The organism is Brevundimonas sp. KM4 (genome assembly GCF_000964075.1).
In the GTDB taxonomy this organism is placed as follows: domain Bacteria; phylum Pseudomonadota; class Alphaproteobacteria; order Caulobacterales; family Caulobacteraceae; genus Brevundimonas; species Brevundimonas huaxiensis.
The window spans coordinates 1-201,145 of record NZ_JZRG01000012.1; the positions used below are offsets into that span (position 1 = coordinate 1).

195 protein-coding genes, 4 tRNA genes, 1 other RNA gene and 1 pseudogene are annotated in these 201,145 nt (G+C 65.7%); 129 read left to right on the forward strand and 72 right to left on the reverse strand.

What is annotated here, in order from left to right; genetic code table 11:
• Both VH88_RS07605 and VH88_RS07610 read left to right on the forward strand, forming a co-directional pair.
• Positions 1–1,281, forward strand: a 1,281-nt coding sequence (locus VH88_RS07605) for an ATP-binding protein (protein WP_045810725.1), incomplete at its 5' end; no start/stop codon positions are given.
• A complete protein-coding gene (locus VH88_RS07610) occupies positions 1,271–1,807 on the forward strand; it encodes a response regulator transcription factor (protein ID WP_045810726.1) in 537 nt (178 codons plus the stop codon). The genes VH88_RS07605 and VH88_RS07610, both read left to right, overlap by 11 nt.
• Here the strand turns inward: VH88_RS07610 and VH88_RS07615 are convergent.
• Entirely contained in the window at positions 1,804–2,241 is a 438-nt protein-coding gene (locus VH88_RS07615; protein ID WP_039247356.1) for an HIT family protein, read from the reverse strand. The genes VH88_RS07610 and VH88_RS07615 overlap by 4 nt on opposite strands.
• 108 nt (positions 2,242–2,349) lie before the next feature.
• On the opposite strand from VH88_RS07615, the gene VH88_RS07620 reads away from it, so the two are divergent.
• Positions 2,350–2,709, forward strand: a complete 360-nt coding sequence (locus VH88_RS07620; protein WP_045810727.1) for a phage holin family protein — start codon at positions 2,350–2,352, stop codon at positions 2,707–2,709.
• Between the two features lie 50 nt (positions 2,710–2,759).
• Here the strand turns inward: VH88_RS07620 and VH88_RS15985 are convergent, their stop codons facing one another.
• From VH88_RS15985 to VH88_RS07630, 3 genes are read right to left on the reverse strand one after another with little or no spacing between them, the layout of a single operon-like run.
• Positions 2,760–3,275 carry a hypothetical protein gene (locus VH88_RS15985; protein ID WP_156146780.1) on the reverse strand — a complete coding sequence of 172 codons (516 nt, stop codon included), beginning with the start codon at positions 3,273–3,275 and terminating at the stop codon, positions 2,760–2,762.
• On the reverse strand, positions 3,272–4,276 hold the full coding sequence (cobS, locus tag VH88_RS07625) for a cobaltochelatase subunit CobS (RefSeq protein WP_045810728.1): 1,005 nt from the start codon (positions 4,274–4,276) through the stop codon (positions 3,272–3,274). Before cobS ends, VH88_RS15985 begins: the two co-directional genes overlap by 4 nt.
• A 59-nt stretch (positions 4,277–4,335) precedes the next feature.
• Positions 4,336–4,764: an organic hydroperoxide resistance protein gene (locus VH88_RS07630; protein ID WP_039247361.1), complete on the reverse strand. Its 429-nt coding sequence runs from the start codon at positions 4,762–4,764 to the stop codon at positions 4,336–4,338.
• Positions 4,765–4,900: 136 nt separating this feature from the next.
• Between VH88_RS07630 and VH88_RS07635 the strand changes: the two genes are divergently transcribed.
• Both VH88_RS07635 and prfB read left to right on the forward strand, forming a co-directional pair.
• The gene (locus tag VH88_RS07635) at positions 4,901–7,315 is read left to right on the forward strand and encodes a penicillin-binding protein 1A (protein ID WP_045810729.1); all 2,415 of its coding nucleotides are present in this window, start codon (positions 4,901–4,903) and stop codon (positions 7,313–7,315) included.
• Positions 7,316–7,410: 95 nt separating this feature from the next.
• Positions 7,411–8,533, forward strand: a protein-coding gene (prfB, locus tag VH88_RS07640; protein ID WP_099052186.1) for a peptide chain release factor 2 whose coding sequence is annotated in 2 segments (ribosomal slippage) — positions 7,411–7,479 and positions 7,481–8,533 — 1,122 coding nt in all. Because the reading frame shifts where the segments join, the coding sequence is not laid out codon by codon here.
• A 76-nt stretch (positions 8,534–8,609) separates the two neighbouring features.
• Here the strand turns inward: prfB and VH88_RS07645 are convergent.
• The 5 genes from VH88_RS07645 to VH88_RS07665 form a co-directional block, all read right to left on the reverse strand.
• Entirely contained in the window at positions 8,610–9,155 is a 546-nt protein-coding gene (locus tag VH88_RS07645; protein WP_082064410.1) for a polymer-forming cytoskeletal protein, read from the reverse strand.
• 114 nt (positions 9,156–9,269) lie between these two features.
• A complete protein-coding gene (locus tag VH88_RS07650) occupies positions 9,270–9,734 on the reverse strand; it encodes a peroxiredoxin (protein ID WP_039247364.1) in 465 nt (154 codons plus the stop codon).
• Complete coding sequence (tyrS, locus tag VH88_RS07655; protein ID WP_039247366.1) at positions 9,734–10,987, reverse strand: tyrosine--tRNA ligase; 1,254 nt, start codon at positions 10,985–10,987, stop codon at positions 9,734–9,736. Before tyrS ends, VH88_RS07650 begins: the two co-directional genes overlap by 1 nt.
• A gap of 332 nt (positions 10,988–11,319) precedes the next feature.
• Complete coding sequence (locus VH88_RS07660; protein WP_045810730.1) at positions 11,320–11,523, reverse strand: hypothetical protein; 204 nt, start codon at positions 11,521–11,523, stop codon at positions 11,320–11,322.
• A gap of 80 nt (positions 11,524–11,603) precedes the next feature.
• Positions 11,604–11,792: a hypothetical protein gene (locus tag VH88_RS07665; RefSeq protein ID WP_045810731.1), complete on the reverse strand. Its 189-nt coding sequence runs from the start codon at positions 11,790–11,792 to the stop codon at positions 11,604–11,606.
• Between the two features lie 71 nt (positions 11,793–11,863).
• Between VH88_RS07665 and VH88_RS07670 the strand changes: the two genes are divergently transcribed.
• The 4 genes from VH88_RS07670 to ahpF all read left to right on the forward strand — a co-directional run bounded on the left by VH88_RS07670 (position 11,864) and on the right by ahpF (position 16,021).
• Entirely contained in the window at positions 11,864–12,382 is a 519-nt protein-coding gene (locus tag VH88_RS07670; RefSeq protein WP_045810861.1) for a DOMON-like domain-containing protein, read from the forward strand.
• A complete protein-coding gene (locus VH88_RS07675) occupies positions 12,379–13,581 on the forward strand; it encodes an exo-beta-N-acetylmuramidase NamZ domain-containing protein (RefSeq protein ID WP_045810732.1) in 1,203 nt (400 codons plus the stop codon). The genes VH88_RS07670 and VH88_RS07675 overlap by 4 nt, the downstream gene beginning before the upstream one ends.
• 107 nt (positions 13,582–13,688) lie before the next feature.
• Positions 13,689–14,252 carry an alkyl hydroperoxide reductase subunit C gene (ahpC, locus tag VH88_RS07680; RefSeq protein ID WP_017504020.1) on the forward strand — a complete coding sequence of 188 codons (564 nt, stop codon included), beginning with the start codon at positions 13,689–13,691 and terminating at the stop codon, positions 14,250–14,252.
• Positions 14,253–14,431: 179 nt separating this feature from the next.
• A complete protein-coding gene (gene ahpF / locus VH88_RS07685) occupies positions 14,432–16,021 on the forward strand; it encodes an alkyl hydroperoxide reductase subunit F (RefSeq protein ID WP_045810733.1) in 1,590 nt (529 codons plus the stop codon).
• Position 16,022: 1 nt separating this feature from the next.
• Here ahpF and VH88_RS07690 read toward each other — a convergent pair whose 3' ends face one another.
• From VH88_RS07690 to VH88_RS07700, 3 genes are all read right to left on the reverse strand, one after another.
• Positions 16,023–16,265, reverse strand: coding sequence for a hypothetical protein (locus tag VH88_RS07690; RefSeq protein ID WP_045810734.1), 243 nt, complete (start codon positions 16,263–16,265; stop codon positions 16,023–16,025).
• 68 nt (positions 16,266–16,333) lie between these two features.
• Entirely contained in the window at positions 16,334–17,146 is an 813-nt protein-coding gene (locus tag VH88_RS07695) for a transporter (protein WP_045810735.1), read from the reverse strand.
• An 85-nt stretch (positions 17,147–17,231) separates the two neighbouring features.
• On the reverse strand, positions 17,232–17,882 hold the full coding sequence (locus VH88_RS07700) for an alpha/beta hydrolase (protein ID WP_017504016.1): 651 nt from the start codon (positions 17,880–17,882) through the stop codon (positions 17,232–17,234).
• 158 nt (positions 17,883–18,040) lie between these two features.
• Here VH88_RS07700 and VH88_RS07705 point away from each other — a divergent pair, with 158 nt between their 5' ends.
• From VH88_RS07705 to VH88_RS07740, 8 genes are read left to right on the forward strand one after another with little or no spacing between them, the layout of a single operon-like run.
• Positions 18,041–18,520, forward strand: a complete 480-nt coding sequence (locus VH88_RS07705) for an Rrf2 family transcriptional regulator (protein ID WP_045810736.1) — start codon at positions 18,041–18,043, stop codon at positions 18,518–18,520.
• Complete coding sequence (locus tag VH88_RS07710) at positions 18,517–19,656, forward strand: cysteine desulfurase family protein (protein ID WP_045810737.1); 1,140 nt, start codon at positions 18,517–18,519, stop codon at positions 19,654–19,656. The genes VH88_RS07705 and VH88_RS07710 overlap by 4 nt, the downstream gene beginning before the upstream one ends.
• On the forward strand, positions 19,656–21,122 hold the full coding sequence (gene sufB, locus VH88_RS07715; protein WP_045810738.1) for a Fe-S cluster assembly protein SufB: 1,467 nt from the start codon (positions 19,656–19,658) through the stop codon (positions 21,120–21,122). The genes VH88_RS07710 and sufB overlap by 1 nt, the downstream gene beginning before the upstream one ends.
• 13 nt (positions 21,123–21,135) lie before the next feature.
• The gene (gene sufC / locus VH88_RS07720; RefSeq protein ID WP_045810739.1) at positions 21,136–21,885 is read left to right on the forward strand and encodes a Fe-S cluster assembly ATPase SufC; all 750 of its coding nucleotides are present in this window, start codon (positions 21,136–21,138) and stop codon (positions 21,883–21,885) included.
• Complete coding sequence (sufD, locus tag VH88_RS07725; protein WP_045810740.1) at positions 21,882–22,904, forward strand: Fe-S cluster assembly protein SufD; 1,023 nt, start codon at positions 21,882–21,884, stop codon at positions 22,902–22,904. The genes sufC and sufD overlap by 4 nt, the downstream gene beginning before the upstream one ends.
• Positions 22,883–24,121 carry an aminotransferase class V-fold PLP-dependent enzyme gene (locus VH88_RS07730; RefSeq protein ID WP_045810741.1) on the forward strand — a complete coding sequence of 413 codons (1,239 nt, stop codon included), beginning with the start codon at positions 22,883–22,885 and terminating at the stop codon, positions 24,119–24,121. The genes sufD and VH88_RS07730 overlap by 22 nt, the downstream gene beginning before the upstream one ends.
• A 4-nt stretch (positions 24,122–24,125) precedes the next feature.
• Entirely contained in the window at positions 24,126–24,515 is a 390-nt protein-coding gene (locus VH88_RS07735; protein WP_039247388.1) for an SUF system Fe-S cluster assembly protein, read from the forward strand.
• A gap of 13 nt (positions 24,516–24,528) precedes the next feature.
• A complete protein-coding gene (locus VH88_RS07740) occupies positions 24,529–24,918 on the forward strand; it encodes an iron-sulfur cluster assembly accessory protein (RefSeq protein ID WP_045810742.1) in 390 nt (129 codons plus the stop codon).
• Between the two features lie 122 nt (positions 24,919–25,040).
• On the opposite strand, the gene VH88_RS07745 is transcribed toward VH88_RS07740, so the two are convergent.
• The 4 genes from VH88_RS07745 to VH88_RS15990 form a co-directional block, all read right to left on the reverse strand.
• On the reverse strand, positions 25,041–25,793 hold the full coding sequence (locus tag VH88_RS07745) for a 1-acyl-sn-glycerol-3-phosphate acyltransferase (protein WP_045810743.1): 753 nt from the start codon (positions 25,791–25,793) through the stop codon (positions 25,041–25,043).
• Between the two features lie 37 nt (positions 25,794–25,830).
• Complete coding sequence (locus tag VH88_RS07750) at positions 25,831–26,880, reverse strand: GGDEF domain-containing protein (RefSeq protein ID WP_045810744.1); 1,050 nt, start codon at positions 26,878–26,880, stop codon at positions 25,831–25,833.
• 110 nt (positions 26,881–26,990) lie between these two features.
• Positions 26,991–28,556: a DEAD/DEAH box helicase gene (locus VH88_RS07755; protein ID WP_045810745.1), complete on the reverse strand. Its 1,566-nt coding sequence runs from the start codon at positions 28,554–28,556 to the stop codon at positions 26,991–26,993.
• 245 nt (positions 28,557–28,801) lie between these two features.
• Entirely contained in the window at positions 28,802–29,329 is a 528-nt protein-coding gene (locus tag VH88_RS15990; protein WP_197071023.1) for a hypothetical protein, read from the reverse strand.
• A 184-nt stretch (positions 29,330–29,513) separates the two neighbouring features.
• Between VH88_RS15990 and VH88_RS07765 the strand changes: the two genes are divergently transcribed.
• Entirely contained in the window at positions 29,514–30,377 is an 864-nt protein-coding gene (locus VH88_RS07765) for a 50S ribosomal protein L11 methyltransferase (RefSeq protein ID WP_045810746.1), read from the forward strand.
• A gap of 9 nt (positions 30,378–30,386) precedes the next feature.
• A complete protein-coding gene (locus VH88_RS07770) occupies positions 30,387–32,192 on the forward strand; it encodes an aminopeptidase P family protein (protein ID WP_045810747.1) in 1,806 nt (601 codons plus the stop codon).
• A gap of 1 nt (position 32,193) precedes the next feature.
• Here the strand turns inward: VH88_RS07770 and VH88_RS07775 are convergent, their stop codons facing one another.
• Positions 32,194–33,924: a patatin-like phospholipase family protein gene (locus tag VH88_RS07775; RefSeq protein ID WP_045810748.1), complete on the reverse strand. Its 1,731-nt coding sequence runs from the start codon at positions 33,922–33,924 to the stop codon at positions 32,194–32,196.
• 192 nt (positions 33,925–34,116) lie between these two features.
• Between VH88_RS07775 and serS the strand changes: the two genes are divergently transcribed.
• The 8 genes from serS (at position 34,117) to VH88_RS07815 (ending at position 41,864) form a co-directional block, all read left to right on the forward strand.
• On the forward strand, positions 34,117–35,604 hold the full coding sequence (serS, locus tag VH88_RS07780; RefSeq protein ID WP_045810749.1) for a serine--tRNA ligase: 1,488 nt from the start codon (positions 34,117–34,119) through the stop codon (positions 35,602–35,604).
• Between the two features lie 174 nt (positions 35,605–35,778).
• Positions 35,779–36,573, forward strand: a complete 795-nt coding sequence (gene surE, locus VH88_RS07785; RefSeq protein ID WP_045810750.1) for a 5'/3'-nucleotidase SurE — start codon at positions 35,779–35,781, stop codon at positions 36,571–36,573.
• Positions 36,570–37,214 (forward strand): protein-L-isoaspartate(D-aspartate) O-methyltransferase, encoded by a 645-nt coding sequence (locus VH88_RS07790; protein ID WP_045810751.1) that lies wholly within the window; start codon positions 36,570–36,572, stop codon positions 37,212–37,214. The genes surE and VH88_RS07790 overlap by 4 nt, the downstream gene beginning before the upstream one ends.
• A gap of 198 nt (positions 37,215–37,412) precedes the next feature.
• The gene (locus VH88_RS07795; protein ID WP_045810752.1) at positions 37,413–38,492 is read left to right on the forward strand and encodes a peptidoglycan DD-metalloendopeptidase family protein; all 1,080 of its coding nucleotides are present in this window, start codon (positions 37,413–37,415) and stop codon (positions 38,490–38,492) included.
• Positions 38,493–38,595: 103 nt separating this feature from the next.
• Positions 38,596–38,907, forward strand: coding sequence for a preprotein translocase subunit YajC (yajC, locus tag VH88_RS07800; protein WP_017504795.1), 312 nt, complete (start codon positions 38,596–38,598; stop codon positions 38,905–38,907).
• 36 nt (positions 38,908–38,943) lie between these two features.
• Positions 38,944–40,536 carry a protein translocase subunit SecD gene (gene secD / locus VH88_RS07805; protein ID WP_045810753.1) on the forward strand — a complete coding sequence of 531 codons (1,593 nt, stop codon included), beginning with the start codon at positions 38,944–38,946 and terminating at the stop codon, positions 40,534–40,536.
• Complete coding sequence (gene secF / locus VH88_RS07810; RefSeq protein WP_039243629.1) at positions 40,536–41,525, forward strand: protein translocase subunit SecF; 990 nt, start codon at positions 40,536–40,538, stop codon at positions 41,523–41,525. Before secD ends, secF begins: the two co-directional genes overlap by 1 nt.
• Positions 41,526–41,612: 87 nt before the next feature.
• Positions 41,613–41,864 (forward strand): hypothetical protein, encoded by a 252-nt coding sequence (locus VH88_RS07815; RefSeq protein WP_045810754.1) that lies wholly within the window; start codon positions 41,613–41,615, stop codon positions 41,862–41,864.
• Between the two features lie 55 nt (positions 41,865–41,919).
• Here VH88_RS07815 and VH88_RS07820 read toward each other — a convergent pair whose 3' ends face one another.
• Positions 41,920–43,125 (reverse strand): pyridoxal phosphate-dependent aminotransferase, encoded by a 1,206-nt coding sequence (locus VH88_RS07820; protein ID WP_045810755.1) that lies wholly within the window; start codon positions 43,123–43,125, stop codon positions 41,920–41,922.
• 99 nt (positions 43,126–43,224) lie between these two features.
• Between VH88_RS07820 and VH88_RS15995 the strand changes: the two genes are divergently transcribed.
• The 10 genes from VH88_RS15995 (at position 43,225) to VH88_RS07865 (ending at position 54,193) form a co-directional block, all read left to right on the forward strand.
• Positions 43,225–44,259, forward strand: coding sequence for a hypothetical protein (locus VH88_RS15995; protein WP_156146781.1), 1,035 nt, complete (start codon positions 43,225–43,227; stop codon positions 44,257–44,259).
• A 4-nt stretch (positions 44,260–44,263) separates the two neighbouring features.
• On the forward strand, positions 44,264–44,977 hold the full coding sequence (locus VH88_RS07825; RefSeq protein WP_045810756.1) for a TVP38/TMEM64 family protein: 714 nt from the start codon (positions 44,264–44,266) through the stop codon (positions 44,975–44,977).
• A 73-nt stretch (positions 44,978–45,050) separates the two neighbouring features.
• Positions 45,051–45,506 carry a hemerythrin domain-containing protein gene (locus tag VH88_RS07830; RefSeq protein WP_045810757.1) on the forward strand — a complete coding sequence of 152 codons (456 nt, stop codon included), beginning with the start codon at positions 45,051–45,053 and terminating at the stop codon, positions 45,504–45,506.
• A gap of 220 nt (positions 45,507–45,726) precedes the next feature.
• Positions 45,727–46,767 (forward strand): rod shape-determining protein, encoded by a 1,041-nt coding sequence (locus tag VH88_RS07835; protein ID WP_017504801.1) that lies wholly within the window; start codon positions 45,727–45,729, stop codon positions 46,765–46,767.
• Between the two features lie 151 nt (positions 46,768–46,918).
• Positions 46,919–48,064, forward strand: a complete 1,146-nt coding sequence (gene mreC / locus VH88_RS07840; protein ID WP_045810758.1) for a rod shape-determining protein MreC — start codon at positions 46,919–46,921, stop codon at positions 48,062–48,064.
• Positions 48,061–48,579, forward strand: a complete 519-nt coding sequence (locus VH88_RS07845) for a hypothetical protein (protein WP_045810759.1) — start codon at positions 48,061–48,063, stop codon at positions 48,577–48,579. Before mreC ends, VH88_RS07845 begins: the two co-directional genes overlap by 4 nt.
• A complete protein-coding gene (gene mrdA / locus VH88_RS07850; protein ID WP_045810760.1) occupies positions 48,576–50,606 on the forward strand; it encodes a penicillin-binding protein 2 in 2,031 nt (676 codons plus the stop codon). The genes VH88_RS07845 and mrdA overlap by 4 nt, the downstream gene beginning before the upstream one ends.
• A complete protein-coding gene (gene rodA, locus VH88_RS07855; protein WP_039243638.1) occupies positions 50,603–51,757 on the forward strand; it encodes a rod shape-determining protein RodA in 1,155 nt (384 codons plus the stop codon). Before mrdA ends, rodA begins: the two co-directional genes overlap by 4 nt.
• A 131-nt stretch (positions 51,758–51,888) precedes the next feature.
• Positions 51,889–53,070 (forward strand): acyl-CoA dehydrogenase family protein, encoded by a 1,182-nt coding sequence (locus tag VH88_RS07860; RefSeq protein WP_045810761.1) that lies wholly within the window; start codon positions 51,889–51,891, stop codon positions 53,068–53,070.
• Positions 53,071–53,074: 4 nt separating this feature from the next.
• Complete coding sequence (locus VH88_RS07865) at positions 53,075–54,193, forward strand: acyl-CoA dehydrogenase family protein (protein WP_045810762.1); 1,119 nt, start codon at positions 53,075–53,077, stop codon at positions 54,191–54,193.
• Positions 54,194–54,203: 10 nt separating this feature from the next.
• Here the strand turns inward: VH88_RS07865 and VH88_RS07870 are convergent, their stop codons facing one another.
• The 3 genes from VH88_RS07870 to VH88_RS07880 all read right to left on the reverse strand — a co-directional run bounded on the left by VH88_RS07870 (position 54,204) and on the right by VH88_RS07880 (position 56,427).
• Entirely contained in the window at positions 54,204–55,523 is a 1,320-nt protein-coding gene (locus VH88_RS07870; protein WP_045810763.1) for an Hsp70 family protein, read from the reverse strand.
• A 187-nt stretch (positions 55,524–55,710) separates the two neighbouring features.
• Positions 55,711–56,169, reverse strand: a complete 459-nt coding sequence (locus VH88_RS07875; protein ID WP_045810764.1) for a hypothetical protein — start codon at positions 56,167–56,169, stop codon at positions 55,711–55,713.
• A gap of 168 nt (positions 56,170–56,337) precedes the next feature.
• A tRNA-Ser gene (locus tag VH88_RS07880) sits at positions 56,338–56,427 on the reverse strand.
• A gap of 105 nt (positions 56,428–56,532) precedes the next feature.
• Here VH88_RS07880 and VH88_RS07885 point away from each other — a divergent pair.
• Genes VH88_RS07885 through VH88_RS07905 form a run of 5 tightly spaced genes read left to right on the forward strand, consistent with a single transcriptional unit; the run spans position 56,533 to position 60,622 of the window.
• Positions 56,533–57,381, forward strand: coding sequence for a septal ring lytic transglycosylase RlpA family protein (locus VH88_RS07885; RefSeq protein WP_045810863.1), 849 nt, complete (start codon positions 56,533–56,535; stop codon positions 57,379–57,381).
• 49 nt (positions 57,382–57,430) lie between these two features.
• On the forward strand, positions 57,431–58,063 hold the full coding sequence (gene tmk / locus VH88_RS07890) for a dTMP kinase (RefSeq protein WP_045810765.1): 633 nt from the start codon (positions 57,431–57,433) through the stop codon (positions 58,061–58,063).
• Positions 58,060–59,049, forward strand: a complete 990-nt coding sequence (locus VH88_RS07895) for a DNA polymerase III subunit delta' (RefSeq protein ID WP_045810766.1) — start codon at positions 58,060–58,062, stop codon at positions 59,047–59,049. The genes tmk and VH88_RS07895 overlap by 4 nt, the downstream gene beginning before the upstream one ends.
• Entirely contained in the window at positions 59,049–59,831 is a 783-nt protein-coding gene (locus tag VH88_RS07900) for a TatD family hydrolase (RefSeq protein WP_045810767.1), read from the forward strand. The genes VH88_RS07895 and VH88_RS07900 overlap by 1 nt, the downstream gene beginning before the upstream one ends.
• A complete protein-coding gene (locus VH88_RS07905) occupies positions 59,828–60,622 on the forward strand; it encodes an MBL fold metallo-hydrolase (protein WP_045810768.1) in 795 nt (264 codons plus the stop codon). Before VH88_RS07900 ends, VH88_RS07905 begins: the two co-directional genes overlap by 4 nt.
• Here the strand turns inward: VH88_RS07905 and recG are convergent.
• A complete protein-coding gene (gene recG, locus VH88_RS07910; protein WP_045810864.1) occupies positions 60,619–62,706 on the reverse strand; it encodes an ATP-dependent DNA helicase RecG in 2,088 nt (695 codons plus the stop codon). The two genes, VH88_RS07905 and recG, sit on opposite strands and share 4 nt — an antisense overlap.
• 146 nt (positions 62,707–62,852) lie before the next feature.
• Between recG and VH88_RS07915 the strand changes: the two genes are divergently transcribed.
• Complete coding sequence (locus tag VH88_RS07915) at positions 62,853–63,194, forward strand: succinate dehydrogenase assembly factor 2 (protein ID WP_052689526.1); 342 nt, start codon at positions 62,853–62,855, stop codon at positions 63,192–63,194.
• Positions 63,194–66,643: a transcription-repair coupling factor gene (mfd, locus tag VH88_RS07920; RefSeq protein WP_045810769.1), complete on the forward strand. Its 3,450-nt coding sequence runs from the start codon at positions 63,194–63,196 to the stop codon at positions 66,641–66,643. Before VH88_RS07915 ends, mfd begins: the two co-directional genes overlap by 1 nt.
• 5 nt (positions 66,644–66,648) lie before the next feature.
• On the opposite strand, the gene VH88_RS07925 is transcribed toward mfd, so the two are convergent.
• Complete coding sequence (locus tag VH88_RS07925; protein WP_045810770.1) at positions 66,649–67,956, reverse strand: diguanylate cyclase domain-containing protein; 1,308 nt, start codon at positions 67,954–67,956, stop codon at positions 66,649–66,651.
• A 297-nt stretch (positions 67,957–68,253) separates the two neighbouring features.
• Between VH88_RS07925 and VH88_RS07930 the strand changes: the two genes are divergently transcribed.
• Complete coding sequence (locus tag VH88_RS07930) at positions 68,254–69,102, forward strand: YihY/virulence factor BrkB family protein (protein ID WP_369796278.1); 849 nt, start codon at positions 68,254–68,256, stop codon at positions 69,100–69,102.
• On the opposite strand, the gene VH88_RS07935 is transcribed toward VH88_RS07930, so the two are convergent.
• Positions 69,059–69,247, reverse strand: coding sequence for a sulfurtransferase TusA family protein (locus tag VH88_RS07935; protein ID WP_235968857.1), 189 nt, complete (start codon positions 69,245–69,247; stop codon positions 69,059–69,061). The two genes, VH88_RS07930 and VH88_RS07935, sit on opposite strands and share 44 nt — an antisense overlap.
• A gap of 59 nt (positions 69,248–69,306) precedes the next feature.
• Complete coding sequence (locus VH88_RS07940) at positions 69,307–69,795, reverse strand: CinA family protein (protein WP_045810867.1); 489 nt, start codon at positions 69,793–69,795, stop codon at positions 69,307–69,309.
• Between the two features lie 40 nt (positions 69,796–69,835).
• On the opposite strand from VH88_RS07940, the gene VH88_RS07945 reads away from it, so the two are divergent.
• A complete protein-coding gene (locus tag VH88_RS07945) occupies positions 69,836–71,431 on the forward strand; it encodes a hypothetical protein (protein ID WP_231576616.1) in 1,596 nt (531 codons plus the stop codon).
• A 42-nt stretch (positions 71,432–71,473) separates the two neighbouring features.
• Positions 71,474–72,124 carry a spermidine synthase gene (locus VH88_RS16460; protein WP_231576617.1) on the forward strand — a complete coding sequence of 217 codons (651 nt, stop codon included), beginning with the start codon at positions 71,474–71,476 and terminating at the stop codon, positions 72,122–72,124.
• On the opposite strand, the gene VH88_RS07950 is transcribed toward VH88_RS16460, so the two are convergent.
• Positions 72,121–73,272, reverse strand: coding sequence for a bifunctional 2-C-methyl-D-erythritol 4-phosphate cytidylyltransferase/2-C-methyl-D-erythritol 2,4-cyclodiphosphate synthase (locus tag VH88_RS07950; RefSeq protein WP_045810772.1), 1,152 nt, complete (start codon positions 73,270–73,272; stop codon positions 72,121–72,123). The two genes, VH88_RS16460 and VH88_RS07950, sit on opposite strands and share 4 nt — an antisense overlap.
• Before the next feature lie 95 nt (positions 73,273–73,367).
• Between VH88_RS07950 and dusB the strand changes: the two genes are divergently transcribed.
• The 7 genes from dusB to VH88_RS07985 all read left to right on the forward strand — a co-directional run bounded on the left by dusB (position 73,368) and on the right by VH88_RS07985 (position 82,271).
• The gene (gene dusB / locus VH88_RS07955; protein WP_045810773.1) at positions 73,368–74,423 is read left to right on the forward strand and encodes a tRNA dihydrouridine synthase DusB; all 1,056 of its coding nucleotides are present in this window, start codon (positions 73,368–73,370) and stop codon (positions 74,421–74,423) included.
• Complete coding sequence (locus VH88_RS07960; RefSeq protein ID WP_045810774.1) at positions 74,420–76,690, forward strand: PAS domain-containing sensor histidine kinase; 2,271 nt, start codon at positions 74,420–74,422, stop codon at positions 76,688–76,690. Before dusB ends, VH88_RS07960 begins: the two co-directional genes overlap by 4 nt.
• A gap of 9 nt (positions 76,691–76,699) precedes the next feature.
• Positions 76,700–78,106, forward strand: a complete 1,407-nt coding sequence (locus tag VH88_RS07965) for a sigma-54 dependent transcriptional regulator (protein WP_045810775.1) — start codon at positions 76,700–76,702, stop codon at positions 78,104–78,106.
• The gene (locus tag VH88_RS07970) at positions 78,106–78,966 is read left to right on the forward strand and encodes a D-amino-acid transaminase (protein ID WP_045810776.1); all 861 of its coding nucleotides are present in this window, start codon (positions 78,106–78,108) and stop codon (positions 78,964–78,966) included. The genes VH88_RS07965 and VH88_RS07970 overlap by 1 nt, the downstream gene beginning before the upstream one ends.
• Before the next feature lie 101 nt (positions 78,967–79,067).
• Positions 79,068–79,313, forward strand: a complete 246-nt coding sequence (gene hfq / locus VH88_RS07975) for an RNA chaperone Hfq (protein WP_003164861.1) — start codon at positions 79,068–79,070, stop codon at positions 79,311–79,313.
• Positions 79,314–80,627 (forward strand): GTPase HflX, encoded by a 1,314-nt coding sequence (gene hflX, locus VH88_RS07980; protein ID WP_045810777.1) that lies wholly within the window; start codon positions 79,314–79,316, stop codon positions 80,625–80,627. It abuts the gene before it with no gap.
• 6 nt (positions 80,628–80,633) lie between these two features.
• On the forward strand, positions 80,634–82,271 hold the full coding sequence (locus VH88_RS07985; protein WP_045810778.1) for a Na+/H+ antiporter: 1,638 nt from the start codon (positions 80,634–80,636) through the stop codon (positions 82,269–82,271).
• Positions 82,272–82,274: 3 nt separating this feature from the next.
• Here VH88_RS07985 and VH88_RS07990 read toward each other — a convergent pair whose 3' ends face one another.
• Genes VH88_RS07990 through VH88_RS08000 form a run of 3 tightly spaced genes read right to left on the reverse strand, consistent with a single transcriptional unit; the run spans position 82,275 to position 85,094 of the window.
• Complete coding sequence (locus tag VH88_RS07990; protein WP_045810779.1) at positions 82,275–82,931, reverse strand: HAD family phosphatase; 657 nt, start codon at positions 82,929–82,931, stop codon at positions 82,275–82,277.
• A gap of 10 nt (positions 82,932–82,941) precedes the next feature.
• Complete coding sequence (gene mazG, locus VH88_RS07995) at positions 82,942–83,736, reverse strand: nucleoside triphosphate pyrophosphohydrolase (protein ID WP_082064417.1); 795 nt, start codon at positions 83,734–83,736, stop codon at positions 82,942–82,944.
• On the reverse strand, positions 83,733–85,094 hold the full coding sequence (locus VH88_RS08000; protein WP_045810868.1) for an MFS transporter: 1,362 nt from the start codon (positions 85,092–85,094) through the stop codon (positions 83,733–83,735). The genes mazG and VH88_RS08000 overlap by 4 nt, the downstream gene beginning before the upstream one ends.
• Positions 85,095–85,199: 105 nt before the next feature.
• Between VH88_RS08000 and VH88_RS08005 the strand changes: the two genes are divergently transcribed.
• The 4 genes from VH88_RS08005 (at position 85,200) to ygiD (ending at position 87,955) form a co-directional block, all read left to right on the forward strand.
• Entirely contained in the window at positions 85,200–86,057 is an 858-nt protein-coding gene (locus VH88_RS08005) for a D-alanyl-D-alanine carboxypeptidase family protein (protein WP_045810781.1), read from the forward strand.
• On the forward strand, positions 86,033–86,491 hold the full coding sequence (locus VH88_RS08010; protein WP_045810782.1) for a hypothetical protein: 459 nt from the start codon (positions 86,033–86,035) through the stop codon (positions 86,489–86,491). Before VH88_RS08005 ends, VH88_RS08010 begins: the two co-directional genes overlap by 25 nt.
• Before the next feature lie 98 nt (positions 86,492–86,589).
• The gene (gene wrbA, locus VH88_RS08015; RefSeq protein ID WP_045810783.1) at positions 86,590–87,192 is read left to right on the forward strand and encodes an NAD(P)H:quinone oxidoreductase; all 603 of its coding nucleotides are present in this window, start codon (positions 86,590–86,592) and stop codon (positions 87,190–87,192) included.
• A gap of 4 nt (positions 87,193–87,196) precedes the next feature.
• Complete coding sequence (gene ygiD, locus VH88_RS08020; protein WP_082064418.1) at positions 87,197–87,955, forward strand: 4,5-DOPA dioxygenase extradiol; 759 nt, start codon at positions 87,197–87,199, stop codon at positions 87,953–87,955.
• Here ygiD and VH88_RS08025 read toward each other — a convergent pair whose 3' ends face one another.
• A complete protein-coding gene (locus VH88_RS08025) occupies positions 87,956–89,509 on the reverse strand; it encodes an AMP-binding protein (RefSeq protein WP_052689527.1) in 1,554 nt (517 codons plus the stop codon).
• 183 nt (positions 89,510–89,692) lie between these two features.
• Between VH88_RS08025 and lipA the strand changes: the two genes are divergently transcribed.
• The 14 genes from lipA to lpdA all read left to right on the forward strand — a co-directional run bounded on the left by lipA (position 89,693) and on the right by lpdA (position 101,686).
• Positions 89,693–90,655, forward strand: coding sequence for a lipoyl synthase (gene lipA, locus VH88_RS08030; RefSeq protein ID WP_045810784.1), 963 nt, complete (start codon positions 89,693–89,695; stop codon positions 90,653–90,655).
• 7 nt (positions 90,656–90,662) lie between these two features.
• A complete protein-coding gene (locus tag VH88_RS08035) occupies positions 90,663–91,115 on the forward strand; it encodes a type II toxin-antitoxin system RatA family toxin (protein ID WP_039243665.1) in 453 nt (150 codons plus the stop codon).
• Entirely contained in the window at positions 91,112–92,227 is a 1,116-nt protein-coding gene (locus tag VH88_RS08040) for an NAD(P)/FAD-dependent oxidoreductase (RefSeq protein WP_045810785.1), read from the forward strand. The genes VH88_RS08035 and VH88_RS08040 overlap by 4 nt, the downstream gene beginning before the upstream one ends.
• Positions 92,224–92,775: a sugar O-acetyltransferase gene (locus VH88_RS16650; protein WP_039243667.1), complete on the forward strand. Its 552-nt coding sequence runs from the start codon at positions 92,224–92,226 to the stop codon at positions 92,773–92,775. Before VH88_RS08040 ends, VH88_RS16650 begins: the two co-directional genes overlap by 4 nt.
• A gap of 134 nt (positions 92,776–92,909) precedes the next feature.
• The gene (gene rpmF / locus VH88_RS08050) at positions 92,910–93,092 is read left to right on the forward strand and encodes a 50S ribosomal protein L32 (protein ID WP_026108365.1); all 183 of its coding nucleotides are present in this window, start codon (positions 92,910–92,912) and stop codon (positions 93,090–93,092) included.
• Positions 93,093–93,201: 109 nt separating this feature from the next.
• On the forward strand, positions 93,202–93,822 hold the full coding sequence (locus VH88_RS08055; protein ID WP_045810786.1) for a hypothetical protein: 621 nt from the start codon (positions 93,202–93,204) through the stop codon (positions 93,820–93,822).
• Positions 93,823–93,911: 89 nt separating this feature from the next.
• On the forward strand, positions 93,912–95,189 hold the full coding sequence (gene eno, locus VH88_RS08060) for a phosphopyruvate hydratase (RefSeq protein ID WP_039243670.1): 1,278 nt from the start codon (positions 93,912–93,914) through the stop codon (positions 95,187–95,189).
• Between the two features lie 138 nt (positions 95,190–95,327).
• Positions 95,328–95,627, forward strand: coding sequence for a septum formation initiator family protein (locus VH88_RS08065; protein WP_017504845.1), 300 nt, complete (start codon positions 95,328–95,330; stop codon positions 95,625–95,627).
• 134 nt (positions 95,628–95,761) lie between these two features.
• A complete protein-coding gene (pdhA, locus tag VH88_RS08070; protein WP_039243674.1) occupies positions 95,762–96,790 on the forward strand; it encodes a pyruvate dehydrogenase (acetyl-transferring) E1 component subunit alpha in 1,029 nt (342 codons plus the stop codon).
• Positions 96,791–96,793: 3 nt separating this feature from the next.
• The gene (locus VH88_RS08075) at positions 96,794–98,173 is read left to right on the forward strand and encodes a pyruvate dehydrogenase complex E1 component subunit beta (RefSeq protein WP_045810787.1); all 1,380 of its coding nucleotides are present in this window, start codon (positions 96,794–96,796) and stop codon (positions 98,171–98,173) included.
• Positions 98,170–98,487 carry a DUF5076 domain-containing protein gene (locus VH88_RS08080; protein WP_045810788.1) on the forward strand — a complete coding sequence of 106 codons (318 nt, stop codon included), beginning with the start codon at positions 98,170–98,172 and terminating at the stop codon, positions 98,485–98,487. Before VH88_RS08075 ends, VH88_RS08080 begins: the two co-directional genes overlap by 4 nt.
• Positions 98,487–99,785, forward strand: coding sequence for a pyruvate dehydrogenase complex dihydrolipoamide acetyltransferase (locus VH88_RS08085; RefSeq protein WP_045810789.1), 1,299 nt, complete (start codon positions 98,487–98,489; stop codon positions 99,783–99,785). The genes VH88_RS08080 and VH88_RS08085 overlap by 1 nt, the downstream gene beginning before the upstream one ends.
• A gap of 15 nt (positions 99,786–99,800) precedes the next feature.
• A complete protein-coding gene (locus VH88_RS08090) occupies positions 99,801–100,280 on the forward strand; it encodes a glutathione peroxidase (protein WP_045810790.1) in 480 nt (159 codons plus the stop codon).
• Positions 100,280–101,686 (forward strand): dihydrolipoyl dehydrogenase, encoded by a 1,407-nt coding sequence (gene lpdA, locus VH88_RS08095; protein ID WP_045810791.1) that lies wholly within the window; start codon positions 100,280–100,282, stop codon positions 101,684–101,686. Before VH88_RS08090 ends, lpdA begins: the two co-directional genes overlap by 1 nt.
• A 61-nt stretch (positions 101,687–101,747) precedes the next feature.
• Here lpdA and VH88_RS08100 read toward each other — a convergent pair whose 3' ends face one another.
• A complete protein-coding gene (locus tag VH88_RS08100; RefSeq protein WP_026108366.1) occupies positions 101,748–101,930 on the reverse strand; it encodes a DUF3606 domain-containing protein in 183 nt (60 codons plus the stop codon).
• A 33-nt stretch (positions 101,931–101,963) separates the two neighbouring features.
• Entirely contained in the window at positions 101,964–104,318 is a 2,355-nt protein-coding gene (locus VH88_RS08105; protein ID WP_045810792.1) for an ATP-dependent helicase, read from the reverse strand.
• 73 nt (positions 104,319–104,391) lie between these two features.
• On the opposite strand from VH88_RS08105, the gene VH88_RS08110 reads away from it, so the two are divergent.
• The gene (locus VH88_RS08110; RefSeq protein ID WP_156146784.1) at positions 104,392–104,655 is read left to right on the forward strand and encodes a hypothetical protein; all 264 of its coding nucleotides are present in this window, start codon (positions 104,392–104,394) and stop codon (positions 104,653–104,655) included.
• Positions 104,656–104,674: 19 nt separating this feature from the next.
• Here the strand turns inward: VH88_RS08110 and VH88_RS08115 are convergent, their stop codons facing one another.
• Entirely contained in the window at positions 104,675–104,899 is a 225-nt protein-coding gene (locus tag VH88_RS08115; protein WP_039243685.1) for a ribbon-helix-helix domain-containing protein, read from the reverse strand.
• Positions 104,896–105,303: a YbaY family lipoprotein gene (locus VH88_RS08120; protein WP_052689528.1), complete on the reverse strand. Its 408-nt coding sequence runs from the start codon at positions 105,301–105,303 to the stop codon at positions 104,896–104,898. Before VH88_RS08120 ends, VH88_RS08115 begins: the two co-directional genes overlap by 4 nt.
• 106 nt (positions 105,304–105,409) lie before the next feature.
• On the opposite strand from VH88_RS08120, the gene VH88_RS08125 reads away from it, so the two are divergent.
• Positions 105,410–106,294 carry a DMT family transporter gene (locus VH88_RS08125; RefSeq protein WP_045810794.1) on the forward strand — a complete coding sequence of 295 codons (885 nt, stop codon included), beginning with the start codon at positions 105,410–105,412 and terminating at the stop codon, positions 106,292–106,294.
• 6 nt (positions 106,295–106,300) lie between these two features.
• Here the strand turns inward: VH88_RS08125 and VH88_RS08130 are convergent, their stop codons facing one another.
• Entirely contained in the window at positions 106,301–106,489 is a 189-nt protein-coding gene (locus VH88_RS08130; RefSeq protein WP_045810795.1) for a DUF4169 family protein, read from the reverse strand.
• Positions 106,490–106,491: 2 nt separating this feature from the next.
• Complete coding sequence (locus VH88_RS08135) at positions 106,492–107,727, reverse strand: patatin-like phospholipase family protein (protein WP_231576618.1); 1,236 nt, start codon at positions 107,725–107,727, stop codon at positions 106,492–106,494.
• A gap of 174 nt (positions 107,728–107,901) precedes the next feature.
• Here VH88_RS08135 and VH88_RS08140 point away from each other — a divergent pair, with 174 nt between their 5' ends.
• Positions 107,902–108,141, forward strand: coding sequence for a DUF2171 domain-containing protein (locus VH88_RS08140; RefSeq protein WP_039243689.1), 240 nt, complete (start codon positions 107,902–107,904; stop codon positions 108,139–108,141).
• A gap of 78 nt (positions 108,142–108,219) precedes the next feature.
• Here the strand turns inward: VH88_RS08140 and fumC are convergent, their stop codons facing one another.
• Entirely contained in the window at positions 108,220–109,611 is a 1,392-nt protein-coding gene (gene fumC, locus VH88_RS08145) for a class II fumarate hydratase (protein WP_045810797.1), read from the reverse strand.
• Between the two features lie 61 nt (positions 109,612–109,672).
• On the opposite strand from fumC, the gene VH88_RS08150 reads away from it, so the two are divergent.
• Both VH88_RS08150 and VH88_RS08155 read left to right on the forward strand, forming a co-directional pair.
• Complete coding sequence (locus VH88_RS08150; protein WP_197071025.1) at positions 109,673–110,326, forward strand: peptidylprolyl isomerase; 654 nt, start codon at positions 109,673–109,675, stop codon at positions 110,324–110,326.
• The gene (locus VH88_RS08155; RefSeq protein WP_231576629.1) at positions 110,302–110,682 is read left to right on the forward strand and encodes a RusA family crossover junction endodeoxyribonuclease; all 381 of its coding nucleotides are present in this window, start codon (positions 110,302–110,304) and stop codon (positions 110,680–110,682) included. The genes VH88_RS08150 and VH88_RS08155 overlap by 25 nt, the downstream gene beginning before the upstream one ends.
• 6 nt (positions 110,683–110,688) lie before the next feature.
• Here the strand turns inward: VH88_RS08155 and VH88_RS08160 are convergent, their stop codons facing one another.
• The 3 genes from VH88_RS08160 to miaA all read right to left on the reverse strand — a co-directional run bounded on the left by VH88_RS08160 (position 110,689) and on the right by miaA (position 112,854).
• Positions 110,689–111,162, reverse strand: a complete 474-nt coding sequence (locus VH88_RS08160; RefSeq protein ID WP_017504863.1) for an SspB family protein — start codon at positions 111,160–111,162, stop codon at positions 110,689–110,691.
• Positions 111,163–111,230: 68 nt separating this feature from the next.
• Positions 111,231–111,597, reverse strand: a transfer-messenger RNA (tmRNA) gene (gene ssrA / locus VH88_RS15640).
• A gap of 354 nt (positions 111,598–111,951) precedes the next feature.
• Positions 111,952–112,854: a tRNA (adenosine(37)-N6)-dimethylallyltransferase MiaA gene (gene miaA, locus VH88_RS08165; RefSeq protein ID WP_045810873.1), complete on the reverse strand. Its 903-nt coding sequence runs from the start codon at positions 112,852–112,854 to the stop codon at positions 111,952–111,954.
• Positions 112,855–112,928: 74 nt separating this feature from the next.
• Between miaA and VH88_RS08170 the strand changes: the two genes are divergently transcribed.
• Together VH88_RS08170 and VH88_RS08175 are read left to right on the forward strand one after the other, a co-directional pair.
• Entirely contained in the window at positions 112,929–113,996 is a 1,068-nt protein-coding gene (locus tag VH88_RS08170) for an Mrp/NBP35 family ATP-binding protein (RefSeq protein ID WP_045810874.1), read from the forward strand.
• A 76-nt stretch (positions 113,997–114,072) separates the two neighbouring features.
• Positions 114,073–115,170, forward strand: coding sequence for an NADH:flavin oxidoreductase (locus VH88_RS08175; protein ID WP_045810799.1), 1,098 nt, complete (start codon positions 114,073–114,075; stop codon positions 115,168–115,170).
• A gap of 19 nt (positions 115,171–115,189) precedes the next feature.
• On the opposite strand, the gene VH88_RS08180 is transcribed toward VH88_RS08175, so the two are convergent.
• The 6 genes from VH88_RS08180 to VH88_RS08205 form a co-directional block, all read right to left on the reverse strand.
• On the reverse strand, positions 115,190–115,510 hold the full coding sequence (locus VH88_RS08180) for a YbjQ family protein (RefSeq protein ID WP_039243695.1): 321 nt from the start codon (positions 115,508–115,510) through the stop codon (positions 115,190–115,192).
• Between the two features lie 9 nt (positions 115,511–115,519).
• Entirely contained in the window at positions 115,520–116,047 is a 528-nt protein-coding gene (locus VH88_RS08185) for a dihydrofolate reductase (RefSeq protein WP_045810800.1), read from the reverse strand.
• Positions 116,044–116,343: a phosphoribosyl-ATP pyrophosphohydrolase gene (locus tag VH88_RS08190; protein ID WP_045810801.1), complete on the reverse strand. Its 300-nt coding sequence runs from the start codon at positions 116,341–116,343 to the stop codon at positions 116,044–116,046. Before VH88_RS08190 ends, VH88_RS08185 begins: the two co-directional genes overlap by 4 nt.
• Positions 116,344–116,347: 4 nt before the next feature.
• Positions 116,348–117,202: an alpha/beta hydrolase gene (locus VH88_RS08195; protein ID WP_045810802.1), complete on the reverse strand. Its 855-nt coding sequence runs from the start codon at positions 117,200–117,202 to the stop codon at positions 116,348–116,350.
• An 11-nt stretch (positions 117,203–117,213) separates the two neighbouring features.
• Positions 117,214–118,092, reverse strand: coding sequence for a thymidylate synthase (locus tag VH88_RS08200; protein WP_369796279.1), 879 nt, complete (start codon positions 118,090–118,092; stop codon positions 117,214–117,216).
• A gap of 116 nt (positions 118,093–118,208) precedes the next feature.
• Positions 118,209–118,751, reverse strand: coding sequence for a DUF924 family protein (locus tag VH88_RS08205; protein WP_045810803.1), 543 nt, complete (start codon positions 118,749–118,751; stop codon positions 118,209–118,211).
• On the opposite strand from VH88_RS08205, the gene ilvC reads away from it, so the two are divergent.
• A complete protein-coding gene (gene ilvC, locus VH88_RS08210; protein WP_045810804.1) occupies positions 118,750–119,784 on the forward strand; it encodes a ketol-acid reductoisomerase in 1,035 nt (344 codons plus the stop codon). The genes VH88_RS08205 and ilvC overlap by 2 nt on opposite strands.
• A 60-nt stretch (positions 119,785–119,844) precedes the next feature.
• Here the strand turns inward: ilvC and VH88_RS08215 are convergent.
• Positions 119,845–119,921: transfer RNA gene (locus VH88_RS08215), tRNA-Pro, on the reverse strand.
• A 201-nt stretch (positions 119,922–120,122) separates the two neighbouring features.
• Here VH88_RS08215 and VH88_RS08220 point away from each other — a divergent pair.
• The 4 genes from VH88_RS08220 to VH88_RS08235 all read left to right on the forward strand — a co-directional run bounded on the left by VH88_RS08220 (position 120,123) and on the right by VH88_RS08235 (position 121,402).
• A tRNA-Gln gene (locus VH88_RS08220) sits at positions 120,123–120,196 on the forward strand.
• 125 nt (positions 120,197–120,321) lie between these two features.
• Positions 120,322–120,837: a Dps family protein gene (locus tag VH88_RS08225; protein WP_045810805.1), complete on the forward strand. Its 516-nt coding sequence runs from the start codon at positions 120,322–120,324 to the stop codon at positions 120,835–120,837.
• A gap of 68 nt (positions 120,838–120,905) precedes the next feature.
• On the forward strand, positions 120,906–121,268 hold the full coding sequence (locus tag VH88_RS08230) for a hypothetical protein (protein ID WP_231576620.1): 363 nt from the start codon (positions 120,906–120,908) through the stop codon (positions 121,266–121,268).
• Between the two features lie 49 nt (positions 121,269–121,317).
• A tRNA-Leu gene (locus VH88_RS08235) sits at positions 121,318–121,402 on the forward strand.
• Between the two features lie 121 nt (positions 121,403–121,523).
• On the opposite strand, the gene VH88_RS08240 is transcribed toward VH88_RS08235, so the two are convergent.
• Positions 121,524–123,098: an amino acid permease gene (locus VH88_RS08240; RefSeq protein ID WP_045810807.1), complete on the reverse strand. Its 1,575-nt coding sequence runs from the start codon at positions 123,096–123,098 to the stop codon at positions 121,524–121,526.
• Positions 123,099–123,243: 145 nt separating this feature from the next.
• Between VH88_RS08240 and hrpB the strand changes: the two genes are divergently transcribed.
• The gene (gene hrpB / locus VH88_RS08245; protein ID WP_045810808.1) at positions 123,244–125,670 is read left to right on the forward strand and encodes an ATP-dependent helicase HrpB; all 2,427 of its coding nucleotides are present in this window, start codon (positions 123,244–123,246) and stop codon (positions 125,668–125,670) included.
• 56 nt (positions 125,671–125,726) lie between these two features.
• The gene (locus tag VH88_RS08250) at positions 125,727–127,004 is read left to right on the forward strand and encodes an MFS transporter (protein ID WP_045810809.1); all 1,278 of its coding nucleotides are present in this window, start codon (positions 125,727–125,729) and stop codon (positions 127,002–127,004) included.
• Here the strand turns inward: VH88_RS08250 and VH88_RS08255 are convergent.
• From VH88_RS08255 to VH88_RS08265, 3 genes are read right to left on the reverse strand one after another with little or no spacing between them, the layout of a single operon-like run.
• Positions 127,001–127,798 (reverse strand): RNA methyltransferase, encoded by a 798-nt coding sequence (locus VH88_RS08255; protein WP_045810810.1) that lies wholly within the window; start codon positions 127,796–127,798, stop codon positions 127,001–127,003. The two genes, VH88_RS08250 and VH88_RS08255, sit on opposite strands and share 4 nt — an antisense overlap.
• Complete coding sequence (locus VH88_RS08260; protein ID WP_045810811.1) at positions 127,795–128,706, reverse strand: class I SAM-dependent methyltransferase; 912 nt, start codon at positions 128,704–128,706, stop codon at positions 127,795–127,797. Before VH88_RS08260 ends, VH88_RS08255 begins: the two co-directional genes overlap by 4 nt.
• 18 nt (positions 128,707–128,724) lie before the next feature.
• The gene (locus VH88_RS08265; protein ID WP_082064419.1) at positions 128,725–130,041 is read right to left on the reverse strand and encodes a glycosyltransferase family 2 protein; all 1,317 of its coding nucleotides are present in this window, start codon (positions 130,039–130,041) and stop codon (positions 128,725–128,727) included.
• A 204-nt stretch (positions 130,042–130,245) separates the two neighbouring features.
• On the opposite strand from VH88_RS08265, the gene VH88_RS08270 reads away from it, so the two are divergent.
• From VH88_RS08270 to VH88_RS08285, 4 genes are read left to right on the forward strand one after another with little or no spacing between them, the layout of a single operon-like run.
• Positions 130,246–130,875 (forward strand): TetR/AcrR family transcriptional regulator, encoded by a 630-nt coding sequence (locus VH88_RS08270; protein WP_045810812.1) that lies wholly within the window; start codon positions 130,246–130,248, stop codon positions 130,873–130,875.
• Positions 130,872–131,672 (forward strand): ABC transporter substrate-binding protein, encoded by an 801-nt coding sequence (locus VH88_RS08275; protein WP_045810813.1) that lies wholly within the window; start codon positions 130,872–130,874, stop codon positions 131,670–131,672. The genes VH88_RS08270 and VH88_RS08275 overlap by 4 nt, the downstream gene beginning before the upstream one ends.
• Positions 131,669–132,658 carry an iron ABC transporter permease gene (locus VH88_RS08280; protein ID WP_045810814.1) on the forward strand — a complete coding sequence of 330 codons (990 nt, stop codon included), beginning with the start codon at positions 131,669–131,671 and terminating at the stop codon, positions 132,656–132,658. Before VH88_RS08275 ends, VH88_RS08280 begins: the two co-directional genes overlap by 4 nt.
• Positions 132,655–133,410, forward strand: coding sequence for an ABC transporter ATP-binding protein (locus VH88_RS08285; protein WP_045810877.1), 756 nt, complete (start codon positions 132,655–132,657; stop codon positions 133,408–133,410). Before VH88_RS08280 ends, VH88_RS08285 begins: the two co-directional genes overlap by 4 nt.
• On the opposite strand, the gene VH88_RS08290 is transcribed toward VH88_RS08285, so the two are convergent.
• Positions 133,404–135,464 (reverse strand): lytic transglycosylase domain-containing protein, encoded by a 2,061-nt coding sequence (locus tag VH88_RS08290; RefSeq protein WP_197071028.1) that lies wholly within the window; start codon positions 135,462–135,464, stop codon positions 133,404–133,406. The two genes, VH88_RS08285 and VH88_RS08290, sit on opposite strands and share 7 nt — an antisense overlap.
• A gap of 125 nt (positions 135,465–135,589) precedes the next feature.
• Here VH88_RS08290 and dapA point away from each other — a divergent pair, with 125 nt between their 5' ends.
• A complete protein-coding gene (gene dapA, locus VH88_RS08295; protein WP_045810816.1) occupies positions 135,590–136,474 on the forward strand; it encodes a 4-hydroxy-tetrahydrodipicolinate synthase in 885 nt (294 codons plus the stop codon).
• Positions 136,474–136,947: an SsrA-binding protein SmpB gene (gene smpB, locus VH88_RS08300; RefSeq protein ID WP_045810817.1), complete on the forward strand. Its 474-nt coding sequence runs from the start codon at positions 136,474–136,476 to the stop codon at positions 136,945–136,947. Before dapA ends, smpB begins: the two co-directional genes overlap by 1 nt.
• A 3-nt stretch (positions 136,948–136,950) precedes the next feature.
• Here the strand turns inward: smpB and VH88_RS08305 are convergent, their stop codons facing one another.
• The gene (locus VH88_RS08305) at positions 136,951–137,589 is read right to left on the reverse strand and encodes a uracil-DNA glycosylase (protein ID WP_045810818.1); all 639 of its coding nucleotides are present in this window, start codon (positions 137,587–137,589) and stop codon (positions 136,951–136,953) included.
• Positions 137,586–138,122 carry an NYN domain-containing protein gene (locus VH88_RS08310; RefSeq protein ID WP_045810819.1) on the reverse strand — a complete coding sequence of 179 codons (537 nt, stop codon included), beginning with the start codon at positions 138,120–138,122 and terminating at the stop codon, positions 137,586–137,588. Before VH88_RS08310 ends, VH88_RS08305 begins: the two co-directional genes overlap by 4 nt.
• On the opposite strand from VH88_RS08310, the gene folK reads away from it, so the two are divergent.
• The 13 genes from folK (at position 138,121) to recO (ending at position 149,347) form a co-directional block, all read left to right on the forward strand.
• Positions 138,121–138,687, forward strand: a complete 567-nt coding sequence (gene folK / locus VH88_RS08315; RefSeq protein ID WP_045810820.1) for a 2-amino-4-hydroxy-6-hydroxymethyldihydropteridine diphosphokinase — start codon at positions 138,121–138,123, stop codon at positions 138,685–138,687. The genes VH88_RS08310 and folK overlap by 2 nt on opposite strands.
• 361 nt (positions 138,688–139,048) lie before the next feature.
• Positions 139,049–139,408 carry a DNA-directed RNA polymerase subunit omega gene (rpoZ, locus tag VH88_RS08320; protein WP_017504892.1) on the forward strand — a complete coding sequence of 120 codons (360 nt, stop codon included), beginning with the start codon at positions 139,049–139,051 and terminating at the stop codon, positions 139,406–139,408.
• 134 nt (positions 139,409–139,542) lie between these two features.
• Positions 139,543–141,702, forward strand: coding sequence for a bifunctional (p)ppGpp synthetase/guanosine-3',5'-bis(diphosphate) 3'-pyrophosphohydrolase (locus tag VH88_RS08325; RefSeq protein WP_082064421.1), 2,160 nt, complete (start codon positions 139,543–139,545; stop codon positions 141,700–141,702).
• Positions 141,699–142,457: a TIGR00730 family Rossman fold protein gene (locus VH88_RS08330; RefSeq protein ID WP_045810822.1), complete on the forward strand. Its 759-nt coding sequence runs from the start codon at positions 141,699–141,701 to the stop codon at positions 142,455–142,457. Before VH88_RS08325 ends, VH88_RS08330 begins: the two co-directional genes overlap by 4 nt.
• 50 nt (positions 142,458–142,507) lie before the next feature.
• Positions 142,508–143,092 carry an orotate phosphoribosyltransferase gene (gene pyrE / locus VH88_RS08335; RefSeq protein ID WP_045810823.1) on the forward strand — a complete coding sequence of 195 codons (585 nt, stop codon included), beginning with the start codon at positions 142,508–142,510 and terminating at the stop codon, positions 143,090–143,092.
• A gap of 4 nt (positions 143,093–143,096) precedes the next feature.
• On the forward strand, positions 143,097–143,837 hold the full coding sequence (locus tag VH88_RS08340; RefSeq protein ID WP_045810824.1) for a pyridoxine 5'-phosphate synthase: 741 nt from the start codon (positions 143,097–143,099) through the stop codon (positions 143,835–143,837).
• Positions 143,834–144,235, forward strand: a complete 402-nt coding sequence (gene acpS, locus VH88_RS08345) for a holo-ACP synthase (RefSeq protein WP_039245084.1) — start codon at positions 143,834–143,836, stop codon at positions 144,233–144,235. Before VH88_RS08340 ends, acpS begins: the two co-directional genes overlap by 4 nt.
• Positions 144,236–144,290: 55 nt before the next feature.
• Positions 144,291–145,184 (forward strand): signal peptidase I, encoded by an 894-nt coding sequence (lepB, locus tag VH88_RS08350; protein ID WP_045810825.1) that lies wholly within the window; start codon positions 144,291–144,293, stop codon positions 145,182–145,184.
• Entirely contained in the window at positions 145,184–145,894 is a 711-nt protein-coding gene (rnc, locus tag VH88_RS08355) for a ribonuclease III (RefSeq protein WP_045810826.1), read from the forward strand. Before lepB ends, rnc begins: the two co-directional genes overlap by 1 nt.
• The gene (gene era / locus VH88_RS08360; RefSeq protein ID WP_045810827.1) at positions 145,891–146,838 is read left to right on the forward strand and encodes a GTPase Era; all 948 of its coding nucleotides are present in this window, start codon (positions 145,891–145,893) and stop codon (positions 146,836–146,838) included. Before rnc ends, era begins: the two co-directional genes overlap by 4 nt.
• A 15-nt stretch (positions 146,839–146,853) precedes the next feature.
• Positions 146,854–148,092 (forward strand): serine hydrolase, encoded by a 1,239-nt coding sequence (locus tag VH88_RS08365; protein ID WP_231576621.1) that lies wholly within the window; start codon positions 146,854–146,856, stop codon positions 148,090–148,092.
• Positions 148,093–148,139: 47 nt separating this feature from the next.
• On the forward strand, positions 148,140–148,616 hold the full coding sequence (locus VH88_RS08370; RefSeq protein WP_045810829.1) for a nuclear transport factor 2 family protein: 477 nt from the start codon (positions 148,140–148,142) through the stop codon (positions 148,614–148,616).
• Positions 148,616–149,347 (forward strand): DNA repair protein RecO, encoded by a 732-nt coding sequence (recO, locus tag VH88_RS08375; protein WP_039245096.1) that lies wholly within the window; start codon positions 148,616–148,618, stop codon positions 149,345–149,347. Before VH88_RS08370 ends, recO begins: the two co-directional genes overlap by 1 nt.
• Here the strand turns inward: recO and VH88_RS08380 are convergent.
• Positions 149,344–151,086 carry a cytochrome c biogenesis protein DipZ gene (locus tag VH88_RS08380; protein WP_045810830.1) on the reverse strand — a complete coding sequence of 581 codons (1,743 nt, stop codon included), beginning with the start codon at positions 151,084–151,086 and terminating at the stop codon, positions 149,344–149,346. The two genes, recO and VH88_RS08380, sit on opposite strands and share 4 nt — an antisense overlap.
• 133 nt (positions 151,087–151,219) lie before the next feature.
• Between VH88_RS08380 and parC the strand changes: the two genes are divergently transcribed.
• The gene (parC, locus tag VH88_RS08385; RefSeq protein ID WP_045810831.1) at positions 151,220–153,421 is read left to right on the forward strand and encodes a DNA topoisomerase IV subunit A; all 2,202 of its coding nucleotides are present in this window, start codon (positions 151,220–151,222) and stop codon (positions 153,419–153,421) included.
• An 18-nt stretch (positions 153,422–153,439) separates the two neighbouring features.
• Here parC and VH88_RS08390 read toward each other — a convergent pair whose 3' ends face one another.
• Genes VH88_RS08390 through metC form a run of 4 tightly spaced genes read right to left on the reverse strand, consistent with a single transcriptional unit; the run spans position 153,440 to position 159,508 of the window.
• On the reverse strand, positions 153,440–154,852 hold the full coding sequence (locus tag VH88_RS08390) for an FAD-binding oxidoreductase (RefSeq protein ID WP_045810832.1): 1,413 nt from the start codon (positions 154,850–154,852) through the stop codon (positions 153,440–153,442).
• Between the two features lie 48 nt (positions 154,853–154,900).
• Entirely contained in the window at positions 154,901–156,985 is a 2,085-nt protein-coding gene (locus tag VH88_RS08395; RefSeq protein ID WP_045810833.1) for a DNA topoisomerase IV subunit B, read from the reverse strand.
• On the reverse strand, positions 156,960–158,306 hold the full coding sequence (locus tag VH88_RS08400; RefSeq protein WP_045810834.1) for an O-antigen ligase: 1,347 nt from the start codon (positions 158,304–158,306) through the stop codon (positions 156,960–156,962). Before VH88_RS08400 ends, VH88_RS08395 begins: the two co-directional genes overlap by 26 nt.
• Positions 158,307–158,329: 23 nt before the next feature.
• Complete coding sequence (gene metC / locus VH88_RS08405; protein WP_082064422.1) at positions 158,330–159,508, reverse strand: cystathionine beta-lyase; 1,179 nt, start codon at positions 159,506–159,508, stop codon at positions 158,330–158,332.
• A 104-nt stretch (positions 159,509–159,612) separates the two neighbouring features.
• On the opposite strand from metC, the gene VH88_RS08410 reads away from it, so the two are divergent.
• Together VH88_RS08410 and VH88_RS08415 are read left to right on the forward strand one after the other, a co-directional pair.
• On the forward strand, positions 159,613–160,680 hold the full coding sequence (locus VH88_RS08410; RefSeq protein ID WP_045810835.1) for an amino acid ABC transporter substrate-binding protein: 1,068 nt from the start codon (positions 159,613–159,615) through the stop codon (positions 160,678–160,680).
• A 33-nt stretch (positions 160,681–160,713) separates the two neighbouring features.
• Entirely contained in the window at positions 160,714–162,039 is a 1,326-nt protein-coding gene (locus VH88_RS08415; RefSeq protein ID WP_045810836.1) for a dicarboxylate/amino acid:cation symporter, read from the forward strand.
• A gap of 2 nt (positions 162,040–162,041) precedes the next feature.
• Here VH88_RS08415 and sseA read toward each other — a convergent pair whose 3' ends face one another.
• Genes sseA through VH88_RS08430 form a run of 3 tightly spaced genes read right to left on the reverse strand, consistent with a single transcriptional unit; the run spans position 162,042 to position 165,573 of the window.
• A complete protein-coding gene (gene sseA / locus VH88_RS08420) occupies positions 162,042–162,866 on the reverse strand; it encodes a 3-mercaptopyruvate sulfurtransferase (RefSeq protein WP_045810837.1) in 825 nt (274 codons plus the stop codon).
• Positions 162,863–164,083, reverse strand: a complete 1,221-nt coding sequence (locus VH88_RS08425; RefSeq protein WP_045810838.1) for a cyclopropane-fatty-acyl-phospholipid synthase family protein — start codon at positions 164,081–164,083, stop codon at positions 162,863–162,865. The genes sseA and VH88_RS08425 overlap by 4 nt, the downstream gene beginning before the upstream one ends.
• Positions 164,084–164,115: 32 nt before the next feature.
• Positions 164,116–165,573, reverse strand: coding sequence for a deoxyribodipyrimidine photo-lyase (locus tag VH88_RS08430; RefSeq protein WP_082064423.1), 1,458 nt, complete (start codon positions 165,571–165,573; stop codon positions 164,116–164,118).
• Positions 165,574–165,684: 111 nt separating this feature from the next.
• Here VH88_RS08430 and kdsA point away from each other — a divergent pair, with 111 nt between their 5' ends.
• From kdsA to VH88_RS08465, 7 genes are all read left to right on the forward strand, one after another.
• Positions 165,685–166,563 carry a 3-deoxy-8-phosphooctulonate synthase gene (gene kdsA, locus VH88_RS08435; protein WP_197071030.1) on the forward strand — a complete coding sequence of 293 codons (879 nt, stop codon included), beginning with the start codon at positions 165,685–165,687 and terminating at the stop codon, positions 166,561–166,563.
• Positions 166,564–166,581: 18 nt separating this feature from the next.
• Positions 166,582–168,036 (forward strand): D-glycero-beta-D-manno-heptose 1-phosphate adenylyltransferase, encoded by a 1,455-nt coding sequence (gene rfaE2 / locus VH88_RS08440; protein WP_045810840.1) that lies wholly within the window; start codon positions 166,582–166,584, stop codon positions 168,034–168,036.
• A gap of 8 nt (positions 168,037–168,044) precedes the next feature.
• Positions 168,045–169,034, forward strand: a complete 990-nt coding sequence (rfaD, locus tag VH88_RS08445) for an ADP-glyceromanno-heptose 6-epimerase (RefSeq protein WP_045810841.1) — start codon at positions 168,045–168,047, stop codon at positions 169,032–169,034.
• On the forward strand, positions 169,034–170,125 hold the full coding sequence (locus VH88_RS08450) for a DUF3089 domain-containing protein (protein ID WP_045810842.1): 1,092 nt from the start codon (positions 169,034–169,036) through the stop codon (positions 170,123–170,125). The genes rfaD and VH88_RS08450 overlap by 1 nt, the downstream gene beginning before the upstream one ends.
• 75 nt (positions 170,126–170,200) lie before the next feature.
• Positions 170,201–171,190: an SPFH domain-containing protein gene (locus tag VH88_RS08455; RefSeq protein ID WP_045810843.1), complete on the forward strand. Its 990-nt coding sequence runs from the start codon at positions 170,201–170,203 to the stop codon at positions 171,188–171,190.
• Between the two features lie 17 nt (positions 171,191–171,207).
• On the forward strand, positions 171,208–171,666 hold the full coding sequence (locus VH88_RS08460) for an NfeD family protein (RefSeq protein WP_045810844.1): 459 nt from the start codon (positions 171,208–171,210) through the stop codon (positions 171,664–171,666).
• Positions 171,667–171,696: 30 nt separating this feature from the next.
• On the forward strand, positions 171,697–173,094 hold the full coding sequence (locus VH88_RS08465; protein ID WP_045810845.1) for an MFS transporter: 1,398 nt from the start codon (positions 171,697–171,699) through the stop codon (positions 173,092–173,094).
• On the opposite strand, the gene rnhA is transcribed toward VH88_RS08465, so the two are convergent.
• Entirely contained in the window at positions 173,091–173,543 is a 453-nt protein-coding gene (rnhA, locus tag VH88_RS08470; RefSeq protein WP_045810846.1) for a ribonuclease HI, read from the reverse strand. The genes VH88_RS08465 and rnhA overlap by 4 nt on opposite strands.
• Before the next feature lie 110 nt (positions 173,544–173,653).
• On the opposite strand from rnhA, the gene VH88_RS08475 reads away from it, so the two are divergent.
• Genes VH88_RS08475 through tatC form a run of 3 tightly spaced genes read left to right on the forward strand, consistent with a single transcriptional unit; the run spans position 173,654 to position 175,361 of the window.
• The gene (locus VH88_RS08475) at positions 173,654–173,872 is read left to right on the forward strand and encodes a twin-arginine translocase TatA/TatE family subunit (protein WP_017503863.1); all 219 of its coding nucleotides are present in this window, start codon (positions 173,654–173,656) and stop codon (positions 173,870–173,872) included.
• A gap of 23 nt (positions 173,873–173,895) precedes the next feature.
• Positions 173,896–174,474 (forward strand): Sec-independent protein translocase protein TatB, encoded by a 579-nt coding sequence (gene tatB / locus VH88_RS08480; protein WP_045810847.1) that lies wholly within the window; start codon positions 173,896–173,898, stop codon positions 174,472–174,474.
• Positions 174,471–175,361: a twin-arginine translocase subunit TatC gene (gene tatC, locus VH88_RS08485; RefSeq protein WP_045810848.1), complete on the forward strand. Its 891-nt coding sequence runs from the start codon at positions 174,471–174,473 to the stop codon at positions 175,359–175,361. The genes tatB and tatC overlap by 4 nt, the downstream gene beginning before the upstream one ends.
• Before the next feature lie 98 nt (positions 175,362–175,459).
• Here tatC and glnA read toward each other — a convergent pair whose 3' ends face one another.
• Together glnA and VH88_RS08495 are read right to left on the reverse strand one after the other, a co-directional pair.
• Positions 175,460–176,866, reverse strand: coding sequence for a type I glutamate--ammonia ligase (glnA, locus tag VH88_RS08490; protein WP_045810849.1), 1,407 nt, complete (start codon positions 176,864–176,866; stop codon positions 175,460–175,462).
• An 80-nt stretch (positions 176,867–176,946) separates the two neighbouring features.
• A complete protein-coding gene (locus tag VH88_RS08495; RefSeq protein ID WP_008261682.1) occupies positions 176,947–177,285 on the reverse strand; it encodes a P-II family nitrogen regulator in 339 nt (112 codons plus the stop codon).
• 24 nt (positions 177,286–177,309) lie between these two features.
• Between VH88_RS08495 and VH88_RS08500 the strand changes: the two genes are divergently transcribed.
• Complete coding sequence (locus tag VH88_RS08500) at positions 177,310–178,236, forward strand: NAD(P)H-hydrate dehydratase (protein WP_231576622.1); 927 nt, start codon at positions 177,310–177,312, stop codon at positions 178,234–178,236.
• Between the two features lie 30 nt (positions 178,237–178,266).
• On the opposite strand, the gene VH88_RS08505 is transcribed toward VH88_RS08500, so the two are convergent.
• Positions 178,267–181,620: an error-prone DNA polymerase gene (locus VH88_RS08505; RefSeq protein WP_045810851.1), complete on the reverse strand. Its 3,354-nt coding sequence runs from the start codon at positions 181,618–181,620 to the stop codon at positions 178,267–178,269.
• Complete coding sequence (locus VH88_RS16235; RefSeq protein ID WP_231576623.1) at positions 181,617–183,191, reverse strand: DNA polymerase Y family protein; 1,575 nt, start codon at positions 183,189–183,191, stop codon at positions 181,617–181,619. Before VH88_RS16235 ends, VH88_RS08505 begins: the two co-directional genes overlap by 4 nt.
• 828 nt (positions 183,192–184,019) lie before the next feature.
• Here VH88_RS16235 and VH88_RS08515 point away from each other — a divergent pair.
• Together VH88_RS08515 and VH88_RS08520 are read left to right on the forward strand one after the other, a co-directional pair.
• Entirely contained in the window at positions 184,020–185,147 is a 1,128-nt protein-coding gene (locus VH88_RS08515; protein ID WP_045810852.1) for a zinc-binding dehydrogenase, read from the forward strand.
• A 582-nt stretch (positions 185,148–185,729) separates the two neighbouring features.
• The gene (locus VH88_RS08520; protein ID WP_231576624.1) at positions 185,730–186,344 is read left to right on the forward strand and encodes a helix-turn-helix domain-containing protein; all 615 of its coding nucleotides are present in this window, start codon (positions 185,730–185,732) and stop codon (positions 186,342–186,344) included.
• Here the strand turns inward: VH88_RS08520 and VH88_RS08525 are convergent.
• Positions 186,341–187,987, reverse strand: coding sequence for an amino acid ABC transporter ATP-binding/permease protein (locus VH88_RS08525; protein WP_045810854.1), 1,647 nt, complete (start codon positions 187,985–187,987; stop codon positions 186,341–186,343). The genes VH88_RS08520 and VH88_RS08525 overlap by 4 nt on opposite strands.
• Positions 187,984–189,588 carry a thiol reductant ABC exporter subunit CydD gene (cydD, locus tag VH88_RS08530; protein WP_052689531.1) on the reverse strand — a complete coding sequence of 535 codons (1,605 nt, stop codon included), beginning with the start codon at positions 189,586–189,588 and terminating at the stop codon, positions 187,984–187,986. Before cydD ends, VH88_RS08525 begins: the two co-directional genes overlap by 4 nt.
• A gap of 196 nt (positions 189,589–189,784) precedes the next feature.
• Between cydD and VH88_RS08535 the strand changes: the two genes are divergently transcribed.
• The 7 genes from VH88_RS08535 (at position 189,785) to VH88_RS08565 (ending at position 197,571) form a co-directional block, all read left to right on the forward strand.
• Entirely contained in the window at positions 189,785–191,365 is a 1,581-nt protein-coding gene (locus tag VH88_RS08535) for a cytochrome ubiquinol oxidase subunit I (RefSeq protein WP_045810882.1), read from the forward strand.
• Positions 191,366–191,389: 24 nt separating this feature from the next.
• Complete coding sequence (gene cydB / locus VH88_RS08540) at positions 191,390–192,538, forward strand: cytochrome d ubiquinol oxidase subunit II (protein WP_045810855.1); 1,149 nt, start codon at positions 191,390–191,392, stop codon at positions 192,536–192,538.
• Positions 192,539–192,557: 19 nt separating this feature from the next.
• Positions 192,558–192,707, forward strand: coding sequence for a cytochrome bd-I oxidase subunit CydX (gene cydX, locus VH88_RS08545; RefSeq protein ID WP_017504187.1), 150 nt, complete (start codon positions 192,558–192,560; stop codon positions 192,705–192,707).
• Complete coding sequence (gene hemN / locus VH88_RS08550; protein ID WP_045810856.1) at positions 192,694–194,070, forward strand: oxygen-independent coproporphyrinogen III oxidase; 1,377 nt, start codon at positions 192,694–192,696, stop codon at positions 194,068–194,070. Before cydX ends, hemN begins: the two co-directional genes overlap by 14 nt.
• 128 nt (positions 194,071–194,198) lie before the next feature.
• Positions 194,199–194,855 (forward strand): OmpW family protein, encoded by a 657-nt coding sequence (locus tag VH88_RS08555; protein ID WP_045810883.1) that lies wholly within the window; start codon positions 194,199–194,201, stop codon positions 194,853–194,855.
• Between the two features lie 89 nt (positions 194,856–194,944).
• Entirely contained in the window at positions 194,945–195,916 is a 972-nt protein-coding gene (locus VH88_RS08560; protein WP_045810857.1) for a GAF domain-containing protein, read from the forward strand.
• Between the two features lie 137 nt (positions 195,917–196,053).
• Positions 196,054–197,571, forward strand: coding sequence for an aldehyde dehydrogenase family protein (locus tag VH88_RS08565; protein WP_045810858.1), 1,518 nt, complete (start codon positions 196,054–196,056; stop codon positions 197,569–197,571).
• 418 nt (positions 197,572–197,989) lie between these two features.
• Here VH88_RS08565 and VH88_RS16475 read toward each other — a convergent pair whose 3' ends face one another.
• On the reverse strand, positions 197,990–198,154 hold the full coding sequence (locus VH88_RS16475; protein ID WP_231576625.1) for an isoprenylcysteine carboxylmethyltransferase family protein: 165 nt from the start codon (positions 198,152–198,154) through the stop codon (positions 197,990–197,992).
• 79 nt (positions 198,155–198,233) lie between these two features.
• A pseudogene (locus VH88_RS16480) lies at positions 198,234–198,422 on the reverse strand (MBL fold metallo-hydrolase); the annotation flags it as partial.
• 56 nt (positions 198,423–198,478) lie between these two features.
• Here VH88_RS16480 and VH88_RS16485 point away from each other — a divergent pair.
• Positions 198,479–198,991, forward strand: a complete 513-nt coding sequence (locus VH88_RS16485; protein ID WP_231576626.1) for a metalloregulator ArsR/SmtB family transcription factor — start codon at positions 198,479–198,481, stop codon at positions 198,989–198,991.
• Between the two features lie 646 nt (positions 198,992–199,637).
• Here VH88_RS16485 and VH88_RS08580 read toward each other — a convergent pair.
• Entirely contained in the window at positions 199,638–200,552 is a 915-nt protein-coding gene (locus tag VH88_RS08580) for a tyrosine-type recombinase/integrase (RefSeq protein WP_231576627.1), read from the reverse strand.
• Positions 200,553–201,145: the final 593 nt, after the last annotated feature.

A 201,145-nucleotide genomic window follows, 5' to 3' on the forward strand; every position in this document is an offset into this window, starting at 1 on the left:
GTCGCGACCCACGGCGGCGCCAACCGCCGCAACATGCTGCTGCTGATCCAGTTGCGCTGGCTGGCGGTCGCCGGGCAGGTGGCGACGATCCTGCTGGTCCAATATGTGATGCGGATCCCCCTACCGGTGCTGTGGCTGCTGGCGGCGCCGGCGGGTCTGGTGCTGGTCAATCTGGTCAGCGCGCCGTTGACCGTACGCCGGCAGGAGGTCGAGGATCAGGCGCTGATGATCGCCCTGCTGGCGGATGTGGCGGCCCTGACCTGGCTGCTGTTCCTGACCGGAGGCGCGGCCAATCCTTTCGTGGCGCTGTATCTGCTGCAAGTCGTCTTGGGGGCGGTGCTGCTGGCGCCGGTCTATGCCTGGGCCCTGATCGCCATCACCAGTCTGTGTTTCGCCGGGCTGGGTCTGCATTCCCGCCCGCTGAACCTGCCGCCGGCGCGCGAGGATTCGCTGCTCAGCCTTTATCTCCAGGGCAGTCTGATCTGTTTCGTGCTGATGGCCGTGCTGCTGGTGCTGTTCGTCACCCGGATCAGCCAGAACTTGCGTGAGCGCGACGCCTCCATGGCCGCCCTGCGCCAGCAGACGGCAGAGCATGATCATATCGTCCGCATGGGCCTGCTCGCATCGGGCGCGGCGCACGAGCTGGGAACGCCGCTGGCTTCGCTGTCGGTGATCCTGAGCGACTGGAAGCGTATGCCGGCCCTGACCCGGGACGCCGACCTGGCCCAGGACATGACGGTGATGCGGGCCGAGGTCGAACGCTGCAAGGCCATCGTCACCGGCATCCTGATGTCGGCCGGCGAGGCGAGGGGACAGGCGCCCGAGCGCACGACCTTGCGCGCCTTCGTCGCCGATGTGGTGGCCAGTTGGAACGGCGACGGCGTGGCGGTGCAGATCCGCGACGAGCTGGCCCAGAACCCGTCGATCATCGCCGACCCGGCCCTGCGTCAGGTGCTGGGCGTGTTGTTCGACAATGCGGTCGAGGCCGGAGCGAGCCGCATCACCGTGACCACGACACGTACGGACGAGGATTTCGGCATTGCGGTCCGCGACGACGGACCGGGCTTCCCGCCGGCGATCCTTCAGGCCTGGGGCAAGCCCTACAACTCCACCAAGCCCAGGCCCGGCGCCGGTCTTGGCCTCTTTCTGCTCATGAATGTGATCCGGTCGCTGGGCGGACGGGTAGAAGCCTCCAATCCACCAGCGGGCGGCGCAGAAGTGCGTCTGACCCTGCCGCTTTCGGCCTTGGCTCCGACAGACGAGATCGCGCATGACCGATGACGCCAGATTGCTGCTGATCGTCGAGGACGACGAATCGTTCTCGACCACACTGCGACGCTCGTTCGAACGGCGTGGCTATACGGTTGTCAGCGCCGCAAGTCCCGACCAGATGACCGAGGTGCTGAGGACGCATCGCCCCGGCTATGCGGTCGTCGATCTGAAGCTGGGCGGCCATTCCGGCCTGACCTGCGTCGAGGCTCTTCACGCCTTCGACCCCGAGATGAACATCGTCGTCCTGACCGGCTTCGCCAGCATCGCCACGGCGGTCGAGGCGATCAAGCTGGGCGCCCGGCACTATCTGGCCAAGCCCGCCAGCACCGATGATATCGAAGCCGCCTTCGGCCGGGCCGACGGCGACGCAGAGACGCCGCTGGGCACGCGCCCGACTTCGATCAAGACGCTGGAATGGGAGCGGATCCACGAGACGCTGGTTGATACCGACTTCAACATCTCGGAGGCGGCGCGGCGGTTGGGCATGCACCGCCGCACCCTGGCGCGAAAGCTGGAAAAGCGCCGCGTCACCTAGTCCAGTTCGGCCGCGATCCGGTCGGCCAGCGCCCGCAAGGTCGCCGTATCCGCCATCGGCGCGTGGCCGTGACCCTTCATCTCGCGATCGGCCCAACGCGGCACGATGTGGAAATGCAGGTGGAAGACCGTCTGTCCGCCCGCCTCGCCGTTGAACTGCAGGATCGACAGGCCTTCGGGCTTCAGCGCTTTCTCGACCGCCTTGGCCGTGCGTTGCAGGGCGGCGGTCACGCGGGCCAGCACCTCGGGCTCGATCTCCAGCAGATTACGGGCCTGGGACTGTTTGGCGATGATCAGGACGTGGCCTTCCGACTGGGGAAAGACGTCCATGAAGGCCAGGACGTGGTCGTCCTCCCACACCTTCACCGACGGAATGTCGCCGCGCAGGATTTTGGCGAAGATGTTGTTGGTGTCATAGGCGCCGTGCAGGCTCATGAGCGGTCTCCGTGCGGTTCGAACCTTCGATAGCAGCGCCGTCCACGAAGGGGGAGCCTTCGTCCAATTCGTGCATTATGGTCACGCTTGAACGTCACGAGGGCTGTCATGATCCGTTTCATCATCCAGGCGCTGGTCACCATGGCGGGCCTGTGGCTGTCCGCCCGGATCGTGCCGGGCGTGGATTTCACCAGCACCGGTTCGCTGATCGCGGCTGCCATCATTCTGGGCCTGGTCAACGCCTTTGTCCGGCCGATCCTGGTCGTGCTGACCTTCCCAATCACCGTCGTGACGCTGGGTCTGTTCCTGCTGGTGGTGAACGCCGCCATGATCGGGCTGACTTCCGTCTTCCTGGACGGTTTCCGGGTCGACGGCCTGTGGGCCGGCATCGGGGCCGCCATCGTGACCGGCGTCGTCAGCTGGATCGCCGGCGCCTTCATCGGCGGCGGCGAAGAGGCGCGGCGCTAGGCGTCAACCGCCACGGCGCGATGCGCTGGCGATGATCAGGCTAAGGCGGCTTAAATTTCGCCTTTCGCTCGCTTCTCCGCAAGTTTTGCTTCGACGGCTGCGAAATTTGCGACAACGACACCGGTATAAGCGAGTGCCTCTTCGCCTATGCGGATCGCAACTTTCAAATCCAAGATTTTCGTCTTGTTATGATGAAGATTTTTCAGCAGCTTTCCCGCCGAAACATTAATCAGAACTGCTGATCCGCTCTCAAATCGCAGCGCACTGTGACAAGCAGTATTTCTAGCTTTATTGACCTTTTCTACTTGATCGCAAAGCTTTCTCAATCCGATTTTCCATTCGCTTGCGGTAATATGGCCTGCGTAGTTGCGAAGAATTTCGATCTTTCGAGATGAATCGATAGTGCCAATTATCGGCTCCATGAACGGCGAAGGTGGTAGCGAACAAACTAAGCGAATTACTTCGTTTAATCTTTCGTCCAATGCTGACGCCATCAGCACTATTTCGCCAACGACGGCGTAAGCTTCGTTGGCGACAGATTTCTCATCGTCGCTGAGTGCGCTCACCCCACCTTCACCCGCGTCGCCGCCTCGGGCAGGTCCTCGCCGAAGGCGCGCTGGTAGAACTCGGCGATGGTCGGGCGTTCCAGTTCGTCGCACTTGTTCAGGAAGGTCAGGCGGAAGCTGAGGCCCAGGTCGTCATTGAAGATCTGGGCGTTCTGCGCCCAGGTGATGACGGTGCGGGGCGACATGACGGTCGAGATGTCGCCGTTCATGAAGGCGTTGCGGGTCATGTCGGCGACGCGGACCATGGCGGCGATCCGTCGGCGGCTCTCGGCGTCCTTCCACTCGGGCACCTTGGCGGCGACGATCTCGGCCTCCACGTCGTGATCCAGATAGTTCAGCGTGGTGACGATGTTCCAGCGGTCCAGCTGGGCCTGATTGATCTGCTGTGCGCCATGATACAGGCCCGTGGTGTCGCCCAGGCCGATGGTGTTGGTCGTGGCGAACAGGCGGAAATAGCGGTTCGGGCGGATGACGCGGTTCTGATCCAGCAGGGTCAGGCGACCCTGGGCCTCGAGCACGCGCTGGATCACGAACATCACGTCGGGCCGGCCGGCGTCATATTCGTCGAAGACCAGGGCGATGGGGCGTTGCAGCGACCAGGGCAGGATGCCCTCGCGGAACTCGGTGACTTGCTTGCTGTCCTTCAGGACGATCGCGTCCTTGCCGATCAGGTCGATCCGGCTGACGTGGCTGTCCAGGTTCACGCGAACCAGCGGCCAGTTCAGGCGGGCGGCGACCTGTTCGATGTGGGTCGACTTGCCGGTGCCGTGATAGCCCTGGACCATCACGCGGCGGTCGAAGGCGAAGCCGGCGCAGATGGCGATCGTCGTCTGGGGATCAAACCGATAGGCCTCGTCGATCTCGGGCACATGGCTGTCGCGCTCGTCGAAGGCGGGCACGGTCATGTCGCTGTCCACGCCAAAGGCTTCGCGCAGGGTCACGCGGCGATGCGGTTCGAGCGTCAGCAGGGGATCGGGGGAGGCGTCGAGCGGGGAGGTCATGGACCTCATCTAGAGGCGCCGCGCGCGCGGCTCAACACGCGCGCGGCCCTTGGCGTCGGTTATTTCGCGCTCAGCCGAACATCGACGTTGTTGCGGGTGGCGTTCGAGTAGGGGCAGACCTGGTGCGCCTTCTCGATCAGGTCGTCGATAACGGCCTGGTCCAGACCGTGGTCGGTCACGGTCAGGTCGACATCCAGGTTGAAGCCTTCGCCCTTGGTGTTCTTGCCGAAGCCGACGCCGGCGGTGACCTTGGTGTCGGGACTGACGGGCGTGCCTGCCTTGCCGCTGACCAGACGCAGCGCGCCGAGGTAACAGGCGGCGTAACCGGTGGCGAAGAGCTGCTCGGGGTTGGTGCCGTCGCCGCCCTTGCCGCCCATCTCGGTCGGCGTCGACAGTTTGACGTCGATCTTGCCGTCATCGGTGGCCGAACGACCGTCTTCGCGGCCTCCGCCAGACGCCGTCGATTGGGCGCGATACAGAACTTCCATGGCAGGCTCCTTGGGTTGGGATGCTTGAGATGGGAGCTTAACGGCGGACGCCAAGGGGGCGTTGCATCGCGGCTCTAGCCATATACCGGCGACGCGGGCTAAAGCACCCTTTCGGGGCGCGTCGTCGGAGTACGCAGTGAAGATTGCCGAACGCTGGTTCGTGTGGGCGGGCATGGTTCTGCTGGGCGGCATCGCCCTGGCGGGGTTGGTCGTCGCCGTCTATGCGGCGTGGCTGTTCCACGACCTGCCTGATGCGTCGGAGCTGGCCGACTATCGCCCGCCGACCGCAACGCGCGTCTATGCCGGCGACGGCACCCTGATCGGCGAGTTTTCGGACGAGCGCCGAATCTATGTCTCCTACGACCAGATCCCCCAGCCGGTCATCCACGCCTTCCTGGCGGCCGAAGATCGCAACTTCTTCCAGCATGGCGGCATCGACGTGGACGGCATCGGCCGGGCGTCGATCAAGAACGTCTTCAACCTGGCGTCGGGACGCCGGCTGGAAGGCGGTTCGACCATCACCCAGCAGGTGGCCAAGAATGTCCTGCTGACCAACGAATCCAGCCTGAACCGCAAGCTGAAGGAAGCCATCCTGGCCAATCGCCTGGAGGCGACCCTGTCCAAGGAGCAGATCCTCGAACTGTATCTGAACGAGATCTTCCTGGGCTATCGCTCGTTCGGTATCGCGTCGGCGGCCTACAACTATTTCGGCAAGTCGCTGGCGCAGCTGACGCCCGACGAAGCCGCCTTCCTGGCGTCCCTGCCCAAGGGGCCGAACAACTATCACCCCAAACGTCACCCCGGGGCGGCCAAGGGCCGCCGTGACTGGGTGCTGGGCGAGATGGAGCAGAGCGGCTGGCTCACGCCTGAGCAGTTGGTCGAGGCGCGCGCCAAGCCTTTGGTGACGCGCGATGCGCCGCAGCGGTCGGATTACAAGGACGCCGACTTCTTCGTCGAGGAGGCGCGCCGCCAGGCCGCCGCCAACCCCCAGTTCGGCGAGCAGCTTCGCGCCGGCGGCTTCTATATGCGCACCACCCTGGACCCGACGCTGCAGACGGCGGCGCGTCGGGCCCTGATGCAGGGGCTCGAAAACTACGACCGTCGTCACGGCTGGCGGGGCGGCTGGGGCACGACCGACTTCGCCGACGGCTGGCAGGCGGTCGCGCTGAAGGAACAGGCGCCGCCCGAGCGCCGCAGCTGGCAGGCCGCCGCCATCGAAAGCGTCAGCGGCAACACGGTTCGCATCCGCACCGCCCGCGACGACAAGTCGGGCACGCTGCTGGCGTCGGACGCCGCCTGGGCCAACGCCAATCGTCAGCTGAAGCGTGGCGAACTGATCTTCGTGGAGCCGCAGGGGGGCCAGTTCGCGCTGAAGCAGGTGCCGCGCGTCAACGGGGCGCTGGTCGCCATCGAGCCGCAGTCCGGCCGCGTGCTGGCGATGGTCGGCGGCTATTCCTATGCGCTGTCCAGCTTCAACCGGGCGACCCAGGCGCGCCGTCAACCGGGTTCGGCGTTCAAACCCTTCGTCTATGCGACCGCGCTGGAGGGCGACTTCACCCCCGCCTCGATCGTCCTGGACGCGCCGATCAGCTTCGCCGGCGGTCCCAACGGCACGCGCTGGACGCCCGAGAACTATAGCCGCCAATACTATGGCCCTCAGACGCTGCGGCGCGGGCTGGAGCTGTCGCGCAACGTCATGACGGTGCGGCTGGCCCAGTCGGTCGGCATGAAGAAGATCGTGGATCAGTCGGCCAAGATGGGTCTGCCAGGCATGACGCCGAACCTGTCGGTGTCGCTGGGCGCCGGCGAGGTCACGCCGCTTGAGATCACGGCCGCCTATTCCGCCTTCGCCAACGGCGGGCGGCGGGTGACGCCCTATCTGATCGACTATGTTCAGGACCGTGACGGCGAGACCATCTTCCGCGCCGACAACCGCAGCTGCCGTGAATGCGGACGGGGCTTCTCGGGCCAGGAATCACCGCGCCTGCAGCAACGCGGCACCCAGGTCATCGACCCGATCACCGCCTATCAGATGAGTTCCATGCTGGAGGGCGTGGTTCAGCGCGGCACCGCCGCCAGCGCGCGCGGTCTTGGCCCCTGGGTCGCGGGCAAGACCGGCACGACCAACGAATATCGCTCGGCCTGGTTCGTGGGCTTCACTACCGACATCGTGGTCGGCGTCTTCATCGGCTTTGACGACAACCGCTCTCTGGGATCCGGAGAAGCCGGCGCCTCGGCCGCCGTGCCGGTCTTCACGGAGTTCATGCAGACGGCGTTGAAGGAACGGCCGGCTCGCCCGTTCGTGCGGCCCAAGAACGCCATCTTCCGTACCGTCAACGGCATCGAGGAGGCCTTCCGTCCCGGCACCGAGCGCCAGGCCCCGCCGCCGCGCCCGATCGGCCCGGCCCAGCCTGTCGGACCGCAGAACTACTATGAGGTGATCCGCCGCGAGCAGGAGGCCGCCAGCGGCGCACCCGCCTCGTCGCCGGCGCCCACTGCGCCGCCGCCGCCCAAGAAGGCGCCGGCGGAGGACTTGAGCGGATTGTACTGAGGCTCTAGGTAGGCCCATCGAACGGCGCGTCCTCGTGGCGCGCCGTTTTCCTTTCATCCGCCCTGTTCGAGGGCGTTGTGTCGCTGGAGATTGCGATGAGACCGGATGTCGAGGCCATGAAGGCCGACATCGAGCAGAGCGTCGCTCTGCTCAGGAGGCGTCTTTGACTGGGATGTCGCTCTAAGAAAGCTCGATGAGCTGAATGCGCGGGTCGAGGACCCGACGCTCTGGGACAAGCCCGACGAGGCCCAGGCCGTCAGCCGCGAACGCTCGCAGCTGGAAGGCAAGATCAACACCGTCAAGGCGATGGAGCAGGACCTCGAAGACGGGGTGATGCTGGCCGAGATGGCGGACGAGGAAGGCGACGAGGGCGCGTTGGAAGACGCTCGCGCGTCTCTGCGCGGCATCAAGGAACGCGCCGCGCGCGCCGAGCTGGAAGCCCTGCTGTCCGGCGAGGCCGACGGTAACGACGCCTATCTGGAAGTGAACTCCGGCGCCGGCGGCACCGAGTCGAACGACTGGGCCGGCATGCTGCTGCGCATGTACTCCCGCTGGGCCAAGGCGCACGGCTACGAGGTCACGATCGAGGCGCACGAGGAGGGCGAGCAGGCGGGGGTCAAATCGGCCACCATCCTGATCGAAGGCCCCAACGCCTATGGCTGGCTGAAGTCGGAATCGGGCGTGCACCGCCTGGTCCGCATCAGCCCCTATGACGCGGCGGCCAAGCGCCACACCAGCTTCGCCTCAATCGGGGTGTCGCCGGTCGTGGACGACGCGATCGAGATCGACATCAACCCCTCGGACGTGCGCACCGACACCTATCGCGCCTCGGGCGCAGGCGGTCAGCACATCAACAAGACCGACTCGGCTGTGCGCCTGACGCACACCCCGACCAACACCGTCGTGGCCTGCCAGGCCGGCCGGTCGCAGCACCAGAACCGCGAGATGGCCTGGAAGATGCTCCGCGCGCGCCTATACGAGCTGGAACTGCAGAAGCGTGAGGCGGCGGCTCAGGCGCTGGCCGACGCCAAGACCGACATCGGGTGGGGTCACCAGATCCGCTCCTATGTCCTGCAGCCCTATCAGATGGTAAAGGACCTGCGGACCGAGGTTGAGACCTCGGATACCCAGGGGGTGCTGGACGGCGACCTGGACGCCTTCATGGGCGCGGCCCTGGCCCAGCGGGTCGGCGAGACGCGCGGATCGAGCGTGGACTGACGGAAAAGGGCGGCTCCGACGAGCCGCCCTTTTTGTTTGGACTACCGGCCTCCGGCCTGCTTGAGCCCGCTCGCGGTCAGGCGGCGGTCTTGTCCGCCTTGTCGGCCTTCGGCGTCGGGGCTTCCAGCATGGCGGCGCCGGGCGTGTCGCGCTTGGCCTGGTTGCAGCGGCCCTGGAACCAGGCGCCCTGGTCGATGGCGAGTTGCTCTTGCGTGATGTCGCCCTCGACGCGAGCGGTGGCGTGAAGCTTGACCTGCTTCGCGACGATGGCGCCCGAGACGCGGCCGCGCACGTCAAGGACGTCGGCATGGACCGTGCCCTCGACCGAGCCGCCTTCGCCGATCACGACGCGCGAGACGCGAACATCGCCCTTCAGCGAACCGTCGATCTGAAGCTCGCCCGCGCCGGAGATGTTGCCTTCGTATTTCACGCCGGCCGACAAGGTCGACAGATTGCTGGACCGGGCCGCCGGACGGGCCGGTTCGGCCGCGCGCGGCGCAGGCGTCGTGGCGGGCAGGGACGGCGTGCTTGCAGCCGTCGGCGTGGGCGTGGTCGGTTCGGGCGCCGGGGGGATGCCCAGGCCGTTCGATCCGCTGTCGTAGGATTTGCTCTTGGTGAACATGGTGCGCTCCGCATCTGCCAGCCAAGGCCGGCCAAGCCCCTATTAGCCCCGACGCCCACTAGGCCGTGGAGGAGGGGCCAAGGTCAAGCATCGCTTCCGAACGATGCTCGCCGATCACAGGGCCCTGGCGGCCTCCAGCACGGCTGCGGCGTGGTCGGCGACCTTCACATTGCGCCAGGCCTTGGCGACCCGGCCCTCGGCGTCGATCAGGAAGGTGGCCCGCTCGATGCCCATATATTCGCGGCCATAGAGCTTTTTCTGCACCCAGACGCCCCAGGCCTCGCAGGCGGCGCCGTCCTCGTCGGAGGCGAGGGTTACGGCGAGATCGTATTTGGCCTTGAACCTGTCGTGCTTCTTCACCGTGTCCTTGGACACGCCGATGACAGGCACGCCCAGAGCGGCGAAGTCGGGCGCCAGGGCGGTGAAGTCCTGGGCCTCGCGCGTGCAGCCGGTCGTGTCGTCCTTGGGGTAGAAATAGACGACGGCGGGCTTGCCCTTGAGGGCGGCGAGGGTGACGCGGCCGCCGCCGTCCGTGGGCAGGTCGAGGGCGGGCGCGGGTTGGCCTTCCGTTACGGACATCAAACAGGCCTCACCAGAACGATCTTTTTCTTGCCGGCCGCCAGTTTGATGACGCCGTCCTTGAGGTCGGCTTCGGTCAGCAATTGGGCGCCGTCGGACACCGCGGCGTCGTTCAAACGCAGGCCGCCGCCTTGGGCCAGGCGGCGGGCCTCGCCGTTGGAGGCCGTCAGGCCGGTCTTGGTCACGACAGCGGCGATCATGGCGCCGTAGACCTCGGCCGACGGCAGCTCGACGGTCGGCAGGTCGGCGGACAGCTGGCCTTTTTCGAAGGCGCTCTCGGCGGCGGCGCGGGCGGTTGCGGCGGCCTCTGCGCCGTGCAGCATGGTCGTTGCGGCGTCGGCGAGGGCCTTTTTGGCGTCATTGATGGCCGCGCCTTCCAGCGCTTCGTAGCCGGCGATCTCGGCGTCCGACAGATCGGTGAACAGGCGCATGAAGCGACCCACGTCTCCATCCTCGGTGTTGCGCCAGTATTGCCAGTAGTCATAGGGCGACAGGGCGTCGGCGTTCAGCCAGACGGCGCCGCCTACGGTCTTGCCCATCTTCTGGCCCGAGGCGGTCGAGAGCAGGGGCGTGGTCAGGCCGAAGGCGGCCTTCTGATCCACCTTGCGGGTCAGTTCGACGCCGTTGATGATGTTGCCCCACTGATCCGAGCCGCCCATCTGGAGCGTGCAGCCGTAGCGACGGTTGAGCTCCAGGAAGTCGGTGGCCTGCATCAGCATGTAGTTGAATTCGAGGAAGGTCAGCGGCTGCTCACGCTCCAGGCGCAGCTTGACGGAATCGAAGCTGAGCATCCGGTTGACGGTGAAATGCGTGCCGTAGTCGCGCAGAAACTCCAGGTAGCCCAGCTTGGACAGCCATTCGTCGTTGTCGACCATGATGGCGTCCGATGGGCCGTCGCCGAAGGTCAGGAATTTTTCGAACACGCCCTTGATGCCAGCGATGTTCTCGGCAATCCGCTCTTCGGTCAGCAGGGGGCGCTGCGTATCCTTGAAGCTGGGGTCCCCCACCTTGGTCGTGCCGCCGCCCATCAGGACGATGGGCTTGTGTCCAGCCTGCTGCAGGCGGCGCAGCAGCATGATCTGGATCAAATGTCCGACGTGCAACGAAGGGGCGGTGGCGTCAAAGCCGATATAGCCGGTGACCACGCCGGCGGCGGCCGCCGCATCCAGTTCGGCCGGATGGGTGATCTGATGGATATAGCCTCGCGCCTGCATGGTGCGGAGGAAGTCGGATTTGAAGGCGTGTTCGGTCATGGTGAGGCTGGGTTAGCAGGGATGACGAGGGTCGTCTTCCCCTAGTCGAGGCGGCGTCGGCTGTTCAGACGGTGAGGATGAAAAACACCGTCTAAAGTGTCTAATTCGTCTAATCTCGATCGGCGCGAAATTGCATGGCAACGCGAAAACGCGTGCAAAATGCAAGGTGGTGCAATTTCAGGGGGAGCGGCTTTGGGCATGGCGCGACCATTGTAGCGCCGTTTCAGGCCGCGATAGGTACGACGACGCTGCTGCGTCTCATGCCGCTGTAAATGCAGTCGATATTGCCCGCAGGTGCGCTGGCTGACGACTCATCGCCGAGCTGTCCGCTTTCAGGGAATTAGCCGATTGAGGACCAGCGCAAAGAGGGCGACGACGACGGTCCATGTCAGGAAGACGGAAGACGGCTCGGACGATGTGCCGCTGACGACCAGGCAAGGCGTGAGCAGGCCCAAAAAGACGTGGAGGCGATCGTTAAAAAATTTGCGCTTTTCAGGGAAGGTCATCTGCGGACCGTACGGGGAGCGCTTGGGCATATTGCGATGTTTCCACGGAGGTCCGACGCCCGCAAGGGTTGATGAGGCGTTGGGGAGAAAGTCGGAGGCCGGTATTTGATTTAATGCGTGGGCTTGCGAAGCAGCTTTCGCTCGAGCAGCCACCAGGTGGCGTTCGCCAGAGACGCCCCGATGGCGCCGCAAAGCGCCACCGTCAGCATGTGCGGCAAAGGCGGGGGCGCGGCCTCGTTCAAGAGCAACAGCGCAAAGCTGTAGGCGAATGTCAGCGCAAAGAGGACGAGGAACTTCATCTTCAGATTGTAGATGCGCCGCCTCGGTTGATGCAATCGACGACTTGGCCGGCCTGCGATACGAAGGCCCCATGCGCCTGCCCCTGATCCCGCACCCGACATCCAGCCCGGCGGGACTGACGCTGGAGGTCGAGGCGCGGCGGGCGGGGCGGGTGCTGAGCCTGGAGTATGTGCTGGCCGGACCGGTGGAGAGGGTGTGGCGGCCGGAGGCGGCGGCGCGGGTGCGAACGGACGGGCTGTGGCAGGCGACCTGTTTCGAGGCCTTCGTGCGGACGACGGGCGGCTATGTCGAATACAATCTGTCGCCGTCGGGGGCGTGGGCGGCCTATCGGTTCGACGGCTATCGCGAGGGGATGCGGGAGCTGGAGATGCTGGCGCCCTTCATCGTGACGCGGTCGGCGCCCGGACAGTTCGTGCTGACGGCGGACGTGGCCTTGTCGGAGGATGCGGTCGGGGCGGCGAACCTGAAGACGGGCTTGGCAGCGGTCATCCGGGGCGTGGACGGGGCGATCGGCTATTGGGCGCTGGCGCATCCTTCGGATAAGCCGGACTTTCATCATCCCGACTCGTTCGCGCTGGACCTGACATGAACTTCGGCCTCGACCGCCTTTTGTCCGACGACGCCCTGAGGGCGCAGCTGAAGGGACGGCGCGTGGCCTTGCTGGCGCATCCGGCGTCGGTGACGAAGGATCTGACCCATGCGGTGGACGCGCTGGCCGCCTGTCCCGAAATCCGGCTGACCGCCGCCTTTGGCCCGCAGCACGGGATGAAGGGCGATCTGCAGGACAATATGATGGAGAGCCCGGATTATCGCGATCCGGTGCACGGCTTCCCGGTCTTCAGCCTGTACGGCGAGGTGCGGCGGCCGCGCGACGAATGGATGGCCGAGTTCGACGTGCTGCTGGTCGATCTGCAGGACCTGGGCTGCCGCATCTACACCTATGTGACGACGCTCTTGTACGTGCTGGAGGCGGCGGCGAAACACGGCAAGTCGGTCTGGGTGCTGGACCGGCCCAATCCGGCGGGACGGCCGGTCGAGGGGATGACGTTGAAGCCCGGCTGGGAAAGCTTCGTCGGGGCCGGGCCAATGCCGATGCGGCACGGCATGACGATGGGCGAACTGGGCCTGTGGTTCATCGACCAGTTCAAGCTGGATGTGGATTACCGGGTGGTGGAGATGCAGGGCTGGGCGCCGGAGGCGGGGCCGGGCTTCGGCTGGCCGCTGCTGGACCGGTCATGGGTCAATCCCAGCCCGAATGCGCCGAACCTGTCGATGGCGCGCGCCTATGCGGGCACGGTGATGCTGGAAGGGGCGACCCTGTCGGAAGGGCGGGGGACCACCCGGCCGCTGGAGCTGTTCGGCGCGCCGGATATCGACGCGCGGGCGGTGATCGCGGAAATGCAGGCGCTGGCGCCGGGATGGCTGGGCGGCTGCGTCTTGCGCGACATGTGGTTCGAGCCGACCTTCCACAAGCACGTCGGCAAGCTGTGCAGCGGGGTGCAGATCCATGTCGATCACCCCGGCTATGACCATGCCGCCTTCAAGCCGTGGCGAGTGCAGGCGCTGGGCTTCAAGGCGATCCGGCGGCTGTATCGCGACTATGACCTTTGGCGGGATTTTCCTTACGAATATGCGTTCGGCAAACTGCCCATCGACGTGATCAACGGCGGGCCGGGCCTGCGGGAATGGGTGGACGACGCAGGCGCGACGCCGGGCGATCTGGATGCAGCGACGCAGCCGGACGAGGCGGCGTGGGAAGAGGCGCGGCGGCCGTTCCTGCTGTATTGAGCTCCATAACTAAAATCTATTGCGCATCTGCAAATAAGTGATTGGGCTTATTTGATGCGGTGCGGTAGGGAGGGCGCCTCCCAACCACCTTGCATTGGATTTTGCGCATGGCCCTCATCAACACGACCATCAAACCCTTTACGGCCGAAGCCTATAAGGGCGGCAAATTCCTGACGGTCACGGACGCCGACGTTGCGGGCAAGTGGGCGATCTTCTTCTTTTATCCGGCCGACTTCACCTTCGTGTGCCCGACCGAACTGGAAGACCTGGCCGACCACTACGCCGAGTTCCAGAAGCTGGGCGTCGAGATCTATTCGGTGTCGACCGACACCCACTTCTCTCACAAGGCCTGGCACGACTCGTCGCCGGCGATCGGCAAGATCGAATACACGATGCTGGGCGACCCGTCGGGCCTGGTGACCAACAACTTCGACGCCATGCGTCCGGGCGTGGGCCTGGCCGACCGCGCGACCTTCTTGGTCGATCCGGACGGCGTGATCCAGTTCACCGAGACGACGTCGGAAGGAATCGGCCGCAACGCCGCCGAACTGCTGCGCAAGGTCAAGGCCGCCCAGTATGTGCGCTCGCACCCCGGTGAAGTCTGCCCGGCCAAGTGGGAAGAAGGCGAAGCCACCCTGGCCCCGTCGCTCGACCTCGTCGGCAAGATCTAAGACCCCAGGTTCGGCCGGCGGCGTTTCGATGTCGCCGGCCTGGACGCCCGATCCTTTCGGGCGTTCGCAGAGGCCGCGGGGTGCGTAGCGTTTCCAGCCCCGCGGCCTTTTTGCGTCCTGTCCTCGCCTGAAGCGGCTTGAGGGCGGCGCTCAACCTATTGAATTCCGAGGAGCATCCGATGCTAGACGCCAATCTGAAATCCCAGCTCGAAGCCTACCTCAAGAACATCATCCATCCCGTCGAACTGGTCGCCTCGCTGGGCGCGGGACCCAAGTCGATCGAGCTGAAGACCCTGCTGGAGGAGATCGTCTCGGTCTCGCACGGCAAGGTCGAGATGGGCCGCGACTATGACGACGAGCGGCAGCCCAGCTTCCTGATCCGCAGGAAGGGCACGGACATCGGCGTGCGGTTCGCGGGCATTCCGCTGGGCCACGAGTTCACCTCGCTGGTGCTGGCCCTGCTGCACGTCGGCGGCCATCCGTCCAAGGCGGCGCAGGAGGTGATCCAGCAGGTCAGGGACCTGGACGGCGACTATGTGTTCGAGACCTATTTCTCGCTGTCGTGCCAGAACTGCCCGGATGTGGTGCAGGCGCTGAACCTGATGAGCGTGATCAATCCGCGCATCAAACATGTCGCCATCGAGGGCGGCCTGTTCAAGGACGAGGTCGAAGACCGCAAGATCATGGCCGTGCCGACGGTGTTCCTGAACGGCGAACTGTTCAGTCAGGGCCGGATGGAGCTGGAGCAGATCGTCGCCAAGCTGGATTCCGGCGCCGAAGCCCGCGCGGCCGAGCGTCTGAAGTCCAAGGATCCGTTCGAGGTTCTGGTGGTCGGCGGCGGGCCGGCCGGCGCGGCGGCCGCCATCTATACGGCGCGCAAGGGCATTCGCACGGGCGTCGTCGCCGAACGCTTCGGCGGACAGGTGCTGGACACGATGGCGATCGAAAACTTCGTCTCGGTCCCCTACACCGAAGGACCCAAGCTGGCGGCCCATCTGGAGCAGCACGTCCGCGAGTATGAAGTGGACCTGATGAACCTGCAGAAGGCGGCCAAGCTGATCCCGGCCAAGGTTCCAGGCGGCCTGCACGAGGTGGTGCTGGAGAACGGCGCATCGCTGAAATCGCGGACCATCATCCTGTCGACCGGCGCGCGCTGGCGCCAGATGAACGTTCCGGGCGAGGACCAGTACAAGAACAAGGGCGTGGCCTATTGCCCGCACTGCGACGGGCCGCTGTTCAAGGGCAAGCGGGTGGCGGTGATCGGCGGCGGCAACTCCGGCGTCGAGGCGGCGATCGACCTGGCGGGCATCGTCGCCCATGTGACCCTGATCGAATACGACAGCGAGCTGCGGGCCGATGCGGTGCTGCAGCGCAAGCTGGCGACCCTGCCGAACGTGCGGATCGTGACCTCGGCCCTGACGACTCAAGTGCATGGCGACGGGGAGAAGGTGACGGGCCTGTCCTACAAGGACCGCAACTCCGACGCCCATCACGACGTCGATCTGGAAGGCATCTTCGTGCAGATCGGTCTGGTCCCGAACACCGAATGGCTGCACGGCGCGGTGGGCCTGACCCCGCGCGGCGAGATCGAGGTGGATCACCGCGGCGAGACCTCGCAGCCGGGCATCTTTGCGGCGGGCGACGCGACGACCGTGCCATACAAGCAGATCGTCATCGCCATGGGCGAGGGATCCAAGGCGGGTCTGTCGGCCTTCGACTACATGATCCGCACCGAGCCGGCGAAAGAGGCGGTGGTCGAGGCCGCGTGATCTAATCGGGCCGTGCAATCCGCTTTCGCACGGCCTTCACGATCTCGATCAGGATCGCCCAGATCAGCGTGACGAGGAAGTAGATCCAGCGGGCGGCGAGATACAGGCCCATCGGCGCCGCCCACAGCAAAGCCCAGACATTGTAGGGCAGGGATGTGTGAGTAAGCTTGCCCGCGACGAGCGCGAGCGCCCATATCGGCAACGACAGCAGCAGATAGTTGACCAGGGTGATCCTGGGCCGCAACCACGCTCAGACTGTCGTGGGTTCCGTTTCTGCCGGCTTGGACTTGCCTTTTCGCCGCGTCATCTCGCCTAGAAGCGCCGTGCGAGACCGACGCCGAACTCCACATCCGGGCTGTCGTCGTTCAGGCCGAAGTTGAGGCCGAAATCCAGCTGGGCGTCGGGCAGGGCCGGGGGCGACCAGACGGCGGTCAGGTCGAAGGTGGATGGCGTGGTCGGGGCGACGGGATCATCGTCGCGGCTGATCCAGACCTCGGCGCCCAAGTCCCATTGGCCGAAGCCGCGTCCGACGCCGGCGACCATCGTATAGGCGCCGTGGCGGCCGTCGCCGTCCGCATCCGAGACCCAGTCGATCTCGGGCGACAGGCTCAGGCTCCAGTCGTCGTTCAGCGGGATGGAGACCGGCAGGATGACGCCGCCCTCGAAACCGTCGGCGCGAATATCGCGCGCACCCGTCGGCGCAGTGATGAAGCCGGAAATCGCAACGGACAGGCCCGAGCCGTCAGGGTTCTTCAGCGAGTGGCGCAGGCCGAGACTGAGATCGCCGACGCCTTCGTTCACATCACGATCGCCGGTCGCGCGGTCGAGGATCCGTTCGCGGTTCCAGGTCGCGAGCCCGAGCTGAAGCTCGGTCAGGCCGGTCAGGCCATAGCGCACGAACAGGTCGCCGGCGTCCCAAGTGTCGGTCCGTGTCGTGCCGTCCGTCTGACGCGCGCCGTCGAACAGGCCGAGTTCGACCTGCCAGCGGCCCTTGTCGAGGATGCAGGTCGGCGTGCCCTTGCCGGGGCGATCGGCGCAGAATTCGCGCTCTGGCGCGGACTGAGCCGCCACCGCCGTGGGCGAGGCCAGGCAGGCGATCAAGGCGATCAGAAGAGGCTGGCGCATGGCGGATCTCGCAGCGATGTCTCGCCCGATCATGCCGCCCGCGCCTTAATCAGCCGTGACGCCGAGCAGAATAACAAGCCGGATGTCAGGCCGGCTTTTCTTCCAGACGCTTGTCCAGATAGGCGCCGACGCGGGTTTCGACCGCGCTCATGTGGTCCTGCCAGAAGTGGCTGGCGCCCTCTTCCAGTTCGTAGTCGATGATGATGCCCTTTTGGGTGCGCAGCTTGTTGACCACGCGCTCGACCTCGACCGGCGGTACGATGGTGTCGGCCGTGCCGTGCAGGAACAGGCCGGACGCCGGGCAGGGCGCCAGGAAGCTGAAGTCGTACATATTCGACGGCGGCGAGACCGAGATGAAGCCGTCCGTCTCGGGGCGACGCATCAGAAGCTGCATGCCGATGTAGGCGCCGAACTGATAGCCGGCGACCCAGGTCTGGCTGGCGCCGGGATTGTTGGCCTGGAGCCAGTCGAGGGCGGTGGCGGCGTCGGCCAGTTCGCCGATGCCCGAATCGAACTCGCCCTGCGACTTGCCGACGCCGCGCGAGTTGTAGCGCAGGGTCGCAAAGCCGCGCTGCTGGAACAGCTGGTGCAGCGTGACCGCGACCGGGTTGTTCATATGCCCGCCCGCCTTGGGGTGCGGGTGCAGGATCAGCGCGATCGGGGCGTTCGGGCGCTTGCCCGGGGAATAGCGGCCTTCGATGCGACCGGAGGCGCCGGGCAGGATGACTTCAGGCATAGGGGCTCTGGAATCCGTTCAACTGTCATTTCGCGAGTGCGTAATACTTGACCGCAGAGGTGGGACTTTCTAAGTCCCTCCGCAAGCGCGCCGCCTTTGCGAAGGCGCGGGTTCTAGCACAGGAGCCCCGAAAAGCGCGCAATTTTTGAAGGTGCGAAATGCGTCTGTCGACCAAAGGACGATACGCCGTGATGGCGATGGCCGATCTGGCGAAAAACGGGCGCGGCGAGAGTGGTGAGATCCGGGCGGTTTCGCTAGCCGAGATCGCCGCGCGCCAGGAGATTTCGCTGAGCTATCTGGAGCAGTTGTTCGCCCGTCTGAGGAAGAGCGAACTGGTCAAGAGCGTGCGCGGACCCGGCGGCGGATACCGTCTGGCCAAGGCGGCCCACGAGACGGTGGTCGCCGAGATCGTGCTGGCGGTGGATGAGCCGATTCGGGCGACGCGATGCGTGGCGCATGGCTCGCCCAAGGGCTGCATGCTGGCCGGCGAACGCTGCATCACCCACAATCTGTGGGAAGACCTGGGCGACGAGATCCATCGCTATCTGGCGGGCGTTTCGCTGGAGGATGTGGTGATGAACCGCACGGGACAGCGTCGGCGCAATGTCCAGGCCTCGGCCGTGGGGGTCGCGGCATGACTGGCGTCTATCTGGATTATAACGCCTCGGGCCTGGTGCGGCCGGAAGTGCTGGAGATCATGGCCAGGGCCCTGGCCGACAACGGCAATCCGTCGGCAGTCCATGCGGCGGGCCGGCGGGCGCGGGCGCGGGTCGAGACCGCACGGGCGCAGGTCGCGGATCTGGTCGGGGCTGACCCGACGGCGGTGGTGTTCAACTCGGGCGGCACCGAAGCCAATGCCCAGGGCATCGCCAGCGCCTTGGCGGCCGGGTGCGAGCGGCTGATCGTTTCAGCGACGGAACATCCGTGCGTTGCCGAGACGGCCGCGAATGCGGGCGTAGCCGTAGAGATTCTGCCGGTCGATGCGAACGGGGTGGTCGATCTGGACTGGCTGGCGGAGGCGCTGCGCCGTCCGGGCCGGGCTGTGGTCGCCATCCATCATGCGAACAACGAAAGCGGCGTCATCCAGCCGATCGCCGAGGCGGCGGCTCTGGTGCGGGCGGCGGGCGGCTGGCTGCATGTCGACGCCATCCAATCGGCGGGCAAGATCGCTGTCGATATGCGCGCGCTGGACGCGGACACCCTGACCCTGTCTGCACACAAGCTGGGCGGGGCGCAGGGCGTGGGCGCCCTGATCTTCAAGGAAGGTCTGTCGGGCGTGCGGATCCTGCACGGCGCGGGGCAGGAGCGGGGCCTGCGCGCCGGGACGGAGAACGTCCCGGGCATCGCCGGGTTCGGCGTCGCGGCCGATTGCGCCGCGCGGGATCTGGAGACGATGGTCTCGCACGTCGCCTGGCGCGATGCGGCCGAGGTGAAGGTCAAGGCCGCAGGCGCGACCATCATCGGCGGCGGCGTGGCGCGGCTGCCCAACACCCTGTTCATGGCGGTCGAGGGCTGGGACAGTCCGCAGCAGCTGATCACCCTGGACCTGACGGGCGTCATGGTGTCGGCCGGCTCGGCCTGCTCGTCGGGCAAGGTCAAGCCGTCCAAGACCATCAGCGCCATGGGCCTGAATGCGCTGGCGACCGGGGGCGTGCGCGTCTCTGGCGGCTGGGGCACGGTCGAGGGCGACTGGGTGCGGTTCGCCGACGCCTGGGTCGCCGCCTACAACAAGCACAAGACGCGCGCCGCCGAGCGCGAGAGAGAGGTCGCCTGATGGCCGCCGTCAAGGAAACCATCGACGCCGTCGCCGCGCTGGAGAAGTACGAGCACGGCTTCACGTCCGACATCGAGACGGAATATGCGCCCAAGGGACTGAGCGCCGAGATCGTGCGCTTTATTTCCGAAAAGAAGGGCGAGCCGGAATGGATGCTGGAATGGCGTCTGGCCGCCTATGAGCGCTGGCTGGCGATGGAGGAGCCGACCTGGGCGGCGGTCCGCTACGAGCCGGTCGATTATCAGGACCTGTTCTACTATGCGGCCCCCAAGAAGAAGGACGGGCCCAAGTCGCTGGACGAGGTCGATCCCGAGATCCTGGAAATCTACAAGAAGCTGGGCATCCCGCTGAAGGAGCAGGAGGTGCTGGCCGGGGTGCAGGGCGCCCCAAAGGTCGCCGTGGACGCCGTGTTCGACAGCGTGTCGGTGGTCACGACCTTCAAGGAAGAACTTGCCAAGGTCGGCGTGATTTTCATGCCGATTTCCGAGGCCTTGCGCGAATATCCTGATCTGGTGCGGCAATATCTGGGGTCGGTGGTGCCGGTCTCGGACAATTATTTCGCAGCGCTGAACAGCGCGGTCTTTTCGGACGGGTCATTCGTCTACATCCCGCCGGGCGTCAAATGCCCGATGGAGCTGTCGACCTATTTCCGCATCAACGCCAGCCAGACAGGCCAGTTCGAGCGGACCCTGATCATCGCCGACAAGGGGGCCTACGTCTCCTACCTTGAGGGCTGCACCGCGCCGATGCGCGACGAGAACCAGCTGCATGCGGCTGTGGTCGAGATCGTGGCCCTGGACGACGCCGAGGTGAAATATTCGACGGTCCAGAACTGGTACCCCGGCGACGCCGAGGGCAAGGGCGGCATCTACAACTTCGTGACCAAGCGCGCCGACTGCCGGGGTGATCGGTCCAAGGTGTCGTGGACCCAGGTCGAGACCGGCTCGGCCGTCACCTGGAAATATCCGTCCTGCGTTCTGAAGGGCGAGGAGAGCTCGGGCGAGTTCTATTCCATCGCCATCACCAACGGACATCAGCAGGCCGACACCGGCACCAAGATGATCCACCTGGGCAAGAATTCGAAGTCGCGGATCATCGCCAAGGCGGTGTCGGCGGGGCGGTCGGACTCGACCTATCGCGGTCTGGTCTCGGTGCATCCGAAGGCGACGGGGGTGCGCAACTTCACCCAGTGCGACAGCCTGCTGATCGGCAAGGACTGCGGCTCGCACACCATCCCCTATATCGAGGCGCGCAACGGCTCGGCCCAGCTGGAGCACGAGGCGACGACGACGCGTCTGTCGGACGACCAGCTGTTCTACGCCCAGCAGCGGGGGCTGTCGCAGGAGGAGGCGGTGGCCCTGCTCGTCAACGGCTTCGTCCGCGACGTGATGCAGAAACTGCCGATGGAGTTCGCCGTCGAGGCGCAGAAGCTGGTGGCGATCAGCCTTGAAGGCTCGGTTGGATAATCAAGAAGAAACAATGCTTAATATCAACAACCTCCACGTCTCTGTCGGCGAAAAGCCGATCCTCAAGGGCCTGACGCTCGACGTTCCCGCCGGCGAAGTGCACGCCATCATGGGGCCGAACGGCGCGGGCAAGTCGACGCTGGGCTACGCCCTGTCGGGACGGCCCGGCTATGAGGCGACGGAAGGGTCTGTCGCATGGTCGGGCGAGGACCTGCTGGCGCTGGACCCGGCCGAGCGGGCGGCCAAGGGCGTCTTCCTGTCGTTCCAGTATCCGATTGAGATCCCCGGCGTGCCGGCTCTGACCTTCGTGCGGACGGCGCTGAACGCCCAGAAACGCGCGCGGGGCGAGGAGGAGGTGGCGGCGCCGGCCTTCCTGAAGCTGGTGCGGGAAGCGTCCAAGGCGCTGAAGATGGACTTCGACATGCTGAAGCGGCCGCTGAACGTCGGCTTCTCCGGCGGTGAGAAGAAGCGGATGGAAATCTTGCAGATGGCTCTGCTCGAGCCGTCGCTGCTGATCCTGGATGAGACCGATTCCGGCCTGGACATCGACGCCCTGCGGATCGTGTCGGAAGGGGTGAACGCGCTGCGGTCGCCGGATCGCGCCATGCTGGTCATTACCCACTATCAGCGCCTGCTCGACTACATCAAACCGGACCGGGTGCATGTGCTGGCCGGCGGTCGGATCGTGGCCTCGGGCGGGCCGGAGCTGGCGCTGGAGCTGGAGGCGGAAGGGTACGACAAGTATCTGCCGCAAGCTGCATGAGCGCGGCCTTCGCCATCGACCTGAGCGACGCCGAAACCTATCCGTCGCGACGGACGGAAGCATGGAAATACAGCGACCTGAAGCGCTACCTTCGCGCCGCGCCGGAGCCGTCAGGCACGGCCGAGGTCGGGCCGCCGGGACCGTTTTACGATCTGGGCGGGGAGGCGATCGTCTTCGCCAACGGACGCGCCGTGGGCGTGACCGACTTCATCGCCTCGGGCGAGCGGACACTGCGGTTGCGCTATGTGTCGGACGCCGTCGGCACGGGCCACACGGCCAGCGCGCGGGTTTCGGCGCGCGCGGGCGCCAAGCTGCTGCTGCTGGAAACGCACGAGGGCGCGGGCTCGGCCTATGTGGCGCACAATACGCTGGAACTGGATGTGGCCGCCGGCGCCGAGGTGACGCGCGTCGTCCTGGTCGAGGAGCCGGAGGACGCCATCTCCATCGCCGAGGCCCATGTGAAGGTCGAGGCGGGCGGCGTCTATCGTCAGACCATAATCGCGACCGGCGCCAAGCTGCAGCGGATCGAAACGCGCATCACCCACTATGCCCAGGGCGCGCAGGTTCAGGCCGACGGTCTGTATCTGCTGAACGGATCGCGTCATGCAGACCTAACCAGCGTGGTGCGTCATGTGGAACACGACGGCGCGACCTCGCAACTGATCAAGGGCGTGGCTCGCGATACGGCGCGCGGCGTCTTCCAGGGCAAGATCGTGGTCGAGCGCGGGGCGGACGGCACCGATGCGCGCATGGGCCACCATGCGCTGATCGCCTCCGAGCGGGCCGAGATCGACGCCAAGCCGGAACTGATCATCTATGCCGACGACGTGCAGTGCGCGCACGGCAATACCGTGGGGACACTGGACGAGAGCGCCCTGTTCTACATGCAGCAGCGCGGCATTCCGGCCGACGAAGCGCGCGCCCTGCTGACCCAGGCCTTCCTGATCGAGGTCATCGACCGGATCGAGCATGAGGGCGCGAGAGAGGTGGCGCGGGAATGGCTGACGGCGCGGTTGTGAACACCTTCGATCCCTATGCCGTGCGGGCGCAGTTCCCGATCCTGTCGCGACAGGTGAACGGCAAGCCGCTGGTCTACCTGGACAACGCGGCCTCGGCGCAGAAGCCGCGCACGGTGATCGACGCCCTGGTGGCGACGATGGAGGGCGGCTACGCCAACGTCCACCGCGGCCTGCACACCCTGTCGAACGAGGCGACCGAGGCCTTTGAAAAGGCGCGCGAGATCGTCGCCCGCTTCCTGAACGCCGAAAGCCCCGAACAGGTGGTCTGGACCAAGGGCGGGACCGAGGCGATCAATCTGGTGGCCAATGGGCTGGGCCTGTCGATCCAGCCGGGCGACGAGATCATCGTCTCGGAGATGGAGCATCACTCCAACATCGTGCCCTGGCATTTGCTGCGTGAACGGCGCGGGGCGGTGATCAGGTGGATTCCGGTCAAGGACGACGGGTCGCTGGACATGGCGGCCTATGCCGACCTGCTGGGGCCGAGGACGCGGATGGTTGCGGTCACCCACATGTCGAACGTGCTGGGGACGATCAATCCGGTCGCCGAGATCAGCCGTCTGGCCCATGCGGCGGGGGCGCAGGTGCTGATCGATGGGTGCCAGGGGGCGGTCCATGCGACGCCGGACGTTCAAGCCATCGGCTGCGACTTCTACGTCCTGACCGGGCACAAGCTCTTTGCGCCCACCGGCATCGGCGCCCTGTACGGCAAGGCCGAGGCGCTTGAGGCGCTGCCGCCCTATCAGGGGGGGGGCGAGATGATCGAGACCGTCGAGCAGGACCGCGTGACCTATGCCCGGCCGCCGCACCGGTTCGAGGCGGGGACGCCCCCGATCCTGGAGGCCATCGGCCTGGGCGCGGCGTTGGAATGGCTGGCGCAAAACGACCGGGCGGCCGTGCAGGCGCATGAGCACGCCCTTTATCAGCACGCCGTCCACCGACTTCAGGGTCAGACCTGGCTGCGGATTTTGGGGCAGGCCGAAGGCAAGGGCGCGATCCTGACCTTCGCCGTCGAGGGCGCGCACGCCCATGACGTCGCCCAGATCATGGACCGATACGGGGTCGCGGTGCGGGCGGGTCTGCACTGCGCCGAGCCGCTGGCGAAAAGAATGGGGGTGACGTCGAGCACCCGCGCCTCCTTCGCCCTATATAACACCGTGGAGGATGCCGACGCCTTCGTGGATGCGCTGATCAAGGCGCGGAACTTCTTCGTGTAAGCCGATGACAGATCAACCGATTCAAGACAGCGACGCCTTCAGGGACGCCTGGGACGAACCCCAGAAAAGCGCCCTGTCGCAGGCCGAGCTGGACACCCTGACCGATCAGCTGATCGAGGCGCTGAAGACGGTCTATGACCCGGAAATCCCTGTCGACATCTATGAGCTGGGCCTGATCTACCGCGTGGACGTCAACGATGACCGCGACGTGGTGGTGGACATGACGCTGACGGCGCCCGGCTGTCCGGTCGCCGGCGAAATGCCGGGCTGGGTCGAGACGGCGGTGGAGAAGGTCGAAGGCGTGCGCAGCGCCAAGGCCAATCTGGTGTTCGATCCGCCGTGGGACGCCTCCAAGATGAGCGACGAGGCCAAGCTGGCCCTGAATATGTTCTGATGGACCTGTTCTGATGACCGAGCTTCAAGCCACATCCCGTCCGCGCCGCCCGCGCCCCAAGGCCGTCACCCTGACGGACGCAGCCGCAGAGCGGGTGCGTGAGATCCTGGACAATGCCGAGAACGATCACATCGGCCTGAGGATCGGCATCAAGAACGGCGGGTGCGCCGGGCAGGAATACACCTTCGCCTATGCCGACGAGATCGGGCCGATGGACGAGGTGGTCGAGGACAAGGGCGTCACCATCCTGATCGAGCCCAAGGCCGTGCTGTTTCTGATCGGCACCGAGATCGACTATGAGACGACGCGGCTGGCGTCCAAGTTCGTGTTCAACAATCCGAACCAGACCGACGCCTGCGGCTGCGGCGAGAGCGTGACCATCGTGCCGGTCGCCGCCGACTGAGAGGGGCCCTGATCTGATGGGCTGCCGGACACTGACCGACGCGGCCCTTGACGATCCCGACGAAGCCGTCGCCTGGACGCGGCGGCCGTTGGACGTGGCGGTGGGGAAGACGCCGAAGCGCGCTACTTCGTCGGCGCCTCGATCAGCACGGCCGGCGTCACGGGTTGACCCGTGGCCTGGGCGACGAGCTCGGCGGTGCGGGTCTCGATGACGGCTTCGAGGCGAGCCAGGAATTCCTCCTTGGGCAGGCCGACGGGGATCGGGGCGAGGAACTCCAACGTCGCCGTGCCGGGGTGTTTTTCGTACTGTTCCTCTGGCCAGAAGAGGCCGAGGTTGGTGGCGAGCGGCACGACGGGCACGTCGAAGTCGCGGTACATGTGCCAGACGCCGGAGCGATATTTGAATTTCTTGCCGACGGGCGCGAGATGGCCCTCGGGATAGATCAGGATCTTGCGGTTCTCGGCGCGGGCCTCGGCGGCGCGCATGGCCAGGGCCTTGCGCGCTTCGTGGCCGCCGCAGGAGTTGACGACGATGGCGCCCAGTTTCTTCAGCACGCCGCCCAGCAGGGGAAACTTTTCCAGGTGATCGCCGGTGACGAAGGCGATGTCGTCGAACTGGTCATAGGTCGCAAAGCCGTCGCCCCAGCTTTGATGCTTGGAGGCGATGATGAAGGCGCCCTCGGGCAGGCGGTCCTTGCCACGCACGTCCAGCTTGATGCCGGCGAAGATCGACATGGCCTGGACCATGCGCTTCACATAGCGACGGATGACCCAGCTGGCCGGGCCGCTCCCGGGCGCGAGCGCAGCAAAGGCGGCGGTCAGCCCGTAGCCGATCGACAGGATCCAGTCGGCGACGTTGAAGGCGAAGCTGCGCATGGGACGACTATGGCAGAAAGCTTGGCCTTGTCAGACCCTAAGCCGCCTTTTCGAGCGAGGAGGCCGGCGTGACGCAGTTTCGGCCTGCACGTTTGGATTCGTACAGGGCGGCGTCGGCGCGTTCCAGCAGGCTGGCGGCGGTTTCACCTTTTTGGCGCTGGGCGAAGCCGGCGGAGACAGTCACCGAGCCCAGGTCATCATTGGTCGAACGACGGCGCAGCGCGCGTGACGCCACGTCGTTGCGGATGCTCTCCAACGCGGCCATGACGACGCCAGCGCCTTCACCGGGGAAGATGATGGCGAACTCTTCGCCGCCGAACCGGGCGGCGAATCGGGTCTTGCCGCAGATGTTGGACAGGACGGTGGAGACGTATCGCAGCACCTGGTCGCCGGTCTGGTGGCCCCAGGTGTCGTTGAACCGTTTGAAATGGTCGATGTCCAGGATGGCCAGGCTGAGCGGCGCGCCGTCATCCTCGGCGCACGCGGCCTCCAGCCGTTCGTCGAAGGCCTTGCGGTTGGCCAGATTGGTCAGGGCGTCGGTCATGGCGTCGCGGCGCACCTGTTCCAGGTTTTCGCGCAGGCGGATGACTTCCTTGTTGGACTTTTCCAGACGTTTTTCGAGGATCGCCGTTTCACGGCGCACGCGGTTGGTCGCGGTCGACAGGTCGCCGACCAGATCCTTCAGCGACGACGGATCATCGACGGTTTCCATGCACTGGGAGGCGTCGGCGAGGGTCTCGCCATAGTCGTGTTGGGTCTTGTGCGCCATGGCGATGGCGCTGGCGACGCTGGCCAATTCGCGGTCCAGCACGGCGCCGACGTCGCGGATCTGATCCGGCAGGCGGCCGCGCGGCAGGAACTCGGCGGCCAGCATTTCGGACGTCTTGTCGCTGATGACGGCGGACTGCGCCAGCAGACGGCGGATTTCCTGGGCGAGGGGGCCGTCGGGATCGCTGATGTAGTGCAGCCAAAGCTCGAAGTTCAGCGGAGTGGGCCAAACGCCCGCCTTCTCCATTTCGCCGATGACGTTGCGCGCCAAAGCATAGGCTTGAGGAGCTCTTAGCGCCGTCTCGACCTTTTTCGACATTCTTGTTCCCCTGGGCCCCTGTTCTGGAGCTGTGTCGGGGCGCACACTACGGGATGTTCCGTAATGCAGGGTAAACGACGCGGCGTTTCACCGCGCCGTTGTGCACGAGTTCAGGCGCGGATGACGACCGGCCGGCGCAGGAAGGCGGGGATGTCGTCGCCGAAGCCACGCACGCCCTGGCGCTGAGTATCGCTCTTGTCGGCCCTGCGGTCACCGCGGCGATCCGATTGCAACAGGTGCGGCTCGCGGTCTGCGCGCTCAGTACGCGGGGCGCGGGCCGTTTCGACGGGTTCGACGATCGCATCCGCCTCGACTGCGGCGGCGACGGGAGCTGCAACTTCGACCGGCGCCTCGGGGCGGGCCTTGCGGCGGCTGCGGCTGCGGGGCGCCGCAGCCTCTTCAGACGATGGCGCAGCGTTGACGGGAGCGATCTCGACAGGCTCGGCGGACGGGGTGGGCGCGCTGCTGGTGCGCGACGGGCTGCGACCGCGTTCGCCCGAGCGTTTGTCGTCACGTCGCGGGCCGTCTTTAATGGCGGCGAAGTCGATACCTTCAAGAACCAGCTCTTCCGGATCCTTCTTGATCAGCTTCAGCACCTTATCCAGCGACTTGTAGTCGGCCGGGGTCACGATCATGAAGGCCTGGCCCAGCTTGCCGGCGCGGCCGGTGCGGCCGATGCGGTGGACGTAGTCGTCGGCGTGGTGCGAGACGTCGTAGTTGAAGACGTGGCTGACGTCGGGGATGTCCAGACCGCGCGCGGCGACGTCCGAGGCAACCAGAATCGTCAGCGCGCCCGAGCGAAAATCCGCCAGGGTCTTCATCCGGTGCGACTGATCCAGGTCGCCGTGGATCGGGGCAGCGTCGAAGCCGTGGGTCTTAAGCGACTTGGCGACGATATCGACTTCGGATTTGCGATTGCAGAAGACGATGCCGTTGCGCACATCCTCACGACCGACCAAGGCGCGCAGGGCGGTCCGCTTGGCCTTGGGGTCCGAGGTCGGGATGCGGACGATATATTGGGTGATGGTGTCGGCGGTCATCGCCGGACGCGAGGCCTCGATCCGGGTCGGATCCTTGAGGAAGGCGGTCGTCAGGCGCGTGATCTCCGGCGGCATGGTCGCCGAGAAGAACAGGGTCTGGCGGCGCGGCGGCGTCAGTTTGAAAATGCGCTCGATGTCGGGGATGAAGCCCATGTCCAGCATCCGGTCGGCCTCGTCGACGACCATGATCTCGACGCCGGTCAGCAGCATCTTTCCGCGTTCGAACAGGTCGAGCAGGCGGCCGGGCGTGGCGATCAGGACATCGACGCCCTTGTTCAGCGCCGCGACCTGGTCGCCCATGGAGACGCCGCCGATCAGCAGGACCCAGCTGAGCTTGGTGCCCTTGGCGTATTTGGCGAAGCTCTCGGCGACCTGGTCGGCCAATTCGCGGGTCGGCGCCAGGACGATGGCGCGCGGCATGCGGGCGCGGGCGCGGCCGGTGGACAGGCGATCGACCAGGGGCAGGGTGAAGGCGGCGGTCTTGCCGGTGCCGGTCTGGGCGATGCCCAAGACGTCGCGGCCGGCGAGGGCGACGGGGATCGCCTGTTCCTGAATGGGCGTGGCGGTCGTGTAGCCGGTGTCGGCGACGGCCTGAAGGGTCGTGGGCGAAAGGCCCAGTTGCGAAAATTCTGTCATGAATCCTTGGGAGAGAAAGCGTCTGCGTGCATAGCAGCGACGGAACCGCCCCTCTTTGGGCGAGCGGGCGGCGCGTATCGCAGACCTGTCCCGAGGCTGGGGGGCATATAGAAGCCCCTGCGCAGAAGTCAAGTATTCCTGGTTTTTCGCTCAGCAGGCCGCCGGCCGTAAAATGCGGCCCGCAAACGAAAATCGCCGGACGGGCGAGCCGTCCGGCGATCTGCTGGATCAGAGAGAAAGTGCGATCAGCGCTTGCCGAAGATCATGTCGCCCAGTTTGGCGAAGAAGCCCTTTTCCTCGGGCTTGGCGGCGGGCGCCGGCGCCGGCTTGGGGGCTTCGACCGGCTTGGCAGCGGGAGCCGGCGTCGGCGCGGGCGCCGCAGCGGCGGGCGCAGCAGCGGGTGCGGGCGCAGCGGCGGGCTTGGGCGCGGCGACTGGGTCCGCAGGCTTGGGCACCGCTGCGGCCGGCTTTGCGGCAGGCGCAGCCTTCGAGGCGGCAGCGGGTTTCGAAGCGGCGGCCTTGGGGGCAGCAGGCTTTGCCGCTGTCGACTTCGGTGCGGCCGCTTTCGAAGCTGCAGGCTTCACTGCCGTCTTGGCGGCGGCGGGCTTGGCTGCGGCCGGTTTGGGGGCGGCGGCTTTGGGCGCGGCCTTCGGAGCAGCCTTGGGGGCAGGGGCGGTTTTCGGCTTGGCTGCGGGCTTGGCGGCGACCGGCTTAGCGGCGGCCTTGGGGGCGGCGGCCTTCGGCGCAGCGGTTTTCTCGGCGGCGGTCTTCACGGCGCTCGACTTCGGCGCGGCTTTAGGCTTGGAAGCGGCGGTCGCCGGCTTTGGCGACGCAGGTTTAGACGTAGACGGTGACTTGGCCATGTATTCCCCGACCCCTCGGTTTGATAAAAACGCGGCGGCGACGGGCGTTCAGCACCGGATCGCTACGATTCGTCATATTACCGGTGTTTGAAAAATGTCCGAGTCCGCACTTCAGATAATCGCACGCGGCCCGCGCGCCGCCGCAGAGGCCGCCGCAGAGGCCGTAGACGCCGATCCGCGGCTGGAAGGCGCGACCTATTCGATCCTGGAAGAGGACGAGGACAATGACGTCTGGCGCATCGACGCCTTCCCCACGACCGATGACGAGGTCGAGGGGCTGAAGGCGGTGTTGGCGGGCTATCCGGTGACGGTGCTGGTGGAGAAGCTGGCGGACGCCGACTGGCTGGCCATGTCGCTGTCGGGCCTGCCGCCGGTCGAGGCCGGACGATTCTTCGTCTATGGCGCGCACGATCAGGGCAAGGTGCCCGAGGGCCGCGTCACGCTGAAGATCGACGCCGGCGCCGCCTTCGGCACGGGCCACCATGGCACGACGGTGGGCTGCCTGGAGGCGTTCGACAAGCTGCTGGAGACCGAAAGCTTCGAGAAGGTGCTGGACGTCGGCTGCGGCACGGGCGTGCTGGCGATCGCGGCGGCTAAGACGGGCACGCCCATCGCGGTCGGCACCGACATCGACGAGCCCTCGGCCCGGATCGCCAATGAGAACGCCGAGATCAACGAGGCCAAGTGCGACTTCTATTTCGCCGATGGTCTCAGCGATCCGCGCATCGCCCAGCATCAGCCGTATGACCTGGTGTTCGCCAATATCCTGGCCGCGCCGCTGGTGTATCTGGCGCCCGAGATCGGGGCGGCGCTGAAGAGCGGCGGGGTCGCAATCCTGTCAGGCCTGCTGCGCACGCAGGAGGAGCGTGTGCTGGAGGCCTATCTGCCGCTGGGCTTCACGGTCGAGCAGACCATACATCACGACGCCTGGAGCGCGCTGCAACTGCGCAAGGGCTGAGGATCGATCATGCGCCAGACTTTCGACGAGACGACCGATCCGTCCTTCGGGGCCAAGCACCTGCCGCTGCTGCGCGCCGAAATGGCCAAGCAGGGGCTGGACGGGTTTCTGATCCCGCATGAGGACGAGCATCAGAACGAATATCTGCCGGATGCCAACGAGCGCCTGGCCTGGGCGACCGGCTTCACCGGCTCGGCCGGGGCGGCGGTGGTGTTTCAGGATCGGGCCAGCATGTTCACCGACGGTCGCTACACCGTTCAGGTGAAGGCCCAGACCGATCCGGCGCTTTTCGAGCGGCGCGATCTGACCGAGGTCGCCGCCTATCTGGAGACGGCGGCGAAGGGGGCGGTGATCGGTTACGATCCGCGTCTGCACAGCCCGGATGCCTTGGTCGCCTTGAAGGCGGCGGCGCAGAAGGCGGGGGCCGAGTTGCGCGCCGTGGACGCCAATCCGCTGGATCTGGCCTGGGGCGCCGATCGTCCGGCCCAGCCGACGGCGCCGGTCGTGCCGCATGAGGACGTCTATTCCGGCGAGAGCCATGCATCGAAGCGGGCGCGGATCGGCAAGGTCGTGGCGGACGCCGGCGCAGACGCGGTCGTGCTGACGGCGCCGATGTCGATCGCCTGGCTGTTCAATGTGCGCGGCGGGGACGTGATCCGGTCGCCTCTGCCGATCGGCCAGGCCATCCTGGCGGCGGACGGCAAGGCGCGGCTGTTCCTGGATCCGGCCAAGGTGACGAATGCTTTGCCGGGCTGGCTGGGCGACGATGTTCGCATCGAGGCGACCGAGCAGCTGCCCGCGGCGCTGGACGGGCTGGCGGGCCAAAAGGTCATGATCGATCCGTCGCTGTCCTCGGCCTGGTATTTCGACCGGCTGGACGCGGCGGGCGCGACGGTGGTGCGGGCTATGGACCCCTGCGCCATTCCCCGCGCAGCCAAGAATTCGGTGGAGATCGAGGGCAGCCGTCAGGCGCATATCCGCGACGGGGCGGCGCTGAGCCGGTTCCTGCACTGGGTCGATACGGTGGTGCAGGAGACCCTGCCGGACGAGCGCGAGGTGGTCGAGGCGCTGGAGCGGTTCCGCGAGCAGACCGGGGCGCTGAAGGATCTGAGCTTCGACACCATCGCCGGGGCCGGGCCGAACGGGGCCTTGCCGCATTACAAGCCGGTCGGCGCCAGCATTCGCAAGGTCGAGAAGGGCTCGCTGCTGCTGGTGGACGGCGGCGGCCAGTATCTGGACGGCACGACCGATGTGACCCGCACCATGGCGGTGGGCGAGCCGAGCGAGGACCAACGCCACAAGTTCACCCTGGTGTTGAAGGCGCATATCGCCATGGCGACGATCCGCTTCCCGGCCGGGACCAGCGGCATGGCGCTGGACGCCATCGCCAGGGCGCCGATGTGGGCGGCAGGGCTGGATTACGATCACGGCACCGGCCACGGCGTCGGCAGCTATCTGGGGGTCCACGAGGGGCCGCAGCGGATCGCGAAATGGGGCACGTCCCAGCCGCTGCTGGAAGGGATGATCCTGTCCAACGAGCCCGGCTATTACCGCGAAGGCCACTGGGGCATCCGCATCGAGACCCTGCAGGTGGTGACGCCGGCCGTGGTCCCCGAGGGCGGCGAGCGGCCGATGCACGGGTTCGAGCAGCTGACGTTCGCGCCGATCGACCGGAAGCTGATCACGGTGGAGATGCTGACGCCGGACGAGCGGGCCTATGTCGACGCCTATCACGCCGAAACGCTGGCCAAGGTCGGGCCGCTGATGGACGGCGAGGCGCTGGACTGGCTGAAGCGGGCCTGCGCGCCGCTGTGACCTAAAGCACCGGAACCCGTCGCCGCAGGTGGGTGACGGGGACCGTCAGTTCGGCCAGCGCGGCCTTCATCGCCTCATAGCCCGTGGCGACGGGGCCGTCGTAGGTCTTCCAGTCGCGAATATCGCTACCGGCGACCTGGGGCAGGACCAGAATGTCGGCGTCGGCCCGCGACTGGGTCATCTCGGCGTCGGTGGTGATGGTCGCCGAGCGCATCAGGATCGAGACGATGGGCGGGCCGGCCTTCCAGGCACCGGACAGGACCCATTTCCACCAGGACGGCGGATTTTCCAGCGCCTGGGGGTCGACGCCGCGCGTCTGGGACATGTCCACGCCGATAATCGGTCCGCTGTTCAGCTGGCGCATCACGCTGGTGGGGAAGTTCTTCAGCACGGCGCCGTCCACCAGCACCTGACCGTCCATCACGACCGGCGGCAGGACGCCGGGAATGGCGATGGAGGCGCGCATGGCCCGCCGCATCAGGCCCGTGCGATGGGCCTCGATTCGGCCCGAGGTCAGGTTCGAAGAGACGGCGAAGAACGGCAGGGCCAGGTCCGCAAGGTCGATGTCGCCGTAAGCCTGCTCCAGCAAACGGGCGACTTTTCGGGCGCGGGACATGGCGATGATCGGTACGGCCAGGTCCGACAGCGGATCGGACTCGACGAAGGCGCGTCGAATCTCGAAATCCAGCCGTTCGAAGGACCAGCCCAGGGCCGGGCCGGCGGCGACGACCGCGCCCATGGAGGCGCCGCCGGCGAAGTCGATGGGGACCTTGGCCTCTTCCAGCGCCCGGATCGCGCCGATGTGGCAATAGGCCCGCGCGCCGCCGCCGGACAGGACCAGGCCGACCGCCGTGCCGGTGACGACGCGGGCGATCCGCTCGGAGTCATTGGCCAGTCCCTCGACGCAATGGAACCAGCGATCGGGCTGGAGCGCATCCAGCCAGACGCGGGTGTTGGCCGGATGATGCATGCGCGGATCGCGCAGCAGGATCAGGTCGGTCAGGCGGCGGCCGTCGCCGAAGCCCTGACGGCGCGGCACGGCGGACGGGGGCGCCAGAAGGCCGCTGCCGACGATGAACATCCGGTCCACCTGACGCGCGCACAGGCTGGCCCAGGCGGGCTGATCCTGTTCGGCGACATAGAGGACATAGTCGTGGTCGCCCTCCACCCGGCTGAACCATTCGGACGCCGAGGCCAGGGCCGACTGGTCGATGACCTGACAGGTGAAGCCCATGGCCTGGATGGCCGCGGCGATGCGTTCGACGAAGGCGCGGATGGGGCGGGGGCGGGCGGAGACGAAGCCGAAGACACTGGGCTCAGACGCGCCCGCCGTGCGTTCGCGGGCGCGGTGGATCATCAGCCGCGACAGCTCGACCATCAGGTCCGGCTCGGTGCGGGCGGCCTCGAAAAAGGCTTCGCGCGGCAGGGCCAGGATTTCGCTGTCCCTCAGGGCGACGACGGTGGCGGTGTGCGGCGTGCCGGCCAGCATGGCCATTTCGCCCACCGGCTCGCCCGCCTTGACGACGCCCAGCATGTGCGGCGGTTGATCCGGCTCCATCCGAAACACGCCCAGACGGCCGGACCGGACCAGACACAGGGTGTCGGCCGGGTCGCCCTCCGTGAACAGCGGCTCGCCGCCGGTCAGCGCAAACCAACTGGCCCGGTCGACCATGCGACCTTCAAAGATGCGCGCGAGCGAGGTCGCCAGCATGTCGGGGCGAAGCGTGGCCATGGTTCGGTTGTAGGCGCGATTCTGGGGCGGGTGAATGGGATGTTTCGACGTGCGGAAGCGCCCTCGGGCAGTCGCCACGAGCCCCTGCCCGCAGAGCGGGGAGGAGACGATGATGCGAGCTTCTCGCGTTGCCCGATTCCGCGTGGGCGGGTAGAGCGTTCGGCTTCTCCCGCCCAGCCGAAGTTTCAGACCATGCACGACATCAGAGCCATTCGCGAGAACCCCCAGGTTTACGTGGCGGGCTGGTCGTCGCGCGGGGTGGATGACGCACAGAAGGTGGTGGACGATATCTTAGAGCTGGATGCCAAACTGCGTCACGCCCAGACGACGGGGCAGGACGCCCTGGCCAAGCGCAACGCGGCCTCCAAGCTGATCGGCGCCGCCATGGGGCGCAAGGACATGGCCGAGGCCGACCGGCTGAAGGCCGAGGTCGAGGCGCTGAAAGGCGACATCGCGGCGGCGGCCGAGGTCGAGACGCGTGTCGGCAAGGCGCTGCGCGACCTGCTGGCGGCGCAGAAGAACCTGGCGGCCGAAGATGTGCCGGACGGCGAGGACGAGGCGGGCAACGTCGAAGTCTCGACCTGGGGCGAGCCGCGTCGCACCGGTCCGGCCAAGGACCACGCCGACCTGGGCGAGGCCCTGGGGATGCTGGACTTCGAGGCGGCGGCCAGAATGTCGGGCGCGCGGTTCGCGGTGCTGAAAGGGCAGTTGGCGCGGCTGGAACGGGCCGTGGGGCAGTTCATGCTGGATATGCAGACGGACCAGCACGGGTATCTGGAAGTGAACCCGCCGCTGCTGGTTCGAGACGAGGCGATGTTCGGGACCGGGCAGTTGCCCAAGTTCGAGAATGACCTGTTTTTCGCGTCGAGTTTAATCGAGGGAGATTTCCATCGTCGTTGGACCGAAGTAGGCGAAGCTGATTTTTCGCTTTTGACCGACGATTTTCTCGTCAACGCAGACAGCTTGATGGTGTCCCATCCAGACGAAGGCGGCGTCCGTTTTCATCTGGCTGATGGAGAAGGAACGGCAGAGGATTTAGCTAAAGCTTTGCGGCCTCGCATGATTGCTAAGCGCCACTTCCTCATCCCTACCGCCGAGGTCTCCCTGACCAACCTCGTGCGTGACACCATTCTGTCTGAGGACGCGCTGGCGACGCCGATGCGGATGACGGCGTTGACGCCGTGCTTCCGGGCCGAGGCGGGGTCGGCGGGGCGGGATACGCGCGGTCTGATCCGCCAGCATCAGTTTTCGAAGGTCGAGATGGTGTCGATCGCGCGGCCGGAGGACTCAGACGCCGAGCATGAGCGGATGACGGCGTGCGCGGAAGCCGTGCTGAAGGCGCTGGAGCTGCCGTTCCGGCGGATGCTGCTGTGCAAGGGCGACATGGGCTTTTCGGCGCAGAAGACCTTCGACCTGGAGGTCTGGCTGCCCAGCCAGGGGACCTATCGCGAGATCAGCAGCTGCTCGAACTGCGGAGACTTCCAGGCGCGGCGCATGGACGCGCGGTTCAAGCGCGCCGGCGAGAAGAAGACCGAGTTCGTCCATACGCTGAACGGTTCGGGCCTGGCGGTCGGCCGGACGCTGGTGGCGATCATGGAAAACTATCAGCAGGACGACGGGCGGATCGCCGTGCCGGCGGTGTTGCAGCCCTATATGGGCGGGTTGACGCATGTGGGGTGACGCCTCGCTTTCGTCATCCTCCGGCGCGAAGCGACCGGGGGACCCAGCGGCGCGCGCGAGCGCGAACCTGTCGCGGTCCCGATTTGCCGGCATCGCGATGCCCAACCATTTCGCCTTCGGCGCCGCTGGGTCCCCCGGTCTCGCTGCGCTCGCCGGAGGATGACGAAGGAAAAGATGCGTATTCTCCTGACCAACGACGACGGGATCGAGGCGGAAGGCCTGGAATGCCTCGAGCGGATCGCGCGCACGCTGAGCGACGACGTGTGGGTGTGCGCGCCCGCCGTCGAGCAGTCGGGCAAGGGGCGCGGGATCACCCTGACCGAGCCGCTGCGGGTGCTGAACCTGGGCGAAAAGCGGTTCGCGGTGACGGGCACGCCGACCGACTGCGTCGTGCTGGCGGTCAACGACCTGATGCCGGAGAAGCCCGATCTGGTGCTGTCGGGCGTCAATCGCGGGCACAATATCGGCGAGGACGTCAGCTATTCCGGGACGGTGGCGGGGGCCTTGCAGGGGATGGCGTTCGGCATCCGCTCCATCGCCCTGAGCCAGAGCCTGGAGCGGTTTCACGACGAGGTGGTTGCGCACTGGGAGACGGCTGAGGCCTTCGCCCCGGCGATCATCAGCCGCCTGCTGGAGCAGAAATGGGCGAACGGGGTGGTGATGAACCTGAACTTCCCCAACCGCCCGCCCGAAGCGGTCGATCAGGTCGAGGTGACGACCCAGGGCTTCCGCAACGTCGGCGAGATGCACGCGGTGCGGCGCACCGACCTGCGCGGGCGGGACTATTACTGGATGAGCTTCCGGGGTGAAAAGCAGGAGCATGCCGAGGGCACGGACCTGCGGGCCATCGAGGAGGGGCGGATCTCGGTCACGCCGCTGCATATCGACCTGACGCACATGACCAGCGTGAATGACCTGAAGAAGGTGCTGGGCGGGGCGCCGCCGAAGAGCGTGGCGACCGCCGCATGAACCTGCACGACGACCGGGCCGGGCGGCTGATCCTGTCGCTGCGGCAGCAGGGGGTCACGGACCCGCGCGTGCTGAAGGCGATGGAGAGCATCGACCGCGCGGTCTTCGTGCACGAAAAGTTCCTGGATCAGGCGTGGGAGGATCAGGCCCTGCCGATCGACTGCGCCCAGACGATCAGCCAGCCCTATATCGTCGGCCTGATGACCCAGGCGCTGGAGGTGCAGGCGCGTCACCGGGTGTTGGAGATCGGCACCGGCAGCGGATACCAGTGCGCGGTGCTGAGCCGGCTGGCGCGCTATGTCTATTCGGTGGAGCGGTATCGCAGTCTGCTGGTCGAGGCCGAGGCGCGGCTGCGGGTCCTGAAGATCGAGAACGTCATCACCAAGCACGGCGACGGCGGCCTGGGCTGGGCCGAACAGGCGCCGTTCGACCGGATCATGGTCACGGCCGCCTCGCCGACCGAGCCGACCGAACTGCTGAAACAGCTGAAGCCGAACGGGGTGCTGGTCGCGCCTGTGGGCCGCACGTCGGTGCAGATGCTGCATCGCTACGTCGGGCAGGGCGACGGGTCGTTCCACCGCGAAAGTCTGACGGAAGTGCGTTTCGTGCCCTTGGTCGAGGGGACGGCGAAGGAGGGGTGACGGGTGAGTCGTGAATAGTGAGTGGTGACTAAGTAGCCAGAGGGCGACTGCTCACGAATCACCAGTCACCAATCACCTCTTGCTCCGCCCGTTAACCTTCGCGCCCCAATTCCGTGCGGTTTGCGGGGTTGGCTTATGGGGCGCGAGCGGGCACACCGGGCGGGCGAGTTTAACCACGAATGGGAGCAGCCGGTGGCGATGATTTCGGGCTGGATGAGAGCGGTTCTGGTCGCGGGGGCGGCGTTGAGCACGGCGGCCTGCATCAGCTATCCTTCGGAGCCGCGCTATTCGACGCATGCGAACCCGGCGCCGGCCTATGGTCCGGGGCAGGGGGCCTATCCGCAGCAGCCGGCCTATCCGAACGCCGGTCAGAATTCGAACCAGCCCTATCGGCCGGCTCCCTATGAATCGCCGCCGCCCGCGACCGCGCCGATTGGTCAGGTGGACGGCGGAGCCTTGCCGCCGACGGTCAATGTCGGTCCGAGCCAACCGACCTATCAGCCGCCGGCGTCGCAGCCGCCCGCCTATACGCCGCCGTCCTATCCGTCGTCGTCGGCCCCGGTGCGGCCGGGCGCGGCCTATGTGATTCAGCCGGGCGATACGATTTCGGGCGTGGGACGCCGCTTCCAGACCCCGGTGCAGTCGCTGATCGACCTGAACGGCCTGGGCCCGCGCGGGGCGATCACGACGGGCCAGCGAATCATCCTGCCTGAAGCGGCGGTGGACACCGGCCGCGATCCTTATGCGACCGGCGCCTCGCCCGTCGGCGTGCTGGTGCCCAACAACGGCGCCGTGCCGCCGCCCCCGCCGCCGCCCTCGGGCAATGCGGCGCTGCCGGTCCAGACGCGGCCTGTCGATCAGACCAACGCCGCCGGCGCCGCTGCCGGTCAGCCGAACCTGCTGTGGCCCGTGCGCGGCGACATCGTGCGGCGCTTCGGCCCGGTCGGCATGGGCGAGCGGAACAACGGCATCAATATCGGCGCCTCGGCCGGCGCGACGGTCAGCGCCTCTGCGGCCGGGCGCGTGGCCTATGTCGGCAGCGATCTGGTAGGGCAGGGGCTGACGGTGCTGATCGTGCACGCCAACGGCTGGCGCACGGTCTATGGCCATCTGGGTTCGGCGACGGTCAAGGATGGCGACGACGTGCGCGCGGGCCAGCAGATCGGCACCGTGGGGCTGACGGCCGGTGACGGACGCCCCTCGATCCACTTCGAGACCCGTCAGATGCGCGGCGACGATCCGGTCGCGGTCGATCCTTTGACAGTGTTGCCCAGGTAGCGCTTTCGCCGCGTTGCAATCTGCGAGGCGCGGCCCTAGGTTCCGCGCCTCGTTTTAATGGGGGCTCCGACGAGGGCTACCCTTCTATGTTCGGAGACGACCCATGGGCGCTGAAGGCGGCTTGACGGCGCAGTTGATCGGGTTTGCGCCCATCATCGGTATTTTCATCCTGTTCTACTTCCTGCTGATCCGTCCGCAGCAGAAGCGCGCCAAGGAACACGCGACCGCCATCGCCGCCGTCAAGCGTGGCGACACCGTCGTCCTGGGCAGCGGCATGATCGGCAAGGTCACCCGCGTCGAAGAGGCCGAGGTCAACGTCGAGATCGCGCCCAGCGTCAACGTGCGCGTGGTCAAGGCCATGATCGCCGAGGTGCGCAACCGCACCGCCATCGCCGCCAACGATTCCAAGGCCTGATACGCTCGCGTATCCGCCGATACCTGGACCGCCCTCATGATTCAGCTGTCGCGCTGGAAAGTCATTCTCGTCGTCGTCTCGGCCGTCCTCGGCTGTCTGCTGGCGTTCCCGAACCTGTTGTCGGATCAGCAGCGCGAGGCGCTGCCCGGCTTCATGCCCAAGAACAAGCTGAACCTGGGGCTGGACCTTCAGGGCGGTTCGTATCTGCTGCTGGAAGTCGATGTGCCGGCTATGCGCGAAAAGCGCGTCACCAACTTGATCGAAGACGTTCGGGTCACCCTGAACGGCGCCGGCGTCGCCACTAACGGCTTCCAGCGTGAAGCTGGCGGCGTTGTCGTCACCCTGGCCAATCCGGCCCAGGGCGATGCCGCGTTCAAGGCGCTGCAGCAACTGGGCGGTCAGGTCGGACCGGGCGGCCAGGCCGAACGCACCGCCACGCGCCTGGGCGATAACCGCATCCGCTTCGCCTATACCGACGCTGCGCTGAACAGCATGGGCGCGACGGCCGTGGACCAGTCGATCGAGGTGGTGCGCCGCCGGATCGACAGCCTGGGTACGCGCGAACCCTCCATCACCCGCCAGGGCGCTGACCGGATCGTGGTCCAGGCGCCGGGCGAGAGCGATCCGAGCAAGCTGGAAGAAGTGATCGGCCAGACGGCGCAGCTGACCTTCCAGATGGTCGATGTCGAGAACTCGGTCCAGGACGCCCTGGCCGGCCGTGTGCCGCCCGATTCCGAACTGCTGCAAGGCGAGGACGGCACGCCCTATCTGGTCAAGAAGCGCGTGCTGGTGTCTGGTGAAAACCTGACCCGCGCCGGCGTCGGTTCGGACCAGAGCGGCCGCCCGGCCATCGACTTCCGCTTCGACGGCGCCGGCGCCCGTCGCTTCGGCGAAGCCACCGCCGCCAACCTTCAAAAGCCCTTCGCCATCATCCTGGACGGCAAGGTCATCTCGGCCCCGACGATCCAGAGCGCGATCACCTCGGGCTCGGGTCAGATCACCGGCAACTTCTCGATCCAGGAAGCGGCGACGCTGGTGAACCTGCTGAACGGGGGCGCCCTGCCGGCGCCGCTGAACGTCGAGGAGCGCCGCACCGTGACGGCCGAACTGGGCGCGGACGCGGTCGCCGCCGGCGCCCTGTCGACCGCCGTCGGCTTCGCCATCATCGTGCTGTTCATGATCCTGGCTTACGGCCTTCTGTTCGGCGGCGTGTCGGTGGTCGGCCTGGTGCTGAACGGCGTGCTGATCGTGGCGGCTATGTCGTTGACCCAGGCGACACTGACCCTGCCCGGCATCGCCGGTCTGATCCTGACCTTCGCGGTCGCGGTGGACGCCAACGTGCTGATCTACGAGCGGATGCGTGACGAGGCCCGGGCGGGACGCAGCGTCATCGCCTCGATGGACGCCGGCTTCAACAAGGCCATGGGCACTATCATCGACGCCAATCTGACCACTCTGGTCGCGGCGGGCATCATGTTCGTGTTCGGCGAAGGCCCGGTTCGCGGGTTCGCCTGGACGCTGACCATCGGTGTGTTCACCTCGGTCTTCTCGTCGGTCCTGGTCGCCCAGGTCCTGCTCGGCTACTGGCTCAAGACGGCCAAGCCCAAAAAACTGCCGATCGCGGAGTGATGGCGATGCGTGGATGGCCCCTGATCAAACTGCTGCCGCAGAAGACGAACTTCCACTTCGTCAAATATGCGCGCTTCGCCGGCGTCCTGTCGGTGATCCTGTGCGTCGCGGCGATCGTCTCCTGCTTCTATCCCGGCCTGAACATGGGCATCGACTTCCGGGGCGGCGCCTCGATGGAAGTGTCCAAGCCGGCCGGCCAGACGATCGAACTGGATCGGGTCCGCGAGGCCGTGAACGGCCTGAACCTGGGCGACGTCCAGGTTCAGGGCATCGCGCGCCGCGACACCAATGTCGATGACGGCTCGACCGCCATTCTTCGCTTCCAGGTGCCGGAAGGCCGCGATCAGACCCAGGTGGTCAATCAGGTCGAGGGCGCCATCAGCGGCGCGGTCGGTCAGGTCAACTATTCGGGCGTCAGCGTCGTCGGCTCCAAGGTGTCGGGCGAGCTGTTCACCTCGGGCCTGTTGGCTCTCGGCGTCGCGATCGGCCTGATGTTCCTCTATATCTGGTTCCGGTTCGAGCCGCAGTTCGGCTTCGGCGCGGTGGTCGGCCTGCTGCACGACGTGATCCTGACGTTCGGGCTGATCGTGCTGTTCAAGCTCGAGTTCAGCCTGAACATGGTCGCCGCCGTCCTGACCGTCATCGGCTATTCGATGAACGACACCGTCGTCGTGTTCGACCGCCTTCGCGAGAACCTGCGCAAGTACAAGACCATGCCGCTGCGCGACGTGATCGACCTTTCGCTGAACGAGACCCTGTCGCGGACCATCATCACCGGCGTGACCGCCGTCATGGTGCTGGCGGCCCTGGCCATCTTCGGCGGCGAGGCCCTGTTCGGCTTCTCCATCGCCCTGATGTTCGGCATCATCATCGGCACCTATTCGTCGATCTATGTCGGCGCGCCGATCATCCTGCTGTGGGGCGTCAAGCGCGGCGCCTTGGCTGACGACGCCAAGCCGGTGAAGCTGGGCATGGCCAGTCGTCCGTAAGGTCGGGCGCTATCGAACAAAATCAGGCCGCCCTTGCATCGCTTGGGCGGCCTTTTCCTTGAGCGTCGTCCGTGCAAGGCTGAGCCTATGAAAGCGCTCGTCTATACCGCCGCCGTCCTTGCCCTGACCGGCTGCACCGACAGCAAGCGGGCGCGCAACGACGCCACCTGGGGCGACAAGCCGGCGGACATCACCTGCTGGACCTATGGAGTGGAGAACTTCAAGGGACGCTCGACCGGCAAGGTCGAATATGACGACGGCGGCCGGATCTCTTTCGTCGATGCGTCCAACAACCGCTACACCACGATCGATGGCGATTGCCGCGTGGTCTATATGTAGCCCAGCAAATAGGACCGGATGGCGGACGGAGGCCTGAACCTCCGCCCTGGACCGATCAGCGCAGCGAGGCCGTGAAGCGCTGGATGCGGGTGCAGGCTTCTTCCAGCACGGCGTCCGAGGTGGCGTAGCTGATGCGGAAATAGGGGCTGAGGCCGAAGGCCTCGCCCTGAACGACTGCGACGCCCTCGGCGTTCAGCAGTTCCGCGGCGAAGGTGGAATCGCCGTCGATGACCACGCCCGTTTCCGTCGCCTTGCCGATCAGTCCGGCGATCGACGGATAGACGTAGAAGGCGCCCTCGGGCGTGGCGCAGGTGACGCCAGCCGCCTGGTTGAGCATCGACACGACCAGATCGCGGCGCTTTTCGAAGGCGGCCTTGCGCTCGGGGATGAAGTCCTGCGGGCCGTTCAGCGCCTCGACGGCCGCCCACTGGCTGATGCTGGACGGGTTGGACGTGGTCTGGCTGGCCACCTTGCGCATCAGATCGATCAGAGGCTTGGGGCCGCCGGCGTAGCCGATGCGCCAGCCGGTCATGGCGTAGGCCTTGGACACGCCGTTGACCGTCAGGGTGCGGTCGATCAGGTCCGGCGCCACCTGGGCGATGGTGGTGTATTCGAAGTCGCCGTAGACGAGGTGCTCATACATGTCGTCGGTCAGCACCCAGACGTGCGGATGGCGACGCAGGACCTCGGCCAAGGCTTCCAGTTCGGCGCGGGTGTAGGCGGCGCCGGTGGGGTTGGACGGGCTGTTCAGGATCAGCCACTTGGTGCGGGGCGTGATCGCGGCCTCCAGCACGGCCGGCAGCAGCTTGAAGCCGTCCTTCTCCTGGCCGATCACGGTGACGGGCTCGCCGCCGGCCAGCAGCACCATGTCGGGATAGCTGACCCAGTAGGGGGCGGGCACGATGACTTCGTCGCCTGGGTTCAGCGTCGCGACCAGGGCGTTGAAGATGACGGGCTTGCCGCCCGGCGCGACGTGGATGTTGGCCGCCGTGTAGTCGAGATCGTTCTCGCGCTTGAACTTGGCCACGATGGCCGCCTTCAACTCGGGCATGCCGTCGGCGTCGGTGTATTTGGTCTCGCCGCGGTTGATCGCGTCGATCGCGGCCTGTTTGATGTTTTCGGGCGTATCGAAGTCCGGCTCGCCGGCGCCCAGGCCGATCACGTCGCGGCCTTCGGCTTTCAGCTTCCGGGCCTGCGCGGTGACGGCGATGGTGGCCGAAGGCTTGACGCGGGCGAGGGCGGAAGATTGCAAACTGGACATGAACTATCCCGTGGTTTTGGAAGTTTTTGCCGGGGAGGCGGGGTTGTTTACGTGCGCAGAACGGCATGCGCAAATGATCCGACGTGTCGGAGATGAAGAATGCTGATCGCGACTTTTCTTGCCGCCTTGTTTACGAGCCAGGCCGAGCCGCCTCGGGCCTGCCGCGACGACAACTGGCGTGACCGTTGCGCGGCCGAGGATCGAGCTCGGGTCGAGAACCTGCTCAGCATAGCTTCGATAGAAGAGGAGGCGCGAAGCGAGTCAGAAGTCTACCGCGCTCGTTATGTGGACGGATACGGGCGCGATTTGCCTGTTGTCGCTTTCGTGAGACGGCCAGGACAGGATCCAGCGGTTGAGGTTTCCGGCACGAACGGCCGCAAGCTGACGGCGCCGGTCGGTCCTGAAAGCTGGGACGCGATCGTCGCAGGGTCTCGCGTCGCGGATCGCGTTTTGGCGCCATTGCCGTCACAGCCAAATGCTGCAGGCTCGCCGCCGTCCATGCCGAGCATTTGTCTGCATGCCTGGGTCGTTTCGGTCGAAATGGCCAACAGCCAGGTCGCGCGCCACAAGACCGAACCGGTTCGAAGGGCGACTCAAAGCGGTTGTGACGGCGAACTGACCGTGGATTACGCCTTTGATCTGGCGAAGCGGGCAGTTGAAGCCTTGGGGCCTTGCCAACTGCTCGACGAGAAAAAACAGCGAAACAGCGTGACCATTCTGGAGACTTGCCTCGGACTAGAAGGGGATCGCTTTGCGGCGGCCACACTCTGGAACCGGCAATCCGAGGGGCGACCGCGCTATGGGCTCGATCCCAAAGACCCCGGTGTCTGGCGTGCCTATCTCGGCACAAACGGATCGCCGACGCTGGACTGGCAAGGCGAGGTGACAACGACGGATCGGGGACGCGACAACCGGGTGGCTGAGGCGATTGTTGCGCGACTGGGCCAAACACCAATGTCGTTTCGGCCGACAAAATTCCGCGGGCTGAGTCGAACACGAGCGGAGATCGAAGGCGCAGTAGAAGCGGAAGGCGGTCGTACTGCACCCTATCGCCAGATCTGGGTCTGGGATCCCAATCTATCGGAATGGATGTTGGAACGCTGGACCGTGGAGCCGTTCTCCGTCACGGACTGACGTCATGAGTCGGTTTTTCGATTTCCTTTCGAACATGGAGGCGCGTCGCTGGCGCGCCGTGCTGGCGACGGCCCTGCTGCTGGGCGCGATGATCGCCCTGTTCGCTGTGGGCAAGAGCCAATTGGGGCTGGAGGCCGAAGGGCGGCTGGAAGACTGGCTGGGCGGATTCCGCCAGGGGCCCTGGGGGCTGGTGGCCGCCATCGTCGTGTTCACGGTCTCGGCTTTCTTTGGGGCGCCGCAGTTCATCCTGATCGCCGCCTGCGTCGTGGCGTTCGGGCCGTGGTTCGGCTTCCTCTACAGCTGGATCGCAACGGTCGTGTCGGCGGGCGTGACCTACTGGCTGGGACGCGGACCCACAGCGCGGCTGCTGGCGCGGCACGGTGGCAAGACGGTCGGCCGGCTGACACGGTTCGTCGGCAAGAACGCCTTCTACGCCAGCTTCATGATCCGCAACGTGCCGTCTGCGCCGTTCATCGTGGTCAACATGGCGTTCGGGGCGGCGAGGGCGTCATTCGCGGGCTTTCTGGCGGGGTGCGCGCTAGGCGTATTGCCGAAGACCGCTCTGGTCGCCTTCTTCGGCGGCTCCTTCATGACGGCGGTCAGCGGCGACGGGATTTGGACCTCGGCCATATTGGCTGGCGTGGCGCTGGCCTGGCTGGCGCTGATGCTGTTGGTGCGCGAACTGGTGAAGCGGCGCGAGATCGCACGCGGCGACTGAGGGAATTTGCTTAGCCTGCTATTTAGAGTCCGTTCACCTCCAGGTTGCATTATGGCTTGTGGGAGGCATCGCTATGGATGTCGAGATTCTAAAAGTGCAGCACGGCCGGATCATACGATTGGCCAGCGCCTTGGGCGGGACTGCCGCCGTTCTGAAAACATCGGATGATGCGGCACGCGCTCGCGAGTTGATGAGCGCGCTGAACATCGCCCTGACCGAGCATCTGGCGATTGAGGACGGTGAACTCTACCCCGTCCTGATGCAGTCCGATGATGTGTCAGTTCGCGACCTTGCGCAGCACTATGTCGAGGACATGGGGGCGCTCAGCGGGGTTTGGGCGCACTATTTCATGGAATGGACGCAGGCCCGGATTCTAGCGGATCGTGACCGGTTCGCCGGTGTGACCAAGGGGTTGATCGGCGCGCTGGCGCACAGGGTCGCGCGCGAGGAAGACACGCTGTATCCGACGATGCTGGCCGCCAAGAATTCCGATGTCGGCGCACAGGGGCGGAGCAGGGCGGCGTTCTAGTCATGACGTCCACAGGCGTCGCGCCTCGATAGCCCTCTGCATATGACGACACTGTCATCGGGGCTTGTAATCCCGGTTTCATACGGGCAAACCCGCCGCTAGTAGGCGTGGCGAAGACGATCAGGAACTGTCCGGCGTGGGGATGTTAGGGCAGTTGGGGCGTCGCCAGGTCGACTGAGACATCTAGACGCCCTGCCAGCTAACAACGGTATCGATTCCCATGAGCTTCTCCCTTTTCGGCGCGATCTCCAACGACATCGCGATGGACCTGGGCACCGCCAACACCCTGATCTACATGAAGGGCAAGGGCATCGTCCTGAACGAGCCGTCGGTCGTGGCGCTGAGAAACGTCGGGGGGCGCAAGGTCGTCCACGCCGTGGGCATCGAAGCCAAGCAGATGCTGGGCCGCACGCCGGGCCACATGGAGGCGATCCGCCCCATGCGCGACGGCGTCATCGCCGACTTCGAAGTCGCCGAAGAGATGATCAAGCACTTCATCCGCAAGGTTCATAACCGCAAGGGCTTCGTGAACCCCAAGATCATCGTCTGCGTGCCCTCGGGCGCCACGGCGGTCGAGCGTCGTGCGATCAACGACAGCTGCCTGAACGCCTCGGCGCGCCGCGTGGGTTTGATCGACGAGCCCATGGCCGCCGCGATCGGCGCCGGCCTGCCGATCCACGAGCCGACCGGCTCGATGGTCGTCGACATCGGCGGCGGTACGACCGAAGTCGCCGTCCTGTCGCTGTCGGGCATCGTCTATTCGCGTTCGGTCCGCGTCGGCGGCGACAAGATGGACGACAGCATCATCAGCTACATGCGCCGCAACCATAACCTGCTGATCGGCGAAACGACCGCCGAACGCATCAAGAAGGACATCGGCACCGCCCGCATCCCGGCCGACGGCGAAGGCCTGTCGATCGAGGTCAAGGGTCGCGACCTGATGCAGGGCGTGCCGCGCGAGGTGCGCATCTCTGAGCGTCAGGCGGCGGAAGCCCTGGCCGAGCCGGTCACCCAGATCATCGAGGCCGTGAAAGTCGCGCTGGAAGCCACGCCGCCGGAACTGGCCGCCGACATCGCCGACAAGGGCATCATGCTGACGGGCGGCGGCGCCCTGCTGCGCGGTCTGGACGTCGAGATCCGCGATCACACCGGCCTGCCGGTTTCCGTCGCCGACGATCCGCTGTCCTGCGTGGCCATCGGCTGCGGCCGCGTGCTGGAGCACCCGCGCTGGATGAAGGGCGTGCTCGACTCCGCGCTCTGATCCGTCCGTTGCGGCCAGGTGAAAGCTTGGCTGCAAATCCTTGTCTGGCCTGCGTGATCACGGTTCCATTCCGGCCTTGATTTTGCGATAGGCAGGTTCAGCGGCAGGGGGCGTCCTGCCGATTCCAACCCCTTTGAGTGGAAGGTCGCCCGTGGCGTTTCGCGACGGCCCTTTTGAAAATATCAAGGTGCCGCTGGCGTGGACCGCCGCGGTCGTCGTCGTCGTGGCTGTCATCGGCGCGATCGTGCTGTTGCTGGGCGACCGGACCACGTCCGAGGGCGGCTCGACCATGGGCGCGGCGCGTGGCGGAATCGAAGCGGCGGCAGGGCCGGTCGGCGGGGTCTTCGCCGCGCCGGTGCGTTGGGCCGGGGCCGCGCGCGACTATGTCGGCGGCTACTTCTTCGCCATCGGCGAGAACCGCCGTCTGAAGGCCGAGATCGCCGAACTGCGCGGCTGGCGCGACGAAGCGATCGCACAAAAGAATATCAATGGCCGATACGAGGCCTTGCTGGGTCTGCGCACCGAGCCGCCGGTGCCCATGGCCACGGGGCGAGCGATTTCGGAATCGCGCGGTCCCTTCTCCAACGCCAAACTGATCGACGTCGGCTCGGCCAAGGGCGTGCGGATCGGCAACCCGGTCGTGACGGAACATGGACTGGTCGGGCGCATAACCGGCGTGACGGGCGGCGTCAGCCGCGTCGTGCTGCTGACGGATGTGGCGTCGCGCACCCCTGTGATGATCGAGCGCACCGATGCGCGCGCCATGCTGACCGGAGACGGCGGCGACAGCCCGCGTCTGGAGTTCATTCGCGGATCCGGTTCGATCAAGGCGGGTGACCGCATCCTGAGTTCGGGCGACGGCGGCGGTCTGCCGCGTGGGCTGCCGATTGGGGTCGCCGCCAAGGGCGTGGACGGGGCCTGGCGGGTCAAACTGTTCAGCGATCACGGCGCGATCGACTATGTCCGCGTGCTGCTGTTCCAGAGCTTTGGACAACTGGTCAGCCCGAACGCCTTGAACGCGCCGCCGCTCGCAGGCCTGACGACGGCGCCGGAGCCGAGCGCGGCCGAGGTCGGGGCGATCCGTGACGCCGCCGCCCGTCGCGCGGCGGCGCAACAGGCCCAGGCCGAACGGGCGCGTGCTGCGGCGGCGACGCCAGCGCCAACGCCTGCGCCCGCCGCTGCGCCGACTGCGGCCCGTCCGGCCGTGACGTCTCCGAGGCCTGCGGGTTCGACCCCGTCGCCTGCACCGGTTGCGCCCAGCCCTGCGCCGGCGCCCGCTCCGGGAGGCGCGGCGTGAGACGGCCCGTCGCGGTTCGCGTTGTCGGACCTCTTCAGTGGATCGTCTATCCGGCCCTGCTCGTCCTCGCCGCGACGGTTGTTCTGGGAACGCCGCTCCAGCTGTTCGGTCTGCATCCGCCCGAGCCGGTCATTCCGATGATCCTGGCCTTCGCCTGGCCCTTGATCCGGCCGTCGATGCTGGCGCCGGCGGTCCTGTTTCTGATCGGCCTTTTCCTCGATCTGTTCTGGAATACGCCGCTGGGTCTGTGGGCGCTGTGCCTGATGGGCGTCTATGGAACGGTGCTGCTGTCGCGCAATCTGCTGGCGGGGCATAAGGGGCTGATCCGCTTCGGAGCCTATGCCGCCTGTACGCTGGGCGCCTTCTTTCTGGCCTATCTGGTGGTGACCATGCGAGCGACGAACGCGCCGGCGATTCTGCCGCTGGTCGGACAGGTCGTGCCGACGCTGCTGCTGTATCCGATCGCCAACTGGATGCTTGAGCGATTCGACGACGGGGATATTCGGTTCCGATGAGCGGCGAGCCTTCCATCTTCTTTGCCGATGTGAATGAGCGTCAGGGATCCTTCCTGCGGCGCACCTTCGTGCTGGGCGGGGCGACGGCGCTGGGGATTACCGCGCTGATCGGAAGGCTGGGTCAGCTGCAGGTCGTGCAGGCTCAGGAATATGCGACCCTGTCGTCGCAAAACCAGTTCAACTTTCGCATGGTGCCGCCGCCGCGCGGCCTGATCAAGGACCGCAACGGCGTCGTCATCGCCGGCAACCGACCGAGCTTCCGTGTGCTGGTCGTGCGCGACGAAACTAAGGACCTAGACCAGACTCTGGACCTTCTGGGACGGCTGTTGCCCGACACGCTTGAGCGCCGTCGCGCCATTATCCGCGACGTCAATGCGGCGTCCAAGTTCAACCCGGTGCCCGTCAAGAGCGACCTGACCTGGGAGGAGTTCGCCAAGGTCAATCAGTACGCCAACGAACTGCCTGGCGTGATGGTCGATATGAACGAGGCGCGCTACTATCCGTTCGGCGGATCGTTCGCCCACGTCATCGGCTATGTGGCCAAGGTGTCGGATCGGGACGTCAAGGCGATCCGCGACAAGGGCGAGCAGCCGCCCGCCCTGCTGTTCAACCCCAGCTTCCGCATCGGCCGCCAGGGCGTCGAAAAGGCGCTGGATACGTCGCTGCGCGGCGAGCCAGGCGGCAACCGCGTCGAAGTGGATGCGCGCGGACGGGTGGTCGCCGAGGATATTGGCGGCTCGCGGCCGGCCGTGCCGGGCAAGGAAGTCGTCCTGACGCTGGACGCCGACGTCCAGAACCGGGCGCTGGAAGTGTTCGGCGACGAGTCGGGCGCCTGCGTCGTCATGGACGTGCGCAACGGCGACATCCTGTGCATGGTCTCGGCGCCGTCGTTCGATCCGAACCTGTTCGTCGGCGGGGTGCCGACCAAGACCTATCGCGCGCTGGCCGACTATGAACGCAAGCCGCTGCTGGACAAGACGCTGAACGGCACCTTCCCGCCGGGCTCGACCTTCAAGCCGACGACGGCCTTGGCTTTGCTGGAAGCCGGCGTCGATCCCAACATCAGCGTCTTTTGCAGCGGCGCCTATCGCACCGGCAACCGCGTGCAGCGGTGCTGGGGCCGGCATGGCACCCAGAACATGCATGACGCGATCAAGAACTCGTGCGACGTCTATTTCTACGCCATGTGCAACCGCGCGGGCGTGGACAATATCCGCAAGGCCGGGCTGGCGCTGGGCTTCGAGCACGAGTTCGACATCGGTGTCGGCAACCAGCGCAAGGGTCTGTTGCCGTCCACGGAATGGAAGGCGCGGACCTTCCCGCGCGATCCGATCTGGCATCCCGGGGAGACGACCTCGGTCGCCATCGGCCAAGGCGCGATCACGGTGAACGCCCTGCAGCTGGCGGTCATGACCTCGCGTCTGGCGAACGGGAAAAAGCAGCTTCAGCCGCGCTTGATCAAGTCCATCGGCGGCGTCGAACAGCCCAGCGGGGCCGAGGCGCCGGACCTGCCGTTCGATCCGGCCCACGTCGAATATGTGCGCCAGGGCATGATCGCCGTGGCCAACGATCGATCCGGCACCGCCTATCGCCAGAGCCAGTTGGGCTTGGGCGACATCCAGATGGCCGGCAAGACCGGCACGGCGCAGGTCCGGAACTACGGCTCCGGCTCGCGAAAGAGCAATATCTGGGCGCTGAAGGACCACAACCTGTTCGTGGCCTTCGCGCCGGTGGATGCGCCGCGATATGCAGTCGCCGTCATCGTCGAACACGGGGGCAAGGGCGGGGCGACCGCCGGCGCGCCGCGCGCGCGCGAGGTGATGCGCACCGTGCTGCTCAAGGATCCGGACATGCGCGCCCGCATCGAACGGCCGCTGCCGCCCGAACCGACCGGCGACGCCATCGTCGAGGACGGGGTGGTCGGCGCTGCGCCCGAGCCCGATGTCGTGGCCCCGCCGCAACCGAGCCGCCCTGCGCCGTCTGCGACCAGCGGGCCGCGTCCCTATCTGTCCGAGTCCGGCCGATGACCGCCTCGGCCCTGTCACGTCCCGGCGAGCGCGAACGCGTCTCGACCAAGCTGGGCCAGATTGACTGGCGGCTGACGGCCTTGCTGTGCGTGGTGTCCGGCACCGGCGCCCTGATGCTGTATTCGGTGGCGGGTGGATCCTGGTCGCCCTGGGCGATGAAGCACCTGATCCGGTTCGGCCTGTGTCTGGCGCTGATGCTGATGCTGTCGCTGATCAGCATCCGATATTGGTTCGCCCTGGCCTATCCCATCTACGGGATGGCGCTGTTCATGCTGGCGCTGGTGGAGACGCCGCTGGGTTATACGGCTCTGGGGGCCACGCGATGGCTGGACCTGGGCTTCACCCGCATCCAGCCGTCCGAAATCATGAAGATTGGCGTCGTGCTGGCCCTGGCGCGCTGGTATCACGGCGCATCGGCCAAGGAGGCGAGCTTCCACTGGAAGTTGATCTTCCCCGTCGGGATCATCGGCCTTCCGTTCCTGCTGGTCGCCCACCAGCCGGACCTGGGGTCGGCCATGCTGATCGGTCTGACAGGCGCGGCGATCATGTTCGTCGCCGGGCTGAGCTGGCGGATCATCCTGCCGCTGATCATCGCCGCCGCCGTGCTGGTGCCGCCCTATGTGATGTTCGGCATGCACGACTATCAGCGTCACCGGGTGCTGACCTTCCTGAACCCCGAGGCCGACATGTCGGACAAGGGCTATCAGATCGTGCAGTCCAAGATCGCCATGGGCTCGGGCGGGCCGCTGGGACGCGGGTTCGGCCTGGGCAGCCAGAGCCAGCTGGAGTTCCTGCCTGAACGCCAGACCGACTTCATCTTCGCCGCCTTCGCCGAGGAGTTCGGCTTTGTGGGCACCTTCACGCTTCTGGCCTCCTATGCCGCCATCATTCTGATCTCGCTGAGGATCGCCTCGCTGTCGCACAGTCACTTCGGGCGATTGGCGGCGTCCGGCGTGACGGCGACGTTTGCGCTCTATGTGCTGATCAACGGGGCGATGGTGATGGGGCTGGCGCCGGTCGTGGGCGTGCCGATGCCGCTCTTGTCCTATGGCGGCACGGTGATGCTGACCGTCATGATCGGCTTCGGTCTGGTGATGGCGACGCGGGTTCACCGCTACGCCGAACTGCCCAAGGGCCACGGCCTGATCTGACGTGACGTCAGCTAAGTGATCGGCATTCAGGTTTCGCTTTCTAAGGCGGGGATTTCCTGGATAAGGTCATTCCCAACGATGTCTCGCATCGGTTTCGGCCGGTCAGCGACGCACGCCATGGGAGACGAGGAATGACCGATCTGGAGCAATTCCGCGCCGAGACGCGCGCCTGGCTGGAGGCGAACTGCCCGGCCGAATGTCGCGGGCCGATGGCCGACGACGAGATGATCTGGGGCGGGCGAAACCCCACCTTCAAGACCCCGGCGCACAAGCTGTGGCTGGAGCGGATGGGCGCGCGGGGCTGGACGGCGCCGGAATGGCCCAAGGCATACGGCGGAGGCGGCCTCAGCCGCGAGGAGGCCAAGGTGCTGGCCTCCGAACTGCGCCGCATCAAGGCCCAACCGGCCCTGGCCAGTTTCGGCGTCTGGATGCTGGGCCCGGCGTTGCTGGCCTTTGGGACCGAAGAGCAGAAAAAGCGTTTTCTGCCCGAGATCGTGCGCGGCGAGATCCGCTGGTGCCAAGGTTATTCCGAGCCGGGCGCGGGATCCGATCTGGCGTCCATCCAGACGCGGGCCGAGGATCGGGGCGACCACTGGATCGTCAACGGCCAGAAGATCTGGACCTCCTACGCCGACAAGGCCGACTGGATCTTCTGTCTGGTGCGCACGGACCCCGAGGCGCCCAAACATCTGGGCATCAGCTTCGTGCTGTTCGACATGAAGACGCCGGGCGTGACGACGCGGCCGATCACCCTGATTTCCGGCAAATCCCCCTTCTGCGAGACCTTCTTCGACGATGTGCGGGTGGAGAAGGAAAACCTGGTCGGGACGCTGAACCGAGGCTGGGACGTGGCCAAATACCTGTTGGCGCACGAGCGGACCATGATCGGCGCGATGGGCGAGGTCGGCGGCGGGCGGCCTGTGGGGCAGGTGGCGATGGACGCCATCGGCGCCGATGAAGCCGGTCGGTTGGACGAGCCGATGCTGCGCGCCCGGATCGCGGACCTGGAGATCGACGCCGCCGCCTTCCGCTTGGCGATGGAGCGGGTGGGCGATCAGGTGAAGGCCAAACAGGCGCATCCGGCCATCGCTTCCATGCTGAAATACTATGGCTCCGAGCTGAACAAGCGGCGCCATGAGCTGCTGATGGCGGCGGGCGGGGCCGATGCGCTGGAATGGGAGGGCGAGCGGTCGCACGACGGCAAGGCGGCGCGCGACTGGCTGCGGACCAAGGCCAACTCCATCGAGGGCGGCACCAGCGAGGTTCAGCTGAACATCATCGCCAAACATCTGCTTCAACTGCCGGGAGCGTGAGACGATGCCGCTGATCCTGACCGAAGAACAGACGATGTTGCAGGACGCCGCCGACGGCTTCCTGAACGAACAGGCGCCGATCGCGCATCTGCGGAAGCTGAGGGACGAGCGAGACGCCGACGGGGTGTCGCGCGACCTGTGGCGGGCCTTTGGCGAGATGGGTTTCGCCGGCGTCATCATCCCTGAGGCGCTGGGCGGCATGGGGCTGGGCGCGGTCGAGGCCGGGGTGATCGCCGAAAGCCTGGGGCGCACCCTGACGCCATCGCCGTATCTTGGCTCGTCGATTCTGTCCGCCAAGGTGCTGATCGACGGTGGATCACAGGCGCAACAGACCTGGCTGCCCAGGATCGCAGCGGGCGAGGCCATCCTGTCGCTGGCGGTGGACGAGGGCGCGAAACACGCGCCGTCTCGGATCACCACGCGGGCCGAGCGGGCGGGCAACGGTTTCAAGCTGAACGGCGCCAAGGCTTTCGTGCTGGACGGCCATGTGGCCGACGCCCTGATCGTCGTCGCGACGGCTGAGGAGGGCACGACGCTGTTCCTGGTCGATCCGGCCACGGCGGGCGTCGAAATCGAGCGCACGGTGATGGTGGACGCGCACAATGCGGCGCGGATCACGCTGACTGATGTGGCGGTCGACGCAGACGCCGTGATCGGCGCGGTAGGAGGCGGGGAGGCGCTGCTGGACGGCGCGCTGAACCTGGGTCGGGCCTGCGCGGCCTCCAGCCTGACCGGCGCCGGCGATCAGGCGTTCAAGACGACGATGGAGTATCTGCGGACCCGCAAACAGTTCGGCAAGCTGATCGGCGAGTTCCAGGCGCTGCAACACCGGGCTGCGCATCTGTTCTCGGAGCTGGAACTGGCGCGCGCCGCCACGATCGGCGCCCAGATCGCCATCGACGAGGGGCGCGAGGATGCGCCGCTGGCGGCCTCTATCGCCAAGGCCAAGGCAGGGCGCGTCGCCGAACTGGCGGTGCAGGAGGCGGTTCAGATGCACGGCGGCGTCGGCATGACCGACGCGTTCGACGTCGGCCTGTTCATGAAGCGGGTGCGGGTGCTGAACGAACTGCTGGGCGACGCCGGCTTCCACGCCGAAGGAGTGGCGCGGGCGCAAGGGTTCTAGGGGCGGGGTTCTAGACCGCCTTTTCGCTCCACAGGTCCAGATCCGCCTCGCGCCCGATCAGGGCCAGGCCGGCGGCGATGGATTCGAACTCGCCGCCCGTCTCGATCCGCTCGGCGCCGAAACGGTTCTGGAACAGCGCCCGCACGGCCGGCACAAAGGAGGTGCCGCCGGTCAGGAAGACACGGTCGATGGCGTCGTGCGCCAGGCCGCTGCAAGCCATCGCCTGATCCACCGCGCCCTCGATGGCGGCCAGTTCCGGCGCGATCCAGCGTTCGAAATCGGCGCGGGCGACCGGCTTTTCGATATGGACGCCGCCGGCCTGGAACAGGAAGGTCGCCTGGTCGTCGGCCGACAGGGCCATCTTCAGCGTTGAGACGGCGCGGTACAGGTCATGGCCGTGGTTGTCGTCCAGCACCTCGATCAGACGCTCGATCTTCTCTGGCTCCAGCGCGGTGCGGGCCAGCGCGCGGATGTCGCGCATGTCGCGCGAGGCGCGTAGAAGGGCTAGCTGATCCCAGCGGGCGAAGGCGGAATAATACCGCTGGGGAATCGGCAGTTGTTTGCCGACCGAACTGTACAGACCGCCCTTGCCCAGTTCGGGCGAGACCAGCTGGTCGATGATCCGGTAGTCGAAGGCGTCGCCCGCCACGCCCACGCCCGAGCGCGCCAGCGGCGTCGAACGCAGGCCGTCGGGCGTATGTTCGAACCGGATGATCGAGAAGTCGCTGGTGCCGCCGCCGAAGTCGGCGACCAGGACCGTCGCGTCCGCCTTCAGCTGGCGCGCGAAATAGAAGGCGGCGCCGACCGGCTCGTGCGCATATCGGATGTCGGTGAAGCCCAGCCGCTGAAACGCCGTCTGATAGCGCGACAAGGCCAGGGTCTCGTCCGGATTGCCGCCTGCAAAGGTGACGGGACGGCCGACGATGACGGCGGGCGGGACATCCGTCAGGGCGTCGCCGGCGTGGTGGCGCAGGCGCAAGAGGAAGGCGGCCAGCAGATCCTCAAAGGCGTAGCGTTTGTTGTCGATCCGGGTTTCGGTGAAGGCGGCGCTCGCGGCGAAGGTCTTGAACGACTGGATGAAGCGGGTCTCCAGCGGATCCTCGACATAGGCGGCGATGGCCCAGGGCCCGGCCTCGACCACACGCTCGGGCGGCTGGCCGTCCACGCCCGGATGGGTCTGGAAGCTGAGCGCCGAGCGGAAGGTGGTCGTCTGGCCCTCGACCGCGTCGAAGGTTACGAGATGGGCGAGGCCGTCCGCATCGGTCAGGGCCACGACCGTATTGGTCGTGCCGAAATCGATCCCGATCGTCATCGGTTTCGTCGCCGTCATGGCAGGGCTCCAGGCAGGGGAGCCGGGTTCCTAACGGCAGACGAGGCAATAGCAAGGGCTAAGGTAGAAAAGCCAACTTCGAGGCCTTGAACATGGTCAGGGGGCACGAAAAAGCCCCGACAATGATTTGTCGGGGCTGCTTAGGAGCGGTTTGCGCTCTTGGCGTGTGTTGGTGGTTATTACTCCGCTATCCATACATGCCGTTATCGCCATTTATGTCACGACCCAGCCTTTGGATTTCTTCATTGTTCCGACGGTCCTGAGCTTGGCGATCTGCTTCCCGCCTCTGATCCTCTTCACGCTGCGCCTTGGGGCGAGGAATTGCGATAGGAACCGTAAACGCTATGCGGCTAACGGTGGATTGGGCGCTCTGAGTCTGGCCGCTGACCTCAGCTTTCATGAAAGGAATGACCTTGACCCCCGCTGAGCCGCCAGCAGTTCCCCGATCTTCCACGGTGGTGGCTAGGTCGAATGAAACATCGGTCACGACGTTCTTCAGTTCATCTTTCGCCGGTCCTTGAGCACCATATGCTGCGCGTCCGATGAAGCCGCCGCAGTCCGCGTCGTCCTGGGCTGCGATCACAGCTTTCACGATGCTCAGCAGCGTCTCTTTCACATATGCGTCTAACGCTATGCCTTCAGCCATCGGTCGCTCCAATCCTTAGGTGATAGCGCGCTCGTTCTGCGGGAAATTCAAGTCGGCCCGGATACTTCATTCAACGATCTACCAATGGTCAGCAAACGAGCCCAAACGGCTTGGGCATGGCTTATGCCACGAGATCAGAGCGACCTTTAATCCGGCGGTATGGGAGGCTGGCGGAAGCGGTGGGATTCGAACCCACGGACGGCTCTCACCGTCGCTGGTTTTCAAGACCAGTGCCTTAAACCACTCGGCCACACTTCCTTGCCGCCGCAGCGGAGGCGGACGCCATAGCAGGCGAACGGGTCATTAACCAAAGCGGAAATGTCTTCAGTCATCCTGTTTTCGTATTTTTTGCGAGGCGGGTCGATGACGTTTGGACAGGGAGTGCGCGGCGCGCTGATCCTGGGGCTGTTTTCGCTGCTGGCCGCCTGTTCCACCGTCGGCGGCGCGGGCGTGCGCGGGACGGTCGCCGGGCGCGGCGAGGACCATCCGCCCGTCGTCAAGGACCCGGCGCCGATCGTGTCGGGGACGATGCGGCCTTATCAGGTGCGCGGGCGCTGGTACACGCCCAAGGAACAGCCGGATTACGAAGAGGTGGGGATGGCGTCCTGGTACGGCGACGCCTTCAACGGGCGGCCGACCTCGACCGGCGAGCGGTTCGACATGCATGCCCTGACGGCGGCCCACAAGACCCTGCCTCTGCCTGGTCTGGTCGAGGTGACGAACCTGGAGAACGGGCGGCGGCTGGTGGTGCGGATCAATGACCGGGGGCCGTTCGTGGACAGCCGGATCATCGACCTGTCGCGCGAGGCGGCGAGCGAACTGGGAATGCTGTCGCAGGGCGTGGGGCGGGTGCGGGTGCGCTACCTCGGCCGGGCGCCGCAGCAGGGCGGGGGCACGCTGTTGCGGGCGTCAGCGCCGACGCCGCGAGGCGCTGTTCCGGCCAGCCCGCCCGTCAGCGCGCCCGTTATCGCTCCCGCGCCGGCCGTGGTAGCGGAGGTGACGACCTTCTGGGTCCAGGCGGGCAGTTTCTCGGACCAGGTCGAGGCCGGGCGAATCGCCGACAGCCTGAGCGGCTGGGTGCGCGCCGATCGGGGCGCGGGGCGGTTTAATGTGGTGGTGGGGCCGTGGGACAGCGCCAATGCCGCCGAGGCGGCGCGTCAGTCGGTCGTGGCGCGAGGTTATGCCGGCGCCCTGTTGATATCCGGCAGCTGATCGTGCGGGCGGGCTTGCGCCGGGCGGCGTCGGCGCGCCATGAAGGCGCGTGACCCGTGGACAATTCATAAGCTTCGAAGGCGGCGAGGGCGCCGGCAAATCGACCCAGGTCGGGCGGCTGGTCGCGCGGCTGCAGACGGTGCTGGGCGAGCGCAAGGTCGTGCGCACGCGTGAGCCGGGTGGGTCAAAGGGCGCGGAGGTGATCCGCAATCTGGTTGTGGCCACGGACGCGGAGCCGTGGTCGGCCATGACCGAGACCCTGCTGATGTACGCCTCGCGCTCGGACCATCTGGAGCGAACCATCCGCCCGGCGCTGGCGGCCGGCGACTGGGTGGTGTGCGACCGGTTCGCCGATTCCAGCCGCGCCTATCAGGGCGCTGGCGGCGGCGTGGCGCAAAGCTTCATCGAACAGATTGACGCGGGCGTGGTCGGGGTCGACCAGCCGGACCTGACCCTGGTGTTCGACTTGCCGGTCGAGGTCGGGCTGGAGCGGGCGTTTGGGCGCGGCCTGTTCGAGACGCGGTTCGAATCCAAGGGGCTGGAGTTCCATCAGCGCCTGCGCGAGGGCTTTCTGAGGATCGTCGAGGCCAATCCCCAGCGTTGCGTGCTGATCGACGCGGTCGGATCGCTGGACGAGGTCGAGGCGCGGGTTTGGCAGGCGGTTCAGGACCGGCTGCTGTGAGCGATCACCCGCGCGACCGTTTCGACCTGATCCCTGATGCGGCGGCCGAGACGGCGTTTCTTGACGCCTGGGAGCGGGGGCGGTTGCACCACGCCTGGCTGCTGTGCGGGGTCGAGGGGACAGGCAAGGCGACTTTCGCCTATCGCGCGGCGCGACGGCTGCTGGGCGCGGCGGCCGATCCGGCGTCCGGGCCGCTGGGCGCCCGGCGCGATGATCCGGTCAGCCGGCTGATTTCGGCCCAGTCGCATCCGGACCTGCTGGTGCTGGAACGCCTGGTTGAGGGGGGCAAAACCAAGAAGTCGATCTCGGTCGATCAGTCGCGTGAACTGCCGGAGTTCTTTTCCAAGAGCCCGTCGCAAGCCCAGTTCCGGGTGGCGATCATCGATGCGGCGGATGACCTGAATCTGAATGCTGCCAACGCCTTGCTGAAGGTTCTTGAGGAGCCGCCAGAGCGTGGCGTGTTGTTTCTGGTGACCCATGCGCCGGGGCGGTTGCTGGCGACGATCCGGTCGCGGTGCCGGCGGCTGAGCTTTCCGATCTGGACGCCGGATCGGCTGGAGACCCTGGTGTGTAACCGGACGGGCGCGGAGCGTGAGGACGCCGAACACGCGGCGATCATGGCGGGCGGATCGCCGGGCGCGGCCCTGGCCCTGGCGTCCGGCGCGACGTTCGAGATGGACCAGTTGGCGCGGCGCTGGGTCGAGGGCGATGTGGACCGGGCCGAAGCCCTGGCCATCGCCGACCGGTTCCGCGGCGCCGAGGGGCAGGAGCGTTTCGAGATCCTGATGGATCGGCTGATCGCGGCGGTGCGGATGCGCGCCTTGCAGAGCGCGCCGGGCGCCGGCAATCGATGGGCCGAACTATGGGAGCGGTTGCAGCCGTTGCCGGAACGGGCGGCGGGGCTGAACCTGGACAAGGCCGATGTGCTGGCCGGCGCGCTGGCGGACCTGAAGCGGGTGCAGGCCCAGCAGGAGCGGATGGGCTGATGCTGATCGACAGTCATGTGAACCTGCACGCGCCGCAGTTCGACGAGGACCGGGACGCCGTGATCGCGCGCGCGCGCGAGGCGGGCGTCGGGCTGATGGTCGAGATCTCCGACAGGCTGACGACCTTCGAGGCGACGCACGGCATCGCCATGGCCAATGAGGACATCTGGTGCACGGTCGGGGTCCATCCGCACGAGGCCAAGGATGCGGCGGACCTGACGGCGGCGACCCTGATCGACCTGGCCCAGCGGCCCAAGGTGGTCGGGATCGGCGAATGCGGTCTGGATTTCCACTACGACTTCAGCCCGCGCGAGGTGCAGGCGGCGGTGTTCCGGCAGCATGTGGCGGCCGCGCGCGAAACCGGTCTGCCGCTGGTGATCCACACGCGTGAGGCGGACGACGTGATGGCGTCGATTCTGCGCGAGGAATATGCCGCATGGCCGTTCAAGATGTTGATGCACTGTTATACGAGTGGTGCGGAACTGGCGAAAATCGCTGCTGAAATGGGCGCCTGGTTTTCGGTCTCCGGCATCGCGACCTTCAAGGCGGCCGAAGATGTGCGGGCGGTGATCCGCGATATGCCGGGCGACCGGATCATCGTCGAGACCGACTGCCCCTATCTGGCGCCCATTCCGCATCGGGGGCGGCGCAACGAGCCGGCCTACATCGGCCATGTGCTGGACAAGCTGGCCGAGATCCGCGGCTGGAGCGCCGAGGAGGCGGATCGCCTTACGACCGAGGCCTTCTTCGGCCTCTTTGACCGGATACCAAGACCTGAATGAGTTTCGAAGTCGTCATTCTGGGCAGCGGGTCGTCGGGCGGGGTGCCGCGCGGGGACGGCGACTGGGGCGCCTGCGACCCGGCCGAGCCCAAGAACCGGCGCATGCGCTGTTCGATGCTGGCGAGAAAAACCGGTGCCGAGGGGGTGACTACTGTCCTGATCGATACATCACCGGACCTGCGCGAACAGATGCTGGCTAGCGGCACGAAGCATGTGGATGCGGTCCTCTACACCCACGATCATGCGGACCAGACCCACGGCATCGACGACCTGCGCACCTTCGCCGCGCGGGCAAGGAAGCGCATTCCGGCGTGGATGGATGCGGCGACGCATGGCTCGCTGACGCATCGGTTCGACTACATCTTCGAGAGCAAGTTCGGTTATCCGCCGCTGCTGGACGGACGGATCATTCCGCCGCATGGCACGGCCTGGTCGGTCGAGGGCGCAGGCGGGGCGATCCCGGTCACGACCTTTGATCAGGCGCACGGGCCGATCCGCTCGGTCGGCTATCGATTGGGCGATGTCGCCTATTCCAGCGATGTGTCCGACCTGGACGAGGCGGCGTTGGCGGCGGTGGCCGGGTGCAAGCTCTGGATCGTCGATGCTCTGCGTTATGCGCCGCATCCGACCCATGCCCATCTGGACCAGGCCCTAGCGTGGATCGCCGCCGCAGACGTGGAGCATGCGGTGCTGACGAACCTGCACATCGACATGGATTACCAAGCGTTGTCCGCGCTTGTTCCCAAAAACGTCGAGGTCGGATTCGATGGCTGGAGCCGAGTGATCGGCTAGCTTGCGCCGGCCTTGTGGTTTTTCCAGTCGAATAGCTCTTCCAGCACCCGCACCGCCTGGCCGCGTTCCGATGTCAGATCTGGGTCGCGGTTCATGATCAGCCGGGCATCATCGGCGGCGGCCAGCATCAGGCTGCGGTGGCGGATCGGATCGGCAACGCGGTAGGCGGGAAAACCGCTCTGTTTCAGGCCCAGGGGATCGCCGCCGCCGCGCAGGCGGAAGTCTTCCTCTGCGATCTCGAATCCGTCCTCGGTGCGACGCAGGGTTTCGAGCCGCTCTTTCGCCGTCTCGCCCAAGGCGCCGTCCTGACCGCCGTACAGCAGGATGCAGGAACTGGCCTTGGCGCCGCGACCGACGCGGCCGCGCAACTGGTGCAACTGGGCCAGACCGAAGCGGTCGGCGTGTTCGATCACCATGATCGAGGCGTTGGGCACGTCCACGCCGACTTCGACCACCGTGGTGGCGACGAGGACCGGCAGGCGGCCGTCGGCGAAGTCGGCCATGACGGCCTCGCGCTCGGCGCCCGGCATCTGGCCGTGGGCCAGGCCGACCTCCACGCCCAGCAGGCGTCGCAGATCGTCGGCGCGATCGACGGCGGCCGCCAGGTCGATGGCCTCGGATTCCTCAACCAGAGGGCAGATCCAATAGGCCTGGGCGCCGCTTTCGACGGCGGTCTTCAGACGGGCGGCGACCTCGCCGATGCGGGCCAAGGGCAGGACGGCGGTCGTGACGGGGGTGCGGCCGGGCGGCTTTTCCAGCAGGCGACTGACCTCCAGCTCGCCATATTGCGTCAGCTCCAGCGTGCGTGGGATGGGGGTGGCCGACATGGTCAGCAGATGCACGGCGCCCAGGCGCGGGTCGCCCTTGGCTTGCAGCCGCTGACGTTCGTTCACGCCGAACCGGTGTTGTTCGTCTATGACCGCCAAGGCCAGGCGGTCGAAGCGGACGGCGTCCTGGAACAGGGCATGGGTGCCGATGGCGACCTGGGCCTGACCCGAGGCCAGGGCTGCCAGTTTCTCGCGCCGTTGCGCCGGGGTGTCGCGGCCGGTGAGCAGGATGGCGGCGACGCCGGCTGCGTCCAGCATGGGGCCGAGCTTCTCGTAATGCTGGCGCGCCAGGATTTCGGTCGGGGCCATGAGCGCGGACTGGAAACCGCTGGCAGCGGCGTCCGCTAGCGCCAGGGCGGCGACGGCGGTCTTGCCCGAGCCGACATCGCCTTGCAGCAATCGGCCCATCTGCTGGCCCGACGCCAGATCACGACGAATTTCGGTGACGGCCTGGGCCTGGGCGTTGGTCAGCTGGAAGGGCAGGGCCTGGAGCAGGTGTTCGGACGCTGCGCCGGGAGCGATGACGGGGGCGGGCCGGATCTCGCGGGCGCGGCGACGACGGGCCAGAGCCAACTGGTGGGCCAGGAACTCGTCATAGGCCAGGCGCTGGCGGGCGGGGGCGTCGGGCGACAGGTCCATCTCGGCTGTAGGGGCGTGTAGAGCGTCCAGAGCGGCGCGCCAACCCAGCCAGTTCTGCTTCTTGAGCCAGGCGGGATCCTGCCATTCCGGCAGGTCGGGCGCGGCGGAGAGGGCGACCTGAACCAGTTTACGCAACTGGCGCGAACTGAGGCCCTGGGTCGCCGGATAGACGGGCTCGGACGCCGGAATGTCGGCCGCCTTGTCCAGTGTCACGATGTCCGGATGGACGATCTGGACCTCGCCGTTGAACCTTTCGACCTTGCCCGCGACCAACCGCGTTTCGCCGCGCGGCAACAGCCGGTCGATGTGCTGGGGCGAACCGCCGAACCAGACCAGATGCACGAAGCCGGTGGGATCGCTGGCCCGGACCTTCAGCGGCGCGCCAGGACGGCTGGGGGTGAAGAGGCGGTCGATGGTCACGGTGAAGACGCCCACCTCGCCATCGACGGCGGTGGCGGCCTCGGCAGGGCGGCGGACGATGACGCCGGACGGGCTGAGGAACAGCAGATCGCGGACAAGAGGGCCCGCCACCTTTTGCACTAGAGGCAGGACGCGAGGGCCCACGCCCTTCAGGGTCGAGACCTCGGCGAACAGGGGAAAGAGAATCTGCGGACGCATCGCCGTGAACATAGCGTGACCATGCCGGGTGGCGAAGTCCGTTCAGGAACGCTATCTGCGCTTCTCACATTCCTGATGCGCTATCGCTCTCCGCGCGGCGGATCGCTGCATGAGCGCATCGGCATTTCTAACGGGCAAGGATTCTTGTGGCCGAAATCGACGCGCGTCCCGACAGCGAAATGACCTCTGAGCAGATGACGCCTGAGCGCAGGCAGCGGCTGGGCCGCATTCAGTTCCGCGCCTGGCGGCGGGGCTTTCGCGAGGCTGATATGGTGCTGGGTCCGTTTTCCGATCAGGTCGCGCCGACCCTGACCGATGCGGAACTGGACCAGTTCGAACGGCTGATCGACGAGGAAGATCAGTGGCTTTACGGCTGGATCATCGAGCGTGACCCGACGCCGCCCGAGTTCGAGACCCCGGTGATGGCCAAGGTGCGCGCCTTCATGCGCGCCCACGTCGCGGCCGAAGTCGGCAAGGGGATCGGCTGATGGACGCCAAGGTCGAATACCGAACCGACGCCGATCTGGGCGGCGCGCCCGAGGGGTTGGACGCGCTGATCGTCGCCGAACGACTCAAGGCCGGCGGCGGTGTCGGCCTGTTCGTCGCACGCGACTTTCAGAGGTCCGGCAGCTTTGTTCAGGCGTTTCAGTTCTTCTCGAAAGATATTGAAGTCCTGGATTATCCGGCGTGGGACTGTCTGCCCTATGACCGTCTGAGCCCCACGGCGGGTATCGCGGCGCAGCGCATGGCGACGCTGACGCGGCTGGCGATGCGCAAGCCCGGCGATGCGCCGGTTCTGGTCGTGACGACGGTGTCGGCGGCCATGCAACGCACCCCGCCCAAGTCGGTCACGACACAGGCAGGGTTCGAGACGAAGGTCGGCCGCGATCTCGATATCCAGGCGCTGGAGCGGTATTTCGCCGCCAACGGCTATGTCCGTGCCTCGACCGTGTCGGAGCGCGGCGAGTTCGCGGTGCGCGGCGGGGTCGTCGATGTCTATCCGCCCGGCTTCGAGGAGCCGGTCCGGCTGGACATGTTCGGCTCCGAGCTGGAATCCATCCGCACTTTCGATCCCGAAACGCAGCGGTCGACCGGCCAGATGACGTCCGTGTCCCTCGCGCCGGTGTCGGAGGCGTTGCTGGATGCGGCGGCCATCTCGAGGTTTCGCACCGGCTATCTGAACCTTTTCGGCGCGCCGGGCGACGATCCGCTGTATGCGACGATCAGCGAGGGCGCGCGGCGTCAGGGCATGGAGCAGTGGCTGCCGCTGTTCTATGAGACGCTGGACAGCCTGTTTGACTATCTGCCGGACGACGCGGCGATCTTCCTCGATAACCAAGTCGAGACGGCCCGCGCCGAGCGATGGGATCTGGTCGCGGACGCCTATGATGCGCGCGCCGAGGCGGCCAAGGCCAAGGGTCAGGCCAGCGCCAATCGCGCCTTGCCGCCAAAGCGGCTCTATCTGGACGCCGGCGACTGGAATCAGGCGCTGGCGGGTCGCACCGTGCGGCGCTTCACGCCCTTTTCCACGGGTGGCGAGGATGCCGGCGGACGTCTGGGCCGGACCTTCGGGGCCGAGCGGGCGCAGGACAGCGTCAATCTGTTCGAGGCGGTGGCGGCCCACGCGGCGGGCCTGAAGGCCGAGGGCAAGCGGGTGCTGTTCGCCTCCTGGACCGAAGGGTCGTCGGAGCGGCTGGCGACCATGCTGGCCGACCACGGGCTGGATCACATCGTCGCCGTGCGCGACTGGGCCGACGTTCAGGCAGCGCCGAAAGACCTCTATCTGCGCGGCGTTCTGCCGGTCGAGCATGGCTTTGTCACCGACGAGGTGGCGGTCATTTCCGAGACCGACATCCTGGGTGACCGTTTGGCGCGCCCGCGCAAGAAGCGCCGCGCCTCGAACTTCCTGGCGGAGGCGTCGGCCCTGACGACGGGCGATCTGGTGGTTCACCTGGATCACGGGATCGGTCGCTATGAAGGGCTTAAAACGCTGGAGATCCAGCAGGCCCCGCACGACTGCCTGGAACTTTTCTACGCCGGCGAGAGCAAACTCTATCTGCCGGTTGAAAACATTGACCTTCTGACTCGATACGGGTCGGATTCCGAGGGCGTTCAGCTGGACAAGCTGGGCGGCGCAGGCTGGCAGGCCAGAAAGGCCAAGGCCAAGGAACGTCTGCGCGCCATGGCCGAGGGGCTGATCGCCCTGGCCGCCAAACGGGCGCTGCGCGAGACCGATGCGGTCACGCCGCCGCCGGGTCTGTTCGCCGAGTTCTGCGCGCGCTTCCCCTACGAGGAAACCGACGATCAGCTGAACGCCATCGGCGATGTGCTGGAGGATCTGGGCAAGGGCACGCCGATGGATCGTCTGATCTGCGGCGACGTCGGCTTCGGCAAGACCGAGGTGGCGCTGAGGGCCGCCTTCGTCGTCGCCATGACGGGGCAGCAGGTGGCGATCGTCGCGCCGACGACCCTGCTGGCGCGCCAGCACTTCAAGACCTTCAGCGAACGCTTTGCGGGCTGGCCGGTGAAGGTGCGTCAGTTGTCGCGGATGGTGGGCGCCAAGGAGGCGTCGGAGACGCGCGCCGGGCTGAAAGACGGCTCGGTCGAGATCGTTGTCGGCACCCACGCGGTGCTCAGCGAACAGGTCGGCTTCCGCGATCTTGGCCTGGTCATCGTCGATGAGGAGCAGCACTTCGGCGTCAAGCACAAGGAGAAGCTGAAGACGCTGCGGGCCGACGTGCACCTGCTGACCCTGACGGCCACGCCGATCCCGCGCACGCTGCAGATGGCCCTGTCGGGCATCCGCGAGATGTCGATCATCGCCACCCCGCCGGTCGATCGCCTGGCGGTGCGGACCTATGTCACGCCGTGGGATCCGGTCCTGGTGCGCGAGGCCTTGCTGCGTGAGAAGTATCGCGGCGGTCAGGCCTACTACGTCGCGCCGCGCCTGAAGGACCTGCCCGCCATCGAGAAATTCCTGCGCGAACAGGTGCCGGAGGTGAAGTTCGTGGTCGGCCACGGCCAGATGAGCGCGACTCAGCTGGAAGAGGTGATGAGCGCCTTCTACGACGGGGAATATGACGTTCTGGTCTCCACCACCATCGTCGAGAGCGGGCTGGATATCCCGACGGCGAATACGCTGATCGTGCACCGCGCCGACATGTTCGGCCTGGCGCAACTGTATCAGATCCGGGGTCGGGTCGGGCGGTCCAAGGCCCGCGCCTTCGCCTATCTGAGCACCGATGCGGTCAAGCCGATGACCCTGTCGGCCGAGCGGCGGTTGCAGGTTCTGCAATCGCTGGACAATCTGGGCGCCGGCTTCCAACTGGCCAGCCACGATCTGGACCAGCGCGGCGGCGGCAATCTGCTGGGCGACGAACAGTCGGGCCACATCCGCGAGGTCGGCGTCGAACTGTACCAGCAGATGCTGGAAGACGCCGTGGCGGAGTTGCGCGAAAAGGGCGAGGGACAGGCGGTGGATCGCGGTTGGTCGCCATCGATCAATGTCGGCGCTTCGGTCCTAATTCCAGAAGATTACGTGCCGGACCTGAACGTGCGTCTGAGCCTCTATCGTCGTCTTTCCGACGCCGAGCAGGCCGAGGATCGCGAAGCCCTGGCCGCCGAACTGATCGACCGTTTCGGCCCATTGCCGGATGAGGCGCAGCAGTTGCTGAAGATCGTTGGCATCAAGTCGAACTGCCGCAAGGCCTGCATCGAGAAGATCGACATCGGGCCGCGCGGCGCGGTGCTGACTTTACGCGACAGCAGCTTCCCCAATCCGGCGGGACTGGTCGGGCTGATCCAGAAGAACCACGCCTTCTGGAAGATTCGTCCGGATCAGAAGATCGTCGTTTCAGGCGATTGGCCGACGGCGGAAGAGCGCCTGAAGGTGGCCGAGCGGATCACCGCCGATCTGGCGCGGGTGGCGGGGGCGTAAAGCCCTCAGCGCGTCTTTTCGAATAGGTCGGCCGAGGCGCGTTCGAGCAGGGCGGCGGCGCTTTCGTCGGGGCGCATCTCGGCGGCGCCGACGTCGAACTCAGCGACGAATGGCGACCGGTCCGGACCGGCGTCGAAGGCGGTGCAGCCGATCACGGCGGCGATTCGCTCTGCGGCCAGCCGCGCCGGTTCAGCTTGGGTTGCGGGCAGGGCCAGAGCGAAGACCTCCTTGGCCAGGCGGGCAGGGGTGTCCTCGACGCGGACCAGGCGTGAAACCATGGCCCCGATCTGCGGCATGGCGCGATCCAGCCAACCGCCCTGACGCGCCCAGGTCACGGACTCGGTTTCGCGCACTCTCAGGACGCAGACGGAAAGCGGGCGCTTGCGCGCGCGCGAGGCCTCGGCGACGCGGCCCAGGTGGCTGGCGAACAGTTCGGGCGTGAACAGGCCTGTTTCCGGATCCATCACGTCCAGGCTGCGCACCGAGTCCAGAGTCTTGCGAATGCCCAGATGGGTGCGGTGCGCGCCGGCCAGGGACAGGATCCGCTCGGCCGTTTCGCCCTCGGGCGTATCGGCGGAGGCGACATCGGCGAAGCCGCGATTGAACAGTTCAGCCAGGCTGATCTCGTTCCGGCCGCGCAGGTAAAGCATCAGCGGGATGTGATAGAGGCGGGTGTTGCGCTTCATGCCCGCCGCGATCGACAGGGCCGGCGCATGGTCTTCGGCGCCCCACAGAACGGCGGCGTCGAACAGGCTTTCGTGCAGGTAGTCGAAGGCGGTGTAGGGCGTCGGCGCCGCGACCACCTCGACCCCGGCGGCGGTCAGGGCGTTCGACAGGGCGAGAAAGCGCCGGTCGGCGACGCCGGCGGCCAGAACGCGCAAGGGCCCATCGTCGTCGGTCCTTTTGTCCAAGCCGACCCCGCGCGTGGCGAAGGTGGTGACGCGCAGCCGATATTCTTCCTCGGCGATGGCGGCCCGGCCCAGCTGCTCCAGACGCAAGGCGGCCTGGGCCGGATGCGGCGGCGTGGACATGGTCAGATCCGCGCCCTTCACCGAATCAGGGCGGGCGCCGATGACCACAATGGGCAGGCGGCGCGGCTCGGCGGCGGCGCGAAGGCGAGACGCCACGTCGGCGTCGAAGGTGTTGATGTCGATGACGGCGGCTTCGAGCGGAAAGTCCTGAAGCGTCATCTCGGCCGAGACGACGTCGCGGGCGGTCACCGTCGTCCAGCCCAGCGCATCCAGACCCGCAGCGAGCGGCCCGATCCGGCCATCGTCAGCCGCCAGGATCAATACGCGCGCGTCGAAAGCCAAGCCGATCGTCTCCAAAGGTCGCCGCGCCAATAGCCGGCCGGAAACGCGCGGACCATAGCGACGAGGGTGTTAAGGATGCAATGTCGTCGGGCCAAAGGGATGCGGCCGGATCGCGAATGATCGTCCTCACGCGGATGAGACTTTCGCCACAGACGAATTCCGCTAGGTTCCGCCGCTTGTGCAACGGTTGTGGGGACCGATTTGAGTGAGCAACTGACGCGGTCGGTCCTGAAAGCGCCCGGGTTCTGGGGTGGGCTGGCCGTGCGAGCGTTTACCCGCAGCTGGGGGCGCGACGTCATGCTCTATACGGGCGGCGTGTCCTTCTTCGCCCTGCTGGCCGTGTTTCCGGCGATCGCCATCCTGATCGGCTTCTACAAGTTGGGTCTGTCGATCAGCGAAGTCAGCGCCCAGGCGACCGCCTTGTCGGACCTGCTGCCCAAGGCGGCGCAGACCATTTTTCAGGGCGAAATCACGCGTTTGAGCAATGCATCGGCGCGGACGGTTTCCGCTCAGAGCGCCTTCGCCCTGTTCGTCGGCGCCTATGCCGCGCACCGGGGTTTCAAGGCCTTGTTGGCGGGATTGAACCTGATTCATGACGAGACCGAGCCGCACGGCTTCTTCAAGTTCAATCTGCTGGCCTTCTTCGTAGCCATCTTCGCCTTTGCGCTGTTCACTGTCGTGTCGGGCGCGGTCGTGACCGTGCGGATCATGGCGCATGCGTCGTCGTCGGCCGCCGGCCTGTCCGGGCGAAGCGGCATGGCGCCGCTGGATGCCTTCCTGCCCGCGATTGGCTTGGTGATCGGGCTGACGCTGCTTTACCGCTACGCCATGAGCCACAGGGCGCCGGTCGCCTGGCTGCCGGCGACGGCGGGGGGTTTGGTGGCGACCTTGATGTCGGTCGTCTCGTCGTGGCTGTGCGCCATCTATGTCGAGCAGATCGCGCCGCTGGGGGCCACCTATGGATCGGTCGGCGCCGTGGTGGTGCTGCTGATCTGGCTGTCGTGGAACGTCAACGCCATCTTCTACGGCGGAGCGTTCGCCACCGAAATGGAGCTGGCGGCCAAGGCGCGCGTGATCGCCGATGCGCCTCCAGCCGATGTCGTCAATCTGTCGGAGCGTCGAGCCGGGCGCCGGTCTCGATCGTAACGCGAAGAAGGCCCTCGGCGTTCTCGATCTCGAGCACGCGCCCGCCTTTCTGAGACATCAGAAACGGCACGTCGATCCGGGCCATCGGATCGGTGGCCAGCAGAACGATCCGCGCGCCGGGCGGAGCGGTTTCCATCGCCTTCATCAGCTTCAGGCTTGGAACGGGGCAGCGGTGACCCCTGGCGTCGATGACGACGGGGGCGCTCACGCAAGCCGATCCGCCAGCATTTCCAACGCCACGCGAACGCTGGCTTGGCGGATCCCATCGCGGCCGAGGTCGCCGAACCGCTCGACGCGGTGAATGACACCCTTTGGCCCGGACGCCGCGAAGTGCACCAGACCCACGGGTTTATCCACCGACCCGCCGCCCGGTCCCGCCACGCCCGTTACGGATACCGACAGAGAAGCGCGCGAGTGCGCCACGGCGCCCTCGGCCATGGCCACGGCGACGGCTTGCGACACGGCCCCTTGGATGGACAGGCTTTCCAGCGACACGCCCAGCATCTCGGCCTTGGCCTCGTTGCTGTAGGTGACGAAGCCGCGATCCAGAACCGCTGACGAACCGGGGATGGCTGTGATCGCAGCGGACACCAAACCGCCGGTGCAGCTTTCGGCCGTCGCCAGCATCAGGCCGCGTTCGCTGGCCGTTGCGACAATCTGTTGCGCCAGCTGCGCGATATCTTGGGAAAACATGGTCTTTTCATAGGCCGCGAACCCCGCTCTAACCAGAGGCATGACCGAGGCTATCGATCCGTTACGCCCCGCAGCCCCGACGTCGGATCGCATCGCGCCGATTTTGTTCGCCGTCGCCATCTTCACATCGGCCTGTCTGGTCTTCGTCGTTCAACCGATGGCGGCCAAGCTGCTGCTGCCGACGCTGGGCGGATCGCCTTCGGTGTGGAACGCGTCGATGGTGTTCTTCCAGACCGCGCTGCTCGCCGGATATGGCTACGCGCACCTGCTGCAACGTCTGGCGACGATGCGCGCGCAGGTCGGGGTTCACCTGGGCCTGCTGATCGTGGCGGCGTTTTTCCTGCCCTTGCAGATCAGCGGCCTGTTGGGGGATCCCGATCCATCTCAACCGGCGATTTGGCTGCTGGCGACGCTGGCGGTGTCGATCGGCGCGCCGTTTGCGGTTCTGTCGGCGACCGCGCCGCTGCTTCAGGCCTGGTATGCGCGTGTGCGGGCCGAGCACGCAGACGGCCAGAACCCCTATGTTCTCTATGCCGCCTCGAACCTGGGCAGCTTCCTAGCCCTGCTGGCCTATCCGGTCGTGATCGAGCCGCTGGCCAGCCTGTCGGATCAGCGCCTGGGTTGGAGCGTCGGCTATGGGCTGTTCGTGGTGATGGTTGTGGGGTTGAGCGTTCAGGTCTGGCGACGACGCGAGATCGGGACGGCGGAGCCCGCTACGCTTGAAACCAGCCCGCCGATCGCCTGGCGCGAAGAGGGGATGTTGGTTCTGCTGGCCGCCGCGCCGTCCAGTCTGATGCTGGGCGTGACGGCGCACCTGACGACGGATGTGGCCTCAGCGCCCTTTTTGTGGGTCATACCGCTTGCGCTTTATCTGCTGACGTTTGTCATCGCGTTCCAGACCCGGCCGGCTGTTTCGCCAGCCATCGGCCTTGGTTTGCAGGCGGCGGCGGCAGCGGCCTGCGCCGCCCTGATTGCGTTCCGGACAGGCGAATGGCTGCTGGTGTTCACCGTCAATCTGGCGGCCTTCTTCTTTACCGCGCTGATGTGTCACCAGCGGTTGGCGGCGCGGCGGCCGGCGCCGGATCGGCTGACCGAATTCTATCTTTTGCTGTCGCTGGGCGGCGTGGTCGGCGGGCTTTTCAACGGCCTGATCGCGCCGGCCGTTTTCGACATGGTGTGGGAATATCCGCTGGTGCTGGTGGCGGCCGGATTGCTGCGGCCGTGGAGCCGTCGCGAGATCAGGCCGTGGGAAATCATCTGCTGCGTCGCCGGCGTGGTCATCGCCCTTATGGGGCCGCTGTCGATGGAGGCGGTCCGTTATGCGCCGGACATTCGCGCGGCCATACCCGACGCCGAACTGGTGCGTATCGCGCAAGCCATCCTGGGGATCGCGACTCTGTTCGCCTTCCTGGTGCGCGATCGGGCGGTGATGTTCACGATCATTTTAACCGCCATCGTCTGGTCCGGCTATCATCTGGCGCGCGGATATGACTGGGCCCTGTCGGAACGCAGCTTCTTTGGCGTGATGCGGGTGGCCAAGATCGACGATCCGCTGATGGGCGGGCCGGTCCACGTACTGATGCACGGCACGACCCTGCATGGCGCCCAGGCCCTGGCGCAGTCAGACCGCTGTTAGCCGACGCTCTATTATGCGACCTCGACGCCGCTGGGGCAGGCGATGCTGCAGATGCAGGCCCGTCGGCTGGACGGCGCCCGCGTCGGCGTGGTGGGACAGGGCTCGGGCGCCATGGCCGCCTACAAGCGAGCCCAGGACCAACTGACCTTCTTCGAGATCGATCCGATGGTGGATCGGCTGTCGCGCGACCCGCAATGGTTCAGCTTCATCAGCGGCTGCGCCGATGGGGCGGTGCGGACGGTTCTGGGGGACGCGCGCCTGACGATGGATCGCGAGCCGGCGGGATCCTACGACCTGCTGGTCATCGACGCCTTCTCGTCCGACGCCGTGCCGACGCATCTGCTGACGGTGGAGGCGATCCGCGGCTATCTGCGGCTGTTGGCGCCCGACGGCGTCGTCGTGCTGCATCTGTCGAACCGGAACCTGGAGATCACCCTGCCGGCCGAGGCGGCGGCGCAGGCGCTGAAGGTTCCGCATCTGCACCAAGTCTATATCGAGCAGTCGGGCCAAGGCGACATGGCCGAGGCCTCGACCGAGGCCCTGCTGATCGGCAAGAGCCCGGCGGCGATGGAAGGGTTCAGGGACGATGCGCGTTGGCGCAAGCTGTCGCCGACGACGGTGCGTCCGTGGACGGACGACTACGTCAACTTGTTCGGATCGCTGGTGCGTCAGATGAAGATGGCGGCGCGCTAGGCCGCCGGCGTTTCAACGGTCGCCACGGCCTGGGCGGCCAGACCTTCGCCGCGTCCGGTGAAGCCAAGACCTTCGGTCGTGGTGGCCTTGACGCTGACGGCGTCGAGCGGAAGGCCCAGCAGCCCGGCGATCCTGTCGCGCATGGCCTGGCGATGCGGCTTCACCTTGGGGCGTTCGCAGATCAGGGTGACGTCGACATTGACGATGCGGCCGCCGCGCGCCGCGACCAGTTCGGCGGCATGGATCAGGAACTGGTCCGAGGAAGCGCCTTTCCATTTCGGATCCGTCGGCGGGAAATGGTCGCCGATGTCGCCCGCCGCGATGGCGCCCAGGATGGCGTCGGTCAGGGCGTGGAGACCGGCGTCGGCGTCGGAGTGGCCGATCAGCGTCTGGTCGTGCGGCACCTCGATCCCGCAAAGCCAGACGGACCCGCCGGGCCCCCAGCGATGCACGTCATAGCCGGAGCCGATGCGGGTCTGATAACGCTGCGCTTGAGGCAGCAGAGCTTCGGCCATGGCGAAATCCTCGGGATAGGTCAGTTTCATCAGACGCGCATCGCCCTGAACCAGGGCCACCGCACCGCCGCTGCGCTGCACGACCACGGCTTCGTCGGTCGGGACCTCGGCGTCCGACCAGGCGGCATAGGCGGTCTCGATCACGCCCCGGCGAAAGGCTTGAGGCGTCTGGGCACGCCACAGACCGTCGCGATCAACCACGTCGGTCATGATGTCCGCCTCTCCACGTCGCAGGCTGTCGGCGACGGGCAGGACGGGCAGGGCGCCGTGCAAAGTTTCAAGGGCCGACAGCAGACGATCGACGACCGCGCGATTCAGCAGCGGGCGGGCGGCGTCATGGATCAGCACCGGCTGATCCGCTGGACAGGCCAGTGCCGCGAGACCAGCGCGGACCGAATCGGCACGGGCGGCGCCACCGACGACGGCTCTCCAACGCGGCAAACCGGACAGCGCCTCCGCCACACGCTCAACGGCGTCGGGCGCGATCACGACGATCAGTTCGTCGGCCCCGGCGTTCAGCAGGGCCTCGGCCGACCAGCGCAGCACGGGCTTTCCACCCAGGTGTCGCCACTGTTTGTCGCCGCCGGCGCGCGAGCCTGAACCGGCTGCGACGATGATGCCCGAGAATGTCATGGCGGTCTTGATAGTGCGCGCGGCGACGGGGCGAAACCATCAAAGCGCCGCGGTCGTGCTTGACGAGGGCGGCTGCTATGCGGCGAAAGACGGAAATGCCCAAGACCTTGCAAATCGGCGATGTGACCGTGCCCGGTCAAGTGCTGATGGCGCCGATGACCGGCGTGACCGACCTGCCGTTCCGCGTGCTGGCCTCCAAACTGGGCGCCGTCTATGTCGCGACAGAGATGGTGGCGGCCAAGGAACTGGCGCGGGCGCGGCCGGACGTCGTGCGGCGCGCCGCCGTGGGAGCCGGTCTGCCGCTGACTGTCATCCAGCTAGTCGGGCGCGATCCCGAACAGATTGGCGAGGGGGCGCGCATGGCGCAAAAGGCCGGGGCGGACATCGTCGATCTGAACTTCGGCTGTCCGGCCAAGGAGGTCACGGGCTCGGCCGCCGGTTCGGCCCTGATGCGAACGCCCGATCTGGCGTGTCGGATCATGGAGGCGGCGGTCAAGGCGACCGATCGGCCGGTCACGGTCAAGATGCGGCTGGGCTGGGACGACGAGAGCCGCAACGCCGCCGAACTGGCCCGCCGTGCGGAAGCGATCGGCGTCAAGGCCGTCACGGTGCATGGCCGGACACGAAAGCAGTTCTACACCGGGCAGGCGGATTGGGACGCGGTCGGGACGGTGAAGGCGGCGGTCGACATCCCCGTCATCGTCAATGGCGACATCGTCACCGCCGAGGAAGCGCGCCAGGCCTTGGCGCAGTCCGGCGCGGACGGATTGATGCTGGGACGCGGCGTTTACGGCCGGCCATGGCTAGCGGCGCACCTTGAACGGGCGCTGATCGACGGTGTGGCGCTGGAGGAGCCTGGACCGGAAGAGCGTCTGGCGATCGTGATCGAGCACCTGCGGGCGTCGGCAGAGTTCTACGGCCTGCCGCTGGGTTTGAAGATGTTCCGCAAACATCTGGGCTGGTACATCGAACAGGCACCATGGCCGGCCGATCCGCAACACCGTCGCGAGGCCAAGGCAAGAATTTGCCGCCTGGACGATCCGATGGCCGTCGAAGACGCCATGCGCGAACTGTGGCGGCCGGATTTGCCTCAGTTAGGTAAGTCTGCTGTTGAAAATGGGCCACAGGTGTTGGAGACTGCTGTGGCATGACGGATACGCCTTCAGTACGCACCGCTTCGCCCGACCTTGCGTCGGACGACGGGTCGTTCTGGGGGTGGGTCGATAGCGAACGCGCGCGGACCGGCTTCGGACTGGCCTTCTTTCTGGCTGTCGCGATCACGGCGGCGGCCATCTGGCTGGTGGCGGTCGCGCCGGGCGCCACATCGGGGTCGGCGCGCGGATCGAGCAGCCAGATCGCCCTGATCGTGCTGGCCGCCAATCTGCTTTTGATTTCCGGCCTGGCCATCATCGTCGGTCGGCGCGTGATGACCCTGGTGCGTAGCACCGATGAAGCGGGATCGCGCCTTCATCTGAAGTTTGTCGCCTTGTTCTCGATGGTGGCCCTGGTCCCGTCGGTGCTGATCGCGCTGGTGTTCGGCGTTCTGGTCAATCGGGGCGTGGATCAGTGGTTCAGCCAAAACGTCCAGGCCTCGGTCGAGAACGGGGCGATCGTGGGACGCGCCTATATCCAGGACGTGTCGGCTGCGATGGATGCTGACTTGGTTACGATTTCGGATCAGTTGGGAAGTGCGCGAAGCCTGTTTGCTGATCGCATTCAGTTCAACGAAGCCCTAGGCCAAGTTGGAGACATCTTCGGCTACCCCGCCATCTACATTCTGGATGGCAAGGGCGAGGTGCTGGCTCGTGCTGAAAAGACAGGCGCGCCTCCCTATCTTGCGCCGCCCCGCGATGAACTCGCGGCCGCAGCTGAAGGCGGGCAGCCTCCGCAAACCGTCACGCAGCATCCAGACGCCGTCAGGTCGATCATCGCCCTGCCAGCCTATGGCGACGCCTATCTTTATCTGGTGCGCCCGCTGCAGGACGGCCTTGTGGCGCGAATGAACACGTCGGTTCAGTCGATCCAGGCTTACCGAGAGGCTCAGGAGAGCCGCGCTCGGATCCAGTCGGCCTTTGTTCTCAGCTATCTGGAGACGGCGCTGCTGGTGCTGGTGGGGGCGGTGTGGCTCGGGATGTCGGCGGCCAGCAGCATCTCCGCGCCCATTGGTCGTCTGGTGAAGGCGGCGGGACAGGTCGCGGGCGGCGACTTCACCGCACGCGTCGACAGCGACGGCGCCCCGGCCGAGATCGCCACCCTGTCGGACGCCTTCAACCGCATGACCGGCGACTTGCAGGCTCAGCAGGCCGCGCTGAAGGCCGCGAGCGACGAGGCGCACGATCGCAGCCGTTTCATCGAGACCGTGCTGTCGGGCGTCAGCGCCGGGGTCATCGGTCTGGACAGGCGTGGGCGGGTTTCGGCGATCAACGACAGCGCCCTGCAACTGCTTCACATCGACGACGCCGAGGTTCTGGGTCATGAACTCGCGGCCCTGTCGCCGGAGTTGAGTGATCTGGTGCGGCGCGCCGAGGCCCATATCGAGGAAGACATCGACGTCAGCCGGGGCGGGGACACGCGACGTCTCCGCGTTCGGATCGAGGGTGGTCTGGGCGGCGAGATGGTCCTGACCTTCGACGATATCACCCGCCTGGTGACAGCCCAGCGGAACGCCGCTTGGCGCGACGTGGCCCGTCGCATCGCCCATGAGATCAAGAATCCGCTGACGCCGATCCAGCTGTCGGCCGAGCGGTTGAAGCGGAAATATCGCGCGCGGATCGGCGAGGATGTCGAGATCTTCGACCGGTGCACCGACACCATCATCCGCCAGGTCGGAGACATCGGCCGCATGGTCGATGAGTTCTCGTCCTTCGCCCGCATACCGGCGCCGCGTTTCGCGCCCGAGAACCCGGCCGAGATGCTGCGCGAGGCGGTGTTCGCTCAGCGGGTCGCCGCGCCGGACATCGTCGTCGACATCATCGAGCCCCTGCCCAAGGCGACGATGCAGGCCGACGGCCGCATGGTGGGGCAGGCGCTGATCAACATCCTCAAGAACGCGGGCGAGTCGGTTGCGGCGCAACGGCTTGCGGCGGGTGAGGCGGCGGCGTCGGATCGTGCGGGCGTGATCGCGTCGCTGACAGTCGAAGACGGCGTCGCGACCTTCGTGATAGAGGACGACGGCGTGGGTCTGCCGGCGCGCGACCGCGATCGCCTGACCGAACCCTATGTAACCACGCGCGAGAAGGGCACGGGCCTGGGCTTGGCGATCGTCAAACGTATTTGCGAGGACCACGGCGGCGAGCTGAAGCTGGCCGACGCCCAGACCCTGCGCGGCGCACGCGTGTGCATGGTCTTCCCACTGAAACCCCACGGTAAAGGCGGCGAGGGCGTGGAGCGCAAGCTCCAGACCCTGGCCGCCGAATAGCGAGGCAAGATGCGACCAACCGGTTCCGACATTCTCGTCGTCGACGACGAGGCCGACATCCGCGACCTGGTGTCCGGCCTGCTGGAGGACGAAGGCCATGCCGTGCGCGTCGCCGCCAATTCCGACGAGGCCTTGGCCGCGATCCGGGCCAGGAAACCCTCGCTGGCGATCTTGGATATCTGGATGCAGGGCGGGGGACTGGACGGGCTGGAGCTGCTGGAGGTCGTCAAGGAACTGGACCCTGACCTGCCGGTCGTGATGATCTCCGGTCACGGCAATATCGAGACGGCGGTGACGGCGCTGAAGCGCGGCGCCTATGACTTCATCGAAAAGCCGTTCAAGTCGGATCGGCTGGTCGTCGTGGTCGAACGCGCCATCGAGGCGGCGACGCTGAAGCGCGAGAACCGCCGGCTGCGCGCGGCCACCATGACGCCGTCGGGTCTGATTGGCCGATCACAGGCCGCGCAGGCCTTGCGCAGCACCATCGCCAAGGTGGCCCAGGCCAACAGCCGGGTCCTGATCGCCGGACCGGCCGGCTCGGGCAAGGAGCTGGTGGCGCGCCAGATCCACGAAGCCAGCCCGCGCGCCCGCGCCGAGTTCGTCGCGATTTCGGCCGCAGGCATGACGCCCGAGCGTCTGGACGTCGAACTGTTCGGCGAAGAGGGTCAGGACGGCCGACCGCGCAAGATCGGCGTGTTCGAACGCGCCCACAACGGCACACTATATCTGGACGAAATCAGCGACATGCCGCGCGAGAGCCAGAGCCGTATTCTGCGCGTCTTGGTCGATCAGCGTTTCCGTCGGGTCGGTGGAGAGCAGGATGTTCAGGTCGATGTGCGTGTCGTGACCTCGACATCGCGCGATCTGAAGGCCGAGATCGCAGAGGGACGTTTCCGCGAAGACCTGTTCCACCGTCTGAACGTGGTGCCGATCCGTGTCCCGCCGCTGTCGGAACGGCGCGAGGACATCGCCGAACTGGTCGAATATTTCGTCGACACGATCAGCGCCTCTCAAGGTCTGCCCAAACGCATCGTCGGCGACGACGCGGTGGCGGCGCTGCAGGTTCATCCGTGGCCCGGAAACATCCGCCAGCTGCGAAACAATATCGAGCGGTTGCTGATCCTGGCGACCGGCGATCCGGCCGAGACGATCACCGCCGACATGCTGCCGCAGGAGGTGGCGACATCTAACGGCGGGACGGCGAACCTGGGCGGCGAGCGCACCATCGCCCTCCCGCTGCGCGAGGCGCGCGAGGTCTTCGAGCGGGAGTATCTGGCGGCGCAGATCATGCGGTTCGGCGGCAATATCTCGCGCACCGCCGCCTTCATCGGCATGGAGCGATCGGCCCTGCACAGGAAGCTGAAGTCGCTGGGCGTGTCGCCCGCGCGCGGCGGCGACGAGGACGAGCCGGCCTGATGTCGCGCGTCGCCTATGTGAATGGCGCCTACAGCGCGCATGGCGAGGCCGTGGTCCATATTGAGGATCGCGGTTTCCAGTTCGCAGACGGCGTCTATGAGGTCTGGTCCGTCTTCGACGGGCGGCTGGCCGATTTCGAAGGTCACATGAGCCGCCTTCACCGCAGTTTGAGCGAACTGAAGATCGACATTCCGATGAGCGCCGGCGCCTTGGGCGTCGTTCTGCGCGAGACCGTGCGGCGCAACCGCGTGCGCAACGGCATGGTCTATCTGCAGGTCACACGTGGCACGGCGCCGCGCGATCATGGCTTTCCGGTCGATATCGCGCCCAGCGTGGTCGTGACCGCCAAGTCGATCGATCCGGCGCGAAACCGGCGTCTGGCGCAGAACGGCGCAGCCGGCGTCACCCAACCCGATATTCGTTGGGGGCGTTGCGACATCAAGACGGTCGGTCTGTTGCCGAATGTGCTCGCCAAACAGGCGGCGCGCGAGCGCGGCGCCTATGAGTGCCTGATGTACGACGACATGGGGCTGATCACCGAAGGCGCATCGACCAATGCGTGGATCGTGGATGAGCACGGCAGGCTGAGAACGCGGGACATCCAGGCCAATATCCTGCGGGGCGTCACGCGAGCGGCGGTTCTAGAGCTCGCCGCCGCCGAGGGTGTCGAACTGGAAGAACGCGCCTTCTCGGTCGATGAAGCGAAACGGGCGCGCGAGGTGTTCGTCACCGCCGCCAGCGCCTTCGTCATGCCGCTGGTTTCGCTGGACGGCGTGAAGATCGGCGATGGCAAGCCCGGGCCCGTCGCGACCCGCCTGCGAGAACTCTATCTTGAACAGGCGCGTCTAGGGGCCATTTAGGGCGTTGCCCGAGCGGCCGGGCGGCGGTTAAGGTCGCTGTCGGCTGCATCGGCCCCGCCGCTCCCACGGCGACAAACAACGAAGAACAGGAAAAACCTGCCATGTCGCAAGACAAACGTCAGAACCTTCAGGACACCTTCCTCAACTCGGTCCGCAAGACCAAGACGCCGCTGACTATCTTCCTGGTCAATGGGGTCAAGTTGCAGGGCATCGTGACCTGGTTCGACAACTTCTGTGTCCTGCTGCGCCGCGATGGCCAGTCCCAGCTGGTGTACAAACACGCCATCTCAACCATCATGCCGTCCGCGCCCGTGCAGCTGTACGAGCCCGACGCCGAAGAAGACTGATTGACCCAAAAACTGATCGACCACACCGTCCCGCTGATCCGGGCGGTCGTCATTCACCCCGACCGACGCTCGGACAGTCCCCGGCTGGCGAGCGAACGGCTTGAGGAGGCGGCGGGCCTTGCCCGCGCGCTGGACCTCAACGTGCGCGCCGAAGAGATCGTGCGGCTGCGCAGCACCACGCCCGCGACCCTGTTCGGCACGGGCAAGGTCGAGGAATTGGCCGCGCTTGTGCGCGCCGCAGACGCCGAGGCCGTCATCATAGACGACGCCCTGACGCCGGTGCAGCAGCGCAATCTGGAAAAGGCGTGGGAGGTGAAGGTCATCGACCGCACCGGCCTGATCCTGGAAATCTTCGGGCGTCGCGCGCGGACCAAGGAGGGGCGGCTTCAGGTCGAGCTGGCGCGGCTGGATTATGAGCGGTCGCGTCTGGTGCGCACCTGGACCCACCTCGAGCGGCAACGGGGCGGCACCGGCTCGACCGGCGGGCCCGGCGAAACCCAGATCGAGCTGGACCGGCGTCTGATCGCCGATCGGATCGTCAGGCTGAAGTCCGAGTTGGAAGAGGTGCGACGCACGCGCGGCCTGCACCGCAAGCAGCGTCAGAAGGCGCCGTTCCCGACCATCGCCCTGGTGGGCTACACCAACGCCGGCAAGTCGACGCTGTTCAACCGGCTGACGGGGTCGGAGGTCTTCGCCAAAGACCTGCTGTTCGCCACCCTGGACACCACCCAACGCACAATCCGGCTGCCGCAAGGGCGACCGGCCATCGTAGCGGACACCGTCGGCTTCATCTCTGACCTGCCTCACGAACTGGTCGAGAGCTTCCGCGCCACGCTGGAGGAGGTCGGCGAGGCCGATCTGATCCTGCACGTCCGCGACATCGCCTCGCCCGACAGCGCCGCCCAGGCCAAGGACGTCGAGGCCGTGCTGAAACAGATCGAGACGCCAGAGGGCAAGACGCGGCGGGTGCTGGAAGTCTGGAACAAGATCGACCTGCTAGACGACGAAGCGCGCGAGACCGTGCTGGGTCAGGCCGAACGTCTGGCGAAGGACGGTGAGGCGGTCGCCGTCTCAGCCTGGACGGGCGAGGGGATCGAGCCTCTGCGCCAGATCATCGCCGGCCTGATCGACGATGATCCCGAGACCCAGCTGACGCTGGAGCCGCATCAGGGCGACGCCCTGGCGTGGCTGTACGAGCATGGGCGGGTCACGGCGCGCGATGCGGACGAGCTTGGCCGTACTCACGTCACGGTGCGGCTGCATCCTGCGGCGCTCGGGCGATTCGAGCGCCTGTATCCCGACCTGACCGACTGAGTTTTCATGCATCTGATCGAAACCGTCCTGCTTCTGCTGTTGGCCGTGGTGGTGTCGGGTTCGATCGCGCGGATCACGCGCATCGCCTTGCCTCTGGTTCAGATCGGGCTGGGCGCGGCCATCGTGCTGATCACGGGCAAGACGGTCGATCTTGAGCCGGACATCTTCTTTCTGCTGTTCCTGCCGCCGCTGCTGTTTCTGGACGGCTGGCGAATTCCCAAGGAAGACCTGTTTCGCGACCGCGCGGTCATCCTCGAGCTGGCGCTGGGGTTGGTGCTGTTCACCGTCGTCGGTCTGGGTTTCCTGATCTGGTGGATGATCCCGGAGATGCCGCTGCCGGTGGCCTTCGCCCTGGCCGCCATCCTGTCGCCGACCGATCCCATCGCGGTTCAGGCGATTGCGGCGCGGGCGCCCATCCCAAAGCGCCTGATGCACATTCTGGAAGGCGAGTCGCTATTGAACGATGCGACGGGCCTGACCTGCATGCGGATCGCGGTCGCCGCCGCGACGACGGGAGCGTTTTCGATCGGCCATGCGGTTGGGACGTTCGCCTGGCTGGCCCTGGTCGGGGTCGCCGTCGGCGTTCTGGTCACCATGGCCATCAGCTACGCCAAGAGCTTCGTCAGCCGACGCTGGGGCGAGGACGTGGGCGCGCAGATTCTTATCAGCCTGCTGATCCCGTTTGCGGCCTATCTGGTGGCGGAAGAACTGCATGCGTCCGGCATCCTGGCGGCAGTGGCGGCCGGGGTGACGATCAGTTTCACCGAACGCGGCGGCATCGCCGGCCAGTCGATGGCGATGACGCGAGTCCGGCGCAGCGTCGTGTGGGACACGGTTCAGTTCGTGGCCAACGGCATCATCTTCGTGATCCTGGGCGAACAGATGCCCTCGATCATGTCGCGGGCGGCCGAGGTGGTGGCGGGCACCAGCCGGCCCGAGGTCTGGTGGCTGGCGGTCTATGTGTTCGGCATCGTCGCCACGCTGGCGGCGCTGCGGTTCGTCTGGGTGTGGACATCGCTGAAGCTGACCCTGTTTCGCCGCCGCCATCGCGGGCCGCCGGCCAAGGTCGGTTTGCGGCTGACCATGGTAATGTCTCTGGCAGGTGTCCGCGGCGCGATCACTCTGGCGGGTATCCTGACCCTGCCGTTCGCTTTGGGAGACGGGTCGCCGATGCCGTCGCGGAACCTGGCGATCTTCTTGGCGGCGGGCGTGATCGTGGTGTCGCTGGTGCTGGCGACCTTCGCCTTGCCCCGGTTGCTGAAGAACGTCGAACTGCCGCCGGAGCCGTCGCATGAGCAGGAAGAGGATCGCGGCCGGGTCGCCGCCGCCTCGGCCGCCATCCGCGCCATCGAGGACGCCTCGCACGCCATGGCGGAGGGCAAGTCCAACCCCGACCTCTATTCCGACATCGCCGGGCGGATCATGGAAACTTATCGCCAGCGGATCGAGACCCACACCCGCACCGACGAGGAAGACGCCGCCCTGACACGCAAGATGGACGACATCGAGCGTCGTCTCTGGCTTGCCGGGCTGGCCGCAGAACGCGAGGAACTGCGCCGATTGATGAGGGCGCGTCAGCTGGACGAGGTGACGGCCAAGAAGCTGTTCCGTGACGTCGATCTACAGGAACTGCGCTACCTCTGATGCTCAGCGATCCATGAAGGCGGAGACGGCCGCATAGCTGTCGGCGATAAAGTGGGCGCCGCGCGCCGTCAGGCGTTCGGCATGGCCGTCGCGAACATGGCCGCCCGCCGTCAGCCCCACGACCGTCATCCCGGCCGCGACGCCTGCGGTGACGCCCGCCTCGCTGTCTTCGATCACCAGGACGCGCGCCGGATCGACGCCCATCGTCTGGGCGGCGTGCAGGAAGATGTCCGGGTGGGGCTTGCCGCGCTCGACCACCAGGCCGGTGAAGACTGCGCCGTCGAAATGATCCGTCAGGCCGAACAGGTTCAGGCCGACGCCGATCCAGTCGGGGCCGCTGGACGAGGCGATGCAGCGGGGCTCGCGGCGGGCGGCGACGAAGTCCAGCAGACCGGGCACGGGTTCAAGTTGCTGCGGCGCGCGCTGGCGACAGGTCGCAAACCATGTCGTGTGGAAGTCGTCAGGGCAGGCACGACCTAAGGCTGCCTCGACGACCGGCCGATTGTCGCGCCAGCGCTTGCCGGTATAGGCGGCCAAGACGTCGTCGAGCGAGGTCGGCAGGCCGATGGCGGTCAGTTGCTCGGCCATGACAGTGCTGTTCAGCACCTCGCTGTCGGCGACCACGCCGTCGTAGTCGAATATGATCAGGTCGTAGGTCACGCGGGATCGCTCAGGCTTGAGGCGCGGCCTTTTCCGCGACCTTTGCGGCGTCCCAGAGGCGATCCATCTCGGCCAGGTCCGATTGGTCGGGTGTGCGGCCGTCCTTGGCCAGCGCCGCCTCGATGAAGCCGAAGCGACGCACGAACTTGGCGTTGGCGGCGCGCAGGGCGTCTTCGGGCTCGACGTCCAGCTTGCGCGCCAGGTTGGCGACGACGAACAGAAGGTCGCCCAGCTCTTCGCGCGCCTTGGCCTTGTCGCCGGCGGCGATCTCGACGCGCAATTCCTCGACCTCTTCGGCCAGCTTGTCGAACACCTCGTCGGTCGATGGCCAGTCGAAGCCGACGCGGCCGGCGCGCTTGGTCAGTTTGGCGGCGCGGGTCAGGGCAGGCAGGCCGACCGGCACATCATCCAGGACACCGGGCTTTTTGCGGTCCTTGCGCTCGGCGGCCTTTATGGCTTCCCAGGCGATGGTCTGTTCCTTCGAGGAGCGCTGGGCCTCGTCACCGAATACGTGGGGGTGGCGGCGCTCCAGCTTGTCGGCGATGGCTATGACCACGTCGTCGAAGGCGAACAGCCCTTGTTCCTCAGCCATGCGGGCATGGAAGACGACCTGGAACAGCAGGTCGCCCAGTTCGCCCTTAAGCTCGACCAGATCGTTGCGCTCGATGGCGTCGGCGACCTCATAGGCCTCCTCGATCGTATAGGGAGCGATGGTGGCGAAGGTCTGCTCCACGTCCCACGGGCAGCCGCCGTCGGGATCGCGCAACCGCTCCATAACGCCGAGTAAGCGGTCGATCGGTCTCAACGGCGGGCTCCGTCGCGAGTTTCCAGGGCGAGGCGGATTTCATCGTGCCGCTTCGGTGTCAGGGGATAGCCCTTCAGCACCCAGGCGGCGGCGGCCAGCAACAGGCCGGGGACCAGAATGAACAGGATCTGGAGCGTCAGCAGGGAAAAATCGCTGTTGCCCGTCGGTCCTGGCACAGCCTTGAAGCCCACGCCCTGCAGGATCAGGTAGGGAATCAGCGCGACCACATGGCCGATCTTGGTCGTCGCGGACAGGATGGAGAACATCAGTCCGGTGCGATCCACGCCGGTCTCCAGCCGCACTTCGTCGCCGGCGTCCGCCATCATCGCGCGCAGCAGGAACAGGCCGGCCGCATAGGGCAGACCGGCGATGAACATGGCGCCCGCCGTCAGAATGAAGTTGCCGCCGGGAACCAGGGTGGCGGCGATATAAAGGGCCGCGAAGATCAGGCTGGCGACGGCCAGGGCCTTGTCCTTGCCGATCCGCGTGGCCAGCCAGGCCCAGATGGGCGCGCCGCATAGGCCGGCGATGAAATAGAACAACATGAACAGACCGGCCTGGCTGTGGTCGTAACCCTTGATCTGTCCGAAGAAGAAGAACAGCAGCGAACCCGTGATGCCCGGCGCGACGCCCAGGAGCAGGTCGGCGATCAAGAGCTTCCGGACCGTGGGCATCTTCAGCAGGGCCAGATAGGCGCCGGCGCCCCCATGCGGCTGGTCGCCTGCGTTGACGGGTTCGGGTACGGCGACCATGGCCAGGCCGATGGTGACGGGCAGGGCGATCAGAATGGCCCAGCCCATGATCCGCACGCCGTCGGCATAGTTCCCGATGCCCGTCTGAACCACCACGGTCGGCAGCACCAGGATCAGGATCACGCCGATGATGTTGAACACCTGCCACCAGCCATAGACGCGGCTGCGCTGGTTATACTGCGGCGCAAGCACGGCGGCCCAGCCGAGTTGGCCCAAGGTGCCGATCGAGAAGCCGAGATACAGGACCAGCAGCCAGCCGAAGAGATAGGCCGGCCCGGCGCCGGGCTGGACCACGACGAACATCATAAAAGCCGACAGCATCAGGATCGGCGTCGAGATCGCCATCCACGGGCGATAGCGACCGAACCGCGTCTTGGTCTTGTCCATGCCCCAGCCGATGAAGGGGTCGAAGACGATGTCGATCAGGCGCACGGCCATGAAGACGGCCGCCACCACCCCCAGCTCCAGGCCCACGAAGGTGGCGTAGAACTCGGGCAGTGTAACGGGCAGGGCGACGCCGAAGGCCGCCAGAGGCAGGCAAGGGCCGGAAAAGGCCGCAAGCACGGCGTTGGAACGGCGGGGCGCGGTCGGCGCGGCGATGGACATGCGTCGGTCCGGAAGGCGCGGCGCGAGTCGGCCGCGCGTCACCATGCCAGCGATCGGTGACGCATGCACTTGTGAGATCGACCGGCTTGGGGCTTCCTGTGGGACATGTGGCGAAGCCTTTTTGCGTTCCTGTCCGTCTGCTTCGTTCTGACGTTCGCTGGCGGCGCGCGTGCGGCCGGGCCCTGCCACACCAGTGCCGACGGCTGGCAGGCGCAGGGACTGGCGAACGCTGAATCGGCCTATGGCATGGAATGGGCGCCGTTCGGAGCGGCGGAGTGGGGGTGGCAGGCCTATCTGCCGCTGATCCAGCGCGAACTGCATACGACGTGCGGGCCCGGCACGCCGATCTTCGCGTCGCAACTGGCGGGATTCCAGCAGATGTACGGCCTCGCGCCGAACGGCCTGTTCGATGCGGCGACATTCCAGGTGTTTCGCGGCCTTTGGCAGGAGCGGCGGCCGTTCGTGATGGCGCGCGTCGGCGGAGCCTGCCCCGAGCCGCCACCGATCAATCAGCTCGGCTATCTGGTCGCGTCCGAGGAACATGCCGACCGTCTGACACGCTTGCTGCGCCGGGACGTGCTGGACGCCTATCGCCGGCTGGTCGCGGCCGCGCGGGCGGAGGTTCCTGAGGTGGCGGCTGATCCCGAACTGCTGCAGATCTTCTCCGGCTTCCGCGATCCCGAGGCGGACGCGGCGCGCTGTGCGCAGCAGGGCAACTGCGATGGCCTGCGTCGCGCGGTCTGTTCGCCGCATCGGACGGGCACGGCGGTCGATCTCTATGTCGGTCAGGCCCCGGGTCTGGGTGTCGATTCCACCACCCCGGCCAGCCGCGAATATATGGCGCGGTCGGCGACGTATCGATGGCTAGTGGCGAACGCTGGGCGTTTCGGCTTTGTGCCCTATGTCTATGAGCCTTGGCACTGGGAGTATGTGAAGCCTTGGGATCCTTCGTTCGCGCCCTGACCGAAGCTGAGAAATCGCTCGCGCGAGAGGCGTTCGGCGCAGCGATCGATCTGGCGCCTGTCCGACTGATCGGCTGGCCGTTCCGCCGCGCCTTCGTCGCCGGGCGCTGGTTCGGGCGAGACTGGATCGTGTGGCCGCAAGCGCAGCTCGTCGCAGATTTCACGGCGGAGCCTGTGCGAATGCAAGGCGTCCTGATCCATGAACTGACGCACGTCTGGCAGGCCCAGCAGGGCGTCAATCTGCTGTTCGCAAAGCTGAAGGCTGGCGACACCCCCGCCTCCTATGCCTATCGCGTGGAACCGACCTGCCGGTGGGACGCGTTAAACATCGAGCAGCAGGCGATGGTGATGGAGCATCGTTTCCACTGTCGCCGCGGCCGCCCCGCGCCGGGCGACAAGGCCTTTTACGATACCATCTGTCCCTTCAAGACGTGATTTGATGTCGGGGACTTGCGGAAGGCTCATCAGCGCGCCAAGTTAGCAACGGTCGTTGTTGCGAATGGCGACCCCTGTCATTCAATGGAGCCTCCCCGATGCCGAAAGTCCTCGTCCTCTATCATTCGACCTATGGTCACCTGGAAACTATGGCCGAGGCCGTCGCCGAGGGCGCGCGCGAGGTCGAAGGCGCCGTCGTGGACATCAAGCGCGTGCCGGAAACCGTGCCGGAAGAGCTGGCCAAGGTTTCTCACTACAAGCTTGATCAAAAGGCGCCGATCGCCAAGATCGACGATCTGAAGGACTACGACGCCATCATCATCGGCGCCGGCACCCGCTTCGGTTCGGCCGCATCGCAGATGCGCGCCTTCCTGGATCAGGCCGGCGGCCTGTGGTTCTCGGGCGCCCTGATCGGCAAGGTGGGCGGGGCCTTCACCGCGACGGCGACACAGCACGGCGGTCAGGAGACGACCTTCCAGGGCCTGCACAACTTCTTCATGCACCACGGCATGCCGGTCGTGGGTCTGCCCTATTCGTTCCAAGGGCAGATGACGCTGGACGCCATCCACGGCGGTTCGCCCTATGGCGCATCGACGATCACCGGCGGCGACGGCTCGCGTCAGCCCAGCGATGTCGAGCTGGACGGCGCCCGGTTCCAAGGCAGACATATCGCCGAGCTGGCCAAGAAGCTGCACGGCTGATCCGATGCGTCAGCCCGCGGTCTTCTTCGGCCACGGTTCGCCCATGAACGCGCTCGGCGGTCCCTATGGGGCCGCCTGGCGTGCGCTGGGCGAGGCGATCGGCAAGCCCAAGGGAGTGGTGATGATCTCCGCCCACTGGGAGACGCGCGGGCTGGGCGTAACCGCGCAGGAGAAGCCCGAAACCATCCATGACTTCGGCAACTTCCCGCGCGAACTTCATGAGATGCAGTATCCGGCGCCCGGGTCGCCCGCCTTGGCGGCGCGGGTGTCGGCGCTGACCGGCGCCGTCCAGACGCAAGCGTGGGGCCTGGATCACGGGACTTGGTCGGTGCTGTGCCATGTGTGGCCAGGGGCGGACGTGCCGGTGGTGCAGTTGTCGCTGAACCGCGAGCTGACGGCGCGCCAGCATTACGACCTGGCCAAGGCGCTGAAGCCGCTGCGCGACGAGGGGATCGTCATCGCCGGCTCGGGCGATTTCGTCCACAATCTGCGGACCTGGAAGCGTGAGGACGGCGCCGAACCCTACGCTTGGGCGACCGGCTTCAACGAGGCGGTCAAGACGGCGTTCGAACGGGGCGACCATGAGGCGCTGATCGACTGGGTGGGTCTGGACGAGGACGCGCAACTGAGCGTGCCGACCGACGAACATTTCCTGCCGGTGCTTTATATCGCCGCCCAGCAGGAGCCGGGCGAGGCGGTCAGCTTCTTCAACGACCGCATCGACGGCGGCTCGATCTCTATGACGGGCGTCCGGATCGGCTGATCAGGCCGCCTTCTCGGCCTCGACCATCTTCTGGATCGACACATAGTCCGTCTTGCCGGTGCCCAGGACGGGGACCTCGGCGACCTTGACGATCTTTTTCGGCACGATCAGTTCGGGCGCACCGTTGGTTCGCGCCCATTCAGCCAGGGGAGCGACCTCAGCCCCTACGTGATCAGTGACGAGCACCAGTTTCTCGCCCTTGCGGCTGTCCGGGATCGACACCACGGCGTGGCGCCGGTCCGGCCAGACGGCGCCGGCGATCCCTTCGACGGCGGTCAGGGACACCATCTCGCCGCCGATCTTGGCGAAGCGCTTGGCGCGGCCGCGGATGGTGACATAGCCGTCGTCGGTCACATCGACGATGTCGCCCGTGTCCAGCCAGTCGTCGCCGATCGGATCCCACGTCAGAGGCTCGGCCGAGGTGACATAGCCGCTCATGACATTGGGACCGCGCAGCATCAGTCGCCCGCCCGCGTCGATGCCCTCGACCGGTTCCAGCTTCCAGTCGATGCCAGGCAGCACCTGGCCGACCGTTCCGGGCGTGTTGCGGTCGGGATGGTTGACGGCGATGACAGGCGAGGCCTCGGTCGCGCCATAGCCTTCCAGAAGTTCGACGCCGCCGAACTTGGTGTTGAACAGGGTGCGGGTTTCCTCGCGCACCTTCTCGGCGCCGGCGACGACGAACTTCAGCGTCAAGAAGTCGTTCGGTTCGGCGACGCGGCCGTACTGGTTCAGGAAGGTGTCGGTCGCGAACAGGATCGAGGCATTTACCTGGGGCAGCAGGTCGGTGATCTGTTTGGCGTGCAGCGGCGACGGATACTGGAACGCCTTCAGCCCCTGCAACAGCGGCAGGATGACCCCGCCGGTCAGGCCGAAACAGTGAAAGGTCGGCAGAGGATTGAACATTACCCATTCCGGCAGCAGATCGATGTGGGCCGCCACCTGACGGGCATTGGCGACAAGGTTCTTCTGGCTCAGCACCACGCCCTTTGGCGTGCCGAAGCTGCCGGAGGTGAACAGGACGACGCCCGGCGCGTCGGGATCCGTCCTAACGCGGAACCGCTTGGGCGCCGCGCCGGCGGCGAGGCCATAGAGCTTGTCGGCCAGGCCGATGGTCTTGCGCACGTCGTCCAGCCAGACGACCTCGGCCACCGTCTTCAGTTCGACGATCAAGTCGTCCAGCTTGGCCTGGTCGATGAAGCGTTTGGCGGTCAGCACCTTCTTGACGCCCGAGGCCTTGATCGCGGCCTTCAAATTGGCCTCGCCGGCGGTGAAGTTCAGCATCACCGGCACACGACCATGGGCGTGCAGACCGAAGAAGGTGACGACGACGCCCATGGACGACGGCAGCAGGATGGCGACCCGCTCGCCCTTGTCGGTCATGTTGGCGATCTTGCGGCCCAGCACGAAGGCGGCGCGGATTAAGCCGGTGTAGGTCAGCGGATGCCGGTCTTGATCCTCCAAGATTTCCTTGTCGCCGAACCGCGACCGCGCATCGATCAGGGCGTCGATCAGGGTCGAGTCGTAAAGCGAGGGATCCAGGGCCTGGCGCAAGCGCGTCTCCTACGGAGGACGCGGGCGGCCCTCTCTGTTGTTCGGGCGACTGTCATTAATGACGCCGCCGCATCTTGAAAAGATGCGTAACGTCGCGTGAGTTCCGATGCGCGATCACGCCTGCGGCAAGTCTGTTACCCGGTGTGCCTTGCCTAAACGGCCTCAAAGTCCGAAATACCGGCCATGGTCACCCTGATCGACACCCTTCAGCGCAAGCCGTCCGAGCTGCGTCACCCCGAAAAGCAGAACCGGCCCGAGTCGGTCGTTCTGAAAAAGCCCGACTGGCTGCGGGTCAAGGCGCCGGGCTCTGGTCAGTATAACGCCACCAAGGAGATCGTTCGTTCCAAGGGGCTGGTGACGGTGTGTGAAGAGGCGGCCTGCCCGAACATCGGCGAGTGCTGGAGCCAGAAACACGCCACCCTGATGATCATGGGCGACACCTGCACGCGGGCCTGCGCCTTCTGCAACGTCAAGACCGGCCTGCCGCAGCCGCTGGATCCGGAAGAGCCGGGCAAGGTGGGCCTGGCCGTCCAGCAGATGGGCCTGAACCACGTCGTCATCACCTCGGTCGATCGCGACGATGTGGCCGACGGCGGTGCGGCCCACTTCGCCGAGGTGGTGCGGCAGATCCGCATCCAAGCGCCGGACACCACCATCGAGATCCTGACGCCCGACTTCCTGCGAAAGGACGGGGCGGCGGTCGTGATGATCGACGCCAAGCCTGACGTCTTCAATCACAACCTGGAGACCGTACCGCGCCTGTATCTGAAGATCCGGCCGGGCGCCCGCTACTTCCACAGCCTGCGCCTGTTGCAGATGGTCAAGGAGCGGGACCCGAACCAGTTCACCAAGTCCGGCATCATGGTCGGCCTGGGCGAGACCAAGGAAGAGGTCATGCAGGTGATGGACGACATGCGGTCCGCCGGCGTCGACTTCATCACCATCGGCCAGTACCTGCAGCCGACGCGCAAACACGCCGCCATCGACCGCTTCGTCACGCCGGAAGAGTTCAAGGCGTATGAGGCGATCGCACGGGCCAAGGGCTTCCTGATGGTGTCGTCCAGCCCGCTGACGCGTTCGTCGCACCACGCCGGCGACGACTTCGCCCGGCTGAAGGCCGCGCGCGAGGCGCAGCTGCGCCGCTAAGTCCCGCATGGCCGTCCATCGCGTCACGCGCATTCTTCCTTATGCGCCCGAACAGCTTGCCGATCTGGTCGCCGATGTGCGCGCCTATCCCGACTTCGTGCCGTGGGTGACGTCGATGCGCGTCTGGAACGCGCGCGAGGAAGGCGAGGGTGTCGGCTTGCAGGATGCGGAGGCCAGCGTCGGGTTTTCCTTCCTGAAGGAGCGGTTCTCCACCTGGGTCCGGCACGATCGCAATGCGCCCAAGGTCGAGGTCGGCCTGCTGCGCGGGCCCTTCAAGCACCTGAAGAACCGTTGGGAGTTCTTTCCCCATCCGGACGGCACGCGGCTGGAGTTCATGATCGACTTCGCCTTCAAATCCCGGATGCTGGACATGATGCTGTCGGCGAACTTCGACCGGGCCGTGGAAAAGCTGATCGGCTGTTTCGAGGCCGAGGCGAAGCGGAGATACGGCGTCCGATGAGTTTTGATTTCGACGCGACCGTCGTGGGCGCCGGGGCTGTGGGCCTGGCCTGCGGTCGGGCGCTGTCGAAACGGGGCCTGACGGTGCTGGTGCTGGAGAAGGAAGGCCACATCGGCCAGGGCGTCTCCTCACGTAATTCCGAGGTCATTCACGGCGGGCTCTATTATCCGACCGGATCGCTGAAGGCCCGCTTCTGCGTCGAGGGGCGGCGAGCGCTCTACGACTTCCTGACCAGCCGCAAGATCGACCATTGGAAATGCGGCAAGCTGGTCGTGGCGACGCAAGAGACCGAGGTCGAGCGGATCGAGGCCATCTTCGAACAGGCGACGGCGAACGGCGTCGAGGGGTTGGCGCATCTGACCGGCGCCCAGGCGCGTGCGCTGGAGCCGGAGCTTAACGCCCACGCCGCCATCCTGTCGCCCGAGAGCGGCCTGTTCGACAGTCACGGCTATATGCTGGCCCTGCAGGGCGAGATCGAGGATGCGGGCGGATCGGTCGTGGTCTCGGCGCCGTTCGAGGGCGCAGAGCCGCTGGCGGCCGGCGGCTTCACGATCCGTGTCGGCGGGGAGGGGGCGATGCAGGTCACCAGCCGCCTTTTGGTCACCGCACCCGGACTGTCGGCCCAGGTGGCGGCGGCGTTGATCGAAGGCTATCCGCCCGGCGACATTCCCGCCGGACATTTCGGCAAGGGCGTCTATTTCCGGCTGACAGGCAAGGCGCCGTTCGACCGCCTGATCTATCCGCCGCCCATCCCCGGCGCGCTGGGCACCCACTATCGCAAGGATTTGGGCGGTCAGGCCGTGTTCGGCCCCGATCTGGCCTATGTCGACACCGAGGACTATTCTGTCGATCCCGCCAAGGCGGAGGCGTTCGCCACTTACATCCGCCGCTTTTGGCCGGGATTGCCCGACGGCGCCCTGACACCGGACTACGCCGGCATTCGGCCCAAACTGCATGGGCCGGGCGAGCCGCAACCGGACTTCCAGCTTCATGGCCGCGAGCATCACGGCATTGATGGTCTGATGGCCCTGTTCGGCATCGAAAGCCCGGGCCTGACCAGTTCGATGGCCATCGGCGAAGCCGTGGCTGACGCCCTGACGGAGGCCGCATGACCGAGCGCGAAAAGATGCTGGCGGGATTGCCCTATGACCCGGGCGATCCCGATCTACGCGACGGTCGCGCCCGCGCCGTGGCCCTGACCGTCGCCATCAACGCCGAGCCCGATCGCGACCGGCGCGGCGCCCTGGTCAACGAACTGGTCAATGCTGCCGATGGCAAGGCGATCATCATGCCGGGCTTCTTCTGCGACTACGGCGTCAACATTCATTTGGGCGCGCGGGCCTTTGCGAACGCCAACTGCGTGTTCCTGGACTGCGCCGAAATCCGTATCGGCGACAACTTCCAGGCCGGGCCAGGCGTCCAGCTTCTGACGCCGGAACATCCGCTGGACGCGGTCGCCCGCCGGGGCGAGGAGACGGCGCGGCCGATCGTTATCGGGGACGACGTCTGGATCGGCGGCGGCGCCATCGTTCTGGCGGGCGTCACCATCGGCGATCGTTCGGTGATCGGCGCGGGATCGGTCGTGACGAAGGACGTGCCGTCCGACGTGGTGGTGGTCGGCAATCCAGCAAAGATCGTCCGGCGTTTGACACCTGCTTAAACGCCTTGAAATCGTCGCGCGGTTCATGCATAAGCCGCGCCTCGCGTGGCGGCTCTTTCGGGCCGCCGCTATTGTTTTCGCGCTAGACGGAGCTCGGCTCTGGGCGGCGCCCGACTTAGAAGATTGAGACGGACATGGCCGTTCCGAAGCGCAAAGTATCTCCCTCGCGTCGCAACATGCGCCGCGCCCACGACGCCCTGACCTCGAACGTCTACGTCGAGGACAAGGACACCGGCGAGCTGAAGCGCCCGCACCACATCGACCTGAAGACCGGCACCTATCGCGGTCGCCAGGTCATCACGCCCAAGGAAGACTAGTCCTTCAGGCGACCCCGACTTCGGTCGGATGACGATTTCGACGGCGCGCGGTGACCCGCGCGCCGTTTTCGTGCGTTCAGTCCGGTGAAGCTTCCACTGGAGACGCCGTATGATGATTCGTTTCACCGCCGTCAGCGCCTGCGCGCTGCTGACCCTCGCCGCCTGCAATCGCGCGGAGGAGCGCGTCTCGGAGCCCGCCGCAACGTCCGTCGCTTCGGCGAACGAGACGCCCGCTACGCCCGCCGCCGATCCCAATGCTTTGACGGCCGAAGGTCTGGGGCCGGTGCGAATCGGCATGACGCGCGCCGAGCTGGTGAAGGTCTGGGGCGAGGACTCCCAACCGAACGCCCCCGGCGGCGCCGAGCCCGAAGTCTGTGACCAGTTCCATCCAACCAAGGCGCCCGCAGATGTGCAGGTGATGGTCCAGAACGGCGTACTGACGCGAATCACCCTGGCGCGCGGTGCGACGACGAAGACCGATCGCGGATTCGGGGTGGGCGATACGGCCATGGCGATCAAGCAAGCCTATGGCGGCGCGGTCTTCGCCCAACCGCACAAATACCAGGAAGCACCGGCCGAGGATCTGTTCGTCTGGTCGAAAGGCGGATCGACGACCTATGTCACCGATCCGTCGGCGCGCGGCGTTCGATATGAGATCGGCAGCGACGGCAAGGTGATGATGGTCCACGCTGGCGATCCCTCGATCCAACTGGTTGAAGGCTGTTCCTGACGCCCGGCGATGACGTCGGCATTGGCGTTTGGCGGGGAGGCGGCTAAACCGTCTGACCTCCCTTGCCCCTTGAGCCAAAGAGCCGAGCCATGACCGACATCGCCGACATCGTCGCCCGCCAGATCCTCGACAGCCGGGGCAATCCGACGGTCGAGGTCGATGTCACGCTGGAAGACGGTTCGTTCGGCCGCGCCGCCGTACCGTCCGGCGCGTCTACGGGCGCGCACGAAGCGGTCGAGCTGCGTGATGGCGACAAGGACATGTGGGGCGGCAAGGGCGTCCAGAAGGCGGTCGACGCCGTCAACGGCGAGATCTTCGACGCCCTGTCCGGCATGGACGCCGAGCAGCAGCGCCGGATCGACGAGGCGATGATCGAACTGGACGGCACGCCCAACAAGGGCCGTCTGGGCGCCAATGCGATCCTGGGCGTGTCTCTGGCGGTCGCCAAGGCCAGCGCCCTGTCGGCCAATCAGGAACTGTATCGCTATCTGGGCGGCGTCTCGGCCCGCGTCCTGCCGACCCCGATGATGAACATCATCAACGGCGGCGCCCACGCCGACAATCCGATCGACATCCAAGAGTTCATGATCCTGCCCACCGGCGCCGAGACGTTTTCAGACGCCGTGCGTATGGGAGCCGAAATCTTCCACGCCCTGAAGAAGCAACTGAAGGACGCCGGGCACAACACCAACGTCGGCGACGAGGGCGGCTTTGCACCCAATCTGGCCTCGGCCGATGAGGCGCTGAGCTTCATCACCAAGGCGGGCCAGGCGGCGGGCTACCTCGCAGGCGAGGATTTCCACCTGGGCCTCGACGTCGCCTCGACCGAGTTCTTTAAGGACGGCAAATACGTCATGGCCGGCGAGGGCAAGACCGTCGATTCCGAAGGCATGGCCGCCTACCTGGTTGATCTGTGCGAACGCTTCCCGATCGTGTCGATTGAGGACGGCATGGCCGAGGATGACTTCGACGGCTGGCGCCTGCTGACCGAGCGCCTGGGCGACCGGGTCCAACTGGTCGGCGACGATTTGTTTGTGACCAATCCGGCGCGTCTAGCTGCGGGTATCGGCGAAGGCCTAGCCAACTCGATCCTGATCAAGGTCAACCAGATCGGCACCCTGTCCGAGACGCTGGACGCCGTCGATATGGCCCACCGCGCAGGCTATACCGCCGTGATGAGCCACCGGTCGGGCGAGACCGAGGACTACACCATCGCCGACCTGGCCGTGGCGACCAACTGCGGGCAGATCAAGACCGGCTCGTTGGCCCGCTCTGACCGGGTGGCGAAGTACAACCAGTTGCTCCGCATCGAGGAAATGCTTGGCGACCAGGGCGTTTATTTCGGCGACGGCATGCTGCTGAAATAGGAAACGGAATTGTCGGCGGAGAATCAGCGTTTTCCGCCGACAATCTTACGGTCAAGCTACATTTCGTTAGGCATTTCCGGGCACGGTTTCTGAACTGTGTTTTCGCGCTCAGAAGGAGCGTCTCAAGTGCCCGAACGGATGAAACCTTACCGCCTGTCCCTCGCCCTGTTGCTGCTTCTGGCCTATCTCGGGGTTCAGGCGCTGACGGGCGAGCGCGGACTGCTGAGCGGATCGTCTCGCGACGCCCTTCTGGGGCAACGCGAGGACCAGTTGGCGCATCTGACCGAACAGCGCCGCGATCTTGAGACACGAGTTCGCTATCTGCGCACCGACAGTCTGTCTCGCGACCTTCTGGAAGAGCGTGCTCGCGCCGTCCTGGGTTTCTCCGACCCGCGTGACTATGTGATCCGCGTCTCGGCCCCGGCCGCCCAAGGCTGATCGACCTTCACCACTTGAACTATTGTTACAGGGCGACCCGCACCCCTTTGCGTTACCGGAAGGAAGGCTGCTAAAGCCCCTTTCCGTAACGATAAGAAGGCGTCGGTTCTCGGCGCCTAGCCGGGAGATACCGGATGGCGAAAGCCCCAGCCAAATCCGCTCAGACGACCACGCCTGACAAACTGCCCAACACGCCGACGGCGTCCAAGGAAGACCTTCTGCGCTTCTATCGCGAGATGGTTCTGATCCGCCGCTTCGAAGAGCGTGCGGGCCAGCTCTACGGCATGGGTCTGATCGGCGGCTTCTGCCACCTGTACATCGGACAGGAAGCCGTGGCTGTCGGCGTTCAGGAGAGCGTCAAACAGGGCCATGACAAGATCATCACCGGATACCGCGACCACGGCCACATGCTGGCCGCCGGCATGGATCCCAAGGAAGTCATGGCCGAACTGACCGGCCGCAGCGGCGGTTCGTCCAAGGGCAAGGGCGGCTCGATGCACATGTTCGACGTGCCGACCGGCTTCTACGGCGGTCACGGCATCGTCGGCGCCCAGGTGGCGCTGGGCACCGGCCTGGCCTTCGCCGGCAAGTATCGCGGCGACGATTCGGTGGCCTTCGTCTATTTCGGCGACGGCGCCTCGAACCAGGGGCAGGTGTACGAAAGCTTCAACATGGCGCAGCTGTGGAAGCTGCCGGCCATCTACATCATCGAGAACAACCAGTACGCCATGGGCACGAGCATCGAACGCTCGTCCTCCACGACCGAGCTGTATCAGCGTGGCGCCAGCTTCGGCATTCCGGGCGAACAGGTCGACGGCATGGATGTGCTGGCCGTGCGCGACGCAACGGCCCGTGCGGTCAAGCGCGCCCGCGAAGGCGGCGGTCCCTTCATCCTTGAAGTGAAGACCTATCGCTATCGCGGTCACTCCATGTCCGACCCGGCCAAATACCGGACCAAGGAAGAGGTCGATGAGGTCAAGAAGACCCGCGACCCGATCGATCACCTGAAGACGCTGCTGTCGGCCGCCAATGCGACCGAGGACGAGCTCAAGGCCATCGACAACGAGATCAAGGCGATCGTCGCCGAAGCTGTTCAATTCGCCCAAGAGAGCCCGGAACCCGATCCGTCCGAGCTCTATACCGACGTCTACGTGGAGGCCTGATCCGTGACCGACATTCTGATGCCGGCGCTGTCCCCCACGATGGAAGAGGGCACGCTGACCAAGTGGCACATCAAGGCGGGCGACACCGTGTCGGCCGGCCAGGTGATCGCCGAGATCGAAACCGACAAGGCCACGATGGAAGTCGAGGCCGTGGATGAAGGCGAAGTGCTGGAAATCCTGGTCGCCGAAGGCTCCGAGAACGTCAAGGTGAACACGCCGATCGCGCGTCTGGCCGGCGAAGACGGCGCAGCGGCCCCTGCGCCCAAGGCTGAACCCGCCAAGGGCGACGCTGAGGCGCCCAAGGCTGCGGCCGAAGGCAAGACCGGCGATCCCGAAAAGGCCCCGGCCCAGACCGCGACGCCCAAGGTCGAACTGCGCGACCCGGAAATTCCGGCTGACGCCAAACTGGTCAAGACGACCGTGCGCGACGCCCTGCGCGACGCCATGGCCGAAGAGATGCGTCGCGACGACCGCGTCTTCCTGATCGGCGAGGAAGTCGCCCAGTATCAGGGCGCCTACAAGGTCAGCCGCGACCTGCTGCAGGAATTCGGCGACCAGCGCGTCGTCGATACCCCGATCACCGAGCACGGCTTTGCCGGCTTGGGCGTCGGCGCCGCGATGTCGGGCCTGAAGCCGATCGTCGAGTTTATGACGTTCAACTTCGCCATGCAGGCGATCGACCACATCATCAACTCGGCCGCCAAGACGCTCTACATGTCTGGCGGTCAGATCCGCGCGCCAATCGTCTTCCGCGGTCCGAACGGCGCTGCTTCGCGCGTCGGCGCCCAGCACAGCCAGGACTATTCGGCCTGGTATGCTCAGGTGCCTGGTCTGAAGGTCATCGCACCCTATGACGCGGCCGACGCCAAGGGCCTGCTGAAGGCCGCCATCCGCGACCCGAACCCGGTCGTTTTCCTCGAACACGAGATGATGTACGGCCTGGAGTTCGACGTGCCGGAGGTCGAGGATTATGTCCTGCCGATCGGCAAGGCCAAGGTCCGCCGCGAAGGCAAGGACGTCACCATCACCGCCCACAGCCGCATGGTCGGCTTCGCCCTGCAGGCCGCCGAGAAGCTGGCCGAGGAGGGTGTCGAAGCCGAGGTGATCGACCTGCGCACTCTGCGTCCCCTTGATCACGAGACTATCGTCGAGAGCGTCAAGAAGACGAACCGCCTGGTCTCGGCCGAAGAGGGTTGGGGTCCGATGGGCGTTGGCGCCGAGGTCGTGGCCCGCGTCATCGAACACGCCTTCGATTATCTGGATGCCCCGCCGCTGCGCGTGCACCAGGAAGACGTGCCGCTGCCCTACGCCGCCAATCTGGAAGTGTTGTCGCTGCCAGGCGTGGATAAGATCATCGCGGCCGTGAAGCAGGTGATGGCATGACCGAGGCATCGGAGTTCATGCTGACGACGCCAGACAGCGTCGCTGCTGACCCGAAGGCCATCGAAGTCCTTCGGATGTGGTGGTCGAAGGACGAGCCGGTGATGTCCGTCAAGCCGGCCTTCAACGATCCCATACAGTTTGGCCGGCTGCTGGCCTATGCAGCTCGACATATGGCGCATGGGTATGCCGTGCGGCACCAACACGATGAAACTGCGGCCTACCACCGCATCCTCGAAGGTCTCAGCGAAGTGGTGAAGGCGAATGACGTCCGCACTGTCGCCGAACCGATTACGCCAACCGGGGGGAACGCCTGATGACCGACATCCTGATGCCGGCCCTGTCTCCGACGATGGAGGAGGGCGTTCTGGCCAAGTGGCACGTCAAGGTCGGAGACATCGTCTCCGCCGGCGACGTGATCGCCGAGATCGAAACCGACAAGGCGACGATGGAAGTCGAGGCCGTGGACGAGGGCGAAGTCACCGACATCCTGGTCGCTGAAGGCACGGAAGGCGTGAAGGTCAATACGCCCATCGCCCGCCTGAAGGACGAGGGCGGCGCGGCCTCACCCAAGCCGGCTGAAAAACCCGCGGCCAAGGCAGAAGAGGCACCGAAGGCCGAGGCCGCTCCGGCGGCTGCCGAGGCGCCCAAAACAGCTACCACCGCCGCTCCGGCGCCCGCCGCGACGAAGTCGGACAGCGGAGATCGCATCTTCTCGTCGCCGCTCGCTCGACGTATCGCCGCGCAGAACGGCGTCGATCTGAAGTCGATCAAGGGCACCGGTCCCCACGGCCGCATCGTCAAGCGCGACGTCGAGGCCGCCGGCAAGACGTCGGCCCGACCTGCGACCGCATCCGCGTCGCCCGCCGCGACCGCAGCGGAGCCGCGCAAGGCGCAGTCGCTGGCGCAGATGGGCATTCCGGACGGCAGCTACGACCTGATCCCGCTGGACGGCATGAAGAAGGCGGTGGCGCGTCGCATGGTCGACAGCGTCCAGAACGTCCCGCACTTCCCGCTGTTCATCGATTGCGAGATCGACCAGCTGATGGCCGTGCGCGCCAAGGTCAACAAGATGCTGGAGCCGCAAGGGATCAAGGTCTCGGTCAACGACTTCGTCATCAAGGCCGCCGCCCTGGCCCTGAAGATGGTGCCGGAGGCCAACGCCTCCTACACGCCCGAAGGCATCGCCATGCACCACAACGCCGATGTCTCCATGGCGGTGGCGATCGACGGCGGCCTGATCACCCCGATCATCAAGAAGGCCGAAACCAAGGGTCTGGCGCAGATCGCGACCGAGTCTAAGGACCTGGCCAAGCGCGCCCGCGACCGTAAGCTGAAGCCCGAAGAGTTCCAGGGCGGCACCTTCTCGGTGTCCAATCTGGGCATGTTCGGCATCAAGCAGTTCACCTCGATCATCAATGAGCCGCAGGGCTGCATTATGAGCGTAGGTGCGGGCGAGCAACGCGCGGTCGTCAAGAACGGCCAGGTCGTGCCCGCCACGGTCATGACCGTGACCCTGACCTGCGATCACCGCGTGGTGGACGGCGCGACCGGCGCCCGCTTCCTGCAGGCGTTCAAGCCGCTGATCGAAGATCCCGTCGCGATGCTGGCCTAAGGGGAGAGTGAGGTCATGACCTCGGTCTATGACTTCTCCGCCCGCGCCATCGACGGCACGGACGTTTCGCTCGATCGCTTTCGCGGTCAGGCGCTGCTAATCGTCAATACGGCGTCCAAGTGCGGCTTCACCGGCCAGTACGACGGTCTGGAAAAGCTGCACCGGACGTTTGTTGATCAGCCGTTCGAGGTGTTGGGCTTTCCCTGCAATCAGTTTGGCGAGCAGGAGCCGGGCAAGGCGGCGGAAATCGCCGCCTTCTGCGCCACAAGTTTCGATGTGACCTTCCCCTTGTTCGACAAGGTGGAGGTCAACGGACCGAATCGACATCCGCTTTACGCCTGGTTGACCGAACAGAAGCGCGGCTTCCTGGGGTCCAAAGCCATCAAGTGGAACTTCACCAAGTTCCTGACCGACCGCGAGGGCAGGGTTGTCGCCCGCTATGCTCCGCAGACTGAACCCGAGGCCATCAAGGCCGACATCGAGAAGTTGATCTAATGGCTGCTGAATTCGATCTCGTCGTCATCGGCTCGGGCCCCGGCGGTTACGTCGCGGCCATTCGCGCCAGCCAGTTGGGCCTGAAGGTCGCCATCGTCGAGCGCGAGAACCTGGGCGGCATCTGCCTGAACTGGGGCTGCATCCCGACCAAGGCTCTGCTGAAGTCGGGCGAGAAGTTCGAGAGCCTGAGCCACCTGAAGGAGTACGGCCTGTCGGCGTCCGGCGCGTCGTTCGATTTCGACGCCATCATCCAGCGCTCGCGCGGCGTGGCCAAACAGCTGAATCAGGGCGTCGGCTTCCTGATGAAGAAAAACAAGATCGAGGTGATCGAGGGTTCGGCCAAGCTGGAGAAGGGCGCCGCCGCCCCCAGGGTCGTGGTCGCTCTAAAAGCGGGCGGTTCGCGCGCTTTGGAGGCCAAGTCGGTCATGCTGGCCGTCGGCGCCCGTGCGCGCGCCCTGCCGCAGATCGGGCTTGAAGCCGACGGCGATCGCATCTGGGCCTATCGCGAGGCCATGGCGCCGAAATTCATGCCCAAGTCGATTGTCGTGATCGGTTCGGGCGCCATCGGGATCGAGTTCGGCAGCTTCTATCGCGCCCTAGGCTGTGACGTGACCGTGGTCGAGGCGGTGGATCGCATCATGCCGGTCGAGGACGAAGAGGTCTCCAAGGCGGCCCAGAAGTCGTTTGAAAAGCGCGGCATGAAGTTCAAGCTGGGCGCCAAGGTCACCAAGGTGAGCAAGGACGCCAAGGGCGTGAAGGTCTCCGTGGAGATCGGCGGCAAGGCCGAGACGCTGGAGGCCGAGGTCTGCATCTCGGCCGTCGGCATCACCGCCAACACCGACGGCATCGGCTTGGAAGAACTGGGTCTGGAAATGGACCGCGGCCACGTCAAGATCGACGCCCACTGCCAGACCAACGTCACGGGTCTGTACGCCATCGGCGACTGCGCCGGCGCGCCCTGGCTGGCGCACAAGGCGTCGCACGAAGGCATCCACGCCGCTGAACATATCGCCGGCCACAAGACACCCAACGTCCATTCGCCCATCGCCGGCTGCACCTATGCCCAGCCGCAAGTGGCCTCGGTCGGCGTCACCGAACAGGCTGCGCGCGCCGAAAAGCGCGACGTGAAAATCGGCCGCTTCCCGTTCCGCGTGAACGGCAAGGCGATCGCCTCAGGCGACACCGACGGGTTCGTCAAGGTAATCTTCGACGCCAAGACCGGCGCCCTGATCGGCGCGCACATGATCGGTCATGAAGTGACCGAGATGATCCAGGGCTATGTCACCGCCATCACCATGGAGGCGACGGAGGAAGATATCCACGGGATCGTCTATCCGCACCCGACCATGTCGGAGGCCATGCACGAGGCGGCGCTGGACGCCTATGGGCGTGTGATCCACATCTAGGCCCGAAACCGAAACGGCCCCGGAGTGCTCCGAGGCCGTTTTTCGTTTCAGGCAGGCGGCGTCAGCGCTTCTTGCCCAATTCCGCCGCGATATCCTTGGTCATGCGACCGACTTTGCGGTGGGCGGCGGTGATCTGGTCCTTGGTCACACCCCAGCGCTTCATCCAGTATTCGACCGACTGACGCTCGGTCAGGTCGATGCGGTCCTTGTCGATGAAGCCGCGCTTGTCCTTTAGGCCCGCCATGGTCGGCTCCGTTCGTTGCGTTAGGACGCCGGGTTAGGCCTTCTCGACAAAGCTGTCGATGACGCGCTTTTCACCGGCCTTTTCGAATTCGACCAGCAGTTTGTTGCCTTCGATGACGCGCACGTTCCCGTAGCCGAACTTCTGGTGGAAGACGCGTTCGCCCTTCTTCCATCCCGAGCTGGACTTGGGGTCGGCGGTGGCGATCAGCCGGCCGTCGCCTTCGATGACGGCCTTGCGCGCCGGGATCTTGGCTGGGGTCTGGGCGGCGGTGAAGGATTGGGCGCGTTTCCAGCCCGGGGAGGAATAGCCGCTGCCGAACGATGGCGCATCGTCCCAGCGGCTCTTGGCCTCCTTCATGCCGGTCGATGCGCCGTAGTAGCCGGTGTCGGATTGGGGATCGACGTGGGCGATGGGCAGTTCGTCGACGAAGCGGCTGGGCAGTTGGGAGGTCCAGCGTCCATAGACCAGCCGATTGGCGGCGAAGGAGATGCGGGCGTCCTGCTTGGCGCGGGTGACGCCGACGTAGGCCAGGCGACGTTCCTCCTCGAGGCCTTTTTCGCCCTTCTCATCGATGCTGCGCTGGCTGGGGAAGACGCCTTCCTCCCAGCCCGGAAGGAAGACCAGCGGGAACTCCAGCCCCTTGGCGCCGTGCAGGGTCATGATCTGCACCGCGCCGTCGCCGTTGGGATCGTCGCTGGTCGCGCGCTCCAGATCCATAACCAGAGAGACGTGCTCCAGATAGGCTTGAAGCGTCTCGAACTGCTGCATCGACTGGGTCAGTTCCTTCAGGTTCTCCAGGCGGGTCTGGCCGCTGGTGCGGTCGGCCTTCTGCATGTCGGTGTAGCCGCTCTCCTCCAGCACCGTCTCCATGACCTGCCAATGGGGCGTGGTCTCGGACAGTTGACGCCAGCGGTCGATGTCGCGCACGAAGTTGGACAGGGCGGTGCGGGTGCGGGCCTGAAGCTCGTCGGTGTTGATCAGCCCTCGCACGGCCGTCAGGGCTGACAGGTCGTGTTGGCGGGCCAGTTGCAGGATTTTCTGCACGCTGGTGTCGCCGATGCCGCGTTTGGGCACATTGACGATCCGCTCGAAGGCGAGGTCGTCGTCTTCCGACAGGATCAGGCGCAGATAGGCGTGGGCGTCGCGAATCTCGGCGCGCTCGAAGAAGCGCGGCCCGCCGATGACGGTGTAGGGGATGGCCAGCATGACCAGCCGTTCCTCGAAGGCGCGCATCTGGAACGAGGCGCGGACCAGAATGGCCATGTCCTTGTATTTCAGGCCCGGTTCGCCGGCGTGGGGACGCCGCGCGGTCTCGATCTCGTCGGCGATCAGCCTCGCTTCGGCCTCGCCGTCCCAGACGCCGCGCACGCGCACCTTGTCGCCGCTGTCGTCCTCGGTCCACAGGGTCTTGCCCAGCCGGTCGCGGTTGGCGGCGATCAGGCCGGACGCCGCGCCCAAAATATGACTGGTCGAGCGATAGTTCCGCTCCAGCTTGACGATCTTGGCGCCGGGGAAGTCCCGCTCGAAGCGCAGGATGTTGTCCACCTCGGCCCCGCGCCAGCCGTAGATCGATTGATCGTCGTCGCCGACGCAGCAGACATTGCCGGTCGAGGCCGTCACCAGCCGCAGCCACAGATACTGGGCGACGTTGGTGTCCTGATATTCGTCCACCAGGATGTAGCGGAAGCGGCGGCGATATTCCTCAGCCAGGTCCGCATGCTGCGACAGGATGGTGATGTTGTGCAGCAGCAGATCGCCGAAGTCGCAGGCGTTCAGGCTGCGCAAGCGCGCCTGATAGGCGGCGTACAGGCCCTGACCTTTGCCGTTGGCGAAGTCCTCGCCCGGCGGCAGCTTGTCCGGCGTCCAGCCGCGGTTCTTCCAGTGATCGATCAGGCTGGAGAGCGACTTGGGCGTCCAGCGTTTGGTGTCGATGTTGGCCGCTTCCAGCAGCTGCTTCAGCACCCGTTCCTGGTCGTCGGTGTCCAGGATGGTGAAGCTGGATTTCAGACCGACCAGTTCGGCGTGGCGACGCAGGATCTGGGCGGCGATGGAGTGGAAGGTGCCGAGCCAGCGCAGGCCTTCGGCCGAGGGGCCGATCAGATGGGTGATGCGCTCGCGCATTTCGCGCGCGGCCTTGTTGGTGAAGGTGACAGCCAGCAGCTCCCACGGCTTGGCCCGGCCTGTCGCCAGAATGTGCGCCAGTCGTGTCGTCAGGACGCGCGTTTTTCCCGTGCCTGCGCCCGCCAACACAAGCACGGGGCCCTCGGTCGTCTCGACCGCCTCGCGCTGCTCTGGGTTCAGCCCTTTCAGATAATCGCGCGGCGCCTCGTCCTCGGGCGCACGAGCGCGCGCGAGGTCGGAAATGCGGGGGGCGGGAAGATCAGTCACAGGCGCAAAACTATCCGTCAGTCAGAATCGAACCGGAACATAAGGTGACCGCGCGACAAAGTCAGGGCCGCCCATGACGAAAGCTCGGAACCGTGCGGGCGAGGGTCGGTTCCTAGCTGCAATGCAGCACGACGATCACCAGCAAGGGCCGACGCGCCGCAAGCCGAACGGGCGGGCGGGCTGGATCGCCTTTGCCTTGGGCATGACCGCGATGTTCGCCATCATGGCGATCTGGGTGGCGGTCGTCGAAACGGGCGACGCCTCTTCAGATGAGGTGCAGTTGATCAGCCGATCGGAAGCTATAGACGACCAGGGCAGGCGCGGCCGCGACGACTAGCCGATCTTCGAGGCGCCGCTCACGTTTGACGTCCATGATCCGCCACCCAGTCCAGCGCCAATAGGCGACAGGCGGAGGCGAGGGGACGTCGGCCGCGACCGGCGTCAATTTCAGCCAGAAGCTGAGCCTTGCTGAGGCTGCGGGCAGCCGCGATCCGGTCCAGCACGGCCCAGAATTCCGGCTCCAGCGCCACCGAGGTGGCATGGCCGGCGAGCGCAACCGAGCGTTTGGTAAGGCTGCTCAACGCGCGGACTTCAGCACGATCTCGGCCGAGGCCGGCGCGCCGCTCGTCAGGATCGCGTGGCGCGTGTCTGTGACAAAGACCAGGGCGCCGGCCGCGTCGCGAATCTCGGCGCGCGCGGCATAGGTGTGGCGCGGATCGATCTGAGACGTGGGAAAGCCCAGGGTGACGCGATAGGGCGGGGCGCCGGTCAGCGACTCGCTGGTCTCGGCGATGATCTTGGCGGGCGCGTCGGCCAGACTGACATCCTCAACCCTGACAGTCAGAACATGGCCGGGCGGCAGCATGATCCGTTCACGATAGGTGGCCGTCACGTTTACGACCGTCGTTCCGGTCGTCATGTCCGGCGTGGCGGCGCAGGCCGCCAAGACCAGGGCTGCGGGCAGGATCAGGGGGGCGTTTCGCATGGCGATCTCCTTCGCGGCGCCCAGTGTGTCACAGTCAGGCGCAAGACGTGAGGGCGCGTGGCGCCAGAGCGTGTTATGCGGGCCGTCCACCGCCGGAGGTCAACCCTTGAGCCGCCCCTTTGCGATCGTCGCGATCGCCATCTGCGCCCTGATCTGGGGCACGACCTGGTACGCGATCACCCTGCAGCTGGGGCCGGTTGATTTCATCGTCTCCATCGTCTGGCGATTTGGTCTGGCGTCGGCGGTCCTGTTCGCCTTCTGCGCCGTGACGCGCCGGCCGCTGCGTCTGACGCGCAGCCAGCATCTGGCCGCCATCGGACAGGGCGCCTTTGTCTTCGCGGTCAGCTATGGCTTCGTCTATGCGGCTGAAGGGCAGGTGGCGTCGGCTGTGGTCGCGGTGATCTTCGCCGCCCTGGCCTTTGTGAACCTGATCCTGTTTCGGTTGCTGGGCGGACAGAAGGCGGCGCCGGCGGCGTGGATCGGTGCAGTTCTGGGCGTCATGGGCGTCGGGGTCTTGTCCTACGGCCAGATCACAGCGGCGGGCGCCGGCCTCAATCCGGGGCTGGGCGTCATCTTCGCCCTGACCGCTGTACTGGCTTCGGCGCTCGGCAACTGGTTCGCCTGGAGGGGACAGCAGGCGGGCGCGCCCGTCATGGCCGCCACCTCCTGGGCGATGGCCTATGGCACAGCGATGTTGGCGCTATATGGCATGGCGACCGGCGCGACGTGGCGGATCGAGCCGACGCCGGACTATGTTCTGTCGCTGCTCTATCTGTCGCTTTTCGGGTCGGTGATCGCGTTCGGGCTATATTTCACAATCGCGCGTCAACGCGGCTATGCCCTGGCCAGCTACATCTCGGCTTTGACGCCGCCCATCGCCATGCTGGTGTCGGTGCTGTTCGAGGGCGCGCGGTTCGGCTGGAGCGCCCTGATCGGACTGGCGCTTGTGCTGGCGGGGCAGGTCATGCTGATCCGCGCGCCTAAGGCCTGAGCCACGTCAGTCGTCGGATTTCGGCTCCAGCTTCTGACCGTCCAACTGCTTTTCGGCGCGATGACGCTCAAGAGCAGACAGGGTCTTCTCGGCCTTGGAGCGTCCGTGCGCCACGCGGTTGGCGGCGGCGAGCGCCTTGTCTTCGGCCTTGGCGCGGACCTTTCGCGCCCGGTTCAGATTGATGATCTCGCCCATGACTACGCCTTGGGCTCTTCGGCGGGGGGCGCATCGGCCGACGGTTTGGCCGAGGGCTCGGGCGTCAGCACAGCCGGCACTTCAGACTCCGAAATCGTCGTCTGGGGGATGAAGGGCTGGTCCGCCGGGCGCTCGCCCAGCCGTGTCCAGGCATCGGCGCCGCCTCCGCGCTGGCGACCCAGTTCGAACATGGCCGTCATGGTCTCCTGATCGAACTTCAGGCTGGAGGCGGCGACATTGTCTGGAATGGCCGACAGGGCCATGTCCAGCCCATTGCGCCGCGCGAACGCCGCCGTCACCGCCAAGTGGATGCGCAGCGACGACTTGCTCATGCTGTCATAGGTCCGCGCCAGGATCCCTGACAGACGGCCAGGCGTGACCCCGTCGTTGCGGCCGACCTGACCGTTGACGATGACATAGAGGGCGCCGACGCGGCCTTCGTCCTTTGGGCGGGTCCAGAGCATCAGGTCTTCAGGGATGGCCAGGAACGGCGTGTTGACGCCGCCGTCGACGTGCATTTCCAGAACCACCTTGTCGTCGTCCTGAAGCCCGGCGATCAGAACCGGGGGGAAGACGCCGGGAATGCTGGCCGAGGCGACCAGCACCTCCTTGAACAGCTCGCGGGCGTTCTCATCGCCTTGTGTCGCCAAGAGGCCCATGTCCCAGATGACGGTTTCCTCGCTGTCCAGATCGGTCGTCGCCACCAGCAGGCGTCTGCCCTTGGCGTGCTCGCGCGCGACGGCCTGCATCAGTTCAGGGGTCACGTTCTCGTCCACCAGATTGCGTAGGACCTGTGACGAGAACAGGCTCGGGTTCAGGAAGGCGGCGAAACTGCGCCAGCTCAGCAAATTGCTGGCGGCGCCGCTGGTATAGGCGTGCTGAAGTTCGTCGTCCCAATCCCTTCCAAGAAAGGCGAATGGCGCGGCAAGCGCCCCGGTACTGACGCCGGTGACGACGTCGAACGCGGGGCGATCGCCCTGTTCGGTCCAACCGACCAGCAGCCCGGCGCCGTAGGCTCCATTTGCGCCGCCGCCGGACAGCGCCAGGATCGAGGTTGGCTTGTCGGGCCGAAGCCGCTGACCGATTTCCTGCGTGAAGGCTTGCAAACGCGCGCTGTCGCTGGCGCGGATGCGAGGGTCTTCCGCCTTGACGAGCGTGCCGTCCGTAATCCGAAGAGGGCCGGTCGGGCGATCCAGTGTTCCACACGCCGACAAGGCCAAGGCCATGAGGACGCCCAACAGGCCTGATCCAATCCGCCGCATGTCTTGAGTTCCGGTTCCGTGTGACCGCCGGCTTTTACCGCGTCCTGGCCAATCCTGTCATCAAGGCGATGAACAAGCGTCGCCGTTTGAAACCGTCGCAGGCCGGGTGTGTTTTCAACGGCAGGACAAACCAAACTGCTGGAGATACACATGGTTGACGTTTCGCTCATCAAGGAACACCTCGAAGTCGTAGGCTCGGACGGCGGTCACGTGGGTCGGGTCGACCACGTCCTAGGCGACCAGATCGAACTGGCGAAGCTAGATTTCGCCGGCGGCTTCAAGCACCACATGATCCCGGTCAGCTGGGTCGAACGGGTTGACGACAAGCACGTCCATCTGAGCCTGACCCAAGACGACGCCAAGGCGCGCTGGACCGAGAAGCCGCACTAAGGCCGATCTGACGGCCAAAATAAAAAGGCCCCGCTGAGGAAGCGGGGCCTTTTCTTTGTTGTGTCATCAAGGATGGGATCAGCCCGGCGAGATCATCTTTTCCGGCCGCACGGCTTCATCGAATTCGGCGTCCGTCAGATAGCCGCCGCCGACAGCTTCTTCGCGCAACGTGGTGCCGTTCTTGTGTGCGGTCTTGGCGATCTTGGCGCACAGGTCATAACCCAGCTTGCCGTTCAGGGCGGTGACCAGCATCAGCGAGTTGTTCAGGCCGCGCGCGATATTGTCCTCGCGCGCCTCAATGCCGACGACGCAGTTGTCGGTGAAGCTGATGGCTGCGTCGGCGACCAGGCGCACCGACTGCAGGAAGTTGTAGGCCATTACGGGATTGTAGACGTTCAGCTCGAAATGGCCTTGCGAGCCGGCGAAGGTCAGGGCGGCGTTGTTGCCGAACACCTGGACGCAGACCTGCGTCAGCGCTTCGCATTGGGTCGGATTGACCTTGCCCGGCATGATCGACGAGCCCGGCTCGTTTTCCGGCAGCGCCAGTTCGCCCAGCCCTGAACGCGGACCGGAACCCAGGAATCGGATGTCGTTGGCGATTTTGAACAGGCTGGCGGCGACCGTGTTGATGGCGCCGTGGCTGAAGACCATGGCGTCGTGGGCGGCCAGGGCCTCGAACTTGTTCGGGGCCGTGGTGAAGGGCAGGCCGGTGATTTCGGCGATCTGGGCCGCAACCTTCTCGGCGAAGCCGATGGGCGCGTTCAGGCCGGTGCCGACGGCGGTGCCGCCTTGCGCCAGTTCCATCAGGGCCGGCAGCGTCAATTCGATGCGCTTGATGCCGTTCTCGACCTGCTGGGCGTAGCCGCCGAACTCCTGGCCCAGCGTCAGAGGCGTGGCGTCCTGGGTATGAGTGCGGCCGATCTTGATGATGTGGGCCCAGGCCTTGGCCTTGGCGTCCAGCGCGGCGTGCAGATGTTTCAACGCCGGGATCAGGTCATTGACCACCTGTTCGGCGCAGGCGACGTGCATGGCCGTGGGATAGGTGTCGTTGGACGACTGGCTCATGTTGACGTGGTCGTTCGGGTGGACGGGCTTTTTGGAGCCCATCTCGCCGCCCAGAATCTCGATCGCGCGGTTCGAGATCACCTCATTGGCGTTCATGTTGGACTGGGTGCCCGAACCCGTCTGCCAGACCACCAGCGGGAAGTGGTCGTTCAGCTTGCCTTCGATAACCTCATTGGCGGCCTTAATGATGGCGTCGGCCAAGGCCGGATCCAGCTTGCCCAGGTCACGATTGGTCTCGGCGGCCGCACGCTTGACGATGCCCAGGGCGCGCACGACCGGCAGGGGCTGCTTCTCCCAGCCGATCTTGAAGTTGCCCAGCGATCGCTGCGCCTGAGCGCCCCAGTAGCGGTCGGCGGCGACTTCGATCGGGCCGAAGGTGTCAGTCTCTGTCCGGACGTTGCTCATGCGCGTAAATCTCGTCTCTCAGGCGTGGCGATGGGTTGCGCGGCGGTGTAGCACGAGAGCCATGCAGGGCAAGAAGAGCGCGGATATGAGACGAGGGTTGATCGCCGTGGCGGCGCTGTCGGCGCTGGCGGGCTGCGCGACTGTTCAGCCTGAACCGACAATGCCACGCGTTGCGCTCGACACGACAGCCGGCACGATCGTGCTGGCGGTGAATGTAGCCTCTGCGCCGATCACGACATGCAACTTCATCAGTTACGTCGTGACGGGTGATTACGATGGGGGGACGTTCTTCAGAACCGTCAGCCGCGAAACCAATACCGCCAGCCGCTATCCCATCGATGTGATCCAGGCGGCGACCCCACGGGGCAGCGACGACGCCTCGCGACCGCCGATCACTCTTGAACGGACACGAGACACTGGCCTGCGCCACACGGCCGGCGCGGTGTCCATGGCGCGGGACGGACCGGACAGCGCCACATCGAGCTTCTTCATCGTCACACAAGATTCGCCGAGCCTGGACTTTGGCGGAGGGCGGAATCCTGACGGGCAGGGCTTCGCCGCATTCGGCGCTGTGGTCGAAGGGCTGGATGTCGCGCGCAGAATCCAGCGGATGCCCGCGAATTCGGAGGAGCTGCTTACGCCGCCTGTAGCGATCCGCTCCGCGCGCTTGCTGGATGCTGCGCCCGCCGTCTGCATAAAGTCGATGCGACCGTGATCGCTGGCTGGACCGGGACCGGCAAGGTCAGGGCGCGCGAGGATGGCGATGCGGTCGAGATCGTTATCGACGGCCTGACGACCCAGGCCAAATACTACAAGCCGCTGGTCTATGAGTTCATGCGCAAGGAATGGCGCGGAGCCAGACCATCATGGGGCGACCATGTCGTCGAAATCCGCATGGAGCATGTTGGCGAGCCGCCGTGGATGGACCTCGACAATCTGGCCAAGGCCTTACTCGATTCCATCAAGGGCTATCTGTTCCACGACGACGCACAGGTCGCGCGGCTCTTGGTCGAAAGACGCGAAGGTGAAAGAGAGCGGATCCTGATCCGCTCTTATCCGCGCCAGGACTGACGGCGGCTATTTCTTGCGGAACTGGTCCAGCGAAACGACCTTGGGGCCGTCCGAAATCGGCGGCATGTCCTGTGGCGGGGTCGGCTCATCTTCAACCTCGTCCAGAAGCTGCGGGTCTTCGAACTGCAGCAGGAATTGGACGCTGGGATCATAGAAGCGCGTGATCGCGGAATAGGGGATGACCAGGCTCTTGGGCATGCCGCCGAAGCGCAGCTTGACCGAGAAACGCTCAGGCTCGACGCGCAGGTCGTCGTACTGGTGTTGCAGAACTACCGTCATCTCTTCCGGATATTTAGCCAGAATGTCGGGAGCGACGCTGACGCCGACAGCGCGCGTCTTGAAGGTGATGTAGAAGTGGTGGGCGCCGGGCAGGCCCTCGGCCAGCACGCGTTCCAGCGCGGCGCGCATGACGCCGCGCAGGGCTTCCTGCGCCAGCTGTTCGTACCGCATCTCATCGACCGGAGGGGCCTGGTCGCTCATCGTCACCTCACATCAGAGCGCGACTGATAGCGGCGCGGGGCCGCAGACGAAAGGTGTCATGAAGGTAAAGCGCCGGGATTCTGTTGCCAGGCTCCCGACAGGCCCCGCCCAAGGATCTGAACCCCTAGGACTTAAGATTCGAAATCACTCGAACCGCATTACGCGGCGAGAGCGACTTCTCCAGCGAAGTTATCGTTCGCAGTTAGAAAATGGCCCGATACGGTGGGCCAGGACGAGCGAAAGCAATCCTCTTTACACGTCCGTCGATGCTAGTCGGCCCCATGCTGCCTCCGCCGATAACGCGGGGAGAAAGTTGGTGGAGCCGCCGGGAATCGCACCCGGGTCCGGTCCGCTTATTACAAGCGCGTTTATCGCCATAGTCCGGCCGAAGCCGGACCAGACGAATATAGGCGGTTTCCGCAGGATTAAAAGGCGGTGCCGTCAGCCGGCTCGGTTGCTCGGCAATTCCTCGCCGCGGCCTGGGCTCGTTCGGTCCATCATCTGGCGCGAGTTATCGCGCTGTTCTTGCCACTGCTGACGCGTCAGGCAGACCTTCTGAGGGCGGTTGGAGCCCACGACCCGCTCGCGTCGGCATACCATGCGGTTGTCCTCGTTTGCGGGCTCGGAGACGCTCGGCGCGGGTGCGGCGGGTGCCGGGGCCGTCTGCTGCGCTAACGAGAGCGACAGTATAAATCCAAACACGATCACACGACGTCTCCAACATGGTTCGCATTACGGCGTAGTGGTTTTTCCTCGCCGCCGCAAACCAGCGCAACTTCGTTGTCGGGATCAGCCGGCGCCTGATGTGGAATGGTCAGTTGTAGTCCGCAACCAACGCGGCGTCTGCTGTCGAAACCAGGTCAACTGACGTTTGGCATAATTTCTCGTCGCCTGTTTTAGAGCCGCGACGGCGTCGGTCCGCGTCATCTCGCCAGACAGCAGGGCGGCCAGTTCACGCACGCCTACCGCCTTGATGGCGGGCAGATTGTCGGGCAACCGGCGGGCGGTCAGGGTCTGCACTTCGTCCAGTGCGCCGTGTTCGAGCATCAGATCCACGCGGGCGTCGCAGTTGCGATAGAGGTGATGTCGGTCCGGTTCGATCACCATCCCTGTCCATGAGTCTGGCGCGAGCAGAGGGCGGGTGTCGGCCTGCCAGTCGCTGAGCGACCGGCCGCTGGCGACGAAGACGCTCATGGCGCGCACCAGCCGTTGCCGGTCGCCCTGTTCGATGGCAAGGGCCGCACGGGTGTCGGTCTCGGCCAAGCGAGCGCGAAAAGCTGTTTCGCCTAGGGCGGCAAACTCGGCTTCGACCGCGTCTCGGGTTGCGAGCGGGACAGGGGGAACGTCCGCCAATCCCCGCGTCAGCGACATGAAATACAGCCCGGTGCCGCCGACTAGGATCGCAGGACGATTTTCCGCGCGCAGTTCACCAAGGATATCCAACGCCGCGCGGCTCCAGCGTCCGACGGACCAGGCATCCGCCGCGTCGGCGACGCCATACAGTCGATGATCGGCCTGGGCTTCATCTTCAACCGACGGGCGGGCCGTCAGGATGCGCAGGTCGGCGTAAAGCTGTTGGCTGTCGGCGTTGATGATCACCGCGCCCGTTTCGCGCGCCATCTTCAGCGCGAGCGCCGACTTGCCCGACGCGGTCGGGCCGGCGATCAGGGTGATTGGGGGCGGCTTGGACAAATCGTGGCTCGCGGGAAGGGTTCGAGGGCGATAGAACGCGCGCATCATCGCCTGCAAGTCCCTTGGAGATCGCCTTGGTCGAACGCACCGCCGTCATCGCCGCCCTAGACGCCGTCATCGATCCGGTTTCCGGCCAGGGGCTGGTCGCCGCCGGTCTGGTTCAGGGATTGGTCGTGGCCGAGGATCGCGCGGGGTTTGCTCTGGAAGTCGATCGCAGCCAGGCGGCCGCCTACGCGCCGGTTCGTGACAAAGCGGAGGCTGCGCTGAAGGCCATTCCCGGCATGGCGCGCGTCTCGGTCATTCTGACCGCCGAGACCCAGCCTACTGCTGCGCCGCGCACGGCGGGCCTTTCCAAGGCGGCCGTTGATCAGGGCCGCGCCAAGGCGCCGGTCCCCACAGATCGTCCCCCCCATGTCCGCCGCGTCCTGGCCGTCGCCAGCGGCAAGGGCGGGGTCGGCAAGTCCACCGTCGCGGTGAACTTGGCCGCCGCACTTTCGGCGCGCGGGCTTTCGGTCGGCATTCTCGACGCCGATGTTTATGGGCCGTCGCTGCCGACGATGCTGGGCATCAGCGGCCAACCCGCCTACGAGGACGGCGCCATCGTGCCGCACGTCGCTCACGGGTTGAAGGCCATGTCGGTCGGCCTTTTGACCAAGATGGACGACGCCATGATCTGGCGCGGACCCATGGCGTCGCAGGCCATCACGCAGATGCTGACCCAGACGCGTTGGGGAACGGCGTATGCGCCGCTGGACGTGCTGGTGGTCGATCTGCCGCCGGGCACGGGCGATGTCCAGCTGACGCTGATCCAGAAGACGCCCCTGGATGGGGCGGTGATCGTTTCGACGCCGCAGGAAGTCGCTCTGGCCGATGCCCGGCGCGCCCACACCCTGTTCCAGCGCGTCAATGTCCCGACGTTTGGCCTGATCGAGAACATGAGCGGGCCAGTCTTTGGCGAAGGCGGGGGCAAGGCCGAGGCCGAGCGCCTGTCCATCCCATTCTTGGGCGCCTTGCCGCTGGACGCCGCCTTACGAGAGGGCGGCGATGCCGGACGACCGCCGGTCGCAACCGATCCACAGGGCGATATCGCCGACCGCTTCGCCGAAATCGCCGCGCGCGTGTCCTCTGCGCTCGGGCTATAGAAAAAGCCGCCGCAAGGGGTTTTCAAACGCAACCCTGTTCGCCACCTTGGGTGCTACAGATACCCAAGGAGATACGATGAGCCTCGACGCCCTGTTCAGCCCCTTCACGATCAAGGGGCTGGCCCTGCCCAACCGCATCGTCATGGCGCCCATGACGCGGTCCTTCTCGCCGAACGGCATCCCGAGCTCCGACGTCGCCGCCTATTATCGCCGTCGCGCCGAGGGCGGGGTGGGCCTGATCGTGACCGAGGGCACGGTCGTCGAGCGTCCGGCGGCGCGCAACGACGCCAATGTTCCAGTCTTCCACGGCGAAGCGCTGCCGGAATGGAAGTCGGTGGTGGAAGAGGTTCATGCCGCCGGCGGTCTGATCGCGCCACAGATCTGGCACGTGGGCTCGGCCCGCGGACGCGGCGATGACTGGGCGCCTCTGGGCAAGGTGGACAGTCCGTCGGGCATGACCATGCCGGGCAAGACCAGGCTGGAGCCGATGACGGAGGAGGACGTCGCCGACACAATCGCCGCCTTCGGCCGGTCGGCCCGCGCGGCTCGAGACCTCGGCTTCGACGCTGTCGAAATCCACGGCGCCCATGGCTATCTGATCGACCAATTCTTCTGGAGCGGCCTGAATGCGCGCGAGGACCGCTGGGGCGGACCGACCATCGCGGATCGCGCCCGTTTCGGCGCCGAGGTCGTGAAGGCGGTGCGTGAAGGCGTCGGCGACGACATCCCCGTCATCCTGCGCCTGTCGCAATGGAAGCTGCAGGATTACACGGCCCGCATCGCCGAGACGCCGGAACAGATGGTCGAGTGGTTGACGCCACTATCGGACGCCGGCGTCGATGTCTTCCACTGCTCGCAGCGGCGCTTCTGGGAGCCGGAGTTCGAAGGCTCGGACCTGAACTTCGCCGGCTGGACCAAGAAGCTGATGGGCAAGCCCACGATCACCGTCGGATCCGTGGGCCTGGACGGCGAGTTCATAGCGGCCTTCGGCGGCGAAGGTTCAAAGCCCGCTTCGCTGGACGGTCTTTTGCGCCGTCTGGAGAACGAGGAATTCGATCTGGTCGCCGTCGGCCGCGCGCTGCTGGCCGATCCTCAGTGGGTCGCCAAGATCCGCGACGGTCGCGAAGACGAGCTGCGCAACTTCGAGCGTTCGGACCTGATGACCCTGTCCTAATCGGGAAACGTCGAGCCGGTTACGCCGGCTCGACGATCACGCCCGTGCCGTAGCACAACACCTCGGTCACGCCCGGCATGATCTCCGTCGCATCATAGCGGACGGCCAGGATGGCGTTGGCGCCGTGGGCCTGGGCGTGTTTGACAAGTTCGTCATAGGCTTCCTGACGCCCGGCCTCAGCCAGCTTCACATAGGCGCCGACGCGGCCGCCCAGCATGGACTGAACCCCGCCGATGGCGTCGGATATGGCGTTGCGAGAGCGGACCGTGACGCCGCGCACCAGGCCGATGTGGCGCGTGACGCGAAAGCCGGGCAGGTCGTTGGTCGTGGTGACGTACATCTGTTTCTCCTAGCGGCGTTCCAGCACGCGAAAGGTGAAGGCGTGGTCGTCCTTCTCGCCCGCCGCGTGCGATTCCGACGATACCTCGACCCAGGCGGTTTCGTCGAATGACGGAAAGACAGTGTCGCCTTCGGGCGAGGCGTCCACTTCCGTGATGTAGAGGCGTTTGGCGCGGGGCAGGGCGACCTCAAACAGGGCTGTGCCGCCGATGATGCAGATCTCCTCGACGCCATCGTCCTCGGCGGTTTCGCGTCCGATCTCGATGGCCTCGTCCAGAGTGGCGCAGACCAGCGCGCCTTTGGCCATGCCGTCGGCTTCGTAGGACTCGTCACGCGTCAGTACGATGTTCAACCGACCCGGCAGAGGCTTCAACGGCAGGCTCTCCCAGGTCTTGCGACCCATAAGGCAGGGCTTGCCCACGGTGATGGCCTTGAACCTCTGCAAGTCGCTGCGGAGCCGCCAGGGCAGGTCGCCGTCGCGGCCAATGACGCCGTTACGTCCACGCGCGACGACCAATGCGATCAGAGGAACGGTCATGCTTTCGGCTCCAGCCACTTCAGCCATTTGCGCTGCATGGCTTGCTCAAGATCTATGTCCGCCCGCGCGCAGTAGATCAGCAGCATCCCCAGCACATCCGCCGCTTCGTCACCCAGCGCCTGGCTGTCGGGCGCGCCTCGTGCTCGGCCGGTCAGACGCAGATGCTCGGCGGTCAGTTCGCCAAGCTCTTCCTGAAGCTTGAGCAAGGCCCAGTCGCGGTCGCGTTCGATATCGTGTTCGGCGGCATAGATGTCGGAGATGCGAAGCACCGACGCGGTCAGATGGCGCAAATCCATCTGTTCAGCGACGCTCGACGCTGACGCCGTCCGCCGCGAAGGCCTGAAGGCGCGACCGGGCGTCGGCGTCGTTCAGCGTATAGGCGTCGAGGAAATCCTCAGTCGCCCGGATGACCTGATCAAACTGCTCGCCTTGCGCCGTCCCCGGCAGCTGGTGGTCAGCGCCCGCGAAGATCATGAGAGTTTTGTCGCCGGCCGGGCTGTTGTCGAACGGCGCGCGATGATCGCGCCAATCGCTGACGAAGCCAGGCACCAGATCTTGATCGCCGGTGATCACCAACAGCGGACGGTCAAGCGTGCGGTAGCTGTCGGAGGTGACGAGGCCGGGGATCGAGCCGGCCGAGGAAAAGGCGATCACGCCTTTCACCGCCGGGTCGCCTGCTGGCCCGGCAGCCGTAACGGCGCCGCCCTCGATCACGGACATCAGAGAGCCAAACGAATGCCCCGCCACGATCAGCGGTTTGCCCGAATGCGCATGGGCGGCGATGCCGCGTGCGACGCCCAGGTCGATCAGCCTGGTCGAGAAGGCGGCGCGATTGTCGTATTTCTCATGTTCCGGATGACGCAGGGAATCGACGTGAAGCGGTGCGATTACCGTGAAACCATGCGCCGCCCAGGCCGACAGAATGCGAGCATAGGCCGTCGGCGAACCGTTATAGCCGTGGCTGAACACCACCACGCCGCGTTCGATCGGAGCGGTCCAGATGCTGATCGGTATGGCCCGACCGTCCGGCGCCGGCACCCTGATTTGTACCGGTGTGATCTCGGCGGCTTCAACGGCGGATGAGATCGGCTGAGCGATGGCCGACGCTGCCGGTGCTGCGAGCAGAATGAGACCAAGAGAGAAAGCGCGGATCATCGTGAATGACCTTAAACGGCGACGGCTGCCTTGATGTGCGGCCAGGCCTCGTAGCCTTCGAGGGTGAAATCCGAGAGGTCGAAGGCGAATAGGTCGGTCTTGGGCGCGATCTGCATGACGGGCAGGGGCAGGGGCTCGCGAGTCAGCTGAAGTTCGGCCTGTTCGAGATGGTTCAGATACAGGTGGGCGTCGCCGAAGGTGTGGACGAAGTCGCCCGGCTCCAGACCCACGACCTGGGCCAACATCATCGTCAGCAGGGCGTAGGAGGCGATGTTGAAGGGCACGCCTAGGAAGACGTCGGCGCTGCGCTGATACAGCTGGCAGCTGAGCTTTCCGTCGGCGACGAAGAACTGGAACAGGCAGTGGCAGGGCGGCAGGGCCATGTCGTCGACATCGGCCGGGTTCCAGGCGGTGACGATGTGGCGGCGGCTGTTGGGATTGGTCTTCAGCCCATGAACCAGTTTCTCGATCTGGTCGATGACGCGGCCGTCCGGCGCGGTCCAGGACCGCCATTGCTTGCCATAGACCGGACCCAACTCGCCCTCGGCGTCGGCCCATTCGTCCCAGATGCGAACGCCATTGTCCTTCAGATAGGCGATGTTGGTCTCGCCACGCAGGAACCACAGCAGTTCGACGATGATCGACCGCAGATGCAGCTTCTTGGTCGTCAGGACCGGGAAACCCTTGGACAGATCGAACCGCATCTGGCGGCCGAAGACCCCCAGGGTGCCGGTGCCGGTGCGATCGTCGCGGCGGACCCCATTTTCGAGGATGTCGCGCAGCAGGTTCAGATACTGCCGCTCGGGATGATCGGCCGGCGCGGTTAGCGTCTCGGTCAGGTTCGGTGACCTTAAGTCCGATCCAGTAGCAAAGTGCCCGCTGCCGTCCATCATCGAGTCCCCAACCTCGGCCAAGGCCGCGCTGAGTCACTTAAGAAGTTCCTAACTAAGGGGTCGCGTCTTGAATTTCATGAAGACGCTTGGAGCTCGAGATACTTGTGGGCGAATCAGCCGCCGAAGCCGCCTTCGTCGAGGAAGGTCTGTTCTTCAGGCGTCGTCCGGCGGCCCAGCGCGGTGTTTCGGTGCGGGAAGCGGCCAAAGCGGACGATGATGTCGCGGTGGAGCTTGCCCCACTTCTCCAACTCCTCGTCGCCCGCGACCAAGGCCATGTAGCGGTCCTGATCCTCGATCCGTTCGGAATGTTCGAAGGGCAGCAGCAGGAAGTTCTTAAGCGCCGGCTCGACCGCCAGATGCAGATCGCGGGCTACGGCTTGGTTTGCAAACATCAGGGCGAGCGGGTCGGTGGCGAACTGATGCGCCGTGCCGCGAAAACTGTTTCGGGGATACTGGTCCAGCAGAATCAGCAGCGCCAGGGCGCCCTCGGCCGTGTCCATCCAACCGTCCAGTTCGCGGCGCGCGGCGGCCCAGTGCAGGGCGTGGCCTCGGTCGCGGAAGTCGGCGTCGAACGCCTCGTCCTTGGCGAACCACTTTTCGGGCCCAGCCCCTTTCCAGAAGGCGACGACGTCGGATGGGGTTATGAAGGCGGTCATGACCCAGACCCTACCCAATCCGCTTCCCGTCTTCCATGACCGCGACTGCGACCTTTCGATCATTCGCGGCAAGCGCGTAGCCATGATCGGTTACGGCAGCCAGGGCCGGACCCATGCGCTGAATCTGCGCGATTCGGGCGTGACCGACATCGTGGTGGGTCTGAAGGCCGACTCCAGAACACGCGACCTGGCGCGCGCCGACGGGTTTGAGGTGATGACGGCCGGGCAGGCTGCGTCGGGCGCGGACGTGGTCGCCGTCATGACGTCAGACGAGGCGCACCGCGATCTGTGGCGCGACGAACTGGAGCCGAACGTGCGGCCGGGCGCGGCCCTGGTCTTCGCCCACGGCCTGTCGGTGCGATTCGGCCTGGTCGAACCGCGCGCGGATCTGGACGTCATCCTGGCCTCGCCAAAGGGGATCGGGCCGCGCATCCGCGATCTGTACGAAGCCGGGGAGGGGGTCTTCTGTCTGTTTGGGGTGCAGCAGGACACGACGGGCGGCGCGCATGCCCTGGGCCTCTCTTATGCGGCGGCCCTGGGCTGCGGGCGCAAGGGCATTCTGCAAACCACGATGCGCGACGAGTGCGAGAGCGACCTGTTCGGCGAACAGGTGGTGCTGTGCGGCGGGATCGCCGAGCTGATCGATTCCGCCTTCATGAAGCTGGTCGACGCCGGCTATCCGCCCGAGGTGGCGTGGTTCGAATGTTTTTACGAGACCAAGCTGGTGACCGACCTGATGTACGAGCGCGGCATCGCCGGCGCCTTCGCCAAGATTTCGAACACGGCGGAATACGGCGCCTATCTGACCGGACCGCGCGTCATCGGAGCCGAGTCTCGCCAGGCGATGGATCAGGTGTTGGCCGATGTTCAGGGCGGGGCGTTCGTGCGGCGGCTGATGGCCGATTATGACGCGGGCTCGCCCGACCTGACCGCGCGCCGAAAGGCGCTGGGCTCAAGAACCATCGAGTCGGTTGGAGCGCATCTGAATGCGGTGGCGCGCCAGGCGATGGAGAGCGCGGCGAACGACGACTGACGCGGTTCTGGCAGCGGGCGAACACCCGCTGTCGCATCGTCGATTTTTCTGAGGAGAAGATGGTCGGAGTGAGAGGATTCGAACCTCCGACCCCTGCGTCCCGAACGCAGTGCTCTACCAGGCTGAGCCACACTCCGACCGTGGGGGCTGGCCTGGCGGCGTCGCCCCGAAGTGAGGACGCGGCTTATAGCCATGGGTTTGATAGGCCGCAAGCGCCCATTTCGACCCATCTTCACGACAAGCGAAAATAGTCCTGAAAGAGGGTGTTGCATCCCAAAACAGCTTGGCGTATCTGACCGCCTCCGCCGCACAGAGTGCTTCGGAAACGCTGGTCCTGCTGGGGAATGGTGTAATGGTAACACTACGGTTTTTGGTACCGTCATTCTAGGTTCGAGTCCTAGTTCCCCAGCCATCCGCCGACAAAGGTCGGCGCCGCCGAACCACTTCACAGCTTCAGCATTATCATCTGCGCCAGGCCTTCCGTCCGGATGTCCGGCTACCTAGCTTGACCGCAGACTGCTGCTGAGGAGAACGATAATGGTCACCGCCAAAGAAAAGCGCCTGGCGCCCCTGAAGACGCCGACGAGCCTGTCGGAGGAGGCGACCCAGAGCATTTCCGCCGCTCTGACCGGCCTGCTGGCCGATACGTTCGCTCTCTACATCAAGACAAAGAATTTCCACTGGCACGTCTCGGGTCCGCATTTCCGGGACTACCATCTGATGCTGGACGAGCAGTCGGCGGAAATCCTAGCCATGACCGATCCGATGGCCGAGCGGGCGCGCAAGATCGGCGGGACCACCCTGCGCTCCATCGGTCAGATCGCCAAGGAATCACGCATCGCCGACAACGACGCAGACTATGTCGACCCGCTCGATATGCTGGCGGAGCTTCGTGACGACAACGGTGAACTGATCGGCCGGATGCGCGAGGTGCATGACTTGTGCGACGAGCATAACGACGTCGCGACCGCCAGCCTGCTGGAGAACTGGATCGACGAAAGTGAGAAGCGAGTCTGGTTCCTGTTCGAATCGGGTCGTCGCGGCAACGGCTGAGGAACCGCAGCGCTTGCGCCGTCTTATGTATCGTCGATAGTCGATGACGGATGGCGCAGGAGGGGCGTGTGAAGCAGGTTTCGGTGATCTGCGGTTTGGCGATCGTCGGGGTGCTGGCGGCCTCGCCCGCCTCAGCCGATATGTCCAAGGCGTTCGGCAATACGATCGTGTCCCATTATCCGAACGGCCAGTGGGTCCGGCACTATTTCGAGCCGGATGGGCGCTACACCTCTCAGTTTTCGGACGGGCGACGTGTGGCGGCCCGCTGGTCGGCCGAGGGCGACAAGATCTGTCTGTCCGGCTTCAGCCCGCGCCAGATCCTGCCACGCTTCTGCAGCCGGATGGTCGAAGCGGATGTCGGCGACAGCTGGCGCGCCCGCGATCCCTTGGGACGCTCCATACGCAACGAACTGGTCGCGGGACGTCGCTGAGGCCTTGCCCTGAGCGGCGTCACCCTCTAGACGCGACCGCCTACCCGATGCGGATGTGGCGGAACTGGTAGACGCACTGGATTTAGGTTCCAGCGCCGAGAGGCGTGGAGGTTCGAGTCCTCTCATCCGCACCAAGACAAAAAAGGCCCCGGATCGCTCCGGGGCCTTTCTCTATTCTTGGCCTATCGCCCTTGCGGGTTATTTGAGGCCGATAGCTGGGCCTGCCGCGATTGGTGCGACAGGCCCGGTTTGGTCTTAGCGGATCGGCGGCACGGGCGGCGGCGGAACGTCACCATCCGTTTCGTGAACCTCGACCACACCGCGACCCAGGTGGCTCTTGCGGTAGCCGTAGGCGAAGTAGATCAGCAGGCCGATCCCGCCCCAGATCGGCAACACCATCTTGGCGTCGTGCGGCAGGTTCCAGAACAGGAAGGCGCAGCCGAACGCCGACAGGGGCGCGAACACCCAGATCAGCGGCGTGCGGAACGGACGGCGACGGTTCGGATCCTTGACCCGCAGCACCAGCACCGCGATCGACACCATGAAGAAGGCGAACAGGGTTCCCGAGTTCGAGATGTCGGCCAGCTGACCGACCGGGAACAGGGCGCCGGCGATGGCGACCGCGATGCCGGTGGCGGCGGTCACGATATAGGGCGTCTTCCACTTGGGGTGGATCTTGGTCAGGCCTTCGGGCAGCAGGCCGTCGCGCGCCATCACGAAGAAGATGCGGGTCTGACCAAAGATCATCATCAGGATGACCGAGGGCAGGGCCAGGAGGGCGGCGGTGCCCAGGGCGTTGCCGATCTGGGGGTGACCGACGACGCGCAGAACGTGGGCCAGGGCCTCGTTAGAGCAGACCAGCATTTCTGCGTTGGCGGGCAGGGCGCAGGCGGCCACGAAGGCGGGCGAGCCCGGCTGTACCGCTTCACCGGCGGCGCCCAGAACCGGCTGAGCGCCGATAGCGCCGGCGGCGCCGAGCGCAACCAGCAGATAGAAGATCGTGCAGATGGCCAGCGAACCAATGAGGCCGATGGGCACGTTGCGCTGCGGATTCTTGGTTTCCTCGGCCGCCGTCGAAACGGCGTCAAAGCCGACATAGGCGAAGAAGATCGAGGCTGCGGCGCCGACGATGCCCATGCCCGAATATTGGCCGAACAGGCCATTTGGAGCGAACGGCGACAGGTTCGCCGACTTGATGACGGGCAGGGTGATGACGATGAAGACCGTCAGGGCGATGACCTTGATCGCGACCAGGATCGCGTTGACGCGAGCCGATTCCGTGGTGCCGACCATCAGCAGAGCCGTCACCAGCAGGGCCACGACGATGGCGGGGATGTTGACGATCCCGGCCGAGAAGTCAGGCGTGGGGATGAAGCCGTTCATCGACCAGGTCGGCCCGGCGGATAGAAGATCAGGGAAGTCGAATCCGAGCCCCTGTTCTATCAGCCCGAGCACATAGCCCGACCAACCGACCGACACGGCCGAGGCCGCCACGGCGTATTCCAGGATCAGCGCCCAGCCGACCGTCCAAGCCAGCAGTTCGCCCATCACGGCGTAGGTGTAGGTGTAGGCCGAGCCCGAAACCGGCGCCATCGACGCCAGTTCGGAGTAGCAGAGCGCCGCGACCGCGCAGACCGCGCCGGCGATGACGAAGCTGATCATCATGCCCGGTCCGGCCTTTTGGGCGGCCGAAGCAGTCAGGACGAAGATCCCGGTGCCGATGATGGCCCCGATCCCTAGAAGCGTCAGTTGAACAGGACCAAGCGACCGGTGAAGCGATTTCTTCTCGGCCGTGGCAAGGATCGCGTCGAGCGACTTAACGCGCCACATAAAATACCCCCACGTTTTGATGCAGCCCCTCGGCTGCTTGGGGCGGACGCTAGCGACGGATGAGGCGGCGCGCAACGCGCATGACGGGGTGGTTAAGGCGCGACGACGCTTTCGTGATCGCCTGTCGGCAGGCTAGAGGCGACGCATGCTGCCCATCCACGCCGTTCTTGAACCGCTGAAAGCCGCGCTGAGCGCGGGCAATACGGCCGTGCTGGCGGCGCCGCCGGGGGCGGGCAAGACGACGGTCGTGCCGCTGGCCCTGCTGGATCAGCCGTGGCTGCAGGGCAAGGTGCTGGTGCTGGAGCCGCGACGCCTGGCCGCACGGGCGGCGGCCGATCGGATGGCGACAACGCTGGGCGAACAGCCGGGCGAGACGGTGGGGTATCGCACCCGGCTGCAGACCCGCATTGGGCCGAATACACGCATCGAGGTGATCACCGAGGGCGTCTTCACGCGCATGATTCTGGACGATCCGGGTCTTGAGGGCGTCGGTGCGGTCCTGTTCGACGAGTTTCACGAACGCAGCCTGGACGCCGACCTCGGGCTTGCGCTGGCGAGAGACACGCAAGGGCTGCTGCGCGAGGACCTGCGGCTGCTGGTCATGTCGGCGACGCTGGATGTGGTCGGGGTCTCGCGCCTGCTCGACGGGGCGCCAGTGATCGAGGCCGAAGGACGGGCCTGGCCGGTCGAGACCCGGTATCTGGGCCGCAATCCGTCGGAACGGTTCGAAGAGGCTGTGGCGCGGGCCTGTCTGACCGCCTTGGGGGAGGAGACAGGGTCGGTGCTGCTCTTCCTGCCGGGGCAGGGCGAAATCCATCGGGTGGCTAGGCTGGTGAACGAGCGGCTGCGGCTGCCGAACGTCGATGTCGTGCCCCTGTACGGCGGGCTGGACCGGGTCGAACAGGACCGGGCCATCGAACCGGCGGCGCCGGGGCGGCGCAAACTGGTGCTGGCGACCTCGGTTGCGGAAACCAGCCTGACCATCGAAGGCGTGCGTGTGGTGATCGACGGCGGCCTGTCGCGCGTGCCGCGCTTCGAACCGTCCAGCGGCCTGACCCGGTTGGCGACGGTCAAGGTCAGCCGATCCTCCGCGGAACAGAGGCGTGGCCGGGCCGGGCGCACCGAGCCGGGCGTCTGCTACCGCCTGTGGGACGAGGAACAGACGCGCGGGCTGGTCCCGCATCAGCGGCCGGAAATCCAGGAGGCGGACCTGACCGGACTGGCCCTGGACCTGGCGCGTTGGGGCGCCCGCTCGGTCGAGGGACTAGCCCTGCTCGACCCGCCGCCGGCCGGCGCCCTGGCCGAGGCGCGCAAGGTGCTGACACGTTTGGGGGCGCTGGATGCCGATGGCGGACTATCGAAACACGGGCTGCGCCTGACGAAGATCCCGCTGTCGCCGCGGCTGGCCCATATGGTCGCCGTGGCGTCCGACGCCGGCGACGCGATGACGGGGGCACGGATCGCGGCGGTGTTGAGCGAGCCGGGTCTGGGCGGGTCGAGCATCGATCTGGCGGATCGCCTGATCGGGCTAGAGCGTGATCGGACGCAGAGAGCACGCGATTCGATCAAGCTGGCGGAGCGCTGGGCGCGTGCGGCGGGCGGAGGATCGGGGCGGACGATCGATCCAGGACTGCTGCTGGCCGAGGCCTTTCCCGAGCGGATCGCAAAGGCGCGGGGCAAGGCGGGTGAATACCTTTTGGCTAGTGGGCGAGGAGCCGTGCTGGAGGCGACCGACCATCTGGCGCGTCAGCTCTGGGTGGCGATCGCCGAACTCGGCGGCGGCGACACGCGCGACCGGGTGCGACTGGCGGCGGCGCTGGAGGCGGACCGGATCGACAGCGATCTGGCGCGCCTGATCTCGACGGAGGACCGACTAGCGCGCGAACCGTCGGGGCGGTCGGTGATCCGCCGTTCGCGCCGCATCGGGGCCATCGTGCTGGACGAAAAGGTCGTCGGCGCGCCGGATGCGGAGACCTTGACCGCCGCCCTTCGGGCCGAGATCGAGGCGGATGGGCTGGGCGCGCTGAAATGGGGCGAGCAGGCGTCGGGACTGCGCGCACGTCTGGCCTTCCTGCACGCGCGCGACCCAGCCTGGCCCGACATGTCGGACAACGCCCTGCTGGCGGCGCGTGAGGACTGGCTGTGGCCTCTGCTGGATGGGGCAAAGTCGCTGGACGGGATTGCCGACGGTCGTCTGGTCGAAGCCCTGCGCGGACTGATCCCTTGGGACCTACAGCGCCGCCTGGACGAGCTGGCGCCCCCGCGTCTGGTCACGCCGCTAGGCTCGGCGGCCATCGACTACGCCGCCGAGGGCGGGCCGCGCGTGGATATTCGGGTGCAGGAACTGTTCGGCGTCACGACGCATCCCACCGTCGGCGGCGTGCCCTTGACCCTCGCCCTACTGTCGCCGGCGCGACGGCCGGTGCAGGTGACCAAGGACTTGCCGCGTTTCTGGTCGGGGTCGTGGGCGGCGGTGCGTGCGGAGATGCGCGGCCGCTATCCCCGTCATCCGTGGCCGGAAAACCCGGCTGAGGCGCAAGCGACGAACCGGGCCAAGCCGCGCGGCGCCTGATCGCCTTGACGCGGCGGGCGGGAAACGGGCATCGCTGGGATAACCGGGAGAAGAAGATGTCCGACGTCCTGCCGAAGAACTCCACCGGCCGCGTGCTGTTCGCCAGCCTGATCGGCACGACGATCGAGTTCTTCGACTTCTATATCTACGCCACGGCGGCCGTGCTGGTGTTCCCGACGCTGTTCTTCCCCGGCGAGGATCCGGGGACGGCACTGCTGTCCTCGTTCGCGACCTTCTCCATCGCCTTCTTCGCGCGGCCCATCGGGGCTCTGGCTTTCGGGCATTTCGGGGACCGGGTGGGACGCAAGGCGACGCTGGTCGCGGCGCTGATGACCATGGGCCTTTCTACCGTGGCCATCGGCCTGTTGCCGACGCACCAGCAGGTCGGCCTGCTGGCGCCCCTGCTGCTGGCCCTGTGCCGGTTTGGTCAGGGGTTGGGTCTGGGCGGGGAATGGGGCGGGGCGGTGTTGCTGGCGACTGAGAACGCTCCGCCTGGAAAGAAGGCCTGGTTCGGCATGTTCCCCCAACTGGGCGCGCCCATCGGCTTCATCCTGTCCACCACATCCTTCATCGTCCTGACGTCGACGATGAGCGAGACCGCGTTCGAGGGCTGGGGTTGGCGCATTCCGTTCCTGGCCAGCGCCGTGCTGGTGTTTGTCGGCCTGTGGGTGCGGCTGAAGATCACCGAGACGCCTGAGTTTCAGAAGGCGGTCGACCGCGACGAGCGAGTCAAGGCGCCCGCCATGACCCTGTTCGCCCATCACAAGGCGGCGCTGGTGCTGGGGACGTTCAGCGGCGTGACGACCTTCACCCTGTTCTATCTGATGACCGTCTTCGCCTTGGGCTGGGCGACGACGGGAATGGGGCTGGCGCGGGCCGATGTGCTGCCCATCCAGTTGATCGGCGTGCTGTTCTTCGCCGCCTTCATACCGGTGACAGCCTTGCTGGCGGATCGATACGGGCAGGTCAGGGTGCTGATCGCATCTTCGGTCGGGATCGGCCTGTTCGGCTTTCTGTTCGCACCGCTGTTCGGGGGCGGTCTCAGCGGCCTGCTGATCTTCTTTGCGCTGGGGTTCGCCCTGATGGGCTGCACCTATGGGCCCATCGGCGCGGCCATGGCGCGGCCGTTCCCGACAGCGGTGCGCTATACCGGTGCGTCGATGGCCTTCAATCTGGCGGGCATACTGGGGGCGTCGCTGGCGCCCTTTGTCGCGCTGAAGCTGGCCGAGCGGTTCGGGCCGGCGGCCGTCGGCGGTTATCTAACGATTTCGGCCCTGATCACCATCGCCGCCCTGTGGGGCATGGGGCGGGTGGCGCCGGAGGAACAGCGCTAGGCTTCGTCCGTCGCGGCATAGACCATAATGCCGGTGGCGATGGCCAGGTTCAGGCTGTCGGCTCGGCCGCGCATCGGGATCTTGACGTTGACGTCGCAGGCGGCGGCCAGGGCGTCTGTCAGGCCAGCCTGTTCATTGCCCATCAGGATCAGCGACGGCCGTTGCATGACGGCCGAGCGGTGACTGACCTTGGCGTCCAGTCGTGTGCCGACGACGCTGCCGGGCCAGGTCTTGCGCCAGGTCAGGAAGGCTTCGGGCGTCGTCTTGGTGATCGAGACGGCGAAGACCGAGCCCATCGTCGCGCGCACGGCCTCGACCGAATAGGGATCGACGCAGTCGCCGATCAGGATGACGCCGCCGCAACCGGCCGCGTCGGCCGTGCGGATGATGGTGCCCAGGTTGCCGGGATCGCGCACCTGCTCCAGCGCCACCCAGCAGGGCGCCGAGGCGGGGTTCAGGCTGTCGAGAGGCGCATAGGCCTGTTCGAACACGCCCAAGACCGTCTGCGGATTGTCGCGGCGGCTGATCTTTTCGAGGATGGCGTGGGTGACGACGATGATATCGCCGCCGGCTTTAAGTGTGGCCGCCTTGGCGCGGTCCAGCAACGGATGAGGCCGGGCGTCCTCGCCGACCAGCAGCATCCGGGGCGCGCGCCCCTGGTCAAGCGCCTCGCCGATGAACTTCAAACCCTCAGCCAGGAAGGTGCCGGTCAGGTCGCGTTCCTTGCGCATATGCAGGGCGCGGACGCCCTTGACCGTGTCGTTGGTCAGGGAGGTGATGACGCGTTCGCTCATCGGCTCCACCGCGCGAAGAAGGACAGGCCGATGGCGCGGGCGTCCGGGCCGTCTTCGGACAGGGCCAGTTCGCCCCAGTCGATCCAGCCGCCGCGATCCTGGGTCGCCTCCACCATCAGATGCGCCAGGGACAGTCCTGACACACGGGCCGCATAGGCGTTCAGCAGCAGGAAGTCGGCATCGTCTGACAATAGCGCGGCGCAATCCTTCAGCAGGCCCGGCATGTCCTCAAACAGGCGCCAGACTTCCCCCGTGGGGCCGCGCCCGTATTTGGGCGGATCCAGAATGACGCCATCATATTTCGAGCCGCGACGAACTTCGCGCGCGACATATTTGCGGGCGTCCTCGACAATCCAACGGATTGGATGCTGGGCCAGGCCCGACTGTTCGGCGTTCTCGCGGGCGTAGGCGACCGACTTTTTGGAGGCGTCGACGTGGGTGACCTCTGCACCCGCGGCGGCCGCGGCCAGACTGGCGACGCCGGTATAGCCGAACAGGTTCAGGATCTTCGGCGCACGGCCGGCCGAACGTGTAAAGTCCCGCACGCGCCCGTCCAGCCATTCCCAGTTGGCCGCCTGTTCAGGGAAGAAGGCGAGGTGGCGGAAGGGGGTGAAACGGCCGGTGAACTTCACGTCGCGCCATTTCAAAGGGAAGGCGTCGATGGGGCCGTACTTGTCGAACCGCCAGCGACCGCTGTCTTCTTCCTCCTGCTGCGGATCAAAGGTCGCCGTGGCGTTTTCGAAGGCTTTCGGATCGCGGGGCGACCAGAAACACTGCGGCTCGGGCCGGACGACGGTGTAGCGGCCATAGCGTTCCAGCTTCTTGCCGTCGCCGCTGTCCAGCAGGGCATAGTCGGACCAGCCGGAGGTCACGAGGGTTTCGGGAGTTTTAGAAAGGACGGGCGCCATCGTCGGGCTGATAGGCGCTCAGGCCGCCTCGCGTCCAGCGTCCAGCGCCACGACGGTCAATTCCGGCATCTGACCGTCGCGATCGTGCGGGGTCTTGTCCCAGACGTGCGGTTCGACCGCGAGCCGCCAGGCCGCATGGACGAAGGCCAGGCTGAGCAACGCCCAATAGGCTGGCGCAGCCAGCACATCGCCCAGCCGGTAATCGAGCCCGGCGCGTCGCGCCCCGGCCGCACAGCTCATCCAGGCGACGATGACGCCCAGCGCCAGCACGCCCAGTGAGCCTCCGGGCAGGGGCGGCAGGACGCCGGAAAGCGCCCAGACGGCGATGGCTAGCGCCAGCCAGGCCAGCGTCGGGGCATGGGCGGCCGCCGACAGGATCGCCGCGCCCAAGGTCATGATCAGCGACAAGCTTCCGCGCCGTCCCAGGGCGTTCGGACGCCGCGTGTGCACGCCCCAGGTCTGCATATAACCCTTCAGCCAACGGGTGCGCTGGGGCAGCCATCGGTCCATCGCACCCGGCGGCGTCTCCCACGTCGGACTGTCGATGACGCCGAGCTTCCAGCCGAGCGACCACAGGCGAAAGCCCAGGTCCGCGTCCTCGGTGACATTGTGCGCGTCCCAGCCGCCGGCGCCTCGCAGCGCCGTCATGCGGATGTGATTGCTGGTGCCGCCAAGCGGAAAAGGCAGGCCCAATCGCGCCATACCCGGCAGGGTCACTTCGAACAGCGCCGCATATTCGAAAGCGAACTGCCGATCCAGGAACCAGGAGCCAGGCTTTGCAGATGCTCGAATACGCAGCGGCGCCTGGAGACAACCCAATCGCGGTTGTGCGACGAAGCGCGCCGCCGCCTGACGGAGTTGTTGCGGATGCGGTCGATCCTCTGCGTCATAGATGGTGACCAGATCGCCCCGCGCATGACCCAAGGCATAGTTCAAGGCACGCGGCTTGGTCTGGGGGCTGCCCGGCGGCGCGATCAGTATCTTCAGCCACGGCGGTTTTGGCGTCGCCTGGGCTACCACCAGGGTGGCCTCGTCATGCGCCTCCAGCACGATGAAGGCCTCCAGCCTGTGCGCCGGATAGTCGATCCGGCTGAGGTTGGCGATCAGTTGCGGCGTCACCGCCGCCTCATCGTAAAGCGCCGCCAGAATGGTGTAGCGCGGCCATTCGATCGGACGCGGGACGGGCGCGGGGCGGCGCAGGCTGGCGATGCCGATGACGGCCTTCCACAACGCGCACACGACGAAGGCGGCTTGGAACAACACCAAGGCGACGTCGAAAGCGGTTTCCGGCCAGCGGATCAGCGCCACGACGGAAGTCAGGGTGAGCAGGATCAAAATCGTGACCTGAAAACCGCTCGGCGTGCGTCGTGAGGCGCCGTTTCGGCGGGGTCTGATCCCTGGATGCGCCCAATCCTTCACCGCATCCGCCCCCAAAGCGCCACAACCCATAATCGCTATTTGAAACAACCGCGTTCGGCAAGTCGATTGGCGTCCGGGACGGATTGTCGCTATTCAGGGCGCCTCACCCGGAGCAGCGGCTTGTCTCAACCCTCGAACGCCTCGCGCACGACCCGAAAGCCCAAGGGCGAAGGCCATTCGCGGCGAGGCGAAATCCTGGCGGCGGCCGAGCGCATCTTCGTCGAGCACGGCTATGAAGGCGCGACGATTCGCAAGATCGCGGACGAGGTCGGGCTGTCGTCGACGGCACTCTACATGCATTTTCCGGACAAGGGCGCGATCCTGCAGGAAATCTGCCGTGACGCCTTCGCCCGGTTGATCGCGTCGAACGCCGCCGTCGCCGATGAGGCCGCGCCGCCCGAGCAGCGCCTGCGGCGGATGATCGAGGGCTATATCGAATTCGGTTTCGCCCATCCCAACGCCTATCGCCTGATCTATTTGACCCGGCCGGTCGAGGCGCGAGAAGGCGCTCAGGACGCGGCGCGCGAGCTCGGCTCCAGCCTGTTCACGACATTGGAAGCGACCGTCGGCGACGCCGTGACGGCCGGACGTATGAAGGGCGATCCCGCCACGATCGCCCAGGCGATCTGGGCTGCGGCGCATGGGATCGTGTCTCTCATGATCACCAAGCCCTATTTCCCGTGGTCCGATCGGCAGGCACTGGTTCGCACGACCCTGGACGCCCTGTTCGCCGGTCTGATCGAAGGATGAAGCGTATCTGCGTCGCCGTGGCAGCCTTGGCGTTCAGCAGCACCGCGACTCAGGCCAGGCCCCTGCGGATCATGGCGCTGGACCAGTGCGCCGACCAATATGTTCTGGCCTTGGCGCCGGATGCGGACATCGCGCTTTCGCCGCGCGCCGACGATCCTGACGCCTGGCTGCGTCAGCAGGCGGTCGGTCACAGGCGGTTGCGTCCGACGCTCGAGGCCGCCGTGGGTTTTCAGCCTGACATCGTGGTGCGCTACTGGGGCGGCGAGCCACGCTTGCTGTCGGCGCTGGCGCAGCGCGGGGTCAAGGTGGTCACGATCGATGACGCGGTGGACCTGAATGGGGTGCGCCGGAATATCCAAACCGTGGCGCGCGATCTGGGTCAAATGCAGCGCGGGCAGGCGTTAGAGCAACGGATGGACGGGCAGTTGGCCAAAGCGGCGCCGGTGAAGCGCACGGCTGAGGCGCCGGGGGCCGTGTATCTGACATCGGGGGGCTTCACCGCGGGGCCAGGCACGCTGATCGATGCGATGATGCGGGCGGCCGGATTTCGCAATCTGACGGCCACTCCCGGTTTTGGCGCACTCAGCGTCGAGCGAATCGCGATGAATCCTCCGGTGCGAATTGTGCTCGGCTTCTTCGATCAGCTGCGCGCCGACCTGCGCGGACCGGGGCGGCATCCGGTTGTTGCGCGAGCGGCCGAGGGGCGAACGGCGGCACGCCTGCCGGCCGCGACCTTGACCTGCCCGGCCTGGTTCGCCGCCGATGCGGTTGAGATGATGGCCAAGGGGCGGCCGTGAACAGAACGGTTCGGCTGTGCCTGGTTATGATCGGCTTGATCGTCGCGGCGCTGGCTCTGGCGGTGTTGGCAGGCGAGACGGCGTTCAGTGTCGATCAGTATGCGGCTGCCTTCAGCGATCCGACATCGGGTCCGGCCGAAGTGCTGTGGCAGGTGCGGGCGCCACGCGCGGTCTGCGCCCTGGTCGTCGGCGCCGCCTTGGGTTTGGCGGGCGCGGTTATGCAGGGGCTGTTGCGTAATCCGCTTGCTGATCCCGGCGTGCTGGGGGTGTCGGCGACGGCGGCCCTGGGCGCGGCGCTGGCCATCGTGCTTGGCGCTGCGGCCGTGCCGGGACTGGTCGAGCTTTCGGTCTTGGCGGGCGCGGCGCTGGCGGGCGGACTGTTGATCGCGGCGTCCAGGGCCATGCGGGCGCCCGAGGCCCTGATCTTGTTCGGGGTGGCTCTGTCCAGTTTCGCAGGCGCAGCGACGGCCTTGATCTTCAACCTGTCGCCGTCGCCGATCGCCTCGGCCGAGGTCATGTCCTGGCTGCTGGGATCGGTGCAGAACCGAAGCTGGGTCGATGTGGCCTGGGTGACGCCGGCCGTCCTCCTCGCGGGCGTCTTCGCCGCATTGTCGGGCGCGGGTCTGCGGATGCTGACCCTCGGCGATGAGGGGGCGGCGGCGTCCGGATTGAATATGGGGCGGTTGAGGGTCTTCGCCCTGATCGCGGCGGCCTTGGCCACCGGGGCTGCCGTGGCGGTGGCAGGCGTCATCGGGTTCGTGGGCCTGGCCGCACCGCATTTGGTGCGCGCGGCGGTGCGCGGCGATGCGAAGCGAATTCTGGCGCCCTCGGCGCTGGCGGGCGGGCTAATGCTGATCGTGGCTGACCTGTTGGCGCGACTGACGCCGACGGATCAGGAACTGAAGCTGGGCGTGTTCACCGCCCTGATCGGCGCGCCCCTGTTCACCCTAATCGCCTGGCGCGCGGCGCGGGAGTGGCGGCTGTGAGCCTGTTGTCGCTAGCAAAGGTTCAGGCGCGGTTGGGCAAGGCCGTCGTGCTGGATGGGGTGAGCGTGTCGGTTGCGGCGGGCGAGGTCGTGGCCCTGTGCGGACCAAACGGCGCGGGCAAGAGCAGCGCCATCCGCGCCGCTGCGGGCCTCTTGGCCACGACCGGCGGACAAATCAGGTTGGGCGGCGTGGACATCGTCGATCTGTCCCAACGCCAGCGGGCGCAGCGCGTCGCCTATCTGCCGCAGGAACGGCGCATCGCCTGGAATTTGCCGGCGGTAGAGCTGGCGGCGCTCGGCGCGCCGTTTCTGTCAGGCGCGGATGCGCTGGCACGCGCGCGAGCCGCTCTGGACGAGGTCGGCGCTGGCCATCTAGCGGACCGGGGCGTTGCTGAAATGTCAGGCGGCGAGCGCGCCCGGGTTCTGCTGGCGCGAGCTCTTGTCGTCGATGCGCCGCTGCTGCTGGCCGACGAGCCGATCGCCGGGCTGGACCCGGATGCGCAGCGTCTGGTGCTGGAGCGCCTGAGAGCGCGCGCTGACCATGGGGCAGGGGTGATGGTCAGCCTTCACGACCTGACCCTGGCTGCGACCGTGGCGGATCGCATCGTCGTGCTGGACCGGGGGCGAGTCGTCGCCGACGCCCCGCCGATCCAGGCCCTGTCACCCGCCGTCCTGCGCGAGGTGTTCGGGCTGGACGGCGCGTGGATCGAGGGGCCGGACGGGCCGCTGCTGGCGGCCCGCCGGGCTCAGTAGGCGATATAGGGCCGCGCGCCCGCCGCCGATCCGCGCGAGATGTCGGCCGAAGGCGTCAGCGGCGCCGTGCCGCCGTTCAGGCGCGCCTTGTAGACCGCCATGTTTTCCATCACCCGCATCATATAGTTGCGCGTCTCGGTGAAAGGCGCGCACTCGATGAAGTCGATGGTCTTGATCGCATCGCCGCGCGGGTCGCCGCATCGGGCGATCCACTGGCTGGGGCGCGCCGGTCCGGCGTTGTAGCCAACCGTCGCCAGCAGCATGGAACCGTTATTCGCAGCCATCAGCTCGCCCAGGTGATAGCTGCCCAGGGTCATGTTGTAGTCGGGATCCCATAACTGCTCGGCGGAATAGCTCATGCCCAGGCGGCGGGCGACGCCCGAGGCCGTGGACGGGAGAAACTGCATCATGCCGCGCGCATCGGCGCCGGAGCGGGCGCGGGGATCGAAGCTGGATTCCTGGCGTGTGATCGCTTGGGTGAATTCCAGCGGCGCGGCGCCGGCGACCTGAGGCGGGATGCGAACCGGATACATGCGCTCAGGCATGACAAAGCCGCGCTGGCTGGCGGCGCGGCCCACCATCATTGCGGTGAAACCTTCGCCATAGCCGCGCGACAGGTCCATCAGCAGGGCCAGGTCGTTGATGGTCGGGAGGTCGTTGTCGAGCTGATAGGCGAAGACGCGGAGGAGGCTCATTTCGCCGGTCTCGCCCAGGATGCGGGTGGCGCGGACGATCTCATTGCCTTCGAAGCGGGTTATGTCTGCTTGGGACGGCACAGGCTCGCCCGGCAACTGAAGCGTGGTCATCCCCGCCTTCTCGGCCGCCAGCTGACCGTAGAAGGTCTGCCAATGCTGGGCGCCGTTGCGATAGTAGGCGAGGGCGGCGTCGCGTTCGCCGCGCGCCTCGGCGGCGCGACCCAGCCAGTAGAAGGCGCGGCCCTGGGTGATCGGCGTGGACGAGGCGGTGCGCAGGGCCTCGAAATGGCGCGCGGCGACCTCGGGCTGGTTCAGCTTGGTCAGGGCGACCCAACCGGCGAAGAACTCGGCGTCCACCATCCGGTCGCCCGAGGTGAAGCCGTGACCGTTCATGGCGTCATAGGCCGCGCGCCAGTTGCCCTGTTGAAGGGCGTCGAGGAAGTAGTTTCGGCGCTCGCTCCACAGGGTGTTGTCGCCGGTCGTATGGCCCGGCGCCGGCGGAAGATTGGCCAGCAGCGCAAAGCCTTCGGACTGCCGATTTTGCGATCGCAGCAGGCGAACACGCTCCAGCACGACCGCTGGATCGGCCGCCTGGGCCGGCGTCAGATTGGCGATGACGGCGTCGGGGCTGTAGGCCGAACGAAGGGTCATCACCGCGTTCGCAATGGCGGCGCGATCAGGCGAAACCAGATTGATCATGCTGCGCGTCGCCGGTCCGTGCGGACCGAGCAGCAGCATGTTCAGCCGCGCCTCGTGATCGGCGGGCGTCAGCCAGGAACCCCATTGACTGAGGATGCGCGACTGCGGTGCGTCGTCGAACGAGCGGGTGCGCCACCAGTCGCGGACCAGGGCGCGCGCCTCATCCTGGCGGCCGCGCTGCTGCAGCGCGGAGGCGTAGGTGATGGCCCCCTCGACCGTCGTCGGCTTGCCGTCGGACATCAGGGCCAGGGCCGCGTCCGCGCCCATGCCGGAGCGGTCCAGCACCTTTTCGGCGGCGGCCCGTCTTGATTCGCCGCGCGGCCATCCCGCCAGTTCGGACTGACCGCGCGCGAGGTCCGAGTAGGATAGCTGCTCGCCCGAGGTGTCGATCAGCGCCCATTCGACCAGTTTCCGAGCCGAGGCGTCCCTAATCTGCGACATGGCGGATTGGGCGCCGAACACGTCGCGCGCACGGGCCGCCGCCAGCCCCTGACGAAACAGCGCCGTGTCCTGATCATTCAGCACGCGACCCTGATAGGTCGCTGAATAGCCGGGCACGGACGAAGACGCCGAGGCATAGGGCACAGGCTGGGTGGGCAGGGCGTCCTGCGGGTTCGGCGCAAGGACGGCGAGGGCCGCCGCCAGACTGGTCGCGATCATGATCTGTCCTGTTCCCATTCAATCCCGGTTGCGGCGGAGCCGCTGGCGACCTAACGTCCCGCGCTCATTGCAAAGGCGATGAACATTCGTCCATCGTCACTCCCCACGCAGGCCAGCTTAGTCTCATGAACGCCCCCTTGTTCAAGGGCGTGATCACCGCCCTGATCACACCACTTCGTGACGGAAACGTGGACGAAGCCGCATTCGCCAAACTGCTCGAGCGTCAGATCGCCGCAGGGGTCCACGGCGTCGTCCCGATGGGCACGACGGGCGAGGGCGCCAGCATGGATCTGGATGAGCACAAACACGTCATCGAGCTGTGCGTGCGTCTGACGGCCGGGCGCGTCGCTGTCATCGCCGGCACCGGATCTCCCTATACCAAGGAAGCCATCGATTTGACCCGCCACGCCAAGACGGTGGGCGCGGACGGGGCGCTGATCGTGACGCCCTATTATATTCGTCCGTCCCAGGCGGGCATGGCGGCGCATTTCGAGGCGGTCGCTGACGCCGTGCAACTGCCCATCCTGCTGTACAATGTGCCGGGCCGGACGGGGTCCGATCTGTCCAATGAGACCGTGGCGAGGCTGGCGGCCCACCCGAACATCGTCGGCATCAAGGACGCCACGGGCGACATGAGCCGCGTCAGCTGGATGCGCGCGAACATCGATGGCCAGTTCGACCTGATCTCGGGCGACGACCCCAGCTATCTCGGCTACCACGCCCATGGCGGCGTCGGCCTGATCTCGGTGGCGTCCAATGTCGCGCCAGAGGCCATGGTCGCCTTGCACAATGCGATGACCGCCGGCGATTACGCGACGGCGCGCGACTGGCAGGACCGGCTGATTAGTTTGTGCAAGGCGCTGTTCCTGGACAACTCGCCCGCGCCGACGAAATACGCCTTGGCCAAGCTTGGCTTATGCAACGAGGAGGCGCGTCTGCCGCTGTCGCCGACCTCCGATGCGGTCAAACCCTTGATTGACGGCGCCATGGCGGCGGCGGGCGTCATCTGATGGCGCCCAAGCCGCAATCGAAGTCCAAGGTCATCGCCGAAAATCGCCGCGCGCGGTTCGACTATTTCCTGGAAGACAATATCGAGGCCGGGATCCAGCTGCTGGGCACCGAGATCAAGGCGCTGCGTGACGGCCGGGCCAATATCGCCGAAAGCTATGCATCCGTTGAAGGGCGCGAGATTGTGCTGATCAACGCCGACATCCCGCCGTACAAACAGGCGAACCGCTTCAACCACGAGCCGCGCCGACCGCGTAAACTGCTGCTGCACAGAAAGCAGATCGACAAGTTGATGGGCGCGGTCCAGCGCGACGGCCAGACAATCATTCCGCTGAAGCTCTATCTGAACGATGCGGGCAAGGCGAAGCTGGAGATCGCGTTGGCCAAGGGCAAGAAGCTGCACGACAAGCGCGAAGCCTCGGCCGAACGTGACTGGCAGCGCGACAAGGCCCGCCTGATGCGCGACAAGGGCTGAGGCTCAGGCCTCGATCAGGGTTCGTGCGCGCGCGAAGATGTCCTCGAACATCTGCGGCGTCAGGCGACCGGTGTTCGTGTTCAGTCGAGAGCAGTGATAGCTGTTCAGAATGACGTAGCCGCCGGCTTTGCCCTGCGCCCCGTGACCCGCCGGCATTGCTGACGCAGGCCGTCCGAACGCTTTCAGGATGTTGCGGCGCGAGACGTCGCCCAAGGTCACGACCACCTTCAGGTTGGGCAGCAGCTTGAGCCTGTCGATCAGGAAGGGACGGCAGGTCGTCTCCTCGATCGGCAGAGGCTTGTTGCCGGGTGGCGCGCACCGGACCGCATTGGTGATCATGCAGTCCGTCAGCGTCAGGTCATCGTCGCCGTTACGATCGTAATGGCCTTGCGCAAAGCCGGCCTTCTTCAGGGTGTCGTACAGCAACCAGCCGGCGTGATCGCCGGTGAAGGGCCGTCCCGTCCGGTTTGCGCCGGTCCGGCCAGGCGCGAGACCGGCGATCAGCAGACGCGCGTTCGGATCGCCGAACGAGGCGGCCGGCCCGTTCCACCAGTCTGGATTCTGGCGCGCATTCTCCTGACGATAGGCGACCAGGCGCGGGCATAGGGGGCAGTCGCGGGGCGGTTCGGGCGTCAGGGTCATTGGGCGGCCTTCGGGCGACCGAAGTCGGTCATTAGATCGTTCAGGTCCAGGAAGGCGTCGGCCTGACGACGCAGTTCGTCGGCGATATGAGGCGGCTGCGTCTTCTGGGTCGAGATGACAGTGACCCGCACGCCCCTGGCCTGGACCGCCTGAACCACCCGCCGGAAGTCGCCGTCGCCGGAGAACAGCACCGCATGGTCGATGTGCGGAGCCAGCTCCAGCATGTCCACCGCGATCTCGATGTCCATATTGCCCTTGATCCGGCTATGGCCGCTAGTGTCCGTGAACCGCTTCACCGGCTTGGTGACGACCGAAAAGCCGTTGTAGTCGAGCCAGTCCACCAGCGGCTTCACCGGCGAGAATTCTTCGCCCTCGACCACGGCCGTATAGTAGTATGCGCGGGTCAGGATGGACCTCTCGCGGAACCAGTCCAGCATCCGCCGGAAGTCCATGTCGTGCTGCAGGGCGCGGGCGGCGGAGTAGAGGTTCGAGCCGTCGATGAAGATCGCCAGCCGGTCGGTGGGATGAAACATGGTCGAAGCCGTCGAAAGAGATGAAAAATCGGATCGCGCGGTCGCCGTCGGAATCGATGACGGGGTCGACCTGAATGATGCAGTCATCGTGGCCCTGGGCTGCAATGACAAGGGGGCATGGTCGTCCTGCACTGAAGCGCTGGAGGCGGCGATCGCGCGTTTTCGCAGCGAAGGCATTGATGTCGTCGCACGCTCGTCTTGGTGGTCTTCTCAAGCTTGGCCCGATCCGCACGATCCCGCCTTCCTGAATGGCGTGGTCATCGTCCGCACAGAACACGATCCCCATGCCCTGATGGCGGCGCTCGGCCGGATCGAGGACGCGTTCGGCCGCGAGCGGTCGGTTCGCAATGCGCCGCGGACGCTCGATCTGGACCTGATCGCCTACGGACGATTGAGCGGTGATCTGCAGGGGTTGATCCTGCCCCATCCCCGCGCGGCCGAGCGGCGGTTTGTCATGGGGCCCCTCGCCGAAATCGCGCCGGATTGGGTGCATCCCACGACGCATCAAAGGGCTGCGGCGCTCGTCGTGTCTGCCAAGGTGGGGACGGACGCCCATGCGGTCTAGCCGACGGCGGATTGAGCTAGCGCTAATTCAGACGCGATTGGCCGCGCCGTTAGGATTGGCGATCGCAGTCGCCGCAGTAGCAGTTCTGATCTGCATTTTCGTAGTGCTGATAAAGCCCAATCCTGCTCGCTTCGATCCATGGAGCAGCATCCATACTGATGACCCCAGTGTTTATTGCAGAACGTATGGCGAGGGCGGGACGGTCTGCTCCCAGGTTCCTGAAGGCGTCCGAAACTTCAGAGAACGGCAAGCCACGGTCCCGCGAAGTGCGCCTTGACGCCCAACTTCCGCCCCTGTGGCGTTGCAAAAAGCCGTCCTCATCTGTATTTGACGCGGTTCTCCCCCGCGTTCGAGGAATTTCATGGCCCGCGTCACCGTCGAAGACTGCATCGAGAAGGTTCCGAACCGCTTTGGTCTGGTGCTGATGGCTGGCCACCGCGCCCGCAGCATCGCCAACGGCGCCGCCCTGACGATCGACCGCGACAACGACAAGAACCCTGTCGTGGCTCTGCGCGAAATCGCCGACGACACCGTCGTGCCGGACGAACTGCGCGAGACCATCATCACCACGCTGCAACGCGTCGATGAGCGCACGGAAGCCGAGGACGAGGCCGAAACGGTCGCCTTGCTGGCCTCGCCGCAGCACATGAACATGGCCGAGGCGGAACTGATCCGCGCCCTGCAAAGCGACCGCGACGGCGGTCAGGAGGAGCGGTACTGACGCCCGAGGGAGCCCCTGGCGTCACTATCCTGCCGGCGCGGACCGAGACGGTTCCGCCGGCGCCCCAAGCTGCAAACAAAAACGACCCTCAGACGGCGCTCGTCGACCCGGCGCCGCAGCCCAAGCGCGCGCCGATCCTGCGTCAGTTCGAGCTGATCGAGGCCGTTAAGGCCTATGACCCTACCGCCGACGAAGCGCTTCTGAACCGCGCCTACGTCTATGCGATGAAGATGCACGGCTCGCAGTTGCGCGCCTCGGGCGATCCCTATTTTGCCCACCCGATTCAGGTCGCGGGGATCCTGACCGATTACAAGCTCGACACCGCCACCATCGTCACCGCCCTGTTGCACGACGTGGTCGAGGACACGACCGCGACGCGCGACGACATCGCCGGCATGTTCGGCGAAGAGGTCGCGGTCCTGGTCGAGGGCGTGACGAAGCTGTCGCGGCTGGAGCTTCAGGCCGAACACACGCGCCAGGCCGAGAACCTGCGCAAGTTCATCCTGGCCATCAGCCGGGACGTACGGGTGCTGCTGGTCAAGCTGGCTGACCGGCTGCACAATATGCGCACGCTCCAGTTCGTGAAGCCGGAGAAGCGCGAGCGGATCAGCCGCGAGACGCTGGAAGTCTATGCGCCCCTGGGTCGGTCGATCGGTATCCACTCGATCGCGTCCGAGCTGGAAGAACTGGCCTTCACCCATCTGAACCCAACGGCCAAGACCGCTATCGAGCGACGGCTGGAGGCGTTGAAGCTGGAGCACGGTCGCGCCATCGACGGCGTGGCGAGCGAGGTCGAGCGCGTCCTGTCCGAGGCGGGCCTGAAGGCCAATGTCTATGGCCGGCAGAAGACGCCCTATTCGATCTGGCGCAAACTGCAGCGCAAGTCGGTCGGCTTTTCGTCCCTGTCGGACATCTACGGCTTCCGCGTCATCGTCGAGGCGGAGGACGACTGCTATCGTGCCCTGGGTGTGATCCACCGCGAATGGCCGATGGTGCCCGAGCGGTTCAAGGATTTCATCTCGACGCCCAAGTCGAACAATTATCGCTCGCTGCACACGACCGTCGTCGGTCCCCGGGGTCTGCGGATCGAGATGCAGATCCGCACCGAGGACATGGACCGGATCGCCGAGGATGGGGTCGCCGCCCACTGGCGCTACAAGAACCATTCCTATGGCTTCGACCGTGAGGCGATGGAGCAGGGGGGCGGGCGTGATCCGCTTCAGAACCTGCGCCACCTGGTTCAGGTGATCGAGCACGGCGAGGGCGGCGAAGACTGGGTCGAGCACGCCAAGCTCGAAATGTATCTGGACCAGGTCTTCGTTTTCACGCCGAAGGGCCAACTGGTCACCTTGCCGCGCGGGGGAATGCCTCTGGACTTCGCCTATGCCGTCCACACCGAGGTCGGGGACACGGCCGTCGGGGTCAAGGTCAATGGCGAGCTGAAGCCCATGCGCACGCCGCTCCAGAACGGCGACGTGGTTGAGATCATTCGCGGCTCAAAACGCGAAGTGCCTGCCGACTGGCGCAGCCTGACGGTCACGGGCCGCGCGCGTTCCGCCATTCGCCGCCATATCCGCACCTCAGAGCGCGAAGAGTTCATCAAGCTGGGCCGCGTGGCGCTGGACCAGACCCTGGGCCGGGTCGACAAGACCCTGACCGACGTGTCGTTGAAGCCGGTTCTGGAGCTGCTGGCGGTCGCAAGCGACGACGATCTTTTCGAAGGCCTGGGTCGCGGGCGGTTGTCGCCGACGACGGCGGCCGAAATCCTGTTCCCCGCACTGAAGGGGCGGTTGAAGTCTGGGCCCGAGAAGCAGCGCATCGAGGGCGAGAAGGCGCGGCTGTTCGTGCGCGGCGGCGGGCTGACCCCAGGCGTGTCGGTACACTTCGGTCAATGCTGCACGCCCGTTCCGGGCGACCGGATCGTGGGCATTCTGGAGCCCGAATCTGGCCTGACCGTCCACACCATTGATTGCCAGACCCTGGCCGCCTTCGCCGATGACGACTCGGTCTGGCATGACCTGCAGTGGACGCCTCAGGCCGAAACGGAGGCGGTCGCCGCCGCCCGGATTCGCGCGACGATACGCAATGCGCCGGGGGTGCTGGGTCAGGTCACGACCCTGATCGGCGAGGCCGGCGGCAATATCATCAACCTGTCGATGGCCCATCGTCAGCAGGACTTCTTCGACGTTGACGTGGATGTCGAGGTCGAAGACGCCAAGCATGCCACCACGATCATGGCGGCGCTGAGGGCCAATCCGTCGGTCGATTCCGTCGAGCGCGCACGGGGCGAATGAGCGAGCCGATAAAGCCGAACGCGGCGCAGATGGCCTCGCCGTCCTATCGCATGGCGGCGATGGATCAGGACTTCCTGCTGGGCGATTCGATGCGCGGCGTGCGGTTCCTGATGGAATACGCCAAGCCCGAGGAGGCGTTGAGGGCCTGGGGCGTGCGCTCGACCCTCGTCGTCTTCGGCAGCGCGCGCATCCGTGAAGGGCACCGTTGGTATGACGAGGCGCGCGCCTTCGGTCGACTGGCGTCCGAGCGCGGCGGAGCCTTGCGAGGGCGCGTCGGCGAGCCCCGCGATAATGTCATCGCCACCGGCGGCGGCCCGGGCATCATGGAAGCGGCCAACCGCGGGGCCGTGGACGCGGGCGCGCCGTCGGTCGGTTTCAACATCACCCTGCCGCATGAGCAGGAGCCGAACGCCTATTCGACCCCGGAGCTGACATTCCGCTTCCATTATTTCGCGATGCGGAAGATGCATCTGGCGATGCGCGCGAATGCGCTGGTGGTGTTTCCCGGCGGCTTCGGCACCTTCGACGAGATGTTCGAGATGCTGACGTTGCGCCAGACCAAGAAGGCGCCGCCGGTTCCGGTCGTTCTGGTGGACAAGGCCTACTGGAGCTCGGTGATCGGTTTCGACGCCTTGGTCGAACATGGAATGATCGCGGCCTCCGACCTGGACCTGATCGGTTTCGCCGAGGACGCGGAGGGCGTCTGGGCCGAACTGCTCGCGCGCGGGCTGCGGCCGAACGAAAACATCGAATGAAGCGTCGCCGCAGGGTTCATCCGCGCGCGATCCGGGTCTAGAACCCTGTCATGAACACTGAAGACGTCCTCAACGAGTTTCGCGACGCCGGCGCCCTGCGCGAAGGCCATTTCGTCCTGTCATCGGGTCTGCACAGCCCGGTCTTCCTGCAGAAAAACCTGGTCTTCATGGACGGCGCGCGCTGCGAGCGGTTGTGCAAGGCGCTGGCGGACAAGATCACGGCCACGGTTGGCCCGGTCGATGTCGCCATCTCGCCTGCCGTGGGCGGCATCATCCCTGGTTACGAGACGGCCAAACACCTGAAGGTCTGTTCGATGTATGTCGAGCGCGAGGGCGGGGAATTCAAACTGCGTCGCGGCTTCTCGGTCGAGCCGGGCGAAAAGGTCGTCATGGTCGAGGACATCGTCACGACTGGCCTGTCATCGCGCGAATGCATCGCCGCTATCCAGGCGGCCGGGGGCGAGGTGATCGCCGCCGCCTGTATCGTCGATCGCTCGGGCGGCAAGGCGGATGTGGGCGTGCCGCTGATCGCCCTCGCGTCGCTGGACGTGCCCGCTTACCCGGCCGACGCCCTTCCGCCGGAATTGGCCGCGCTTCCGGTGGAAGATCCCGGCAGCCGCAGATTGTCGAAGTAGAGCCATGCGCGAACGGGTCAGGCTGGGCGTCAACATCGACCACGTCGCCACGGTGCGAAATGCGCGGGGAGGGACGCATCCCGATCCGGCGCGCGCGGCCGAGGCGGCGCTGGCGGCCGGGGCCGACGGAATCACGGCGCACCTGCGCGAAGACCGCCGCCACATCACCGACGCCGACATCGATGTGTTGAGCGCCCTGTGCGCTCGCGCCGGCAAGCCGCTGAACCTGGAAATGGCGGTGACGGACGAGATGCTGGCCATCGCTCTGCGCCACCGGCCGCATGCCGCCTGTCTGGTGCCCGAGCGGCGCGAGGAGGTGACGACCGAAGGCGGTCTGGCGGTCACCGGTCACGAAGGACGGATCGCGCCCGTGGTCAAGGCGCTGGCGGACGCCGGCATCCGGGTCTCGCTCTTCATCGAACCGACCGAAGCGCAGGTCGAGGCCGCCGCCGCCGTCGGCGCCCAAGTGGTCGAATTCCACACCGGTCGGTACTGCCATCGGGCCGATCCGGCGGAGCGGGAGGTCGAGTTCGAACGACTGGCCGCCGCCGCCGCCCAGGCCGACATCCTGGGGCTTGAGGTCCATGCAGGTCACGGGCTGGATTACGACACGGCCCCGCGCATGCTGGCGGTTCCGGAAATCCGTGAGTTGAACATCGGTCATTTCCTGATCGGCGACTCGATCTTCATCGGCCTGGACGGGGCGATCCGCCGGATGCGAGCGGCGATGGATGCGGCCAGATGATCATCGGCGTCGGCGCAGATTTGTCTGACATCCGGCGCATTCAGGCGTCGCTGGATCGGTTTGGGGATCGCTTCAAGACCCGCTGCTTCACCGAACTGGAACGCACCCGCTCGGATCGGAAGCCGGACCCGGCCTGGAGCTACGCCAAACGATTCGCCGCCAAGGAGGCCTGCGCCAAGGCCTTGGGAACAGGCATGCGGGCCGATGTCTATTGGCGCGACATGGGGGTGGTGAACCTGCGTTCGGGCCAGCCGACGATGGCGCTCACCGGCCATGCGGCCGAGCATCTGGCGCGTCTGACGCCGCCCGGACACGAGGCCAAAATCCACCTGACGCTGAGCGACGAACATCCGTATGCGCTCGCCTTCGTGGTGATCGAAGCCTTGCCGCAGTCGTAATCAGGTTATAGGCGTGCGCGATGACCGCGCGGACGCGGCGAGGATGCCTGATCGCATGAGCGAAGACCAAAAGCCCGACGACGCCAATCGCGACGCCACCCCCGAAGAACGATTTGCGGCCTCGGAGGCGGACGCTCCGGTCAGGTCGGTGCAGGAGCCGACGACGGCGAACCAGAAGGTCTATGCCAAGACGCCCAAGCGCGGCGACAAGGCGGCTTCGGCGGCCAGCGAGACCGGCGAAATCTTCAAGACCATCGTCTTTGCCCTGCTGATCGCGATGGTGCTGCGCATCTTCTTGTTCCAGCCCTTCACCATTCCTTCGGCCTCGATGGAGCCGAACCTCTACGAAGGCGACTATATCGTCGTCTCCAAGTGGTCTTATGGCTTCTCCAAGCACTCGATCCCGTTCAGCCCGCCGCTGTTCGACGGGCGGATCATGGGCTCGGCGCCCAAGCGCGGCGACATCGTCGTGTTCAAACTGCCGCGCGACAACAAGACCGACTTCATCAAGCGGGTGATCGGCCTGCCCGGCGACCGCATCCAGATGATCGCCAACAAACTGTATATCAACGACAAGCCTGTGCAGGACGTCGTGGTCAGCGAGCAGGAGATCAACGACATCTTCGGGCCGCGTCCTGTGACCGAGGTCCGCGAGACCCTGCCGGAAGGCAAGAGCTTCATGACCCAGGACTTCGGTCCCGGAAACGATCTGGACGACACCCCGGTCTATGAAGTCCCGGCCGGTCACTACTTCATGATGGGCGACAACCGCGACAACTCGATCGACAGCCGTGTCGAACAGTCCAGCGGCGTGGGCATGGTCCCGGCCGAGAATCTGGTCGGCAAGGCGCAGATCATCCTGTTCTCGTGGAAGCCCGGTTCGTCGCTGTGGAACCCCGTCAGCTGGTTCAACGTGCGGCTCGACCGGTTCTTCAACGTCCTGCACTGATGGCCAATCTGAGAGCCGAAGCGGTCGCGGCGCTGGAAACGCGCCTGGGACACAGGTTCAAGGACAAGGCCCTGCTGGAGCGCGCCCTGACCCACGCCAGCGTGGGCGAGGGGGCGCCCGCCGGCATCCACGGTCCACGCGACAACGAGCGGCTAGAGTTCCTGGGCGACCGGGTGCTGGGTCTGCTGGTCGCCGAGCGGCTGTCGGCCCAGTTTCCGACGGCGGACGAGGGCCAGCTGTCGTCCAGCCTGCACGCCTTGGTCGACAAGGGGGCCTGCGCCCGGGTGGGCGAAGCCCTGGGCGTGGGGCCTGCGCTGCGGCTCTCGCCCGGCGAGACCAAGACCGGCGGGCGGCGCAAGGCCGGCGTCATCGCCGATGCGGTCGAGGCCATATTGGCGGCCGTCTATCTGGACGGGGGACTGGATGCCGCCAAGGCCGTGTTTGAACGGGCCTGGTCCGACGAACTGGCGGCACCGCCGTCCCGCACCGTGACCAATCCGAAATCAGCGCTTCAGGAGTGGGCGCAAGGGTTGGGGCGGCCGCTGCCGACCTATCGCGTCGCCGATCGGACGGGTTCGGATCATGCGCCGACATTCACCGTCGAAGTGTCCGTGCAGGACGTGCAGCCCTTGACCGCGCAAGGGCGTTCGCGTCAGGAGGCGGAGAAGGCGGCCGCAACGGCTCTCCTCAAACGTGAAGGCGTCATTTGACCGATATCGAAAACCAGCGCGCAGGATTCGCCGCCATCATCGGCGCGCCCAACGCCGGCAAGTCCACGCTGGTGAACCGGCTGACCGGGTCCAAGGTCTCGATCGTCACGCAAAAGGTGCAGACGACGCGCTTTCCGGTGCGCGGCATCGCCATGGAAGGCGACGCCCAAATCGTGCTGGTGGACACGCCCGGCATCTTCACGCCGCGTCGTCGTCTGGACCGCGCCATGGTCGCCTCAGCCTGGGGCGGCGCGGAAGATGCGGACATCGTCGTTCACCTGATCGACGCCCAGTCGCACATCAACGCCGAAAGCCGGGATGGCACGGCGGCCGATCGTCGCTCGGCCGACGACACCGAGACCATAATCGCCAACCTGCAGGCCACCGGGACCAAGGTCGTTCTGGCTTTGAACAAGATCGACGGCATGCGCCGCGATACCTTGCTGGCGCTGTCGCAGAAGCTGTTCGAAAGCGGCGTCTACTCCGAGGTCTATATGATCTCAGCGGCCAACGGCGACGGCGTCGAGGACCTGAAGCAGCGTCTGGCTCTGTCCATGCCCAAGGGGCCGTGGCTGTATCCCGAGGATCAGGCCGCCGACGTGCCGGTCCGGGTTCTGGCGGCGGAGATCACGCGCGAGAAGGTCTATCTGCGCGTCCATGAGGAGCTGCCCTATTCGGCGGCGGTGGAGACCACCAGTTTCGAGGACCGCGCCGACGGCTCGGCCCGGATCGAACAGAACATCTATGTCGAGCGCGAGAGCCAGCGGCCCATCGTCCTCGGCAAGGGCGGCCAGACCCTGAAATGGATCGGCCAGAAGGCGCGCGAGGAGTTGAATGAAATCCTCGGCCGTCAGGTGCACCTGTTCCTGACCGTCAAGGTCGATCCGAAGTGGCAGGACAGCCGCGCCCTCTATGCCCAGTTCGGTCTGGATTTCGACGTCTGAGTTCCTGTGTTTGATGTGCCGCGTACCGCCGGGGGGCATCCTCGGCTCGTTCTGGGCGTCCTCGGGGCGCTGATCCTCGGTGGCGCGGTCTGGGGCGGCATCGCCACGGCCGTGGCCCCCAAGACCGATGTGGAACTGGCGACCGAGCGCGCCGATGCGCCGCCGCGGCCGCCCGTGGTCGTGGTTCAGGATCTGCCGCAACTGGCCGCGCGCCTGGATCGCGAAGCCGCTTCAGGCCGCTTCATGGGCGCGGTTCTGGTGGCCAAGGGCGACAAGGTCCTATTCCGCCAAGTCTATGGCAAGGCGAACTACGAACAGAACCAGCCGCTGGCGCTGGGCTCGCGTTTCCGGCTGGCCTCGATCTCGAAACAGTTCACGGCGACGGCGATTCTGAAGCTTCAGGACGAGGGCAAGCTCAACGTCTCCGATCCGGTCTGCAAATGGATCCAGCCCTGTCCGCAAGCCTGGGCGCCGATCCGTATCAGCCACCTGCTGTCGCATACGTCGGGCATTCCCGATCTGATGGCGCGGCCCGGTTGGGGCATGCGCCGCACGACGCCGGCGACGCTGGACGAACTGACTGAGGATTCAAAGCGGTTTGGTCTTCAGTTCGAGCCGGGCGCCAAGGTTCAGTACGACAACGCCGGTTTCAATCTGGCCGCCGCCATCGTCGAAAAGGCCAGCGGCAAGCCCTTCCAGACCTATATGCGCGAGACCTTCTTCAAGCCTCTCGGCATGAAGGATAGCGGGCTTGATCTCGATGGCGGCGATCACGGCGTCATCATGGGCTACGCCAACTTCCCCGGCGGCCTTGCGGCACAGCCGAACGCCAACACCTCCATCGTGGCGGGCGCCGGCGCGGTCTATTCGACGCTGGACGATCTGCTGGTCTGGCAAAGGGCGCTACATCGCGGCGGCCTGCTGACCCCCGCCAGCTATCAGCAGATGCTGGCCGACCATGCGCCGGCCGACACCAAGCCGAACGAGCGCAGCCATCCGCGTCGGGACTGGGGTTTCGGCATTTTCGCCAACCGCCTGGGCGATCAGGTGCGACCCAGCTTCCAGGACCGCCAGATTTATCACACCGGCAGTTGGGGCGGATTCCGCAACCTGATGCTCTATCAGCCGGACGCCGACGTGACCGTGATCGTGCTGTCCAACAACTATCACCTGCGTGACCAGGTCTTCCTGATCAGTCAGCAGGCGATGGCCGAAGCCTTGGGTCACGAGTTTCCGACGACACTGGCGCGCTGAGGCGCCCGACTGTTTCCCGGCGAGGAGAACAGGAGTAGAACAGGACCATGATCGCTCTTCTTGCCGCACTTGTCCTTTCCGCTTCGTCGACGCAGGCTGCGGGCGATCCCGTTGTCGAGGCTGGCGCTGTTCTCGATCGAATGCACGCGGCGGCCTCGCGCGCGGACGGCGACGCCTATTTCGATCTGTTCACGCCTGACGCCCGGTTTATCGGCACGGATTCGACCGAGCGCTGGTCGCTGACTGAGTTTCGCGCCTACGCCACGCCCTATTTCTCGCAAGGGAAAGGCTGGACCTATCGCCCGCATGACCGAGTGGCGACGCTGGCGCCGGGCGATTGCCGCTGCATCGTCTGGTTCGATGAGTTGCTGGACAACGACGCCTACGGCCTGACGCGAGGCTCAGGGGTGCTGCGGCTGACCGACGACGGATGGAAAATCGAGCAATATGTGCTCAGTTTCACCGTGCCGAACGACAAGGCCAAGGGCGTGGTCGGGGTGATCGCCGAAGGTCCGGCGGACTGATGGACTTCCACGAAGAGGCGTTCGTCCTGTCGGCGCGCAGCCACGGCGACACAGGCGCCGTGGTCGATCTGCTGACCGAGAATCACGGCCGACGTTCGGCCTATGTGGCTGGCGGCGCGTCACGCAAGATGAAGCCATTCCTGCAGGCGGGCGCGCGGGTCGTGGCCGATTACCGCGCCCGCACCTCGGATCACCTCGGCGCGGTACGACTGGAGCCGGTAGGCGAGGGGCCCAGCGCCCTGTTCGACGACGCCCTGGCGCTGACCGGGCTGGCGGCGGCGGCGGGCGTGACCCAAGGCGCGTTGCCGGAGCGTGAGCCGCATCCCGGCGTCTTTCTGGCGTTCGAGGCGCTGATGGCGGCGTTCGAAATGCCTGCGGTCTGGCCTGCGATCTTCGTGCGGTTCGAAGCCGGCCTGCTTGAGGATCTGGGCTTCGGCTTGGACCTGTCGAAATGCGCCGCGACCGGCACGGCCGACGACTTGATCTACGTCAGTCCTCGCACCGGCCGGGCGGTCAGCCGCGACGCCGGCGCCCCCTATGCTGACAAGATGCTGACCCTGCCGCCCTTCATGCTGGGCGCCCAATCCGGTCTGATCGAGGGCGACGTCCGGGCCGGGTTCGACCTGACGGGGCATTTCCTGGAGCAGTTCGTCTTCCACCCGCAGAACAAGCCCCTGCCGCCCGCGCGCGTGTGGATGCTGGACAAGCTGGGCGACGCCGGCCGCCTCTAGCCGAAGGTGAAGGCGAAGACCTGAACGCCGGGATCCAGGAACTCGATCTCGAACGTCCGTTCGCGCACCGCGCCCGTCTGCCGGACCAGTTGGTACAGTCGCTCGCCGTCGACCCGGCCGAAGCCCTGGGCGTCGATGTCGCTGCCGGCGTTCGCGCCCGGCGCCGCGCCATCGATCCGGACACGGAAGCGGACGGGTGCGCCCGGCTTGCTGGGCCCCATGACCAGATGGAGATCGCGCGCCTTGAAACGGAAGGCGATACGGCCGCCGGCCGCCTGCAGGTCGGCATGCTCACGCGTCATACGCCAGCGGCCCGACAGGCTCCAATCGTTCAGCTTCAGCGGCGCGGCGACATAGTCCTTGATCACATCGTTGGCCAGGCCGCCGGGCGAGCGGAAGTTCTCGGCGCGGCCATAGCCGACGTAGGTCTCCGGCGATTCGACCCGGGCCATGTCGGCGGCGGCCTCTGCGCCCTCAGCCTGAACTGTGACGACATTGCTGGCGACGTTCGCTGCGCCCGCCTCCTTCAAAAGTTGCTGGATGACGCGTTCGGAGCCCGCATAGTCCCCTTCGCCGAAGTGGTGGTGACGGATCTGTCCTTTTGCGTCGATGAAGTAGTGCGCGGGCCAGTACTGGTTCTTGAACGCCCGCCAGATGGCGAACTCATTGTCCATGGCGACCGGATAGGTGATGCCGAGGCGCTGGATGTTCTGGCGGACGTTGGCCTCGGCTTTCTCGAAGGCGAATTCGGGTGTGTGCACGCCGATCACCACCAGACCTTGATCCTTATACTTCTCAGCCCAGGCGCGGACGTACGGGATGGAGCGGATGCAGTTGATGCAGGAGTAGGTCCAGAAATCGACGACAACCACCTTGCCCTTCAACTGCTCGGTCGTGAGCGGCGGGGTGTTGATCCAGGTCGTCGCCCCGGTCAGCGGCGGCATCACCCCCTCGACCGGCAGATTGGCCAGATCGGCCGGCGCCCGATTCGTCGGCATGCCGCGCCCGATCCCGCCCAGCAACGCCTGTTCGATCCGGCCCGTGCTGGCGGCCGAAATCCGGGTCAACACTCCCGTGTCCGCACCCAGGCCAATCACGACCACGCCGATCAGCACCAGAACGCCCAGACCGCGCCGCACCCATTCGCCGACGCCCAACGCGCCCTTCATGGCCTTGAACACGCGACCGCCCACCAGAAGGGCCAGGCCGAGCGATGTCGCCGCGCCTGCCGCATAGGCCAGTAGCAGAACCGTCGTTCCGACGCCTGCGCCCTGAAGCGCGGCGCCCGTCAGGATCACGCCCAGAATGGGTCCGGCGCACGGCGCCCAGAGCAGCCCCGTCGCGACGCCGAGCAGCATCGACGAGCGCACGTCACCCTGATCTCCCCCCAGATTGCTGGCTTGGCGCTCGGCGCGATCCGTCAGCCAGGACCCGGCCGCCACGAACGGCCGCATCAGCCGATCGCCGACGGCCGGAAACAGCAGGCTGACGCCCAGCACCGCCATGACGGCCAGGGCGATCCAGCGCCCCACCTCATTGGCCCGCACCGCCCAGCCCCCGCCCAGCGCCGCCAGCGTCGCCACGCCCGCAAAGGTCACGGCCATCCCGACCAACAACGGCAGACCATTGCGGATGAACGGCCGATCCGCTCGCGCGAAGACGAAGGGCAGAACCGGCAGGATGCAGGGACTGACGATGGTCAGAACGCCGGCGAGATAGGACAGCAGGAACAGGATCATGGCGCGGCCTGACGAGGGTGTGTCTCTCACATACGCACGGCGGAGCGGTTTGGTGACTCCCCAGCGCGCTTATCCCCCAATCTGGCGCCTTACGGGCTAGACTTCCCGCTTCCGATCCCCGATTCGCAGAGCCATGACGATCCACGCCCCGCCGCCGGAAGGCGGCCGCATCATCGACGAGCCGATGGAGACGGCGCTCAGCCGCCGCTATCTGGCCTACGCCCTGTCGACCATTACGAACCGCGCGCTGCCGGACGTCCGTGACGGGTTCAAGCCCGTGCACCGGCGCATCCTCTACGCCATGCATCAGATGCGGCTGAACCCGCAGGCGGCGGCGCGCAAATGCGCCAAGGTCGTCGGCGAGGTTATGGGCGGATATCACCCCCACGGTGACGCCTCGATCTACGAGGCTCTGGTGCGCCTGGCTCAGGATTTCGCCCAGCGTTACCCGTTGGTCGACGGTCAGGGGAACTTCGGCAATATCGACGGCGATAGCGCCGCGGCCATGCGCTACACCGAGTGCAAGCTGACGCCGGCCGCCGTGTTGCTGCTCGATGGCATCGATCAGGACGCCGTCGATTTCCGGCCCACCTATGACGATCAGGACGAAGAGCCGATCGTCCTGCCCGCGGGCTTCCCGAATCTTCTGGCCAATGGCTCGTCGGGTATCGCGGTCGGCATGGCCACCTCGATCCCGCCGCACAATGTCGGCGAACTGATCGACGCCTGCCAACTCCTGCTGGAGCGTCCCGACGCGACGACCGAGGACTTGGTCCAGCATGTGCCCGGCCCCGACTTCCCGACCGGGGGCGTAGCGGTTGAGGGTCATGCCTCGATCCTGGACGCCTATGAGACGGGGCGGGGAGGCGTGCGCCTTCGCGCGCGCTGGGAGACCGAAGATCTGGGTCGCGGCGTGTGGCGGATCATTGTCACCGAAATGCCCTATCAGGTGCAGAAGTCGCGCCTGATCGAGGCGCTGGCGGACCTGATCGAGCACAAGAAGGCGCCTCTGCTGGGCGATGTGCGCGACGAGTCGGCCGAAGACATCCGCCTGATCCTGGAGCCCAAGAACCGCACCATCGAGCCTGAAATGCTGATGGAAAGCCTGTTCAAGCTGTCCGATCTGGAGGTCCGCTTCCCGATCAACATGAACGTGCTGGACGCCAGCGGCACGCCGCGCGTCATGGGTCTGAAAGACTGCCTGCGCGCCTTCCTGGATCACCGGCGTGAGGTGCTGAACCGTCGTTCGCAATGGCGGATTGAGCGGGTCGAAAAGCGCCTGCACCTGCTGGAAGGCCTGCGCATCGTCTTCCTCAACCTGGACGAGGTGATCCGTATTGTCCGCGAGGAGGAGCAGCCGAAGGCTGTCCTGATCGCGCGGTTCGGCCTGACGGAGGTTCAGGCCGACTTCATCCTCGACACCCGGCTGCGTCAGTTGGCGCGTCTGGAAGAGATGACGATCGAAAAGGAATTCAATGCGCTGTCGGAGGAACTTGCTAATCTGAAGGCGCTGACGTCGTCTGAAGGCAAGCAATGGAAGGCGATCTCCAAGGAGCTGGAGGCCGTGCGCAAGGCGCTGATCTCGCCGCGCCGGACCACGATCGCCGAGGCGGTGGACACGTCCGCCTTCGTCGCGCCCGAGGCCTTCATTCCGCGCGAGGCGATCACCGTCATCCTGTCGGAACGCGGTTGGATCCGCGCCGCCAAGGGCAAGATCGAGGATCCGTCAGAGCTGAAGTTCAAGGAAGGCGACCAACTCGCCTACCTCGTGCCCGCCTATACGACCGACAAGCTGCTGGTGGCGGCGTCGGACGGGCGCATCTTCACTATCGGCGCGGACAAGTTGGCCTCCGGCCGCGGCCATGGCGAGCCGCTGCGCCTGATGATCGATCTGGACGAGAAGGCCGAGATCATCAACGTCCTGGCCCACCAGCCAGGCGGCAAGCTGCTGATCGCATCAAAGGCCGGATACGGCTTCATCGCGCCGGAAGATGACACCTTGGCTCAGAAGCGCGGCGGCAAGCAGGTGCTGAACGGCGAAATGCTGGCGGTGCTGCGGGTAACCGGCGATCACGTCGCGACGATCGGCGAGAACATCAAGACCCTGATCTTCCCGCTCGCCGAACTGCCCGAGATGGGGCGCGGCAAGGGCGTGAAGCTGCAAAGCTTCAAACAGGGCGGCCTCGCCGATATCTCGGTCTTCAACGCTGAGAACGGGCCGGAATGGGCCGACGGCGGCGGCCGTCGTCGAAACTGGCCGGACTGGAAAGACTGGCTTGGCAAACGCGCCGGCGCGGGTCGCCAAGGACCGCGAGGCCTGCGGAAGTTCAGATAGATGGATCGCCCGTCGGTTCTAGAACAGGACCGACGGGTTCATGATCCGCCTGGGATCGATGGCGCGGCGGATGGCGGCCATGGTTTCGATCTCGAGAGGGGACTTGTAGCGCTTGACCTCTTCGGTCTTCAGCCGGCCCAACCCGTGTTCGGCGGAGATGGAGCCGTCATAGGTTCCGACAACGTCGTGAACCACTTGCGAGCCTTCCTTCCAGCGCCCGATGAAGGTGGGGATGTCCTGACCGACGCCGGGCAAGATGTCGTAGTGCAGATTGCCGTCGCCGACGTGGCCGAAGACCGAGATGCGGGTGCCGGGGTGGAAGCGTTCGACGGCGGCTGAGGCCTCGTCGATGAATTCCGCGATGCGGCTGATCGGGACGGAGACGTCGTGTTTCCAGCCGCCGCCCTCGGGCTTGAGCGCCGCCGAGTGTTCTTCTCGCAGACGCCAGAAGGCGGCGCGCTGAGCGTCGTTCTGGGCGATGGCGGCGTCAGTGATCAGGCCATGCTCGAAGGCGACCTCCAGCAGGGCCTCCATCTGGGCCTCGGCGCCGCCGGGCGTGCCGGAGGCGATCTCGATCAGAACGTACCAGTCGGGCGTCGTGTCGAGCGGTTCGCGGGTGTCGGGGATGTTCTTGAGCACCAATTCCATGCCGAGGCGCTTCATCAGTTCGAAGGCTTCGACCCCACCGCCCGTCTCGGCCTTGGCGCGCGCGAGCAGTTCGACCGAGGCGGCGGCGGTTTCCAGTCCGACCACCGCGACGGCGCGCGAACGCATGATGGGGAACAGCTTCAGGCTGGCGGCGGTCACGACGCCCAGTGTGCCCTCGGCGCCGATCATCAGCTGTTTCAGGTCGTAGCCGGTGTTGTCCTTACGCAGTCGCTTCAGCCCCCGGTAGATTTCGCCATTGGGCATGACCGCCTCGAGGCCCAGCACCAGGTCGCGCATCATTCCGTAACGCAGCACTTGGGTGCCGCCGGCGTTGGTGGAGATGACTCCGCCGATGGTGGCCGAGCCTTCAGCCGCCAGGCTGAGCGGAAAGTAGCGGCCCGACGCCGTCGCCGTCTGTTGCGCCTCGAGCAAAGTCAGGCCCGCCTCGACCGTCATGGCGTCGTCCAAGGCAGTGACGTCGCGAACGGTCCGCATCTTCTTCAGCGACAGCAGGACTTCGCCAAAGGGCACTTGCCCGCCGACCAGGCCCGTGCCGCCGCCTTGGGGCGTAATCGCGACGCCCTCGCGCGCGCATATCGTCACGGCACGCGCGACCTCTTCCGTCGAACGTGGGGTCAGCAGGATCGGCGTGTCGCCGGTCCAGCGATTGCGCCATTCGGTCAGATGCGGCGCGATGACATCCGGGTCCTGGGTCCAGCCGCCCGGACCGAGCGCGGCCTTCAGTTCGTCAAGCACGGCGGTGGAGGGAGCGGGCGTCTGCATGCCCCCTTTTGTCAGGCGTCGCCGTGCGTTGGAAGGGCCGCGAGGCCGTTAGACGTCGAGTTCTTCTTTCACGAACTGGGCGTTTTCCTGAATGAACTGGAAGCGCGCGTCGGCGCGCTTGCCCATCAGGCGTTCGACCAAATCCTCGATGCTGGCCTCGGCGTCGGGCACCGTAATGCGGGCCAGTGTGCGTTTCTTGGGATCCATGGTGGTCTCCTTCAGTTGGGAGGCCATCATTTCGCCCAGGCCCTTGAACCGGCCGATCTCGGTTTTCTTGCCCTTGAAGACCGTCGCCAGCAGTTCGTCGCGGTGGGCGTCGTCACGGGCGTATTCGCTCAGAGGCCCGGCGCTGATGCGATAGAGCGGCGGCAGGGCCATGAAGACCCGGCCCTGGCGGATCGTCTCGGGCATGACGCGATAGAAGAAGGTGATGAGCAGGGCCGCGATGTGGGCGCCGTCCACGTCGGCGTCGGTCATGATGACGATCCGCTCGTAGCGCAGGTCATCGATGTTGAACCGGTTGCCGGGCTGGACGCCCAAGGCCAGGGCCAAGTCGGACAGTTCGACGTTGGCGCGCAGCTTGTCGGCGGTGGCGGAGGCGACGTTCAGGATCTTGCCGCGCAGGGGCAGGATCGCCTGGGTCGTGCGGTCGCGCGCCTGTTTGGCCGAGCCGCCGGCCGAATCGCCTTCGACGATGAAGAGTTCGGTGCCCTCAGCGGCCTGACGGGAGCAGTCGGACAGTTTCCCGGGCAGGCGCAGCTTGCGGGTGGCGGCGGCGCGCTGGACCTCCTTGTCCTTGCGGCGGCGCAAGCGCTCTTCGGCCCGGTCGATGACGTAACCGAGCAGGGCGTTGGCCTGTTTCGGGCTCTCGGTCAGCCAGTGGTCCAGAGGGTCGCGCAGCAACTGCTCTACGATGCGCGCGCCCTCGGGCGAGGACAGACGGTCCTTGGTCTGGCCCTGGAACTCGGGATTGCGGATGAAGACGCTGATCAGGGCGCCGGCATTGGCGATGACGTCCTCGGCCGTGATGACTGAGGCGCGTTTCTCATTGGTCAGTTCGCCATAGGCCTTCAGCCCCTTGACCAAGGCGGCGCGGAACCCGGCTTCGTGCGTGCCGCCGTCGGGGGTGGAGACGGTGTTGCAGTAGGACTGGATGAAGCCGTCCGCCTCGCCGAAACCGACGGGCGACCAGGTGACGGCCCATTCGAAGGCGCCCGCTTCGCCTTGACGCTCGGCGCGGCCGGCGAAGGTGGGGGTGACGGTTTCCAGTTGACCGATGCGGTCGGCCAGAGCGTCGGCCAGGCCGCCTGGGAAGTGCAGACTAGCCTGGGCCGGCGTGGCGTCAGTGATCCGCTCTGATGCGCAGGTCCACCGGATTTCGACGCCGCGGAACAGATAGGCTTTTGACCGTGCCATGCGGAAGAGGCGCGCCGGCTTGAAAGCCGCTCCCATGCCGAAGATTTCGTCGTCGGGCTTGAAGCGGATCAGGGTGCCGCGCTTCTTGGACGGGCCGATCTGCTGGATCGGGGCCAGGACGTGGCCGCGACTGAAGGCCTGTTTCCATTCGAAACCGTCGCGCCAGACCGTGACCTCCACGCTTTCGCTCAGGGCATTGACGACCGAGACGCCGACGCCGTGCAAACCGCCTGAGGTTTCATAGGCTTTACCGGAAAACTTGCCGCCAGAGTGGAGGACGGTCATGACGACTTCCAGCGCCGACTTGCCGGGGTGTTTGGGGTGTGGGTCCACCGGAATGCCGCGTCCGTCGTCGCGCACTGACAGATAGCCGTTGGCGTCCAGATCGACGGTGATCAGCTTGGCGTGTTTGGCCACCGCCTCGTCCATGGCGTTGTCCAGGACTTCGGCGAACAGGTGGTGCAGGGCGCGCTCGTCGGTGCCGCCGATATACATGCCGGGGCGTTTGCGAACGGGCTCCAGGCCTTCCAGCACCTCGATGGAGGAGGCGGAATAGCCGGTGGCGGCCGCCGTCGTGGCCGTGGCCTGAACAGGTGGCGGCGCGGGGGTTGGGGCGATAATGGGCGCAGCCGCAGGCGGGGTCACCGCAACAGGCTTGGGCGGCTCGGGTTTGCGAGCTTCGGGTTCGTCGTCAAAAGCGAAGAGGTCGGCGGCCATTCACATAGTCTGAGGCGATTCGGGACCGGGTCTGGTAGGCCCGTGAGGCCGGTCGAGCAAGCGGAGCACGAACCGGGGCCGGATCAAAGGTCACGGCGCGGGCCATAATCGCCAGCATCAGGATCCACGGCAGGTTGGCGTGGGTCAGCAGGACGCTCTCCGAAAGGCTCAAAGCGGTGAAGACCGACAGATAGGCGATGCTCCAATAGCCTTCGCGCGCGCCGAGCCCGTTCGTGCGCGCGACGACGAAGATCGCAGAGAGCGCCATGACGGCGCCCAACGCCACCGCACCGGGCCAACCCAGTTGCACGAGAAGGTCGATCCAGCCGTTGTGAGCGGAAGGCACGGGCCATTGGGTCTCGATGCGGATTTCGCGTGCGGGGATCGAGTCCACGCCCCAGAAGGCGCTGAAGCCGTATCCGGTCCAAGGGCGCTCGGCCACCTTCCGCATCAGGGCTTCCCAGATCAGCGTGCGGCCTGTCAGCGAAGGATCCTTGCCCAGCGCCTCGAGGATTGCGGCGGAGTCGGAGTTCCACAGCCAGGTCGCGCCCGCCGCAACGATGACGGCAAGCCAGATGCCGATGACGGTGATGACCGCGCCGCCCTGCTTCAACGCCCACCACCCGCCGATCATGCCCAGGCCCAGCCCCCAGCATAGAAGCGATGTCTTGGATTGCGTGGCGAGGACCAAAAGCGTGGTCAGACCTAATGTCAGCAGGCTGATCCAGAACCGACGGCTGCGTCCCGCGATATGATCGGCGGCCAGGGTCGCTGCGGCGGAGACGGCGCCCACCACCATGACCAGCCCCATCTGGTTCTTCTCGTACCACAGGCCGCGCCACAGGCCGGCGTTGTCAAATTGGTGCACCCCGACCTTCGGATAGCCGAAAACCATGATCAGGCTGCCGACCGCCATCACAAGACAGGTGTACATCAGGACACGCGGCAGGGCGTCGTCACGGAATCGGGCGCCCAGATAGATGGCGAAGGCGCTGTTGATCGCCATGGCGATGACGCGGCGTTCAGTGACCTCGGGGTCGATGGACCAATATTTCGAGACGAAACACAGGGCGACCAGGGCGAACATCATTAGCCAAGCGGGCCAGGCGCGGACGACCTTATCGAAGCGAAAGACGATCAGGCCGGCAATGACGGCATAGACCGGCAACCAGATGAACCGCAGGATCGGCGTCTCGACTTGGGTCGGCGCGATGACGGGCGCGATAAGGGCGCCGGTCAGCATGAAGACGACGAAGCCCGCCGCCCACTGTTCCCACAGCGGCGGAGAATCATCCGGGGTCTGAACGGACGGTTCACGCACGGGCGCACAGTCCTTTGCGGCGCTTAAGGAACCGTGAGCGTGGCGGTGAAGGCGGCGAGACCTCGCTCCAGATCGGCGATCAGTTCTGAGGGGTCTTCCAAACCGACATGCAGTCGGATCAGTTCGCCCTCAAGCACAGGCGGATGATGGCGGTAGGCCATCTGATGCGTCTCGTGGGTGATCAGGCTTTCGAACCCGCCCCAAGAATAACCCAGGCCGAACAAGGTCAGGGCGTTCAGGAAGGCCTCGCCCGCCGCCTTGTCGCCGCCCTTCATGACTATGCCCATCAGGGACGCCGCGCCGGTGAAATCTCGCCGCCACAGATCATGACCGATCGAGCCGGGCAGGGGCGGGTAGAGGACGCGGGACACCTCCGGCCGAGCGTGCAGCCACTCCGCGACGATCAAGGCCGACCGCGCCTGTTCAGCATAGCGCAGCGGCAGTGTCCGCAGGCCGCGCAGCGCCAGCCAGGCGTCATCGGGCGACACATGCCAGCCGAGGTCCTCAATCGTGTCGCCGATGGCGCGCAGGCAGGCGGGGTTGTTTGAAGCGATACTGCCCATCAGCACGTCCGAATGACCGCCGACATATTTGGTCACGGCCTGAACACTGACATCCACGCCATGGGCCAGCGGACGATAGGCCAGGCCGGCGGCCCAGGTATTATCGACCACCGTCAGGACGCCTCGTGCGCGGCAGGCCTGGGCTACGGCGGCGACATCGACCATCTCGAATGTGAGAGAGGCTGGCGACTCCATCAGCACCAACCGCGTGCGCTCGCCAATGGCGGCCAGAACAGTCTGCGCATCTGCGTCTGCGGGCAAAAAGCGGGTCGTGACGCCGCGGGCCGATTGATACCGGCTCAGGAACCGGCGCGTCGGACCATAGACGGCGTCGGTCGTGATCACCTCGTCGCCCGGCCTCAAAAGCGCCAGCAGCGGAACCGTGACGGCCGCAAGACCCGACGGAACCAGAAAGGCGTCCTTTGCCCCTTCCAGATCGGCCAGGGCGCGGCGAAGATCGCGGGCGGCGCTGCTGCCACTGAGGCCATAGGTCGGCCCGTCGGTCTCGTCGCGCATGACGGCCGCGCTATCGCTCAACATCGTCGAGGCGCGTTCGACCGGCGGATTGACGCCGCGCCGACCGTGGCCGCGTCGCGTGGCGGCGGCGATCAGGCGGGTGCGGTCCGAAAGCGGCGACATGGCCCCTCCGATGGGTTGCGGATCGGTCCCTAAAGGCCTCTAAAGCCATCGGGGCGCAAGCGGCGAGGGATAGGAACGCGATGCGGTGCTGGACGATCGGAGCGATGGCCGTTGTGCTGATGACGACGGCTTGCGGGCGCAAGGACGCCAGCCCTGCGCCGGAAGCCAGCCCCGCCACGCCCGCGCAAACGTCTTCGACGGCGGTCGCAAAAAGCCCGACGCTGGCCGCCATCAAACGCCGCGGTCGCCTGAATTGTGGCGTGCATCAGGGGTTGGTCGGCTTCGCCTACACCGACAATCGCGGCCAGTGGCGCGGCTTCGACGTGGATTTCTGTCGCGCGACGGCGGCGGCGGTGCTGGGCGATGCCGATGCGGTGCGGTTCGTGCCTCTGTCGGCGTCGGATCGTTTCACGGCGCTGAACGACGGCCGGATCGATGTGCTTTGGCGCAATTCGTCCTGGACCATGAGCCGCGACGCGGGCGAGGGGTTCGTCTTCGCCGGGATCAACTATTACGACGGCCAGGGCTTTCTGGTCCGGCGGTCGCTGAACCTGAACAGCGCCACCGAACTGACAGGTGCGCGGGTCTGCGTTCAGTCGGGTTCGACGTCCCAGGCCAACGCCGCCGACTATTTCCGGTCTCGCGGCATCGAATACCGGCCCGTCGTGTTCGAGACTGAGGAAGCGGCGCGCGACGCCTATGGCCGTGAAGATTGCGACGCATTCAGCGCCGACATCTCTGCGCTAGCCGCCGCGCGAACTGTGCTGACCAATCCCAACGAACATGTGATCTTGTCCGATGTCGCGTCCAAGGAGCCGCTGGGGCCGGTGGTCAAGGCGGGCGACGAACGCTGGGCCTCGACTGTGCGCTGGACCCTGAACGCCCTGATGCTGGCCGAGGAACTCGGGGTGACCAAGGCGAATGCCGAAGATCAGTTCAAGACCACGACAGACCCGCGCGTCAGGCGTCTTTTGGGCGCCGAGGGCGAGTTCGGTCCCATGCTTGGGCTGTCCGACGATTGGGCCAAGGACGCGGTCGAAGCCGTCGGAAACTATGGCGAGATTTTCGAGCGAAATCTGGGATCACAATCGGCGCTCGACCTGGCGCGCGGTTTGAACGCACAATGGAACGCGCGCCCGGCCGGCTTGATCTATGGCCTGCCGATCCGATAAGCGCCGACGCTTGCATCGCTTCCTGGGGGACAGATGACCGAGACGAAACGCGGCGGCCTTGCGCTGCACTGGCTGATGTTGATCGGCTTCGCAGTCGGGCTGATCGGGGGATTGCTGGTCAATCTGGCGGTGGGGGCCGATGCGGCCTGGGTGGTCTGGCTGACAGACAACGTGACCGGACCGATCGGTCAGATCTTCCTGCGCCTGCTGTTCATGATGGTGATCCCGCTGCTGTTCTCGGCCCTGGTCGTCGGGGTGGCGGAGATGGGCGATCTCAGCTCGCTGGGACGGGCGGGGATTAAGACGCTGCTTCTGACAGTCGTGGTGTCCAGCATCGCGGTGGTCATCGGTCTGGTGATGGTCAATGTCTTCCAGCCCGGGCGAGGCGTCGATCCGGCGGTGGCTCAGCAACTGTTGGAGCAGGGCAAGGACGGCGCCGCCAGCATCGTTCAGACCGGGCGCGACAGCTCGATCCAGCTGGGCGATTTCTTCCTGGATCTGGTGCCGTCGAACGCGGTCACAGCAGCGGCGGAGAACGCGATCCTGCCGCTGATGATCTTCGCCCTGTTCTTCGGCATCGGTCTGGTCATGGCCAAGAGCCCGGCGACGGACCGTCTGCAGGAAGTGATCCAGGGAATCTTCGAGGTCTCCATGACCCTGATCAACCTGTTCATCAAACTGGCGCCGCTGGCCATCGCCTGTCTGATGTTCAACCTGGCGGCCCTGTTCGGTTGGGATTTGCTCGTGCGTTTGGCGGCCTTTGTCGGCGTCGCGGTCGGCGCCATGGCGATCCATATGTTCGTAGTCTATCCGCTGGTGATCTGGCTGGCGGCCGGCCGCTCGCCCATCGCCTTCTTCAAGGGCGTGCGCGAGCCGATGGTGGTGGCCTTCTCGACCGCTTCATCCAACGCGTCTCTGCCGGTGTCGCTTAAGGCGGCCGAGCAAGAGCTGAAGCTGCCGCGCAAGATCGCCCGCTTCGTCCTGACGGTCGGGGCCACCGCCAATCAGAACGGCACGGCCCTGTTTGAAGGCGTTACGGTGCTGTTTCTGGCCCAGTTCTTCGGCATCGACCTGACGATCACGCAGCAGGTCGTGGTCATGCTGGTCTGCATCCTCGGCGGCATCGGTACGGCAGGCGTGCCGGCCGGTTCGCTGCCGGTCGTGGCGATGATCCTGGTGATGGTGAAGGTCCCGCCCGAAGGCATCGGCCTGATCCTTGGCGTCGATCGCTTCCTGGACATGTGCCGCACGACTTTGAACGTTACGGGCGACTTGGTTTTGGCCACCGTCGTTTCGCGTGGCGAGGAAGACGAACCGGCCGACGCCGACGACGTCTTCCCCGCGGCGCCGCCGGCCTGATCTTAGCCGGTTTCGACGGGGGTGTCCGTTCGGGCGCCCCATTCGGCCCAGGAACCGTCATAAAGCCGTGACGAACGGCCGAGTTCGGCCAGGCCTAGCGTCAGTATGGCGGCGGTCACTCCGGATCCGCAGGTGGTGATGACAGGTCGGTTGATATCCACGCCGGCGTCTGCAAAGGCCTCCTCCAAGGCCGCGCCACGCTTCATCGTGCCGTCGTCGTTTAGCAATCGGCCATAAGGGAGGTTGCACGCGCCGGGCATATGGCCGCTGCGAACACCGGGGCGAGGTTCGGGCGCTGCGCCGTCGAATCGGGGTGCGCCGCGCGCGTCGACGACCTGAGCATCCTGGGCCAAGGCCGCGCGCACATCATCCAACGAGGCGACGGCATCGGTCGCCATCTCGGCATGGAAGTCCGTCGCATCCGCTACCGAATGCCCGTGGACGGTCGGCAGGCCGTCGTCACGCCAGCGCGGCAGGCCGCCGTCGAGCACCTGAACCCTCTTCGCGCCCATCGTCTTCAGCATCCACCAGACGCGCGCCGCCGAGAACAATCCGGTGGTATCATAGACGACGATCTGGTCGTCGACGGAGAGGCCCAGCGCCCCGACCGAAGCCCCAAAGGCCTCTGGCGTCGGCATCATGTGGGGCAGGGGGCTGTCTCGAGCCGATATGGCGTCCAGATCGAAAAATACGGCGCCAAGGATATGGGTCTGTTCAAAATCGGCGCGCGCGTCGCGGCCGTCCAGGTGCCAGCTGCCATCGACGATCCGCAAGTCCGGCGCGCCCAATCTCGCGGCGAGGTCTGTCGTCGAAATCAGCGGGCTCATGGGCGAGACAGGCTCAGTTGGATCACGTCAGTGCGGCGAGAGCGGAAACCGGCTTCGCAATAGGCCAGATAGAAGCGCCAGAGCCGCCGGAATCGTTCGTCAAAGCCGGAAAGCTTGCTGATCTCGTTCCAGGACGCCTGGAAACGCTCATCCCAAAGCTTAAGCGTCGCAGCGTAGTCGAGGCCGAACCGTTCTACCGACTGCCAGGACAGTCCGGCTTTCGACACGACCGGCGCCAGCCGGTCTTCGGAGGGGAGCATGCCGCCGGGGAAGACGTACTTCTGGATGAAATCCGTCCGGGCATTGTATTCATCGAAAAGGTCGTCCTTGATCGTGATGATCTGCAACCCGGCCTTACCGCCAGGTTTAAGGACGTCGTGGACCTTGCCGAAGTAAGCGGGCCAATACTCCATGCCCACAGCCTCGAACATCTCGATGGACGCCACCCGATCAAATCGACCCTGCACATCGCGGTAGTCGATCAGCTGAATATCGGCGCGGTCGCTCACACCCGCGTTGAACATGCGCTGGCGAGCGAAATCATGCTGCTCTTTGGAGATCGTGATCCCGGTGATCTTGGCGCCGATCTCGCGCGCTGCGAACTCGGCGAAGCCGCCCCAGCCGCAGCCGATTTCCAGCACTGACATTCCTGCCCGAAGATCCATCATTCGGGCCAAGGCGGCGTATTTCTCACGTTGCGCCGTCTCCAGAGCCTCACCATCACGGCTGAAGCGGGCCGATGAATAGGTCATCGTCCCGTCCAGCCACTGGGAATAGAAGGCATTGCCCAGATCGTAGTGGGCGTGGATGTTCTTCTTCGAGCCGGTCTTGCTGTTACGATTGGTGCGGTGGCTCAGCCAGTTGACCACCCACATGATCAGATTGCCGTCGAACAGGCGCCGGATGTGATCGTAGTTGTCCACTAGGGTTTCAAGCAGGGCGGCCAAGTTCGGACTGTCCCACTCGCCTGCGATATAGCCTTCGGCGAAGCCGATATCGCCGGCCGCCAGCACGCGGCGTGCGAACTGGTAGTCGCGCACGGTCATCATGCCGCTGGGGCCCGGCTGCTTGCCTTGAAGCACATGGGTCTCGCCATTGGGCAGTTGCACCGTCAAGCGGCCGAAGGTCCAGTTGGCGGCCAGAAGCCGCAGCAACATGGCGAACACGCGCGGTGTTCGGCTGGCGACGGCTTCGATATCGGCGTGTGCGACGCTCATCTTTTGACTTTCAACGCGGAATACAAAGGGGGTCAATCACGGTCGCTGTGGTCGTCGCCGCGACCGGAAACCGTCTTCAGGGCAGCGAGCGCCCGATGGCGCGCCTTCTCGTGTTCGACGATCGGCTCGGGGTAATCGCGCCCTAGAACGATTCCGGCGTCACGCAGCACTTCGGTGGGTGCGGTCCAGGGCGACTGCAGCCAGCGGTCGGGCAGGCGGCGAAGTTCCGGCACCCACCGACGGACATAGCCGCCGTCGGGATCGAACTTTTCACCCTGCGTGATGGGATTGAAAATGCGGAAGAAGGGGGAGGCGTCTGCGCCCGAGCCTGCGACCCACTGCCAGTTCTGCACATTGCTGGCGCGGTCGGCATCCACAAGCGTGTCCCAGAACCAGGCTTCGCCTTCGCGCCAGTCGATCAGCAGATGTTTGATCAGGAAGGAGGCGACGACCATCCGAACCCGATTATGCATCCACCCTGTCGTCCAGAGCTGGCGCATGCCGGCGTCCACCAACGGGTATCCGGTCCGCCCCTGTCTCCATGCCTTGAGGCTCGTGTCGTCTTTACGCCAGGGCATGGCGTCATACTCGGGACGGAACGCGCGCTCGGTGATGTAAGGGAAATGATGCAGCAGGTGCGCCGAGAACTCGCGCCAGCCGATCTCAGCAATGAATTTGTCGGCTTCCGCCGATGATACTCTGCCGTCTTTCGCCGCCTGTCGGGCGCGGTCGATCGCCCGCCAGGGGCTGATTTCGCCCCAGTGAAGATGCGGCGACAGGCGGCTGTTGGCGCCCTGCCGGTCGGGAAAGTCGCGATCCTTCGCATAGGTCTTCAGGCCGGATGGTATGAACCTGGACAAGGCCTGCGAGGCCCCGTCTTCCCCTGGCGTCCAGTCGAATCCTTTGGACCAGTCCGGACGATGGGGGTGCAGCTTCCAACTGTCGAGGTCGTCGGATTGAACCGTTCTGGGCGTCTGTATCTGGCGCGGTCCCGTTGTGTGAGCCGGCGCCTCCGCCGTGGCCAAGAGGGCTCTCAAGAACGGGGTGAAGACCTTGTACGGCTGACCCGAACCGTTCAGCACCTCGCCGGGGCGGCAGAGCAGGGCGCCGTTGAAGCCTCGGCATTCGATACCGTCCGCCTTGAGCGCGTGGGCGATTTCGGCGTCATGCTCAAACGCCTCGGGTTCGAACAGGCGGTTCATGAAGACGGTGTCGGCACCGGTTTCGCTGATCAGCGCCTGAAGCTGGTTCAGCGCATTGCCCTTGCGCAGAATCAGGCGCGAACCGCGATCTTGAAGCGCCGCATCCAGCGCCCTCAACGACTTGTCGAGCCACCAGCGCGACGCGGCGCCCATCGGCCGTTCGAAATGCTCGTCCAGAATATAGACAGGCAAGATGGGTCGCCCTGTCTCCGTCGCGTGGGTCAGGGCAGGATTGTCATGCAGTCGCAGATCGCGGCGAAACCACAGGATGACAGGTTTGGTGGCCACGCGGGCGAACTCCGTGATAACTTGCGCGCATCCCTTCAGAGCGCCACCTGATGGCCCAATAGTTGCGGCAAAAGCCGCCTCCACAACACCGAACGTCGAAAGAGCCGCCTCGTGAGCCGACCCAACGCTGTCATTACGTTGTCCGAAGGTCTTCGGACGCCTGTCGTCATCGGCGGCGGCGCAAGAATCGCTTTCATCGCCGGTCCTTGCCAGATGGAGAGCCGCCAGCATGCGCTGGAGACGGCCCATGCGCTGAAGGAAATCGGTGAACGTCTGAACGTCGGCATCATCTACAAGACCAGTTTTGACAAGGCGAACCGGACCAGCGCCAACGCCGCGCGTGGCATCGGTCTGAAAGACGCCATGCCGATCTTCGCCGAGATTCGCGATGTTACAGGCCTGCCGACCCTGACCGATGTTCACTCCGAGGTTCAGTGCGGTCCGGTCGGCGAGGTCGTCGACGTGCTGCAGATTCCGGCCTTCCTCAGCCGTCAGACCGACCTGCTGCTGGCGGCCGCCGCCACCGGCAAGGCGATCAACATCAAGAAGGGTCAGTTCCTGGCCCCCTGGGACATGAAGAACGTCATCGCCAAGGTGGTCGGCGCCGGCAATCCCAACGTCATGGCCTGCGAACGCGGCGCCAGCTTCGGCTACAACACTCTGGTCAGCGACATGCGGGCACTTCCGGTGCTGCGCGAGATCGGCTGCCCCGTCGTGTTTGATGCGACCCACAGCGTTCAGCAGCCGGGCGGGCAGGGCGCATCGTCGGGTGGTCAGCGCGAGTTCGTGCCAGTGCTGGGGCGCGCTGCCGTGGCCGTCGGCGTCGATGCGGTCTTCATGGAAACCCATCAGGACCCGGATAATGCGCCGTCGGACGGTCCGAACATGGTGCCGCTAAGCCAGTTCGAAGCTCTGGCCGCCGAACTGATCGCTTTCGACGACCTGGCCATCAAGATCGGGGCCAAGGCGCCGGTGGCGCAGGCCGCCTGAATCCTCTAGGTCGGACCCATGTCTGACACCCTGGACCTGGGCGCCCTGCAAAGCCTGCTGGAGCGCGTGCGCGGCCTGAAGATCGCCTGCGTCGGCGACCTGATGCTAGATCGCTACGTCTATGGCGAGGTCAGCCGCATCTCGCCCGAGGCGCCGATCCCTGTGCTTCGCACCAGCCGCACCGTCGCCATGCCAGGCGGCGTCGGCAACGTGGCGCGCAATATCGCGGCGTTGGGCGGGGTGGCGCGGCTTGGCGCCGTAATCGGCGACGACGCGGCCGGGGCGGAACTGACCGCTCTGATCGCCGCCGAGCCGCACATCGAGGACGTCGTGGCGAGGCCGGCAGGCGCGTCCACCATCGTGAAGACGCGCTTCGTTTCGGGGGGGCAACAGTTGCTGCGGCTCGATGACGAGGCTGCGCCGACGGCGATCCAAGATTCGGACGCGTTTACAGATGCCTCGGTCTATTTGCTCTCAGATTACGCCAAGGGCGTCGTCAGCGATGCGCTGCTGGCTTCGGCTCTGAACGCGGCGCAGACATCCGGTGCGCCGGTTGTCGTCGATCCAAAGGGAAGGGACTTCGCTCGCTACGGCGCGGTGGATGTCATCAAGCCGAATGCTTCGGAACTGGCCGGCGCCACCGGCCTGCCGGTCGGGACGGACGCCGAGGTCGAGACGGCGCTGGCTGCCTTACTGGCCGCCACGACCGCCAAGGCGATCATCGTCACCCGTGCGGGCAAGGGGATGAGCCTGGCGCGGCGCGGTGAACCCGTGAAGCACTTCCCCGGCCGGGCGCGCGAGGTCTTCGACGTGTCTGGCGCCGGCGATACAGGCTTGGCCGCCATCGGGTTGGCGCTGGGCGCCGGCGCATCGCTGGAGATGGCGGTCGAGTTCGCCATCCTGGCCTCTGGCGTGGTCGTCGGGAAGGCCGGGACAGCTGTCGTCACACCCGCCGAGCTGATCGAAGCCGAGCTGAGCCAGCACGCCACCGCTGCGGTGTCCAAGGTGACGCCGATCGACGAACTGGCGGTCGAGGTCGAGGACTGGCGACGTCAGGGCCTGAAGATCGGTTTCACCAACGGCTGTTTCGACATCCTGCACCGCGGCCATGTGGCCTATCTGGCGCAGGCCCGTAGCTGGTGCGATCGCCTGGTCGTGGCGCTGAACACCGACGCCTCGGTCAAGCGACTGAAGGGCGAGGGGCGACCGGTGAATGATCTGGACAGTCGTGCCGTCGTCATCGGCGGGCTGGCCAGCGTCGATCGCGTCACCAGTTTCGATGACCCGACGCCGATCGCCCTGATCGAACGGCTGCGTCCTGATGTTCTGATCAAGGGCTCGGATTACACGCGCGAGGGCGTCGTGGGCGGCGATCTGGTCGAAAGCTGGGGCGGCGAGGTCAAGTTGGCCGACTTTAAGGACGGCTATTCAACCACGCGGACGATCGAGAAAATGACAGGGAGCGCGCAGTGACGCCGAGAATGATCGTCGTGACCGGCGGCGCCGGTTTCATCGGCTCGAACATCGTCGCCCGACTGACGGCGGAGACCGCCTACGATGTGGTCGTTTGCGATCGTCTGGAGACGGCCGACCTAGCCAAATGGAAGAACCTGGCCAAGCACGCAATCGCCGACTTCTGGTCGCCCGAAGAACTGTTCGAGCAGCTGGAGCGTCACACCGAGCGGATTGAGGCCGTGGTGCATATGGGCGCGATCTCTTCGACGACCGAGCCGGACGCCGACCTGATTTTGCGGACCAACTTCATTCTGTCCCGCGACCTGTGGGACTGGTGCGCAATCCGGGGATCGCGAATGATCTACGCGTCTTCGGCTGCGACCTATGGCGATGGCGAGACGGGCTTCAACGACGATGACGATGCAGATTCATTATCGCAGCTTCGTCCGCTAAACGCCTATGGCTATTCGAAAATGCTGTTCGACCAATATGCAGTCCGGCAGGCGGATCGGGGTCGAGCGCCGCCCCAGTGGGCAGGGCTGAAATTCTTCAACGTTTATGGTCCGAACGAAGGTCACAAGGGCGGAATGAAGTCGGTTGTGGCTCAAATCTGGCCGAAGGTTGCGGCGGGCGAGACCGTGACCCTGTTTCGGTCGCACAATCCCAACTATGCGGACGGCGGCCAGATGCGAGACTTCGTCTATATCGACGATGTGGTCGATATCATCGAGTTTTTGCTCCAGTCGCCGCAGGTCTCGGGCATCTTCAACGCTGGCTCGGGTCAGGCGCGGTCGTTCGCCGATCTTGCGCGCGCCACCTTCGAGGCCGCCGGCAAGACGCCCTCCATCGACTATGTCGATACGCCCCTGTCGATCCGCGACCGCTATCAGTATTTCACCGAAGCCCGCATGGATCGCATCCGCGCCGCAGGCTTCGAGGGTCAATCGACGCCGTTGGAAGAGGGCGTGCGGCGCTACGTGCAGGACTTCCTCGCCACGGCTGATCCGTACCGCTGATGCGTCGGCTGACCTTCAGGCAATGGGTCGGATATGCAGGCTTCGCCGCCGTCTTCGTGCTCACGGCGGCCGTCGCGGTGTGGAGCGGCGACATTCTGAGGGCAGGGCTGGACCCGCAGGTGCCGTTCCAGACCTACAAGCCACCGCCCGCGCCCGACTATCGAAAGACATCCTCCTGGGCGCTGATCGACCAAGGCGCGCCCAACCAGGCGGCGGTCTTCTTCGTCATGCCGACCACTTTCGATGGTGGAGCCGAGTGGAATGGGCCGATCGACGATGCACGGGCCAACGCCTATATGCGGCGCGTCGTGCTGCCCAACTATGCGTCGCCCTTCGCCCGGGAGGGCAGGGTCAGCGCGCCGCTGTATCGTCAAGCCAGCCTGTACACCCGCCTGACCTTGCGTGATGACGCGCGCGAAGCGCGCGCCTTCGCCTATGAGGACGTGAAGACCGCTTTCGAACTGTGGCTGCAGCAGCATCCCGCCGGTCCCATTGTTATCGCCGGCGTCGAACAGGGCGGGGAACTGACGGCGCGTCTGGTTCGCGACCAACTTCGCGCCGATCCGGCGCTGAAAGACAGGCTTGTCGCCGCCTATCTGATCGATACTTTGGTCGGGCGCGAGATGTTCCGGCAGGCGATCTCGCCCTGCGACGCCGCTGATCAAACGGGGTGCATCTTGGCCTGGGCGTCGGTGCAGGAGGGCGATGATGCGGGCGCGCGGCGCAAGCTGAGACGCGCTCTGGAATGGGACGATCGCGGCGATCTGGTGAACCTGTCCACTGATCCCATCTGCGTGAATCCTTTGACGGGTGCTGTGAGCCAGCCGCGTGCCGCGGCGCGTCAGCACAGCGGCGCGACCAATGCGACCGGCTTGGAATGGGGCGCCCGACCAGCTCTCACGGGTCGGTTGATCTCCACAGAATGCCGTGGCGGCCTGTTGTGGCATAGCGCGCCTGACGCCGATTTTTTGACAGCTGGCGGCAGTTGGGCGGACCGACGCAAGATCGTGCCCTACAACCTGTTCTACGGCGACATCGAACGTGACGTCAGCGTGCGTTTGGCGGCCTGGCGGGCCAAGCGCGGCCTTTAAGGCGGCCATCCTCTCGGTTTGTCTGGCGCCGCTCGCGTACAGCGGGTAGGCTTGCCGCGTCAGGGAGGGATCTGAATGGACGTGACCACCATCTTCGCCGGCGTTGTGCTGTTGCTGGCCATCGTGCTGTTGATCAGCGTGATCAAGATTGTGCCGCAAGGCCGTGAATTCACAGTCGAACGCTTCGGCAAATACACGAAGACGTTGAGCCCCGGCATCGGCTTCCTGACCCCGTTCGTGGAGCGGGTCGGCCGCCGCATGAACATGATGGAGCAGGTGCTGGACGTGCCGACCCAGGAGGTCATCACCAGGGATAACGCCATGGTGAAGGTCGATGGAATCGTCTTCATCCAGGTTATGGATTCCGCCCGCGCCGCCTATCGCGTCGACGATCTGCCTTACGCCATCTCGCAGCTATGCATGACCAATCTGCGGACCGTGGTCGGTTCGATGGAACTGGACGAGGTGCTGAGCCAGCGCGACAGCATCAACACGCGCCTGCTGCACGTCATCGATGCCGCGACCGAGCCATGGGGCGTCAAGGTCAACCGGATCGAGATCAAGGATCTGACCCCGCCAACCGACATCACCAACGCTATGGCCCGTCAGATGAAGGCCGAGCGCGAACGTCGCGCCGTCATCACCGAGGCTGACGGCGAGAAATCCGCCGCCATCGCCCGCGCCGAGGGCGCCAAACAGGCCGCCATTCTACAGGCTGAGGGCCGCAAGGAAGCCGCCTTCCGCGACGCCGAGGCGCGCGAGCGCGAGGCCGAAGCCGAGGCCCGCGCCACGGCCATGGTGTCGGAAGCCATCGCCCGCGGGGACGTCAACGCCATCAACTATTTCGTCGCTCAGAAATACGTCGAAGCCTTCGCCGAACTGGCGCGCAGCCCGCAGCAACGCACCGTCATCGTGCCCGCCGAAATGGGCGCCTTGGTCGGCACCATCGCCGGCATCGGCGAGATGGTCGGACTGGCCAAGGATCAAAACTCGGCCGCGACGCCGCCCGTGCGGCCCGCGCCGCCCCGCCGCCCCGCCGGGGGCTCCGTTCCACCCTCGGCCTGATCCAAGGAGGCTGACCGATGATGTCGCTTGCTGATCTGTATGTCGCCCAGCCGTTCTGGATCTGGCTGGCGATCGGGGTTCTGCTGCTGGCGGTCGAAGCGATGTTCTCGACCGAATGGCTGCTATGGCCCGCCGTTTCGGCCGGGGTTGTCGCGGTCATGACGGCGGCGGGCGTGCGGTTGGGGCTGCCGGGTGAGGTCGCCGTCTTCGCGGTTCTGACCGTCATCGCCACCCTACTGTCCCGTCGTCTGATCTCCAAAGCCAATCCCGACGGTCCCGACATCAACGACCGCGACAGCCGTCTGGTCGGCCAGCGGGCGCGCGTGGTCGAGACGTTCGTCTCGGGCCGCGGTCGCGTCTTCATCTCCGGCGCTGAATGGCCGGCCGAGATCGTGGGCGAGGCGCCGATCGAGGGGCAGGACGTTGTCGTGACGCGCGTGAACGGCTCGTTGCTGACAGTGCAATCAGCCGTCTGAACGCAACGGTCACATCGGCGTTCGTCAGGCATGACTGACACCCAGAACGCCGTCACGGACGGCTTGCCGACACCCAGGCGCTATTGGGCAATCGTGTCCATCGGCCTGGGCATCACGCTTGCCGTTCTGGATGGCGCGATCGCCAATGTCGCCCTGCCGTCGATTGCGCAGGATTTACAGGCGTCATCGGCCGCCTCGATCTGGATCGTCAACGCCTATCAGATCGCCATCGTGGTCGCCCTTTTGCCGCTGGCGTCGCTGGGCGAGATCGTCGGTTATCGCCGTGTGTCGCAGGCCGGTCTGGCCGTCTTCACCCTGGCCTCCATCGCCTGCGTGTTCGCCAACTCCATCGAGACGCTCAGCCTCGCGCGCGTCTTTCAGGGCTTCGGAGCGGCAGGCATCATGAGCGTCAACGGGGCCTTGGTCCGTTACACCTATCCGCAGCGGCTGCTCGGTCGCGCGGTCGGGATCAACGCGGTGATCGTTTCGTTGGCGGCGGCGGCGGGGCCGACCATCGCCAGCGCTATCTTGGCTGTCGGACATTGGCGCTGGCTGTTTGCGCTGAATGTGCCGATCGGCCTGCTGGCGGTGTCGCTGGCGGGTTTCACCCTGCCACACAACCGACTTCAGCCGCGAAAGCTGAACTGGGTCGGAGCCGCGCTGAACGCTGCGGCGTTCGGCCTGCTGATCACCGGCATTCAATCGCTGGCGCACGGTGAGGCGGCCGTTCTTGGCTTCGGTCTGACAGGGGCAGGGCTCGCAGCCGGGGTCTTGCTGATTCGCCACGAGCGGTCACGAACCTCGCCGTTGATCCCCCTCGACCTGCTGGCGCGACCGATGTTCAGCCTGTCGGTCGCCACATCAATCATATCCTTCACCGCCCAGATGATGGCGTTCGTGGCCTTGCCCTTCTTCCTCCAGGGCACATTGGGGCTTACGGCGGTCGAGACCGGCCTGCTGATGACGCCTTGGCCGCTGGCGACTATGATTGCTGCGCCCTTGGCTGGCTATCTTTCCGATCGCTATTCGGCGGGCGTGCTGGGCGCCATCGGCCTTAGCCTGTTCGCCTGCGGCCTGATGGCGCTGAGTTTCCCTAAGGCCGATTTGAGCCACTTCGACATCGTGTGGCGCATGGCGCTTTGCGGCGCGGGCTTCGGATTTTTCCAGTCGCTCAACAATCGCGCCATGCTGTCGGAAGCGCCTAAGGATCGCGCCGGCGCGGCGGGCGGCACTCTGGGCATGGCGCGGGTCGTCGGGCAATCTTTGGGCGCCGTGGTGGTGGCTTTCCTGCTGTCGGCCGCGCCGATCAACGGGGTCGGTCATGGGTTCCAGATCGCGGCCGTTACAGCCCTGTTTGGCGCGGTGATGAGCGGATCGCGCGTCCGCCGACGTCCTGCCGAGCCGGATAAAGAGGTCGAGGCGGTCTAGCGCCGGGGTAGTTCCGCGACACCGCGATCCGCCAGTTGGTCGGCGCGTTCGTTCAGTTCGTGGCCGGCATGACCCTTTACCCATCGCCATTTCACGTCGTGACGCAGGCGCGCCGCGTCCAGCCGCTGCCATAGATCGGCGTTCTTGACCGGCTTCTTGTCGGCCGTCAGCCAGCCGCGCGCCTTCCAGCCGCGCATCCATTCAGTGATACCCTGCATGACGTATTTGCTGTCGGTATGCAGTTCGACCCTACAGGGCCGTTTCAGGGCTTCCAGCGCCATGATCGCGGCCATCAGCTCCATGCGATTGTTGGTCGTGTTGGCCTCGCCGCCCCATAATTCCTTCTCGTGACCGCCGCCGGCCTGAAGCACGGCGCCCCAGCCGCCGGGGCCGGGATTGCCCTTGCAGGCGCCGTCGGTGTGGATGATGACGTGATCGGAGGGACTCATGGTCGCGCAGACCTACAGCCTCCCTTGGCGCGGGGCCATCACTGCGCCTATATGCGGGTCGAATAAGAGTGGATGGGATCGGATGACCGATCCCCGCGAGGAGATTAGCCATGGGCTCCATGAGCATCTGGCATTGGGCCATCGTCATCGTCGTCATCGCGCTGCTGTTCGGCGGCCGGGGCAAGCTGTCGGGCATCATGGGCGACGCCGCCAAGGGCATCCGCGCCTTCAAGGACGGCCTGAAGGACGAAGACAAGAAGGACGGCCCGCACGAAGGCGTCAGCTCGCTGCCGCGCACCGAGGCGGAAAAGGAAGAGCTGAAGCGCTAGTCGTCGTCTGTAAGGGCTGACGCATGGGCGGGCTCGGCCCCGGTATCGGGGGTTTCGAATTAGTGGTGATCGGCCTGGTGGCCCTTCTTGTTGTGGGGCCAAAGGATCTGCCTGTCCTGATGCGGCGCGTCGGTCAGATGGTGGCCAAGGCGCGCGCCATGGCCAACGAGTTCCGATCCAGTTTCGACGAGATGGCGCGTCAGTCCGAACTGGACGACCTGCGCAAGGAGGTCGAGGCGCTGCGCACGGGGCAGGGTGCCATGTATCCCCTGGGCGCCGAGGCGGACGCCGCGTTCAAGGACATCAACGCCGGATTGACCGGGCCGACTGCGGCGGCTGCCCTGCCTGCGCCCGAGCCGGAGGCGCCGGTGATGATGCCTGCGGCCGATGAATGGCCGGACACGCCATCGCCTGTTGAGCCTGTCACGGCGACGAAATCCAAGCGAGGGGACCCCAAGGCAAAGACGGGGGCGGCTATCGCCGGATCGGCGACCGCCAAGCCTCGCTCAGCCGCCAAACCGAAGAGCGCTGCGCCGGCGGCCAAGACCAAGCCTGCAGCCGCCAAGCCCAAGACCTCGCACAAGAAAGCCGTTGACCTGTGACGCCTTCCGATCGTGACGAGGCCGAGATCGAGGCGTCGCGCGCGCCCCTGATGGATCATCTGATCGAGCTGCGCGGGCGGCTGCTGATCTGCGTCGTGGCCTTCTTCTTGGCCTTCATCCTCTGCTTCGCCTTCGCCAATCAAATTCAGATTGCGCTGATCAAGCCGTATCAGGCCGCCGTGGCGATCCATGCCGCCGCTCTGGCGACAGGCGGTCACGCCAATCCCATCGAACTGATCGCGGTGATGACGGGGATCAAACCCTATCCGCCCGGCAGCGCCGCCGTTGTTCAACTGATCGCTACGGCGCCGCTGGAACAGCTGTTCACCAAGATGAAGATCGCGGCCTTTGGCGCGGCGGTCCTGACCTTCCCCGTTATGGCGTGGCAGCTGTACCGGTTCGTCGCGCCGGGTCTCTATCGCAACGAGCGCGGGGCGTTTCTGCCGTTCCTGATCGCGGCACCTGTGATGTTCTGCCTGGGCGGGGCGCTGGTCTATTACGTCATGCTCCCTTTCGTGATGTTGTTCTCGCTGAGCCAGCAGGTGGCCACCGACGGCATATCCGTGGCGCAAACCACGAAGATTTCCGACTACCTCAGCCTGGTCACCTCGCTGCTGCTCGCCTTCGGTCTCTGCTTCCAGCTGCCTGTCGTCACTACGCTGTTGGGCCTGGCAGGTCTAATCAGCTCAAAGATCATGGCGGCTGGTCGGCGTTACGCCATCGTCGCCGTGGTCGTGGTCGCGGCCGTGGTCACGCCGCCCGATCCGATCAGCCAGCTGATGCTGGCCGTGCCTCTGGTCATTCTCTACGAGATTTCGATCTGGTGCGTGCGACTGATCGAGTTGCGCCGCAGGAAGGCGGACGATCTGGAAGCCGAGATCGCTTAGCGCCACGTTGGCGTCTCGATCGCTGCTTGAAGCAGTCAGGCCATGAAAAAGGGCCGGGGAGCGATCCCCGGCCCTTTGCCTTGACTGCGATCAGGTGATCAGCAGCTGTAGTACATGTCGAACTCGACCGGGTGCGGATGCAGTTGCAGACGCATCACCTCTTCCATCTTCAGCTCGATGTAGCTGTCGATGAAGTCGTCATCCATGACGCCGCCCTTCTTGAGGAAGGCGCGGTCCTTATCCAGGTTCTCCAGCGCTTCACGCAGCGAGCCGCAGACCTCGGGGATCGAGCCGCGCTCTTCCGGCGGCAGGTCGTAGAGGTTCTTGTCGGCGGGCGCACCCGGATCGATGCGGTTCTCGATCCCGTCCAGACCGGCCATCAGCAGGGCCACGAAGGTCAGATAGGGGTTGCCCATCGGGTCGGGGAAGCGGGCTTCCAGACGCTTGGCCTTGGGCGAGGAGACGTGTGGGATACGGATCGAGGCTGAGCGGTTGCGGGCCGAATAGGCCAGCTTCACCGGGGCTTCATATCCGGGGACCAGACGCTTGTAGGAGTTGGTGGTCGAGTTGGCGAAGGCGTTGATGGCCTTGGCGTGTTTGATGATGCCGCCGATGTACCACAGACATTCCTGCGACAGACCGGCGTACTGGTCGCCGGCGAACTGGGGCTTGCCGTCCTTCCAGATCGACATGTGGACGTGCATGCCCGAACCGTTGTCCGCAAACATCGGCTTGGCCATAAAGGTCGCCGACTTGCCATAGGCGTGGGCCACATTGTGGATCACGTACTTATAGAGCTGCAGGCGGTCGGCCATGGTCAGCAGGTCCGAGAACTTCAGGCCCAGTTCGTGCTGAGCCGGGGCTACCTCATGGTGGTGCTTCTCAGGCTGAAGGCCCAGATCGCGCATGACGCCCAGCATTTCGCCGCGCAGGTCCTGTCCGGAATCGACCGGATTGACCGGGAAATAGCCGCCTTTGGGTCCAGGGCGATGGCCCATATTGCCTTCGGAGTATTCGGCGCCGGTATTGGCGGGCAGCTCGGTCGAGTCGTAGCTGTAGCCGGTGTCGTGCGGCTGGGTGGACCAGCGCACGTCGTCGAAGATGAAGAACTCGGCTTCCGGTCCGAAGAATACCTGGTTGCCCACGCCCGACGACTGGACGTACGACAGCGCCTTCTTGGCCATCGAGCGGCTGTCGCGGTTGTAGGGCTCGCCGGTGTCCGGGTTCAGCACGTCGCAGAACAGGAACATCGTCTTCTGCTGATAGAAGGGATCGATGTAAGCCGTGGTCAGGTCCGGCTTCAGCAGCATGTCGGACTCGTTGATAGCCTTCCAGCCGGCGATCGAAGAGCCGTCGAACATCGTGCCGTCGTTCAGGAAGTCCTCGTCGACCAGATCGACGTCGAAGGTGACGTGCTGAAGCTTGCCGCGCGTGTCGGTGAAGCGGACGTCCACATATTGGACCTCCTCATCCTTGATCTCTTTGAGGATCTTGCTGGCGCTCATTCTCGAAAAGTCCTGTTCTTGTCGTTTGGGGAGGAGACCGGACAGCGACCCGAAGGCCGAGGGCCGGGGAGGGTAGTCGGTCAGACGGCTTGGGCTCCGGTTTCGCCGGTGCGGATGCGGATCACCTCGGCGACGTCGGACACGAAGATCTTGCCGTCGCCGATCTTGCCTGTGCGGGCCGAGGTCTGAATGGCCTCAACAACCGCGGGCGCGAGGTCATCGGCGACGACCACCTCGATCTTGATCTTGGGCAGGAAGTCGATGACGTATTCCGCACCGCGATACAGCTCGGAATGACCCTTCTGGCGGCCATATCCCTTAGCCTCCAGTACAGTCATGCCTTGCACGCCCACGTCCTGGAGCGCCTCTTTGACGTCATCCAGCTTGAAGGGCTTGATGATGGCTTCGATTTTCTTCATGGCGACCCCGGAGCGGCGCACGGAATGCAGCGGCGCTCGGGCGCGAATGGGACACAGCAGGGCTGCTCAAAGCAAGCGATTTTCGCAGGCTGGCGAAGGATAATCGGAACGCGGATGATAGAAACCAACGACCCGGCGATCTGGCGCAATTTTCTGCCTTGGCCGAGCGCGGAAACGCACAAGCATGCGCGTGGTCGTTTGGCGGTCGTTTCGGGAAAGGCGCATCACACCGGTGCGGCGCGGCTTGCCGCACACGCGGGTCTCAGGATGGGCGCCGGGGTGGTGCGAATCCTTTGTCCGGCAGATGCAGCGTCGGTGATCGCGCCGGCTGTGCAGGCGGTGATGCTGACGCCTTTTTCTTCACCCGAAAACTTAAGTCGCGAAGCCGCCGGCAGCGACGCGGTCGTGATCGGACCGGCCGCAGGCCCGGACGATGCGACGATCGCAAACATTCAGGCGCTGGGCTCGACCGGCGCCGTTCTGGTGATCGACGCCGATGGTCTGTCAGTCTTCAAAGGTCGGACTGCTGAACTGTTCGCCGTGTTGGATCGTGACGACATCCTGACGCCGCATGAAGGCGAGTTTGAACGACTGTTTCCGGGCCTGCTTGCGCAAGGCCGCGAAACGGCAGTTCAAGAAGCGGCGCGAGCGGCCCAGGCGACGATCGTCCTGAAGGGCGCTCAGACCCTGATCGCATCACCTGACGGCCGCATCCGCCGAAACGAAAACGGCTCGCCTTGGCTGGCGACGGCCGGAACCGGCGACGTCCTGGCCGGCATGATCGGCGGATTGGTCGCCCAACGCATGGACAGCTTCGAGGCAGCCTGCGCCGCTGTCTGGCTTCATTCCGACGCCGCAGAGCGTTTCGGTCCGGGATTGACCTCGGATGACCTCTACGATGCCTTGCCGAAGTCATTGTTTCAGCAGTGGAGTATCGGGAATCAAAAATGACCTTTTGAGTTTCGGTCCCGCAATTTTGGATCAATGAAAATCTCTAGATCCGGGCAGGATGCGCACATCACGGGGATGGCGATGCGGTGGATGTCGGGGTGTCTGGGGATGGGCGACGACGTCGGCGCGGGCGAGTTGCACCGAAGTATCGTGATCTTGAGATAGGCGTGACAGTTCGCTGGAACGGTCGATGACGCGGCGGGCGACCAAGTGGACGACGCCTTCGGGGCTTTTCTCAACCACACCCTCGACCGCCATCAGGCGGGCGGCCATGACCTCGCGGCGGAACTGCTCGAACATCCGCGCCCAGAGGACCACGTTGATGATGCCGGTCTCGTCTTCCAAGGTGACGAAGATGGCGTTGCCCTTGCCGGGACGTTGACGCACCAGAACCACGCCGGCGACCTGCACCAGGGCGCCGCCGTGACGGGCTTCGGTCCGGGCGCAGGTCAGCAGGCCTTCGGCGTGGAAGATCGGGCGCAGGATGGCCATGGGGTGCGCCTTCAACGACAGGCGCAGTGTCTGGTAATCGGCGGCGACATGCTCGCCCAGCGGCATGACCGGCAGCCGGGCGTCGGGTTCGACGCCGAGCTCGCGCGCATCGGCGGCGGCGAACAACGGCAAGGGCGTGTCGTCAGGCAGTCGGCGCACGGCCCAAAGGGCTTCGCGCCGGTCCAGCCCCAACGATCGGAAAGCGTCTGCGTCAGCCAGCTTGCGCATAGCGGCAGACGGCAAGGCGGCGCGGCGGGCCAGAGTTTCGATGTTGGACAGAGAGAAGGCGCGGGCGGCGGCGAGCGCCTCTGCCCAGTCTTCGCGGAAGCCCTCGATCTGGCGCAGGCCGATCCGCAGCGCCGGCGTCTTGTCCGAACCTTCCAGACTGTTGTCCCAACCGCTGTAAGAGACATCGACCGGCCGCACCTCGACGCCGTGTTCGCGGGCGTCGCGCACGATCTGGGCCGGGGCGTAGAATCCCATCGGCTGGCTGTTCAGCAGGGCGCAGGCGAAGGCCGCCGGATAGTGGCGTTTGATCCATGAGGAGACATAGACCAGTTGGGCGAAGGAGGCGGCGTGACTCTCCGGAAACCCGTAGGAGCCGAAACCCTTGATCTGATCGAAGCACCGCTGGGCGAAGGTCGGGTCATATCCGCGTTCGATCATCTTGCCGACCATTCGGTCTTCGTAGGTGTGCAGGGTGCCGTCGCCTCGGAAGGTGCCCATAGCCTTGCGCAGACCATTCGCTTCCTTCTCGTTGAACTCGGCCGCGACCATGGCGACCTTCATCGCCTGTTCCTGAAACAGGGGCACGCCGAGGGTCTTTTCCAGAACCTGTTTTAGCTCGTCTTGAGGATACTGCGGTCCAGGCCTGGAGTAGTCCGGCTCCTCAAGCCCGTTGCGGCGGCGCAGATAGGGGTGGACCATGTCGCCCTGGATCGGACCAGGCCGAACGATGGCGACCTGGATCACCAAGTCATAAAGGCGGCGCGGCTTCAACCGGGGCAACATGTTGATCTGGGCGCGGCTCTCGACCTGAAACACGCCGATGGAGTCGCCCTTGCACAGCATGTCGTAAACGGCGGGATCGTCGCGCGGGATCGTATGCAGCGCCCAATCGTCCCCGTGATGAGCGCGGATCAGGTCGAACGCCTTGCGGATGCAGGTCAGCATGCCGAGCGCCAGCACATCGACCTTCATCAGGCGGAGTGCATCAATGTCGTCCTTGTCCCATTCGATGAAGGTGCGATCCGGCATGGCGGCATTGCCGATGGGGACCAGTTCGTCCAGCCGGTCCTGGGTCAGGACGAATCCGCCGACGTGCTGGGACAGGTGGCGGGGAAAGTTCAATAGCCGCATGGCCATCTTCACCGCACGCTGGATCATGGGATTGGCGGGGTCTAGACCGGCCTGCTCGACATGGCGCTCGCCGATCTCACCGCCCCAACTGCCCCATTGGCTGGAGGCCAGACGTGCGGTCACGTCCTCGGTCAGACCCAGCGCCTTGCCGACGTCACGGATGGCGCTCTTGGGACGATAGCGGATCACGGTGGCGGCGATGCCGGCGCGCGCGCGGCCATAGCGTTCGTAGATGTGCTGGATGATCTCCTCGCGCCGCTCGTGCTCGAAGTCGACGTCGATGTCAGGCGGCTCGCCCCGGTCGGTGGAAAGGAAGCGTTCGAACAGCAGATCGGATTCCGCCGGGTCCACCGCCGTGATGCCCAGTACGTAACAGACAGCCGAGTTGGCCGCCGAACCTCGACCCTGACACAAAATCCGCTTGTCCTTCGCCACCCTCACGATGTCGTAGATCGTCAGGAAGTACGGCGCGTAGCCGGCCTTTGCGATGAAGATCAGCTCTTTCTCCAGCAGCGCCTTGACCTTGTTGGGCACGCCGTCGGGATAACGCATCTCGGCATGTCGCCAGGTCAGCTGTTCCAGCCAGCCCTGCGGCGTCTTATCAGGCGGGGTCGTCTCTTCCGGATACTGGTAACTGATATCGCCTAGATCGAAGCCGATGCGAGACAAGACGTGCCGGCTCTCGACCAGCGCCTCGGGCGCATCGCGGAACAGGCGGGCCATCTCGGCGGGCGGTTTCAGCCAGCGTTCGGCATTGGCGTTCAGACGTCGGCCTGCGTCCTCGATCGTCACGCCTTCGCGAATACAGGTCAGCACGTCCTGCAGATCGCGTTGGATCGGGTCGTGATAGAGGACATCGTTGACGGCCAGAAGCGGTGCGCCGCTTCGCTCTGACAGTGTTTTCAGCCGGGCCAGTCTTCGACGGTCGTCGCCGTTCCGCCCCATCACCGCGCCCAGCCAAACCGCGCCGGGCGACGCATCGGTCAACTGCGCCAAGACCTGATCGATGCCATTCAACCGTTCGCCCGGCATGAGGATCAGCAGCAGATCCTCGGGCGCGGCCAGCAGATCGCGCAGTCCGATCTCGCACTGCCCCTTCACCGCCCGGCGATTGCCCAGGGTCAGCAGCCGCGTCAGTCGTCCCCAGCCGGCGCGCGTCTCGGGATAGGCGAGGATGTCGGGCGTCCCGTCGTTGAAGGCCAGACGCGCGCCGGTCGCCAGTTTGAACGTCGCGGCCCGATCCTTGACCATCTGCGACAGGGCTGGATCGTTCAGCGGATCCTCGACATAGGTCACTTCGCCCGGCCCGCCGCCGTCGCGCACGACATCGGGCGGCGACAGGCCGTCCTCGCGGATGGTCCGCAGGGCGCTCCAGGCCCGCACCACGCCGGAAACCGTGTTGCGATCGGCCAGACCCAGCCCCGAATGCCCTCTCAGGATCGCGGTCAGAACGAGATCCTTCGGATGCGACGCCCCGCGCAGGAAGGAAAAGTTGCTGGTCGCCGCCAGCTCGGCATAGGCGGGCGCGGTCAAGCGAACAGGCCGTGGACGAACCACCGCGGCTCGTCGGTCTCGCCATACAGGCCCTGACGGAACAGCCAGAAACGGCGGCCCTCGCGGTCCTCGACGCGGTAATAGTCGCGGGTCTTCTGATCCGGCGCGCGCCACCATTCGCCGCCGATCCGCTCCGGTCCCTCGGCCAAGGCCACCTCATGCAGAACCCGGCGCCATCGGAAACGCAGGGGCGAACCGTCCGGCACCTCCGCCAGGGTTTCCACTGGCTGGGGCGGGTCGAACATCTGCAAGGGCCGCAAGGGCGGATCGTCGGGATCGAGATCCGGCCAGTCATGAGCCGTTCGCAGCGCCTTCATCGTCGCCGGGACCATCCGTCCGGCGCGCTCGGGGATGTGCGACCCTAGAGGTTCGAAACTCAACACCGCCTCGGGTCCCAGCCGCGCCGTCAATCGGTCGATCAGACGACTGAAATCCTCGCCGTCGGGGCTGTCACCGTCGAGGCCGCGCTGAACCGGTTTCAACGTCTGGGCTTCCAGAACCGATAACCGCATCTGATCGAAACCGAAGCCGGGATCCAGCGGGCTTGCCAAGGCCGCCAACCGTTCGCGAAACAGACGCAGCACCGTGTCCACATCGCGTGTCGGACGGCCTGTCCTCGCGACGATGCGGCGAACTTGGCCATCAACGCGGTAGAAGCCGGCCTCAAACGCCCGCCCGCCCTGGCCCGCCTGGTCCAGGCGATCGGCGATGTCGATCAGCAGGTCGGACAGGACGCGATCCACGTCCGCGTCGGTGAGAATGGGTTCGAAAAAGACTCGATCCACGACGATGGGGGGCGGCGGTCGGTGCGGGGTGATGCGAACATCCTCGTCGCCAAGCAAACGAGCCAGACGTGAAGGGAAGTCCGTCCCAAAGCGGGCCGCAAGAGGCGCGCGCGGCCGGTCGTCCAGATCGGCGATCCGCTTCAGGCCGGCGCGCTGCAGCGCCTGGGCGTCACGCTCCGGCAACTCTAGCGCCGTGATCGGCAGCCGACGCACCGCCTGTCGATCCTCGCCCGAAGCGAACAGCCCACCCCGCCCGAAACGGGCCAAGGCGCGCGCCGCCTGGGGTGTGGACGCCAGAGCGCTGCGCATCTCCAGGCCGATGCGACCCGCACGCTGATACGCAGCGCGCACCAGGCCAGCCTCCCCGCCGAACAGATGGGCGCAGCCGGTGACGTCCAGCAACAGACCGTGCGGCGCATCCTCGGCGATCATCGGAGTGAAGCGGCCGAAGTCCTCCAGCACCCGCAGCAGCAGGGCAGAATCCACCTCGGGCCTATGGATGATGGTGCACAGGAACGGCGTTCGCGCCCTCGCGTCAGCCAGGGTCAGCCCGGGCGTCAGCCCCGCCCTTGCCGCCGCCGGATCGACGGCCGCCAGACGCAGGGCGCCGCCGACCTTCTCGACCAGGACGACCGGCGCGGGATTTGGCCCAATCTCAGGCGACGCGTCGCCCGCTATCGCCCCACGCCTCAGCCGGTCGCTGGGCAGCCACGGGAACCATAGCGCCAGATAGCGGCGCCGGTTCGCGGAATGATCGGGCGTCACGATCCCACTCCAAGATCCAGTTTTTCACTTCGCCCCCGCCGCGCCGCCGCAGCAGGGTAAGTGAGAAAGACGGATGGCCAGGCGCGCCTCCGGCCAGAGAGGTGGAGGCTGTTGCCCTCACAGACCATCTTGTCTCTGCCGCACTGGATGATGGCTCGGCTCCAGCACGCACACAGAAAAGCGTTGAGCCTCCCCACTTGGCCGCCAGAGCAAGGCGTCGACTTGAGTTCAATGAGAGGGCTTTAGAATTGCCCCAGGCACTAATAACAACAGATCCGACAGGAGGCGATTTTAGTGACTCCTCACCAACAAGAAGGAGATTTTTTATATCTGGAGCTTTGACTAGCAAAACCCTAGATGAATCGATTCCCATTTCTTCAATGCCAACGCCATAGGGAGTACCATGTTCTGAAGCCATCATTGCATCCAATGCCCAGACAACATGCTGTCCATTTGCGGAAAGCATTCCGACCGCCAAGGCAAAGGCATTTACCGCAACTGCGTCTGCGGCATTGGCTGCATAGAGTTCGTGAATCGCGTCCTGCTTAAAAGCACCAGAAAGTAGTCCAGGCATATGTTTTAAATGACAAACTTCTGGACAGCCTTTGTCCAAGGCCCTCAATCGCTGCCGGACAAGAGATATACGTTCAGCCCTGCACATGTTCTCCATTTGTTCTTTCTTGCATTGTGCAGAGAGCCTTTGTCAAGCCGCTATGTGGCGGCCAGATCGGGCATGACGCGCGCGCCAGACTAAATCTGAACCGATCGCGAGACACAAAACGTCATACATCCGTTCAGCAGCCGATGCCTCGATTAGGACCCATCTTCATGGCCCACAAAACGCGTGAATTACGATCAACGGTGAATAAGGACGGGGTTCTAACGCTGTCACTTGCGGAGATTGTGCTCGATGATCCGGCATCCGACGAAATCATTGTCCGTGTCGAGGCGGCGCCCATCAATCCTAGCGATCTCGGTTTGCTGCTTGGTCCGGCGGATGCAGCTTCGGTCCGCAAGGGTGTGTCGGACGGCGCCCCGCAGCTTAGCCTCGATATTCCGCCAGCGCGGATGGGCGGCATGGCCGGCCGGATCAACCAGTCGCTTCCGGTCGGCAACGAAGGGGCAGGGACCGTCATCGCTGCCGGCGATCAGGCGAAGGACTGGATCGGCCGTCGGGTCGGCATGATCGGTGGCGGCATGTACGCCGATCTGAGAAAGATCAAAACACGCGACGCCCTGCCGATTCCCGAAGGTGTGACGGCCGCCCAAGGCGCAGCCTTGACAGTCAATCCCATGACGGCGCTCGGATTTGTCGAAACCGCTCGGGCCGAGGGACATTCCGCGATCGTCCATACTGCGGCCGCATCCAGCCTGGGCCAGATGCTCCAGCGGATTTGCGCCCAAGACGGTGTGCCACTCGTCAATATCGTGCGTTCTGAAGATCAGTTGCGACTGCTGAAGGACGCGGGGGCGACCCATGTCCTGAACAGCCGCGAAGATGATTTTCGAACACAACTCACCGACGCGGTCACTGAAACCCGCGCCACTGTCGCGTTCGACGCCATCGGCGGCGGATCGCTGGGCGGCGAAATCATGCACGCGATGGAACGTGGCGCAGTCAACCGTATGACCGAATACAGCCGATATGGCTCATCAACGTTCAAACAGCTCTACGTCTACGGCGCGCTCGATACTTCGCCGATGATTCTGAATCGTCTTGCTTTTGGTTTCCAGTGGAGCGTGTCCGGGTGGCTATTGACGCCTTTCATGCAGAAGATTGGTTCCGATACCGTGTCGAGAATGCGCAAACGCGTCTTTGACGACCTGACCACCACATTCGCGACACGCTACACACGCACAATAGGACTTGCTGAAGCGCTCGACCCAGAAACTCTGCTTGCTTACGAGCGGAAGGCGACGGGAGAGAAATTCCTGATCGATCCAACCATAAACTGACGGCTAAAATTTCCGAGACTGCACAGGTTCGGAAACTGTTGCAGCCATAAACGGCTGGATTAACGTCAAAATAACGCAATTTGAGAGGTATGGCTATTGCACTCGACGACAGCGCTTCTGTTGCAAATCCGAAAGTGCTCTGGCGGCTGCGGAGGCGCTATGGGCACGAAAACACTAGGCGTAGATAGGTTGTGGATAAACGCCAGAAGCGATGACGGATATCCGTTTGGGACTCGTTGCGGACTTTGAGAAGAGCTGGTTTGCGTCAAGGCGACTACCCGATCGCAGCAGGCCGAGGACTAACTCCCATCTGATCTCTGCCGACAGATGAGGAGGTCTGTCTCGCACCAGCAAATTGTCGCTGTTCCTCTTTGAGTGATGCAAATGCCGAAGCACTCTCAGCTGGCACGTCGGAAATAGACTGCTTCGCGCGTGCTTAAGGGGTGATAGAAGGCGAGCATGTTGAAAGTCCGCGCGCTTCCGACGGCCTGTGCCGACCGGCCCACCAGTTCGGTCTGCTCAGGCTGTGGCGCGCGCGCGTTCAGCGTCTGCGACGCGTTGTCGGAGGTCGATCTTGGGCGATTGGATTCACTCGCAGAACGCGTGACGCTGGCGGGCGGCGACGTCCTGGCCAATGAGGCCGAACCGGCCGTGAACGTCTTCAACATCACATCGGGCGCGGTCCGGATTTACAAGCTGCTGCCCGATGGTCGCCGCCAGATCACCGCTTTCCTGTTCGCCGGGGATTTCATTGGGCTGACGGCGGGGGCGACCTACGCCTTCTCTGCTGAGGCGATTGAGGACACGACCGTCTGTCGCTTCCGGGCCTCGGAATATCGGGCCCTGGCGCGAGAGCGGCCCAGTCTGGAAGCGGCCTTGCTGAGCCGGGCGATGCATGAGCTGACGGCGGCGCAGGAACAGATGCTGCTGCTTGGTCGCAAGACCGCGCGTGAACGCGTGGCCAGCTTTCTGGTGACGATGCTTTCGCGCGATCCCTTGCGTCCGTCCGGCGACAACGCCGTGCGACTGCCGATGACCCGATCCGAGATCGCGGACTATCTCGGACTGACGATCGAGACCGTCAGTCGCGAGCTGACCAAGTTGAAGACCAGCGGCGTCATCCATGCCGTCTCTCTGCACGACCTGCGGATCGAGCGCCCTGACCGCCTGAAAGACATGGCGAACGGCGCATCCTAGGCGGCCAAATCATCCGCAGGGCAGGTCAGACGCAGATGTCCGTCGCTGCCCAGCCCTTCGACCCGGATGGAGCGGTTGCAGAGCGCCATCGGCAACGCCCGGTGGCTGACCAAGATCAGGCCTTGCCCCCGCGCGGACAGGCGGTTCTGAAGGCGGTCCATGACCTGGGCCTCCGTCGCGGCGTCCAAGCCTTCCGTCGGTTCGTCAAGCACCAGCCAGGGCGCATCGCGCAGATAGGCGCGCGCCAGGCCAAGACGCCGTCGTTCTCCGCCGGATAGCTGCTCGCCGTTCGGTCCGACGGCGGTATCCAGGCCCAGCGGTTCTGCGCGAATTCGGTCGCCCAGCGCGGCGTCGTCCAGCGCCGCCCACAGGGCCGCATCGTCGGCAGGTCCTGCAAGCAACAGGTTCTGGCGCACGGATCCGTTCAGCAGACGGACGTCTTGGGCCGCATAGGCGAACAGCCGGCGCCGACATTCCGGCGCGATGTCGAGGGCGTCCAATCCACCGAGCCGCATCTCTCCGGTCTGGGGCGTTCGCAACCCGATCAGGCGTTCGATCAGCGTCGTCTTGCCAGCGCCCGATGGGCCGAAGACACCGAGGCGGTAGGGCGGCGTCAACTCGGCGCCAAGGTTAGCAAGACCGAGCGCCGCACCGCTGAGCGGTCGACCGTGACGGGAGGACGCCGTGGACATGGCGGCGTCGAGGCGAGACAGGGCCTGGGCGGCGGAGCCGTTCTGGTGCAGGGCAACGACCAGCCCGCCGGCGGATTCGACACCCATCACCGCCGCCAAGGCTGCGAGCGCGATCAGCGGCAGATCGGCGGAGGATGCGGCGGGGATGACGACGCCGACCGCGAGGGCGCTCGCCGCCGCCTGCCACACGGCCATCCAGCCGCCCGAGCGGGTCAGGGCGATCTGCGCCGCGTCGTGATTGGCGGCGACCTGCGCGACCTGCGCGCACGCCCAGTCGTCAAGACCGTAGGCCTTCAGCTCGGGCGCGGCGGCCTCCAATGCGGCGAGGCGATCCTTCAGCGCGCCGGCGCCGATCTGGACTGCTCGGCCGGCGGGATCGGCGAGGCTGCGCGCGATCAGAACGCCGCCCAAGACAGCCGCGATCAACACGCCGAGCAGGGCCGCGCCGGCGAAAGGGGAGGCGAGGCCGGCCAGCAGCGCGGCGGAAACGGCGCCGGCGCCCAGACTCCAGGGCGCCGAGCGGCGCACTAAGAGCGTCTGAACTGCGTCGACGTCCTGAACCAAGCGGGCGGAGACCTCGCCGGACGACAGGTTCAAGGCGCGCTCGGCCGGGCCTGTGGCGATGGCGTCGAACACCTGCGGGCGCAGGCGGGCGAGCGCCTTCAAGGCGACCTCGTGGCCCGCGACGCGCTCGACATAGCGCCCGCCGGTGCGGACGATGGCCAGCAGGCGGATGATGGCGCTGGGCATCATGTAGTTGAAGCTCTGGGCGGCCGCCGCGCCCGCCAGGCCCGCAAAGGCCGCGCCCGTGATGAACCAGCCCGACAGCCCCAACAGACAGACGGCCGCCACCGAGACGACAGCGCCGCCGGCCGCAGCGAGCCGAAGCCGGGCGCGTTGAGCCTGAGTTTGGGCGGCGATCAGGCCGGCGATGCGCGACGGGACTCTCATAGCGTCACCACGCGGTCGGCCAGGGCGGCGACGGCTGGCGAGTGGGTGGTGATCAGGGTGGTGCGGCCGCGCGCGGCCTGACGGATGACGTCGAGCATGGCGCGTTCCGAGGCCGGATCCAGATTCGCGGTCGGCTCGTCCAGCACGAGAAGCGGCGCCCGCTTCAGGATGGCGCGGGCGAGGCCCAGGCGACGGCGCTCGCCGCCCGACAGACCGCCGCCACGCTCGTCGATGCGGCGATCCAGATCGCCGGACAGGCCCGCCGTGCGCGCGGCCAAGGCGATGCGGCCGGGGCAGGCGGTGCGATCCGCCAAGGCGATGTTCTCGCTCACGGTCCCAGGCGTCACGATCGGGTGCTGGCTGGCCCAGGCGACCCGCCCGGCGATGTCGCCGCACTGGCTGAGCCGCGCACCGCCCACCTCGACCTCGCCGCGCGTCAGGGGCGCGAGGCCGAGCAGCAGATGCAGGAGGCTGGACTTGCCTGCGCCGCTGGCGCCCATCATCGCCACGATCTGGCCCGGCGCGATGTCGAGGTCGAACCCGTCGATGACCGGCGCTGAGCCTTCATAAGCGATGGCGACGTCGCGGAAATGGATGGCGGGCGCCAGATCGCCGAGAGGCGCGCGCTGGGCCGGGCGCGGGTGTGGCGTGATCAGGGATGGGGCTGCGGCCTCGGCGGCCTGGCGATCATGATAGGCGGCCGCCAGGCGGCGCAGCGGCGCATAGACTTCGGGCGCCAGGGCGAGAACGAAGAAGGCGCGCGACAGGTCCAGCGTCTCGGGAACCGGGAAGGGCAGCAGCCGCAACAGGTTGAAGCCGCAATAGACGGCGATCAGCGCGACCGACAAGGCCGAGAAGAACTCCAGCATGCCCGACGACAGGAAGGCGATGCGCATGACGCGGGCGGTGCGGCGCTCCAACTCGTCCGAGGCTTGGGCGATCTGCACCGTCGTGCGGCTAACGGCCTCGAAGGCGAGGATGGCGGGCAGGGTGCGGATACGGTCGATGAACAGGCCGGACAGCCGCTCAAGCGCCTGAAACTGACGACGGCTTTCGCCCGCCGCAGCCGTGCCCGCCAGCGCCATGCCGACGATGAAGGGGAAGAGGGTGAACAGCAGGATGCCCGCCGACACCGGGCTGGCGATCGCGGCGGCGGCTATGACCAGCAGCGGCGAAACGCCTGCGGCGAGGCGCAAAGGTGCAAATCGTGAATAGTAGCCGTCCAGCGCGCCGACCCCTTCGACCAGGGCCGTCATCTGCGCGCTGGATCGCCGTCCTCGCCCGAACAGGTCTGACAGCAGGCGGCCTCGGACGTCGGTCTTTACCGCCCGACCCAGCTTCGCGCCGACGATCACGGCGGCCTGGCCGATCAGGCCGCGCGCGATCAGACTGAACACAGCCAGGGCCAGCCACGGCGCGGCGGCGGCCGGCGATACGGTCAGGCTGGAAATCGTCAAAGCCAGCCCCGCCGCGAAGCCGATCGCTGGCGCGACGTCCGCAATGGTCAACACGCCGGTCAGCAGGGTCAGCCGCCCCCACGGACGACCGATCTGCTTCAACCAGGCGGCCGCAGAGACAGGGACGATTGGCACGGCGCTCATCAGCGGACTCCAGCGCTCGGCGCAGGCCGCGCGCCACTGGGCGAAACGTCGTTGGACGAAATGTCCAAGGACCAAGCGTCCAATAGGGCCGGGCGTTCGCCGCCGCTTTGATCGAGATCAAGGCGGGCGTCCTGCGCACCGCCTACGACCGACGAAACGTCGGTCCAGCAGACCGATTCCTCGGAGCATCGCCATGATCGACCTCGCGGTCGTCGACCTGTCCCGGCTGCAGTTCGCGCTGACGGCCCTTTACCACTTCCTGTTCGTGCCCCTGACGCTGGGGCTGTCGTTCATGCTGGTCATCATGGAGTCGATCTATGTGATGACCCGCCGGCCCATCTGGCGGACGATCACCCGGTTCTGGGGCGTGCTGTTCGGCATCAACTTCGTGCTGGGCGTCGCGACCGGCATCACCATGGAATTCCAGTTCGGAATGAACTGGAGCTATTACAGCCACTATGTCGGCGACATCTTCGGGGCGCCCCTGGCCATTGAAGGGCTGATGGCCTTCTTCTTGGAAGCGACCTTCGTCGGCCTGATGTTCTTCGGCTGGGACAAGCTGAAGCCGCATGCCCACCTGTTCGTCACATTCATGGTCGCGCTGGGCACCAATCTTTCGGCTCTGTGGATCCTGATCGCCAACGGCTGGATGCAGAACCCGGTCGGCGCCGCCTTCAATCCCGACACCATGCGGATGGAGGTCACGGACTTCATGGCCGTGGTGTTCAACCCGGTGGCCCAGGCCAAGTTCGTCCACACCGTCAGCGCCGGTTACGTCTGCGCCTCGGTCTTCGTGCTGGGCGTTTCGGCATTCTATCTGCTGCGTGGCAAGCACGTTGGCTTCGCCAAGCGGTCGATGACGGTGGCGGCGGCCTTCGGCCTGGCCTCGTCCTTGTCGGTCGTCGTGCTGGGCGACCAGTCCGGCTATAATCTGACCGACAACCAAAAGATGAAGCTCGCCGCTCTGGAGGCCATGTGGCGCACCGAGCCTGCGCCCGCTGGCCTGACGCTGATCGGCATTCCTTCGATGAAGGACCGCGAGACCCATTTCGGCGTTCACGTGCCGTGGATCATGGGGCTGATCGCGACCCGCACCATCGACAAGCCTGTCGAAGGCATCTTCGAGCTGGTCGCCACGGCTGAGGACCGCATCGAATCCGGCGTCATCGCCTATGATGCGCTGGAGAAGGTCAAGGCTGACCCGGCCGATCCCGTCGCGCGCGGCGTGTTCGAGACCCATCGCCGCGACCTGGGCTACGGCCTGCTGTTGAAGCGCCACGTCGCCGATCCCCGCCAGGCCACGCCGGCGCTGATCCAGCGGACCGCATGGGAGACGGTGCCGAACGTCCCGGCCCTGTTCTGGAGCTTCCGCATCATGGCGGGCATCGGAATGTTCATGATCGCCCTATTCGGGACGGCCTTCGTGCTGTGCACCCTGCGCAAGCATCATACGAAGTGGTTCCTGCGGTTAGCCGTCCTGGCCATCCCGCTGCCGTGGATCGCCATCGAGTTCGGTTGGATATTGGCCGAGTTCGGCCGCCAGCCTTGGGCGGTGGAGGGCGTGCTGCCCACCTTCCTGGGCGCCTCGTCCCTGACCGTGCCGCAGCTGTGGGCCACGATCGTCGGCTTCACCCTGCTGTACGGCGCGCTGGCGGTGGTCGAGGTGCGGCTGATGCTGTTCGCCATCAAGAAGGGGCCGTTCCACGAACAGGAGACGTTCGGCGAACCCAGCCCCGAAGCGCCGACCGAGCGCTTTCCCGCGCCCGCCGTGGCCTGACCCAAGACCTTAGGACATCCGACAATGGATCTTCCCCTCGACTTCGCCACGCTTCGCCTGATCTGGTGGGGGCTGCTGGGCGTGCTTTTTATCGCCTTCGCCCTGACCGACGGTTTCGACCTGGGTGTCGGCGCCCTTCTGCCCTTCGTCGCCAAGACCGACGAGGAGCGCCGCATGGTGATCAACACCGTCGGCGCCACTTGGGAAGGCAACCAGGTGTGGTTCATCCTGGGCGGCGGCGCCATCTTCGCCGCCTGGCCGTTCGTCTACGCCGTCAGCTTCTCGGGCTTCTACCTGGCCATGTTCCTGGTGCTGTCCGCGCTGATCCTGCGGCCGGTGTCGTTCAAATATCGGTCGAAGCGGGCGTCGCCGAAGTGGCGGTCGTTCTGGGACTGGTGCCTGTTCATCGGCGGTTTCGTCCCGGCCCTGGTGTTCGGGGTGGCGGTGGGGAACGTCCTTTTGGGCGCGCCCTTCCATCTGGATGGCGATCTGCGGTCCTTCTACGACGGCACGCTGCTCGGCCTGTTCACCCCTTTCAGCCTGATCGCCGGCCTGTTGTCGGCAGCCATGCTGGTGCTGCACGGCGCGGCCTGGCTGTCGGTCAAGGCGGAGCCCAGCCCTGTTATGGAGCGGGCGCGCCTGTTCGGCACGGTCGCCGCTGTGTTGGCCCTGGTTCTGTTCGCGGTCGGCGGACTGTATGTCGCTTACGGCGGCCTGGGCTACCGGATCACCGGCGCGCTGGACGTCAACGGCTTTTCCAACCCACTGCGAACGACGGTCCAGGCCGCGCCCGGCGCCTGGCTGGATAACTACGGCCGCTATCCGTGGATGCTTATCGCACCGGCCTTGGGCTTCCTGGGCGCGCTGGTCGGTCTGGTCGGGATGTGGCGGCGGTCCGCGACGCTGGCGTTCGGCGGATCGTCACTGTCGGCCGTGGGCATCATTTCCACCGTCGGCCTGTCGATGTTCCCCTTCATCCTGCCCAGCTCGGTCAATCCGCAGTCCAGCCTGACAGTTTGGAACGCGTCATCCAGCCATCTGACCCTATTCATCATGCTGATTTGCACGCTGATCTTCCTGCCTCTGGTGCTGCTCTACACCGCCTGGGTCTATCGCGTGCTTTGGGGCCGGACCTCGACCGCTGCACTCAAGACCAATCCCGACCTGTACTGACCCTTAGGAGCACAGAACCATGTGGTATTTTTCCTGGATCCTGGGGCTTGGCCTGGCCGTCGGCTTCGGCGTGCTGAACGGCCTGTGGCACGAGTTCCATCTCTTTGACGAAGGCGACGCCGGCCTGTCCACGCCCGACGCATCGAAAGAGGGCGATGTCCCCCTCTAGCCCCTCGCGCGCGTCCGTTCGCGACCTGATCGCGCGCTATGACGCCAATGCGCCGCGCTATACCTCCTATCCGACGGCGGCACAGTTCACGCCCGCTGTCGGACCCGGCGAATGGGCCGACTGGCTGGGGTGCCTGCCCTCCGATCGGCCGGTCTCGCTGTATCTCCACCTGCCGTTCTGCAAGCGGCTGTGCTGGTACTGCGGCTGCAACACCCGGGCGGTGAACCGGGCGTGCGTCATTTCCAGCTATATCGATCTGCTATTGCGTGAGGCGGATTTGGTCCTGGCCCGGATCGGCCGGCCGGTCCGTGTCGGCTCGATCCATCTGGGCGGCGGCACCCCGAACATGCTGTCGCCGGACGATCTGGAACGACTATTCGCCGGTCTGTCCGCGCGGTTCGACCTAGGCGACTGTTTCGAGATCGCCGCCGAGTTGGACCCCGAAGTCCTGACGCAGGAGTGGGTCGAGGCGGCGGGCCACATCGGCCTGAGCCGCGCCAGTCTGGGGGTGCAAGACCTGTCGCCGCGCGTGCAGGCGGCGGTCAACCGGCCCGAAGGTTTCGAGACCATCCGCTGGGCGGCCGAAGCCTTGCGCGGGCAGGGCGTGACCTCCCTCAACCTGGATCTGATGTACGGCCTGCCGCTTCAAGCCGTCGAGAACGTCATCACCACCCTGGGCCAGGTCACGACGCTGAGGCCGGAGCGGATCGCCCTGTTCGGCTATGCCCATGTGCCGTGGATGAAACCGCATCAGCGGTTGATCAATGACGCCGAACTGCCGGACGCCGAAGCGCGCTTCGCTCAGAGCCAGGCGGCGGCGCGCTATCTGGTAGGGAAGGGATGGCAGGCGATCGGACTGGATCATTTCGCCCTGCCGCACGACGGGTTGGCCGCGGCGGACCGGGCCGGACGGCTGCATCGCAACTTCCAGGGCTATACCACCGACGCCGCAGAGGTGCTGATCGGCCTGGGCGCCTCGTCGATCAGCCGCACGCCCAGAGGCTATGTTCAGAACCACGCACAGGAACGCGACTGGCGCCGCGCGGTCGAGGCCGGCGATCTGCCGGTCGCCCGAGGCGTCGCCCTGACGGAACGCGACGTGTTCGTCAGCCAGATTATCGAGCGGCTGATGTGCGATTTCGTCGTTGATCTGGCGCCCATCGTTCGACGTCGCGGTCGAGACCTGTCGGACGTCGCCGGCGCCTTGTCCCTGTTGGAGCGCTTCGTCAACGACGGTCTGGTGCGGATCGACGGGACGGTGGTGGCGGTGACCGACCTGGGCCGCCCCTTCGTCCGGGCGGTTTGCGCCGCCTTCGATCCCAATGCGGCGGCTCTCCAGCAAAGGCATGCGCGGGTGGTGTGAGTGGACAGATTGTCCACCCGCTGAACGATTTGCGCTGGATCAAGGCTGAGGCGTCCACCGGGGCGCACACCCCGCTCAGACGCCTGACAAAGGCCGCACGACGCGGCCATGGCGTCGGGGATCAGAAGATGAAGACCAAGACCCTGCTGCTCGCCGCTGCCGCCTTCACCGCCTGCGCGGCGCCGGCCTTTGCTCAGACATCCGTCGCCTGGGAGACGCCCAAGAAGGGCGACTTCCTGGTGAGCGGGCGCGTCACCGACGTCTTCTCCCAGGCCGATGACGCCATCATCACGGCGGCGGGCGCGGACACCGGCCTGAAGGTGGATGTGGGCGACAGCGTCATGCCAACCCTGGGCTTCACCTACTTCCTGACCGATCACTTCGCGGTCGAGGCGATCCTGGGCACGACGCGGCACGAAATCCGCGCCCAGGGCGGCGCGCCGGATGTGGCCGTGCATGAGACCTGGGTCCTGCCGCCGGTGGTCACCCTGCAGTACCGCCCGCTGAGCCAAGGGAGCTTAAGCCCCTATTTCGGTGCGGGCGTGAACTACATGCTGTTCTACAGCGGCAAGGACAAGAACGGCTTCACCGTCGATCTGGACGACGGTTTCGGCTACGCGCTTCAAGCGGGCGCGGATGTCGGGATTCAGGGGCCCTGGAGCCTGAATCTCGACGTCAAGAAGGTCTGGTTCGAAACCGACGCCAAGATCAACGACGGCGCCCTGAAGTCCAGCGTGAACCTCGATCCGTGGGTCTTGTCGTTGGGCGTCAGCCGCAAGTTCTAGCCGAAGCCTCTACGGGTCAGCGACCTTTGTCCCATTGACTGGAACGCCGATGCGGCGCTCTTTTTCCGAAAGAGCACCAGGGAAAATCAATGGTCGCGCAAACGGGAAACGGCCACGGCAAGCTGATCAAACAGGCGCTGGACGCCGCCGGCGGTGAGGCGCGTTCGGCCCTGGCGGCGTCATGGCGACGATCGATGTCGCTTTATGGGCTCGATCCCGAGGATGAAGGCCGGCCGAACACCCTGACAGACCAGGAGTTGCGCGAAGCCCGTGACGCCCTAGAGCCAATGACAAGGGCGGCTCAGGACTCGCTTGACCGCCTGTTCCTGGCCGTCGGCGATACCGGATGCTGTGTTCTTCTCACCAACGCTGAAGGGGTGACCTTGGAACGGCGAGGCGCAGCGGCGGATGATGAGATCTTCCGCCGCTGGGGCTTGTGGCCCGGCGCGGTCTGGTCTGAGGCGGTTGAGGGTACAAACGGCATCGGCACGGCTTTGGCCGAGCGTCGGCCGCTGACCATCCATCGCGATCAGCATTTTCACACCCGTAACACGGCGCTGAGTTGCACCAGCCAACCCATCTACGGACCGACAGGGCGGCTGGCGGGCTTGTTGGATGTCTCGTCGTGCCGGGCCGATGCGACGCAGGGCGTATTGGGCTTGATCGCGGCGGCGGTGGCGGACGCTGCGAGAGCGATCGAGGCGCAAACCTTCCGGCACGCTTTTCCCCACGCGCGCATCGTGCTGACCGACGATGCGGCCGGACGAAACACGGCGGCCCTGCTGGCGGTTGATCAGGACGATCTGGTGGTCGGAGCGACGCGCGCCGCACGCCTCGCGCTCGCGATCACCGACGACCGGATCGCGAACCAGCTGGCGGCGTCGGAGGTGCTGGGCGTCGGCGCAGTAGAAGCCGATCTTCTGAACGCCGAACGCGGCGCGGTGCGTCGCGCGCTAGCCTTGAGCGGTGGCAATGTCTCGGCGGCCGCGCGCGCTCTCGGGGTCAGCCGCGCGACCCTGCACCGCAAGCTGCACAGGCTCGGCCTCTCTAACGCACCTTAGCAAGCAATCTGTCGCAGTTCTGCGACAGGTGTGCGCCGCAGAATGGCAGCGTCCTCTGGCGTCGTGCTCTCCGCCGGACGACCTTCTGATCCAACGACGTCGACAATGGACGCCAGAGGACAACGCAGGAGGCCATCATGACCAAGCCCGAATTCATCCGCGCCGCGACCCCCAAGTTCAAGGCGCGCTACGAGAACTTCATCGGCGGACAGTGGGTCCCGCCCGTAAACGGCCGATATTTCGAGAACACCTCCCCGGTGAATGGCCGCGTCTTGTGCGAGGTCGCACGATCGGACGCGGCCGACGTCGAACTGGCCCTGGACGCCGCCCACGCCGCCAAGGACGCCTGGGGGCGAACCAGCGTCGCCGAACGCGCCATCATCCTGAACAAGATCGCCGATCGGATCGAAGCCAATCTGCAAGCCGTCGCGGAGGCGGAGACTTGGGACAACGGCAAGCCAGTGCGCGAGACCACGGCCGCCGACATCCCCTTGGCGATCGACCATTTCCGCTATTTCGCAGGCTGCATCCGGGCCCAGGAAGGCGGGATCTCGGAATTGGACCACGATACGGTCGCCTATCATTTCCATGAGCCGCTTGGCGTGGTGGGGCAGATCATCCCTTGGAACTTCCCGATTCTGATGGCGGCCTGGAAAATCGCCCCGGCCCTGGCGGCGGGCAACTGCATCGTGCTGAAGCCGGCGGAGCAGACCCCGGCGTCTATCCTCGTGGTGATCGAATTGATCCAGGATTTGCTGCCGGCCGGCGTACTGAACATCGTTTCGGGCACGGGTGGCGAGGTGGGCGAGCCGTTGGCCACCAATCCTCGCATCGCCAAGATCGCCTTCACCGGCTCGACCGCCGTCGGTCAGAAGATCATGGGCTATGCGACCCAGAACCTGATCCCGGTGACGCTGGAGCTCGGCGGCAAGTCGCCGAACATCTTCTTCAAGGACGTGATGGATCACGACGACGCCTATCTGGACAAGGCACTGGAAGGCTTCGCCATGTTCGCGCTCAATCAGGGCGAGGTCTGCACCTGCCCCAGCCGCGCATTGATCCATGAGGACATCTATGAGGCCTTCATAGAAAAGGCGATCGCCCGGGTGGAGTCCATCGTCCAGGGCGACCCTCTGGACCCGGCCACCATGGTCGGCGCCCAGGCCTCGGACCAGCAGCTGAAGAAAATTCTCGGCTATCTAAAGCTGGGCGGGGAGGAGGGCGCCGAGGTCCTGACCGGCGGCGATCAGGCCGCGCTCAAGGACGATCTGGCCGGCGGCTATTACGTTAAGCCCACCGTGTTCAAAGGCACCAACGACATGCGGATCTTCCAGGAGGAGATCTTCGGTCCGGTCCTGGCGGTCACAACCTTCAAGACTTTTGAAGAGGCCATGGAAATCGCCAACGACACCGAATATGGCCTGGGCGCCGGGGTGTGGTCGCGCGACATGAACACCGCCTACCGCGCCGGTCGCGCCATCCAGGCAGGCCGCGTCTGGACCAACTGCTACCACCAATATCCGGCCCATGCGGCCTTCGGCGGCTACAAGAAGTCGGGTATCGGTCGGGAGAACCACCGCATGATGCTGGACCACTATCAACAGACCAAGAACCTTCTTCTCAGCTACAGCCCCGACAAGTTGGGCTTCTTCTGATCTAGGCGCAGGATGGCCGATCTAGGATTGGCCATCCTGCGTACGGTTCCTATCATTAGCCGCTCAGCTGGACGGGCCTGCAACTGATCACGGTGGCGCTGCTGCGAGCAGCCTGCACAGGGGACGGTTTTGAGCCGCTGAACGTCAGCTTTTGAGCTTTGAGGCAATGACCGCTCTTGGCGCATCTGCGACATCACAAATGACTTTGCCTGACTCAAAGCGGAGCTTTAAAAGGTCTGCCTTCGGATTGCGCTAATACAGAGCCTGCCGTCGTGTGATCACGACCGCACTCGACGCCCAAACCAGCGGCTCACACTGATAGCGTAGGCGGACCACGCCGCGCCGAAGAGGGCCGCCAAGTGTCGTTCCTCGCGCCGGATGGCGACGCGGTCGGTGGCGAAGGCGGCGATGGCGGTGGCTACGAAGAACCAGGCGTTGTCGACAGGCCGCCGAGGCCGAGCAGCAGCAGGCCGTTGGCGAGATAGATCGGGTTACGGCTCCAGGCGAAGGGGCCGGTCGTGACCAAGGCGGTCGCGGCCCTGTGCGGCAGGATGTTGGCCCGCCGCCGCCGCATCTCGAGCATGGCCCAAAGATCAAGGCCAAGGGCGAGCGCGACAAGCAGGCCGCCGACGGCAGAGGCGCCGGGAAATAGCGCCGGAGCAGGCAAACTCGGTCCGGCCCGGGGGCGCCTTGTAATCGTGACACAGGAAGACCCGCGCCTCGTCCGGCAAAGAGGTCAGGCGATGGATCGAGCGGTACAGGGTCCGGGCGTCGCCGCCCGGGAAGTCGCAGCGCGCCGTGCCGTAGTCGGGCATGAACATGGTGTCGCCGGGGAATACGGCGTCGCCGATGCGGCCATCGCCGACGGCGAGGGCGACGCGCCCTTATACTATCGCGAGCGCCGCCCATGACCGACGACCAGGCCGCCGCCATGGAGCGGTTGAAGGAGAAAGCGCCCGAGGCCGCCGAGCTGTTGCGCCAGCTGGCCAATGCAAACCGGCTGCTGATCCTGTGTCATATCGCCGAAGAGGAGCGCTCGGTGGGCCAGCTCGAGGCGGACCTCGGCATCAAGCAGCCGGCGCTATCCCAACAACTGGCTGAGCTGCGCCAGTATGGCCTGGTCAAGACCCGCCGTCAGTCCCGCTCGATCTTCTATTCGATCGCCGACGATCGGGCCCAGGCCGTTATGGGCATGCTCTACGAAATCTTCTGCGGCGATGCGAAGGCGGTCGGCGCGCGGCGACACGGCGCAATTCGCACGCATCACCGCCGTTGCACGTCGATGACTGAAAACTCAACTGTGCAGCAGATGCCCAACGACGGCAGCACGGCCACTCAACTGGGTGCCCAGCGTTCTCGTGCTGGGTCGGAAAGTGGCTTGGTCGGGCGCCAGATAAGGCAATTGATCGAAGCATATTGAAGTCGTGTTTTCGGCGCAGAGTGAACGACTGCTTCTTGCGCTGGGCTGACGCAGAGGGCGTGAAATTGAAACGGCAGAAAGCTCACCTTCTGGGAGGTTGATCTTCTCCGGCGGATGGCATCTGCAAGGAGGAGAACTGAAAGGTTGCGCGACTGCAGTCAGCACAGCGGCCCCGAGCGGGAGCGCGAGCGCCGCGTCGGAAGCGTCGGAGCCTGCCGCGGTGTCGTCGCACTGGACGGCGTCGTACCAGGGCGTCGGCGGCGTACTGCGTCGATATTCGACGGGGGTGCGTCGGGTGCCATCGCCGCAATGAACACGCCAGGCCCGCTCGACCGCGTCGAACTGGTCCGAGGCGTCCAGACCCAAGTCCAGTCCAACCTTGCCGACGGGTTCCTCGAACCCGTTCTCCGGCTTTGAAAGCTGCGCAGCGGCGTTTTGAGCTCTGACAGGCTTCAGCTATGCAACGGAGAGGAACTGGTGTTTTCTGCCGATAATATATCTTAGGCGATAATATGAGTGCGCTGCTCAAGGCCGCAAACGGCTGTAACGAACCACAATTGACCGCCGTTTCGATTGTTTTCCGAAATCGCACCAGAATTGATTTCCCAGCTGCTCCAGAATTTCTTCCGGCGCCCTTTCTCCAGTGTCACTCAATCCGAATGCGTTCGATGGCGTCCTGAGTGATCTGATCATTCCGACGATCATAAAGTTTGGTCGTTCTGGGGCTCGAGTGATTGGCCATCTCCTGGGCCAATTCGAGCGTGCCCTCGTTTAGCAGAAAGGTCGTGATGCCTGTTCCGCGAAACGAATGATTGCCCACCTTCTCAAGCAAGCCAGCCGCCGCCGCTCGCCGCCGCACCATGGCATAGGCATCGTGTCGCGACAGACGGCGCGTGGTGAGAAGACCGCTCCGTCCGCGTGAACTGCGGAAAAGCGGTTCGCTAGGCTCAGCGCGATGTCCGGCCGCATCAATATAGGCGTCCAAGTGGTCCAACAGTTTATGGTGGATCGGAAGCTCGTGGATCTTGCCGCGTTTTTCGTGGAGCCTGACCCATGATCGTCCAGCAGTCTGCACGAGGTCCTGAACATTCATGCCGACTGCCGCCGATACCCTTGCAAAACTATAAGTCATCAGAGCGATTAGCGCTCTGTCGCGGAGTTGCACCTGGGTTTCCGTAGGAATGCTTTCGATCAATCGCCTCGTCTGTTCTGGAGACAGGATCGGCGTCTTGCCTCGGGTCACCTCGTGGATCGGCCCTCGAACGGCATGTGCGGGATTGTTGTCCATAACGCCAGTGCGTACGAGCCAATCGAACAGGCTTCTAAGGGCGGCAAGGCGTAGCTTCACTGTGGGTGCGGCCACCCGTCCTCCGCACTCTTCTATATAGGCGGCAACATGGAGCGGTCGGATTTCGCGCAGCGACGTCAGGTTCGGGATGTCGCCCCACGTGAGGAAATCGCCAACGGATCGTAGGTATGCCGTCCTGGTGTTCGAGTTCCGAATGGTTGCGGCGAAAAATTCCAGAAAACGCTCGCCGGCGTCGTCCTGGGTGTCGGCCACAATAGCTGGAACCACCAACTGCGATTCATTCCGAACTGGTGCTCGGGCGAGTGAACCATTTCCAGGAACGGTGATGTCCGAAGGGTTAGTTTTCACCCAATAGCGCCCTACTCTCCAGTTCGGCTATGACCATACATAAAGGACATTATGTGCGACAAAATCAACCGTGCTGCCTCACGCCTTATCGAAGGGCTCAGAACTCGCTCTGCACCACTGCTACGGCTACGGCCATACGCTCGGCCTGATCGGCTGGTCACCAATGCGCCAGCAGCGGACATTGCCCTGCGGCTCAAGAGCGGACCTTTTCCCTCGGGAAACGTCACTAGTTAGGAACAAGCCATCACCTCAGTCAGGCGTAATGGCGATCAGCGACTCGACTTAAGGCAACGCTCCTGCGTACCTGAGATAAACGGGGGAGCGTATGTCGGAAATCGATGGGCAAATCGCTGATCTAACGCTGTGGGACGGGTCAACTTGGCAGTTGAAGGGCTGGCCCGGTGTAAACCGCTGGATCGGCCAAGTGGATGCGATGTGGCTTCCCATCCAAGACGGCCACGTAGGTTCTGACCCTGTGATCCTCCCTCGGTTTGGTG

Coding starts and splice junctions, on each gene's coding strand:
- secF (WP_039243629.1), top strand. CDS start 40,536: ATGGCGATGCGTGGATGGCCCCTGATCAAACTGCTGCCGCAGAAGACG.
- smpB (WP_045810817.1), top strand. CDS start 136,474: ATGGCGCCCAAGCCGCAATCGAAGTCCAAGGTCATCGCCGAAAATCGC.
- VH88_RS07870 (WP_045810763.1), bottom strand. CDS start 55,523: ATGACGGCGACGAAACCGATGACGATCGGGATCGATTTCGGCACGACC.
- VH88_RS08450 (WP_045810842.1), top strand. CDS start 169,034: ATGCGTCGGCTGACCTTCAGGCAATGGGTCGGATATGCAGGCTTCGCC.
- VH88_RS07610 (WP_045810726.1), top strand. CDS start 1,271: ATGACCGATGACGCCAGATTGCTGCTGATCGTCGAGGACGACGAATCG.
- eno (WP_039243670.1), top strand. CDS start 93,912: ATGACCGACATCGCCGACATCGTCGCCCGCCAGATCCTCGACAGCCGG.
- hrpB (WP_045810808.1), top strand. CDS start 123,244: ATGCTGCCCATCCACGCCGTTCTTGAACCGCTGAAAGCCGCGCTGAGC.
- VH88_RS08180 (WP_039243695.1), bottom strand. CDS start 115,510: ATGTACGTCACCACGACCAACGACCTGCCCGGCTTTCGCGTCACGCGC.
- VH88_RS08080 (WP_045810788.1), top strand. CDS start 98,170: ATGACCGAGGCATCGGAGTTCATGCTGACGACGCCAGACAGCGTCGCT.
- VH88_RS07885 (WP_045810863.1), top strand. CDS start 56,533: ATGACGTTTGGACAGGGAGTGCGCGGCGCGCTGATCCTGGGGCTGTTT.
- ilvC (WP_045810804.1), top strand. CDS start 118,750: ATGACCCAGACCCTACCCAATCCGCTTCCCGTCTTCCATGACCGCGAC.
- VH88_RS07730 (WP_045810741.1), top strand. CDS start 22,883: ATGGCTGACGGCGCGGTTGTGAACACCTTCGATCCCTATGCCGTGCGG.
- VH88_RS07665 (WP_045810731.1), bottom strand. CDS start 11,792: ATGAAGTTCCTCGTCCTCTTTGCGCTGACATTCGCCTACAGCTTTGCG.
- VH88_RS08175 (WP_045810799.1), top strand. CDS start 114,073: ATGAGCCTCGACGCCCTGTTCAGCCCCTTCACGATCAAGGGGCTGGCC.
- metC (WP_082064422.1), bottom strand. CDS start 159,508: ATGTCGCCGCTTTCGGACCGCACCCGCCTGATCGCCGCCGCCACGCGA.
- VH88_RS08055 (WP_045810786.1), top strand. CDS start 93,202: ATGATGATTCGTTTCACCGCCGTCAGCGCCTGCGCGCTGCTGACCCTC.
- VH88_RS08250 (WP_045810809.1), top strand. CDS start 125,727: ATGTCCGACGTCCTGCCGAAGAACTCCACCGGCCGCGTGCTGTTCGCC.
- VH88_RS08160 (WP_017504863.1), bottom strand. CDS start 111,162: ATGAGCGACCAGGCCCCTCCGGTCGATGAGATGCGGTACGAACAGCTG.
- VH88_RS07650 (WP_039247364.1), bottom strand. CDS start 9,734: ATGTCCGTAACGGAAGGCCAACCCGCGCCCGCCCTCGACCTGCCCACG.
- rpoZ (WP_017504892.1), top strand. CDS start 139,049: ATGGCCCGCGTCACCGTCGAAGACTGCATCGAGAAGGTTCCGAACCGC.
- VH88_RS08475 (WP_017503863.1), top strand. CDS start 173,654: ATGGGCTCCATGAGCATCTGGCATTGGGCCATCGTCATCGTCGTCATC.
- folK (WP_045810820.1), top strand. CDS start 138,121: ATGGTCGAAGCCGTCGAAAGAGATGAAAAATCGGATCGCGCGGTCGCC.
- VH88_RS07865 (WP_045810762.1), top strand. CDS start 53,075: ATGCCGCTGATCCTGACCGAAGAACAGACGATGTTGCAGGACGCCGCC.
- VH88_RS07735 (WP_039247388.1), top strand. CDS start 24,126: ATGACAGATCAACCGATTCAAGACAGCGACGCCTTCAGGGACGCCTGG.
- VH88_RS07745 (WP_045810743.1), bottom strand. CDS start 25,793: ATGCGCAGCTTCGCCTTCAACGTCGCCGACTGGATCCTGTCGATCGGC.
- cobS (WP_045810728.1), bottom strand. CDS start 4,276: ATGACCTCCCCGCTCGACGCCTCCCCCGATCCCCTGCTGACGCTCGAA.
- VH88_RS08035 (WP_039243665.1), top strand. CDS start 90,663: ATGGCCGTCCATCGCGTCACGCGCATTCTTCCTTATGCGCCCGAACAG.
- VH88_RS07695 (WP_045810735.1), bottom strand. CDS start 17,146: ATGCGCCAGCCTCTTCTGATCGCCTTGATCGCCTGCCTGGCCTCGCCC.
- VH88_RS07795 (WP_045810752.1), top strand. CDS start 37,413: ATGATTTCGGGCTGGATGAGAGCGGTTCTGGTCGCGGGGGCGGCGTTG.
- yajC (WP_017504795.1), top strand. CDS start 38,596: ATGGGCGCTGAAGGCGGCTTGACGGCGCAGTTGATCGGGTTTGCGCCC.
- rnhA (WP_045810846.1), bottom strand. CDS start 173,543: ATGAGTCCCTCCGATCACGTCATCATCCACACCGACGGCGCCTGCAAG.
- VH88_RS08200 (WP_369796279.1), bottom strand. CDS start 118,092: ATGGACGGCAGCGGGCACTTTGCTACTGGATCGGACTTAAGGTCACCG.
- cydB (WP_045810855.1), top strand. CDS start 191,390: ATGGATCTTCCCCTCGACTTCGCCACGCTTCGCCTGATCTGGTGGGGG.
- dusB (WP_045810773.1), top strand. CDS start 73,368: ATGCCCAAGACCTTGCAAATCGGCGATGTGACCGTGCCCGGTCAAGTG.
- VH88_RS07740 (WP_045810742.1), top strand. CDS start 24,529: ATGACCGAGCTTCAAGCCACATCCCGTCCGCGCCGCCCGCGCCCCAAG.
- VH88_RS07705 (WP_045810736.1), top strand. CDS start 18,041: ATGCGTCTGTCGACCAAAGGACGATACGCCGTGATGGCGATGGCCGAT.
- VH88_RS08085 (WP_045810789.1), top strand. CDS start 98,487: ATGACCGACATCCTGATGCCGGCCCTGTCTCCGACGATGGAGGAGGGC.
- hfq (WP_003164861.1), top strand. CDS start 79,068: ATGTCGCAAGACAAACGTCAGAACCTTCAGGACACCTTCCTCAACTCG.
- lpdA (WP_045810791.1), top strand. CDS start 100,280: ATGGCTGCTGAATTCGATCTCGTCGTCATCGGCTCGGGCCCCGGCGGT.
- ahpF (WP_045810733.1), top strand. CDS start 14,432: ATGCTAGACGCCAATCTGAAATCCCAGCTCGAAGCCTACCTCAAGAAC.
- parC (WP_045810831.1), top strand. CDS start 151,220: ATGACGATCCACGCCCCGCCGCCGGAAGGCGGCCGCATCATCGACGAG.
- VH88_RS08390 (WP_045810832.1), bottom strand. CDS start 154,852: ATGCAGACGCCCGCTCCCTCCACCGCCGTGCTTGACGAACTGAAGGCC.
- VH88_RS08065 (WP_017504845.1), top strand. CDS start 95,328: ATGAAACCTTACCGCCTGTCCCTCGCCCTGTTGCTGCTTCTGGCCTAT.
- VH88_RS07710 (WP_045810737.1), top strand. CDS start 18,517: ATGACTGGCGTCTATCTGGATTATAACGCCTCGGGCCTGGTGCGGCCG.
- VH88_RS07930 (WP_369796278.1), top strand. CDS start 68,254: ATGCTCTATACGGGCGGCGTGTCCTTCTTCGCCCTGCTGGCCGTGTTT.
- fumC (WP_045810797.1), bottom strand. CDS start 109,611: ATGAGCAACGTCCGGACAGAGACTGACACCTTCGGCCCGATCGAAGTC.
- VH88_RS07905 (WP_045810768.1), top strand. CDS start 59,828: ATGAGTTTCGAAGTCGTCATTCTGGGCAGCGGGTCGTCGGGCGGGGTG.
- VH88_RS08255 (WP_045810810.1), bottom strand. CDS start 127,798: ATGAGCGAACGCGTCATCACCTCCCTGACCAACGACACGGTCAAGGGC.
- VH88_RS08275 (WP_045810813.1), top strand. CDS start 130,872: ATGAAGCGTATCTGCGTCGCCGTGGCAGCCTTGGCGTTCAGCAGCACC.
- VH88_RS07825 (WP_045810756.1), top strand. CDS start 44,264: ATGAGTCGGTTTTTCGATTTCCTTTCGAACATGGAGGCGCGTCGCTGG.
- acpS (WP_039245084.1), top strand. CDS start 143,834: ATGATCATCGGCGTCGGCGCAGATTTGTCTGACATCCGGCGCATTCAG.
- recG (WP_045810864.1), bottom strand. CDS start 62,706: ATGCGTCCGCAGATTCTCTTTCCCCTGTTCGCCGAGGTCTCGACCCTG.
- secD (WP_045810753.1), top strand. CDS start 38,944: ATGATTCAGCTGTCGCGCTGGAAAGTCATTCTCGTCGTCGTCTCGGCC.
- rnc (WP_045810826.1), top strand. CDS start 145,184: ATGGCCAATCTGAGAGCCGAAGCGGTCGCGGCGCTGGAAACGCGCCTG.
- VH88_RS15995 (WP_156146781.1), top strand. CDS start 43,225: ATGCTGATCGCGACTTTTCTTGCCGCCTTGTTTACGAGCCAGGCCGAG.
- sufC (WP_045810739.1), top strand. CDS start 21,136: ATGCTTAATATCAACAACCTCCACGTCTCTGTCGGCGAAAAGCCGATC.
- tatB (WP_045810847.1), top strand. CDS start 173,896: ATGGGCGGGCTCGGCCCCGGTATCGGGGGTTTCGAATTAGTGGTGATC.
- lipA (WP_045810784.1), top strand. CDS start 89,693: ATGGTCACCCTGATCGACACCCTTCAGCGCAAGCCGTCCGAGCTGCGT.
- VH88_RS08560 (WP_045810857.1), top strand. CDS start 194,945: ATGGTCGCGCAAACGGGAAACGGCCACGGCAAGCTGATCAAACAGGCG.
- surE (WP_045810750.1), top strand. CDS start 35,779: ATGCGTATTCTCCTGACCAACGACGACGGGATCGAGGCGGAAGGCCTG.
- VH88_RS08380 (WP_045810830.1), bottom strand. CDS start 151,086: ATGATCCTGTTCCTGCTGTCCTATCTCGCCGGCGTTCTGACCATCGTC.
- VH88_RS07945 (WP_231576616.1), top strand. CDS start 69,836: ATGACCGAGGCTATCGATCCGTTACGCCCCGCAGCCCCGACGTCGGAT.
- VH88_RS08120 (WP_052689528.1), bottom strand. CDS start 105,303: ATGCGAAACGCCCCCCTGATCCTGCCCGCAGCCCTGGTCTTGGCGGCC.
- VH88_RS08040 (WP_045810785.1), top strand. CDS start 91,112: ATGAGTTTTGATTTCGACGCGACCGTCGTGGGCGCCGGGGCTGTGGGC.
- VH88_RS07615 (WP_039247356.1), bottom strand. CDS start 2,241: ATGAGCCTGCACGGCGCCTATGACACCAACAACATCTTCGCCAAAATC.
- VH88_RS07935 (WP_235968857.1), bottom strand. CDS start 69,247: ATGAAGGCGATGGAAACCGCTCCGCCCGGCGCGCGGATCGTTCTGCTG.
- VH88_RS16650 (WP_039243667.1), top strand. CDS start 92,224: ATGACCGAGCGCGAAAAGATGCTGGCGGGATTGCCCTATGACCCGGGC.
- VH88_RS07765 (WP_045810746.1), top strand. CDS start 29,514: ATGTCCGAGTCCGCACTTCAGATAATCGCACGCGGCCCGCGCGCCGCC.
- VH88_RS07985 (WP_045810778.1), top strand. CDS start 80,634: ATGCATCTGATCGAAACCGTCCTGCTTCTGCTGTTGGCCGTGGTGGTG.
- lepB (WP_045810825.1), top strand. CDS start 144,291: ATGAGCGAAGACCAAAAGCCCGACGACGCCAATCGCGACGCCACCCCC.
- VH88_RS08130 (WP_045810795.1), bottom strand. CDS start 106,489: ATGGGCGAGATCATCAATCTGAACCGGGCGCGAAAGGTCCGCGCCAAG.
- VH88_RS08190 (WP_045810801.1), bottom strand. CDS start 116,343: ATGGATTTGCGCCATCTGACCGCGTCGGTGCTTCGCATCTCCGACATC.
- rodA (WP_039243638.1), top strand. CDS start 50,603: ATGACCGCCTCGGCCCTGTCACGTCCCGGCGAGCGCGAACGCGTCTCG.
- hemN (WP_045810856.1), top strand. CDS start 192,694: ATGTCCCCCTCTAGCCCCTCGCGCGCGTCCGTTCGCGACCTGATCGCG.
- serS (WP_045810749.1), top strand. CDS start 34,117: ATGCACGACATCAGAGCCATTCGCGAGAACCCCCAGGTTTACGTGGCG.
- VH88_RS07830 (WP_045810757.1), top strand. CDS start 45,051: ATGGATGTCGAGATTCTAAAAGTGCAGCACGGCCGGATCATACGATTG.
- VH88_RS08565 (WP_045810858.1), top strand. CDS start 196,054: ATGACCAAGCCCGAATTCATCCGCGCCGCGACCCCCAAGTTCAAGGCG.
- VH88_RS07750 (WP_045810744.1), bottom strand. CDS start 26,880: ATGTCGAAAAAGGTCGAGACGGCGCTAAGAGCTCCTCAAGCCTATGCT.
- VH88_RS08370 (WP_045810829.1), top strand. CDS start 148,140: ATGATCGCTCTTCTTGCCGCACTTGTCCTTTCCGCTTCGTCGACGCAG.
- VH88_RS07950 (WP_045810772.1), bottom strand. CDS start 73,272: ATGACATTCTCGGGCATCATCGTCGCAGCCGGTTCAGGCTCGCGCGCC.
- VH88_RS08195 (WP_045810802.1), bottom strand. CDS start 117,202: ATGATCCGCGCTTTCTCTCTTGGTCTCATTCTGCTCGCAGCACCGGCA.
- VH88_RS08100 (WP_026108366.1), bottom strand. CDS start 101,930: ATGGCGGGCCTAAAGGACAAGCGCGGCTTCATCGACAAGGACCGCATC.
- VH88_RS08500 (WP_231576622.1), top strand. CDS start 177,310: ATGCAGCGGCGCTCGGGCGCGAATGGGACACAGCAGGGCTGCTCAAAG.
- pdhA (WP_039243674.1), top strand. CDS start 95,762: ATGGCGAAAGCCCCAGCCAAATCCGCTCAGACGACCACGCCTGACAAA.
- tyrS (WP_039247366.1), bottom strand. CDS start 10,987: ATGACCGAACACGCCTTCAAATCCGACTTCCTCCGCACCATGCAGGCG.
- VH88_RS07630 (WP_039247361.1), bottom strand. CDS start 4,764: ATGGAAGTTCTGTATCGCGCCCAATCGACGGCGTCTGGCGGAGGCCGC.
- VH88_RS08150 (WP_197071025.1), top strand. CDS start 109,673: ATGCAGGGCAAGAAGAGCGCGGATATGAGACGAGGGTTGATCGCCGTG.
- VH88_RS07860 (WP_045810761.1), top strand. CDS start 51,889: ATGACCGATCTGGAGCAATTCCGCGCCGAGACGCGCGCCTGGCTGGAG.
- VH88_RS08305 (WP_045810818.1), bottom strand. CDS start 137,589: ATGACCCTGACGCCCGAACCGCCCCGCGACTGCCCCCTATGCCCGCGC.
- VH88_RS07820 (WP_045810755.1), bottom strand. CDS start 43,125: ATGTCCAGTTTGCAATCTTCCGCCCTCGCCCGCGTCAAGCCTTCGGCC.
- VH88_RS08205 (WP_045810803.1), bottom strand. CDS start 118,751: ATGACCGCCTTCATAACCCCATCCGACGTCGTCGCCTTCTGGAAAGGG.
- VH88_RS08110 (WP_156146784.1), top strand. CDS start 104,392: ATGACGAAAGCTCGGAACCGTGCGGGCGAGGGTCGGTTCCTAGCTGCA.
- ahpC (WP_017504020.1), top strand. CDS start 13,689: ATGGCCCTCATCAACACGACCATCAAACCCTTTACGGCCGAAGCCTAT.
- VH88_RS08465 (WP_045810845.1), top strand. CDS start 171,697: ATGACTGACACCCAGAACGCCGTCACGGACGGCTTGCCGACACCCAGG.
- VH88_RS07620 (WP_045810727.1), top strand. CDS start 2,350: ATGATCCGTTTCATCATCCAGGCGCTGGTCACCATGGCGGGCCTGTGG.
- VH88_RS07670 (WP_045810861.1), top strand. CDS start 11,864: ATGCGCCTGCCCCTGATCCCGCACCCGACATCCAGCCCGGCGGGACTG.
- VH88_RS08515 (WP_045810852.1), top strand. CDS start 184,020: ATGGCCCACAAAACGCGTGAATTACGATCAACGGTGAATAAGGACGGG.
- VH88_RS08185 (WP_045810800.1), bottom strand. CDS start 116,047: ATGACCGTTCCTCTGATCGCATTGGTCGTCGCGCGTGGACGTAACGGC.
- VH88_RS08455 (WP_045810843.1), top strand. CDS start 170,201: ATGGACGTGACCACCATCTTCGCCGGCGTTGTGCTGTTGCTGGCCATC.
- VH88_RS07960 (WP_045810774.1), top strand. CDS start 74,420: ATGACGGATACGCCTTCAGTACGCACCGCTTCGCCCGACCTTGCGTCG.
- VH88_RS08340 (WP_045810824.1), top strand. CDS start 143,097: ATGCGCGAACGGGTCAGGCTGGGCGTCAACATCGACCACGTCGCCACG.
- VH88_RS07675 (WP_045810732.1), top strand. CDS start 12,379: ATGAACTTCGGCCTCGACCGCCTTTTGTCCGACGACGCCCTGAGGGCG.
- VH88_RS08310 (WP_045810819.1), bottom strand. CDS start 138,122: ATGTTTCATCCCACCGACCGGCTGGCGATCTTCATCGACGGCTCGAAC.
- VH88_RS08260 (WP_045810811.1), bottom strand. CDS start 128,706: ATGGCGCCCGTCCTTTCTAAAACTCCCGAAACCCTCGTGACCTCCGGC.
- VH88_RS07660 (WP_045810730.1), bottom strand. CDS start 11,523: ATGCCCAAGCGCTCCCCGTACGGTCCGCAGATGACCTTCCCTGAAAAG.
- sufB (WP_045810738.1), top strand. CDS start 19,656: ATGGCCGCCGTCAAGGAAACCATCGACGCCGTCGCCGCGCTGGAGAAG.
- VH88_RS08140 (WP_039243689.1), top strand. CDS start 107,902: ATGGTTGACGTTTCGCTCATCAAGGAACACCTCGAAGTCGTAGGCTCG.
- VH88_RS07965 (WP_045810775.1), top strand. CDS start 76,700: ATGCGACCAACCGGTTCCGACATTCTCGTCGTCGACGACGAGGCCGAC.
- VH88_RS07875 (WP_045810764.1), bottom strand. CDS start 56,169: ATGGCTGAAGGCATAGCGTTAGACGCATATGTGAAAGAGACGCTGCTG.
- mrdA (WP_045810760.1), top strand. CDS start 48,576: ATGAGCGGCGAGCCTTCCATCTTCTTTGCCGATGTGAATGAGCGTCAG.
- cydD (WP_052689531.1), bottom strand. CDS start 189,588: ATGAGCGCCGTGCCAATCGTCCCTGTCTCTGCGGCCGCCTGGTTGAAG.
- VH88_RS08425 (WP_045810838.1), bottom strand. CDS start 164,083: ATGAGCGTCGCACACGCCGATATCGAAGCCGTCGCCAGCCGAACACCG.
- VH88_RS07645 (WP_082064410.1), bottom strand. CDS start 9,155: ATGTTCACCAAGAGCAAATCCTACGACAGCGGATCGAACGGCCTGGGC.
- VH88_RS07770 (WP_045810747.1), top strand. CDS start 30,387: ATGCGCCAGACTTTCGACGAGACGACCGATCCGTCCTTCGGGGCCAAG.
- VH88_RS07755 (WP_045810745.1), bottom strand. CDS start 28,556: ATGACAGAATTTTCGCAACTGGGCCTTTCGCCCACGACCCTTCAGGCC.
- VH88_RS08005 (WP_045810781.1), top strand. CDS start 85,200: ATGTGGCGAAGCCTTTTTGCGTTCCTGTCCGTCTGCTTCGTTCTGACG.
- VH88_RS08225 (WP_045810805.1), top strand. CDS start 120,322: ATGGTCACCGCCAAAGAAAAGCGCCTGGCGCCCCTGAAGACGCCGACG.
- VH88_RS07835 (WP_017504801.1), top strand. CDS start 45,727: ATGAGCTTCTCCCTTTTCGGCGCGATCTCCAACGACATCGCGATGGAC.
- VH88_RS08395 (WP_045810833.1), bottom strand. CDS start 156,985: ATGGCCGCCGACCTCTTCGCTTTTGACGACGAACCCGAAGCTCGCAAA.
- VH88_RS07970 (WP_045810776.1), top strand. CDS start 78,106: ATGTCGCGCGTCGCCTATGTGAATGGCGCCTACAGCGCGCATGGCGAG.
- VH88_RS07815 (WP_045810754.1), top strand. CDS start 41,613: ATGAAAGCGCTCGTCTATACCGCCGCCGTCCTTGCCCTGACCGGCTGC.
- VH88_RS08555 (WP_045810883.1), top strand. CDS start 194,199: ATGAAGACCAAGACCCTGCTGCTCGCCGCTGCCGCCTTCACCGCCTGC.
- VH88_RS08415 (WP_045810836.1), top strand. CDS start 160,714: ATGACCGAGACGAAACGCGGCGGCCTTGCGCTGCACTGGCTGATGTTG.
- VH88_RS08000 (WP_045810868.1), bottom strand. CDS start 85,094: ATGTCCATCGCCGCGCCGACCGCGCCCCGCCGTTCCAACGCCGTGCTT.
- VH88_RS08460 (WP_045810844.1), top strand. CDS start 171,208: ATGATGTCGCTTGCTGATCTGTATGTCGCCCAGCCGTTCTGGATCTGG.
- sufD (WP_045810740.1), top strand. CDS start 21,882: ATGAGCGCGGCCTTCGCCATCGACCTGAGCGACGCCGAAACCTATCCG.
- ygiD (WP_082064418.1), top strand. CDS start 87,197: ATGCGTCAGCCCGCGGTCTTCTTCGGCCACGGTTCGCCCATGAACGCG.
- VH88_RS07790 (WP_045810751.1), top strand. CDS start 36,570: ATGAACCTGCACGACGACCGGGCCGGGCGGCTGATCCTGTCGCTGCGG.
- VH88_RS08090 (WP_045810790.1), top strand. CDS start 99,801: ATGACCTCGGTCTATGACTTCTCCGCCCGCGCCATCGACGGCACGGAC.
- dapA (WP_045810816.1), top strand. CDS start 135,590: ATGAACGCCCCCTTGTTCAAGGGCGTGATCACCGCCCTGATCACACCA.
- VH88_RS08290 (WP_197071028.1), bottom strand. CDS start 135,464: ATGATCGCGACCAGTCTGGCGGCGGCCCTCGCCGTCCTTGCGCCGAAC.
- glnA (WP_045810849.1), bottom strand. CDS start 176,866: ATGAGCGCCAGCAAGATCCTCAAAGAGATCAAGGATGAGGAGGTCCAA.
- rfaE2 (WP_045810840.1), top strand. CDS start 166,582: ATGTCTGACACCCTGGACCTGGGCGCCCTGCAAAGCCTGCTGGAGCGC.
- VH88_RS07900 (WP_045810767.1), top strand. CDS start 59,049: ATGCTGATCGACAGTCATGTGAACCTGCACGCGCCGCAGTTCGACGAG.
- VH88_RS07700 (WP_017504016.1), bottom strand. CDS start 17,882: ATGCCTGAAGTCATCCTGCCCGGCGCCTCCGGTCGCATCGAAGGCCGC.
- VH88_RS08525 (WP_045810854.1), bottom strand. CDS start 187,987: ATGAGAGTCCCGTCGCGCATCGCCGGCCTGATCGCCGCCCAAACTCAG.
- VH88_RS16475 (WP_231576625.1), bottom strand. CDS start 198,154: ATGCTCGAGATGCGGCGGCGGCGGGCCAACATCCTGCCGCACAGGGCC.
- VH88_RS08410 (WP_045810835.1), top strand. CDS start 159,613: ATGGCCGTTGTGCTGATGACGACGGCTTGCGGGCGCAAGGACGCCAGC.
- VH88_RS16485 (WP_231576626.1), top strand. CDS start 198,479: ATGACCGACGACCAGGCCGCCGCCATGGAGCGGTTGAAGGAGAAAGCG.
- rpmF (WP_026108365.1), top strand. CDS start 92,910: ATGGCCGTTCCGAAGCGCAAAGTATCTCCCTCGCGTCGCAACATGCGC.
- VH88_RS08495 (WP_008261682.1), bottom strand. CDS start 177,285: ATGAAGAAAATCGAAGCCATCATCAAGCCCTTCAAGCTGGATGACGTC.
- pyrE (WP_045810823.1), top strand. CDS start 142,508: ATGAACACTGAAGACGTCCTCAACGAGTTTCGCGACGCCGGCGCCCTG.
- mfd (WP_045810769.1), top strand. CDS start 63,194: ATGGACGCCAAGGTCGAATACCGAACCGACGCCGATCTGGGCGGCGCG.
- VH88_RS16460 (WP_231576617.1), top strand. CDS start 71,474: ATGCTGCAGATGCAGGCCCGTCGGCTGGACGGCGCCCGCGTCGGCGTG.
- wrbA (WP_045810783.1), top strand. CDS start 86,590: ATGCCGAAAGTCCTCGTCCTCTATCATTCGACCTATGGTCACCTGGAA.
- VH88_RS07775 (WP_045810748.1), bottom strand. CDS start 33,924: ATGGCCACGCTTCGCCCCGACATGCTGGCGACCTCGCTCGCGCGCATC.
- rfaD (WP_045810841.1), top strand. CDS start 168,045: ATGATCGTCGTGACCGGCGGCGCCGGTTTCATCGGCTCGAACATCGTC.
- sseA (WP_045810837.1), bottom strand. CDS start 162,866: ATGAGCCCGCTGATTTCGACGACAGACCTCGCCGCGAGATTGGGCGCG.
- VH88_RS08330 (WP_045810822.1), top strand. CDS start 141,699: ATGAGCGAGCCGATAAAGCCGAACGCGGCGCAGATGGCCTCGCCGTCC.
- VH88_RS08240 (WP_045810807.1), bottom strand. CDS start 123,098: ATGTGGCGCGTTAAGTCGCTCGACGCGATCCTTGCCACGGCCGAGAAG.
- cydX (WP_017504187.1), top strand. CDS start 192,558: ATGTGGTATTTTTCCTGGATCCTGGGGCTTGGCCTGGCCGTCGGCTTC.
- recO (WP_039245096.1), top strand. CDS start 148,616: ATGGACTTCCACGAAGAGGCGTTCGTCCTGTCGGCGCGCAGCCACGGC.
- VH88_RS07940 (WP_045810867.1), bottom strand. CDS start 69,795: ATGTTTTCCCAAGATATCGCGCAGCTGGCGCAACAGATTGTCGCAACG.